Origin of the sequence: uncultured Chitinophaga sp. (genome assembly GCF_937898475.1) — a bacterium.
GTDB lineage: Bacteria > Bacteroidota > Bacteroidia > Chitinophagales > Chitinophagaceae > Chitinophaga.
Genome location: NZ_CALEJS010000016.1, coordinates 516,803 through 747,488 on the forward strand (window position 1 = coordinate 516,803; position 230,686 = coordinate 747,488).

Genomic DNA, 230,686 nt, shown 5'->3' on the forward strand with positions numbered 1-230,686 from the left:
TCGGGATGATCCAGGTCCAGGCACACCATTTTGGCGGCCCGGCGGGTGGTACCACCTGATTTGATAGCGCCGGCGGCCCGGTCGCCTATCTTCAGGAAGCTCATTAACCCGCTGGAAGTACCGCCCCCGCTCAGTTTTTCCCCTTCTCCGCGAATGCTGGAGAAGTTGGTACCCACGCCGGAGCCGTATTTGAAGATGCGGGCTTCCCGCATCCAGAGGTCCATGATACCGCCATCATTCACCAGGTCGTCTTCCACGCTCAGGATAAAGCAGGCATGTGGCTGCGGGCGCTCATAGGCGGAAGTTGACTTCTCTACCTGGCCGGTGGCCGGGTTCACAAAGTAATGACCCTGGGGCTTACCCGTAATGCCATAACTTTCATGCAGCCCGGTGTTGAACCATTGGGGGGAGTTGGGCACACAGGCCTGGTTTAACATACAGTACACCAGCTCATCATAGAATACCTGGGCATCCTTTTCAGAAGCAAAATAGTGGCTGCGCTCACCCCATACACGCCAGCAGTTGGCCATACGGTGCACTACCTGTTTAACGGATGTTTCACGGCCGAGGCTGCCGTCAGGCTGCGGTACGCCGGCCTTACGGAAGTACTTCTGGGCCAGTATGTCAGTGGCTATCTGCGACCATGCGCCGGGCACTTCCACATTGTTCATTTCAAACACCACATCCCCACCCGGGTTGCGGATCACCGATGACCGCAGCTCGTACTCAAATTGATCATAAGGGCTTGTTCCTTCCTGGGTAAAGTGGCGGGAAAATACAAGGCCGCCTTTGTTAATAGCCTGTTTCATCCGATAGATATTTTAATTTCCATGGCAGGACGGGGGAACCCAGCATTCACATAACGACACCAGCAGTAGTGGCTGCATTGAATGGTGCTAAATACCTACAATAAGTAGTTGCTCAGGGTGTAAATGGTGTTACTTATGCCCGGTTTCATCTGTCCCATGAATTGGAGATTTAACAATAAGAATTTCTCTGAAAACCTGAGGTATTGCTAAAATAATTTTTTAAATTTAGGATATGTCATTTTACTTTTTCACAGCTTGTGGATAATTGGAAAACCAACTGTCTGACGCCAACAGACCCCAGGCTGTATACCGTTTCCCTACCCTTAAATACTTTAGGTATCAGTTTATTAGGATTGTTAATAACCAAAAAATGGCCTAAACCTTGCTATGGTACAATTGGTAGGCCAGGTTTTACTCCAAAAGCAGGATGTCAGCTCCCATAAAAAATGAATGTCATGCATATATACAACACGGGTAGTCACTTTTACCAATTTTTTTATACATTTGCGACAACCGGAACAACGCTTATTTGATGTACAAAAAACTATACACTTCTTTCACTGAAAGAAAAGCAAAAGGTTTAAAGTCATTTGCAGTCCTGATTGATCCGGATAAGGTAACGCCTGCTGGAATTACAGACCTTGCTGCCAAATGTGCAGAAGCCAGGGTAGACTATATATTCCTGGGCGGCAGCCTGGTAATTACCCAGCATCTTGATGAATGCGTACAGCGGCTTAAATCCGCCTGCGATATACCTGTTGTGCTCTTTCCCGGTAGCCCTACCCAGGTGTCCCGCTATGCAGACGCGCTGCTTTACCTTTCCGTAATATCCGGCCGGAATCCTGAGCTCCTGATAGGACAGCATGTCGTATCAGCCGCCGCCGTTAAACGCAGCGGGCTCGAAATTATTCCTACCGGCTATATGGTGATTGATGGTGGCGTGCCTACCACGGTTTCCTATATCAGTAATACCACCCCTATACCTGCAGACAAGGATGATATTGCCATGTGTACCGCAATGGCAGGGGAAATGCTCGGACTGAAAATGATCTATATGGATGCCGGCAGCGGCGCCCGCGACGCCATCAGTGAAAGCATGATCCGCCAGGTGTCCAGCCAGGTGAGTGTGCCGGTGATTGTTGGCGGCGGTATCCGCGACGCAGAAAAGGCATACCTCGACTGTAAAGCCGGTGCAGATGTGATTGTTGTAGGTAATGCTATCGAAAAAGACCTCTCCCTTGTTAAAGAAATTGCCGATGCTGTACATTCAGCACCGGTAGCTATAAAATAGCTTTTAGCTGTTAGCCATTAGTCATTAGCCACATGCTAACAGCTAAAAGCTAATGGCTAACAGCTTTATTCACAGGCTCATCATCTCTTTGAACTTTACCGCCTGCCTGCGGCTTACCTCTATCTTCTCCCCGCCACGCATTTCCAGCAATAATCCACCGTTAAAGTAGGTATCGATCTTCTCGATCATGCGCAGGTTTACAATATGTTTACGGTTGGCCCTGAAGAAAGTACGCTCGTCCAGGCGTTCTTCCAGCGCGTTCAATGATTTCAGTATGAGCGGTTTATTATTCTCGAAATACACCCGGGCATAGTTGCCCACGCTCTCAAAAAGGCGTATTTCCTGCAGCTTTACGAACCAGCAGCGGTCTCCGTCCTTTACAAATACCTGGTCGTTCTCAGAAAGGATGGTGCGTATGCCTCCCGCGGCCGCCTGCCGCTCCTTCTCCTCCTGCTGGTGCAGCTTATGGATAGCGTCTGCCAGCCGTTTAGGTTCGATGGGTTTCAACAGGTAGTCCAGTGCGTTGTACTCAAACGCTTTAAGGGCATGTTCGTCATAAGCCGTAGTGAATATCACCTGCGGCGTTCTTTCCAGTTCTGCCAGCAGATCAAACCCGGTTTTGTCGGGCATCTGGATGTCCAGGAAAAGCAGGTCGGGATGCAATGTCTCGATCTTTTCAAGTCCATCTTTGGCATTTACCGCTTCTCCCACCACTACGATCTCCGGGTGATCGGCCAGTAATTTCTTTAGTTCGCTTCTGGCCAGGCGTTCATCATCAATTATTAGCGCTTTTTTCATCTGAAACTATTTGTTTGGTTGATGACAGTGGTTTTAGCCAACAGTTAACAGCCGGCAGCTAAAAGCCCTATATCAGCGGCATCAGCACTTTTGCCTCTACCGTTTCTTCATTTTTGTTATAGATCTCAAAAGAGGCCCGGCTCCCAAACAGCAGGCTCAGTCGCTGCCGGGTGCTCTGCAGGCCGAAACCCTGGCCGTTACCGGGTTCCACGATCTGTATCTGGCCGGTGTTCTCGATCGTCAGCTCATGCTGCATCTGCCGCAGGTGAGAGCTGATACGCACTACCCCTCCGTTCACCATCCGGGAAATGCCGTGCTTGATCGCATTTTCCACCAGGGTTTGCAACATCAGCGGCGGTACCGGCAGCTCCAGCGTGTCCGGGTCAATATCATACTGCACCTTGAGCCGCTCTTCAAAGCGGATGTTTTCCAGCGCCAGATAGTCTTTTACAATATTTAACTCATTTTCCAGGCTAACTGTTTCAACTTTTTCCACCTGCATGGAGCTGCGCAGGATATTAGACAGTTCCGTAATGGCCGTACGCGCCCGCTGCGGATTCTCATCTACCAGGGCTCTGATGCTGTTCAGCGCATTAAATATAAAATGCGGGTTCAGCTGCGATTTGATGGTCTTCAGCTCCAGCTCCTTTACCGTACTTTCCAGCTTCAGCTTGTCTACCTGGGTGTTCCGGCTCCTGTCTACATAGTGCCAGATAAAGTAGATCAGCCACCAGATAGTGGTGATCAGGCAGTTAGACAACAGGCTTCTGAATACCTCCTGTCCGGAAAACGCTTTACGATGGTCCGGCTCCCGGAATAAATTGCTCACCGAAGTGGCGCCCAGTGACATCAGTACCCCGGATCCAACAATCAATGCAAAGAATAACAGTACCTGCTTCTCAAAACTATATTGAAACCAGTTTTGCCGGTTAATTACGTTCCGCAGCAAATGAGTGGACAAGAGCCCGAACGACATCAATATGATGATATTGACTAAGAAGGGGGATTCTACTTTCCCGTTATAAGAATAAGCAAAGAATATATTGATCACAAAATACGCCATCCACCCCAGTACCTGGCACCACCAATATTTTGATATGTGTTTAAACATCAATCTGAAATTAGTAAACTGTCGCTTTATTTCAAAAATACCATTCAGCACTACCCACCTGAAAGTAAATGTTATCAAAGGGCAGAAGTGGGGATGTGTGGACGTAAATTCCAAAGCGCGGAGAACTGTTTTTAACCTATTTTTGCCTTATATTTATAACAAACCCTGATCCGGTATTATAACTATGAACATTACTCCCGGTCCTTTGCTGGGCCAGATACAATACCCCGCCGACTTGCGGAAATTAAGCAAGGAACAGCTTCACCAGGTGTGCGATGAGCTACGCCAGTACATCATAGATGTGGTAAGCGTGCATGGTGGCCATTTCGGCGCCAGCCTGGGTGTGGTAGAGCTGACAACCGCCCTGCATTATGTGTTCAATACGCCATATGACCAGCTGGTATGGGATGTAGGCCACCAGGCTTACGGCCATAAGATACTGACCGGGCGCCGGGAGGTGTTCCATACCAACCGTAAATACAAAGGCATCAGCGGTTTCCCCAAACGCGATGAAAGCCCTTACGATACCTTCGGAGTAGGGCACTCTTCCACCTCCATTTCCGCCGCCCTGGGCATGGCCATTGCCTCCCAGCTGAAAGGCGAGCAGGACCGTCAGCACATCGCCGTAATCGGAGACGGGGCCATGACAGCCGGTATGGCTTTCGAAGCCCTTAACCACGCAGGCGTGTCCAATGCCAACGTGCTTATCATCCTGAACGATAACTGCATGTCCATAGATCCGAATGTGGGCGCGCTGAAAGAGTATTTAACAGACATTACCACCTCCCATACATATAACAAATTACGCGATGATGTATGGCACCTGCTGGGAAAGCTGCCGGTAGGCAAACGCTTTACCCGGGAGATGGCTTCCAAGCTGGAAGCCAGCCTCAAAGGCATGGTGTCCAGTTCCAGTAACCTGTTCGAATCTTTCAGCCTGCGTTATTTCGGCCCTATTGATGGTCATAATATCACCAAACTGGTAGATACCCTGCAGGACCTGAAAGACATTCCGGGGCCAAAACTGCTGCATATCGTTACCACCAAAGGAAAAGGATATGCGCTCGCAGAACAGGACCAGACCCTCTGGCACGCTCCCGGCCTGTTCGACAAGATCACCGGCGAGATCTTTAAAAAGCCGGTAACCACGCCGCAACCACCCAAATACCAGGACGTTTTCGGACATACCATCATTGAACTGGCAGAGCAGAATGACAAGATCATGGGTATCACCCCTGCCATGCCATCCGGCTCCTCCCTGAAATTCATGATGGAAAAGATGCCCGATCGGGCAATTGATGTAGGCATTTGCGAACAGCACGCGGTAACCCTCTCCGCCGGACTGGCCACACAGGGTATGCGGGTGTTCTGCAATATCTACTCTTCTTTCATGCAAAGGGCTTATGACCAGGTAGTACATGATGTAGCCATCCAACACCTGCCGGTGGTCTTCTGCCTGGATCGCGCCGGACTGGTGGGCGACGATGGCCCTACCCATCACGGAGCTTACGATATTGCCTATATGCGCAGCATTCCCAACATGATCGTCAGCGCTCCCATGAACGAGGAAGAGCTGCGTAACCTCATGTACACGGCACAGCTGCCATCCAATACATCACCATTTACCATCCGCTATCCCCGCGGCCAGGGTGTAATGCCCGACTGGCGCCAGCCTTTCCGCGAGATCAAAATAGGCACCGGCCGCAAGATCCGCGACGGAAAAGACGTGGCCATCCTCTCCATCGGTCATCCCGGCAACTTTGTAACAGAAGCCTGCAAAGAACTGCTGGCAGACGGTTTACAGCCTGCCCATTACGATATGCGTTTTGTTAAACCACTGGATATCGCGATGCTGCACGAAGTGTTCAGCAGGTTCAATAAGGTGATCACCGTAGAAGATGCTGCCCTGCCAGGAGGCTTTGGCAGCGCCATACTTGAATTCATGGCCATGAATGGCTACCATGCCGAAGTGAGGATGCTGGGTATACCGGACCGTATCGTAGAGCATGGCAAACCGGAAGAGCTGCACCGCGAATGCGGCTACGACGCAGCCGCCATTGCCGCTAAAGTAAGGGAAATGCTCAAGAGCAAGATTACTGTAATAACTGAATAGACGGAAAAATTCCAAATCCCAGTTCCCAAATTCCAACCGGCGGGATCTTCACGTTTTGGAATCCGGGATCTGGAATTTGGAATTTTGAACTTACAAATGCCGGATCTTTATCTTCATTTACGTATCACGGAAATCATCAAAGAAACGCCGGACGCCTTCACTTACCGCCTGGAAAACACCCATCCAGGTGCTATTGTCTACCAGGCAGGACAATTCCTCACTTTTCTTGTTACCCTGCACGGCACCACCTACCGCCGCTCTTATTCTTTAAGCTCTACGCCGGGCATCGATCCCTTTCTGTCTGTCACCATCCGCGAAAAGGAGAATGGGGAAATCTCCCGGTACATCCTGCGCCATTGGCAGAAGGGCGATGTAGTCACCAGCCTGCTGCCCAGCGGGCGCTTTACCCTTGGCACCCTGGGCCAGCGCCCCCGTGATATTTTCCTGATAGCCGCCGGCAGCGGTATCACGCCTGTTTTTTCCCTGCTGAAACATATGCTCTACCGCGAACCATCGGCCAGGGTTACCCTTGTATACAGCACCACTTCCCCGGAACGGACCATTTTCCTCAAACAGCTGCAGGCGCTGGAAGCTAAATTCAGCGCTCAGCTTCGTATCATCTATCTGTTCAGCAGGCAGCTGCCAGAGGATAGTCCAGGTTTTACCCGCCGGCTCAGCAACACCTCCCTGGAACCGCTGGTAAATGAGTACCTTACCTACAACAGATCAGAGGCGCAATTCTTTACCTGCGGGCCACCGGAGTACATGCGCATGGTTTTACTGACCCTTACCTTCATGGGTTTTGCAGAAGAGCAGCTGCACAAGGAGAACTTTGTGGTAAATACCGCCGTAAAGGTGGAAAAAGCCGGACGGCCGCAGGATACTGCTCCCAAAGACATAACGCTGCAGGTAGGTGGCCGGTCCTATCGTATTACCGTACCCGGGGATCAGCACATTCTTGACAGCGCGCTGCAGCAGGGCGTAATGCTGCCCTACAGCTGTAAAGGCGGCGTTTGCGGATCCTGCACGGCCCGTTGTACCGAAGGTAAAGTATGGATGCCCGTGAATGAAGTACTGACAGATAAAGAGCTGGCCCAGGGCTTTATTCTCACCTGTGTAAGCTACCCCGTCAGCGAACATGTCCGTATAGAGTTATAGATCCCGGAACCAGTAGGGCATGCTATGGACAGTTGACCATGGACTGTCTACTTTTTTTTGTTCTTCCCTTTTTTATCGGTAAATTTTGATAAAAATGCTGCCATGCGTTATACCCCTTTCCGGCTGGCAATCGCGTGTTTTGCTGGTATTATCCTATGGTTGTCTGTTCTGTTCCTGATCAACCGGATACTCCCGGGGCCTGTGTGGCTCTCCTACGGCCTGTTTGCCTTACTCAGCACAGCGCTCTTATTCTACTGCCTTTACCGCTACCGTTTCGTACTGCAATACTTCCGCGTGTTTGACAATCACCCCATTCCCATGTGGATATACGAATACGGCACACTTCGTTTCCTGGCCGTGAACCGCGCAGCGATAGAAAAATATGGTTATACCAAAAAGGAATTTCTCTCACTAACGCTGAAGGACATACGCGATCCGAAAGAAATCGCCAGAATGATGGAAAGCGTACGGCAGAACCGCCCGGATGCCCAATACCGCGGCTTATGGAAGCATCGGAAAAAAGACGGCACTGATTTTTATGTAGACCTCTACGGGCATGATGGTTATTACCTTGGAAAGCGTACCCGCATTGTCATGGCGGTGGATGTTGATGCACAGGTTAAGGAAAGTATTGAAGCACATGAACTGTCAAAGCGATACAACCTTATCACCAAAGCCACGAACGATGCTATTTTTGACTGGGACCTGGCCACTGATAAAGTTATCTGGAACCATGGGCTTTATTCCTTGTTCGGCTACACGCCGCAAACAGGCGCTACAATGGACTGGTGGCTGGCGCAGGTACATCCGGACGATAAAGATCACGTAACCTCCGCCTTTGAAGCAACACTGCGGGGGCCTGATGATTATTACGAGGCACAATACCGCCTGCTTTGCGCCGGCGGCACGTATAAATCTGTACTGACAAGGGCTTACATTATCCGAGAGAACGGCATTGCCCTCCGTATGGTAGGATTGCTGCAGGATATAGATCACATCGTTGAAAAGAAACAGATCATTCAACGTCTCCGCGAACAAAATGAAGGCCTGCGTGAGATCGCCCGCATCAACTCTCACGAAGTAAGACGGCCATTGGCATCCATACTGGGCATTACACAGCTTTTTGATAAAAGCCACCAGGATATGTCGCTCAATAACCAGCTCATCGACTGGCTGCACGACAGTACATCACAACTGGACGAAATTATCCACAAGGTGGAAGAAAAGGTGAGGGAAATAGAGAAAAGCAATTAGCCACTGGCTTTCAGCCCTTAGCCCTGCTGCGTTATAAGCATATAGCTATACACTGCTAACGGCGAAAAGCCAGTTGCCGGCAGCTATTTAATAAATTCCGCGAACTCATGTTTCAGTTCACCGTACAACTTCTGAAAAGTTTCCATACGGTCGTGTAAGGTGGTGACATCGTCTACAGGACGGTCATCGTGAACAATAGCAAGTACGCCATTATTCATTAATTTCTTTGCAGATTGTTTAAGGTCATGGAACAGCTCATCTGCTACTTCCATCTGGCAAATGAACTGGTTCTGAAAATGCTCCACATGAACAAGCATATCAGCATCTGTTTTCCGGTGTGCCATCTGTTCTAACCTGCCGCGCATTTCCCGTATTTCCCGCCGTGCATTGTCTACACTGGTTTTCCAGGAATTGATCTGCTGCTGCAGGTCTGATTGCTGTGTTGGAATTTCCATGGTGTATTGATTTTTTTGTAGCAGTTAAATGATGAATGAACATAGATTGGAGTGCTCATCATTTCCAGTCGCTATCAGTCAATATCCATTGTATATAGTGAAAGCCATTTCTAAGTTACGATCTTTTTTCCTTTCCCGACGTGAACCAGGAAATACCTTCCATAATACCCGCAGCACCAGGTTTTTCTGACTGCAGCACATGGCTGAATGGAAGGGTATACTGCAGCAAAGCTGCTTCCGCAAGCCCTACTACCACCCCTTTCAACCCGGTATCATATAATGACCGGTCGTTCATGGTATCGCCGGCTACCAGCACCTCATCTGCCGGGTAGCCCAGCAGTTCCAGCAGCTGTATCAGGGTGCTGCCTTTATTGACCCCGGCGGGAAGTATATCCAGGTATTTCCCGGCAGACTGCAGCACATCGCAACCCAGCCCGATGGCAATGGCCGAGGCCACATCAACAGGAGTAGTAGCATCATAATAAAAGGAACAGCGCCTTTGCTGGGGCACGTCCTGGTAACGTAATCCAGCCACCTGCTCCAGTTGTGCCCTTACCATAGCGGCGCCGGGCCATTTCTCCTCAATAGCCGCCTGCAGGGGTTGCACAGGCTCCAGGCTGCTGCCGCTTACCACTGTAGCCCCCACATCACAGATAATATAATCCGGTAAAGGCATCTGCGGGTCTTCCAGTAAAGGCTGCACATTGGCCAGCCCTCTTCCTGTAACAAATACCAGGCTTACATCCGTTTGCTGTTTCAGCCAGCTGTATAACTGCGCTTTATCTTCCGGGCTGCCGCCCAGGAATGTACCGTCAAGATCCGTTGCTAATAACATGCGTTTGTTTTTTTCTTCCTAGCTGCTGCAAATATATTATACCGCTCCAGGTAATACCCTGTTACCAGTCCATATATTTATTATATTCATCTGTTTCGGGTATTTCTTTCAGACTTTTAATTTATGGTTGCCGCTACAGTAATGTTTGTGTTCATCAACTTGGAGATCGGGCAATTGGCTTTGGCGTCTTCCACCAGCTCAATGAACTTATCTTTGTCCAGGCCCGGTACGGTGGCTGTTACTACCAGGTGACTGCTGCTAACCGCCCCGTTCTCCAGCGTAACAGTTGCCCTGGTATCTATATTACCCGGCGTAAACCCGGCACCGGAGATCAGGAAGCTTAGCTTCATTGTAAAACAGCCTGCATGCGCTGCCGCTACCAGTTCTTCCGGGTTAGTACCTGTGCCGCTTTCAAAGCGGCTGCTGTAAGAGTAAGGAGTATGGTTCAGTACGCCTGTTTCTGTTGTAAGTGTGCCTTTGCCTTCTTTACCTGTGCCTTGCCAGTTAGCAGATGCGGAACGTTTCATTGTTACATTTTTTTTGAGGTGAGTAATAAATCAGAATTAAGTTAATAAAAAAACCGCCCCGGTTATAACCGGGACGGTTTTTACTTTTCGCCTGACAATTGATCCCTCAGCTTCTTTTCCTCTTATAACGTTTCATTTATACCTTACTGTTTACGCCCTGCCATCTGCACATTTCAATTATCAGGGTCAACCCCACGTTGTTCCACTTATGCTTACTACTGTTACTGTTCTATGAATCCTTTGCTATTCCTATGTAAATCCTAAACCTATGTTTAACCTAACACTTAATCGCGTGCTTACTGCTATTGTTTCACCACTTCTACTGCTGCCAGCAGCTTCACTTCATCACCCAGCACCAGGCCGCCATTGTCGGTGGTAGCGTGGAAAGACAGTCCGAATTCTTTACGATTGATCTTACCGCTCAGTTCAAAACCCGCTTTCACCTGTCCCCAGGGGTCTTTAGTTATACCGCCATACTCAACAGACAGTTCAACTGGTTTGGTAGTATCGCGGATGGTCAGATCGCCGGTCACTTTATAATTTGATTCATCAATTTTCTTCACTTCTTTTGATACAAAGCGCACTTTAGGATACTGTGCAGCATCAAAGAAATCGGGCGCTTTCAGGTGCTGATCGCGGTCTGCATTCTTGGTGCTGATGCTGTCTACATCTGCTTCGAACGAAATGTTTGCGCCAGTAAAATCATCGTTGGCAGATTCCACTGTACCTTCAAAATTTGCAAAACCACCGGTTACCGTAGAGATCATCAGGTGTTTCACTTTAAATTGTACTTCGCTGTGTGCAGGATCAATTTTCCAGGTTGCCATTGTGTGTGTGTTTTTAGTCAGTTTATTTAAAAAGTTATTAGCTATTTCAGATGTCCCATTTTCCCGGCGTTGTAATCATCGATGGCCGTTATGATATCCTGTTCTGTGTTCATCAGGAAGGGCCCGTAGGCAAAGATGGGCTCATCGATCGGCTCACCATTCAATACCAGCAGTGTGGCATCTGTGATCGCCGTAATGCTGATCTCTTCTCCCGCGGTATCAAACAGGGCCATCTCTGCTGCCTTCGCCGCATGTGTTTCATTGTAGTTTACGGAACCTTTCAGTGTCACAATACCAGTGCTGTAATTTTCAGGTAAGCTCAGCGTTACGCTGTCCCCGGCTTTCAACTGAATATCATACAGGTTGATGGGTGTAAACGTACTGGCTGGGCCCGGGTGGCCGTTAAAGCTGCCTGCTATTACACGCAGTCCGCTGTGCTGGCCAACCGGCACTACCGGTATTGTATCTTTTGAAAGTTCCTGGTAGCGGGGAGCAGTCATCTTATGCACCCGTGGAAGGTTTACCCACAGCTGCACCGCTTCCAGGGTACCACCCTGCCGGGCAAATTCCGTTTCATGTTTCTCTTCATGTACTACGCCCGATCCCGCTGTCATCCATTGTACATCTCCCGGGTACAACTTTCCGTAGTTCCCCGCGGAGTCGCGGTGCTCCAGTGCACCCTGGTAAAGGATGGTCACTGTTTCAAAGCCGCGGTGCGGATGCTCATCCACGCCCCTGGGTTTATCGCTGGGAGGAAAATAGGCCGGCGCCCCGTAATCCATTAAAAAGAAGGGGCTGATCCGTTTTCCCAACCTGTTCCCGTTAGGAAATATGTTCTGCACCCTAAAGCCATCACCCACCATATGTGGCGCCGGAGCCTTATATATATTGCTTACATTTTTTATCGTCTTCGTCGTTATCATATCAACCTCCTGAATACACCACAAAATTATACGTTGCAACAAATGTTGTAAATGGATAAAATGCTGCAAGTGGTGTACTTTTTTCGGGGGATTAAAAGTCTGGGCGTCTGAAGGTTTGAACGTTTGGGGGTTTGAACGTTTGAGGGTTTGAACGTTTGAAAGTTTGTGGGTTTGAGGGTTTGAAGAGTTCCTATCCCGGTGAGGATGAGATTGAAGTAACTGTTATTTACTAACCAGGCATTAATAACGCGCTCAACGCATCATTCCGAACGTTTTGCCGTACTGAAATTCTGCATTTCAAACGTTCAATTGTTCAGATTTCCAGTCTCAGGCCTTCCGTTTTCCCGGTTCTGGCGCTTTCCCTGAACTCAGAGGGAGACTGCTGGGTGTATTTCTTAAAAAAGCGGCTGAAATAGTGAGGATCTTCAAAGCCCAGTTTATAGGCTATTTCCTTAGCGGTAAGGTCTGTATTGTAGAGGTAGCGCTGTGCTTCCAGTATTACGCGGTTGCGGATATGTTCTCCCGCCGTAATGCCGGATAGCTGTTTGCTGATCTCGTTCAGCAGCACGGGTTTGATGTGCATACGGGCGGCATAGTCGGAAACGGTCTTCAGCTGGAGGAACTGTTCTTCTATCAGGTTCTTGAAATGCAGGAACAGGGAGCTGTTATGCGCGGCAAACTGTTCCGGTACGGCCGCCATGCTGGCGCCTTTGATACGAAAGGCCAGTACCAGGAAATAGCGCAGCAGGCTATGCAGCGCTGTTTCATAGCCGGCTTCCTTTTCATGCAGCTCACGCAGCATACGCTGTACGATCAGCTCAAATTCGGCTTCCTGCTCCTGGTCCAGGGTGATCACGCTGCTGAACTGGTTGTTGATAAAAAGGTCTGTCTGGATGCCCGCCATCCCTGCGGCCTCCTGCAAACACATAAAGGCATCGGGAAAAGCGATCATATACCCGTCTACCTTCTTGCTGAAATGCATTTTGTGCACCTGCCGCGGAGCCAGGAAAAAGAGCGTGTTCTTTTCCACCACATGGGTCACCGTATCGATGGTATGTGTCAGTTCTCCTTTTTTGATCCAGTAAATGGTATAGAATTCATGGCGATGGGGCGCTTCGGTATGGGCAAAGAAATCAGGCCCCAGTGAGCAGAGTGTTGAAACTACAAAAGAAGTATCCGCCTGTGCGTAAACAGGCAGCGAAAGTATTTCTATTTCTTGTTTGTCTGCCATCAGTCTTTCTCAAAAGTACCAGCAACTTCTTCTTCCCTGTCTGCAGGATCGATATACTCGATGATAAAGTTGTTCCTGCCTTCGCCCACCATAATGCCCATGTATTTCTGCTGCACCAGTTCCAGCATGCTGAGGAACAGGAAGATGGCATGGATACGGTCTTTACAATGGTCGAAGATCTTTTCAAAGGCCAGTGTTTTCTCTGTCCGGGCAAGATCCAGCATAAACTCGCGGGAGCCTTCCATGGTATAGTCATACTTATATACCACGTGCTGGGGTTTATTATCGCGCTCCTTGATACGCTGCATCACCTTTTCAAAGGTTTTGGTCAGCTTGAAGAGCGTTAGCGTCTGTACTTCGGTGCCTTCACTGGTTATTTCGCCGATCTCTGCCAGTTCCTTCGCTATGTTACCACGTTTGATCTGCAGCATGCGCTCGGCCTCTTTCTCGGCCAGTTCTGCGGCTGCCTGTTTATAGCGTTTATATTCCAGGATCTTGTCTACCAGTTCCAGGCGCGGGTCTATTTCGTTGCCCTGCTCATCCAGCTCTTTGCGCGGCAGGAGCGTTTTGGCCTTGATACGCATCAGGGTGGCTACAAACAAAATGAATTCGCTGGCCAGTTCAATGTTCAGCGATTTCATGTGGTGAATGTAGTCCAGGAAATCCTGTGTGATCTTGCTGATCGGGATATTGTAAATATCCAGTTCATCCCTTTCGATAAAGAACAGGAGCAGGTCAAAAGGCCCTTCGAACTGGGGAAGTTTTATTTTATAGCTGTTATCGCTCACCTTAATGCTTTTTTGATAAATTCCGGGCCTGTAGGGATACGGACACCGGAATTTATCAAAAATAACGAAATTTCTAGAACCGTGCCGAGAATCCTACGCCGATCACCTGCTTAACCTGCAGCCGTGGCCCTTTTACCCCTGTTTTCTCGTTCACGAACTCTTTTACGTCGTCATCATAGATCAGGTCTACGTTCAGGTTGGCGGTGATATACTTGTTCACCTTGAGCATCAGCGCATTGGTCATGAAGATATCTATATTCTGGGGATTGTGGCGATAGTCAGAGAACAGGTCCAGCCGCGACTTCAGGATCACGTTCGTCATGATCTCCTTGTTATAGTTCACGGATACATAGGCGCCCACCTGCAGCAATACATGCTTACCGGTATCTACGCCATAGGCGCCCTGTGAGGCAAGCATATCGTCCATCACAAACACCCAACGGGTAGAGATGGGGGTCATGAATACAGACAGTGCGTCATTCGGCTTGTAGTCAAAACCGGGAGCCAGCAGCAGGTAAGCCGGCGAAAAGAAACGGGAGGTAAGCCTTGGTGGAACGCTGTCGTACAGGTAACCGTTGGTGAACTGGGTACGCAGGTTGGTGAGTACACTGGCGTACCAGTGATCTCCAATGTTATAGCCGTATTTACTGGTAAAATCTATGCGGTCGTCGCTTTTGCGGGCGCCCAGGCTGGTGGTGCGTACATAGCCATAAGCGAGATCCAGCACATTATCCCAGGTATGGCGGCCTTCCCGGTAGGCCAGGTAGCCTGTAAAGGTAGATGCAATGGAAAAGGAGAATTTGTCGCCACCCGCAGCCCAGTTGGATAATGTTCCCTGGTTGATGTTCACATTGAAGATGCCGCCTTTTCTCCAGCGTATCCTGGTAGTATCCTCCTGTACCAGTTTAAATTTCTGGTCGATCAGGTCTTCCCGTTCTTTTCTCCACTCCTGGGCATTTGCCAGGGAAATACCCGTTACAAAAAAGCATAGCAGCAGCGCGGGTTTAAGTAATGTTTTCATATAAGGTGAATTCAATGATAATGCAATAGTTTCCTCTATTCCCCGTATAGAGAAATAGCGCCTGCCAACAATCTGGAAGTAGGTATTATTTTGTTTTGAGTAAGTCGCGTATTTCCATCAGCAGCTTCTCCTGTGCGGTAGGTTCCGGAGGGCCTGCAGGAGCTGCTTCTCTCTTGCGGATGAGCCGGTTCATGAATTTTACCAGCAGAAAAATACAGAAAGCGATAATGATGAAATCGATCACGCTTTGTAAGAATGCCCCATATGCCAGTACAGGTGCGCCCGCTTCTTTGGCCTGGGCGAGAGAGGTAAAGCCCGAGCCCTTGCTGCTGTTCAGCAGAATGTACTGGTCTGAAAAGTTCACGCCGCCGGTAAATAGCCCAATAACAGGCATCAATACATTTTCTACCAGCGCTGTAACGATCTTTCCGAATGCTCCTCCAATGATCACGCCCACAGCCAGATCCATTACATTGCCTTTCATGGCGAATTCTTTAAATTCCTTCAAGAACGACATATGGATGGGTTTTATGGTTACTGTTTCAGGTGCGAAAATAACAATTCTTGCCGAACTCCTTCAGTATTAATCGTTTTACCGCTTAAGCATGGGGTATTTCATCTTGAGTCCTTTCAGTGTATCCCTGACCGTTTTAGCGATAATGTGCTCTTTATACCAGTTACTGTCTGAAGGTACAATGATCCACGGAATATGGCTGCATTCCTCCAGCACGTCTTCATATGCTTTACGGTACTGCTTCCACAGCCTGGCTTCTTCTATATCTTTCTCATTATACTTCCACATCTTGCGGGGGTCTTCTGTGCGTTCTTCCAGCCGCTGCTGCTGCTCTTCCTGCGATATATGGAGATAGAACTTCAGTATCTGCGTATTGTTATGCGCTGCCAGCAGCCTTTCAAAGTCATTGATGGCCTTCATCCGCTTATAGGCTGTATCATCATCTATCCAGTTGTGCACCCGCTGTATCAGCACATCTTCATAATGCGAGCGGTTAAATACCTGTATCATTCCTTTGGCAGGTGCATGCTGATGTATACGCCAGAGAAAATCATGATCCAGTTCTTCTTCGGTTGGGGCTTTAAAGGCCTGTGCGCGCACCCCCAGGGGACTAAGCTTACCAAGCACATTCCTGATCGCACCATCTTTCCCGCTGGCGTCCATGCCCTGCAAAACCACCAGTACTGAATTCTTATGCTGGGCATACAGCAGGTTCTGAAGTTCGTCCAGCTCTTCCAGCAGTTGATCCGTGGCTTTCTTGACAGTATCTTTATCCAGCTTTTTGGGTGGTGTGGTTGGAATGTCCGACAGTTTGATCTTAGCCATGAGAAGCGGAGATTTGCATTATACTAAAGATAACAAATAAGTTCAACTATCCCTTACCTTTGTGCCTTCAACCAAAACACCGTCTTGAATAAACGTATCACTCACTGGAGTATCTTTCTCCTGCTTTCCCTTACCTGGGGCAGCTCTTTTATTTTGATGAAGATCGGGATGGAGGGACTGCAGTCTTACCAGGTGGCCAGCGTCAGGCTGGTGGCCGCCGGACTCACCCTGCTGCCTTTCTTTTTTAAGTACATCCGGGAAACGCCGCTGAACAAACTGCCTTACATACTATTGTCAGGTTTGTTAGGCAATGGTATCCCGGCCTTTCTGTTCTGCCTGGCCGAAACACGTATTGACAGCGCGCTGGCGGGAATCCTTAACTCCTTTACACCGCTGATGGCGCTGATAGCGGGCACGCTGATCTTCAAAAGTCCCTTTGAAAAACGGCAGCTTACAGGTATCTGTGTAGGACTGGCCGGGGTGGTTGGCCTCTTTGTGGCCAAAGGGGTAAATGCGGGTTACTGGTACTATGGCTTTTATGTGCTGCTGGCTACTGTATGCTATGGTGTAAATATTGCCCTGGTGCATCATTACCTGAAGGGATTCTCTTCCATACAACTCAGTTCTATTGCGCTCGCTTTCTGCGCCGTACTGGCCTTACCGGTATTGATAGGCAGTCAATTCTTTCCCCTGTTTGCAGGGCAGAACGCACCGTGGACATCGCTGGCGGCCAGCGCTACGCTGGGCATCTTTGGCAGCGGTATCGCCACGGTATTGTTCTATATCCTGATACAAAGGGCAGGATCTGTATTTGCTTCTATGGTCACTTATGCTCTGCCTGTAGTGGCAATAGGATGGGGACTGCTGGCTGGTGAAGATGTTACCTGGTTACAGGTGGTTTTCATGGGCGTAATATTAGCCGGCGTATACATGGTGCATAGAAAAAGCTGAACGCTAAATGCAGAACGCTGAACGCAATGCCATCTTACCGGCATCATGTTGTTCAGCGTTCTGCTTTCCGCATTCAGCGTTCAGCTTAAATAGCCATGATCTCTTTCTCCTTGGTAGCAAGATGTTTATCTACCAGGGTAATATATTTATCGGTCAGCTGTTGTACATCAGCTTCCGCATCTTTCGCAGTGTCTTCACTTAAGCCGTCTTTCTGCAGCCGTTTGATAGCTTCAATGGCATCCCGGCGGATGTTGCGTACGCCTACCTTCGCATGTTCGCCTTCTGCTGCAGCGCGTTTCACCAGTTCCTTACGGCGTTCTTCAGTTAAAGGAGGCAGGAATAAACGGATCATCTGTCCGTCGTTCTGGGGATTGATACCGATGTTGGCAGCGATGATCGCCCTTTCAATAGGCTGGATCATATTCTTTTCCCAGGGTTGAATGGTAAGGGTGCGGGCGTCTGCTACGCTTACATTGGCTACCTGGTTAAGGGGGGTGGGAGCTCCATAGTAGTCTACGGTAATACCGTCCAGTATCTGGGGGTTGGCTTTACCTGCCCTGATCTTGGTAAGTTCCACTTCCAGGTGCTTGATTGCCTTTTCCATCGACTCTGTAGCATCATCCATTATTAGCGTAAGGTCATCTTGCATAACAAAAAATAGTTAAGTGCCTGCAAACCTACAGGTTTTCTTTTAATCATCAAAGATGCCTGTAAACAGTTTGAGGTTTGAAGTGTAAAGTTTGAGGTTCGTTGAATGTTAGAAGTGTAGGACGTGTACCCTGACCGCTAACTTTTAACGAACCTCAAACTTTACACTTCAAACCTCAAACCTGCGATTTATTTGTCCTGTAACATCCCTTCGGGATTTACGCGCAGTATCTTTGGTTTTGTTACCACTGCATCACCGGCTGCCGGGGTAGCATTGGCGGCCGTATTAACACTGGCAGCAACAGCTGCAGCGGGCATAGTGGCCTGACGCATCGGCACCAGGCGGGGAGTTTTCCTGGCCTTCCTGGCAAAGTAAAGTGTAACGGTGCCTCCCAATGCAGCGCCAACGATCAGCAGCATCAGGTAATTAGGCCCGATATCCTGCAGGGAAAAGGCAGCCACTATGAAAATGATATTGGAAACAACCGCTACAAAAGTGGTTTGTTTATGATTAAGCTTCAGATCCAGCAGGTAGTGATGAATGTGGTTACGGTCTGCGGAGAATGGAGATCTGCCTCTTAACATACGGATGGCAAATACCCGCAGTGTATCGAATAAAGGTATGATCAGTATTGCAAACGCAACAGCCGGTACTGCATTCACCGGCATCCGGGAAGCCGGGTTACCGGCTACTTCGATGAACTTTACCACCAGGATGGCATTTACCAGGCCTACCAGCAAAGACCCCGTATCACCCATAAAAATACGGGCGGGAGAAATGTTATAGATCAGGAACGCCGCCAGGCCGCCTGCCAGGCCAAAGCCCAGTACGGCATACAGCACTTCGCCTGCATACAGGAAGTAAGTGCCCAGCACACAGGTCACCAGCATACCAATGCTGCCGGCCAGTCCGTCTACCCCGTCTATCAGGTTAAAAGCGTTGATAATCACCAGGAAGGTAAAGTAAGTAAGCAGCAGGCCAAAATGCTGGGGTAAAGCCTCAATGCCCAGGAAACCGTACATACTGACGATCTGCAGGTTGCCCAGGTATATCACTGCAAAAGAGGCCATCAGCTGGCCGATCAATTTCTTTAAGGGAGAAAGCCCTACAATGTCGTCCTTCAGCCCCACCATAAAAATCACGAAGAAGGCGGCCACCATGTACTGAAAGGGGGAATTGGCAAAGGATGGTACGCAGATAGCGGCTGCCATCACAAAACCCGAGAAGAACCCAATACCGCCCAGGGTGGGAATATTGGATTTATGCGATTTTCGTTCATCTGGTTCGTCGTACAAATGTTTTAATTCCGCTACCTTGATCAGGGCTGGAATTGCAAAATAGGTCACAACAAAACTCAGGACGCTAGCAATTAATACATTCTCCATCAGTAGGGGGGTTAGGATACAAGATTATACAAAGATATTAATTTCAATTGAATGAATATCAGCAAAATTCAAAAACTAAAAAACTTGTCACCCGAACACCTGCTTTAGTGAAAAGTTTGTGGAACTCTCTACTATTCTTTGCAAATATCTCTTAGTTTTGTGACTTACAAAAAAGCAACTATCATGCCACAGCTGAATGAAATAGCTACACAGATCAGAAGGGATATTGTTCGCATGGTGCATGCCGTTCAAAGCGGCCACCCTGGCGGTTCTCTGGGCTGCGCCGATTACTTTACGGCACTGTTCTTCAAGGTAATGCAGCACAACCCTCAGCCTTTTGATATGGATGCCCGTAATGAAGATGTGTTCGTGCTCTCAAACGGACATATCTCTCCGGTGTACTACAGCGCGTTGGCCAGATCAGGGTACTTCCCCACTTCGGAGCTGACCACCTTCCGTAAGATCAACTCCCGCCTCCAGGGCCATCCTACCACGCATGAGCACCTGCCTGGCATCAGGGTTGCCACCGGTTCCCTGGGACAGGGCATGAGCGTAGCCATCGGCGCCGCACTGACCAAAAAGCTGAATGGCGACAAACACCTGGTGTTCTCCCTGCACGGCGATGGTGAACTGGAAGAAGGACAGGTATGGGAAGCCATCATGTTTGCCCCCCACCATAAAGTGGATAACCTGATCATTACGGTTGACTGGAACGGCCAGCAGATCGATGGCCCCACTGAACAGGTAGGCGGCCTCGGAGACCTTGAGCCAAAGTTCGCAGCCTTCGGCTGGAAAGTACTCCACATGAACGGAAACGACCTGGACGATGTAGTGGCTACCCTCGAAAAGGCTAAAAGCCTCACCGGTAAAGGCCAACCCATTGCCATCCTGATGAAAACAGTAATGGGTAAAGGCGTTGACTTCATGGAAGGTCATCACGAATGGCACGGTATTGCCCCCAGCGATGAACAACTGGCGAAGGCGCTGGCACAATTGCCCGAAACCTCAATGGGAGACTATTAAGAACAGCTTTCGGCTATTGGCTTTTAAGCTGTTAGCCAAAAAATAAAAAGCGTTCAGTCAGAAGGTGCTGTGCAGACAGCGTTTCTTCTGACTGAACGCTTATTTTGTTTTATAAACTCCTTTTGCAGGATGAGCTGCTGTTGACAGCCGCCGCAACAGGATATGAATAAATTAACTTCCTACCGCCAGGGCTTCTTTTGTCGCCTGCTTAGCAGGGTACCAGCTGGCCGCTACCCCTATCACGATAATGGTGACGCTTACCAGCACAAAATCCATTGGGTTCATGATCACCGGGTAGGCGTCTACCAGGAATGATGATCCCTCCAGCCTGATCAGGCCAAACTGCTGCTGCAGCACACACACCAGGATACCGATCCCGAACCCCAGCCCGGCGCCAATGCCCGCTATGATCAGGCCCTCTGCCAGGAAAATCCGCAGGATTAACCCATTACGCGCCCCCATGGCCTTCAGGATGGAAATATCCTTCCTTTTCTCAATCACCAGCATTGACAGGGAACCGATCATATTGAATGCAGCTATTACCAGTATGAAGCTCATGATCACATATACGGCCCATTTTTCCGTTTGCATAATGGCATATAAAGCCTGGTTCTGCTCGTAACGGGTCTGCACCTTGAACCCTTTGCCCAGCAAAGCCTCCAGCCGGCCTTTCAGCGCTATTTCATTAGCGCCCGGCGCGGCGGCAATTTCCAGTGCAGACATTTCTCCCTCCGGCAGCTCCAGCAGCCGGCGCATAAAATCTATGTGGGTAATAACGTATTTGCTGTTGAACTCCTGCTGAATGGCAAATGCGCCGGCAGGAAAAAGATAACCGCTGTTCAGCGCCTCATTGGGTAACAGGCTGCCTGCCGCGCGGCGCGGCACGTATACGTCCAGCGGAACCAGGCTCCGCTCCACATCTATGCCCAGCGCGGCCTCCAGCTCTATACCCATTACCCCCCGGTAGGCATTTTCATCGCCTATATCAAAACGGCCCCGTACCACCTTGTTCTTTACACCGGCCACCTCATTGTAGTGGGTGTCTACCCCTTTCAGCACAGCAATGGTCTTCTCCTCACCGAAGCGGAGCACCGCTTTTTCTTCTACTACCTCGGAATAATGGGCCACCCCGGGCGTAGCGGCAATCTGCTGCAGCTGCGCTGCGCTGAGGACAATGGTCTTGCCACTTGCCGGACTTACCTTTACGGAAGGATAAAAAGAAGAGTACAGGGATTTTACCAATCCTTCAAAGCCATTGAATACGCTGAGGATAACGATCAATGCGCCGGATCCAACGGCAATAGCCGCTACGCTCACCCATGCAATGATGTTGATTGCGTTGGTAGATTTCTTGGCCCAGAAGTAACGGGAAGCAAATTGCCAAACCATATATTAAAATTCCAGATTCCAGATTCCAAATCCCAAAATCCAAGTTTTAAATTCCAAAATGCTCTTCGCTGTTTGGAATTTGGATTTTCGATTTTGGAATTTTATTTATTCTCTTTTCCGGCATCATCGTCCCGGATCTTCTTGAACAGTTCTTCCATCCGAAACACATAGTCCAGCGTATCGTCCAGGAAATAGGAAAGCTCCGGTACGCGGCGCAATTGCTTGCCCACCCGTAATCCCAGCTCCTTACGGATCTCCCAGTTACGATCTTTTATCTGGTTCAGCATGGCTGCTGTATCTTTTATCTGGAACATACTCAGGTATACCCTGGCCTCCAGCAGGTCTGGCGTGACACGAACAGTAGAAATGGAGATCATTCCCCCCTCTGTTACGTTGTATCCCATCCGTTGAAAGATGTCGCTCAGCTCCTTCTGTATCAGCTGCCCTACTTGTTTTTGCCGTTTACTTTCCTGCATTGGTGTAATGGTTTAATGCCTCCGTAACTAATTTATAGTACCCTGCGCACTTTATCTGACAAAGCAAAGATACGTTATGGATGTTTAATGCTAAGTGCTAAACGCAGTAAACATACTCAGCCTTATGCATGCTGTATTTAGCAGGCTGCGTCAAAAGGCAGCAGTTCGTCAATTATAGTTATTAATACCAATATAACTAAAACTAATCACTTCCTGCCTTTAAATGGATCTATGAGTATATAATTACCGGATACCTTCGCAGCAAGTGTGTTTGCCATGCTGACGGCACATGATAACGTTTCCGCCTGTTGCAAGATACTCCGCGTTTTTACTGCCATAAGAAAAAAGCGTATAACGTCTTTGCATATACGATGTACAACAGCTGGTACTCCGGATGCGTTTCTAACACCCTTTATAGCGCTACATACGCGCCCAGGAAATGATCTGCTCCCGGCGCCTTACCTTCCTTTTGACAGTACATGTGCCCAGCCATGTATTCATGGCAGACTACCATTTTGTCACAATTAACAGATCAAAAAATTTGTTGCAGACATGTACGTAAAACACAGTATACCCGCTGTATAATTCAGATCATTTATTATGAAAGTGATCTCCGGTGAGAGGCCATCTCCCGCGTATCAACTTACTGTGGTGTCAGGGGGTTCCAGTGCCCGTTATTCAGAAAGAAAAACATGTCGCCGCGCTGCGTCATCCCTTTTCCCGGCGGCTCTATTGTGGCCAATATATGCAGACCCGGTGCGTCCTTCACAGCGGGATAAAAACCTGAAAATAGAATAAAAATCATTTTTCTCCAATTGGCCTTATTTTTGGGGCGTTGTACCGGCGTGCTATGCCATCCCGGAAACCTTTTTCGGACGTATTTTATCACTATAAACCAACAAGCGTTTCCCATGATTTCAATCGTTATCCCGGTTTTAAATGAAGGAGCTACCATCAAACAGGTTATTAAAACGGTAAAGAAAACATCACGCAAGGCAGAGATCATTGTAGTAGACGATAACAGCCGTGATAACACGGTAGAGGAGGCGATGAAAGAAGGCGCTCGCGTCATCACCAGCAGCCAGCGCGGAAAAGGCATCTCAATGCGCGAAGGATTGATGGCTGCTAAATATGATATTGTAATGTATATCGATGGTGATATTCTCACCTATCCTGAAAATATTGTGGAACTGCTCACCGATCCGATCGCCAACGATGAGGCAGATTTTGTGAAGTCTTATTTCGAAAGGCAGGCTGGCCGTGTTACACAGCTGGTGGCCAAACCGCTCTTAAGCATCCTCTTTCCCGACCTGGCACATTTCCAGCAACCGCTCAGTGGTATGATCGCTGCACGTAAATCATTCCTGCAGCGTGTACAGTTTGAAAATGATTACGGCGTGGATATCGGATTGCTTATAGATATGCACGTACTCGGTGCACGTATAACGGAAGCGAACATCGGAAGAATAGAAAATGCCATGCAGTCATGGGAACAGCTCAGCAAAATGTCACGTGAAGTATCCCGCACTATCCTTCATAAAGCAGAGAATATGAAGATCCCACAGGAAAACCTCGAAACACTGGGTAATATCAATATTATCCGTGAACAGATGGAATACTCCATCCTGGAATCTATCGACAAAATGCAGAAGATGGTCATCTTTAACCTGGATGAAGCCATCTTTACTCGCAACTATATAGAACTGGCCGCCGAAGCATTTGACTGCGAAGTATCGCTGGCGCAGATCCACGAACATCATGCAGACCCGGTCACCATCCTCGAACATACCGCCGCACTGTTCCGCGACAGGAACCTGGTAGAACTGCTGGAAGTGGCAGACGCCATTCCCGTAGTGCCCGATATCAAAACAGTGGTATTGGAGCTGAAGAAAAGAGGATACGCCTGCGGACTCATTACAGACGGCTTTGAATGCGTAGGCCGCCATATCAAGAATAAACTCGGCATGGACTTCGTATTCGCCAACCGCCTGCACCTGTTTGACAGCGTGGCCACCGGCGAGATCACCATCCCGGAATATTTCCTGCAGCAGCCCGAAAGCGAAAGCTCAGACTCCATTCCCAAATACAGCAAGAACAATATCCTGGAGTATATTAAGCACAAGTACCATGTGATGCCGCAGAACGTGATCTACGTTGGCAGCGGCGCAGACGGTTCCAACCTGCTGCACGCCTCCGGTGTTGGGGTGGTGTTCGACTCCCAGAAACCTGAGATCCAGAAGATAGCCGACAAACTGATCACCGGGCCCTACCTCTCTCCCCTGCTGGAAATAGCCCAGGCAGGACCCGAAAAATTCCGGCTCAAACTTCCCGCCATCAGTAAAAAACAGGCAAAACGCATCGGCATCGGCAGCCTGGTTGTGCTTGCTTCAGCGGGCCTGGTGTATCTTGCTGCCAGGCAGCTTAACCGCAAAAACAAGGATGCAACAATTAATAATTAATAATAAAGATCATTTGGCGGGGTCATGTCAGGAACACTGATGGTCTTTTTCAGAAGTGGATGTGATGATCTCATAAGCTAACAGCGGATGACTTCACATCTAACGGCCTGATGATCCTCACTGAGTAATCAGCCCCGACCCTCCGTCATTCATCCTACCTCGTCCAAAAGCAAAGGGAGAAGTGTCATTTCAAACACTTCTCCCTTTATTATTAGTTTATTAATTGCCTTACTTGCTTTTAGCCAACTTTGCCTCAATACTAAGTGTGGCGTGCGGCACAGCTCTTAAGCGGGCCTTATCGATCAGTTTGCCGGTTACGCGGCAAATACCGTATGTCTTGTTTTCGATGCGCACCAGGGCTTTTTCCAGGTGATCAATGAACTGGATCTGACGGCTGGCCATCTGGTTCAGCTGTTCCCTTTCCTGGGAGCCGCTGCCATCTTCCATGCTCATATATTTGTTCTCTGTATCATCGGTACCGGCTTCATCCTTGCGGGTGATCAGGCCCTGGAGATATACGAGCTCTTTCTTGGCTGCTTCCAGCTTTTTATTGATCAGCTCCCTGAATTCCTGCAGATCGGCATCGCTGTAACGATACACCGGGCCAGTGGGGGCATCCGGCTGATCCAGTACTGATTTGGTGAATTCAGGCTGGTAAGATACCAGCGTGGTGGCTGCTTTCACGTTCCTGTTGGTACCGGGCTTTTCAGTTTTTTCAACTTTAGCGGCAGCTGCGGGCTTTTCGGCTTTTTCAATTTTTTCCGCTTTTTCCACTTTCTCCACTTTAGCGGCTTTCTCCGCTGCTGCTTTCTTGCCGGTTTCTTTTTCTTTATCTGATTTCTTTACTGGCATTATAACTTCTTTTTCTTCTGGCTTGGAAATCAATTTTTCTACTTTTTCGGTGGCCGCCATGCTCTTGCTGACCACTTTCTGCTTTTCAGCAGGTACTTTCTTTGCAGCGGGGGCCTTTACAGGCTCAACTGCTTTCTTTGCTGTTGTAGTTGTTTTGGCCGGGGGAACTGATGCTTTGGTGACAGCGGGTGTTTTGGCGACAACTGCTTTCTTTGAAGCCGCCGCTTTGGGAACGGCAGCTTTTTTGGCCACGGCTTTAGTGGCAGCCGGTTTCGCCAGTTTTGGCGGCGCTGCCTTTTTTACAGTCGCTTTCTTCGCAACCGGCGCTGCCTTTTTCGCAGGCGCAGGTTTAGCAGCCGCCTTCCTGGTAGTTGTTGCCTTTTTAGCTACAACTGCCTTCTTCTTAGCAGGCACTGCCTTTTGGGTCTTTTTGCTAGCAACCTTCTTCTTTGTTGCCATGGGACTAGCTTTTTTTGTTAACTAATACATTGAATTTAAGGTCGTTAACCTCTATTTCTGTACCATCCTGCAGTTGCGGCACTAATTCCAAGCTGTCTGCCAAAATTTCCGTGCAAATATAGTCATTATAGTTAATAATCGCCGACTTCAGCGTCTCGGCGGCTGCCACTTTTACCAGTATCCTGTCTGTCAGTTCAAAGCCGCTATCCTTCCGGATCTTTTGTATGCGGTTCACCAGCTCACGGGCATTGCCTTCGTCCTGCAACTGAGGTGTAATGGTAATGTCAAGGGCTACTGTAAGAGCGCCTTTGTTTGCTACTGTCCATCCCGGGATGTCTTCGGAAATGATCTCTACATCGGAAAGCTGCAGTTGCAGCTGCTCATTGTCTATCAGCAGGTTGTATTGACCATCGCGCTCCAAGGTTGTTATATCTGCGTCGGTGAAAGCGCCTATTGCGGCTGCTACTGCTTTCATTTTCGCTCCCATCTTGCTACCCAGCGCCTTGTAGTTTGGCTTGATCTTTTTCTTGATAAAGCCTTCCGTTTCGGTAAGATAGTCAATACCTTTCACATTTACCTCACTTTTTATCAGGTCTTCCACTTTTTCTATCTGCTCCCGCATGTGAGGATTCAGTACCGGTATCAATATCTTCTGCAGCGGCTGTCTTACCCTTATATTTACGTCCTTTTTCTTACGGAGCGACAGTACCAGGGAAGATATATCCTGGGCCAGCTGCATCCGCTCTTCCAGCTCACTGTCTATTGCCGACTCAACCACCGCAGGGAAATCAGTATGATGTACGCTGGCGGCCGTGTTACGGTTGCTTACCTTGTTCAGGTTACCGAACAGCCATTCTGCAAAGAACGGTGAAACCGGCGCCATCAGCTGGGAGATCTTCTCCAGGCACTCATAAAGTGTCTGGTAGGCAGAGATCTTATCATGCTCATATTCTCCCTTCCAGAAACGGCGGCGGCACAGGCGCACATACCAGTTACTGAGATGTTCGTCTACAAATTCCTGTACAGCACGTCCTGCCTGGGTAGGCTCATAGTCGTCAAAATATGCCGTCACTTCTTTCACCAGGGTGTTCAGCAGCGAGATGATCCAGCGGTCTATTTCCGGGCGCTGCTCCAGCGGAATGTACGCCTCTTTGAAAGAGAAACTGTCCAGGTTGGCATACATCGCAAAGAAGTTGTAGGTATTATATAAAGTTGAGAACAGTTTGCGCTGTACCTCACGGATACCTTCAATATCAAATTTCATGCTATCCCAGGGGGAAGCGTTGGTAATAAGGTACCAGCGGGTGGCATCTGCTCCGAATTCTTCAATTGTCTTGAACGGATCAACTACATTGCCCAGGCGCTTACTCATTTTGTTGCCGTTCTTGTCCAGGACCAGTCCGTTTGATACCACAGTCTTGTACGCTACACTGTCAAACAGCATGGCGGCCAGGGCATGGAGGGTGTAGAACCAGCCACGGGTCTGATCCACGCCTTCGCAGATGAAATCTGCAGGGAAGTTTTTATTGAAAATGTCCTGGTTTTCAAACGGATAATGCCATTGCGCATACGGCATGGCGCCACTGTCAAACCATACGTCTACCAGGTCGGGCTCGCGGCGCATCGGTTTGCCGCCGGGGCTCACCAGGATGATCTCGTCTACATAAGGTTTGTGAAGGTCCAGTATGCCTTCATGCAGGTAGTGCTTGTTCACATCGCCACCCAGCACTTCATTGGCTTTGCGGATCTCAGCGTTCAGCTCGGCAATGCTGCCAATGCAGATCTCCTCCTTACCGTCTTCCGTACGCCATACAGGCAGGGGGGTACCCCAGTAACGGCTACGGCTCAGGTTCCAGTCTACCATGTTCTCCAGCCAGTTACCAAAACGCCCGGTTCCTGTAGCGGCCGGTTTCCAGTTGATGGTCTGGTTCAGTTCCACCATCCGGTCTTTCAGGGCAGTGGTTTTGATGAACCAGGCATCCAGCGGGTAGTACAATACCGGCTTATCGGTACGCCAGCAGTGCGGGTAGCTGTGCTCGTATTTTTCTACTTTAAAGGCGCGGTTCTCTTTTTTCAGCTTCACGGCAATGTCCACATCCACGTCTTTGTAATCCTTTTCGTCTTTATAGTTCTTTACATAGCGGCCGGCGAACTCACCAACGCTATCCAGGAACCTGCCCTGCCTGTCTACCAGTGTCAGGATGCCGATGCCGTACTTTTTACCTACGCGGTTATCATCTGCACCAAAGGCCGGGGCGGTGTGTACGATACCTGTACCGTCTTCGGTGGTCACGAAATCGCCCAGCAGTACGCGGAAGGGATCGCCTTCTTCGGGCTGCACATAGGGCAGCAGCTGCTCATAGCGGATGTTCTCCAGCTGGCTGCCGCGGAACACCGCGAGTATCTGCCAGGGGATGATCTTGTCGCCTTCCTTATAAGCGGCAAAATCGCCATCCTCGCCTTCTTTCCTGAAGTAACGGTCTATCAGGTCTTTGGCCAGTATCACGGTTACCGGGAGGTGGGTGTACTGGTTAAAGGTGCGCACCAGCGCATATTCTATATTGGCGCCTACGGTCAGGCCCAGGTTGGAGGGCAGTGTCCAGGGGGTGGTGGTCCAGGCCAGGAAAAAGAGCTGATCGGTACCCGCTGCTTCAAACAGGAAGCGGGAACGGTCGTCTTCCACCGCCTTGAACATGGCTACTACCGTAGTGTCTTTTACGTCTTTATAAGTGCCCGGCTGGTTCAGTTCATGGGAGCTCAGCCCCGTACCCGCTGCGGGAGAGTAAGGCTGGATGCTCACGCTTTTGTACAGCAGACCTTTCTTGTAAAGCTGCTGCAGGCACCACCACAGGCTTTCTATATAATCGTTCTCAAAAGTGATATAGGGCTTTTGCAGGTCTACCCAATACCCCATCTGGCGGGTCAGATCGTCCCACTTATCTTTATATTTCAATACCTCGCGGCGGCAGGTATCATTGTACTCCGCTACGGAGATCTTTTTGCCGATGTCTTCCTTTGTAATACCCAGTGCTTTTTCCACGCCCAGCTCTACGGGCAGGCCGTGGGTATCCCAGCCGCCTTTGCGTTTTACCTGGTAACCGCGCATTGTTTTATAACGGCACACCAGGTCTTTCAGGGTACGGGAAATAACATGGTGAATACCGGGCAGACCGTTGGCGCTGGGAGGGCCTTCATAAAATACGAATGGCGTGGCGCCTTCGCGGAGGTCCACACTCTTCTCGAACGCTTGCTGCGCTTCCCATTGCTGTAAAACGTCCTTTCCTATCTGCGGTAAATTCAGCTGATTATATTCCTGATATTGACTGGCCATAAAACAATTTCCGCCTTTTGGCGTTATTTGAAAAGAAAAATGCACCCGTATAATACGGATGTTCGATTAAAATTGTGCAAAGTTACGAAAATACAGTGGCACCAAAAATCTCAAGATGAGGTAAAAAGGTCAAAAAAGAGCGGGTTTTTATGTTTTTTTTAAATTATTTACTATTTTTACGCTCGGAATCAACACCTTTGCTTTTTTGGCATTGTTTTCGCTTTTAGCTGGAAGATAAAACCTGAAGTTTAAAAAACGTAACCCAACGGACAAACCATATCGTTTATATGAAAAAGTTGATGTTATTTTTTTGCGCGACGTTGCTTTCTTCCGGCATAACTTTTGCACAACACAAATCGGTTAAAAAGACAAAGCGGGAAACCACTGCTAAAGCACTGGTAGCTCCGGCGCCTGTGAAGGATGCATTTGGCCAGAATTTTGCAGGGATAGAGAACGCAAAATGGACAAAGAGTGTAACGGGTAACTGGATTGCAAATTTTGAGCAGGACAGTGTAAAAACAACCGTAGAATATACAGCAGATGGAACCTGGGTAGCTACCCGCAGCGAATACGCCGGCGACAGGCTTCCGGAAACCATCGCCACCACGCTCAGAAGTAAATATCCTGCTGCTACCGTAAAAGACGGCTGGCGGATTGAAAGAGCAAATGTGGCAGCATATTACAAGGTAAATATTCAGGATAATGGTACAGACAAGTCGGTGCTGATCAATGAGGCCGGTACCATTACAGAATAGCTACTTTTTCAATCACGTATTTCATAGGTATAGGGATAAATAGGACAGACCCTGCTCTTTTGGGCGGGGTTTTCTTTTTTTACCAAATGCTCAGCGCCCGGCAATGCTGACAGACTTTGTAACAGGGCATGTCCCAACTGACAAGTGATCATCTCCCAACTGACAAACTTCCATATCAAACTGACAAGTACCAGTTCTTAACTGACAGATCTGCGTTCCCTTCGCCTCTCATCTTCATCATTTTCAATCATTTACCACGGTTTATCCGGGTACTATCCAAGACCTTTCCGCGTGGAAACGCTGTCCTATTCAGTGTTTGATAGGAGATATTTCCTTATTGAGCCCTTATTAAGCCCTACCTTATCCCTTGTTCTTACCTATCTATGAAGAAATGATATATGTAGAAATCATATTCGTCTAAGATTGGAATTTGTAAGAAATTGCCTTAAAAGCGGCCTCAGGTATTACCCCAATACCGGCCTGCCTTTATCCGATTATTAACCGAATAAAATCTACCCCAGATGGCAATTCTTGACGCTAATGAAATTCAGTTCACTGGCAGTTTTGGTAATATGACTGCCTACCGGTTGCGCGGATCCGGCAAAATTGTAGTGCGCAAAAAGGGAGGGCCTACGAAGAAACAGGTGAAGACCTCCAGGAAATTCAGTCACACCCGTTTGAATAACAGTGAATTCGACGGCGCGGTGCAGGCGGCTAAAAGTATCCGCTACACCATGAATCTACCCGTTCTTAAGCTGGCGGACTACAACATTTTTCCGCAGCTTACCAAAATCTGCACACGCATTCAAAAGGAGGAAAAGATCAACGGCAAGGGACAACGCGGTGTATTGATCTCTGAGCACCGCAAACTGCTGGAAGGCTTCCTCCTTACCAGGAAACACCAGTTTTTCAGCGTGGTTTCCAATCCGCTGGACATTTCCGTGGATCGCGAAACTAAAACAGCGCTGATACAGCTGCCAAGGCTTATTAAGGGCATCAACCTGGTGCTACCCTGGCGGCAACCGCTTTACAGCTTCACCTTTTGCATGGGGGTGGCAGAAGACGTGATCCACAATGGCAGTGGGTATTATAAGCCGGAACGTTTGCCGATTGCCTCCGCGCATTCAGAATGGCATATTAACGGCGCCAACTTTTTGCCGCAAACCATTACCTTACAACTGAACATGCCGGGGGCCCTTACGGCCGCACAATCCCTGGTGCTGACCGCGGGAATTGAGATGGGGCAACCGGATGCCAGAGGCGAGATCCAGAGCGTACCATACGCCGGGTCGGCATGCGTGCTTGCAGTAAGGTAAAGTTAATAAAGCATTGGCACTAAACACAATAAAAGAGCGGGACATCGTGTGATGTCCCGCTCTTTTATGAAGGGCGGAAAACTTACCGGCAACTGCACTTAAGAAAATGGTGTTTGATCGCGGTGCAATGATTTTATGGCTTTACTCACTTTTTTATTGCCTGGTAAGCTTTCCTCCTTTTGGTCAAATCTGATAAGGAAGCTTATAAAATCGGGATAGATATCTGCCGATCGTGATACAAAGAAACTACAAATACCCGGACAGGGTTTATGTAATCGGGAAAAGAAATGATCGAAGTGGGAAAAAGAGCAAATATGCAGGTTTGAGGTTTGAGGTTTGTTAAAGGTGAGAGGTGAGTGGTTCAGGAGCAGGCACTTAGGTGAGGGAAATAAACTTTCAGGTGGCATTGCACTTTTAAGTGGGTAGGATTGAAGCAGGCCGGCTGACAGGTGTTGAACGTTAAACATTCAACGAACCTCAAACTTCAAACCTAAACTATCTCAAAAGTAACTCACACGGTTTCAGGCCCGTATGCTTTTTAAAGGCAGTGGAGAAATGGGAAATGCAGGAGTATCCCATCAGGATGGCTACATCTGAAACAGACATACCTTTTTCGTACAGCAGGCTTTTGGCCTTTTCCATACGTTCTTTCTGGAAATAATCGTAGATGGTGGTGCCGTACATGGCTTTAAAGCCCTTTTTCAGGTAGCATTCATTCATGGCTACACGGCGGGCCAGGTCGCGGATGGTAATGGGGGCATCCAGTTGTTCCAGCAGGATGCTGCGGGCCTTTTCGATCTTCTCGCGGTCTTCCAGGTGGGTCAGGAAGCGGCAACCGTAACGTTCATCCGGGTCGTTCTGCATGAACTGGTCGGAGCTGAAAAGCAGCAGCTCTAAGGCCTTGCTTTGCAGGAAGATATGTTTCAGCACCCCTTCGTAATTGTGATGCACCATCTGTTCCAGCACCGTTTTGGATTTGGGGCTGGGCTGAATGGTCTTTACGAAAGGCTTGCGGGATTGCAATTCAAATAAAGTGGAGCTGGTGGCGCCTTTCTGAAGCGATTGGATGAAACCGGGCTGGAAACGCACGGTGATCATATCAACGGAAGATACTTTGTCAGAACATTTGCCGGTGCTATGGCCTTTGGCGCACAGCTGGTCCGTACAGGATGGGTTCTGGCAATACCGGCTGCCTGCCACGCAGTAACGCAACTCTATAGCGGCGCTCTGCCCCCTTTTTGCCGGCTGGTATACCACCATGGCGATATCTTCCACCGGTAAGGGACGCTCGTAAGTAAAGCGCTGCAGGGTAAAATCAAAAGCGTCCGGCACGGTAACGGTGTCCTGCTCTGCGAGTTGCAGCTGGTCACTCATAGCGGGTTGCGGAATGGCCAATGATAATATGTCCTGTAGCTCTTTCAAACTGTTTATTAAAGTGAGTCAAAATTAGGCATTCACTTTTACTTAACAAACATTCAGACGCTTAGTCGGCTAACTATGACAATGGGGTGATACTTGTGGAAAAAAATCCACGAACATCCCCAAGTTGTTCTCCTTCTTTTTAATTCAATTGGTATGGATTTCGGTATATTATAGCCATGCAATACCGAACTCATATTAGAAAATACGGAAAAAAAGCGTTAATTATCATAGGGGCGTTAGCGTTAGTGCTGGCTGCAACGGGGCTTTACCTCAGTCAGCGCTGGAGCAAACAGCTGCGGGTGCAGCTGAGAGACTATGTACGTGAAATGTCTGACAGTCTTTACATCCTGCAATACGACCGGGTAAACCTCAACATGCTGAAAGGGCAGCTATCCATCAGCAAGGTAAGCCTGGTAACCGATACCGCCGTGTATAAGCGCCTGCAGCAGGAACAGCGGGCGCCCGCTGTATTATACGCCTTCAGCGCCGAAAATTTAAGCCTGCGCTATTTCAAGGTATGGCGATATTTCCTCAAAAAAGAGCTGAGCGCCGGTTCACTGGTGCTGGATAACCCCAGTATTGTGCTTCAACAGGATACCCGGAATGTAGACACCAGCCGTAAACGCAGCGCCTATGAAAATATTTCTTCGCGCATACATTCCATATCGATCGGTACCCTGCGGCTGGACAGCTCCAATTTTATGTATACCTATATAAAGAAGGACAGCGCCAAGGCAATCACCCAGCTGCATCACCTGAGTATCCACGTGAACGACCTGCTGATAGACGCCAAAGCCCTGGAAGATCCCAGCCGCTTCCTTTACGCCCGTAATTATGAGCTGCACCTGCGGGATTACCGGCATCGCACCGCAGACAGCCTGTATTGGATGAGTGTACGGGACATCAGCTACAATGCGGCGGAAAGCAACCTGCGTATCGGGCAGTTTGCCGTAGAACCCCGCTATAGCCGGGCTGATTTTGATAAAAGGGTACCCTTTCAGCAGGACCGCTATGATGTGCAGTTCAACAAGATCGCCGTGAACGGGCTGGATCCCAAAGAACTGCTGGAAAATCAGCAGATACGCGCCCGCCGGATAGACATTGGCAGCGGCAGCGTTGACATTTATCATAACCGTATACTGCCTTCTTCCAACGAGATCAAAACAGGGCAGTATCCGCATCAGCTGCTGCAAAAACTGGCCATCCCCATCATGATAGACAGCCTGAAAGCTTCGAGGGTGGACCTGGCCTATATGGAGGTTAACGCGAAATCAATGCAGGCGGGTACCATCCGTTTTAACCAGGTGGGCGGACTTTTCCGCAACATAACCAATATAGACAGCATGATAGCGCGCAACCCGCATTGTATTGCAGACCTGGACGGCGTATTTATGCAGCGCGGCAAGCTGCAGGCCCGTTTTGATTTTGTACTGAACGACAAGAATGGCCGCTTTGCCATATCCGGACGCCTGGACGATATGGACGGCCGTGAATTGACCCCTATTACCCGGCCCCTGGCACTGGTAGAGATCAGATCAGGTTATATACAGGAGGTAAGCTTCAGTATGCAGGGCAATGAAAAGAATGCCTCCGGCACGGTAAAACTGATCTATGACAACCTGAAGGTGCGCATTCTGAAAAAGGATGAAAGCTCCAGTGAGCTTAAAAGAAAAGGCCTGTTAAGCCTTTTTGCCAATGCCCTCGCCATTAATGACAGTAACCCCCGGGACGGCAAACTGCACATCGCCCATCCGCGCTATGCCCGCGATCCGCGAAAATCCTTCTTCAACCTGGTATGGAAGACACTGTTTACCGGGGTGAAGGAGATTGCCATCAGCGGCGATGTACCGCTTTAGCTGTTAGCTGCCGGCTGTTGGCAGTTAGTTGTGTTATACCGGATAGGTGTCTTACCCCGGCAAAATGCAGGTACTAATCGCCAACAGCTGACCGCTCAAAGCTGGCTTCCCACCCCCCTGAAAAACAGGCTGTTTTTTATGGAAATAAGGCCCATTTTCCGTATATTTGCACAATTCACGAGACATTTACTCAATTAGCATTTTACATCAAGATATGAGCGAAGAATTAGCGCAAGTAACTGCCGCCGCCGGTACCAGCAATGGGTATGATGCGGACAGTATTCAGGTATTGGAAGGACTGGAAGCCGTTCGGAAGCGCCCGGCCATGTATATCGGCGATATTGGCGTAAAAGGTCTGCATCACCTGGTATATGAGGTAGTGGATAACTCCATCGACGAAGCCCTGGCAGGATACTGCAAAAACATAGAAGTAACCATCTGCGAAGATAATTCAATCCGTTGTAAAGACGATGGCCGTGGCATTCCCACGGGCATGAACACCAAAGAAGGCCGTTCGGCCCTGGAGGTGGTAATGACCGTACTGCACGCCGGTGGTAAATTCGACAAGAACACCTACAAGGTATCCGGTGGTCTGCACGGGGTGGGTGTAAGCTGCGTGAACGCACTGAGTAATGTGCTGCACGTAACCGTTCACCGCGACGGAAAGATATTTGAACAGGAGTATCACCGCGGTGTACCGCAATATTCCGTAAGGGAGATTGGCGACTCTGGTGAAACCGGTACCATTGTGCACTTTAAGCCAGATGATACCATCTTCACCAGCACGATCTATAACCGCGAAATTCTCGCAGGCCGTCTCCGTGAACTGGCCTACCTGAACCGTAAAATAAGGATTACGCTGTCAGACGAGCGCGAAAAAGACGACCAGGGTAATATCGTAAGCGAAACGTTCTACAGCGAAGGCGGTATCACAGAATTTGTACAGATGCTGGATCGCAACGGGCGCCGCAACAGCCTGCTGCCTGATCCGATCTTTATAGAAGCGCATGATGCGTCTTCTAATGTAGCGGTAGAAGTAGCGCTGCAGTATAATGACTCTTTCAGTGAGAATATCTTCTCTTACGTAAATAACATCAATACCATAGAAGGCGGTACGCACGTGGCTGGTTTCCGCCGCGCCATTACCCGCGTATTCAAAAGTTATGGCGATAAGAATAAACTGTTTGAGAAATCCAAGATCGAGGTAACCGGCGATGACTTCCGCGAAGGCCTCAGCGCTATTATCAGCGTAAAGGTGCCTGAACCGCAGTTTGAAGGCCAGACCAAGACCAAACTGGGTAACTCCGATGTAATGGGTGTGGTAGACAGCGCCGTTGCTGATGTGCTGAACGCTTACCTGGAAGAACATCCCCGCGAAGCCAAGACCGTTATCAATAAAGTGGTGCTGGCGGCACAGGCCCGCGAAGCGGCCCGTAAAGCCCGCCAGCTGGTACAGCGTAAAAGCGTGCTCACCGGCAGCGGATTGCCCGGTAAACTGGCAGACTGCTCTGAGAACGACCCTGAAAAATGCGAACTGTACCTGGTGGAAGGTGACTCGGCAGGTGGTACGGCAAAACAGGGCCGTAACCGTGCCTTCCAGGCTATCCTGCCGTTGAGGGGTAAGATCCTGAACGTAGAAAAGGCTATGGAGCATAAGATCTACGAGAACGAAGAGATCAAGAATATATTTACCGCCCTCGGCGTAACCATCGGTACAGAAGAAGATGACAAGGCCCTCAACCTGAGCAAGCTGCGTTATCACAAGCTGATCATCATGACCGATGCCGACGTGGACGGCAGCCACATCGCCACCCTGATCCTAACCTTTATATTCCGTTATATGAAGGCCATGGTTGAACAGGGTTATGTATATATTGCCCAGCCGCCTTTATACCTGGTGAAGAAAGGTAAGGAGCAGATCTACGCCTGGACAGAAGAACAACGTAAGGCTGCGGTTACCAAAATAGCCGGCGAAGGCAAAGAAGACAGCGTAGTGATACAGCGTTATAAAGGTCTGGGTGAGATGAACGCCGAACAGCTGTGGGAAACCACCCTGAACCCTGAGCATCGTACCCTGAAACAGGTAACGATCGAAAGCGCTGCAGAAGCAGACCGCATCTTCAGCATGCTGATGGGCGATGAAGTACCTCCGCGCAGGGAATTCATTGAATCTCACGCCAAATATGCGAAAATTGACGCTTAAGCTTCAATTTCAAATTCCAGGTTTAAAAAATACAAATTCCAAACGCTACATATCAGCGTCTATATAAAAGGAAGCGTTCTGCAAGTCGGGACGCTTCCTTTTTATTTGGAATTTGGTATTTGGAATTTGGTAATTGGATTTTGGAATTTGGTATTTGGCATCTGGCACCTGGAATTTTTCCCCCAACCAGTTTGCTGATTATCAAAAAGGTATGGTGAAAAAGTATATTTTATTGAAAAAACTTATAGGTTATTTATTTAATCTATGAGGAAATCTTCCTATCTTGCAGCCGTATTTATTCCTATACCTAGCGACAAACCTATACCTATGAAATTACTCCGGGTGGCGGCTATTTTAATGGCAGCCGCATTGGTCATCAACGCCTGTAAAAAAGATGATGCAGCACCTGCGTCTTCTTTCTCCTTCACTTTTGACGGCCAGCAGTACGTTGCCCATGATCCCAGCGCCTTCGTGGCTGATACTATCCTAACAGGCACCAACCAAAAGGTGCTGATCATTGACGGACTTACCAACAGTTTTAAGCAGCACATGCAGCTGATGGTAATCTCTCCGGACGATTCACTGAACGTAGGCACTTACAATGGCTCTGTCGTTACATTGATGCCCGTACAGGACACCGCCACCCAGGGCTACATAGGCGATCAAATCGAAGTTCAAATTACAAGCATTAATAGTAAACGTGCCGAAGGTACATTCAAAGGCACACTAATCAAGAGTGGTGAAGTCGAAAAACCATTGACGGACGGGACTTTTAAAGTCAACATTAATTAAAAGTCAACATCAATCAGATCATCGTTTTTTTTGAAATCTTTTTCCATCGGCATGCCCCGCCTTTCCAGGCGGGGCTTTCTTTTTGCCAATGTTTTCTCTTCTACTTTACCGGCACTGCCTGTGGCCATCTGCGGCCACGGTCCTGAAATATGTTGTTGTTGTTACGTGTCTGCATGGAATGTCTTCTCTTCCACATCCAGCCCATGATACCTGCAGTAATAGCAAGTCCCACGCTAACACCCTTCAGCAGGGTGCTGGACGGTACATTGTGCCCGGCAATTTTCATGTTACGCATAACAATTTGGTTTGGTTCAATAACCCTATAATACCAAAAGCTATGCCACCCCGGATAAGCCGGGATGGCATATATGTTAATGAAAGCCGGATTATTTAACGCCGAATACCGCCCTTATTTCTGCACGTACCTTGATGGTCCTGAAATCTATATTGGAATCTGCCGCAACGCTTTCTGCTGCTTTATAGGCCATGTTTGCATACACCGGACGTACATCGCTGTAGTTATCCGTGTTGATCTCCTGTACCTCAATCACCCCATCCACGTTCTCGCCAATAGCGCCTAAAAGATAAGTGGCTTTGGCTTTGGCCGCCTGCAGGGCTTTGATCTTTACTTCCCTGCGGTACTCTTCCATTTTGCTATGTGAGAAAGAAGCAATATTCACGCTTTCTATTCCTTCTTCATCTACACCCGCCATGATACCATTTACTTTATCCAGCCTGCTTAATTTTAAGCGGTATTTTTTGCTGGCCAGGAAATCGGGATCGTTCTTCTTTTTCTTCCACCAGTAATCAGGGTTATAACCATACACGTTCTCGATAGTGAGGCTTTCTTTAGGCAGGCCTGCATCTGCTATGGCCTTCTCCAGCTGCTTTTCCAGCGTACTGATATCGATCTTGACTGTTTTGCTTTTATAATATTCTTTCAGGGAAATACTCAGGTAGATCTCATCAGGTGTGATCTCCATTTCGGCAGAGCCGTTCACTTCAATCTTCTTTACCGGTACATTATAAACAGATTTCTGTTCAACCTGTTGTGCCCAAACGCTGATAGTAAGTATTAATCCGGTCAATAATAATGTTACTTTTTTCATCTTATGCTTATTTAAGTTTTTACTAAGTTGTCCGGCTGCTGCCGTTTTCACACTCATGATGCAGTAATTGCACAACATTCCATAAGGAAGGGGGGAAAATTCCAAATTCCAGAAACCGGATAGCAAATGCCAGGTAACAAACGCTGCTGTTACCTATTACTGCTGGAATGTTGGAAGCTGAAACGGATGGGAAGTGATATTAGTTACAAGGAAAGAAGCCATAACCTGTTGTTACGCATTACAACACGTTATGGCTTCAATTTGGAATTTGGTATTTACCCCCTGGCGTCTTCCATGTTCTTCAGGAACTGGTACAGATCATTCATGGAGCGGATACGTTCTACTACCAGCATGAAGTTTTTGCCTACCTGTTTGAGGCGTGCATTATTCACGCGGGTTTGTACGTAGTTGAGTATATGGTTGAAGGTGGGTGATTCGAAGTAGGGTGAATCAGGATTATTGATGAAGTAACAGCGCAGCGTTTCCTCTTTCAGCATCATCTTTTCGAAGCCCAGGGCAATGGCCATCCAACGGCAACGGATAGTGGTGAGCAGGTCCTGCACCGGTTCGGGAACAGGTCCGAAACGGTCCTGCAGGGCAGTGGCAAACTGCTGCAGCTTATCTTCTGTAGTGGTATTATCCAGCTCCTGGTAGAGGTTGAGGCGTTCCTGGATACTTTCTACATAGCTGTCTGGTATCAGTATTTCCAGGTCGGTATCGATGGTACAATCGCTCACAAAATCTTTTTTCTGCTCCAGCTGTTCCTTGAAGAGCTCGCGGAATTCATTCTGCTTCAGTTCGCGGATGGCTTCGTCGAGGATCTTCTGGTACATATCGAGGCCTATTTCCGCTACAAAGCCGCTCTGTTCTGCCCCCAGCAGGTTACCGGCGCCGCGTATATCCAGGTCGCGCATGGATATCTGGAAACCACTGCCCAGCTCACTATGCTGTTCAAGGGTTTGCAGGCGTTTACGGCTGTCGGCAGGCAGGGTGCTCATTGGCGGTGCCAGCAGGTAGCAGAACGCTTTCTTGTTGCTGCGGCCTACGCGACCGCGCAGCTGGTGCAGATCACTCAGCCCGAAGTGATGCGCGTTATTGATGATAATGGTATTGGCATTGGGAATGTCCACACCGCTCTCCACGATGTTGGTACACACCAGTACATCGTATTTGCGATCTATAAAGTCGAGGATCACTTTCTCCAGCTGGTGACCTTCCATTTGTCCGTGGGCGGTGGCAATGGAAAGATCCGGACAAAGGCCCTGTATCAGGCCTGCCATTTCACGGAGGCCCTGTACGCGGTTATGAATGAAATATACCTGTCCGCCGCGTTCAGTTTCAAAATAGATCGCATCACGGATCAGGTCATGATCAAACACATGCACTTCCGTTTCGATCGCCTGCCTGTTGGGGGGCGGTGTATTGATGATAGACAGATCGCGTGCGCCCATGAGGGAGAATTGCAGTGTGCGCGGTATAGGTGTAGCCGTTAGTGTGAGCGTATCTACATTCACCTTGATCTGTTTCAGCTTCTCCTTGGCAGATACACCGAACTTCTGTTCTTCGTCTACGATCAGCACGCCGATGTCTTTAAACTTCACATCCTTTCCCAGCAGGGCGTGTGTACCTACGATGATATCTATCTTACCATCTGCGAGTTTCTGCAGCGTTTCTTTCTTTTCCTTGGATGATTTAAAGCGGTTCAGGTAATCCACGGTGCAGGGAAAATCCTTGAGGCGCTCGGCAAAAGTTTTATAGTGCTGGAAAGCCAGGATGGTGGTAGGCACCAGTATGGCAGCCTGTTTACCATCTACCACGCTTTTGAAGGCAGCGCGTACGGCAACTTCTGTTTTACCAAAGCCTACGTCGCCACACACCAGGCGGTCCATCGGGGAAGGCGATTCCATATCGCGTTTCACATCTGCCGTTGCCTTGCTCTGATCTGGCGTATCGTCATAGATAAAGGAGGCTTCCAGCTCTGTCTGCAGGTAAGTATCCGGTGAGTGGGCAAAGCCTTGCTGGGCTTTACGGGCGGCGTAGAGCTTGATCAGGTCTTTGGCAATGTCTTTTACCTGGGTTTTAGCCTTTTCTTTCAGCTTATCCCAGGCATCGCTGCCCAGCTTATTAACGCGCGGCTCAATGCCTTCTTTACCGGTGTATTTGCTGATCTTGTGCAGGGAGTTGATGTTCACATACAAGAGGTCGTTATTCTTGTAGATGATACGGATGGCTTCCTGCATTTTACCGCCTACTTCTATTTTCTGCAGGCCGCTGTACACGCCCACACCGTGATCGATATGGGTAACAAAATCACCGGCCTGCAGCTCGCGCAGCGTTTTAAGGGTAATAGCCTTATTCTTGTTATAGGCCTGTTTTACCTTGTATTTGTGATAACGCTGGAAGATCTGGTGATCTGTATAGCATACGATCTTCAGTCCGTGATCAATAAAGCCCTGGCCTACTGCCACGGGGATGGGATAAAAAACGAAATCGGCTTTCAGGTCTTCGAAGATGCTGCGCAGCCTTTCCAGCTGGCGGGCATTATCTGCAAAGATGAAGAGGGTGTATTTATTGCCGTTATGCTGGTTGAGGTCTTTCAGCAGCATATCGAACTGGCGGTTGAAGACCGGTTGTTCCTGGGTATCAAAAGCAAGGTCCGTAAAAGGCTTCCCGGTTTCCTGCCACCAGCTGCGGTTGCCGAACACCAGGCAGTGCCTTTGCAGCAGCTGCTCCATCAGTACGGAGGCTTTTACGAAATCGTCTTCAGACAGCGTCATGTCTTCCTCATCATCCACCTTTACCTTGTTGCCTGTTTGCAGCCAGTCGTCCAGCCGCTGTTCCATCTGCTCTATCACTCCCTGTATATAGGCAGGATCTTTCATCCACACGATGGTATTCTGGGGCAGGAATTCCAGCAGCGAGGTTTTATGATGGTCCCGGGCGTGGGTATCCATGTTGGCGATGAGCGTAACCTGGTTCAGTTTGCGCTCGCTGAGCTGCGTTTCCGGATCAAAGAGACGGATGGAGTCAATGTCTTCGCCGAACAGCTCTATACGGTAGGGCTTATCGTTACCGAAGGAGTAGATATCGATGATACCGCCCCTTTGGGCAAACTGGCCGGGTTCGTAAACAAAGTCGGTATGATGAAAGCCCCAGGAAACCAGCTTTTCCAGCAGCTCATCCACTTTCAGCACATCTGCCACCCGCAGGTTCAGCATATTGGCGCCGAAGGCGGCGGTGCCTGCTACTTTTTCCCAGAGAGCTTCGGGGTAGGTAACGAGTATCTTTTTCTGGATAGTGTTGCCGCCGGAAAATTTCATGAGCGCTTCTGTGCGCAGCATGCTGTGGCTGCTGTTCAATTCCTGGAACTGCCCTGTTTTCTTGAACGAATCGGCAAAGTAGAAGATATCCAGCGCCTGGCTCAGTTGTTCCAGGTCGTTATGGAAATAGGCAGCCTCTTCCTTATCATTGAGAATAAAGAGATGGTTAGCCTGCTCTAAATGTTGCCAGGTACCAACGGCCAGGAAGCTGACAGCGCTGCCGGTAAGGCCGGTTAACTGGAAATATTGCGGAACGGGCAAATGTAACCCCTTCACCAGCTGCTGCAGGCGGGCATCACGTTGGTACAGTTGTAAAACACCCTGTAGATTCATGAAGGGTGCAAAGATACGAAAGTTTAGACGTTCAAACATTTTCGTTATATTCGGTAAAACTGATAAGGCATGCTGGAACAATGGCACAATGGTTATGTTACCAGGATTGTGAACGAAACCCACAATACCCGTCGCTTTTGGATACAGATACCCGATATGGAAGCTTTTGACTTCAAGCCCGGGCAGTTTGTTACCCTGGACCTTCCCATTCACGAAAAAAAGAACAAGCGCTGGCGCAGCTACTCCATCGCCTCCCATCCCAACGGTACCAACGAAATAGAGCTGGTAATTGTGCTGCTGGAAGGCGGGCTGGGCACTACTTACCTGTTCAACGAGGTGAGAGAAGGCAGCGAGCTGCTGCTGAGAGGGCCCCAGGGAGTATTTGTACTGCCCGAAAACCTGGACAGGGACCTTTTCCTGATCTGTACAGGTACGGGGATCGCCCCCTTCCGGTCTATGGCCCGGTATATCTGCGAGCAGGGCATTCCCCATAAGCACATCCACCTGATTTACGGCAGCCGCTACATGGGCGATCTGCTGTACCCGGATGAGATGCGGCAGTTGCAGGCTTCACTGCCTGATTTTCAATATATCCCCACCTTATCCCGCGAGGAAAACCCCAACTGGTGGGGGCGAAAGGGCTATGTACACAGTATTTACGAAGAAATGCTGCAGGGGCGGCCTGAAAAACTGCCTGCCTACTTTTTTCTCTGCGGCTGGAAGAATATGATCGATGAGGCCAAACAGCGTATCCTGGCTTTGGGGTATGACCGTAAAGATATTCATCTGGAGCTGTACGGTTAGGCTCAAAACCGTATACCAATTCCCCCTTCTGCATAAGGTACCGGTATTCCCTTCCAGGAAAGCGATACTACCGGTGTAAAAGCTACCTTCCACATCAGGCGGTTACCAAAATAATAGCGGCGATAGCCGATTGTTGCTACAAGCAGCCAGGTATCGGTACTGGTTACCGTATCAAACAGTTCTGCGTCTCCGTTCATATAGGTGGCGCCAATGCCCAGTTCCAGGCGGTGGGGTTTCTTTGCCTGGCCCATGAGGTAGCTTACACCAAACGGCACTGTTAATTTGGCGGGAACATACCGCTGTTCGTAACTGTAGCTTCCATCCGGATTGGCGTAGGAGAACACCCGGTAATCATCCAGTGTTGGAGCGTAGCCAATACCTGCGTGAATGCCCCAGCCCAGCTGGTTGGGTTGAAAGCGGAGATCGTAGTGGGCAGACAGCAGGATGCCGCTTCCCATTACGCCGAGGTAAATGGTCTGTTGTCCAAGGCTGTTATCAGTAGCAGCTTTAAGGGTTGTTGGGGCAACGGTTGTCTGGGCCTGCACTGCGGCAGTGAGCCCGAGCAGGGCGGCTAAAAAGTATAATTTAAGGTTCATAGGTCTTTGCAGGATTATTGCTATTTAAAAGGTTTGCAAAAGCCTAAGGTACAACAGATTTGAAAAGGAATAACAGAGATTGGTTTAACAGTCATTTACCAGGTGGTTTATGACTGTTAAACGTTGAAGAGACAGCAATAATTAATTAAAAGATGTCGCGCAGTACGCGTTCTCTCACCTGTGACAGGGGAATGCGTTCCTGCTCCATGCTATCGCGGTAGCGGATGGTAACGGTCTGGTCTTCCTTGGTCTGGTGGTCGATGGTCACGCAGAAGGGGGTACCGATGGCATCCTGGCGGCGGTAGCGTTTACCGATGCTGTCCTTTTCTTCATAATAGCAGTAGAAAGAGGATTTACACTGGTCAAACAGCTCTTTGGCCAATTCCGGCAGACCGTCTCTTTTGGTCAGCGGGAAGATAGCCAGTTTGATGGGCGCCAGTTTAGCGGGGAATTTCATTACCACGCGGCTGTCTTTCTTCTCGGCGGTGCTCAGGTCCTGTTCTTCGTAGGCATTACAAACGGTGAGCAGGAACATGCGATCCAGGCCGATGGAGGTTTCTATTACGTAGGGGATGTAGTTCTGGTTTGTTTCCGGATCAAAGTACTGCAGTTTCTTTTTGCTGTACTCCTGGTGGTTCTTCAGGTCAAAGTCAGTACGGCTGTGGATACCTTCCACTTCTTTGAAGCCGATGGGAAACTCGAACTCGATATCCACGGCAGCATCGGCGTAGTGGGCCAGCTTTTCATGGTCTTTGAAACGGTATTTAGACGGGTCTGTACCCAGGCTCAGGTGCCATTTCATACGCTCTTCCTTCCAGAACTTATACCATTCCTGCTGAGAGCCGGGGCGGATAAAGAACTGCATTTCCATCTGCTCAAACTCACGCATACGGAAGATGAACTGGCGGGCTACGATCTCGTTACGGAACGCCTTACCTATCTGGGCAATGCCGAAGGGGATCTTCATACGGCCGGTTTTCTGCACATTGAGGAAGTTCACGAAGATACCCTGGGCGGTTTCAGGGCGCAGGTATATTTCGCTGGCTTCGTCAGACACGCTGCCCAGCTGGGTGGAGAACATCAGGTTGAACTGGCGAACCTCTGTCCAGTTGCTGGTGCCGCTAACGGCGCATTTTATATTATTGGTTTCGATAAGCTGTTTGAGGCCTGCGAAGTCGTTTTCCCTGAGCAGGTCGTTCATTTTGGCGATCAGGGCTTCTCCTGCTTCGGCAGACAGGGTTTCAGCATGGCCTTCTATCAGGTGGTCTACCCGGTAGCGTTTCTTGCTGTCCTTATTGTCGATCATGGGATCGCTGAAATTGTCAACGTGCCCGGAAGCCTTCCAGGTGGTGGGATGCATGAAAATGGCAGCGTCGATGCCCACGATGTTCTCGTGCAGCTGGGTCATGCTCTTCCACCAATAGTCGCGTATATTCTTTTTCAGCTCGGCGCCGTACTGGCCATAATCGTACACGGCGCTTAAGCCATCATATATTTCACTGGATGGGAAAACGAATCCATATTCTTTACAATGCGATATGATCGCCTGGAATTTGTTCTGATCTGTTGCCATAGTGGCGCAAATATAGTAGAATTTGAGAGTTTGCCCACTACCCTTCCTCCGCCACTTCCACCTGTTTTATCCATACCGCATATTCATTCGGGTAGATACGGGCTCCGAAATGCTGTACATAGGCCCGGGTAAATTCAGCGCCAAAATAGAGAATGGCAGAGGAATAATATACCCACAGGAGTATGATCACAATGGAACCGGCGGCCCCATAGGTAGAGCTGATATGGCTGGCGCCCAGGTAATAGCCGATACCGAACTTGCCCAGCATAAAGAGGATGGCGGTGGTAATAGACCCTACGATCACATCCTTCCAGCGGATACGGGCATCCGGCAATACCCGGAAGATTATGGCAAACAGGGTGCTGATCACCAGGAAGGTGATCACCAGGTTGATCAGGTAGATCAGTATAACGGCCACTTCGGGGAAAAGTTTGGCCAGGTTCTTATTAAGGATCTCTATAATGCCGTTCACGACCAGGGACACCAGCAGGATAAAGCCGATACTTACCACCAGGGAAAAGGATTGCAGGCGGTTGATGGCCATGCGGACGAGGCCCTTTCCCTTTTTAGGCTTGGATTTTAGTCGCCAGATAGTATTGATGGAATCCTGTATTTCGGCGAACACCCCGGTGGCGCCTATCACCAGGGTAATGAAACCGATGATGGTGGCCCAGCTCATATCTTCTGAGAGGGTAGCGTTGCGGATCATCTGTTGTACCTGGACAGCGGCCTGGTCGCCTACCAGGTCTTTGATCTGGGAGTAAAGCGTGCCTTCAACGGCTTCGCGGCCCAGGAACAGGTCGCAGCAGAAGATGATCACAATGAGCATGGGCGCTACGGAGAATACGGTATAATACGCCAGGGAGGCGCTCAGCTTCAGTACTTTATCTTCAATGAACCCGTTGGCTGCTTCCTTGAGGATCAGCCAGTAGGTTTGCAGTTTCGAGGGTCTGTTGTTCATAGCGGTGAAGGTTCCTGATCAAATTCCAAAATCCAAAATGCTACCATCCCTTTGGAATCTGGCATTTGGATGTTGAAATTTATTTAAGCTTATCGTTTTGTTGGTGCCGGGTGGCATCGCGGATGTTCTTCTTTTCAAAGTTCTTTTCCAAAGCGACAGTCATATCAATACCGGTTTGGTTGGCGATGCAAAGCACTACCCACATTACATCTGCAAGCTCGTCTGCGAGGTCTTTCTTTTTATCTGATTCTTTTGATGACTGGTCTCCATACTGACGGGCCATAATGCGGGCTACTTCGCCCACTTCTTCTGTCAGGATGGCCATATTGGTGAGCTCACTGAAATAACGTACACCGGTGGTGTTGATCCAGCTGTCGATCTTTTCCTGCGCTTCACTTATTGTCATTATAGATTGCGTTTAGACTTTCTAAGATAATATATTTGCTATATTGTTTAACTTGTTTGCGATTGAAAACCAAGACATCATCAATGAAAACATTCATCCTGGTACTGGCCGCCGGCGCTATATGTGCAATGAGCTGCCAGCAGCAATCCGGTGAAGCCGGCACACAAACCGGCGATAGCCTTACTCTTACAGATACTGTACCATTAAGCAGCCTGGCGGCAGGTGGACCGCAATGTTTTATCCAGGTAGTAGGAAAAGATACGGCCAGGCTGAGTTTTGAAGTGAGCGGGGACAGTGTGAACGGAAAGCTGGCATATCAACGGTACGAGAAGGATAGTAATAAAGGGACGATCCGGGGAGTTGTGCAGGGGAACATCCTCCAGGTGCAGTATACGTTTATGAGCGAGGGGGTAGAGAGTGTTAACCAGGCGATGTTTAAGGTGGATGGGGATAAGGTATATGAAGGCAGGGCAAAGGATTTTGATAAAGAGGGCAGGCCGGTGTTTGGGAATGACCTGGGGAAGGTGGAATGGGATAGTGCGGGGTTTGTGAGGGGGGAGTGTTGGTATTTAAATTAAAAGAATAGCGTATACCCGGCTTATTCCCTATTAATTTCCGCAAAAATAAGCCAACCAGGATGATTTGCTAATTTATTTAGTATTTACTCCTTATGCTGCGTATCTATCACAATCGTTACCGGCCCATCGTTCAGCAGGTCCACTTTCATGTCCGCACCAAAAATGCCGGTTTCCACTCGCTTGCCCAGATCTAATCCCAGCTGGGTGATCATCTTTTCATACATAGGGATCGCAATATCGGGTTTGCTGGCACGTATATACGAAGGCCTGTTCCCTTTCTTTGTACTGGCATGCAGGGTGAACTGGCTCACCAGCAGGATACCTCCGCCGGTTTCTTTTACCGACAAATTCATTACACCGGTGGCATCGCTGAATATGCGCAGGTTTACGATCTTGTTACTGAGCCAGGTAATATCTTCCATGGTGTCGGCATCTTCAATGCCCAGCAGCACCAGCAATCCCTGTTGAATACTGCCTGTTATTTTCCCATCTACCGTTACTGAAGCCCGGGTGACCCGTTGAATGACAGCCCGCATATTGAATAGTTTTTGTAGGGAAGTTAATAAATTGCAGACATGCAACTGGATATTTCCGCGGAGATCAGATTCCGCACGGCGCGCAGCGGCGGTAAAGGGGGGCAGAACGTAAACAAGGTAGAGACCATGGTGGAAGGCTATTTTGACATTGCCCATTCTTCGCTGTTAAGCACCGAACAAAAAGCAACCCTGCAACAGGTACTGGCCAACCGGATCAATGCAGAAGGCCTGCTGCAGGTACGCTCTCAGGAGGCCCGCACACAGCTGGGCAATAAAGAACTGGTAGTAAAGAAAATGCATGAACTGCTGCGCAAAGCGCTGACACCCCGCAAAAAGCGTATAGCCACCAAACCTTCTAAGGCGGCGAAGGAAAAAAGGATCCAGTTTAAAAAACGCCTGTCAGAGAAAAAACAGCAGCGAAGAGGTGGAATGATCTAGCAATTTGCGGATTTGGGCTTTTTAAAGAGCTGGAATATATAGGGTTTAGGTTATTTTTGATGAAAATTCAGCGCATTGAGCATTAAATCACTGGCAGGACAAACGGTTTATTACGGATTAAGCAATATCGCGAGCAAGTTGCTCAACTATTTTCTTACGCCTTTTTACCTGGGAATCCTATCCCCCGCTGATTATGGGGAAATGCAGAACGTTTATGCCTATATTCCCTTCCTGAACATTGTGCTGACCTACGGTATGGAAACCGCTTTCTTCCGCTTTGCCAAAAAGGAAAATGAGCGGCATGTGCTGGGCAGCACGACCATCTCATTACTGATATCCACCTGCTGTATTACGATATTGTTATTACTGCTGAAAGGCAGCATTATCAACTCGAACACCGGGCAACTGGCCGGATTGGCCGGGCATCCCAGCTTTTATACGTATATCGTGCTGATCATGGCTTTTGACGCCCTGACAGCCATCCCCTTTGCCCAGCTGCGGCTGGAAAACAGGCCGGTGCGCTATGCTTTTGTGCGCATAGCCGGTATTGCAACCACAGTTGGCTTCAATATCTTCTTCCTGTATCTCTGTCCTAAATTATACCAGGCGGGTCATCACTGGCTGCCCAACGTAAGCGCCGGAGATGATCAGCTGGGATATGTGTACCTGAGCAATATGCTGGGCAGCGCAGTTACCCTGCTGTTATTTTTACCGCAATTGCTGCGTATTGAATGGACATTTGACAAGGTCCTGTGGAAACAGATGATACAATACGCCCTCCCGCTGATCATTGTGGGTATGGCAGGCCTGGTAAATGAAACCTTTGACAGGGCCTGGTTTCTGCCCCGCTTTCTGCCCGGCAACGATATGGAAGCCAAAAAGACCATCATCGGTCTTTACAGCGCCAATTACAAACTGGCGATCCTGATCACCATGTTCATACAGGCCTTCCGGTTAGGAGCGGAGCCTTTCTTCTTTAAACAGGCGGAAGGCGAGCACCCGCAGCGGGTTTATGCGCGTATCATGAAGCTGTTCGTGATCCTGCTGTGTTTTATGTTCCTGTTTGTAAGCCTGTACCTGAATATCTGGAAGGTTTTCCTGCGCAAACCATTTTACTACCAGGGTATGCGCATTGTGCCCGTATTGCTGCTGGCCAATATGTTCCTCGGCATTTACTATAACCTTACCATCTGGTTCAAGCTGACAGATCGTACCAAAGCAGGCGCCGTTATTACACTGATCTCGGCTGCCCTGGCTTTTTTGCTGAACTGGTGGTGGATACCCGTTATGGGCTATTACGGCGCAGCGCTGGCCACCATGGTTTGTTATTTTGTACAGATGGCCGTCTGTTATGTATGGGGACAAAAGCACTACCCGGTGCCTTACCACCTGCCCAGGATCATTACTTACATCAGCCTGGCGGTACTTACCTGGTACCTGTTCCAGCTGCTGAATACCCGGCTGCTCTCTCCCGGCGATGTGTACGCCCTGAAGCCGCAGCCGCTGATAGTGGCCACGCTTTTCTTTGCCGCTTATGGCTGGTTCATCCTTAAAATGGAGAAAAAGGAGTTTCGCCGGCTGCCCGTGATAGGGCGGTTTATCCGGTAAACAATTAATTATTAAAAATTAATTATTCCGGCAGCGCCAGTGACCATCCGGATGCTGGTGATGCAGGGGGAGTATTCACAGTACATCAGGGTATCCGTAATGCCGGAATTATTAATTAAGCATTCTTAACTATTAATTAGAAAAGGATTATTCCTTTTCTCAAACCCAATGGTGGTGGGCTGCCCGTGTCCGGGGTATACTTTTACCTCGTCGGGCAGTACAAAGAGTTGCTGGCGGATGCTCTTTAACAGGGTTTCATGATGGCCCCCGGGAAGGTCTGTACGGCCAATGCTCTGGTAAAACAGCACATCGCCCCCGATCACAAACTGCTGGGCTGCGTGATAAAATGATATACTGCCGGGAGAATGGCCGGGGGTAAAGCGCACTTCCAGCACATCATCGCCCAGCTGAATCTTTTCCCCTTCTTCAATATAACGGGCGGGCATTGGCGAAGGCTCAAAGGGAATGTTGTACATTACCCCTACCTGGGGAGAGCGGTCGAGCACTGTTTGCTCCAGGCGGTGTATTTCCAGGCCCACATTAAAGGTGCGGGCCACCAGCTTATTTCCGAAAATATGATCAAAATGGCAGTGTGTGTTAAGGAGACGGGTAACATTCAGGCCCCGTTTTTCGATATACTGCAGCAGTTCTTTTCTTTCTTCCTCAAAATAACAGCCAGGGTCTATAATTATGCAATCCTTTTTTTCGTTTATAAGCAGATATGTGTTTTCCTGTAAGGGATTAAAGGCGAAATATTGGATTTCAATCATTGTTACCCGATTTTTGCTAATTTTAATTAAGATCACAATATTATCAATACTTTCTGTATGAACCGATTTACTACCAGGTTATTCTTTACCGGTACCCTATTACTAGCCACGTTCTTATCCCAGGCACAGACCAATACTGTTGAATTCGGACAGAATCGCGTTCAGTTCAAGAACTTCAAGTGGAGGTATTATCAAACCCGCCACTTCAACACGTATTTTGCTCAAAACGGGTTGGAACTGGGTAAGTATGTAGCGCAGGCAGCCGAAAAAGAACTACCCTCCCTGGAGCAGTTTATGGAGTTCACCTTCCGCCAGCGGCTGAATATCGTGGTCTATAACAGCTTTGGCGAAATGCGGCAGTCCAACATCGGCATTGGGGTAGAATGGCAGAATACGGGCGGGGTTACCAAACTGGTAGGCAACAAGATGATCGTTTACTTTGACGGGGACCATGCGCACCTGCGCAAACAGATCCGCCAGGGTATTGCCAGGGTAATGCTGGAAACCCTGCTTTTTGGTGAAGATATCGGAGAATTTGCCGGTAACGCAGTATTGATAGATTTCCCTAAATGGTTTACAGACGGTTTCATAGCCTATGCCGCAGAGCCCTGGAGCGCACAGGAAGATGAGGAACTGAAAGCGGCCCTACAATCCGGCAAATACACCAAATTTAACCAGCTCGCCTACGACAAACCGTTACTGGCGGGGCATGCATTCTGGCATTATGTAGAAATGAAGTATGGTAAAGACGCTGTTCCTTACCTGATGTATATAGCCCGCATTAACCGCGGCCTGAAAAGAGGGTTTGAACAGGTGCTGAACCAGACGCCCAAAAAGGCCATGGAAGATTTCATGATCTATACCCGCAGAAGGTTCCAGGCCGACAACAAGCGCCGCAGGCAGGTAACCCGCGGACGTACCGTGGTAGGCCGCGAAACCAAGAAATCAGATTTCTACCGCTTCCAGGCTAATCCCCGCAACAACTCCTACGCAGTGGTGGAATACACCAGGGGCCGCTACCGGGTGCAGATGCAGGTGGGCGACAACAAACCGCACGTACTGCTGCGCAGCGGCGTGAAACAATACGCCAACCAGCTGGACCCCAACTATCCGCTCCTGGCCTGGAACCAGAAAGGCAACCGCCTGGCCATCGTTTATGAGCATGAAGGCAAGACCAAGCTCATGATCTACGACCTGATCAGCAAAACAACCACTAAACAGGACCTGCCGCAGTTTGACCGGATCATCGACATGAAGTATTTCTTTGAGTTCGATAACCAGCTGCTGCTTTCCGCCGTGAAAAACGGGCATACCGACATCTTTACCTACAGCATCAGCAACTTTAGAGTGGAACAGATCACCAACGACGTGTATGATGACCTGGACCCTTCCTTTGTTGCTTTCCCGGGTAAAAGCGGTATCATCTACTCTTCCAACCGCCCCTCGCCCAAAGCCAGAAGCGCAGATACCGTACTACCCAGCGCGCGTTATAATATTTTCCTGATCGATAACTGGAACAAAACGGCTGAAAAGCAGATATCACAGCTTACCGACATGAAGTATGGCGACGCCCGGCTGCCCGTACAATACAATACCACCCACTTTACCTTTGTATCAGACGCAAACGGTATCCGTAACCGTTATGCCGGTTTCTTTAAAACAGAAAGGGCAGGTGTGGATTCCCTGTTCTTTGTAGGTGCTGAAATACTGCGCAACCCCGATCAGCAGGAACTGGATTCTGCCCTGGCAGAATACGGCTCTTCCGCCCCTGATTCAGTAGCTGCCATCGCCATCACCAATGATTCTACCTATGTATTCCCCGTAACCAACTACCATACGGGCATACAGGAATCACGTATAGCCGGCGACCAGGGGGTAGTATCTGAAGTGGTAGGCTTTAATGAATACAAACGCCTCTATAAGCTGAAAGTGGATACCGCCACCCTCCGCAAGCGTAATGTAAATGCCCGTCCCACTACTTTCCGCCAGTACCAGATGCACCAGGACAGCCTGCGACTGGGACTGCCTACCAATTACGGGCAACCGCAGAAGGATACTACCAATCGCCCGGACTTCTTCCAGAGCGAGTTTGGTAATGATCCCGCCGATACCGGCGCTGTGGTAAGGGAGGGTATTCCACCGATCGCATTACCACAGGCAGAAGCGATCCTTAAACGGGCCCGCCTGCTGCCCTATAAACTGAAATTCTCCTCAGACTACCTGATCCTGCAGCTGGATAACTCCATCCTGATCAACAGGTATCAGCCGTTTACAGGACAACCTGTATCGCCCATCCGCCTGACAGATCCGGTGAACGGCCTGTTCCGCTTAGGAGTAAGTGACCTGATGGAGGATTATAAATTCAGCGGCGGTTTCCGCTTCCCCTCTTCACTGGACGGAACGGAATACTTCTTCTCCTTCTCCTACCTGAAGAAACGCTTTGATTATAAACTGACCTATTACCGCAAAGTGGATAAAGCCTCGCTGAGCGATTTTTATCCTATCAAGCTGAAGACAAACCTGTACCAGCTGGAAGTGCGCTATCCGTTTGACCAGGTAAGGAGCTTACGCCTCACCACCGGTTTCCGTACAGACAGGATGGTGATCCTGGCCTCTGACGATCAAAGCCTGAAAGTGCAGGACTATAAAGAGAACTTTGCGCTGGGACGCCTGGAGTATGTGTATGACAATACACTGAACCCGGCCATCAACATCTGGCACGGCACCCGTTACAAGGCGTACATTGATCTGAACGCCAAACTCTCCGGCAACCTGACCGAGCTTTTTAATCCTACCCCCGCAGGCAGGGGAAGATTTACCTTTAACTGGGGTTTTGACGCCCGCCACTATGAAAAGATCTACCGCAACTTTATATGGGCCACCAGGTTATCTGGCGACTTCTCATGGGGTACCCGCAAACTGCTGTATTACCTGGGCGGTATAGACAACTGGTTAAACCCCAAGATCAATACCAATACACCGGTATTCCCGCAGGGTAAACCCGTGAACTATGCCTACCAGACACTGGCAGTGAACATGCGCGGTTATAAACAGAATGCCAAGAATGGTAATAACGTGATCCTGTTCAACTCAGAACTGCGTTTACCTGTGTTTGCCACTTTCATTGATAAGCCGATCAACTCTGCTTTCCTGCGGAACTTCCAGCTTACGCAGTTCATTGACATCGGTACGGCGTGGAATGAAAAGCTGAGCTTTAAAGATGCCAACTATACCTATTACAATGGCGACGATGGTGTTTCCCTGAAGATCAAGGAAGGCTTCCTCGGACCATTTATAGGCGGCTACGGCTTTGGCGCCCGTACAACCATTGCCGGCTACTTCCTGAGAGTGGATGCCGGTTGGCCGGCGATCGCCTTCTTCCGTGGCAAGCCGATCTGGTACTTTGGAATGGGAGTGGATTTTTAAAAGCTGTTGGCTATTGGCTGTTAGCATTTAGCAAGCAATACGAGATAAAATATATAAATGGCCGTCCTTTAAACGAGGACGGCCATCTTGTTTTAGCATGGATGTGCGATACTATGCTATGGCATCGCAAGCAGCGGGATCTGGATAGCGCACCGGATAATCGATATATCCTTTATCTCCTCCCCAGTAAAAAGTGGATGGATCAGGATCTGCCAGCGGTGCATTGCGCTTGAAGCGCTCTACCAGGTCGGGGTTGGCAATAAAGGGTTTGCCAAAAGCGATCATATCCGCCAGGCCGGCTTGCAAAGCTGCTGCTGCAGAATCGGCGGAATAGCCTCCAGCCAGTATCAGCAGATTAGGAAAGCGCTTACGCAGGTTTTGTATATACTCAGCAGGAATGGAAGAGCGGCCGTTGGCATACAGGCCGGAGAGATGGATGTAAAGAATATCCAGCTCTTTCAATGCATCGGTGAGGTACTGATGGGTGGCCAGTTCTTCGGGATACGGAGGAAGATCATTTACCCCTGCGAAAGGAGACAATCTTATACCGGTGCGCTCTTTACCAATAGCAGCAATCACCCCTTCCATGATCTGCAACAGGAAGCGGCTGCGATTAACAATGCTGCCGCCGTAGTGATCTGTTCTGCGGTTGGTATGCGGATGCAGGAACTGCTCGGGCAGGAAGCCATGCGCGGCGTGGATCTCTACGCCGTCAAAACCCACTGCCATCGCACTCAGGGCAGCCTGTATATGTGCCTCCACCATGGCACGGGTACCGGCAGTACTTAAGACCTCAGGCACGGGCATGGGAAGATGTATGTCGCCAGGAACACGCATTACTCCTTCTGCCTGTACCGCAGAAGGCGCCACTACAGGGGCCTGGCCTTCGTTAATGAGTGGGTGGCCGATACGGCCCGTATGCACCAGCTGGACAAAGATCTTCCCGTTACGGGCATGCACTTCATCCACCACAGCTTTCCAGGCAGCTTTCTGTGCATCGTTGTAGATTCCCGGGGTATGCAGGTATCCCCCTCCGTTAGGGCTTATCGCAGTATTTTCGGCAATGATCAAACCTGCGCCCGCCCGCTGTGCGTAGTAAAGGGGCGCGGAGGCAGCAGGAATGCCATTCACCGCCCTGCGTCTGCTCATAGGCGCCATCACCACACGGTTATTGAAAGTAATATCGGGTGTAATCAAAGGCGTCAGCAATTTACTGTTCGAATCCATATGATCTTTTTTGACATCAAAATTAGGGCTGGCAGACAGGCCGGAACAGTGATGAAGAAAGGTTTGTTTTGTAATTTTAGGGGTTATGGAAGGGAAAGCACTACACCGGCCTTTTGAACTGTTTGTATCTGATATGGAATGCTGGAATGAGCGCCCGCTCATCTATCATTTCTTTGAAATCGTACAGATGCTGGACGGTGAGGGTGTGCGTATTGTAAACGAGAACAAATTTGCTTATCATAAGGGAAGCATCTTTCTTTTCACCCCTGTGGACTGCCGCGGATTTTACGCTGAGAAGCCTACCCGTTTCTGTTCCATCCGTTTCTCTGAAGTTTTCCTGAAACAATATAAAAACGCACAGGAGCGTGAGCGGATCACCCAATGGCTTAAGCAGCTGGAGCATATCTTCTCACACCATAACCGCTTCCAGGAGCTGCTGATAACACAGCCGGGCGACTGCGAAACAGTGGCTGTACTGATACAGCAAATGGTTAAGGAGTATGAACAAAAGCAGGCCTATCACGAAGAGAACCTGCAGCATTTTGTAACCCTGATCCTCAATATACTGGCGCGCAATGTATCTGACAAGGCTGCAACAGCAGCTCCCGCTGCAGCTGCTGAGCCCCTGATCAACCGGATGCTTGTGCATATACGCCAGCATATCAGTGATCCTGAGAAGCTGCGGATAGATTACCTCGCGGCTACTTTTAATCTCTCCGCCAACTATGTAGGCGAATATTTCCGGAAACTGACAGGAGAAAGTTTGCAACACTACATTACCCAATACAAGATAAAGCTGGTGGAACAACGCCTGGCCAACAGCACACTTACCATCAGTCAGATTGCCGGAGAGCTGGGTTTTACAGATGAAAGCCACCTGAGCAGGCAGTTCAGGAAACACAATGGGGTAAGCCCTGTTGAATACAGGAAGAAAGCAAAGCCGGTGTAGCGCTTACCTGTTGAACTTTATGCTATAAAGCAGGTACAGGAACAGGCCCATGATCACTGAAAAGCTCCAGGGCTGCAGATGCTCTATTGGATGCAGCACCATCCGGCTGGTTTGCTGCAGCAGCGGACCAGGGCGTACCACCAGGTCCCAGCTGTTCCAGCGCAGGAAGCGACCGATGTAGATGCCCCATCCACACAGCATCATCACAGGGAAAACATACAGCTGTACCGGCCAGCGGGGAAAACGGGCCAGGACGATATCCTGCATCTGCCGAATGGACTGGAAGCCCATGATAAGCCCACTCCAGGCAAAAGACAGGATCAGGATCAGATCAAACCAGACAGGGGCGCCGCCTTCAGGCAGATGCACCAGATCTGTAAGTATATAGGGTGCGTTGGGCAGGTAGGTGATCCATAAAGCTACAGCCGGTATCCACAATGGCAGCCTCCAGCTTGCAGCAGTATAAGCCGTCATCAGGCTGCTGATCAAGAAAGGCACCCAGGCCAGGAAAAGATTCCACAGGAGAAAAGCATACTGCTGGCTACCGGTTTGTATGATACGAACCAGTAACAATGCAATACTGAAAGAGACGGATACCAGCAGGGCATTCCGTTTGTTTATCACTAACACATCTGATCTCATACGCATAAATTCTTCCGCTATTTAATAAAATACGGCAGAAATACCACCGCACCGGTTACTACCGCTACCAGAGCGGCTATCAGCACAGCGCCCGCTGCCACATCCTTGATCCATTTCACACGGGGATGATATTCGGGTGAAAGATGATCCATCATTTTTTCAATGATGGTGTTGAGCATTTCCGTTATCCAGACCATGCCTGTAACGATCACAATAGCGATCCATTGCGATGCACTGATACGGCACCAGCTGCTCAATGCAATCACCAGTACTGTAGCAAGCGCATGGATGCGGGCATGCGGCTCTGTATACAAAAAAGCAGCAATGCCGCTGAAGGCATACTTAAAACTTAATACACGGCGGCGCAGGTAACTTTGTTTGGGTGGCATCATGGCTCTTTTGTTTTTTCGGAAGTGCTTTCTGCTATCCATTTCCACCAGAAAGCGATACAGGTAAAATAAGCAAAAAAGCAGATCAACGCTTCAATATTAGAAGAGGCTTGCCTGCTGATCTCCCAGCTGATCCAGCCGGAAAACAACAGTGCAAAAATGGTAATTAAACTGCCCGTGATACTGGTGGGAATATAAGACCATCCATATTTTCTGAACCAATATCTTTTCATGCCGGCTGATTTTAAGGCGCCGGTTGTATGGCAGGTGGCTGTATCGTTCTGCGGGAGGGTACTTTTGACAATATGCTTTCCAGCAGCGGCAACATATGGTTCAGGCCCTTTGTTTTGATAATGAAATTCCATAGCGGTTCAAACTTTTTCCAGCCACCGGCGTATGCAAAATGTTTCAGCATATGTTTCAGGTGGTTGTGTTGCAGACTAGCCTTCGCAATATTACCCCAGCTGTAGAAATTGCGATAGGCCCAATTGTAGCCATCCTCCAGCTCTGCGGCAGATAAGCCGGCAGTACGGTATACTACATGCCGGGTATCGTAGAGATCCCAGTTGTTGTGCAGCAGGCGTCCCTGCTGCTGCATGCGTTTGTAAAGCGCCGTGCCCGGGTAAGGTGTCAGGATATGAAATGTGCAGGTGGTGAGACCCTGACGCACGGCCCAATCTACGGTACGCTTAAACACATCCTTATCATCGTCATCCAATCCGAATACAAAGCTTCCATTGATCATGATACCGAGATCGTGCAGGCGGCGGATAGCTTCCGTATAGTCTTTACCGATATTCTGCTTCTTGTTGCTTTGCAGCAGATTGCCAGCGCTGAAAGTTTCAAACCCAATGAATACGCTGCGTAAACCTGCTGCCGCAGCCTGTTCTATAAGATTGCCGCGCAGGATGGCCTCTACGGTGGAGGCGCCCTGGAATACACGGTTCATGCCCTTCATGCCCTCGAAAAGTGCCGAAGCAAATCTGCGGTCACCCAACAGGTGATCGTCCAGGAAATACAGATGACGGCCTGGTAAGCGCGCTATCTCTGCAAGTGCAGCATCTGTTCTCTGTACATAAAAGGAGCGGCCGCCTTCAAAGAAAGCGTCCTTATAACAGAAGTCGCAATGATGCGGGCAGCCTCTTGACACCACGATGGAGTTAGGCACCAGGTACAGGTGACGTTTTATAAGATCCCGCCGCAAGGGCGGGATCTCACTCAGCGTGCGGTTATAGGATACATATGTTTGTTGCGGCCTGCGCTGTGCAAAGTCTTGCAGGAACCGGGGAAAGGTATCTTCCCCCGGGCCGATAAAAAGGCTGTCTGCATGCGGACGAGCTTCTTCAGGCAGCGAGGAAACATGCAATCCTGCCAGGCAAACATAGCTGCCCATGCTGCGGTAATGATCGGCGATAGCGTAGGACCGGTACGCATTGGTAATGTACACTTGTATGATCACCAGGTCTGGGCGGTCGTTCAGGTACAGCGTTTCAACATGCTCATCTGCCAATATAATCTCATCACCGGGATCGCAATAGGCGGCCAGAGTGGCTAAACCTAACGGCGGGAACAATGAGTACTTGATTGGGCGCCAGTAAGGGCTTTTAGCCTCTGTTAAAGCCGGGAGAATCATCTTGATCTTCATGTGCCAGGTTTAAACTGTTTTACCCAATGACTCCCATTTGATCTTACGGCTGAAGTACATCACAATGGCCAGGATGATGAAGAGACCCAGGCTGCCCATGAGCAGCGCCTGATCTTCAGACTGGATGATCACATAAATGAAACCGTACAAGGTAAGCAGGGTGCCGCCTACCGCGAGGGCCGTGCCGTTTTTTCGGAACACGCTGCGTGCATATACGGTAACCAGTCCTAATGTGAGCAGCGCAGCAATAGCGTATGCCACATTAAAGCTGAGTTGTTCTGCCAAAGCGATCAGCAGGGTGTAGAAGATGCACAGTGCAATGCCTATCAGTATATATTGTAATGGATGAACAGGGTAATGCTGTAACAGCTCAATGAAATAGAATAACAGGAAGGTGAGGCCGATGATCAGTATGGCGTATTTAATGGCGCGGGTGGATTTCAGGTATCCATCTACAGGCAGGAAGAGGTTCACGCCAAAATCTGCATCATGGATCTTGTACTTGTCGCCGATAGTCCAGCTTTGCGGGAAATTTCGGTTCAGGTGCAATACCTGCCAGGAAGCGGAAAAGCCGCTGTCATTTACGGTACGTGATTCCGGCAGAAAGGCGCCGTCAAAGCTGGGGCTGGGCCAGCTGGCCTGCAATTCTACCTGCGTGGTTTTGCCTACAGGTGAAAAGTACATTTTACCGGAACCCCTCATGGTAAGCAGGAGGCTAAAATTACCCAGGGTAGTATTTACGCTGCTGGTATCTGTGCTGACAGCCAGCGGAACTTTGGCCTGGATACCGCTTTCCAGCAGGCCACCAGGAGGAGTGCCGGGATTAAATACAAAATCCTGTCCGTTCCATTGGGCGGTCTGGTAGCCGATACCGCGCATATCGGATACGCCGAGGGTCAGGAAAGCTTCTTTCCAGTGCAGGCTGGAGGCTGATATGCCCAATGAGCTCAGATCCGGGGCAGCGAAAGAGCCCTTTACCTGCAGGTGTGAATTGTAAACCGCTACCTCATAAATGCCTCTTTTCCGGGTCTCAGGTTGCAGGCTACCCTTGATAGAGAGCTTGTCTGGCAGAAAACAGGCATACCGTACGATCTCTTTATTATCCTGTGTATTAACCGTGGTATAAGGCACTACCAACACCGGTCCGGTAATAGTCTGGGCATCGGCCCATTTAGAGCTGACTTCTGCGGTAGCCCTATCCTGCACCTGTTCCCGTTCTTCGATCAGGCCCATAATGAGGGCGGTAGGAATCATAAGCACCAGGGTAAGTACACCGATTATAAAGGCTTTGATAGCGTAGCCATATCGCTGTAGGAAGGACACTTCAGGGAGGTTGTCGTTTGTTACCATAATTGCTGCTTTATATAATTAAAAGTACTTTGTATTTCAAAGTATAGGGATAAAAAAAATTTACTCGATGGATCTGATCATATTTTCCAGTGCGGCAAGATGGCTTTTAAAGGCTTTCTCACCCGCTTTAGTGATGGAATAGGTAGTATTGGTCTTGCGGCCCACAAATCCCTTGTGCACTTTGAGGTATCCGTTCTCCTCCAGGGTGGTGAGATGGGAGGCAAGATTGCCATCTGTCAGCTCCAGCATTTGCTTCAGGTCATTGAAGCTCACCTCCTCGTTCACTACCAGTATGCTCATTACCCCGAGGCGAATGCGGCTGTCAAATAATTTATTCAGATTACCTATTGGATTCATCAGATCACTATTTCCATAAAACAATTACAGAACATATGGCGGAAGCTAATATTCAATTTCAGGAGCCGGCTTTCGCGGTACGCTCATACTTCCACCACATTACAATACCATATATGATATGCAGCACGCCAAAGCCCAGGGTCCAAAAATAAAGACCTCTGCGCAAAAAGAAAACGTTTAATATACCGAGTACTATTTCGGCGATACCGAGATAGCGTATATCCGAGAGGGTATATTTACTGGCATTTACCAGGGCCAGGCCGTAGAACACCAGGCAGGAGGGCGCGATCAGCGCGGGTTGATTATCGGCTATCAGTCCCAGTATGAAGAAGGCGCCCGTGGCCAGGGGAATCGCTATGTTGACCAGCACCTTGCGTGAGGTGGGATCCCAGATGGGCAGCTGATTACGCCGCGCTCTGCGCCAGGTAAAGTAGGTACCTCCCGCCAATGCCACCAGCACAACAGCTGCGGCCAGCAGGATCAGTTTAATCCGCAGCCCGGCGAAATCTGCATCGCTATAACCACCATGGGCTTCCCATGCGTTGTAATAGTTATTTAGCCAGTTGTAGGCGATCCATGCGCCGGCCAGTCCGCTGAGCCCCGCCCATACGCCACTGAGACCGCTAAGGGAGATGAAGCGGCTGCTTCGTTCCATGATACGCTTGATATCGCTTAAGGTTTCCAGGTGCTGCTGTTCGTTCATAGTTAAAGTACTTTGCATTTCAAAGTTAAAAGAAGATTTTGATTAAACAAATAAAAAAATGTTAATCTGTTGGGAAATGAGGGGCGATTGGAAACGGGGCAGCTATTGCGGGGGTTACGTTGTGGGCGGTTTGTGGGAGGAAGATTGATTTGTTGTTAAAAGCAGCGTGCTTACTGAGGGCACCGTTTCGCGTCATTGCGAGGACCACAGGGCCCGGGCGGGAGCCCGGGCCGAAGCAATCTGTCAGACGGCAAGGCAAGCAATATTATTTGTCGTTTAAAAGGATTGCTTCGTCGCGCTCTGCGCTGGGCTGCGCGGCTTAGCAATGACAGAGGAGAAGACGTTTTGCTGAGGAAGTACCGTTACTGTTTACCTGTTACTGCATCAAGGGCTTCCAGAATAATATCACAACTCTCTCTGATCTGCTCAGGAGTAATGATCAATGGTGGCGCAATGCGGAGGCATTCGGGGGCAAAGAGGAACCAGTCTGTTAACAGGCCATTGGCGATGCAATGATCAATGACGGCTTTATTGATTGGGAAATTTTCCAGCTCTACCGCCATCATCAAACCAAGAGAACGAATGGTTTTGATAGCGGGGTGCTGCAGGTATTGAAGGAATAATTGTTCTTTCTCTTTAACCGAAGCTACCAGGTCTTCTTCCAGCAGGGCCTGCATACCGGCCATACCGGCGGCACAGTTTACGGGATGGCCGCCAAAGGTGGTGATATGGCCTAATACCGGGTTATTGGTAAGGCACCACATCACATCACGGTTTGCAATGAAGGCGCCTAACGGCATACCGCCACCCAGGGCTTTACCCAGCAGCAGTATATCAGGTACTACGCCAAACTGTTCGAACGCCCATAGTGTACCATTGCGGCCCAAACCGCACTGTATCTCGTCCAGCACCAGGAGCGTGCCTGTCTGGCTGCATTTCTCCCGCAATGCGAGCAGCCATTCCCGCTGAGGTACGCGTACACCTGCTTCGCCCTGTACGGTTTCAGCGATCACGCAGGCGGTACGCTCAGTAATATGCTCCAGGGATTCAAAGGCATTATAATCGAGATGCTGTATGTCTGGCAGGAGGGGACGGTAGGCACTGCGCATACTTTCCTGCCCGATGATGCTTAATGCCCCCTGTGTAGATCCATGATAGCTGTTCTTAAACGCTATGATCTCTGTTCTGCCGGTATAGCGTTTGGAGAGTTTCATTGCCCCTTCTACCGCTTCGGCGCCGGAGTTGGTAAAGTAAACACTGTTGAGTACCGCAGGCAGGTGACTGGTCAGCAGCCGGGCGTAAGTTACCTGGGGCGACTGCACCAGCTCTCCGTACACCAGGAGGTGCATATACTGCTGCGCCTGTTCCTGTATGGCTTTTACTACCTGCGGATGGCAGTGCCCCACATTACACACACTGATGCCTGCAATGAGATCAAGGATCTGTTTCCCATCTGCATCCCACATATACATTCCCTGGGCTTTAACGATCTCCAGGGCCAGCGGAGCGTCTGAAGTCTGCGCTACATGCCGTAAAAATAGCTGCCGGTTGTTCATACAAATGCGAAGGTAGTAATTGTTACATTTGTGGTAATAAAACTTACGATATGCCCGTTATATTACCTGTTAAAGGGATACAGCCCGAATTTGGAAAGGATTGCTTTATTGCGCCCAATGCTACTATTGTTGGCGATGTGACCATGGGCGACGGCTGCAGCATATGGTTCAATGCGGTGGTACGTGGTGATGTAAACAGCATTCGTATAGGCAATAAGGTAAACATACAGGATGGCGCCGTTATTCACTGTACTTACGAAAAAACGAAGACGATCATCGGCGATAATGTATCCATTGGCCATAATGCCATCGTTCACGGCTGTACGGTAGACGATAACGTGCTGATAGGTATGGGGGCCATCGTTATGGACAATGCACACATCGGCAGCAACACCATCATTGCCGCAGGAGCAGTTGTACTGGAGGGCACCCTGGTGGAACCGGGCACTATCTATGCCGGGATACCGGCCAAAAAAGTAAAGGAGATCAGCACAGAACTGGTGAACGGGGAAATTAACCGTATCGCCAATAATTACAGCATGTATGCCAGCTGGTTCAAATAGTATAAAAAACTTATATTTGTAGTAAAATTACCCTCCCTATGAAAAAACTTTTACTCCTTCTATGGCTTGGCGCCATGGTTGCCGGCTGCGCCACCCAGCAACAAGGCTGCCCTGCCAACAACTTTTACAGTAAAGGCAATAAGAGCGATAACCGCAAAGCCCGCAAACAAATGGACAGCCGTGTGTTCTGAGATCGGGCAACGATCATTCACCCTTATATCTGCCCCTATGCGAAACACTATTGTGCTGCTATTGATCGCAGCTGGCTTACTGGCCCTGAATGCCTGCCGCACGCAAAAAACCGGTTGTCCGAGTCCGCGCCCGAACTGGGGTGCTGAGAAAGTGCTGGATGAGCTGATGAAACCAGGTAAGGAAAAGAAAGCCTAATACTTCTCTTCTTCAATTGATTCGAGGATGGTGGCATAACTAATATACCTTTCCTCATCTATATCCCCCTCTTCTACGGCTGCTTTTACGGCGCAGCCAGGCTCATTGATATGCAGGCAGTTGTTGAACTGGCACTGCGTAATATAGGGCTGCATTTCCAGGAAATAATGTGAAAGTTCTGTTTTAGGTATATCTACAATGCCCAGTTCCCTGATACCGGGCGTATCTATCAGTTTGCCGCCTATTTCAACCGGCAGGTCAAACATTTCTGCAAAAGTGGTGGTATGCAACCCCTTTCCACTCCAGCCGCTCACTTCTTTGGTACGTAATGTAAGCCCGGGCATCAGCTGATTGATCAGGGATGATTTACCCACGCCTGAATGGCCCGATACCAGGGAGACCTTGTTGTGCAGCAGGTCTTCTATTGCGGTGATGCCCTCTCCTTTTTTGGCAGAGACCAGCAGTACCGGGTACCCGATACGGGTATACACGTCCTGCAGTTCAAGGAACTTATCCATGTCCTTTTCCCTGAGCAGGTCTTTTTTATTGAACACCAGGATAGCGGGAATATGATAGGCTGCTGCGGTTACCAGGAAACGGTCTATAAATCCGCGGGAGGTACGGGGTTCTTTCACGGTGCAGATCAGGATGGCCTGATCGAGGTTGGCGGCTACAATATGTTTATGTACTCTTTTATGCGGAGAGCTGCGTACGATGTAGTTCCTGCGCGGTGCGATGTCTGTGATCATAGCAGAGCTGTTGTCACCATCTTCAGGGATGATCTCCACTATATCGCCCACGGCTATGGGATTGGTAGAAGTGATATCCTCATCCATCTTAAAAACACCTTTAATACGCGCCTGGTAGGTGTCGCCTGCGGGTGTTTTCACGGTGTACCAGCTGCCGGTTGATCTGTAAACGGTTCCCTGCATGGAGGTTTTTAGTCTATAGTTGTTAGTCGTTAGTGATCAGCGCGAAGATACAATTTCGGTTACTAATGACTAACGACCAATAACTACTCTTAGGGAAGGCTACGAAAAGCGGTGTAACGAAGCACTACTTCCAGCAGCAGGCACGCCAAAGCGATCATGGCCAGCGGGAAGAAATGTTCTGCGTAGTGCCTGTAGGAAGTGATCTCTACTTTTGTTTTTTCCAGGTTATCGATCTCGGCATATACTTTGGCCAGGCCGGTAGTGTTGGTGGCCCTGAAATACTTGCCACCGGTTTCGGAAGAGATCTTTTTCATCAGCGGTTCATCTATCTGCACATCCTGCATCTGCATTTGTATACTACCATCAGGCATGGTCATTGGAAAAGGCGCTTTGCCGTAGGTACCCACGCCAATGGTATAAACCCTGATTTTAAAGGCTTTGGCTATTTCCAGGGCGGTAAGCGGATCTACCAGGCCCGTATTATTCACCCCATCTGTAAGGAGGATGATCACTTTGCTTTTAGCTTTGCTGCTGCGGAGACGGTCTACCGAAGTAGCCAGGCCCATACCGATGGCGGTACCATCCTGGAGCATGCCGCTTTTAATCTGCATGATCTGGTTGGTGAGCACGGCATGATCTGTTGTAATAGGGCATTGGGTAAAGCTTTCGCCGGAAAAGATCACAAGGCCGATGCGGTCGCTGATACGTTTCTCCACAAAATCGGCGGCTACTTTCTTGGCGGCTTCCAGGCGGTTGGGTTGCAGATCTTCCGCCAGCATACTACCGGAAATGTCTATCCCTAAAACAATATCTATGCCTTCGCTGTCAATATTCTCAGAGGTATTGCTGGTTTGAGGGCGTGCCAGCGCTGTTACCAGTGCAGCGTAAGCCAACACCCGCAACACCAGCAGTACGGGGCGCAGGCGGGCTTTCCAGGAAACGGGCAAGCTTTTAAGTCCCTGTGTAGAGGACACCTGTAATGCACCCTGCTGACGCTGGCCCTGTTTCAGATACCAATAGATCATGAGCGGTATCAGCAGCAACAACCAGAAGCACCAGGGATAGGCGAATGTTATATTTTTCCAGATCGACAGGTCCATTGAGTCAATTACAAGTTATTCAATTACGAATTACGATTTACTGTCTGCGGCCGGTTGTTCCGTTTCTGCAGGCTTTGCCGCGGGTTTGGTCCACTCCACTATTTCAAGGGCCTTTTGCAGGCTGTCTTCATGCTCCTCCGGGGTAGGCTGCAGCTTGGCGAATTTTGCCAGGTCTGCCAGTGACAAGAGGTTCCGCAGTTTCTCGCGCTGCTGGTTCAATATGGTCACCGGTTTTATGTTCTGCAGCAGCTCAGCGCTCGTCTGTTCCAGGGCGGCGATGCCAAACTGTTCTTCAAAGTAAGAGCGCAGCACATCTGTAAGCCGGGTATAGTATTCTTTTACATTCCCCTGCTGCCATACTTTTTCTGCAGCCAGCTCTTTCAGCTGGCGAACGGCTTTGTCAAAAGGCGCTTCCAGCGGTACGGGCGGCGGAGCGGGCGCTTTAGCCGGACGTTTACGCATGTATATGAACCAGCCTATGATCAGGCCAATGAGCACCAGTCCGGTTACAATAAAAGGCCAGTATTCCCTGAGGAAATCGAGGATGGACTCCCACAGGCTGATAGCCACTGTTCTTACGCCTTTAATAGGTTTGAAGGCTTTGGTAGTATCTACCGCCACATTGTCCACATCTATACCGATAGGAGCGGTAAATGCAGAATCCACGGCGCCTGCGGCAGCCTGCAGCTCAAACTTCAGGGAGGGTATTTCCCAGTGCCCGGAATCGAAGCTGGTAAGGGTGATCACTTGTCTGAACAGCTGTTCGCGCGCACTGCCGGAGGTATCTACCTTGGAGCGGTCCACTACTTCCCAGTGGGCGAAGGAGTCTGGCAGGCTGGGAAAGGCCAGCTGGAGGCCAGCTTCTTTCAGCCTGTTCACATCCACGGTGGCAGACAATTCCAGTTTCAGCTGTTCGCCAATACGTAACCTATCCGTATCGGCCTGCGCCCTTACATCGATATTATTCTGCGCAAACGAACGGAAAGGACAAAGCACGTAGCCCAACAACACAATTAAAAAAATGCTCTTTACTATTGTTCTTTTTCGCATGATGTTTTTTGCTCCGCTTTAAAAACTTATGCCCTGTTCAGGAAAAATGTCTGCAATGCTTTTACATAGTCCTCATCGGTACGCACGCTGATCAGTTCTGCCCCGCTTTTCAGGAAGGCGTTACGGCAGTACTGCAGATGCTGATGGAACTGCTGGGTATAGTACTGCTGCACCCGTTTGTCTGCGGCATCCACCCACTGGCGGGCGCCTGTTTCTGCATCCGCCATCTGGATGAGGCCAACAGGCGGCAGCTCCTTATCACGCTGGTCGTACACGTGAACGCCCACCACGTCATGCCGTTTGGAGGCAATATTCAGGGCATCCTGGTAGTTAGCGCCGGTCAGAAAATCGCTCAGCAGAAAAACGATACTCCGTTTTTTGGCGGCGTTGTTGAAGAAACGCAGGGTTTCCCTGATATCAGTACCTTTTTTCCTGGGCTTGAAGGACAGCAGTTCCCTGATGATGAACAGGATATGTGATTTCCCTTTCTTGGGAGGAATATATTTTTCCACGCCGTTACTGAAGAAGATCACCCCCACCTTATCGTTGTTATTGATGGCGGAAAAGGCCATCACTGCACAGATCTCGGTGATGAGGTTACGTTTGTTCTGATGAATGGTGCCAAAAACGGAGCTCTCACTCACATCAACCAGCAACATCACGGTAAGTTCGCGCTCTTCTTCAAACACCTTTACAAAGGGATGATTAAAGCGGGCAGTTACGTTCCAGTCTATATCGCGCACATCATCCCCGAACTGGTATTCTCTTACTTCACTGAAAGACATCCCTCTGCCTTTAAAGGCGCTATGGTACTCCCCGGAGAAAATATGATTGGAGAGCCCCCTGGTCTTTATTTCAAGACGTCTTACCTTTTTGAGTATTTCAGCAGTATCCACCGGCTTTAATTAGTAATGAACAATTAAAAATTAATAATGCAGGTCAGGGATCATGGTACTTCCACCGCATTGAGGATCTCGCTCAGGATGTTCTCTGAGGTAACGTTCTCTGCTTCGGCTTCGTAGGTAAGGCCAACGCGGTGGCGCATTACGTCGAAACAAATGCTGCGTACATCTTCGGGAATCACGTAGCCGCGGCGTTTCATGAACGCGTAGGATTTGGCAGCCCAGGCAAGGCTGATACTGGCCCTTGGGGAGCCGCCGTAGGAAATCAGCGGTTTCAGTTTCTGCAGCTTATATTCTTCCGGATGACGGGTAGCGAAAACGATATCGAGGATATAGCGTTCTATTTTTTCATCCATATACACCTCTCTCACCAGCTTACGGGCCTCTACGATATCGGAGGGCTGTATTACCGGGTTGATAGGCGCCATACCACCGGGATTCAGGTTCTGGCGGATGATATGTCTTTCTTCTTCCTTGGTGGGATAACCGATCACCACTTTCAGCATGAAGCGGTCTACCTGTGCCTCGGGCAGGGTGTAGGTACCTTCCTGCTCGATCGGGTTCTGGGTGGCCAGCACCAGGAATGGTTCCTCCAGCTTAAAGGTGCTGTCGCCGATGGTCACCTGTTTTTCCTGCATGGCTTCCAGCAGGGCGCTCTGTACTTTTGCTGGGGCGCGGTTGATCTCATCCGCCAGTATGAAATTGGCGAAGATGGGACCTCTGCGCACTACAAATTCGTTGCGCTGCTGGTTATATATCATGGTGCCTATTACGTCGGCCGGTAACAGGTCTGGTGTGAACTGAATACGGCTGAACCTTGCATTGATTGCAGATGATAAGGATTTGATGGACAAAGTTTTAGCAAGCCCGGGCACACCTTCCAGGAGTACGTGGCCCTGAGCAAGCAGGCCTATCAGCAAACGTTCTACCATGTAGCGCTGGCCAACAATCACTTTTCCCAGCTCCATATTTAACAGGTCTACGAATGCGCTGGCCTGATGGATCTTTTCATTCAATTGACGGATGTCTTGCGATGTATTCTCCATGCTATGCATTTATTTTTCAGGATTGCTAAAATAAACATTCTCTACCCAAAACACTGTACCACAGGGCTTCCAGGCAGTTAAAATGCCGTTAAATTACACCTGCGGGTTAGGGAGTTACAAATTACGAAATCGTTTATAGCGAAACTTCATTATCTGTAATAAAAATCCGTAATCTGTAACGGCTTAATTGGTAAGAGCCGCAGGCGGCCCCCAAGTTAATAAAGCCCCGGCATATTTATATCATCTTTTTTTATAACGTACCTTTGCGGCTAACAATCAATCATCTAACCTTCAAATATATAGTATGAACGACTTTGAGCTGCGCTGGAAACGTGTAGAGCAGATGCTGACCGAAAGGTTTGGCAAAACCCCCAACATGGAGGCGATCCTCTTTCTTATAGGTGTGCAGGAGCTGGGTAAACTGAAGAAGAAATTTACCAAAGAGCAGAAGCAGGACCTGATGCATGTAGCCACCTGCACTTTGCTGAGTCAAAGCGGCTATTTTGCGTTGGAGGGATATGATGCCGATGGGTGGCCACATTTTAAGGAAGTGCAGCCCGTTCCTAAAATGGGACTGGCGGAACAGGAAAGATTTCTGCAGGAGCATATCATTGCGTACTTTGAGGAAGAAGACGAGTAAAACAGACACATGACACCTGCAATCGTTATCCGCCCCGTGCAACCGGATATGCTGGATACCCTGGTAGTACTGGAGCAACAAACTTTTACAGAGACCTTTCGCCACGTTTACAGCCCGGAAGACCTGAAAGCCTTTCTCAGCGACAAAAAAAGCCCTGAGATTTTAAAGCAGGAACTGTTGAAGGGAAACGCCCGTTATTATATCTGCTATTACGACAATGCCCCGGCGGGGTTCCTGAAGCTGAATATGGATAAACAGCCCGATGATAAGGCTGGCGCCACTTTGCCCACACCTGTAATGGAGCTGGAGAAGATCTATGTGCTGCAGGCCTTCCAGGGCTTCAAGCTGGGCAAAGCGCTTATACACCACGCTTATGCAGTGGCCAGGGAACACCAGGTAAATTGTATCTGGCTGGGTGTATGGGAACACAATACAAAAGCCCGCGCTTTTTACGAGAGAGAAGGTTTTGAAAGATTTGGCGAGCATAGTTTCATGGTGGGCAGCCAGCTGGATACGGACTGGCTGTATAAAAAAGCTGTTAGCGGCTAGCTATTAGCTGTTAGCCATTGAAGCGGATTCAGGAAGCTTATTGTAACTTACCAGCAACTGACCATTAACGACTAACTACTGGATATTCTTTATGAAAAGATTGTTATTGTTACTACTCCTGCTAGGCGCTGCTACAGGCGCCATGAGCAAGCACCGGAAAGTAAAAGTGCAGACCCCTTATGGTACGATGATCATCCTTCTTTATGATCAGACGCCTCAGCACCGTGATAACTTCATTAAACTGGTGAAAGAACATTTTTACGACAGCCTGTTGTTTCACCGTGTGATCAATACTTTTATGATACAGGGTGGTGATCCCGAATCAAGGCATGCCAGGCCGGGCGCCATACTGGGCAATGGAGAGAACGGCTATACCGTACCTGCTGAGTTCCGGCTGGACCTTTTTCACCGCAAAGGGGTACTGGCGGCAGCCCGTGATGAAAACCCCGCCAAAGCGTCTTCGGGTTGCCAGTTCTACATTGTACAGGGCAAACGGTGGACAGACGCTGAACTTGACAAGCTTGAACAAACCAGGTTAGGTGGCCGTAAGATACCGGTAGACCAACGTGAAGTATATAAAACCCAGGGCGGCACACCACAGCTGGACCAGCGCTATACTGTTTTTGGGCAGGTAATAAAAGGGATGGATGTGATAGACAAGATAGCCGCCGTTAAAACAGATGGGAACGACCGGCCGCTTACCAATGTACCCATGAAGATTCGTTTGGTAAAGAAGTGGCTGCTGTTTTAACCATTTCATCTTGTTCTGCAGGGAGCGCACTGCTTGCAGTGTTTTGTAATTTCATTACTTTTACCCCTAAAATCAAAACAGCTATGAATTTTCCATCAAACCTGCGGTACACTAAGGACCACGAATGGATATTGTTAGAAGGTAATACAGCCACCATTGGCATCACTGAATTTGCGCAACGTGAACTGGGCGATATTGTATTTGTTGATATTCCTACCGTGGGTAAAACGCTGGAAGCCGAGGATGTATTTGGCACCGTAGAAGCAGTTAAAACTGTTTCCGACCTGTTCCTTCCTGTTGCCGGCACCATTAATGAGCTTAACGCTCAGCTGGAAAGCGAGCCAGAACTGGTGAACACAGATCCGTATGGAGAAGGCTGGATGGTTAAAATGACCGTTAAGAACCCTGCTGATGTGGAAGCTCTGCTGGATGCGGCCGCTTACCAGGCATTAGTAGGCGAATAATAACAAAAGGCTATAAGCCACAAGAAGTATGCAGTACGAAGATGTTCTTCACTTCTGACTGCATACTTCTTACTTTATGCAGCACTTACAAACAGAAAGACCAGGAATGAAGGCACTACGATATTACATACCCGCTATTTTATGGATCATACTCATTCTTGTGCTTTGCACATTACCAGGCAAAGACGTTCCACATACGGGCTGGTTCAGTATTAAAAACCTGGATAAGCTGGTGCATTTCGGGCTGTTTGGCGGTATCGTATTTTTCCTGGCCTTGGGATACTATCGCCAGAAAAAAAACGTACCAGCCCTGATGCTGCTCGTATTTGTATTAAGCGCTGCTTTATATGGACTGGCCATTGAGTTTATTCAGAAGTACTATACCGTTGACCGCAGCTTTGATATGCGCGATGCTGCAGCTGATACACTGGGTGCTATTGCCGGTGTATGGGCTTTTAAGCTCTTCCGCAGATGGTTTCTGAAACCCCGGACTGCTACCGTTCAGTAGGGGCAAAAAAATTCCCCCCGGATAGCCGGAGGGAATGTGACCTATCGTTTTATGAGAAATAAGTGATCTATTCCTATTGTTTGATAGCTTCGTTTTGTGCTTCCTGTTTCATCTTTTCATTTGCGAAGATCGAGAATTCCACACGGCGGTTCTTCGCCCTGTTCTCTTCCGTATCGTTCGGGAACTTAGGTTGTTTTTCACCGTACCAGTAAGCCTGTACACGGTTGGCAGCCACGCCCTGTGCACGCAGATAAGCAGCTACTGCATTGGCACGCCTTTCAGAGAGACCTTCGTTATACTCGTCTGTACCTTTATCATCTGTATGGCCTTCAACGCGAACATAAGTATCAGGATACTTGTTCAGGATCTGGGCCAGCTCCCGGATGTTGGACTGGGCGGTAGCTGTAAGATCTGATTTGTCAAAACCGAAAAGTACTCCTGAAGCGAATGTTACATTGATACCTTCGCCCACGCGTTCTACCTGTGCGTTGGGTACTTCATTCTTGATCTCCTGTGCCTGTTTATCCATCTTCTTACCGATCAGTACACCAGCGGTACCACCTACGGCAGCACCGATGATAGCGCCAAGCGCGGTATTACCTGCGGCTTTACCGATAGCGGCACCAGTTGCAGCACCACCACCAACGCCAATTACAGCGCCTTTCTTAGTATTATCCATCCCTTGCCAGGTGCTACAGCCAAAGAGTACGGTAGCGGATAATGCTACAGCTACTATTGCATTGAATTTTTGTTTCATCCGTATGTTTTTTGATTTTATCAATGGTTAATTATCAGGCCTAAAACTGATTCTGTTTTGGAAATTCAAATACTTTGCCAAATTCCATGTTGTGGTTATAGTTTATTGAATCTTAACAAAGTATGTGCATGTAAATTTATTCACACGATAGGCATGTGGATAAATAAGGCCATATAAACGGGCATCATCCCAGCAGGTTTTTCAACATATCACCCAGGCCGCCGGAAGAGGGCTGTTGTTGCTGTTGCTGTTGTTGCCGGGCGCCGGAAGAAAGCATACCCATCAGGTCCTGCAGGTCAACATCGCCATCTCCATCCTTATCCAATCCGCCGCCGGCTAGCCTTCCAAGGATACCAGACAGGTCCAATCCCTGGGCTTTGCCACCGGTCAGTGAGTTAAGGATGCTTTGCAGGTTGAAGCTGTTGTCATTAGGATCATTGGTCTTTTTTACCAGGGACCCCAATACAGAGGGGATGAGCGTGGCAGCGATCTTTGTGGCAGTGCCGGCGTCCAGGTTGAATTTCTGAAGAAGAGTGTCCACAAAATTGCCGGATATTCTGTTGACCACCGGGTTTTGCGGGTCGGGAGCCGATCCGGCGCCGCCCAGTAGACCTACTACCTGGCTGGCATTACCGTTGGCAATTTCTTCCTGCAGACCGGAAGCAATAGATGCAGTAGCAGCATTGATCACTGCATCATTCTGTTCATTGGGCACAATCGGGTTGTCTACCACCGGGCCCTGTGCCTGCTCTTTAACGAGACTGAGTAATTGTTCCAGCATGATGATATGGTTTGTGAGTCCTTTTGTTAAACAGGCTTTGCAACTAAATTGTTTAAGTGAGCCCCTGTTTACCCGGCACATCCATGGGTTATGAACGTTATCAGGCTCCCTGCTTCAGCTTTTCCGCGTTTTCGGCAAACTGGAGGGCTTCGATCATTTCATGGATATCTCCGTTCATGAAAGCATCGAGGTTGTAGATGGTCATCCCGATACGGTGATCTGTTACACGACCCTGAGGAAAGTTATAGGTACGGATCTTGGCGGAGCGGTCGCCGGTTGACACAAGGCTTTTACGCTGGGAAGCGATAGCCTCTTCATGCCTGCGCACAGCGGCTTCGTATATACGGGTACGTAACATCTTCATGGCGATATCCCTGTTGGAGTGCTGGCTGCGGCCTTCCTGGCACTCTACCACCGTTCCTGTTGGAATGTGCGTAAGACGTACGGCAGATTCTGTTTTGTTTACGTGCTGACCACCTGCACCGGAGGAGCGGAAGGTATCCATTTTAATATCTGCCTCCCTTATTTCCACGTCAACTTCATCGGCTTCGGGCAGTACTGCCACCGTGGCGGCAGAAGTGTGCACCCGCCCTGAAGCTTCGGTAGCGGGCACGCGCTGTACGCGATGCACGCCAGACTCGAACTTGAGGATGCCATATACATCATCCCCGTTCACTTCAACGGCAACCTCTTTATAACCGCCAACCGCCCCGGGGGTTTCGCTCATAATATTGGTGCTCCAGCCCCTGGTTTCACAGTAGCGCAGGTACATACGCAGCAGGTCGCCCGCAAAAAGAGCGGCTTCATCGCCCCCGGTGCCGCCCCGTATTTCGAGTATGGCATTTTTTTCGTCCTGGGGGTCTTTGGGGATCAGCAGGTTGCGGATCTCTGCCTCCTGCTCTTCTTTTTGCTGGTGCAACCCTTCTGTTTCTTCCTTAGCCAGCTCCCGCATTTCTTCATCCCCGCTTTCCAGGGCTTCCTTGTTAAAAGCAATAGCGTCAAGCAGCTTGCGATAGGCATCGTAGGCCTTCACTACCTTTTCCAGCTGCCTGTACTCCTTACTCAGCTTACTAAACTGCTTGTTATCGCTTACTATCTCCGGGTTGGTCAGCGCCAGGGCTACCTGATCAAACCGGCCTTTTATCGCTTCAAGTTTATCTATCATAATTATCTTTGAAAATCATCCCGGGGTAGCCGGGAGTGCAAAATTAACATCATTTACGCTGAATAAAATTTGATTTTTAATTATAAACCATCCGAAACGGACATGCCCGAACCTATAAAATTAAGCGGCAGGGAACTATTTGACGGAACACGCTTACTAGGCGATGATAAAGTACTGGTGCTTGATACCGGAGGCACCATACTGGATATTGTGGACAAAGCGGCAGCAGGTGAGGGCGTACAGGAGCTGGATGGCATGTTGTGCCCTGGTTTCATCAATACCCATTGCCACCTGGAGCTATCCCATATGCAGGGCCTGATTCCTGAAAAAACCGGGCTACCCGCATTTCTTACAGCGGTAATGACGCAGCGGGGCGATCACAATGGCCCGGTTTCGGCAGCAGCAATGATGGAAGCAGCTGCCACCCGGATGTGGGAGGAGGGCATTTCCGCCGTAGGCGATATCTGCAACGGCACCGCCACACTGGCCCATAAAAAGGGAAACCGCCTGTATTATCATTCCTTTATAGAATGCATGGGTTTTATAGATGCCGCGGCGGAAAAAAGATTTGAGCAAAGCATGGAGGTTTACCGCCAGTTCAGGGAGATCAACGGGGCGCTTCACAGCTGCTCTCTTGCGCCACATGCCCCCTATTCTGTAAGCGCTACCCTGTTTGGCCTGCTGGCCGCCTTGCCAGGCAATACGCCCCTTACCATACACAACCAGGAGACCCCGGCAGAAAATGAGCTTTACCTTAGCAAAACAGGGCCTTTCCTGGACTTTTACCAGCATTTTGGTATGGATATCAGTGGTTTCAAGCCTTCTCTTACCAGCAGCCTTAAAGCCTGTTTACCTTACCTTGATGGCAGCCCCTTGTTACTGGTGCATAACACCTTTACATCTGAAGAGGATATCCTGGCGGCCCGGCAGCGTACATTGCCTGTTTACTGGTGCCTTTGCCCACAGGCCAACCTTTATATTGAGAATCGCCTGCCGGATATTATGCTGCTGCGCCGCCAGCAGTGTACCCTCACACTTGGTACCGACAGCCTGGCTTCCAACCACCAGCTGTCTGTCTGGAAAGAGATACAGACCATACAACAGCATTTCCCCTCCATCCCGTTAACGGAAATACTGCAATGGGCCACACTGAACGGCGCAAAAGCGCTGGGTATAGCGGAACGTTATGGCAGTTTTGCCCCCGGGAAAAAACCAGGGGTGGTGCTGATAGAACAGCACCAGTGTAAACGCCTGGTGTAGTACCCAGGGAGGTATGTGGAGGTTATATGGAGTGTAGGTTTCCTAAAGAGAACGGTTATTTTTGCACTCTGAATAACAAAATAAATGAATACGTTTCTGGACCAGGTAATATTGGGCAACCCCGTACGCAATTACCTGATAATGGCGATCATTTTAATCGCCGTGTTCTCTGTAAAACGATACCTGTCAAAAGGTATTGCTTCGGGCGTTTATAGCTTTTTGAAACATTTATCTCCACAGATAGAGCGGGCAGAACTCACCAATTTGTTGTTACGCCCACTGGAGTATTTCCTGCTGCTGGTAACTTTTCTGCTGACGATAGAGCATTTCCATTTCCCGCCTGAACTGAACTTCAAGATCTATAACCAGTACAAGCTGAAAAACCTGGCAGACACCCTGCAGCAGATAGCCTTCTGCGTATGTATTTTGTGGATACTGCTGCGCCTTATTGACTTTGTGGCGCTGATACTCGAAAAGCAGGCAGACCTGACGCCGGATATGACGGATAACCAGTTTGTCGTCTTTTTCCGGGATTTCTTTAAAGCCATTATTTCCATATTAGGCATTATTGTTCTGATAAGGGTGTTATTTGGTTCTGAGCTGGTAAACAAGCTGATAGCAGGCCTTGGTATTGGTGCAGCAGCCCTTGCACTCGCCGCCAAGGAAAGTATAGAGAACCTGATCGGCTCTTTCATTATCTTCTTTGACAAGCCTTTCCGGGTAGGAGACAGCGTTAAGGTAGACTCCTACCAGGGCACGGTAGAAAAGATCGGTTTACGCAGCACGCGCATCCGCACACTGGAAAAGACCTTTGTTACGGTGCCTAACAAGAAGATGGTAGACAGCATTCTTGACAACCTTACACTGCGTACGCAACAGCGGGTAGCGCTGAAACTGGAGCTGCCTACTGAAACGCCTTCTGCTACCGTTATTCAATTACTGCGCGACATTCAGCAGCTCCTGGGCAGTAATAACAGCATACTGCCCGGGTATGTTGCGAACCTGCATGATTTTAACAAAGACACTTACCTGGTGCAGATCGTCTACAACACTTATATTATTGAAGGCGCACAATACGCCAGGCTGCGGGAATCCATTAACCTGGGCATTATACAACTGTTGGAGCAGCATGGTGTGAAACTTCCTACCACCAAGATCGAGATGACGGCAAATTAACGAGGGGCTGGTATAAAAAAAATGTGCTGATGAAAAATTCATCAGCACATTGATATATGAGGATCGGCAGATCAGTCGTCTCCTTTCTCTTTCTTGTCAGCTTTCAAAAGGATTTTTGCGATGTCTGCTTCGATAGATTCATCCACATTACCGGAGATGCGGCCCAGCTCCTTTCCTTCTTTCAATATGATGAAGGTGGGCACTCTTTTCAGCTTATATTCAACCGGTGCGCCGGTATCCAGTTTTTCATCTGCACCAAAGATCAGCATTTGTGTTTCCGGGCTGCCAGCCAGCACCATTACTTTATACAGCTGAGGGAACAGTACGCGGCTTTGTTGGTCCCAGGTACCTATCAAAGCCACAACATTGAACTTTTCGCGGTTAGACTTGATATAGTTCAACATATTGTCGTTAGGTTGATATTTATTAACACCGGTATAGAACCAGGCATAGGCAGTATCGCTTGTTAAGGTTTTCAGATCCAATTTGCCTTTCAGTACCTTACCGCCGCTTCCTCCATTCTGCGCCCAGGCAAGGCTAACAAAAAATAACAGCGTTCCTCCCAGTAATAAAGTTTTTAATCGCATAACCATTTTTTTATAATTGATCTTTGAGTTCTGTCAGAAACCCTCTTACTTTAAGCAAAGCCTGTACCATTTCAAAATTCCGGGCGGCTAACTTTTTGTCTTCCCTGAGTTTTTGTTTTGCGCCTTCTATTGTATACTTCCTTTCCCGCAGCAGGTGATAGATCAGCTTCAGGTGCTGAATATCTTCTTGGCGGAACAGGCGATCCCCCTTGCGGTTCTTTTTGGGTTGCAGTATATCAAATTCGTTTTCCCAATAGCGGATGAGGGAGGTATTTACGCGGAACATGCCAGCTACTTCACTAATGGAGTAGTATTGTTTATCCAGCGTCATCTTGTCAAGTTCTTTCATCACATCTGTATCCTCACTTACTTCTTTCAAAGATTTACGCCCCCGCTTCTTTTTTTGCGGTACTGCAGATACGGTTACTGTTGTTTCTTCCGGAACAGCGGCCGCTTTTTCTGCTGCGGCAACCCTGGGCTGAGGCGGCGCTATGACTGCTACTGCGCTTGGCACCGTTGGCGGTGCTGGTTCCAGGGAGCCGAAAAGGTCCAATTGGTGCATCATGGCAGAAATCAATTAGGAGATTCCAAATTCCAAGTTCCGGATTTCATAGCCCAAACGTCAAAAGCCAAGCCAAATTCCGGAAGCCCCGGGCATATTAGCGGCAAATTAATCAAAAGATTGATTACCAGACCTGGCAATCTTCAACATCCTGTCAAATTCTTCCGGAGAAAGATCATTAAAGAAAAAATATACAGGGTCTACCTTCTCCCCGTTCTTCATGACTTCGTAATGGCAATGGGGACCGGTGGATTTTCCGGTACTGCCTACCCAGCCCAGCACATCGCCTCTTTTTACAGCCTGGCCATTCTTCACTTTAGTACGCAGCATATGGCCGTAGAGCGTTTTATAACCATATCCATGTCTTACTACCACGTGGTTGCCATAGCCTACGTCGCTGAGACTAGCTTCTTCCACCACTCCATCGCCGGTGGCGTAGATAGGTGTGCCGCTGGGAGCTGTAAAATCAAGACCGGCGTGAAATTTCACCGTTTTATATATAGGATCGATACGGTAGCCGAATCCGGAAGCGATGCGTTTCAGATCTTTATTGGATACCGGCTGTATGGCAGGTATAGAGGCGAGCATCTTTTGTTTGTTCTTTACCAGGTCGTCTATCTCGCTGTAAGATTTTTCCTGCGACTTGATGCGGTTCATCAGTTCTTTCAGCAACATGGCCGTGCTGGCGATGATGTCGCTACTGGCGAAAGACTGGAGTTGCGCCAGCTCTTCGTCTTTTTCTACCTTACCCGCACGGGTGCTGTCGGGAATCGGGGAAGCTTCAAATATCACCCGGTAGATCTGGTTATCGCGACGCTGCAATTCAACCAGCTGGCTTTTGGCCTCGTTCATACGGTGCTCCAGCGCCTCATACCGTTCCTTCATATTGTCAATCTCACGGCGCAGCGACTTTTCCTTGGGAGAATCCAGGAAGCGGTAGGATGCTGACAGAAAAAGGACGCCGGTAACAATGGCGGCCGATATAAACCCGAGGATCCGTAATATCTTGACCCGTACCGAAACTACGAGCTTCTCGTACTTCAGCGTCTGGGTATTATAGAAATATTTGACCTTCTTCATTTGCAGCGCTTAGCTATTGACTTTTAGCTGCCAGCATCATGCATCCGCTCTTACACTCCCAACAGCTAAGAGCTAAACGCTAATGGCTAACAGCTTATTTGAATAATCTTATAGGTTTCGATATTTTTGCACTCCTTCCTGCAAACACAACCTAATTTGCTGGAATAGCGGGGCGTGCAAAATACAAATTAACGGCAATTTTACACCAGACGCAATTTATATAGGTAAAAATACATATTAATAGGCTATAATATTTTATGACAGCATCCGAGATCCGTCAGCAATTCCTGGACTTTTTTGCTTCCAAAGGGCACCAGATCGTGCCTTCTGCCCCCATCGTGGTAAAGAATGACCCTACGCTTTTATTTACCAATGCGGGGATGAACCAGTTCAAGGACTATTTCCTGGGCAACAAAACCCCGGCGCATACCCGGGTGGCGGATACCCAGAAATGCCTGCGGGTTAGCGGCAAACATAACGACCTGGAGGAAGTAGGGATAGACACCTACCACCATACCATGTTTGAAATGCTGGGCAACTGGAGCTTTGGCGACTATTTCAAACAGGAAGCCATTGCCTGGAGCTGGGAACTGCTGACAGAAATCTATCAATTACCCAAAGACAGGTTGTATGTAACTGTTTTTGAGGGAGATGCAAAAGAGCAGCTGCCGAAGGACGAGGAAGCCTATAATTGCTGGAAGCAGCATATTGCTGAAGACAGGATCCTGCTGGGCAACAAAAAAGACAATTTCTGGGAGATGGGAGACACTGGCCCATGTGGTCCCTGCTCTGAAATACATGTAGACTGCCGCCCTGATGCAGAAAGGCAGCAGCAAGACGGACGCGAACTGGTGAATGCAGATCATCCGCAGGTAATAGAGATCTGGAACAACGTATTCATGCAGTTTAACCGCCTGAAAGACGGCAGCCTGGAACCGCTGCCCGCCAAACATGTGGACACAGGTATGGGCCTGGAGCGCTTGGTGAGGGTGTTACAGGGAAAAACCTCCAACTATGACACCGACCTGTTCATGGGCACCATCCATGCTACCGAAAAACTGACCGGCCATACCTATAAAGGCACTGATACCAGGCAAGACGTAGCCTTCCGTGTAATTGCAGACCACCTGCGCGCTATTTCCTTTACCATAGCCGACGGACAACTGCCCTCCAACACAGGTGCGGGCTACGTGATACGCCGCATTCTGCGCAGGGCCGTACGTTATTACTACTCCTTCCTGGACGCTAAAAAACCTTTGCTGCATGAGCTGGTTCCCGTGCTGGCGGAGCAATTTGACAAGGTATTCCCTGAACTGCAGCAACAGGTAGACTTTGTAAAAAAGGTAGTTTATGAAGAGGAGAACAATTTCCTCCGCACGCTGGAAAGTGGTATCCGCCGCATAGAAGATGTGATCAGCACCGCCCGCACCAAAAGCATAGACGGTAAAACTGCTTTTGAACTGTACGATACCTACGGCTTTCCCCTGGATCTGACCAACCTGATTGCTGCGGAGAAAGGATTTACGGTTGATGAGAAAGGCTTCAATGTTGAAATGCAGCAACAGAAAAACCGTTCCCGTGCTGCTACAGAACTGGATACCGGCGACTGGATAGTGCTGGACGAAGTGCCTGCCACAACTTTTGTAGGGTATGAACTGCTGGAAAACACCACCCGCGTTACCAAATACCGTAAAATAAAAGCCAAAGGCAAAGAACAATACCAACTGGTACTGGAACAAACCCCCTTCTATGCAGAAAGCGGCGGCCAGGCAGGCGATACCGGTGTGCTGCTGTTTGATGGGGAAACCATTGCCGTTACCGATACCAAAAAGGAGAACGACCTGACCGTTCACTTTACGGATACCCTTCCCGCTGAGGTAAATGTGCCCGTGAAGGCGATCATTGCCCGCGAAAAAAGACAGGATACTGCCCGCCACCATTCCGCCACCCACCTGTTACATGCGGCCTTACGCCAGGTACTGGGCACTCATGTAGCCCAGAAAGGATCACTGGTGAATGCCGATTACCTGCGTTTCGACTTTTCGCACTTTGCCAAGGTGAGCGAGGAGGAACTGGCCAGGATAGAAGAAATTGTGAATGAAAAGATCCGGCAGAACATTCCTGTAGTGATCCAGGAAATGCCGCGGGAAGAAGCCCTGCAACTGGGCGCCATGGCCCTATTTGGAGAAAAATATGGTGACACGGTACGGGTGGTGATCATGGACCCTTCCTACTCCATTGAACTGTGCGGGGGTACCCATGTAGGCGCTACGGGAGAGCTGGGCCTGTTTAAATTCATCAGCGAAGGCGCGGTAGCCGCAGGCGTACGCCGTGTAGAAGCTGTTACCGGCGCCAAAGCCCTGGCTTATGTGAATGGGCAGCTGCAGCAGCTGAAAGAGATAAAGGCCGTACTGAAGAATCCTAAAGAACCGGTAAAGGCCTTTGAAAACCTGCTGCAGGAAAAAACAGGTCTGGAAAAACAACTGGCCCAGGTGGAACTGGAGAAAGTGAACGAGCTGGCCGCCAGCCTGAAAAAACAGGTAACAGCGATCAATGGCTTGAATTTCATTGGCCACGTAGTGAAAGTAGGGAATGCTGATTCATTAAAACAACTGGGCACCGCCCTGAGGCATATTGACAATCACGTAGTAATATTGGCTGCGGATGTAAACGGCAAAGCCAGTGTTGCGCTGCTGATTGCCGAAAACCTTGTAAGCACAAAAGGCTGGGATGCGCCTAAGATCATTAAAGAACAGGTGGCGCCACTCATCAAAGGCGGAGGAGGAGGACAATCATCTTTTGCTACCGCGGGCGGCCAGGATACCAGCAGATTACAGGAGGTGGTGGAAAAGGTGAAGGCTTTAATTAATAATTAAACGTTAATAATTTAGAATAGTGCAGCCCGTATAGCAGGAAAGTGCTGTACGGGCTTCGTGTTTCAGGGGACTTATTTTAACATTCTGTTAAGTCTCACCGGGGCCCTTTTAACTTTTCCTTATTTGCCCCAGCCTTTAAATTTGCTTCATAAGTTTATAAAAATATTGTTTTGTTTATGAAAAAGTTACTCCAAGTACTAACCCTTGCAGGACTAACCTGTGGGATTTTCGCCCTCACACCTGCTGTAAAGGCGCAAGATTCCGGCAAGCAAAAAAGCGATAAACTGGGCGAGTATGATGAGATTGTTATCAAACCTAAGAACAACCAAGATGGAAAAGTCACTATCGAGATCAGAGATGGGGAAGTATGGGTGGATGGTAAGAAGTTGGATGATTACCAGGATGGCGACATTTCTGTATATCGCCGTAAGATCAGGCCAATGGATGGCAATACTTTTTCTTTTGACAACCCGCACCGGGGCCTGCAATTTTTCAATAATGACGATGAGGAGGATGGCAGTATACGCGGCGGAAAGGCGCTGCTGGGCGTAATTACTGAGAAAAAAGAGGCGGCGGGGGTAACGATCAGGGACGTATCTCCGGGTAGCGCAGCGGAAAAGGCAGGCCTGAAGAAAGGAGATGTGATCACAGGGGTTGATGCAGACAAAATAGCCGAGCCCCAGGATCTGTTTGAGAAGATCGGCGAATACGACCCTGGTGATAAGGTGACCGTTACCTACCTGCGTAATAAAAAGGAGCAGAAGGTAACCGTTACATTGGATGAACGCAAAGATCTGGGCAGGTTCAATTTCACACCAGGCCCCGGCAACAATAACTTCTTCCGTTTCCGCAACCCGCGTAACGGGCCCGGTTTCGGCGACAATTACTTCAAATGGTTCGGCAATGATCGTAATGACACCCGCCTTGGTTTATCTGTACAGGATACCGAAGAAGGTAAAGGCGTGCGTGTATTAAGCGTAACAGCAGGTTCTGCCGCCGAGAAAGCAGGCTTTAAGGAAAATGATATTATAACGGAACTAGCAGGCGCTGAGGTGAATTCAGCCGGGGATGTGGCGAATACATACAGGGAGAATAAAGACAAGGGTACATTAACGGCAAAGGTTAAACGCAACAACAAAGAGCAGCAGTTAACCATTACCGTTCCGAAGCATTTAAACAAAGCTGATCTTTAATATCCGGATGTGCTGACAATTTTCATTCGTTGTTTGCACATCTGCGCCCGCAGATTGATTTGATATGGTTTTAAGTGTGTAATACCCCCGTTCGTCATCCGGCGATGCGGGGGTTTTCATTTTACCAGCATCTTCACATACTTCAGCTTCTTCTTAAAGGGAGCGTATTTCACCGGAACATCCAGCCAGGTGGCGGTGCGCATAATGCCTTTGGGATGGGTGAACGTTTCAAAACTGAAACGGCCGTGATAATGGCCCATCCCGCTATGCCCTACCCCGCCAAAGGGCAGCTCAGGGTTGGTAAGGTGTACCAGGGTGTTATTAACACAGCCGCCGCCAAAGCGCAGCTGTTCTTCCAATATTTTACAGGTGGAGGCCCTTTTGGAGAATATATAAAGTGATAAGGGATAGGGGTGGCTGCGGATCAGCTGTATAGCCTCAGACAGCTCATTAAAGGCGATGATGGGCAATATGGGCCCGAAAATCTCTTCCTGCATCAGGGGCGCCGACAAATCCACCTCTTCCATCAGGGTGGGCGCTATATAGCGTGATTTTCTATCTGCAATGCCACCGTGAATGATACTGCCCTGCTGCAGGTATGCTTCCAGCGCCTCAAAACGCCGGTCGTTTATAATACGGGCATAATCAGGGCTTTGCGATGGATCTTCTCCGTAAAACTGCACAATGGCCTGCTCCATGGCTGCGATGAGCGCGGCCCTTACACGGTTGTGCACCAGCACATAATCAGGTGCTACGCAGGTTTGGCCGGCATTCCAGAACTTGCCCCATACAATACGCCGTGCAGCTACCTTTATATTAGCCTTGTCATCTACCACGCAGGGAGATTTACCTCCCAGCTCCAGGGTAACGGGCGTCAGATGCGGCGCCGCCATTTCCAGCACCTTTTTACCAATGCCTGCACTGCCGGTGAAGAACACATGATCAAAGCGGTAGGTCATGAGGGCGGGAATCAAGTGGCTGCCCTCTCCCTGCAGCAAGGTAATATAAGCCGGATCAAATATTTCGCGCACCAGTTGCTCCATTACCGCCGCCGTTGCGGGCGCCAGCTCTGAGGGTTTGAGAATGGCACAGTTGCCCCCTGCAATTGCGCCTACCAGGGGGGCCATCAGCAGCTGAAAAGGGTAGTTCCAGGGGGCAATGATCAGGGTAAGTCCCAGGGGAGCACGTATGATCTTACTGTGGCTGGGGTAATGTTCCAGGGGGCTGGTCACCTCGTGCGGGCGCATCCACCTGGCCAGGTTGCCCAGCACATGGTCAATTTCGGTATATAAAAATCCAACCTCACTTCCATACGCCTCTACCGGGTGTTTGTGCATATCCTTATGCAGGGCGTCAAGTATAGCGTTTTCATGTTTTTTAATGCCCTGCTTCAGCCGCCTGAGCTGTGTTTTCCGGAAGGCATAGGACAGGGTGGCGCCAGACTCAAAGAATGCCTGCTGGGCCTTGTAAATGTCACCTATGGAGGAGGCATTGGTCATAGGACGTTTTTTTATTTAAGTTACTACATAATAGGCGGATATGGCCGCCCCCTGGCGGGATGCTCAAAAATATTATATCTTCGCCTCTACCCATGATAGACTATAATAAATATGAAGCAGTGATCGGGCTGGAGGTACATGCGCAGCTGCTCACGGAAAGCAAGTTATTCTGCAGCGACAGCGCTGCGTTTGGCGGTGCGCCTAATACCCATGTCAGCCCCATTACACTGGGCCACCCGGGAACACTGCCCCGTATGAACCAGAAAGCAGTAGAATATGCTGTTAAACTGGGTCTGGCCTGCCATTGTGAGATAGCGGCAGAAAACTACTTTGCACGCAAGAACTATTTTTATCCTGACCTGCCCAAGGGCTACCAGGTATCACAACATACTGCGCCTATCTGTGTAGGTGGCCATGTGGCTATTACTACGGCAGAAGGAGAGCGGAATATTCAGCTGAACCGTATACACCTGGAAGAGGATGCAGGTAAGTCCTTACACGACCAGGAGCCCGATAACACCATGGTTGACTATAACCGGGCGGGTGTGCCGCTGGTGGAGATCGTAACAGAACCTGACCTGCACACCGGCGACGAGGCCTACGCATACCTGACCGCCCTCCGCAGGCTGGTACGCTACCTGGGCGTATGTGACGGGAACATGGAGGAGGGCAGCATGCGCTGTGATGCCAATATATCTATCCGGCTTAAAGGCGCTACCACCCTGGGTACCAAGGTAGAGGTAAAAAACATGAACTCTATCCGCAATGTGAAAAGAGCCATTGAGAATGAGGTGAAAAGGCAAATAGAGCTGGTAGAGAACGACGGCACTATTGTACAGGAGACCCGCAGTTTTGATGCAGCCAACGGCAGTTCATTCCCGCTACGCTCCAAAGAGGAGGCCAATGACTACCGTTATTTTCCCGAGCCGGATCTGGCTCCTTTCAGGCTCACTGCAGCATTCCTCGCTGCGATAAAAGCATCCCTGCCCGCGCTGCCGGATGAGCTGGTACAGCTGTACACCACACAGTACGGACTGCCGGAATATGATGCCCGGGTATTGTGCGACGATAAAGCCACTGCAGACTACTTTGCACAGGTGATAGCCGTTTCCCCCCAGTACAAGGCAGCCGCCAACTGGTTGTTAGGGCCTGTAAAACAGTACCTGAACGAACATTCCATAGGTGCAGAACAGTTCCCGCTTCCGGCCGCCTCCCTGGCAGACCTGATGGGGCTGGTGGAAAGCGGCAAAGTGAACTTTTCCATCGCTTCTTCCCGTATATTCCCGGAAATGATACAGCAGCCCGGAAAAAAGGCGCTGGAAATTGCTACTGCCCTGAACCTGCTGCAGGATACCAATGCAGATAACATAACGCCCATCATAGATGAGGTATTGGCTAAGTATCCTGGCAAGGTTGCAGAGTATAAAGCCGGTAAGAAAGGACTTATAGGGTTGTTTGTAGGTGAAGTGATGAAGCGCTCGCAAGGCAAGGCAGATCCAAAGCTGACCAACCAATTGCTGGCTGAGCGCTTAAAGTAGCTCATTGTTTGTTACTTTTGGATGAAACTGTCATTACAATTTAAAAACTGGCCATTATTATGAGACCGAGCATAACATACAAGATGAGAAAAGTAGCACTATGCCTTACGCTTGGCGGGCTGCTCGCAAGTTGCGGACAGCAGGCTGAGAAAGGAAGCTTCAATATAAGCGTGCATTTGTCTAATGCCCCGCTGGGACCCGTGTTCCTGGAAGAACTGACGCTAAAGGAGGTAAAGATTGCAGATACAACCAGCCTGAAAGACGCCAGCGGCAAATTTACCCTGAAGGGTACCGTTCCTGAACAGGGCCTTTACCGGATCCGGTTTGGCAACAGCAAGTATATCCTCCTGGCACTGGACGCAGGTGACATGAATATTGAAGGCGATTATGACCAGCTGGACAAGATCAACATTAAAGGTTCAGAAGCGTCTGCTGCCCTGCAGCAACTGCTGATTGAAGCTAATGAAAAGGGACAGTCGCTGACCATGGAAATGCGTGCAGTAGACAGTCTCCATAACGCCAACATACCTGACAGTGTACTGCAGGAAAAAGTGAAATCACTGCAGCAAAAGGAAGCTGACCTGCAGCAGTCTTTCATCAGCTATGCAGAAAAAACACCTTATCCTGCTAATGCAGTATTTGCACTGAGCATGGTAAATGATCCCAGCGCATTGATCCAGCAAAAACAGGTGATCACCAATATAGAAAAACGCTTCCCTGAAAACAGCCTGGTTCACAGCCTCAGCGCTCGTCTCAGCGAAATAGAGCAGCAGGCTGGTGCAATGGGCGGCGGCGATGAAGAGAGTATGACCGCTGTAAAGGTGGGCGATGTGGCCCCTGATTTCTCCCTGCCTGATCCTTCCGGTAAAAAGATCAGCCTGAGCTCTTTCCGCGGCAAATATGTACTGGTAGATTTCTGGGCGAGCTGGTGTAAACCTTGCCGTATGGAGAACCCGAACGTGGTAAAAGCTTACCAGCAATACAAGAACAAGAATTTTACGGTGTTGGGTGTATCGCTGGACAAAAAGAAAGAAGCCTGGGTAGAAGCGATACAGGCAGATGGCCTGAGCTGGAACCATGTAAGCGATCTAAAATTCTGGGATTCTGCAGTAGTACCTTTATTTGGCATTAATGCTATTCCTACTAACTTCTTACTGGATCCGCAGGGAAAGATTATAGCGGCAAATTTAAGAGGAGAAGCGCTGGAACAGAAGCTGAAGGAAGTGGTAAAATAAATTAGTTTAATCTTATTATAAACAAAAAAGGCAGGAGATGATCCTGCCTCTTTTGTTTATAATCACTTAATAAATCTAAACTAGTAACCAGGATTCTGTACCAGGTTCTTGTTATAGTTTGTTTCTACGATCGGGATAGGAAGCTGGAAACGATAATCATCCGCATCCAGTGTCAGTGCAGTAGCCACATATGGAATACCTGAACCGTCTGCCCTGTCACCTTTTGTTCCATCTCTTTGAATAGACTGATGCCTGCGTTTCAGATCCCAGAACCGGTCTCCTTCAAAAGCCAGCTCTAATCTCCTTTCTTTGAGGATTTCGTCTAACAATGCCTGGCCGCTCAGGTTGATGTCGGTAAAACCGGTATACCTGTTTGCTTTTAACAAATTCAGATCGGCCAGCGCTGCAGGTTCATTACCGCTCCTATAGTATGCTTCGGCGCGGTTCAATAATACTTCTGCCGTTCTCAGCACTTTTGCATCACAAACGCCCTGCGCTTTGCCTGCTCCACCATTGTATTTGATCACATTGTTGTAATCATTTCCTGAGAAGGGACTTGTTCTGATGTAAGTTGATTTGCGTATGTCTGCATCAGTAAACAACTGCATAAAGTTATACTCCACTACATACTCAGACTTCAGCTCACCACTTACAGGCTGATAATAGTTAACCCCTTGTGTATTTATGTTATCTGTTAGATTATTGATCACCTTAAACAGTACGCCTTTCTCTGTCTGGTCAGTCCAGATCCTGGGAAAATCTGCAATACCAGGCAGATCGGGAGTAGCTCCCAATGCGGCATTTGCAGCTGTGATGACCGCGGCGTAATCTCCCTTATAAAGGTTTACCCTGGACAATAAGCCAGCAACGGCGGCTTTATTTAATTTACCTGTTCCGTTATTGGCATCGATCAATGTCAGTGCCTGGTTCAGGTCAGCAAGCACCTTGTCATAAAACCCTTTCACCGGTTCTTTAGCGGGCAAAATAGTCGGATCTGTGGTGGTTACATAGGGAATGGTCAGATCGTTGTCAGTAGCATTGGTGTAGGTTTTACCATACACTCTTGACATATCAAAATAGACCATCCCGCGGATAGCCAAAGCTTGTCCTTTGGTATTGTCATGGAAAGGACCAGCCGGAAATTTATCAATGTTTTCCAGGATGGCATTTGCTCTCCTCGCCATTGTATAACCACCTGCAAAAAGGCCATACTCCGTTGCGCCGGGTTTCAGATTCCACCTTTGATAATCATTCAGGGACCTTCTGCCCGCCTGGTTGATGATCAGATTGTCAGACATAGCATCTGCTACAATATTCCAGGTGCCGTTGTAGTAACTACCGGAAGCCCTGATACCATAGTACATACCGTTAACAGCGAGTTCCATATCCTCTTCCGTTTCATATGCCACCTCCTGCGCCGCGGTGTTATAGGGGTAAAGGTCCAGTTCGGACTTGCTGCACGCGCCCAGGATCGGAAGCAGCGCAGCTGTAAGAATAATATATCTTTTTCTCATTGGTTTCAATTTAGAATTTCACGTTAAGGCCAAAAGTAAATGATCTGAACTGCGGATAGCTGTACAGTGAGTAGGTACCCGGATTAACGGCTAATGATTCTCCGTTAGCCTCGCCAACTTCAGGCAAACCATGATACTTTGTGAACAGTAAAAGGTTGGTTCCCTGTGCGTAGATGCGCAGTCCCTTTACAAATCGAGTACGTGCAAGCAGCTTTTGGTCAAAGTTATACCCCAGGGTAACGTCACGCAGTGTAACATAGTTGCCCTTTTCCAGCCATTTATCTGTATCGTATGTTGATCTCTGTGTAAGATCATTCAGGTTAGGGTATCTCACTTTATCACCTGGTTTTTTCCAATAGTCAAGTGCTTCGGTAAACTGCTGATTCATAATGCTTTCTCCGGCGGACGCACCTGTCTGGTAAACATAGTTCATGATGTAGTTACCGCCTGAGTAGTATAACTGTCCGGAGAGGTCAAACCCTTTATAATTCAGATTGGTAGTAATGCTTCCGAAGTATTTGGGCAGCGGAGATTTTCCACTTAAGATCACAGCATTTGATGCAGAGAAAACATCCGTTGTATGACCGTCCAGCGTGTAATACTCTTCTTTACCTGTTTCAGGATTTACACCAGCCCAGCGTACCATTTTATAAACAAAAATGGGTTCGCCCACTTTCAGGAAGGAAAGGCTGGCGCTGTTAGCAGCAGGCGTATTGTCTGAATAAAGCTCAGTTACTTTATTCTTCACATAGGAATAGGTAGCTCCCACAGTCCAGGTAAGATCCTTCTTGCGTATGATATCGCCGCTTAATGCAAGCTCAATCCCTCTATTCTGGAGGCCACCCACATTTCCGGCAACGGTCTGGAAACCACTTGTGAGGGATACATTAACGCTATACAGCAGAGATGAGGTCTGCCTGTTATAAAGATCAATTGTACCGGTGATCCTGTCATACAGGAAACCGAAGTCAAGACCGAGATCTGTCTGCTTGCTCTTTTCCCAGGTGAGGTTCGGGGACGGTAACTGGTTGGGGCTGGAGGCAGGCTGTGAATTATAGCTAACGTTCAGCGCTGATGTACCTAATGAAGCATATGGACTAAATTGGTCATTACCGCTTGTTCCATAAGACCCCCTTATTTTCAATGCACTTATGATAGCATTATCTTTCAGGAATTCTTCATTCTTAACATCCCATGCAAGGCCGACAGCGCCAAATTGTGCAAATCTTACGTTCTTACCAAAACGGGAAGATCCGTCAATTCTTCCGGAAACGTTTAAATAGTACTTCTTCTCATAATCATACTGAGCTGATCCAAAATAGGATATTACAGCCCAATCCTGCCTTGAGGTAGTGGCCTGGGTAGGTGTTGCACCGTTCTCCAGGGTATTTACACTAGCTGTAGGGAAGTTCCTTGCAGTCAGTGAGAAAGAATAGAATTTATCTTTATTGAACTCCATACCTGCCAGGATATTAATGGAGTGTTTTTCATCAAATGTTTGCTGCCAGTTAGCCGTGTTGGTAAAGATGTACCTGAAATCCCTGGCGCCGTTATCGCGTTTCTGGTTATACCCCAGCACATCAGCCAGGTAAGAACCAGGCTGCAGATAATATTCCTGGAAAAGTGTATAATACGTTAAACCGAGCTGGGTTTTCAAGGTCAGGTGTTTTATTGGACTTACCTGCGCATAGAAAGTACCAAAGTAGGCTGTCGGGTTTTGCGTGTTGGGATTACGATCTGTAGTTTCCATTGCATTCTGGCCTAAACTGGTAAGATTGTATTTACCATCTGATCCCAACAATGGCTCGTACGGATTCAACAGCAGGGAAGAAGCAGAAGCTGCCTGTCCGTTGAACAGCTCCCTGATTGAATTGGTACGAGTATTAATTACACTCATATTTGTTCCCAGTTTCAGCCAATCATGCGGCCTGTACTCAACGTTCAGACGTCCGCCTAACTGGTTAAAGTAGTTGCCATACACCACACCATCGTTATCGCTCTTGATAGCAGAGAGATAGTAGTTGAATTTATCGGAAGATCCTGATACAGAAATCTCATGGCGTTTATAATGACCGGTAGGCAGCATATACTTCCTCCAGTCGCCGGCGCCTCTGCTTGCAGCCATGGTCCAGAGCTGGTTGCGCTGGGCGTCTGTCAAGTCGGGCAACTCAGTGCCTGCTGCATATTCACCGGCAGCAATCCGGTTAGCGATCATAGAATCCAGAATACCATTAGCAGAGTAGTATTCTCCAGCATATTCGTATTGCAGTTTCTGCATAGCATCCATCAAAGTGAGGTTCTTCAGTTTCAGGGCATCATTGATACCGTACTGAAATCCATAACTCACCACAGGCTGTCCGCCTTTACCTTTTTTTGTGGTAACGATCAGCACACCGTTTGAACCCCTGGAACCATATATCGATGTCGCAGCAGCATCTTTTAATACGGTTACATCAGCAATATCGTCAGGTGATATGGAGCTGTACACAGTGGAGGGTACAATATTTCCATCCAGCACAATGATAGGCTCCGAAGAAGCAGTGATAGACCCCTGGCCCCTGATCCTGATAAATGCGTTATTTCCCGGACGGCCGCTGGCGCCGGTAATCTGTAAACCAGGGCTTTTACCCTGTAACAGCTGGGTAAAGGAAGGAATGGGCTTATTCTCTACTTCCTTTCCACCTACGGTGCTGGCAGAGCTTGTCAGATCCGCTCTCTTCATCGTTTGGTAACCTACCACCACTACTTCTGCGATGTCTTCAGATGAAGCCTTTAGTACCACCTGCGCAGCATCAGATATGTTTACGGTTGTGCTTCCGTACCCAACAATGCTGACAGTAAGGTGGCTGGCCTTCACATTTTCAGGTACTGTTAATGTGTAATTTCCCTGTGCATCAGTCATGGTACCGATCCTGGTACCTTTTATAACGACCGTAGCACTTGGTAGTGGGGACCCCGTTTCGTCGGCAACCCGTCCGGAAACGGTTCGTGATTGTGCGATAGCGTGCACAACGCTCATGGCAATGAAGAGCCATAGCAGTAGAGCTTTTTTCATAAGCGATTCTGGATTAAGTGTTTTGTTATACTTTACGCGATTACTAAGCAAATACGGAACACATAGTTTATGCATTTGAGTAAAACCAACAAATTTGCGCCTGCAAGTCAGTAAAGGGTTAGACGGGGTCTTGCAGTACATCGTGTTTGTACATAAGGACTCTCACCAACAGGTATTACGTTATTACATAGGCGCTTCTCTCTAATGGTATCAGGGAACTAAAAACAAGTCATTTTGCTGCTACAATTTCCCTGGGTACTAGATATCGATCTTGGTCAAGTTCAATACTAAAAATTTTGTTAACTCCGTGATAGAAACCGCTGCAATATATAAAATTAGCACCAATTTAACATCTACAACTTAAATGTTAAAAATGGAAAAGCAGCCAGAATCCGGCTGCTTTTCCATTTTTATGATCATTTTAGACAATATCAATATCCGGCGTTCTGCTGGCCTGCCAGGGTAGGATTAGAGGCAACTTCTGTAGCAGGTATAGGCCAGAGAAAACGGAAATCCGTATACGGAATAGCCGCTTTTGTAGGCGTTACCACTGGTCTGTTTACCAGGTCATATTCAGATCCGTCACCTTTGATAGTCAGCACTTTTGCGGGAATACCGTCCATGGCGTAAGCAGGGTTGGGATCTTTCTGCAGGCGGTGAATATCCGGCCAGCGGCGGCCTTCACCCGCAAATTCGATGCGGCGCTCCTGCAGTATTGCCCCCACCAGGTCAGCCGGCGGAGTAGTAAACTCACTTCCTTCGGGAACAGACCTGTTTCGTACGGCATTCAGCAAAAGGAAGGCCTGTGCGGTATTACTCTCACGGGCATACGCTTCGGCAACGTTCAGCAATACTTCTGCATAACGAATGATGGGCGCCCAGTCAGTTTTATTGATGTAATCCCGGTACTTGTAGTTGAAATAGAACCTGGAGGTAGCAGGCACCAGTTGCTGCGTTTGCAGTAATTCACGACGCTTATCGCCGGTTACCCAGAAGGATGCATTGTAAAGGTTAGGGCTGGTAGCCACCAGGCCACGACCACCTTTATCAGCAGGGCCAAACATATTAGGCAGTGCACCATTCACGCCGCCATTGGCCGTAGAAGCCGCACCATTGGCAATTGAGAAAATGGATTCAGTGTTGTTTGCCTGGCTGGTAAACGGCTCATCCGGACTGGCAGTCAGCGCGTAGCCGCCTATAGGGCTGCTAAAATCAGGCCCGGCGCCATTTGTACCCAGTTTAGTGCCTTCCGTAATCACACCAGCCCAATCACCCTGGTGTAGTTTAATACGTGTTTTAAGGGCTATAGCCGCCCCTTTACTGGCGCGGGAGATCAACCTGGATGAAGCAGTTGAATTAGGCAGCTTTTCCTCTGCATAATCCAGATCAGCCAGGATTTTGGTATACACTTCAGCCACCGTACCGCGGCCTACTTTTTTGCCCTCCTCTATACGGTCGGGCGTATTAATAGCTATATCTCTATACGGCACACCAGGCTTATTGCCGTTACCATCCAGGTAAGGGAAGCTGAAATGGAGCAACAGTTCATGATGCGATAATGCACGAAGGAATCGGGCCTCCGCCTCAAACCTTTCTGCTCTGTCAACGGAGATCACTCCGTTCTGCCCTGCTTCCCGCACGCCTTCTATCAGCACATTGGCCTGGTTGATCAGTGAGTACAGGTTCAGCCACATCGCCACGTTGTTGGCAGAAGTAGTGTTATAGGTTGCTTCGTATGTAATCTGGTAAAAAGTAGCGAGGTTCACCATATCTTCCCCACGCATTTCATCCTGCTCGATCGCAGCTGCACCAAACGGATAACCGCGGCCTGCGTAGCTATCTGCATAGCTGCCTACGGCTGCGTTATTGTACATACCATTTACCGCCAGATCAATATTAGCCGAATCAACGAAAACAAGATCCTCCGGTATCTGCGCCTTCGGCTGCAGTTCTGTAAACTTTTCGCAGGAAGCCAGTGCAGCCGCCATTACAACCACGCCTAACACTGTTTTGCCTGCATTATATTTATGTTGCAATAACTTTCTCATATACTTTGCTTGATTTATTTAGAAACCTACGTTAATGCCAAAAGTAATGGTACGGGGAACGGGGTTGGTATTGTAATCGATACCTACCTGACGGTTAACCGCTGCATTAGATGCGTTAAGGGTCATGTTGTTCAGCTCAGGATCAAGACCCGAATAACCGGTTATCACAAATGCATTCTGCACCTGTGCATATACCCTCAGGCGGGATAAACGCATGCGTTGTGCAAATGCTTCGGGTACTGTATAACCAAGCCCGATATTCTGGGCACGCAGGAATTTGCCATCTTCCAGGAAGCGGCTGTTAAGGTTACCGTTCTGCAGTACAAAGTTGTCGCTGCCATAATACAGCATCGGTACATCTGTAACGTCGCCAGCTGATTTCCAGCTGTTCAGCAGTTCTTTACTGTTATTCTGGAACTTCTGGTTATTCAGGCTTTCCTGGCGTGTTACATTGTATACTTTATTACCACCTGCAAAAGAGAGGAAAATGTTCAGATCAAATCCTTTGTAGGTAAAGGTATTGTTCAAACCACCAAACCAGGTAGGGTTAGACTGACCCAGGATCTTTTTATCGCTCAGCGTTAATGCCGCTGCAGGTGTCGTAATATCGCCGGGTTTGGAAGGATCATAGGCATAGTATCTACCTGATCTGATATCTCCCTGAACAATGCTGCCGTCTCCTTTAACCCATAACGGATTACCATTGGCGGAGTTTACACCGGCAGACTCATAACCAAAGAAGGAACCGATTGAATAACCCACTTTGGTAATATTGTAGGCATCAATCAGGTCAGCGTTGTTATACAGTTGCGTCACATTATTCTTTACAAAAGTAACATTCAGGCTGCTGGACCAGGTGAAGTCTGCAGTGCTGATGTTTACGCTGGAAATGGCGAATTCAAATCCCTTATTCCTCATCTGACCAGCATTCACATAAAGTATGTTGGGCTGATCGATTGATGGAACACCCAGTGATGGAGGCACCGGCGCCGCCAGGATCAGCTTATCAACATCATTGCGGAAGTAGTCTGCTGTAAAAGTGATCCTGTTATCCAGGAAACCGAGATCAATACCGGCGTTATATTTCTTACTGGTTTCAAAGGTCAGACCCGGGTTGGCTATCTGTCCGAAAGCTAAACCGTTGTTAGCACCGTAGGGTACCGGTTTAAAAGTACCTGCATATGGATAAGACCCGATCTCTACGTTACCTACCTTAGCCCAGCCTCCACGTAATTTCAGGTTGCTCACAAAATGCAGGGCAGCGGCATTTTTGAAGAACGGTTCTTCTGATATACGCCAGCCAATGGATACTCCCGGCAGGCTAGCATTCTGGCTCCCCCAGGGCAGTGCAGAAATGGCATCCCGGCGGAAAGTAGCGGCTAACAGGTAACGATCTTTGAAAGAATAATTAGCCCTTCCGAAATAAGAACGGAAAGCCTGCTCTGTAAAGGTACCGCCAATCTGGTCGCTGGCGAGGGTGCTGCTGATAATATTATCGCCGGCAAAGTAAGTACCAGACAGGTTGGTACCCTGAGAGTTGAAAGACCTGTTCTGTGTTTTCTGAAATTCAATACCTGCAACAACATTTAATTTGCTGCTGCCTATGGTTTTGTTATAGCTAAGGGTATTGAACCAGTTATAACGGAAACGGGGCAGTGATTGCTGGTAAATATAACCGTTACTGCTTCTGCCATCGCCATGTACGGGATTCCAGTATTGGTAGTCCTCACCATTCAACAGGTTGATACCGATCTGTGAGCGGAAATTCAAACCCTTTAATATCTGGGCATCTACAAAAGCGTCGCCTACAATATTCAGATTCCTGTTACGATAAACGTTGTTATCCAGTACGAACTTAATGTTGGTATAGTTATCATCGATTACTTTGCCGTTACCGCCCTGGCCCAGGGTATTACCGTTCAGGTTGATGTTATAGCTGCCGTCTGCAAACTGGGCAGGAACGTTGGGTAATGCACGGATGGCATTGGTAAGGTTGCCAGACAATGCATTGGTACCTGTATTGAGACCATTATTGGTTACATAGGAGATACCGCTGTTGAAACCGAAGGTAAGGATGTCCAGTGCCTTCTGCTCCAGTTTTGCGCGGAACTGGTATTTGGTCTGATCATTACCGACAGTAGTACCTTGTAAGTTAGCATAGCCAACAGAAAAATAGTAGTTGGTTTGTTCTGTAGCACCACTGAAAGATAAAGAATGATTGTGCTGAAAAGCCCTTCTCAACACAATATCCTGCCAGTCTGTATCATAAGGTTTGCCGGAAGGATCCAGTGTGGGCGCGCCCAGAACGGGTCTACCTGCATTCTCATATTTTTCATTGACAACTTGGATGAACTCATCTGCATTGAGCAGGTCAAAACGCTTGGAGGGAGCGGCAGAAGCAAACCATGCATCGTAAGTAACTTTCGGCTTGCCTAATTTACCCTTCCTGGTAGTGATCAGGATCACGCCATTAGCGGCTCTTGATCCATATATAGCAGTGGCAGAACCGTCTTTCAGTACTTCCATGCTTTCAATATCATTAGGATTGATATCACCCAGGGGATTGTTGGCAGTTACACTACTCTGACTACCGGTAATGTAGGGCACACCATCCACCACGTACAAGGGATCAGAACTGCTGCTGATAGAGTTGGTACCACGTATGCGTATACGGGCGGGCTGACCCAGAATACCGCTGGAAACATTCACCTGCACACCCGTTACCTGTCCGGCCAGCTGACGGTCCACACTGGAAGTAGCAAGGTCTTTCAGCACGTTGCCTTTCAGACTGGAAACAGAGCCCGTAAGGTCGCGGCGTTCTACTGTTCCGTAACCAACAACCACAACCTCATTCAGTGATTTTTCGTTGGCATTCAGGTCTACACTGATGGAGGTTCTTCCTTCAATGGCCACCTGGCGGGTATCAAAGCCAATAAAAGAGAATTCAAGTGTTGGAGCATTGTCCGGAACGGTTAATGAATATTCTCCTTTGGCATTTGTTAATGTTCCCAGAGAGGTTTTGGCGATCTTCACGGTTACACCCGGAAGCGGCGATCCGTCCTTTGCATCTGTAACCCTGCCGGTGATAGTCCGGTTTTGGGCAAATGCATGAACCAGCCCCATAGCCATGAATAAACATAGCATTAAACTTGTTTTCATAAGCAAATGAATGTTGATAGTTTGATTTTGGTTAATAACATAGTTGCGCGTAAAATAATCACCTGATTACTTTAAAAATGATGACAGCTAATAATAACGGGCGATAGGATAACGAAATCGCTATCAATACATCAAAGTGTATGCGTGTATTTATTGTTGTCTTTAATGTTTAGTACTGGATTAAATACTGTTTTTCGGTTTAGATTTGGCAAATAATAGATTAGATTTTGGCTTGGCCCTTGTCATTTTACCCAATAGCAGATGCAATATATAAAAATAGTAGGAAAATATCACGTACAATTAAAATGTTATAAATACTGCGTAGACATGGCAGGGTTAATTTTTACTCATTGTCCCTCAAATACATCATATACAGGACTGCGATTATATGACATAAAAAAGGAAGCAGGTACTTCCTGCCTCCTTTTATTATTAACACAACGGTCGTAATTGTTTAATGTTCATCTTCCAGGAAACCTGATCGCATATGCCCGGAAAATATATACGTCAGATTGTCCGGGTCATCATCAAATTTTGCTTCGAAGTAGATACTGTCTACCACAGCGCCAGACACGGTTGTAGCGGCATTCTGTATCACCTTGCCATTACTGATCGTTACCCTGGAATCATAATACCCGTTCGGCGCATCGGTGGTGGCGAAAGTAAGGCCCCCGGCATCAAACCTGGCCTTTACTTTAAACTGCCAGAAGCTTTCCAGGTCGTCTACCCAAAGACTATCATTATTGGCTGCGGTATTATAGGTCATTATCTTAATGTAGTCCGTGGTATTGCCATCGAAAGACACTTTTACGAACCACTCGCCAGACAACCGTTCAGCACCGGTACCACCGGGATCGGGCAAGTCTTTGGAGCAGGAGCCGAATATGCCGTTCAATCCCAGTAGCAGCAGAAGATATATAGTTACTCTTTTCATGTTTTAATGTTTTTAGTAAAACTCTAATGATAACTATGGAACTTTGGTCCATACTTTCTCCAGTGTAAGGCCACCGGGGAAATCAAGACGTGAAATGGTCCAGGTGATGGTTCCGTTGGCATATACACCCGGATCATCTGCTACCACACGCTGGCCGCCAAGGTCTTGCAATGGCAGGTGTAATGTGGTGCCGTCTGTGCAGAAGAATAATGCGCCGATGACTACCACACTACCGCCGCCCCAGCAATTGGACGTGTAAAAAAGACCATCTGATATTTTAGTGATGGTAGCCTGCGGTGAACCCCCGGAAGCATACGTACCTGAAAGATCTACAGCCGGATCGGGCGCTTCGGGCAGTACCCCTACATAACGGTTTACACTTTTGGCAAAACCGTCTTTGTTAACCGCTGTATAGGTAAGCTTATAAATACCGGACACATTTGTGTTCACCGTTCCGCTCACTGTAACATCCACCGGCTGGCCATTCTCCGTAGCCTCGGCCCCGGGATCTGTAAAAGCCTGGCCTTTTACAACGCCCATATATTGCCCGCCGTTCAGGGCAAGATCTACGAAGAAAGTGATCTTTGATCCGCCTACCTGGTTATCTGTGATGGTAACATCGGGATCTTTTTTACACCCCCCCAGCAACAATACAAGCAGGAAGCTGCAACAGAACTTTATGATAAATAGTTTCATGATCATGCTGTTTTAAGTTATTTAATGGCCCACCAAACGGGAGTTGTAGGAGGTACCAGTGCAGGTACATTTGGATTGGCGCGTATTTCGCTGTCAGGAAATACGAAGCGTTTGATGAACAGGCCGTTAGTAACTGCATTCTTTGGATATACCCAGTATCCCGGCATATAATTGGCAGCCCAGGTCTTACCGTCTGTAGAGTTGCTGTATACAGCACTGGTTCTGGGAAAACCGGTGCGGTTCTTTTCAAAGAAAGCTTCCATTGAGTGGGAGTTCGAAAGAGACGCCCATTTCTGAACGATGATCGCTTCGATCTTTTGCTCCAATGTACCCGCAGCCGGATAAGCGTAGTCGCCTGTCAGCAAAGCACCCGGAGTAAGACCCACCTGGGCAAAAGCGGCGGTAACGCCTGCATTATACAACTCCTTACCTGTGGTGCCATTAGGAGCAGTGCCGTTAAAATATCTTTCCACCGCTTCTGCCTGGAGGAAATAAGACTCTGCCTTTGAAATGAAATGTACGGGAGAGGTCGGATCTATGAATAAATTGGAGGCACTTCCCCAGGGATTGGTAGCAGGATTATTAAAGTCTCCCTGGTTAATAGCAAGGGGCCCTCCGGCGCCAATAGTAAAATACTCATTCACACGCGGGTCATTATGTGTAGCCAGCCAGCTGTAGAACGTCATGCTCAAACGTATGTTCGTGGTAGTATTCAACCGGCGGAAATTCTCTTCGTACAAAGGATTGCTCTTGTCTGGTTGATTTATATAAAAGGCCAGCGCTGCATCTTCCTCCAGAAAAGGAGCGTTTTCTGTGTACAGTGCCCTCACACCGGTGGCCGCATCTGCTGGTTTTGCATTGATCATGCGCAGAAACATTTTCAGCTTCAGGGTGTTGGCAAAAGCTATCCATGCGTCCAGCCTGAAACTGGAACTCTGGAACACCACATCGCTTGTACCCGGCAGCGTATTGGTCCTCGCCGTAAAATCCTTGGAGAGCGCTTCATCAATTTCAGCCAGCAGGGCAGAATAAATAACATCGCCCGGATCGAATTTAGGCGTCAGGTTAGCTTCACCTTGTGAAGCTTCCGAAAAGGGCACCTGGTCATAAAGATCTACCAGTACCGTATAAGTGTAAGCCCTCATTACTGTACCCATAAGCACAAAATTCCAGTCTTCTCTTTCCTTTGCGATCCTGATCAGGGTGGCGTAGTCAGTCAAAGCACCTGAAAACAATTCGTTCCAGCTGCCATTGAAATCCGCACGTGTAACCTGGTAGGCGTCTATATTCTTGTACTGGTTGGAGGCAACGCTTTGCGTCCACAGCTGAGACCAGATGCCGCCAACTATGGCCAGTTCACCGCCAATGCGGCCCGCTGTATAAGCTACCGCTGATGGGAACAGCAGGTTAGGTTCAGCATTCGCAAGTGAGGGATTATTGGGATCTGTATTGATGTCCAGTTCCTTTTTGCAGCTACCGGACAGCATTACTGCCGATAACAACATTGTATATATAATCAGCTTCTTCATAATGCTCTTAACTTTTAAAGGTTAAAAAGTTAGTTTCAGTGCAACACCCAGACTTCTGACACCTGGCGCTGCGCCCACTTCCAGCCAGTCGGACGTTAATGCGTTACCCCTGTTGGCGATCTCAGGATCGATGAAGAGGTTGTCATCCGGCGTCCATATCCAGAGATTTCTGCCAAAGAAGGTGACCATTGCCTGATCGGCACGTATTACACGTGCGTATTTAGAAGGCAGTGCATAGCTGAGGGTAACCTCACGCAGTTTTAAGAAGTCTCTTTTAATAATGTTCTGGCCGTAGGCATAAGCCTTATTGGAAGATATATACCAATATGCGTTATAGTTAGCGTAGTCTATTGGTGTAGTGTTCTCCACATAGGTAGCCTTACCGGAGCCGTCAATTATCTCGTTTACAGAGTTAGGCACAATAAACGGGCGACGGTCGTTATAGGTAGTACGCCATGCATTCCCTACAAAGTTTGTCAGCTCTGAGGTATTGGAGTACATAATACCCCCTTTGCGATAATCAAAATTTAATCCCAGCGCTACGCCCTTATAGCTGAATGTATTTACCAGGCCCATTACAAAATCACGCTGGGTATCACCGTATCTGATGTCGCTGTCGGAATCTACATACAATCCATTTGTAGCGTTAATAATTGGTCTTCCATCAGGGTTTAGCTTAGGTCCTATACCTTCTACCACGCCCAGTGGCTGGCCTTTAATAGCTACAAATTTCATATCACGGAAAGAGGATAACTGGTACCTTTCCTGGCCTTCGGGAAGGTCAAGCACTTCGTTCCTGTTGCGGGAAAAAGTGTAGGTGAAGTCCCAGTTAAATCCATTTCCCCTGAATGGCGCAACGTTAAGGGATAGCTCTATCCCCTTGTTCTGTATCTTACCGAAGTTGATGGTACGTGTTTTGTAGCCGGATGATGGCGCTATATCAATGGCCAGGATCTGGTTATCAGATTTCCTGTCATACCAGGCTATATCAAGACCAATACGGTTATCCCAGAAGCGCAGCTCGGCCCCCAGTTCCAGTTCAGTAGTAAACTCCGGTTTGAGGTCATTATTACCAATACGGTTACCTACCGAGAATGCACTTACTCCGCCTACCGGGAAGATCAGGTTACCGAAACCGGTAATGATGTTTGCAGGCACCAGTACGCTGTTAAGCAGGTATACCCCGGCGTCATTACCTGTTTTACCGTAACCAGCCCTGATCTTGGCGTAAGAAAGTCCCTTGGGATCTGTTTTCAGCAGATCTGTTACTACAAAGGATGCGTTTACGCCGGGATAGAAGAAGTTGTTTGAATTAATGGGCAGGGTGGACGACCAGTCATTTCTTGCATTCAGCGTAAGGAATAAGTAGTTCCTGAAATTCAGCGTTGCCTGACCATATAAGCCGAACAGTCTGCGCAATGTTTCATCCGTGCTAGTCTTCGGCGGATTGGCAGAATTGCTCACATTATAGTACTCAGGTATGGTGAGCCCTTCAATGCTGGAATAGTGGGTACGCGTACCTCTCTCATTGAAGTTAAAACCGATGGTACCGTCTATAGAAAGATCATCATTGATCTTGGGAGACAAAAGCAGCAGCAGGTCCGTATTATACTCCCTGGTGTTGGCGCTGATCTCACCTACATAACCTATGTCCGCCTGGCGGATAGAGCCTGCAGGGTTTGCCCCGGCGTTCCAGCTGCCTTCCTTGGGGGCATTGATGGCTTTCCAGTCTTTCAAACGTGCATTGGTAATATCACCACCTACACGCCATAACAGATTTACCCAGGGGGTAAACTTGTAGCCCATCTCAAAATAACCGAAAACCCGGTCACTGTAATACCTGTTCCCGTTTTCATAAAGGGGGAAGTAGGGGTTTTCTGCATAAGGTGAGAAATAGTTGTCTACATCATAGAACTTGTTACGATAGTTACGGCCGTCAGTGATCACATGGTCACGTGGTATCTGCATGATCTCCTGAAAGGGAGTAGCGCCGCGTTCATCACCAAGGTCAGTTACATAACGGGAAGTTCTTTTAATATAGTTGAGTGATCCCGCCAGCGAGAAACCTCCATACTTGGTAGAGGCCCGCAGGCCGATATTGTTTCGGGTCAGGTAATCGGCAGTGGTGGGTATCACCCCATCGCTGGTAACATTCCCCAGTGAAAGCAGGAAGGTACTGGTTTCATTACCACCGCTGATGGATACTGTATTATTGAATTCCGTACCGATATCATAGAAGTCCCGCATGTTGTCTTTTGCAGGAGAGAAGGGTTTTAACAGCTGCGAATTATCTACTATCGCGCCCCATAAACGTTGTCTGCCGTCCATGCGGGGACCCCAGCTGCCGTTTTCCTCGAAAGCAAAGTGCCCGCTCCATCCCTGGCCAAATGTGTTCTGGAATTCCGGCAGTACACCTACTTTAGAAAAGGTAGCCGCACTGTTTACTTCTACCTTTATCTTGCCGGATTTCCCCTTCTTTGTGGTGATCATCACAACACCGTTGGCTGCACGGGAACCATAAAGTGAGGTAGCACCGGCGCCTTTCAATACTGTTACACTCTCAATATCGTTGGGGTTCAGGTCACTGATACCGTTGCCGAAGTCGAGACCGTTACTGGTGTTATCCGGGTTCCTGTTGGCCAGCTGCTGATTGGTAACCGGCACGCCATCCACTACAAATAAAGGCTGTACGTTGCCGCTCAATGAGGTATAACCGCGCAGTACCACCTTGGAGGAGGCACCTGGCTGCGAGTTCAACGTGGAAATATCAGCGCCAGCCACACGGCCTTTCAGACCGTCCAGCGGACCTGTTGGAGACACCCGGGTGATCTCTTCATTCTTAAGCGAGGTGGCTGCATAACCCACAGAGCGCTTCTGGCGTGCGATACCTAATGCGCCTGTGATCACTACCTCACTGAGGTTCTTGGTGTCCTGGTCCAATGTAATTTCCAGTGTGCCTTCCTGGCCCACCGAAACTTCCTTTGCGGTAAATCCTATGTTCCTGATGATAAGTACGGGGTTGCTTCCTGTAACATTCAATTTGAAATTTCCACTCTGATCGCTGGTGGTACCAGTTGTAGTGCCTTTTAGCTGGACCGTTGCAAACGGTATGGGGACTCCGTCACGTCCAGTTATCCTCCCCGAAACCTGACGTTCTTGGGCGTACGCCAGGCTAAACATTACCATGAGCATGGTAAAAACGAGTAGCGCTTGTTTCATAAGCGAGAAGAAGATTTTGGTTGATGAAAATTGTTAACAATAATAATTTACGTAAAAAAAAGCAATTGAGTATTATAAAAAGATAAAATAGTATCATATAAATTTAAGAAAGTCATATTATAACAAATAAAGAGTATGTATTATGGAAGTAAAATGCCATACTGATGCAGGTGTAAATCATTAACATAAGTTTAACTTTTATCGGATAATATATTTTTCGTAGCTTATTTTATTACGTGGCATAAAAAAAGACTGACTGCTTTATGGCAGTCAGTCTTATTCTTATCATGTGAGTCGGTTTCAATTTAGGTTACTGCACATCCCACCATACCCTCCTCAGCATGGTGGTGTTTTTAGGAGCGTTGGCGTTGTAACGTTGCTCACTGCTGGGATATAACAGCGACCGCGGCAACTGGCCACCCAGGGTATTACCCTGTGGAGCTTTTAATACCGGGATACCTGTTCGCCGCCAATCCGTCCACACCTCCGGGCTAAGGAAGAGGGCAATATACTTCTGTATCATGATGTCGTTTAAAGTAATGCTGGCAGCTGTTTTGGATACTTCCTGCAAATATGCATCACTTCCCACTGTTCTGGATAAATTAGCTTTTATCGCCTCGTTATAAGCCGCGGCGGCGGCGGTCTTGTTATTATTCCTGAACTGCAGCTCCGCCTCTACGAACTTCAATTCATCGTATGACATGAAATATACCGCGGCGTTAGATGCGCCATACAGATCGCCCAGCAAAGTACTGTCTGCAGGATCATAATAAACCGCGTAGCGAGGATCCTTCGATTTGTACAACAGGTCATTGAGGTAACCATTAAACGCGATATCGCCGCGTTGTGTATTGAACTGGTACCATGGCGCCTGCGTAGTAGTGGCGCTGGTGCCCACGAATTTTACAAATGCGCCCTGCCCCTCACTAAAGCCCTTTGGAATTTCGTTCAATGCAGGTTGTAAAGTACCAGGGTTCACTTTTACAAGATGCAGGTAGAATTTCGCTTTCAAAGCATGTGCAAAGCGTACCCACAGATCAAGGTTACCGCCAAACATCAGGTCGTCCTGTGAGCCGGGCTGGAAAGGGCTGCTATCATCCACCGTCAGCGATGCAATCGCCTCATCCAGCAATTGCTGCAAGGTATCATACACCCGCTGTTGCGGATCATATTTCGGCTGTGTGTTGGCCAGTCCCTGGAACGCCTGGGTATAAGGCACATCGCCCCAAAGATCTGTTACCTCTCCCAGGTTGCTGGCCAGCAGTATTTTTCCCACTGCCGCATAGTGCAGTTGTTGCGCGGCCGTAGCTGTGTCTATCATGGCTGTTATATCGTTCATAATAGCGCCGTAAAAACCGGCGTACCACATATTGTCTACATCATCTGGTGTTACGGTGTATAAGGAATGATTGTAGGCCTGGTTGGCAATACCTGTGCTCTGCTGCATGAACAGCGAGGAAAAACGAGAGGCATCCCCACCCCATATATAAGCGCTCTTTAAAATGGCGCCGGGCAGTATTGCAGCAGGAGAAGGCGTTTTCAACTGCGAAGGATCATCGTTGATCCCCGTATAGAAGTATGATTTTTTACACGCATTGAAACAAAGTAACATAAACAGCGCGGGTAGTATATATCTGGAATACCGTATCATAGTCTTGATTTTTAGGATTAAAACCTGGCTTTTACATTCAGTCCATAACTGGCAGTGCCGGGTAAATTAAAATAATCGATTCCCTGCGCATTGGTGGCGCCCGTAAGACTGGTTTCCGGGTCTATACCATTATAGGGCGTCCACAGGATGATGTTACGCGCAAAGGCAGACACTGTGATACCCTTGATAAAATGCGCGCCGGCAAATAAAGAGGCACCGAGATCGTATGACAGGCTGATCTCACGCAGCTTAACAAAGGATGCATCATCTATGAATGTTTCTGACTGTCCGCCAAAGCCACCGCCATTGCCCAAATACCAGGCTTCATCCAATGCTGCTTCAACATCGTTGGTTGACCCTGCACCTGCTTTTTCAGCTCCGCCTTCGTAGTGTACAATATTGCCTGTTGCATCCAGGTGCCCAAGCACACCCGGAAAAACCGTTTGTTGTCCCCTGTTCAGCGTAACAGCAGAGGTACCGATTGCCATGAGCGATCCACGGGTACCATTCCAAATGTCTCCGCCATGTTTCCAGTCAACCAGCGCGTACAATGAAAAACCCTTGTAGGTAAAAGTATTACCCACTCCCAGCAGGAACCTGGGATTAGGGTTTCCGATGCGGGCCTGCTCGGGTGATACGATGGGGTAACCGTAATTACTGTTGGGATCATCACTGATCACCATTCTACCCTGGCTGTCTCTCAGGAAGGGATAACCGTAAATGATACCGGCAGGCTGACCGGGTAAATGCGCGATTACCGAACCCGTAAATCCGTTCACAGTGATCTGGTTGATACCGGGCGCCAGCGACAATACCTTGCTGCGGTTCATGCTATAGTTCACATTCACATCCCAGGTGAAATGCTTTGTGTTTACCGGTTTACCCGTTAACGTTACCTCCAGGCCCTGGTTCCTGATAGCACCCGCATTCAGCGTTACATACTGGTAGCCAGTAGACCCTGCAATAGGGGACTGCACCAGCAGATTGGTTCCCTTAGAGTAATAATAAGTGGCATCCAGCCCGATCCTGTTCTTAAAGAACTGTAACTGTGCACCGGCTTCATATGAATTGGTTTTTTCGGGTTTCAGGTTGGGATTGCCCAGTACATTGTTCAGGCTGAAACTTCCGGTGCCATTGTAAGGAAAAGAAATACCCGATGTAAAACCATCGCCGCTATAGGTAGTGGCTGTGTAATATGACCTGATGTTAAATGGCCCGGGATCTTTACCCACCTGCGCGGCAGAAAGCCTGATCTTACCGAAGGTCAGCACATCATTCTTCAGTCCTTCCAGCTCTGTGAACACAAAGCCCAGACTGGCGGAAGGATAAAAGAATGAGTTGCGATCTTTGGGCAGGGTAGAAGACCAATCATTACGCCCGGTAAGCTCCAGGAACAACATAGACCTGTAATCCAGGTTAACATCGAAATAACCCGATGCCCTGTGATAAGGCGTCACAAAATTGGCCGATTTTACCGCAGTGGCATTGTAGATGTTATTGAAACCGGGCGATGTTAAACCGTCTCCCTGTGTATACAACTCATCCAGTTTACGTGTGTAGTAGTTATTGCCTACTTTCACATCCAGCCTGAAATCTTCTGATAACTGTTTAGCATAGGTAAGGATCGCGTCTGAGTTCACGCTTTTATAGGTATACCGGTCATCAAAGACACGGCCGCCAGGAAACGCGCCGGACTGAATCTCGTAATATTGATGGCGGTTGTCACTATAAACATCTGTTCCTATTCGATAGGTAAAAGTGAAATCTTTCAGGAAATTATAGTCCAGCTGAACATTCCCTATCAGTCGGTTCACATTCGTAGTGTAAGGATCTTCATTGATGGTCCAGTAAGGATTGTCGTACGCTGTGGTGCGGTAAGACCGTTGCAGGCCGTCTGGCAACAAATATGCCTTCGGATCGCTGGCTTTTGATGCGCCGTTGGAATTGTCAAAAGATATAGGCGTTCTGGTTAGTCCCAGCATGATGCCGGAGGGATTGCTGCCGTTCTGCGGCATATCGCCGCCGTCTGTGGTATAGTTAATACTGCTGGACACTTTCACATGTTCAGATACTCTCAGCTGACCGGAGAAAGCAACGGTGGTACGCTGGTAGCCTTGTAGCGGCACAATGGAGTTCTGGTACAAATGCGAGACAGACATCCTGTAGGTTGCTACATCATTACCTCCCATAAACGATACTGAGTTATTGAAGGTAGAGCCGGTGCGGAAGAAATCCTTCACGTTATTGTAAGGCTTAAAAGGGATCCTGGCATTCGGATCTGATTTACCTACAATATCGCCATGCACATCATACGCATTGGGAACGCCTGTCCAGAAAAGGGTATCTGCCCTAGCGCCCCAGGAGTAGCGGTTGGTAGAACTGAAGGGAGCTATTTGTCCGCCGCCTCCCTTTACATATTCATGCTGCAGTTTGGGCAGGCGGTTCACTGCATCAAATGAAACGCCGGTACTGAAGTCCACCTGCATCCTGCCTGCCTTTCCTTTTTTTGTGGTAATGATCACGGCTCCATTGGCTGCATCAATACCATATAAAGCAGCTGCTGCGGGGCCTTTCAGAATGGAGATGCTTTCAATATCCTCTGGGTTGATGTCTGCCCCGCGGTTGGTATTGGTAGCGCCGGTCAGCAGATTGTTGGAGCCATCTGAAGGATCGCCTGAGTAGTTCTGGGAATTATCTACGGGGATACCATCAATTACAAAGAGCGGCTGGTTGTTGCCCGTGAGAGAATTGGTGCCCCTCAGTTTAATGTAGGTAGCCGCTCCCGGCGTACCCGAAGAAGCAGTGATCTGTACACCGGCTACTTTGCCAGACAAACCCCTCAATGCGTCGCTTTGTCCGGCTTTTGTAAGCTCATCTCCTTTTACATCCTGTACGGCATAGCCCAGGGCCTTTTTAGACCTTTGTATGCCTAAACCAGTGACCACTACCTCCTGCAGGTTGGTTTCATCAGCGGTAAGCGTTACTTCCAGGTAGCTGTTACTACCCGCAGGTATCTCCTTAGTAGTGTAACCTACACTTCGGATAACCAGTACCTCATTGTTTCCGGGGATGTTTAATTTGAAATTACCTTTTTCGTCTGCAGCGGCACCATTGGAAGTGCCTTTAACCTGGATGGTGGCAAAGGACACAGGTTTGCCGTCGCCTCCCTTTACTTTACCCGTAATCTGGCGCTGTTGTGCAGACACGAGGGAAGTCATCGCCAATAGCATAGCGATGAGCAGTACGTGACGTCTCATAAGCATGTTTTGATTGAGTTCTATTTCCGTTTAACGGGCGAAAATTACGGTGAAAGCAGAAGACGGGTATTAAAATCAGCTTAAAAGGGGAATTAAAATCCGCTTAAAAAAAAGAGGGCGCCTCAGCTGAGACGCCCTCCTTGTTTTTTATATGAACAACATTTTTAGTCCTTCACATCCCACCACATCTTTGTTGTTACCGTTTCCAAACCAGGGAAATTTCCGTTCCTAGTGATCTCGGTGTTGGGGTACAGCATGCGCTGCGGGAATAATCCTGCACCCAGTACAGACGCCTGTGACCTGACAAAGAAGTCGGGATAACCGGTACGGCGCCATTCAGTCCATGCTTCAAAGCCCTGGTTACCACACATAGCAAAATACTTCTGTGTGATAATAGCGTTGATCTGTTGTTCTGTTGTTGCGGGCCATGTTGCCACCACATCTGTGATGTAAGTACCCGGTTCAATTCCGTACGAAGTGAAGCTGGCAGTGATACCTTCCTGATACAGTGTTTGCGCATTGCCAGTAAGGTAACCGCGTACAACAGCTTCTGCCTGCAGGAAATAGCTTTCAGCAGCAGAGATGAATTTTACCGGAGCCAGTGCAGACAGCGGGTCACTGGCTCTTGCACCTACTACATAAGAAGGCGTAGAGATAGTTTCATCCGGTGTTGTATTAAAGCTGCCCTGCGGAACAGGTGTTACAATACCGGTAGCAGGCACTCTTCTGTAGAACACGTTCACACGCGGATCATTCAGCGCTTTCATCTGGTTTACGGCGGTGGCGCTGGCCACCAAGTTCTGTGTACCGCCCAAACCAATCATTTCAGCATTCAGCGGGTTCTGGTTACCACCGGTCTGGGTGTAAGATATCTTAGCATCTTCTGTCAGGAAAGGCTCCCCTTGCAGTGCCTGGATACCAGCGCTTGCTTTTCCCGGATCTTTTAAGGCAATACGGAGATAGGCGCGCAGTTTAAGGGTATTGCCAAATGCGGTCCATTGGTCCATATCACCACCAAAGATCAGGTCTTCAGCACCAGGAAGGAACGGAGAAGCATTATCGATCAATGCCTGCCCCTGGTCTATGTAGCTGAAGATACTGTCATAGATCTGCTGCTGTGAATCGTAATGAGGACTCAGGTTCTGGTCCCCCAGTCCGGCTTCTGTTAAAGGCGCATCACCAAATGCGTCCGTGATCACCTGCAGATCGTATGCTTTGAGCATGAAAGCAATAGCGGCGTATTGCTTGTATTTTTCCTGTCCTTTATAGCCGAGGATGATCTCCAGATCTTCATATGCATCATTGTACAGTATACCCCAGGGCCTGTCAAAATTATTGGACGAAGGCTGGTACTGATCAATGGATTTATACTGGGATGAATAGGGAGATTGTGTCCAGTACTGACCCCATATGCTGCCATAGATCTGGAAGTGGTTGCCCAGTACATGCCCGATGGCTGCTTGTGCAGAAGGCAGGATCAACGGTACGTCCACCTGTTCCGGCAGGTTGGGATTATCGTTTACATCCAGGAATTTTTTACATCCTGACGCAGACAATACCAGCACGGCCAGCGTAGCGGCTACCGACTTTGCTATATATCTTTTACTTGTCAATTTCATGTTAAATGATCTTTTGCTTTTAATACTTAGAAAGAAACCCTCAGGTTCACACCATAGTTCCTCAGAGAGGGTTGCGCTGTAAAGTCAAAACCCTGTTCGTTGGTAGCACCGCCTGAGTTAACTTCAGGATCTGCATACACATTTTCTTTGGCGGTCCACAGGGCCAGGTTATTACCGAATATACCGATGGAAGCATCACCGAACGGTGTTCTGTTCAGCAGGTACTTGGGTATACGGTAGCTCAGGCTCAGTTCGCGCAACCTGATGTAAGAACCATCAATCACGTGCAAACCAGACGGTATCTTGCTGGTAAACCAGTCATTCGGATCATAGGTTAAGCTGGTGTTCTCTGTAAACTTACCGGGCTCAGTTTCTATAACAGAGTTGGCCCACACACGGGGATCACGGCCGCCTTCTGCAGTTTCAGGCGCTGTACCCACAAAGTCCATCAGGTCTTTGGTGCGGGAGTAAAATTTATTACCCTGCTTGGTATCGAAGAGGATACCGAAACTGAAGCCTTTGTAGCTCATGTTCGCACCCCAGGATGCCTGCCATTTGGGAAGATAAGAACCCAGGTACTGCGCCCGGTCTGTCAGCTCAGGCATACCATCCGCTGCACTCACCACTACACGTCCCTGCGGATCGCGCTTAATGGTTTGGCCAAAGAAAGTGCCGTAAGGCTGACCTTTTGCTGCTACGATAGTTAAAGCGCTGATACCGCCAACAGTTACCTGGTCTACACCGCCTGCTATATCTATCACTTCATTTTTATTCTTGGTGTAAGTTCCATAAAGTTCCAGCGTAAACCCGGAAGCCGTACGGATCGGTGTACCACGTACCCCTAACTCAATACCCCTGTTCTCTACTTCACCGGTGTTCAGCACCTTGGAAGAATAACCGGTGCCAGGTGCAATGGGCACGGGCAGTATCTGGTCTTTGGACTTATTCCTGTAGTAAGAGAAGTCTACAGATGCGCGGTTTTCAAAGAAATTCAGTTCCGCGCCTACCTCAAATGCGGTAGTGATCTCAGGCTTCAGGTCGGGATTACCGATACGGTTTCCTCTTGTAAAGCCTGGTATATCATTAAGCGGGAAAGTTGTATTGCCAAAGCCGCCTGCAATGTCTGTTTTCTCGTAATACGTCCTCAGATAATACGCGGGCGCATCATTACCCACCTGCGCCCAGCTGGCACGTAACTTACCATAGCTCAGGATATTGCTGATAGAACTACCCTGCAGTAACTCCGTAAATACAAAGGATCCATTCACACTGGGATAGAAGAAAGACCTGTTTTCAGGAGGCAGTGTGGAAGACCAGTCGTTACGTGCAGTAAAACCAAGATACAGCATATGCTTGTAGTCGAGGTTCAGTTCACCGTAAACGCCTACCAGCCTACGTGTTTCGCGTTCATTAAAGCTGTAAACCGGGCCGTTACTGTTATCCAGCGCATACCATCCGGGCACCACCAGACCGGCAGAACGGTTGGTTTGTGTTACCAGCGTATTGAATACACGCTGACGTACGTTATGGCCAACCATTAATGAAAAGCCAAAGTCAGGGTTGATCTGCTTTTTGGCAGTTACCATCACATCGTTGGTGATCTCACTCAGCGTGTAGTCTTCTTCACCATATTTACCAAGGCTCTGATGAACGTTGTCTTCAGAATAGTAGTCGCCCAGGTCATCAGCAGGTATTACGGAGAATTTAGGATACTTGTACCTGCGGCGGTCTGTATAAACGTCCGCACCTAATCTTTCAACCACATCCAGCCATTCCAGCGGCTTGTAGGCTACGGTGAAGTTCCCGGTAACGCGGTCTACATCATTCAGGTTGCGGTAGTTCTTCAGTACAAAATAAGGGCTCACGGTGTAAGCGCCGTAATAACCGTAACGCTCAACGCCGTCTGCATCAAATATGCCACCCATACTATAGTAGGGGTTATTGAGATCGCTCATTTTATCAAGCGGGATATCCCTGGGGGTCTGGATCACGTTGTCATATACGGAACCTTCACCCTGGCCACCCTGTACCAGGTCGCTGTTGATCTTATTATAATTGATCGATATGCTGGTAGTGATCTTATTGGTAAGCTGAGCGCTACCATTAAAACGCACGCCGTATTTGTTGTACTTGTCATAGTTGCCGGGCATCACTCCATCAGAGTTGAGGCTGGTCAAAGACAGGTAGTAAGTTGTTTTATCGCCTGCGCCTGACAGTGATACATTGTTATTGAAGGCAACGCCTGTACTGAAGAAATTCTTTACGTTGTCTTTCTGGGCAACATAAGGCTTTTTCAGACGTACGCCATTGATAGACTGGCCCCATTCTCTTTCCTGGCCGTCAAATTTCGGGCCCCAGCTCCAGTTCTCACGCGGATCTTCCTCCTGGTAACCGCCTTGTCCATACTCATTCTGGAAATCGGGCAGCTTCAGTACATTGGAGAAGGTAACCGAGCTGTTGAAAGTAACTTCATTCTTCTTGCCAGCGCCTTTCTTACCTGTTTTGGTAGTAATAATCAGGGCGCCGTTGGAAGCTCGGGAACCATACAGGGCCGCTGCTGCCGGGCCTTTAAGAACGGTGATAGACTCGATATCTTCCGGGTTAATATCGTTACCACGGTTACCAAAGTCAACACTGCTACGGCTGTCATCACCACCTATAATGCTGGAGTTGTCAATAGGCACACCATCAACTACCATCAGCGCCTGGTTGTTACCACTGATGGAAGAACCACCACGGATCACCACCCTGGAAGAGCTTCCCGGCGCGCCGGCAGTACTGGTAATGTTTACACCGGCTACTTTACCAGCCAACGCATTCAGCGGACTGGTGACCTGTGCTTTGGTTAATTCTTCCGTTTTGATTACCGGCGCAGAATAACCCAGGGAACTTTTGTCCCTGCGGATTGCGTTAGCTGTTACTACTGTTTCTGTAAGGCTCCTGACATCCTGCTGTAATACTACGTTTACCGTGTTGGATTCTTTCAGGGTTACTTCCTGTTCTTTCATTCCTATAGAGCGGAATACCAGGGTGGTAGTTCCGTCCGGAACCTGTAAGGTGTACTCACCATCGGGGTTAGTGACTGCTCCTGTAGAGGTACCTTTAACCACTACAGCGGCACCTATTACCGGTTGACCATCATCTGCTGATGTAACCCTGCCTTTGATGGTCCGGCTTTGTGCGAAAGCCTGACCGGCAAGGAATAATACACCAAGCAGAAGAAATAAAACTTTCCTCATAAGCTTGTTTAGTTTTTTTTGTGTTGATCTATGTGCGAATAAATAAGCCGATAAAAAACACCCCCAGGACGCCCACAGGCGCCACTTCCTACTCGATTAACGTCCAATAGTCTTCTTCTTTAGTCTGCTTTACGGGGAGAATGTACAGTGTCTTAATGCAAGTGTATCAGTTCGCATACTGTTGAGTGTATCATTTCCTTAAGCAAATTTCCGTCTTTCGTAATCTTAACGATATTTTAACCTTTCAAAATTAAGCCTATTACGAAGACAATTGTTTGTTATAACACTTAAACTACTGGGTTCAAGAAAAGAATTAACAATGCTTTAACAGATTAGGTGATTTTAGCATATTTAATTATGTACAGTTCAATATTGGTCGATATACAATTTACAAGATAACTTAACAACGTTTTTTTATCTAGTTATTTAAAAACCAGAAAAAGACAAGCAAGCGGTAAGAATACCGCCTGCGCTCATCAACCAAAATCTAAATCTAGATAATCCAGATTTATGATAGAATTTTTAATATGTTTCAGTACAGGTATGCATTTGCCTTTTCCGGGTTCTGCACCTGGTTGTTTCAGCAATTGTACATTATCTGTCAACAAAATGCTAAGCTTATCAGGAAAGATTCAGCGTGTGTGTCTTCAACAGGTTCAACAGCACTTCATACAGTTCCTCGTTACGGTGGTTGTAACGGAACTCGCATTCTTTCAAATGCAGGTAAACTGTATTCCTGTTGAGCCCTTTGAACTTGGCCAGGCGGTGTTTGGTAAGGCCCCAGAATGCATCAATATCGTCCGCCAGGGCAATACTGCCGTTGGTTTCACCAGAAATAGCGTGCTCCAGTCGATACAAACGGTAATGCCCCAGGTCCACGATATTGCTGAAATGACGTATCCGCTCTGCTGCGCCTAATGTCTCCAGCACAGAGCGTCCCCGTACAATAGCATGGATCATCGCCCTGCTTACATCGGGCAATATCTCTGTATGTAACCTGTCGGCATGCCGGTATATCCCGAACACGATCGGCTTGATAGCACGGTTTACCTCGGTCTTTACAGACACGGCGGCATCATGACCATTACGATGCTCATGATGTTCATACCGCTCATGGATGACCGGTTTTACAATGCTTTCTGCGGGCTGCTGCAGCTCGCAGTACCTGGCAATTTGCTGACGGATTTTTTTAAGGTAACTATTAACCGTTACCCGGCTCACCCCGCTTATACTGGCGATCTGGGTGGCCGTGAGATCTTCAGAGAAGAGCTTAAGGATCTCCTTAAATTTTCGCTCAGATAAGTGAGCGCCCTTTAAGTACCTGTTTTTCATTGAACAAGAAGGTTAGAATGGCATGCTAAACCTCCTACTTTTTAATAAGTATATAGAGCGCTTTTATACAAACGGCTAAATGGATGGGATGAATGTTGCTTACTAGATTATTTGAGGCAAATCCTGCTTCAGAATTCCTACAGATTTACTTCAGAATCCTGCCATTCGTGCTAAAAAAGAACGTTCCGAAGGTCTGAACCCCGGAACGTTCCAGTTTTAGCATGATATGCTATATTTTTTTATTCCTTCGTATCATCGAGCCCAAGTTTGGACATTTCCACATCCGGCTCATCATCAAGCGTAGGCCATAACTCCTTTTTCCTTGCCTTTTTCAGCAGGGCCTTTTCCATCCACAGCAACAATGCCGGTAATATGGTAAGGTTGGTGACCATCGCCATTACCAGGGTAAGGGAGGTCAGCCAGCCCAGCGATTTGGTACCGCCAAATTCGCTGAAACTGAAGATCATAAACCCGGCAAACAGAATCAGCGATGTATAGATAATGCTCAAACCGGTTTCATGGATGGTCTGCTTTACCGTTGCCGAAATATCCAGGTCATGATGCGGCAGTTCCTGCTTGAAATTCACCAGGAAACGGATGGTCACATCGATCGCTATTCCAAGGGCAATACTGAATACAAGTACGGTAGATGGCTTCAGTGCAATGTCCAGCCATCCCATCACCCCCGCTGTAACAGCCAGCGGTATAATATTAGGTATCAGCGAAATCAGGAGCATGCGCCAGCTGCGGAACAGGTACAGCATGCAGAAAATGATCAGCACAAAAGCCAGCACAATACTTTCAGTAAGCCCGTTAATGATGAAACGGCTACCCTCCAGGAAGATCACACTCGTACCGGTAAACGCTACCTTATAATCTGCAGTGTCGAATATCGCGTTCACTTTAGGCCTTAATGAATCCAGCAGTATCGGCAAACGGCGGGAACCTACATCGGCCATGTTCACGCTCAAACGGGCCACCTGCCTGGTGCTGTCCATAAAAGAGGCCACCAGCTTGGTAAATGTGGAGTTATTACCACCCGTCCCCCGCATACGCAGGTACGGAGCCAGGAACCCTATATCAAACTGGTTGGGTACACTGTAGTTGGTACTGTCTCCATTATAATAAGCCTGGCGGGCAAATTTGATCCCCTCTGCTACACTCAGCGGCCGCGCAAAATCAGGCTGAGCGGCTACCAGCTGTGTAAGCTGATCCAGCTTGCTGAGGGATTGCAGCCCGATCACACCATTCTTCTTTTTGGTATCCACCGTAATTTCCAGTGGCATTACCCCGCGGAAATTGCGCTCAAAGAATTTCAGGTCAGTATACAAACGGTCGCTTTTCGGAATGTCGTCCAGCATATAAGCTTCCGGGCGCAGGCGTAGTATGCCGAGTACGGCTGCCACTACCATGATCACCGTCACCAGGTACACCCAGGGGCGATATTTAAATACCAGGTTAGTGAGCAGGTCAAGCCCCTTCCTGAACAGGGGATTATCCAGGTAACTGGTATGTTTGGTCTTGGGCGGGGGCAGGTAACTGAGCACCGCCGGCAGGAAAATAAAGGAGATCAGGAAGATGAACATGATGTTGGAGCCGGCCACCACGCCAAACTCCTTCAGCAGGGGGCTCTTGGTAAAATAGAATACCGCGAAGCCAATAGCCGCGGTGATATTGGTAAAGAGCGTCACAATACCCATACGCTGGATCATGTGCACCAAAGCCCTGGTTTTGTTGGCATCCCTGGCATACTCCACATGATATTTGTTCAGGAAGTAAACACAGTTGGGAATGCCGATCACCACGATCAGTGGTGGTATCAAACCAGTGAGCAGTGTGATCTTATACCCGCAAAGCACAATGGTAGCAACAGACCATATTACCCCAATCGCCACAACGATCATCGACATCAGCACGGCGCTGAATGAACGGAAGAACAACAGGAGTATCAGCGCGGTAAGGATAAACGACAATTTCAGGAATAACCTCATCTCATCCGCCACCTTGTTGGCCATAATGGTTCGGATCAGCGGCAGGCCGCTCAGGCGCACTTCAGTCTGATGCTTTTTGCCAAAGGCATCCGCCAGATCCATAATACTCTTTACCACGCCTGTACGTTGTGCGGAGTTCATGACGTCTTTGTTGATGCGGATAGCCATCAGGTAAGCGCCACTGTCAGGGTTGTATAACAGTCCCTTATAGAAAGGCAGTGAATGGAATACACCGGAAAGACTGTCCAGCTCCGGCTGTTGCATTGGCTGATCCTGGAACAGCTGTAGCACCTGTAATCTCTTCGTACTATCGTTCTTTACCAGGTTAACGGCCAGGGGCACACTTAAAATGTTCTCTACCGCATATACCTCTTTAATATCTTTATTGAGCTTTACATAATCGTTAAAGAAATCAGCCCTGAAAAACTGGTCGCTCTGTACACCCAGCACCATCATATTGCCGTCTTCCCCAAACTGCTGCCTGAATTGCTGATAGGTCAGGAACTCGGGATTATCCCGGGGTATAGCACTGCCATATTCATAAGATAACTCTACTTTACTGGCATAATAGCCCATCACCACTGTACCGGCCAGTAACAATAACAATAAAGGTAATCGGAACTTTAACACCCATCCTGCTAAGCGTTGCCACATAAGGAATTTTTCAATTTTATAAATAGCGTAAAGGTAAATAAATAATTCACTAATTTGCTGATGTGCTAATATGTTAATGAATGGTCATCATCCGGCTATGCGCCCTATTTATCTTCTCCTGTGCTTACTGATAACAGTGCAGCTGTGCCACGCGCAACAAGTGCCCATCGGGCATTGGCGGGAACACCTTCCCTATACGCAGGCAACAGCAGTGGTAAGTGCCAACGGCAAAGTATTCTGCGCCACCGGCTACAATATGTTTGCAGTTACTGCCGGCGATCATGATATCACCCGCTATACCAAGCTGAATGGCCTGCATGATGCAGGCATCAGCGCTATTGGTGCAGACAACCAGGGCCGGGTGCTGATCGGCTACAGCAACGGCAACCTGGACCTGCTGAAAAACGAACAGGTATACAACCTACCTGATATTCTCCGCAAAAATATACAGGGCGATAAGACCATTCAAAGCGTCTATTTTTTCAGGGGCATGGCCTGGGTCTCCACCGGCTTCGGCATCGTAGTAGTAAATACTGACAGGCAGGAAACAGCCGACACCTATATCATAGGCGATGATGGCCGGTACACAGCGGTGTACGGACTAAGTGCAGACAATAACTTCATTTATGCGGCTACGGCTGAAGGGGTAAAAAGAGCGCCACTGAGCGGCGTAAACCTGGCCAACTACCACAACTGGACGCCTGTTATGCAAGGCCTGCCGGCAGCCCCGGTACAAAGCATAATCTACCTGCAGCAGCGGCTCATCTGTCTCCAGCAGGACAAACTCTTTTCACTGGAGCAGAATGGCTGGGAACCCTGGTATGCAGACGGGCGGCATATTAACACCATCAGCGCCGATCAGCAACACCTGCTGGTTTGCCAGCAGGCCCAGGCCACAGACGGCGCTCGTGTGCTTCAACTGCTTCCCGATGGCACCATCGCCAATTCCCTACAGCACCCACTCATACAAGCGCCCATGCAGGCGGCTACCCTGGAAGGATCCACCTGGATCGCTGATTCCCGGCAAGGCCTGGTGCTATATGAAAATAACAGCTTCAGCAGCCTTACCCCCAACGCTCCGGCAGGCGTGGTAGGCGGTAATATGTTGTTTGTGAACAACAGCCTTTGGGCCACTGCGGGGGCAGTAAGCGCTAACTGGGCGCCAACAGGTAACCGCAACGGCTATTTTGTTTTTGAACAGGACGAATGGCACAATTTCAACGCTGATACACAGCCTTATCTTGATACCATTACAGACCTTTTGCCGCTGGCTGCAGACCCAGGCGGCTCGCATTATATCGGCTCCTTCAGTAAGGGGCTGCTGGTGCTGGATGCATTGGGCAACCACCACCTGGTGGCTCAGCCTACCATCCCTGCGCCCACAGATGATCCGGCCGCCAGCAGGGTCAGCGGACTTGCGGTAGATGCGGCAGGCAACCTATGGCTTAGCGCCTATGGTGCAGACAGGAACCTGCTGGTGAAAAAGCCGGATAACAGCTGGCAACAGTTCCGCATTCCCTATGCGCATACCTACAATGCACTCAGCGATATACTTGTAGACGATAACGATCAGAAATGGATCATCTCTCCACGGGGTAACGGGCTGTTTGTATTCAATCACGGCAACAGCCTGGAAAACACCGCAGACGACCGCTGGATGTTGTTCCGCAGCGGCGCCGCCCAGGGCAACCTACCCTCAGACGATGTACGATGCCTTGCCAGGGATAAAGACGGCTGGATATGGGTAGGCACTACCCGCGGCATTGCCATCTTTTCCTGCGCACAGAACGTGTTCACTACCGGCTGCAGCGCCTACCTGCCCATTGTACAGCAGGATAATTTTGCCGGATACCTGTTCCGCGATGAACAGGTGAACACCATTGCCGTAGACGGTGCCAACCAGAAATGGGTAGGCACACAGAACGGCGTATGGCTGATCAGCAGCCGCGGAGAAAAGATCCTTGCACACTTTAACACCGCTAATAGCCCACTGCCCGATAATGCAGTGAGCCGGATAGCCATCCATCCGCTTACCGGCGAGGTATTCTTTGCCACCGGACTGGGACTGGTATCTTTCCGGGCCAATGCCACAGAAGGCGCCCAGGGTATGACGGCAGACAGCGTGCTGGTATTTCCCAACCCGGTGCCGCCAGGTTACGGGGGAACCATCGCCATCAGGGGACTGGTACAAAATGCCCGCGTAAAGATCACTGACATCAACGGCCGCCTGGTATTTGAAACCCGCGCCCAGGGCGGACAGGCAGTATGGAGCGGGAAAGACTACACCGGGCGCCGCCCTCAAAGCGGGATCTACCTCATCTTCGCCACAGATCTTAACGGTACTGAGCATCTCGCCACCAAGATTGCCTTTATCCAATAAAGAATTAATAATTAAATTGCCTGCAAGTTATGTTACACAAAACACGCGGCATAGTATTAAGAGTGGTGAAGTACGGTGAAACCAGCGTGATCGCAAGCGTTTTTACAGAACTGTTTGGCATACAATCCTACATCGTCAACGGGGCCCGCAGCGCTAAACCCAAAGCTGCAAAAGGTAACCTGATACAACCCGGCAACATACTCGAAATGGTGGTATACCACCAGGAACAGAAAAACCTGCAACGCATCTCCGAATTCAAACTGGGATATATTTATACCGCACTTCATTTCAGCGTGATAAAAAACACAGTGGCCTTATTTATGATAGAGCTGCTGCAGAAGTGCCTGAAACAACCGGAGCAACAGGAGGAGCTGTACTACCTGGCAGAACGTACCCTGCAGCTGCTGGATAACAGCGAGCCTACCGTTGCAGCTAACCTGCCTTTATACTTTACATTAAAAATGGCGGAAATGCTGGGCTTCCGGCTCAATGGCCGCTATTCTGAATACACGCCTTACCTTGACCTGCAGGAAGGCACCTTTGTAGATCTTCCCCCGCACCACGTTAATCATCTCGATGATGTTAACAGCGAGCTGACAGACATGCTGGTACATTGCCCGCAGCTGGCCGCCCTGGGACGCATTTCCATGAGCAAAGACAGGAGACGAAAGCTGCTATACGCCTACCTCGACTTCCTGAAACTGCACCTGCCCGATTTTACCGAACTGCAATCGCCCTCTATTTTACACGAAATACTCGATGCATGAGGTGAGCTGTTGGCCATTAGCAATTAGCTGTTAGCTAGTGCCGAATGAATATCGATAACTGCTAGCAGCTAACTGCTAATAGTTATTTCTCATACTTTACCAGTGCTGTGCGCTGGCCGTCAAATACAGCGTAAGTGAAAAAATTCAGCCAGTCGCCCAGGTTAATATAGCGACTGTCGGGCCCTACGGTAAGATCCAGGGGTAGATGCCGGTGCCCGAAAATGAAGTAATCAAAATGTTCTTTCTGCAGGATCTCTTTACTGTAGATTGCCAGCCATTCGTTCTCTTCGCCCAGAAACTTTTCCAGCTCCATACCTGTTGCGGCACGGCTTTTCCGGCTGAAATAATTGGCCAGGGCAATACCCCAGGAGGGGTGCAATAATGAAAACAGCCAGCGGCATACCGGGTTACGGAATACTTTCTTCAGAAATTTATATCCATGATCGCCGGGGCCTAAACCGTCGCCATGCCCCACATAGAATTTTTTACCGTTGATGGTATAGGTTTGCGGTTCAAAGAACACGGGGATATTCAGCTCTTCTTCAAAATAACCATCCATCCACATGTCATGGTTGCCAATAAAAACAGTGATGCCTATACCACGGTCCGCCAGTTCGGCCAATTTACCCAGCAGGCGGGTATAGCCCTTGGGAATCACTTCCTTGTATTCAAACCAGAAATCAAAAAGATCGCCCACCAGGAAAATATGGTGTGCATCCTGCGCAATACCGTCCAGCCAACGCACAATCAACCGTTCCCGTTCCCTGCTGGCTACCGCATTGGGTGCACCCAGATGAAAGTCTGAAGCAAAATAAACACGCTTATTAGCCGGCACCTCTATATGATGCATCCCTTGTAATAATTAAAAATTAAAAATGAATAATTAATAATTGATCGACCTGTACGACCTGTCCCTGTACACCTGGCCACTCGTCCCGCAATTCTTAATTATTAATTATTAACTCCCATTCGTGCAGCCTTAAACTCTTCCCTGATATTGGTGATGTCAATCTTCACAGGATCATCAAAGCCGTTGAACAGGAATATCTCCCAGGCGTATTTGGAGCGGTTCAGGTTTACCGGGTATACGTCGCCGTTAGACTTCTCAAACCGCAGCTCATACTGGCTGGTGTTAATGATCTTCACCTTTTTCTCCGTAAGGAACTGCCGGGCTTCGTTCATATACTGCTCATTGGTGGTGGCAATTCCGGGAAAATCTTTCTCACCGAATTCACGCTTCAGCTCGCGTATTTTATCCTCGCCCGGTATATAGAAAACGGCGCACCGGCCTTTTACCAGTAAAGGACCGCCAGCCTGGTGCCCTCCATTATTGCAGGACAATAATAAAAAAATACATGCAATAGCTAATACGAAAGATCGCTTCATAGACCGATTATATGCTTAACAGAACAGCGCCCCGATGTTAATCAGGACGCTGTTCATTATTTTTAATCACTTATTTTTTTATTCATCTACCAGGAACACATACACCTCTTTGGGCCCGTGCACACCTACCACCAGTGTTTTTTCTATATCTGCCGTGCGGCTTGGGCCGGTGGCAAAAGAAATAGCGGAAGGCAGTGCGCCGCCATACCGGTCCTTTAGGCGGTTGATGGCGTCTTTCAGGTCAAATACCAGCTGGTGTGTATAGGCTATTACCAGGTGTACCGGCGTATAAACCGGCAGCGCCCTGCCCGAAGGTTGTGCAGCACTCAGCACAATAGTACCGGTGCGGGCTACCAGGTATTCACAGTCTGTAATGGCCGCTGCAGCTTCGTGCATATTCCCTTTGTTGATGAAAGGCATCGCTCCCAGCTTAAAGGCATTTAGCAGCGCGGGGGTCTGGCAATATACATGGTTCCATTCCTTGTGTTCTGCCAAAGCCGCCACGTTCTCTGTCAGCTCCTGTTTGCCGGTACAGTAAATGAACTTACCCTGCAGGCGGGCAAATTCTTCTGCAAACTTCAGCTCCAGCCCTTCGTTCTCTGTTCTGAAAACAGCATTGTTGCCCTCCGAATTAGGGAAGGGCAACTGTACCGACTGACTTAATGCATTCCGTACTCTCTTCAGAATATTTTCCTTGGCAGGAGATATTTTCATGATACCCCTTTAAGCATTAACTGGTGTAGGAGAAGGATTGATGATATCCGTAGGGTGTACGCCGTCTGTGGTCATCCCTTCTTTATTCAGGTGATGCTCCTTGTGCGTATCGTAAGGACGTTTACCGATCAGCCTTTCCAGGTCTGCTTGGTATAACACCTCTTTCTTCAGTAATTCCTGGGCCAGTATTTTCACGTTCTCCAGCTTTTCTGTCAGCAGTGCCTTGGTTCTGGCGTAAGCCTTTTCTATCAGGTTTCGCACTTCTTCGTCAATCATCTTGGCTGTTTCTTCAGAATAAGGTTTAGTGAAAGCCTGGTCGCTGTTAGGATCGTAGAAAGAAACATTACCTACTTTATCGTTCATACCGTACACGGTTACCATCGCGTAAGCCATGCGGGTGATCACCTGCAGGTCATTCTGTGCGCCGGTAGACACTTTACCGAATACAATGTCTTCAACCGCACGGCCGCCAAGAGTCATACAGATATCATCCATCAGCTGTTCAGTATTGTAGAGGTATTGTTCTTTAGGCAGGTACTGCGCATATCCTAGAGCGGCTACGCCACGCGGTACAATGGTTACTTTCACCAGCGGGTTAGCGTGCTCCAGGTACCATCCGCAGATAGCGTGACCGGCTTCATGGTAGGCAATCACTTCTTTCTCCTCGGGCGAAATGATCTTGTTCTTCTTTTCCAGGCCTCCGATCACACGGTCTACCGCATCGTTGAAATCCTCCATCTCCACTTCATTCTTGCCTTTACGGGCAGCTATAAGTGCAGCCTCGTTACATACGTTGGCAATATCTGCGCCGGCAAACCCGGGGGTCATAGCGGCCAGTTTCTTGATATCGAGGTTGGGTGATTTCTTGATAGGTTTCAGGTGCACATCAAAGATGGCTTCACGGCCAGCCAGATCCGGTTTATCTATGGATATCTGGCGGTCAAAACGACCCGGGCGCAGCAGCGCACTGTCCAGCACATCCGGGCGGTTGGTGGCAGCCAGTATGATGATGCCGCTATCCGTACCAAAACCATCCATTTCTACCAGCAGCTGGTTCAGGGTATTTTCACGCTCATCGTTGCTCATCATCACGTTCTTACCCCGGGCACGGCCAATAGCGTCTATCTCGTCTATAAAGATGATACAGGGCGCTTTTTCACGGGCCTGTTTGAACAGATCGCGCACACGGCTGGCGCCAACACCCACAAACAGTTCCACAAAGTCGGAACCAGACATGGAGAAGAATGGCACCTGGGCTTCGCCTGCCATCGCTTTTGCCAGCAGGGTCTTACCGGTACCCGGAGGGCCTACCAACAGTGCGCCTTTAGGTATCTTACCACCAAGTGCAGTGTATTTCTTTGGATTCTTGAGGAAGTCAACGATTTCCATTACTTCTACCTTGGCTTCATCCAGGCCCGCCACATCATTGAAGGTGATATTTACACGGGTACCTTTATCGAAGAGAGTAGCTTTGGATTTACCGATATTGAAGATGCCGCCGGGACCGCCACTGCTACCTGCAGGGCCGCCCATTTTACGCATCAGCAGTATCCACAGGCCGATAATGAGTATGATGGGTAATAACAGCTGGAATACCGGTTCAAACCAGCTTTGCCTGTCAACGTAATATACGTTTACACGGTCTTCCGGTTTTACGCCCGTTTGCGCTTTATCAAGATCAGCTTTAAAACTTTCTTCGCTACCAATACTGAATTGAAAATGCGGTCCGGGGTTAGGTGCTCCAAAACGGCCTTTCGCTACTTTGTCGTACTTTGGCTCGTTCAGCTTGTCTTGCCTGATGTACACTTCAACGTACTTCTTATTCACCACTACCAGCTTATCAACATCTCCGGGTTGTAAATATTCCAGCTGGAACTGCTGGAAGCTGATTTCTTTCGGCTGTGAACGGAAATCAAGAAAGTTCATAGCCAGCAGGGCAATACCGATAAAGGCATACACCCAATATATATTGAACTTCGGTCCTTTCTTTGGCGATTTATCCGAACCTTTAATAAAATTGTTGCCTCTTTCCATAATAATCTAGTCGCTCCTTGACGGATGTTTATTGCAAATATTTCATATTTTTTTTGTCATTAACTATTATTTGTTCACAGCTAATAACATTACCGGGAATATGCCCCAATATATTGCTGATAGTTAGCTATTATATCTAACTACTATATTAGGTTTTTGTTCAATCGTTATGTTCGGTTCTTTCAGCATCGCTCCACATTTCTTCCAGGTTATAGAATTTACGGGTTTCCGGCTGAAATACATGCACCACCACATTCACATAGTCTACCAGTATCCATTGCTGAGCGGTAAAGCCTTCGTGCTTATAGGGTGTTTCACCCGTTTGCAACTGCACCTGCTCTTCTACAAAGTCTGCGATGGCCCTTACTTGTGTGTTGGAATTTGCTTCGCATATAATGAAGAAATCGGCCACTGCTTCGGGGATCTGGCGCAAGTCCAGGGATACGATATTTTCCCCCTTTTTATCCTGAATGGCCTTTATGATGGTGGTAAAAATCTCACTGTCTCTGCTTAAGCGTGTTTGCGCTTTCTTACGCGTGTTCAGAACGGTTAAGGGTGCCAATAAAAACTTGTTTTTGTTAAAAATAAACTTTAATTGTCAAAATTACTAAAGAAGCGGCAAATATCCCTTGTATTAATGTGCCGCTAAAGGCCTGCAAATGTTAAGAAAACAATAAAATGAACTACTTTTCGGCCCTGAATTTCATTTGAGCCAAAAAACATATCCAAATAAGCATTTTTCTGTGATTGGACAGCCTTTTCATGTTTTAGATACCGTAGACAGCACCAATAACTATGCCATGCAGCAGGTAAATGCAGGGCATATCAGCCATGGAACGGCCTGGTTTGCCAGAGAGCAAACCGCCGGAAAAGGGCAGCGTGGCAAACAATGGTTATCTCTTCCCGGAGAAAATATCATACTCACCATTGCCTTGCAGCCCAACAGCCTGCCGCTTTCCAGGCAGTTCATGCTTAGTGTGGCGGTTGCCCTTGGCGCCAGCGACTTCTTTGCCCGCTACGCTGGCGACGAAACCTGTATCAAGTGGAGCAACGATATTTACTGGCGTGACAGAAAGGCAGGGGGCATCCTGATAGAAAATGTATTGAGAGGCAATACATGGCAATATGCCATAACCGGGATTGGCATTAACATTAACCAGGCGCAATTTCCGGAGCACCTGCCCAACCCCGTTTCTCTCAGGCAGATCACCGGTAAAACGTGGGACAGTGTAGCCCTGGCAAAAGAGCTGTGCCAGTGCCTGGAGCCATGGATAAAACAGCTGCGTCCAGCCCATTATAACGAACTGCTGGAGGCCTATAAAAGCCGCCTGTTCCGCCTCAATGAACCAGGCCTTTACCGTATGCAGGGGGACTATTTCCAGGGCATCATCCGCGATGTGCTGCCCGATGGCAAACTATGCCTGGAAAAGAACGGCGCCATACTGCAACTGGATTTTGGAGAAGTGGAGTTTGTCATCACCAGGTAGGGCATCATCTATTACTATTTTTGCCGGTGTTCACTCAGGCTTCACATAAGCTTATCCTTGCACCTGTTATATTGGTTAAGATAGTACCATCTCTCTTAGTATTTTCTCAGGGACACAATCTTTTCCTGGCGCCACTCCGCCAGCCTGGCTGGCAGTGCTTTGGAGATACCCTTCAGCAGGTATACCCCGGTACCATATTCCCGGGCCAGGGGATTCTCTACCTGTCCCACCTTGATGAATACAGTCGCTATTTCATGCGCGCGCTCATCCGGCGCCTCATCATCCACCAGCACCAGGTAACGGATATCTTCCATTTCCGGGAACCAGAAAACATAATCCGCATTAAAAGATACAGCCGGAGGAAATATCCCAGCTCCCTGCTGCCGGTTATAATAGTTCAGGGCGCCTGCCTGGCCGTAATTACCGCAGATCACCAGTGTATAGGGCTTTTCATTGTCTGGTATCAGTGCAAATGCCTTGCGCGACAACTCCGCCATTTCACGCCATCCCAGCATATCCGCAAAATCCTGGGGCAGCCGGTGGTCCTTACCATCCTCCCAGCGCAGCAGTCCAAATTGCGCAAACTTCTTGGCCTTTTGCGCTATTGCTGCTGGCCCTAATACCGGGAATATCACGTTGAATGCATAGGCAAAGGGGATGATGGCCAGCAGTATCCAGGCCACCCGCGTATACTTCAGCCATCGCCCGCTGAACAGCCGCTCACAGTATACTGCTCCGAAGGCCAGCAGCATAGGATAAAGGCCCAGCGCATAATAGTCTTTTGCCCGCAGGTAGAGGAACAACAGTATCACAAACAAATAGGTCAGCCCCAGGAAACGGTAAAGGCTGAACGGCCGGTACAACAACAGTGCCAGCAAACCCGATATTACCAGAAAAGCGCCTCCCATGAAAAAGATCAGCTGCGTTTTCAAAAACCCCGTCCTGTCTACATTCACCAGCTGGTATTTCGTTAATTCCGCCATATGGTGCAGTACGGGCATTCCATTCCTGATCTGCCATACAATGTTGGGTAAAGCCAGCAGTAAGGCTATCGCTCCCCCCAGGTAAAGGTATTTGTTAAAGAACACCCTTCTCTGTGGCGAGAACAACACAGCAGGTATCAGCCCCGCCAACAGGAACAACATGTTGTATTTGTTCAGGAAGCCCAGTCCGATGGCTACTCCCAGCCATAACAAACAAAGCCGGCGACCAGAGTGTATAAAGCGCACAAGCAGGTAAAACACCCAGGTCCAGCTAAGTACGTCAAAAGAGTTAGGCTGATACAGCATATTCAATCGAAGCATGACAGAGCAGATAAACGCCAGGCCCGCCAGCAGCTGGGCATACCATCCGCCCCGCAGTTCTTCGATAATACGCCACATCAGTACCATGGTGATAGCGCCAAACAAGGCAGGAAAGAATTTCACCCAAAATACAGCGCCTCCCAGCCATTTTATCAGCAGTGAGATAAAAGCCGTGAATGGTGGAACAGACAGGTAGCCGGCAGAAATATGATCTGCCATGTCCAGGTGCAGGTACTCGTCACGGTGCAGGTCATACACCGGGTTAATAATGCAGTAATGCAATAACATTTTAAGGAGTACCAGTGCGATCAGTACGTAATGTGATTTGTTGCGGTTCAGAACAGTTGCCAGCATAGCGGAAGTATAAGGGCGTCTTTATATAAGAAACGTCCAGGGGGAGTATGACCCTGGACGCAACTGCGGTAAAGCATTAACCTTGTTTAAAACAAGATTTTGGTTGATAAAGGTTCATCAATTTGTGAATTCTTTGTTAAATAATCAAAAATAAAATTGCACTTATGTTGCAAATGGAGCGCTATCTAAAAGCATAGCAGGCATAACGATGGAAAGCCGCTGCGCCCTTTGTAATTTTATCATCTAAAATTAACACCATATGCAGTACAGAATTTTAGGACAAACCGGCGAGAAGGTGTCCGCCATCGGGCTGGGTTGCATGGGAATGTCACATGCCTACGGCAGTGCAGAAGATCGCGATGAGCAGGAGTCGCTGGCAACACTGGAATATGCCCTGGAGCTGGGCATTAATTTCTGGGATACGGCAGACATGTACGGAAAAGGCACCAATGAAGAGTTGTTATCCAAAGTGCTGGCTACTAAACGCAGCCAGGTATTCCTGGCCACCAAATTCGGATTTAAATATGCGGCAGATGGGAGTTATTACTTTGATGGCTCTCCTGCGTATGTAAAAGCCGCCTGTGAGGCCAGCCTTCACCGTTTGAAAGTAGATGTGATAGACCTGTATTACGCGCATCGTGTAGATGCAAATGTACCAGTGGAAGATATGGTAGGGGCGATGGCCGACCTGGTAAAAGAAGGGAAAGTGCGCTACCTGGGCCTCTCTGAAGCCGGAGCCGCCTCCATCCGCAAGGCGCAGGCCGTACATCCAATTGCTGCCCTGCAAAGCGAGTATTCCATTTTTACGCGGGATCTTGAAAAGGAAATTCTTCCGCTTACGCGCGAGAATGGTATTTCACTGGTAGCTTACAGCCCCCTGGGAAGAGGTATGAGCGCCGCCACGTCCGTAGATTTCAGCCAGCTGGCTGAAAATGACTTCCGCCGTAACCTGCCGCGTTTCCAGGAAGCCGCCTTACAACAGAATGTCCAATTGGTACAAAAACTGGAATCGCTGGCAAAAGATAGGCAATGTACCACGGCACAGCTGTCGCTGGCCTGGCTGCTGGCCCAGGGAGACAATATTGTTCCCATCCCCGGCACCAAGCGCAGGAAATACCTGCGGGAAAACGCCGCCGCTACAGACATTCACTTAACCGCAAATGAATTGAAGGAGATCCAGGACATCCTCTCTTCCACCACCATCGCCGGCGAGCGGTACGCGGAACAGATGTTGAAACTGGTAAATAATTAATAATTAAGAATGAATAATCCGGAGGCTTGTGTCCAGCATAGGGCGCGTGTAGCTGCCATTATTAATTATTCATTCTTAATCTATTTGGCTTTGTAGCCCCAATCCTGCAACCACTTCACCACCTTATCCTTATAGTCTCCCTGGATGAGGATCTGGCCGTCTTTAACGCTGCCGCCGGTACCGCATTTGGTTTTTAGCTCTTTGCCCAGTTGTTCCAGGTCGGCCGTTGTGCCTGTAAACCCGTCTACCAGCGTTACCACTTTACCGGCCCTTTGCTTGGTGTCCAAGTTTACCTTCAGCTGCTGCTGGGCAGGAGGCAGGGTGGCTGCTTCCGATGGCTCATCAGGCTCCGGTGAAAAATCAGGATCGGTGGAGTAGACGATCCCCCCTGTATTACGCTTTTTCTTAGACATACGGATGTTTTGTTAGCTCTTGTTAACGATCATCTGGATGGCGCCGCTCACTACCTTGAAATGCACTTCGCCGCTGGTGTTCAGCGGTACAGCATCTCCATCTACCTGCAGGTAATTTAGCTGAGGGCTGCGGATGGTAACATCTTTGCCCGTAAAATGCTGCATATAACTGGTTTTATGCACGGTACCCAGCAGTGAGTAAATGCTTAAAGGTAGCAGCCCCAGGAAGCTTACAGGTCGTACAATAACGATGTCCAGCAAGCCATCAAACAGGCTGGCCCCCGGCGCCAGTTTAAATTCATATCCCATCTGGTTGCCATTGGCCACACTAAGCAGAAATGCCGGGCGCTCCAGTTTCCGGCCATCAATATCAATGCTATAGTTGTTTCCCTTATACTCGCGAAAGCTTTTTATTACCAGTTTAGCATAGCCCCAGAGGCCCCGCTTTGTTGTATTCCTGAACTTGTCGGCTACCAGTGCATCAAACCCAACACCGGCATTACTCAGGAAAAGATATTCATCGGCATAGCCGGCGTCAATAGCCGCACGATTATTATCAACGATCAGTTGCAGGGCTTTGCGCACATCCAGCGGTATTTTCAGCGCCCTTGCCAGTCCGTTGCCGCTACCCAGCGGTATCACCGCCAGCGCAGTGTTGGTACCGGTTAGGCCTTGTGCAATTTCGTTAATGGATCCGTCTCCGCCAACAGCCACAACGGTATCCACTCCCTGTTGTACGGCCTCGCGGGCCAGGTCTTTGCCATGCCCCAGGTAAGCCAGGTGGGTGATTTGTACAAAAAAGGCTGAAGGCGGCAGTACTTCCGCGATCACATCTTCCAGTCGTTTTTCTCGGTCAGTACCTGCCTTACGGTTGATGATAATTAGAATCTTTCTCAAGTTAGTTATAAGTTGTCCGTTTGATAGTTGACTTTGTCAGATAGCTTTCAGGCTAAGGTCCAGGCTTACCGCATGATGAATAACCGCGCCGGCGGAAACAAAGTCTACCCCGGTCTTTGCATAAGCCTCTATGTTGTCAAGCGTAATGCCGCCGGAAGCTTCCGTTTCATAACGCCCATTGATCAGTTCCAGCGCCTGTGATAGCTGCTCTGGTTTGAAGTTATCCAGCATAATGCGATGAATACCGCCTACAGCCAGCACTTCCCGAACATCATCCAGGTTGCGCGTTTCCACTTCTATCTGCAGGTCCAGCTTACGCTGCTGCAGGTAATCCAGTGTTTTATTTACGGCTGCCGTGATCCCGCCTGCAAAATCAATGTGGTTATCCTTCAGCATGATCATATCATATAAGCCCATGCGGTGATTTACCCCGCCGCCGATGCGTACCGCCTCTTTCTCCAGCAAACGGAAATTGGGAGTGGTTTTACGGGTATCCAGTAAACGGGTATGATAGCTCTGTAATTTGTTTACATACTGGTGGGTGAGGGTGGCAATACCGCTCATGCGCTGCATACAATTCAGCACCAGGCGTTCAGCCATCAGCAGGGTATGTACGGCGGCCTCCACTTCAAAAGCAGTTTCACCGGGCTGCATAAGGTCTCCGTCTTTCTTAAAAGGCGAAAAAACGGTGAACATATCCAGGAGGCGGAAGATCTTTTCAGCCACCGCCATACCTGCCAGCAGGCCGGCTTCTTTTATCCTGAGCTGTGCTTTGCCTTTTGCAGTAGGTGGTATGCAGGCCATCGTGCTGTGATCGCCGTTGCCCACATCTTCCGCAAGGGCATTCCTTATCAGTTGTGTAAGTGCAGTTTCATCTAACATAAGTTCTCTTTGGCGGTCCAAAAATAAAGAGTGCCCCCGTAATTATAACGGGGGCACGTTGGTTTTTCAAGTAAATTCAACAATATTTACGAAAGTATGGGTCGCAAAGTTACTTGCTTTCAAAGCGCAGTTCGTTCAATACCAGCGAATTTCCCTTCTTCTGCAGGAAAAAGGACGTACGGAAATTGCCGCCACCGGTGACCATATTACCGATACCATAGCGGGAGCCGCCGCCAGCTTCGCCCTGATGTAGCAGCTCAAAAGATTTTACCTGGTTTTTGGAGAAAAAGTCCTTCAGAATGATCTCTGCTTGGGCCTTGCTGTAAGAGCTGGACCTGCCGGCAATATTGATCTCAACCGTATTATCCAGATAGCGGGAAAGATTGCCGGCATCCCCTTGTTTAATGGCGCCGACCACATCTTCAAAAGGACCGCCTGCCAGGCTTTTTAAAGGACGCGCCGAAAGGGAGAACACTGTAACAATGCCTCCTAATAATAAAACGCCCAATATATACATGCACTTTCTCATCCAATTTCTCCTTGCTGCATTAAGCCCCGCAGCTGGTGCTTGTTGCCCTCGCAGGATGGTACCTCGCTTTTCCTCCCCCTCTTTCATAAACTTATTCATGCTCGGTTTCATAAGAAAAAATGTCTTTTTAATTGACCGGTTTCATGGTTATTTTAAATAGTGTGACAAGTATCTGATCGTGTGACAGTCTTTATACCTTTATTGCCAACCCCAGCTGTTGCGAAAACTATGCCAGATTGCCAGCATGCTACTAAAATCCCATAAATGTTGTAGCACAGAATCAGTAATTGTTGCAAATATATTAATATATAATGTTTTACTAAGGTCTAACGGATTTTTGTTTTTCGCCACTTCGGGCGGCTAAAGATATTTTTTGTTCCTGTTAACTTTACAGAAATTTTGAAGTATTCAAGTCATTATGAGTATTTTCACGCCCTTGTAGGAATTAAATTAATCAAAGGATCATGGAAAAGAAAAGAGCCATTCTGATCATTATGGATGGATGGGGCATCGGCCAGGTGCCTGCGGCAGACGCCATCGCAAATGCCAACACACCTTTTGTTGACAGCCTGTATAAAAAATATCCGCATAGCCGCCTGATCACCTGCGGAGAAGCCGTAGGGCTGCCCGAAGGACAAATGGGCAATTCTGAAGTAGGTCACCTGAACATCGGCGCCGGACGCATCGTATACCAGGAGCTGCAGCGGATCAACGTGGCCGTTCGCAGCGGAGAACTGGCTCAGAACAAAGTACTGCAGGATACGCTGGAGTATGCCAAAGCCAATAACAAGGCCCTGCACCTCATTGGCCTGGTAAGTGATGGCGGAGTACACTCACATATCAACCATGTTAAAGCATTAACACAGATAGCAAAAGATAAAGGTCTCGAAAAAGTATTTATTCACGCCTTTACGGATGGCCGCGATACCGATCCTAAAAGCGGACTGGGCTTCCTGGAAGACCTTACGGTACATCTCAGCAAAACCACAGGACAGCTGGCTTCCATCACCGGCCGCTACTATGCAATGGACCGCGACAAGCGCTGGGAACGTGTTAAGCTGGCTTATGATGCACTGGTGCATGGTAAAGGCACCCCTACCCAGGACCCCCTCACTGCCGTAAAAGCTTCCTATGCAGAAGGTGTGACTGACGAGTTCATTAAACCCATCATTGTTACCAATGCGCAGCTGGCTCCACTGGCCACTATACAGGAGGGCGATGCTGTACTGTGCTTCAACTTCCGTACAGATCGCTGCCGCGAGATCACCCAGGTGCTCAGCCAGCAGGATTTTCTGGACTTTGACATGAAAGCGCTGCACCTGCACTATACTACCATGACCGAGTACGACAAAACCTACAAAGGCGTATACGTGGTGTTTGAGAACGATAACCTGAATATGACGCTGGGTGAGGTGCTGGAACAAAACAACAGAACTCAGATACGTATTGCTGAAACAGAGAAATACCCGCACGTGTCTTTCTTCTTTTCGGGTGGCCGTGAAAAGGAATTTAACGGCGAACGCCGCCTGATGGTCGCTTCTCCCAAAGTAGCCACTTACGACCTGCAGCCGGAAATGAGCGCCTTCCAGGTAACAGACACCATTGTACAGGAGATCAATAACCAGTCTGCAGACTTTATCGTCCTGAACTTTGCCAATGCCGACATGGTGGGCCATACCGGTGTGTGGGAAGCAGCCATCAAAGCAGCAGAAACTGTTGACACCTGCGTATCCAGGGTGGTAACCGCCTCGCTGAACAATGGCTATACCGTATTTCTGACCGCCGACCACGGGAATGCCGACTTCATGATCAACTCAGACGGCACACCTAATACCGCGCATACACTAAACTATGTGCCCTTCTTCATCATTAGTAACGAATTTAAAGGGCCGGTGAAAGATGGTAAACTGGGCGATCTGGCCCCTACCATTCTGAAGTTTATGGACCTACCCGTTCCAAAGGAAATGACCGGAGATCTGCTGGTGTAAGCCTACTTATATATACCTGAATGATAAGCCGGTAGTTTATGCGTACTATTTTCGCATAAATTTACCGGCTTATCCTTGTCCCCCTGCATTAGCGCATTACTTGTAACTTTCCCCGAAAGTGCCCCGTTTTATCTCTACAAAACTTACCCCTATGAGATCAGTTCTTTACAAATTGATTATTGCGGCTTCCCTGCTTGCATGCTTGTTCTGCATTACGGGCTGCCTTAAAGATGCTCGTAACAACACCCAGCCATTCAAGAAGTATATCCCGGTGTATATGCAGCTTTCAGAACTCCGGTCCGCGATCAGAAAAGAAGCTCCAAGGGCAATTGAACAACCGGGAAAAATCTACCTGTACGGTCACTACATTTTTCTGAATGAATTGAACAAAGGCATCCACGTTATTAAGTTTTCCCGCAACGGCAATATGAATTGGGCATCATGGCCATTGATTCTACCAGCGACCGTATAGTAGTTGATTTTGTGGTGAAGGACACTACCGTACAATACGAATGTCAGACGGGCAATAACTTTTCTATGACGTCAGTCCGCAGAACACCATGTTGTTTGCCTATGGTGCTGCGGGCGTGTCCCAACCCTGGCCCAACAATAAGCAAAGGGAACCATCAACAGCCCCTCCTCAGAAAAACGGGGACTTTATGTCCATACAGGGTTGGGTTACAAGATAAGATTGGAAGATAACCATTCTTTCCAGATCTCCGCCGGATACGCACATGCGGCAATGGAGCTGATATATATCGGAAGGGAAATAAATTCTATTTACAACTATTCTTATAATCGAGTAACTATTCTGCTGGGTTATTCGTTTTAAGTTTTTTAGTGCTCTCGACAGATTTGCTCATGCATCAGATGCGCCGTTTTTACGGCGCATTATTTTTTTGCCGGATCTTCACCCTTTCATACCCGTTCCAACCCGGCTAAGCTATTGATCATACTGCGTTTCTTAGTAATTTTGCCGGATGGAGATAAAGAGATACAGGCGCCTGGGCACCATACTGGCGGCTGTTACATTACTGGCCTGTAATCCCGGCGGCAGCCGGCAGGTCGATAGCGCAGCACACAGTGATCTTAAAGCATACTTTACAGCGGAAGCGATACAAATGGCGCAAAGCGGACTGCAGATGCAGAAAACAGTGGCCCTCAACGGTCAGCGCGACAGTATCAACCAGCCGCTGACAGATACCCTGGCACTGCAGCACCTGCTGAAACCATTCCTGGATGTGGATATTAACAAACCCTCCCTGAGAGACGCCTACCGGACAGATACGGTTAAGGATCTCTTCACCGGCAGCAGCGCTATTATGTACGCCGCCCGCCATACGTCTGTCAACCCGCAGCAGATCATCCTGAATTTTGACAGCACAGGGCAGATCTCATCCGTAAATATCAACAAACGTACCAGTAACCTGGTATACCAATATCAGCAAAACCTGTTCTACCAGCACCTCAAGACCATCCGTATCACCACCCGGCAGAAAATAGCTTTTCTGCAGGCGCGTGAACTGGATGTCAGGGTATCACTGGCCCCTAAAAATTAACACGGCATATGACAGCAGAGGAGTTTCAGCAAATATCACATACCATACCCGTTCAGGCAGGTATCTATAAATATTACGGCGATGATGGAGAATTGCTGTATGTAGGCAAAGCCAAAAGCCTGCGTAAAAGGGTCAGCTCTTACTTTGTGAAGCACCACGACAGCTTTAAAACACGCAAGCTGGTGCAAAGCATCCACCACATTGAGTTCACTATCGTAAATTCAGAACAGGATGCCTTTCTGCTGGAGAACTCCTTGATCAAGCAGTTCCAGCCCAGGTATAATATCAACCTCAAGGATGATAAGACCTATCCCTACATCGTGATCAAACACGAGCCGTACCCAAGGGTGTTCCTTACCCGCAACGTAATCCGCGATGGCTCTGAATACCTGGGGCCCTTCACCTCCGTAGGCAGGGTACGCGAACTGCTGGAAGTGATCAGGTATAATATCCCCCTCCGCACCTGTAATCTCAGCCTAACGGAACAAAACATACGAAAAGGTAAGTTCAAGGTATGCCTGGAATACCATCTTGGCAACTGTAAAGGGCCCTGTGAAGGACTGCAGACAGAAGAAGACTACCGGGCAGGACTGCAGCAGGTAAAAGACATCCTGAAGGGCAACCTGGCGCCCGTGCTAAATATGTTCCGCGCACAGATGCAAAGCTGTGCATCCAATATGGAATTTGAGCAGGCCGAGATACTGCGCAAGAAAATAGAAAGCCTGCAGGCATACCAGGCCCGTTCTACCATCGTCAACGCCCGCATGGGAGATGCGGATGTGTTCTCCATTCTCAGCGATGGTAACCACGCCTACGTAAATTACCTGCGCGTACTGAACGGCACCATTGCCGATACGAAGACCGTAACGCTGGAAAAGAAGCTGGAAGAAACGGAGGAAGAAGTGCTGGCTTATGCCATTGCCTACCTGCGGGAAGCATTCAAAAGCCTCACTAAAGAGATCATTGTTCCCTTTTTTGTAGAATACCCGGAAGAACAGGTGACCCTCACCGTACCCAAAGGTGGCGATAAAAAGAAGCTGCTGGACCTTTCTGAAAAAAATGTGAACTATTTTAAGGACGAGCTGCATAGGAAAAAGATCCTCCACCTGGAAGGTAAAACAGACGAAGAGAAGCGGAAAGTGCTGTACCAGCTGCAGGCAGATCTTGAGCTTCCGGTGCTGCCTACCCATATAGAGTGCTTTGATAACTCCAACTTCCAGGGCAGTTACCCGGTGAGCGCCTGCGTGGTGTTCAAAGAAGGGGTGGCTTCAAAAAAAGATTACCGGCATTTCAACATAAAAACAGTGGAAGGTATCAACGACTTTGCTTCCATGACAGAAGTGGTGTACCGCCGCTACAAACGCCTGCTCACAGAACAGGAGCCTTTGCCCCAGCTGGTGATCATAGATGGTGGTAAAGGACAGCTGGGTGCTGCCATGGAAAGCATCCGCGAGCTGGACCTTATAGGCAGCATGACCGTAGTAGGCCTTGCAAAGAATGAAGAAGAAATCTTCTTTCCCGGAGATAAAGAAAGTATTAAACTCCCCTTTAACAGTGAAAGCCTTAAACTGATACGCCGCATACGCGATGAGGTGCACCGCTTCGGCATTACCTTCCACCGCCAGAAACGCAGTAAAGGCACCTTCAAGAATGAACTGGAAACCATCAAAGGCATCGGCACCTCCACCGCCACCCAGCTATTGCAAACCTTCCGCTCTGTAAGCCGCATCAAACAACTCCCCCTGGAAGACCTGGAAAAGGAGGTTGGCGCCGCCAAGGCCAGATTAGTGTGGCAGCACTTTCACCCTGGAACTAGTAATTAATAATGAGTAATTACAAGTCAGATGCCCTATATGTTATCAACTGCACTACTGCTTAGGGCACTACGCCCCAACCGCATGTAGCGCCTGTAATACATGGCGTTCTTCATGGGCAATAAAGAAACGGAAAGTATCTCCCAAAGACAGCCTGAGCCATTTACCAAGGCTGGTAGGCACTTTCAGCCGTTGCAGGTTCACACCTTCGGCACGTTGTAATAAAGTTAGCAGTTGCTGCTGGCCGTCAAGGAATTCGGCCATTACTTTGGCCGCATCCAGGTCTGTCACAGGGCGGGCGTTTTTGGGCGATTGCATCTTCATAGGCAGAGTGCCATCTGGTTTAGGCTGCATGGTGTTGGTAAACCAGTTGCCCAGCCATCCGCTTTTGAAAGAGGTGGTAGCAGGCAGTTGTTTGGCGTAGCCACGTTCTATTGCGCTGGCTATCTGCGGCAGGTAAAAACGGCTGTAAGTGTTCAGGTGTTCCAGGCACTGTATGGCGCTCCATTTGTCTTGTGCGGGCGGCAACAGCAGTACCGGGGCGGGAAGATGGTGCAGTTGTTCTTCCACTGTTGATGCCAGTTCCTTTACCTTTTGTTGTAACTGATCCAGTAATGTTGTACTGTCAAATGTCACGGACATAATCACAAATTTGGGGTTTGTTGCTGCAAAGTTAATTTTAAAAGCAACAAGGTCACATGGTTTTTATCAAACCGTGTGACCTCGCAGATTATAATTGTGTCTAGTCTAGGCTGGTATTAATACTGCCAAAGATCCTGCTCCTTGTTGAAGATCTTGTCTTTGATGGCCTGACCTTCCAGCAAACGCATTACGCCGTCCTTGATGTAATCTTTGATCTCGCGGTTGTATGCGTTGTTTTCTTTGATAACAAAACTGGAGAAGAAGCGCATTTCGAACAGATCTTCCCAACTCATGGAAGCGGCGTCGTTGTTCTGGTTGTACACATCGAACTTAGCCAGTACAGGACGCAGATCAGGGTAGTATACCCAGAAGAGCGGTATGGAAGCGCGGAGGCTGCCGTCTTCGTTCATACGTGATACCATGGGAGCAATACCCAGGATACGTACTTTCAGTGCAGAGGCCTCTTTGTCGAACACCCAAACTTCTTTAATCTTGTACTGTACGATAGTACGCGGATCAAATTCGTCGCGGGTAGTTACCATTTTCTCTTCGCCGGTAACAGGGTCGATACTGCGAACCGTTCTTTCTTCACCGCTGGTTTTGCTCTGGATCTCTTCAAAAGTCATCGGTGTAGTGAAGCGGTCATCAATCGGGTTGAAAGCAGTGATCTCGCCGGATTTTATGGAAGCCAGTAATATATTAATAAACAGCTGGTTGATACCGTTCTCGTCTTCCACGTTGTACTGGAAGGGGAGGTTCATTTTCTCGCGGATGTCTATCACCTGCCAGATACGCTTTTCCCAGAACTTATCGTCCTCGCGGATATTATCGTAAGCAATAGGTACGCGGTCCCTTACAGAGTTTTTGGAAGTAACACCGTCTACGCGCAGTGATTTACGGGGGGTGTCAGACACGGGGGTGCCAACACCATCCTGACGTAAAGGAGCTGCAGCAGCCGGGTCATTGGCGGGGGCTGCCGGAGGGGCTTCTACAGCGTTACCGGTAGCGGGGTTCACCACATCGGAGGAATCCGTTGTTTCTGTCGTAGTAGTGGTTGTTGTTGTCGCTGTACGACGACGGGTGGATCCACCTCTGCGCTGCGCCTGTGCATCTGCGGCTATTATTAACAGCAACACTGCACACCAGCTTATTTTCTTAAATGTTACGGCTCGCATAATTCAGTAAATTGATTACTGTTTAGTTTAATTTAAACGAAGTATTACCCATGTTTCGTACAATACCGTCGGGGCCTTTTACTTTAACATTGTCAAAGTAAACCTGGTCGCCGGCGCGCAATGAACGGATAGCGGCCACTACGTTGCTGGGGAAATAAGCGGAGTTAGCTTCGCCTTCCACATAGTCCCGTCCGCGTGACTCGATACCTACGCGGTAGCTTACTACATCATATTTAACGCCTTCGAATTCGAAGTTTTCCAGGTCAGCCCTTAAACCGCCCTGTACTTTAAAGTCAGCAGCCTTCATTGTACCGCTTTTGTTCATACCTACCTTTAATACAGGGTCAGGTATCATTTTTACGCGGAACTCTTTGCTGCCCATGTTTTTGGTTTTTCCATCCACGTTGGCCACCACGTTGATAATGGCACGACCGGGGTTGGCAACCGTTACGATGTAGTTACCTGCGCTCTGTTTGCGGATGTTACCTACGCTGATAGAAGCGCTTACTGCTTCAGCGGGTACACCAGCTGCAGATATTGAGATAGGATTAGGTAATCCTATGTACAGTACGTTCATCTTGTCAGCAGAGATAGAGGTGGTTGATGCACCAACGCTATAGGTCTCGCTGAAGTTATAAGTTTCCATCTGGCCGTCAGGCTTAGGCAGGGTGATCGTACCGGAGATGGTCTTGTCACCTACACCGCCCACCGGCATTGAAAAGGTACCAAGACCTTCCTGTGCCTGGATGGTTTGACCATTCACCACGATGGTAGGATTCACTGTGCTGCTGTAAGCGCCCACGGCGATCTGCGCAGTCAGGGTCTGACCTTCCATCAGGTTCTTGGAATTCAGTGATATGAACGGCCTTACTTTATCGAACTTGAAGTTATCTGCATCGATCTTGCGATAAAGCTCATCAATGATCAGCGACTCAGAGTTCTTGATATCGTTCTGGAACTTACCCAGAATGGTTACCGCCGCAATGGTGGGCACCATGTTAAAGTGATAAGTGGTCCAGGTTTTAGGCTTTACACCACCGTGGTCATCGTTGGTTTTGCCGATCTGTATTTTCAGCGGCAGTGTCTTTTCGAACCTTGCTTTGTCTTTAGGATCTACGTACGACAGCAGTTTGTCTCGCAGATCTTTCAGCTTCTGTTCCAGATCCGGACCTTTTTTCTGGTTCTCCATTACCCTGGTGGGAGCGTCGAGGTTATCCTTTGATTTGATATCTCCATGCTCATCACGACCACCGGCTTCTGTAATAATGTTCTCTTTCAGCGTCTCGATGTACGCAAACATATCACCGGTCATCTTTTTTACCTCCTGGGCTTTGACCCTCAGGGGGCCTACCTTCTCTGCGTTCTGCTTCATCTGCTCATCGAACTGCAGGTAAGTAAGGTTATTCTTATCGGTAATGGAGGTATTGGAAGTATTGATAGAATTGTTTACAATATTGAATGCGTTTAATATTTCAGCAGAAACGTTCAATGCAAGCATGGCCGTCAAGACCAGGTACATGAAGTTGATCATCTTCTGCCGTGGATCTTTAGGTAGTGCCATAGTTTGTTTTCAGATTTAATGATTGCCTGTTAATAACTCAAAACTATAAGCGTACCTTATCTTCCGTGCATTGCGCTCAACATGTTACCATAGATGGTATTCAGGTTGGACAGGTTCTTAGCCAGCAGGGTGATCTGTTCTTGCGTTTTCTTAGCATCGTCGATGCTGCCACTCATGGCCTGAGAAGTGCTCAACAGGTTCTTGTAGAACGTGTTCATTGCTTTCAGGTGGTTGTTGGTATCCTGCAGCTCCAGTTCATAGATGGCATTCAGGGAAGCCAGGTTTTTGGTCATGCCCTGCATCTGCTCATGGAAATGCCTGGTGGATTCTGACGCGCTGTTGAAAGAAGATACAGCGTGAGCGGCAGTGGTGTAAGCCACAGCTACGCTACCGATAGCGCTGGCAGCTTCTCTTGTTTTCTGGGTATAGTCGCCTGTGGCAGCAACCACATCGCTGATATCCCTCATTTTATCTACTGTAGTTCCTAATTTCTGAAAATTTTCGCTCAGGCGTTGCAGGTTAGCCGGAGTAATGTCTGCTTCCTGCAGCATCTTGTCCAGTCCTGAAACTGCCGGATGACCTGCATAGGCTACTTCTGCAGGAGCGTGTTGAGCTGAGCTGTCCGGTACAAAAGCGTACACAAAGAAGATCAATGCTTCAACGCTCAGACCAAGGATCAGGGCGATATCCGCACCCCGCCAGTGCTGCAGCTTGAACAAGGCACCGATAATTACTACTGAAGCAGCGATACATACAAAGAAGTTCAACCATTTCGCTTTGTTAGGATTCATAGCCATAGGTTAAAATTTAATCTGGTTAAAGTTAATTAAGGTTAAAGTTGTTGTTACGGAATAGTTATTGCTCAAAGATTTGCATTTCAAGTACATTGCTAGGTTTCTCTCTATATACATGGCTATTGATTTTTTTACTTCCTACTGTTGAAATCATTCTTGGAGCGGCTCAGGAATGCAATAGTACACCTGAAACCAATATATGATTTGGCACTATCCTGGTATTCGAAAGAACGGGTACCTGATTGCAGGAAATAACCGATATCTTTCCAGGAACCGCCCCTCACAGACTTACGCTTCATTTTAGGCGGAGCGTTATCTGGTACATCCATCCTCAGATATGGGTTCATATCAGAGGTGAAAGAGTAAGAGTTTTCGTAAAAAATGTCCTGTGTCCATTCTGCTACGTTGCCAGACATGTTATACAGACCGTAATCATTAGGCCAGTAAGCGTCTGCCCTCACAGTATAGAAACCACCATCTTCAGGATAGTTACCGCGGCCGGGTTTGAAGTTAGCCAGCAAACAGCCCTTCTTGTTGCGGATATAGTAACCGCCCCAGGGGTAAGGAGTCTGCTCCCTGCCACCGCGTGCTGCGTACTCCCACTGTGCTTCAGAAGGCAGCTGGAATTTATCTTCAGTGAAGAGGTTCTTTGAGTTACGGTAGTCTTCCCAGAACTTACTGCGCCATTCGCAGAAAGCAGAAGCCTGGTGCCAGGTTACCCCTACTACCGGGTAGTTATCGAAGGCCGGATGCCAGAAGTACATACGGGTCATCGGCTCATTGTAAGCATAAGAGAAGTCCCTGATCCAGCACAGCGTGTCCGGGTAGATAGCAACGTCCTTCTTCACGATAAAAGAGGAACGGGGCTTACCCTTGTTCTCACGCAGTTTGGCCTGGTCCCAGTTGAAAGATTCCTGGTGGTACAACAGCTTGTACACATCGATCTCCTTCTTATTATACAGGCGATCTTCCGGAGAATAAATCATGGCATCGATCTTTTCCCACGTAGCCTTGTCTTTCCAGTTGATCTTCTGTTTCCAGTCTATAATATCCTGGTCTCCATCTTTCTTCACATGTCCCATCAGGATATGCGCAATAGAATCCCGCACCCAGTAAACAAACTGGCGGTATTCGTTATTGGTGATCTCTGTGGCATCCATGTAGAAACCAGAGATGGAAATGGACTTGTTACGGGCTGTAAACGCATAGTTCACATCTTCATCGCTGGGCCCCATGTGAAAGGTCCCGGATGGCACGTACACCATTCCATACGGTACAGGCGGGAAATACTTTGGTCTGGGGCTAACTCCTATAAGTTGCCCTTGCGCATTTTTGGAGGTTTTATTACCACCACAGCTGGCCAGCAGGCTTACCAGCAAAACAGCGAACAGACCACTAGAATAATTAAGCTTCATAAGGGTAGCTTTCAATCTTATAAATTAGTCTTTCAAAGGACATTCAGAAAAGACTTGCCATAAGTTTTCCACAAAAGTGTTGACATATAACTTATCCACATCTGAATTGGTGCAAGATAACAAATGTAACAATTATTTTTAATCCGTAGTTACTTTTCGTACAACTTTTTCAAACCGCTTCAGCAACCTACGGTAATTACATTAAACGCCGTTTTTAACATTTTATTATATAAATCGATTAACATTTGTTTCAGTTGTTCACCCTTATGCCTCCAATAGTACTGCAAGTTAGTAATTATTTTAATAAATTAATGATTTCTTGTATATAATTAGCTGGCTTAATACAATGATAATCCTGGCATAAATATATTAGCGTTTTTCCTGCTTGCATTCTCTGCTCCAGCAAAGGAAGGCCCGGAACGTCTTTCTCATTGCCTAACAATACTTTAAAAGGAACATAATGCTGATGCAACTCCTTCATTCTGGCCAGGTACGCTTCTCCAACCACCGCTATTTCATAGGAACCTTTTACCATCTGCAACAACTCACCGGCCCATACCCCGAAAGAAGTAGGGTAGCGCACCGCTGTTTGTGACAGCCGGGCCAGCATATCCTGCGCCCGGGATGCCCATTGTCGCTCGTCATATACCAGGGCCAGGTACCGCAGGTTGGCCGCCATTACGGCATTACCGCTGGGCACCGCCCCGTCGTAAATCTCCTTTTTACGCACAATTACATCCCTTTGGCCCAGCCGGGTGTAGTAAAAATAAGTGCCGGATTCATCTGAGAACTGCTCAATTACAAACTCCGTCAGTTCCCGTGCCCTGGTTAGCCAGTCCAGGCTACCCGATACTTCCTGCAGGGCTATCAGCGCCCGGATCAGGAAAGCATAATCGTCCAGAAAGGCAGGGTACTTTGCCTGGCCGTCCTTCCAGGTATGGAAAAAGGCCTGCCCGCTGTCTGGCTGGCGTAAATGCTGCCAGCAGAACTCCATTGCCCGGGTAGCCATGTCCAGGTACCGCGCATTACCCAATGCCGCATAGGCCTTACAGCAGGCGTGTATCATAAGGGCATTCCAGCCCAGCAGTATCTTATCGTCCAGCCCGGGACGGATACGGGGAGCCCGTGCCTCCATCAGCTGCTGGCGGCAGCTTTGCATCAGTTGCTCCAGCGCAGCAGCGTCTATTTTCTTCATCGCTGCAAACTCCTTTACCGGATGCCGCAGCCATAATATATTCGTCTCCTCCCAGTTGCCATTTTCGGTTATATCGTAACATTCGCAGAACAGGGTCGCCTTATCGCCCAGTACCTGCTCCACTTCCTCGTAACTCCAGGTATAGAACTTTCCTTCCACCCCTTCGGAGTCTGCATCCAGGGCCGAATAAAAGCCACCCCCTGTATGCATCATTTCCCGTTCTATAAAGGCCAGTGTATCTGTAATGGTTTGCGAATAATGCTCCTGGCGGGTAAGCTGGAAGGCTTCACTTAAAACATCTGTCAGCAATGCATTGTCATACAGCATCTTTTCAAAGTGCGGCGCAAGCCACTGCTCATCCGTACTGTAACGGGCAAAGCCGCCGCCCAGCTGATCATAAATACCGCCCTGTATCATTTTATCAAGAGATAGCAGGGCCTGCTTCAAGGCCTCAGGAGCATCGAAACTATAGTGATAACGTAAAAGATATTGTATGGAAAAAGTTCCGGGAAACTTGGGCGCACGGCCAAAGCCGCCCCATACCTTGTCTGCCTGAGACAAGATATTCTGGTAAATGGTATCACACTGTTCCCGCGTAAACAACTCCTCTTTGGGAATATGGATCAGCGACCCGCTCTGTGTACCGAACTGATTGGATTGCGATAGGTGACTGGTAAGTGTAGCCGCCTGTTCCTCTATATCATTGCGGCGCTCCTTGAATGCCTGCGAAAGTGCCAGCAGCACTTCTTTCCAGGAGGGACGATTGTAGGCCTTTACCGGCGGAAAGTAGGTGCCTCCGTAAAAAGGCCGCTTGTCAGGAGTAAGAAAAACATTCAGGGGCCAGCCTCCCGCACCCGTCATGGCCTGAAGGGCATCCATATAGATGTGATCCAGGTCAGGCCGTTCCTCCCTGTCTATTTTGATATTGACAAAATGCTCGTTCATGACACGTGCAGTGGCTTCATCCTCGAAGCTCTCCCGCTCCATCACATGACACCAGTGACAGGCTGCATAACCTATACTGACCAGAATTGGCTTATCTTCCTGCAAAGCTTTTTGTAAGGCCTCTTCTCCCCAGGGATACCAATCCACCGGGTTATGTGCGTGCTGCAGTAAGTACGGACTTGTCTCCCCTGATAATCTGTTCACGTGTACACAGGCTATGGTTAGTAAAAGAATTGGTGATGGGACAGTTGGACTTTGTGTTCGTTGCTACAATATAATTATAATCAGGCACATAAAAAAGGACGGCTTTCGCCGTCCCTCGCAAGTAAGTTATTTTTTCGTTCTTTTTCGTGATTATTTTTTGTTCAGCTCGGCCAGATACTGTTCCAGCGCAGCCACCATAGAGGGCGCCTGGGGAGCAGGTGCTTTTACATCCAGCCTTAAACCAGCCTCTTCCACAGCTGCAGAAGTAGTAGGACCAAAGGCGCCGATACGGGTACCATTTTGCTGAAATTCAGGGAAATTTTCAAACAGTGATTTAACGCCGGAAGGACTGAAGAACACGATCATGTCGTATGCTTTGGTCATTACTTCTTTTACATCGTTAGATACTGTTTTATATAGCGTAGCAGTAGCATACTCGCATTTATTTATTTTCAGCCACTCTTCAATGTCTTTTTTCTGACTGTCGGAACTGGGGAACAGGAATTTTTCATTGTCCCTGTGTTTGTTCATTACTTCCAGCAGACTTTTAGTAGAACCGTCTGCCCCGTAAAACACCTTCCGCTTCCTGTAAAGGATGAATTTCTGGAGATACAAAGCCACGGCTTCTGTTATGCAAAAGTATTTGCAATCCTGCGACACTTTGATCTTCATTTCCTCGCAGATCCTGAAAAAGTGATCCACTGAGTTACGACTGGTAAAGATAACCGCTGTAAAATTCAGGATATCAATCTTCTGTTTCCTGAACTCTTTTGCTGATAATCCTTCTACCCTTATAAAAGGATGAAAATCCAACTTTACATTGAATTTCTTAGCCAGATCATAATAAGGGGATTTCTCAGTTTCAGGCTTTGGCTGGGAAATGAGGATCGACTGAACATGATGTTTTACTTGCAAATCTGCTTTTGACCCGCCTTTTATCATACTTAAATTTGCTCTTGTGTTAACAATTGGCAGTAATCATGGATTACCGGTTAACCAGATCAGCAACACCTTTGTTAAAATCAACACGGGCGCTACTTCGAATGCGCAAAGGTAAAGAAAAAAATGCAATTTACTGAAAGATAGATATTGCTTTACTACAGAATAAGACCTAATGTATCTATATCCAATTAATAAGATTATAAAAAATAACGAAATATATAGGAAGGCGCTGGCTATTTCAGGTTGACAGAAAGCCAGTATCACCAGGAAAGGCACCAGCAGTATGCCTAACACCTTGTTGATCAGATAAAGAATAAATATGTACGCATCCGCCAGGTCGTTGTTACCAAATAACCATCCGCAGAAACGCAGCACCAGGTATTTGGTTACATAGATCACCGCCACCAGCATGATCAGTCCGGGTATCAACAGCCAGCCATCTGCATTGAAAATATACTGCTTACGGTACATCAGCAGGTACAGGTACACCCCAACGCTCACCACAAAAAAAGCATTCAGCAGGAAATTCGGGAAAGGGGATTGGGAAAGCTGGTCCTTTAACTGGCGCTGGCTCAGCGTGGGGTTCAGGAATGCCCGGAACAGGTCTGAAAAGTATTTGAGATACGCCATCCTGATAATACCCAGCAACAATACAATACCGGTTACCAGGTACACCAGCCAGTCCAGGTCCTTATATGGCCGTGGTATATTGAGATCGTAATAACTTGGTTTGTTGGCATGAAGGAACATATTCTTACCTGCCAGGTTACGTAAAAAAATATCGTAAGGAGTATCCTGATGCAAAATTACAGGCGCCTGCTGCTGTGTGCTGTCAGTTGCAGATTTTGAAGTATCCGCAGCTGGCAATGGGCCCCTGGCAGTTGCCGCATTGGACGCAGTTACGGTAGCGGGTGTTTTCGGTTTTACTGCCAGCCGTACGCTGTCAGCTGCCGGCTTTTTTTTCACGGGCGCCTTTGGCTTCGCGGTATCTTTCACGGTGCTATTCACCTGACTGGCGCTATTGCCTGCACTGTCCGTCTGCCCATATAATTGTAATCCGCTGAATATTAGTATGAAGAGTAATAATAGCCCGTTTCGCACCAGATTATTTTTATGTTTGCAAATATAATATAAATGTCTGTGGGTCATAGCTCATGGCCCACAGGCCCTACTCAATTATGGCTGGTATCTATTTACATATACCGTTCTGTAAACAGGCGTGTTACTATTGCAACTTTCATTTTTCCACCTCGCTGTCGCAGAAAAATGCGCTGGTTGACAGCCTGTTAGAAGAGATGAAGCTCCGTCAGTCTTACCTGCGGGGCCAACCTGTTAACACGGTATATTTCGGGGGAGGCACCCCCAGTCTTTTATCTGATACCGACCTGCAACGCCTGATGGAACAGCTGCATCAGCTCTTCACCATCCGGCCGGATGCAGAAATTACCCTGGAAGCTAACCCGGATGATCTGCATCCGGAAAAAGTCCGCTCCCTGAAAGCCGCCGGTATCAATCGCCTGAGCATCGGTGTGCAATCCTTTCATGAAGCAGACCTCCGCTGGATGAACCGGGCCCACAACAGCCAGCAGGCTTTGAACTGCATACTTTACGCCCGGGAGGCAGGCATCCATAACCTGAGTATAGACCTTATATACGGAGGTCCCACCCTCAGCGATGAGGGCTGGGAACAAAATGTACAACAGGCCATTGCACTGCAGATACCTCATCTTTCCTGCTATGCCCTCACGGTGGAACCAGGCACCGCGCTGGACAGCTTCATTAAAAAGCATAAAGTACCACCTGTAGATCCCGATAAAGCCGCCCGCCATTTTGAACAACTAATGCAATGGCTGGCTGCCGCTGGTTATGAACATTACGAGATCTCCAATTTTGCACTGCCAGGCTGGCACTCCCGCCATAACAGCAGCTACTGGAAAGGCGAACATTACCTCGGCCTTGGGCCGTCTGCTCATTCCTTTAACGGCAGCTCCCGGCAGTGGAACGTGGCTAACAACAGCGTTTATATAAACGGCATACGGGAAGGAAAAGTGCCTTTTGAAGGGGAAATACTCAGCAAGGAGATGCAGCTGAACGAGTATATCATGACCTCGCTCCGTACATCGGCCGGTTGCAACCTGCAGCTGGTGGCCGATCAGTACGGGGAAGAGCAGCGCCGCCGGCTGGAAAGCGGCAGCCGCGAATTTATACTTGCAGGGAAGATGATAAGGCAGGAAAATGCCCTGGTGCTTACCCCGGAAGGCAGGTTATTTGCCGATGGAATAGCGGCAGAATTGTTTGTTTAGATAAAGTAATGCTCCGCTGCCCGTAGGCGGTTATGGTTACTCATTCAGATCTTAAACTATCCACAGGATTACTGCGTGCGGCCCTTACACCCTGGAAGCTTACTGTCAGTACGGCCACCAGCAATGTGCTGAGCCCTGCCAGTGCAAAGATCCACCAGGAAATACCTACACGGTAATCAAACCTGGACAATATCATTCGCATCATCCATCCTGCTAACGGTGCCGCAAGTATGAAGGCAAGACAGACAGGCTTCAACAGGTCTTGTGAAAGCAGCAGCCACAATTTCAGTATACTGGCCCCGAATACTTTCCGGATCCCGATCTCCTTCAAACGCCTTTCTGCCGAAAATGCCGCCAATCCAAAAAGCCCCAGGCAGGAAATGAACATGGCCACCATACTTACCACACCCAGGAAACTGCTGGTGCTCTGGATGCCATTAAATTTTTTCTGATAACTGTCTTTAACAAAAGAAAACTCAAAAGGATATTCAGGATTATGTTTTTTTAGAACCTGCTCTACCTGCGCCAGCGCTCTTCGCCACTGCTCATTATTCTTTACACGCACAAAGAAATGGTTCATATTGCCAGCGCTGAGCGTGATCATCAGGGGACTGGGTTCGTTGAATACATCATTGAACACAAAATCCTTCACAACGCCGATCACGGTACTGTTGCCCAATTTAGTACCTGTCACCGGCCTTTTTAATCCCATTCTTTCTACGGCTGTTTCATTAAGAATGCAGTCTCCGCTGCTGCCTTCCAGCTTTGGACTGAAATCATGACCTTCTACCAGTGTCAGGCCGGCTGTCTTCACCCAGTCATACTGTACATAACTGATATTGACCATAAAGTCCTGGTCGGCTGTTTTCCCCGGCCACTGAATATCATTGGTAGCAGCGCCGTACATCACCAGGTTATCTGTAGCTGCAGATACACTGGTTATGCCTGGTATACGCATCAATTCATCTTTCACCACCTGATACCTAGCACCCATCTCTCCCCGGGCAGGAATATCAATAAGATTTTCCTGTTCGTAGCCAATCGGGCGGTTCTCCACATGCGCTTTCTGCCTGATAAAAACGATGGTCACGATAATGAGGAAAATGGATAACACAAACTGGAAGGTCACTAAACTCTTCCGCAGTACAGATCCCCCTTTACCTGCCACCACCCCTTTGAGTACTTTTACCGGCTGAAAAGCACTTAGGAAAAAAGCCGGATAACTGCCAGCCGCCAGGCCTGTCAGCAAAGCCAGCCCAAGCACAAGCAACCAGCTATTCCAGTCTGAAAAGCCAAGCGAAAGTTCTTTTTCTATTAATTTGTTCAGTTGGGGCAGCAACAGTTCAACCAGTACAGTACTTAGTACAAAGGCAAACCCGGTAAGTAACAACGCCTCTGCCAGGAACTGGGTAATTACCTGTTTACGGGAAGCGCCCAACGTTTTCCGTACCCCTACCTCGCGGGACCGCTGCAGGGAACGTGCGGTAGCCAGATTCATAAAATTAATGCAGGCTATCAGCAATACAAACAGGCTCATACAACCCAGCAGCACTAACATGTCTATATGTCCCCCAACGGGTCTACCATCCCTGAACCTGCCGTATAAACGCAGCTGTTTATATGGATACGCAAACACCGTAGTGGTCTTGTTCTCAAAAAATGGCTGGGTCAGTTTTCTTACTTTTTCGTTAAAGGCAGCCAGGTTTGTTTGGGGCTTCAGTGACACATACCCGGCAATGGCAAAAGCATTCCAGTTATTAAGCATTTCCCTGTTCTGCTGTTCAAAAATGCTAAAGGGCAGAACTACATTGAAGAAAAGGGAACTGTTGTGAGGTATATCGCTGATCACCGCTTCCACCTTAAGATCCCGTTGATTATTGTGGCGGATGATCTTCCCTATCGGATCTTCTTTACCAAACAGTTTCCGGGCTGTCTGCTCAGAGATCACAATCGATCCGGCTTCCCGTAGAGCTGCGACGGGGTTACCCCTTACAGCAGGAAACTGCATAATTTTAAACAGGTCCGGTTCTGCATAAAATCCCCGCTCGTAAATACGTTTATCCTTGTAAGACAAAAGGTGATCATTCACATCGGCCACATAAGACATGTATTGTACTTCAGGTACCTGGTTGCGTAATATCTCTCCCAACTTACCGGGCACAGACTTCCCTGTAACCACCTGTCCGTCGTTCCGGGCGTTGACCATCAGCACATGTATGTCTGCGAGGTTTTTGTGAAATTTATCGTAGCTGATTTCATCGCTGATCAATAATATGCCAAGCATGCCCGTAATCAGGCCAATAGTAAGCCCGAAAATGTTGATGAGGGCTGACATCTTATTTTTCATCAGGCTTCTGCGAGCCATTTTGAGATAGTTGCGGATCATGGAACTTGAATTGACAGGCAATATAGCTATCACAATGCCAGATTACTGCTGTATACTAATCACCTTTTTACATGTGATGTTATTATTTAACCTGTTCGGTATTGAAAGGATGATTGTCCGCATGCGGACAGCACATGTTTACATGCACACCTCCCTGTTCATCAATTGCTATAAATGAGAAAAGGCGGTAAAAACCGCCCAATTTCTTGTAACCATATCCTATGAAAAACCTGATACAAAGATATGGGGCGCATTGCTGCTAATCCTTCCGATTTCGTAAAACCATTATTTTTTCCCGTAAACGCTGTGATCTAACCCGCCTTAACCAACGCTTAACAATAACAAACTCTATATCAGGGCTATACGAACTTTTTATATTACTGGAAACAGTAAACCAACGGTCTTATATAAACGCGAAAAAGGCGGTAAGACTACCGCCTGATTCATTTAACCATATCCTATGAAAACCCGTTATGAAGATACACCACACACACGCTCCTTCCACGTAAGACTTGGTAAAACAGGCATTTGTCTTGGTAAGCGTCAGGATTTTTCCCTCCTTAACCATCATTTAACAAGGCATTTAACCAGCGCTTAACAAACATGCCTTGGAAGAATCGTTTAAAGGCATTTAAAATAACAGGCCTGCCGTTAATGACAGGCCTGTTAAACAAATAATATAGCTGTTATACTAAATTAATTCACTTCCAGCGCATCTTTCGAAGGCAACTTCGGGAAAGGGCTGTGCGGCTCTGCCTGGTACCAGAACACCACAGAACTGATGTCTGACTGCTGCTGCAGGTAACGCCCGCCACTGCGCCAGCCAAGATCCTGTATAGTTACCTTCAGATCTTTATCAAAACGAACCGGATCCATAATATGCCAGCGGTACAGGCCAAAACGCTGTTGCGAATCGTACACGCCATTAGGCCTGATAACCTGGTGCAGACCAGTATAAGGTGTACTGAATTCCTGGTACTGGCGGGTTACACGGTTCTCGAAATTATAAGAGCCGCAGAAATAATCTTCAGTTCCGGTACCGCAGATAGTAGGAAACTGGCTGTCGCCATCCATAAAGAATTTGATCTCTCCTTCGCCCCACCAGCCGTTGTTATTTACGCCCCAGGCCATATAGGTTCCAACGTACTGGCCTTTGCCTTTAATACCATCTACCAGGGTATAGCTGCCGCCTTTGGTTGGATTATCGCGGCGGAACTGGGCATGAAAATAGCCTGCATCATCCGGCACTTTGGTAAGCGTGTAGTCAATCTGGTAATACAGTGTCATTCGCTCCGTATTGATGTTCTCCATGGTGATCCTGCACTTTCTGCGGAAGGGCATTGCCCAATAGCAGTTAAACGCACTGCCCGGGTTCACACATACCGCCAGGGAATTAAGCTGTGCATACTGTCCCCAGCCCATACCAAAGAAATCGCCCACAGGCGCTTCTACAGAAGGGGAGGTTTCGTCGTCCCAGTAGATACGTAGAATGGAAAACCGCCAGTTGCCGGTGGGTGTCATCCAGATGTGCTGTATAGCGCCGGGGCCCTCTATCTCCGCCAGTGTGTACGTTTTTCCGGGCTCAATATGAATGTAGGGACTTACCTTCCATCCCTGCCCCAGGTCACGGGCAGCTTGTCTGGCAGGCCCCTGGTCCAGGGTGGCCATACCGCCTTTCCCCTTTTCGCCGCTGAAGTTTTCCGGGCTGATGCTGCGGGTTTTTGCATCAGAAAGCTGGAACAGGTTGCCCATGTTCATGTTTAGCCCGTTGAAAGGTTGCTGTTGTGCGTGGAGAATGCTTGCTAACAGTACAGCACAACATAGTGTAAGGCATTTACGTACCATGAGTGATAGGTTTGAAACGTGGAAAAATGAAAATCGTTTAAATATTAAGGGTTTGAAAGCTTTAAAGCGCCCTTGAAATTACAAGTCTGCGTTCAAACCTTCAAACCCTTAAACACTGAAACTTTTTTATTTGGTGCCGAATTTATACACACAGGTATGTTCGTAAGCAGCTCCCGGCTTCAGTACCACTGAGGGGAAGGAAGCCTGGTTGGGGGAGTTAGGGAAATGTTGTGTTTCCAGGCAAAGGGCGCCGCGGTAAACGTAGGTTTTGCCCTGTTTGCCGGTGTCCCCCTGCATAAAGTTACCGCCATAGAACTGAACACCGGGTTCTGTTGTCCACACTTCCATATAACGGCCGCTTTGCGGTTCCAGCACGGTTGCCGCGAGAGACAGTTCATTGCCTTTCTTGTTCAGCACCCAGTTGTGATCATATCCCTTCCCTAATTTTAGCTGCTCAAAATCTGCATTCACTCTTTCACCGATAGGTGTAGGTGTAGTAAAATCCATTGGCGTACCTTTTACCGGTTCCAGCTTACCGGTGGGGATCAGACCACCGTCTACGGGCGTAAATCTGTCTGCATTGATGCTCAGCACGTGATCATTGATATCACCATTACCCGCGCCCTTCAGGTTAAAGAAGGAGTGATGGGTGAGGTTCACCACCGTAGCCTTATCAGTAGTTGCTTTATAGGAGATCTTGAATTCGTTACTGTCTGTCAGCTCGTATGTCATGGTAACATCAAGATTGCCGGGATACCCCTCTTCACCGTCTTTTGAGAGGTAATGGAATTCTATAGCGTGATCATTAAGCTGTTTGGCATCCCAAACCACATCATTAAAACCAACCTTGCCGCCGTGCAGGTGATTCTCGCCATTATTGACAGCCAGGGTATACTCCTTGCCGTCCACCTTGAATTTACCCCTGGCAATACGGTTGCCATAACGGCCAACAACACCGCCATAGTAACGATCATTGGTAGAGATATACTTACTCAGCTGATCGTATCCCAGCTCCACATCTTCCAGCCTGCCGCTTTTGTCAGGCACCAGCAGGGACACCACTTTTGCGCCATAGTTGGTAACGGCCATCTGCAGGCTCGCATTTTTAAGGTAATACAGTTTTACCGCCTTGCCTGCAACTGTGCTGTCAAAATTGGCCGCCGGGATAAGTGCCTCAACGGAACCCGTCTGGATACTGTCATGATTTGTACTCATACTATCAACAGAATTATTATTTGTGTTGGAACCGGATGACTGACAAGCGCTCATTCCGAGAGCGGTGGCCACCGTTAGCAGTGAAAGAAGATTTTTCATATCGTAGTAATTTACAAGGGTACAATATACGTTTAAAGAATGAAAGTTTGAAGGTGGCTTATTCTGAAAGATGACCATTCAAACTTTCAAACGCCCAAACTTTCAAACATTGAAATAAAAAAGCCGGGAAATGAATTTCCCGGCATAATATTTTGGCCTTTATCCATTAAAAGTGCATTACGCCATTGGAATGGTAATGCATTGTGTAGTATAGCTCCACAAAATACAGGCTGCCGGCGGAAAATTCATCGCCCCAGACAAAATAACGTTTCCGGTAACGTTTGCATTAAACTTTTGTGTGATGTATTAGTCTAAAATTAAATTGATCATCCTGGATGACCGTTTATGAAATATAGTACGCGTCCTTACAGGATATTTATTTTATTTGTCAGGTAGTTAAGTAAAAGGGCCTTTTACATAAGAGTAACCGGATTAATCACAGCATCATCAATGGAGGAATGAAGAATAAGCAGGTAACCATCAAAGACTTGGCCAGAAAGCTGCGCCTGTCCGTATCCACAGTATCCCGAGCCTTAAGAAACCTGCCGGATATTAATGAAGATACCAGAAGGAAAGTACTGGAGCTGGCCGCAGGGCTGAACTATGAACCGAATTACATCGCCCAGAGCCTTATTAACAAACAGACACACATCATCGGCGTAATAGTGCCCCTGGTGGCCACGCATTTCTTTTCCAACGCCCTCGCGGGCATGAATGAAGTAGCCAATCAGCATGGCTACCACCTCATGTTCTGCCAGAGCAATGAAAATGCCGAACAGGAAGCAGAAGGCATCCGACAGCTCGCCTCCTGCCGTATAGACGGTTTGCTGATCTCCGTGTCTAAACAAACTAAAGACGCAACGCCTTTCCTGAAGTTGCAGGAAAAAGGCATCCCTTTCATGTTTTTTGACCGCGACCTGCGGGATCTGCCCGCATCACGGGTAATAGTAGACCAGTATGCCAGTGCCTTCAAGGCGGTAGAACATATGATCAGGCAGGGACGCCGCAATATTGTACACCTGGCAGGGCCCAAAGGGCTCTCCGTTTCAGATGAGCGGCTCCGCGGCTATGAAGACGCCATGCAGCAACATGGCATTCCCTACACACCCAAGCATATTGAGCATTGCGAAAAGTTCCAGTACGACTCACTGGAGCACCTTAAAAAATTACTGAAACTGAAGCCCGACGGTATTTTCTGTGTAAACGACCCCTCAGGAGTGATTGCCATCAATTACCTGAAAAACAATACCGCTCTCCGCGTACCGGAGGACATTGCCATTGTAGGCTTTAACGGCGACCCCGTGGCAGAAGTGGTGGAGCCCGCCCTCAGCACCATTGTGCAACCCGGCTTTGAAGTAGGTAAAGAGGCGCTGAAAATGCTGATCCGGCATATAGAAGAGAAGCCGGCAACAACAGAAAAGATGGTACTGGAAGGGAAACTGGTGATCAGGGGCTCTTCAAAAACAGAAGGCTGACCCGGAAGTGATCATACTATTTTAACAGGCTTATCCATGCTTTCTACATGCTTCTCTATGCTTCAGTATGCTTTGAGCATATTTGTTAAAATAGTATCATCACCAACTTCAGGTCAGCCCCCGCTACCGCGATTTGGTATTACCATCCCAGCAGGTAGGCAAATATCAGCGGTGCTACGATCGTAGCATCAGATTCTATAATGAATTTGGGCGTATTGATATCCAGTTTGCCCCAGGTGATCTTTTCATTGGGTACAGCGCCGGAGTAAGATCCGTAAGAGGTAGTAGAGTCTGATATCTGGCAGAAATAGCTCCAGAAGGGCACATCATGCCATTCCAGGTCCTGGTACATCATCGGCACCACACAAATCGGGAAATCACCTGCAATGCCGCCGCCTATCTGGAAAAAGCCCACTCCCTTGCCGGAAGAGTTATTGCGGTACCAGTCTGCCAGCCATACCATATATTCAATACCACTCTTCATGGTAGCGGCTTTCAATTCTCCCTTGATACAATAAGAGGCAAATATGTTACCCATGGTGCTGTCTTCCCATCCGGGCACTACAATAGGAATATTTCTTTCGGCAGCCGCGATCATCCAGCTGTTCTTTGGATCAATCTCGTAATGCTCTTTCATAGCCCCGCTCAGCAGCAGCTTATACATATATTCATGGGGGAAATAACGCTCTCCTTTATCTTCGGCTTCCTTCCAGATCTTGTAGATATGCTTTTGGATACGACGGAAAGCCTCTTCTTCCGGTATACAGGTGTCTGTTACCCGGTTAAAGCCCTTTTCCAGCAACTCCCACTCTTCCTGGGGGCTGAGGTCGCGGTAATTAGGTACCCTTTTATAATGGGTATGCGCTACCAGGTTCATGATATCTTCCTCCAGGTTGGCACCTGTACAGGAAATAATATCCACTTTACCCTGCCGGATCATTTCAGCGAAGGATATACCAAGTTCGGCGGTGCTCATGGCGCCTGCCAGCGTTACCATCATTTTCCCGCCTTCCAGCAGGTGCGTCTCATATCCCTTAGCAGCGTCTACCAGTGCAGCCGCGTTAAAATGCCGGTAATGATGCTGGATAAACTGTGAAATGGGCCCTTTGTTCATTGTCAGTGATTTAAGGCGGCAAAGTTAACAAAAAAAAGGCCCATAGCAACACCACTATGGACCGGGAACAAATCAACAGCTTATAGAATGGCTGAGACGGAAATTATGCTTTTTTCAGGCGCTGATGCACGCTAAGCTGCCCATTGCTGTCTGACCTCAACACTATCCAGCTGTTCTCACCTTCCAGTGTTACATAATAAGTAGTAACGTTGGAAGCATCAAATTCCACTGTAGACCGGATCTTGTGATCAGGATAGCGTTTCTGCACTTTGGTAGCTACAGCCAGGGGCAGCTGCTCTTCCGAAATATAACGGCGGGTTGAGAGCAGGTTACCGTCTGCATCGAAGTAAGCAGATACTACTGTTTCACCCATCATAAATTTTGCGGTGAAGAACTTGTTATCCTCTGTATACCACCTTACATGGGTAGCAGTGGAGAATGTCTGGCTCAGCGCAGTTTTCAGCTTGCTGGAAGCCTCTGTTTCTGTGGAGTGAGCCCACACGGTGGTCCCGCTTAACATAGCGGCGACAACACAAAGCATCAAGAACATTTTTTTCATGGCGGAAGTTTTTTTAGGGTTGAAATATTTGCTTGTTTTAATTTCTACACCAAAGGTAATGTGGTCTTTAACCGCCGCCAACCCATTATTTGCCAGTGGTATACCTTGATCAGTTCAAACAGATACTTGTTGCAACACCTACAACCAATATGTTATTTTCTTTACTAAAAACCGGGCCGCAGTACAGTGTTTGCTGCCATTTCAGGAATGTTGCACCGGCTGAAGTTAAGCTTTTGTTAAAGTGGAAGAACGACGGATGAACGGATAAACGGGTGCACCAATGTACGTATACGTTCATGCGTGAAAGCCCCAAACCCTTTACTATGGCGGTTATACATTAGTGCATACCAACTCCGTATATCCTTGCTTTACTCCGCTTATCAGGTGCTTTTAATATGCAATCGATTAAATCATTTAACAATAATTCACGATCTTCGTTCAAAGCACCAGTACATCACCATATCAGCACCCGGCACATTAATTATGAACTTCCTCGCCCATGCATATCTTTCCTTTAACGATCCGGCTTTAACCATCGGCAATATGGTGGCAGACTTCGTAAAGGGTAAACAAATCAGCCTTTATGAGGAAGATGTACAGCATGGCATCAGGATGCATCGCGAAATAGATCACTTCACAGACCACCATCCGCTTACACGGGAAGCCAGGCAGCTGTTCCGGCCCTCCTGCGGACTTTACGGCGCTGTGTTCATTGATGTGGTGTATGATCATTTTCTCGCCAGGGATCCGCAGCGCTTTACAAATGAGAGCCTGGCCCTGTTCTCCCAGTCTGTTTACCGCCTGCTGGAAGAACGGAGAAGCAGCCTGCCCGATGTGTTTCTCCAGGTGTTCCACTTTATGCGCACACACGACTGGCTGTATAATTACAGTTCAAGAGAAGGGATCTTCCAGTCATTCACAGGCATCACTCGCAGGGCCCAGCACCTCGAAGTTCCCTCCACCGTACCCTTCGCCGTATTCGAAAACCATTACGCCGAACTCGAACACTACTACAAAGGCTTCTTCCCCGATCTCGAAGCATTTGTGAGAGGTCTGAAAGTCTGAACATGTCCGCCTCACAAGCTTCCTTTAAACCCTTAAACCTTCAAACACTCAAATTTTCAAACGTTCAAACGTTCAAACTTTTTATCTAAGTTTGAACCTGCATTTAAAACTATCAGCCACCAATGAAGAAAGTATTTCTCTCTATCGCAATGATCATCTTATCAGGCGCCATGTTATCTGTAACCGCACAGGATAAAAAACTGCCGCCTGTAGACGCCAGCCCTATGGATATGGCTTACTATCCCCCGGTATATCCCTACCTGGTAAAGGTAAAAGGCGAACCGGGCACACTGGTAGCCAGGGTTATCTACAGCCGCCCGCAGAAAAAAGGCAGAACCATCTTCGGAGAACTGGAAGGATATGGCAAGGTGTGGAGGCTGGGAGCCAACGAGGCAACTGAGATCGAATTTTTTATCCCGGTGAGCATTGGCGGAAAACATGTTCCCAAAGGCCGCTATACCCTGTATGCCATTCCGCAGGAAACAAAATGGACCATCATATTGAACCGTGAAACAGACATCTGGGGGGCATATAAATATGATCAGGCCAAAGACGTGTTAAGAACCACCGTTCCGGTTCTTAGCCCGAGCGCTCCCGTAGAAGCATTTACCATGGTGTTTGAAAAAGCCGAAGGCGGTGCAAACCTGGTGATGGCCTGGGACACCGTGATGGTTAGCCTGCCTGTGAAGTTCGGCGAAAAGGGTACTGCTAAAAGGAAATAAAAAAAGGGTGGTAAGAATACCGCCCTTGTAAAAATTTTAACCATATCCTATGAAAAACCTGAACCAAAAATAGTCGGATTGCGCAAACGGGTTTTCCCGCTTTTGGTTAACGCAGCAAAAATGTTCGTAAGTGCATCATTTTTTCGGGTAACGGGATCAAAAATGCCCTTTTTCGCAGTCAACCGCCGTTGCCCTACCGTATTTCTACGTATAGCCACGTTGAGTAGAAACCCCTTATAATTCATTATCAGCGGGTTTTAGTACCTTTAGATTGTTTGAGGTTGGATGTTTGAGATTTGATGTTCGGGCTCGGTTAAAAGATAGATGTTGATAATCACCTATTTAACTTCCGGTACTGCTTTAAGTTTCAATCATCCTGCCAGCCTCAGACAACACAGTCAAACATCAAAACGAAAAGAATGAAGCTCGGAACTAAGCTGATACACGCCGGTGTAGTACCCGACCCCTCCACCGGGGCCATCATGACGCCTATCTATCAAACTTCCACTTATGTACAGGCTGCGCCGGGGCAGCACAAAGGCTATGAATACGCCCGTACCCAGAACCCTACGCGGGACGCCCTGCAGCAGGCACTGGCTGCTATTGAGAATGGTACATACGGAATATGCTTCGGCAGCGGACTGGCAGCAACCGATGCAGTGATCAAACTGCTGAATCCGGGAGATGAAGTGGTCGTTTCAAGCGACCTCTATGGCGGTACCTATCGCATCTTTACCAAAATATTTGAACGTTACGGTATAAAATTCCATTTCATTGACATGCAGGATGCACAGCAGATCCGCAGCTACCTGAATGGCCAAACGAAAATGATATGGATAGAAACCCCTACCAACCCGCTCATGAAGGTAATAGACATTGTCGCCTGCGCAGCCATTGCCAGGGAGCATAACCTGCTGCTGAGCGTAGACAATACCTTTGCCTCCCCCTATCTGCAAAATCCGCTGGATCTGGGCGCACACATCGTGGTACACTCCGCTACCAAATACCTGGGCGGCCATAGCGATGTAGTGCACGGGGCCATTATCGTAAAAGATGAGGCGCTGGCGCAGCAACTATATTTTATCCAGAACAGCTGCGGTGCAGTGCCCGGGCCCCAGGACTGCTTCCTGGTGCTGCGTGGCCTTAAAACACTGCATGTACGCATGCAGCGCCATTGTGAGAACGGCGAAACCATCGCCCGTTTTTTACGCCAGCATCCTAAAGTAGATAAAGTGTTCTGGTGCGGTTTTGAAGATCACCCCAATCACCCCATCGCCAAACAGCAAATGCGCGGTTTTGGCGGTATGATGTCCTTTACGCTGAAGAACGACAGTATGGAAGCCGCGATGAAAGTACTCAGCGGCACCCACCTGTTCTCCTTGGCAGAATCCCTGGGCGGCGTGGAATCCCTTATCGGGCACCCCGCCAGCATGACCCATGCTTCCATACCCCGGGAAGAACGCCTGAAGAACGGCCTGGTAGATTCCCTCATTCGTCTGAGCGTTGGCATTGAAGATGCGGAAGATCTGATGGCTGACCTGGACAATGCCATAAAGTGAATTTCTATAACCGATTCTATGAAACTCCGGGAATTAAAGCGCTACCTGGACCAAAAGGCAGCGCATTACGACCATCCTGATTTTATCGCCGGCGACCCGGTCAGCATTCCGCACCGGTTCACCCGATTACAGGATATTGAAATTGCAGGGCTTTTCGCCGCTACCCTGGCGTGGGGTAACCGTACCACCATTATCGCCAAATGCAGAGAGCTGATGGAAATGATGGATAACGCCCCCTACGATTACATCCGCCATCACCAGCCTAAAGAACGCCTGCAATTGCTGCAGTTCTGCCACCGGACCTTTAATGGAGTTGACCTGCTCTATTTCGTTGAATTCCTGCAGCATTACTATACCAACGTTACCTCCCTGGAGTTCGCTTTCAGCGGTCACCTCAGCCCCGAAGACAAAACAGTGGAAAAAGGCCTGATCGGTTTCCACCGCATCTTCTTCGCGCTGGAACATCCCGATCGCACGCGCAAACACATTTCCACCCCGGAAAAGAACTCGGCCTGCAAACGGCTCAACATGTATTTACGCTGGATGGTCAGAAAAGACAAAAATGGCGTGGATTTTGGTCTATGGCAACACATCGCTCCGTCCCAGCTGGTGTGCCCGGTAGATGTGCATGTTGCCAGAGTGGCTACCCGCCTTGGCCTGATCAACGAGGAAAAGTCCAACTGGAAAACTGCCCTGGCATTAACAGAGCGGCTGCGGGAAATGGACCCGGAAGATCCTGCCAAATATGATTTTGCACTGTTCGGACTGGGGGTGATAGAGAAATACGTTTAAAGGTTTGAAAGTTCAGGGGTTTGAAAGTTTGAAGGAGCTCCTTAATTTACAGGCCCTTACAAACGTTCAAACCGTCAAAACATTCAAACGTTTAAATTTTATGAAGTTTATTTCAAGTCTGATCATCGGTGTTTCGCTTTCTCTGACGGCTGCCGCACAGGAATATGTTGAACTGGGCTATAATTTCAAGGCCGGCGAACAATTTGAGCTCACACAGGAAAGCCGCAGCGAAACCTATACCACCGTAAACGAGGTAGTACAACGTGTAACCAGGGACTTCAACAATATCATCGCCATTGAGGTGACAGAAGCGAACCCCGGCCGCAGCCTGCTTACTTTCCGCTATAAGGAGCTGAAATTTAACTTCAACAGCAAGAACCAGAATATTTATGTAGACGCCAATACCCCCAACGATAAAGAGCCTTTCCAGGCTGCCCTCAAAAATATACTGGACCATCCCTTTACTGTAGACCTCCAGAGCAGTGGCTCCATCAACAAAATAAACGGGCTGGACAACCTGCTGGACAGTGCTGCCACGGCCTTCACCTCACTTAAGAAAGATGAACAGGAAGCCTATAAAAAGCTGATGAAAGACCAGTTTGGGACAGAAGCCTTTCGCGCCTGGCTGGAACAACTGCTGGTGATTTACCCCGCACATGGCGTAAAAACCGGCACCCAATGGGAAGAAAGCGTACCCCTGCGTACTGGCCTGGTAGGACGGATGGACCTTTACTGGAATTTGCAAACCTGGGACAGCCAGACCGCCAAAATAGGCGCCACCGGCAAAGTAAAAACCGATAAGCTGCAGCTGCTTACCCTGGAAGAAGGTATCCAGGCCACCGCCGAAATTGAAGGCACTATGCAAAGCAATTATCTCATCCTGCGCAGCAGCGGCCTTCCCGGCATCTGTATTCAGAACCTGGAAATGAATGGCAATTATACCTATAAGGCCAATAAGGAAAAACGCCTCAAACGCGACCTTAAAGTGCCCGTTAAGGTGATCACTAACGCCTCCTATAAGATCAAACAAATGAAATAAGGCAGCATGAGCGAGGTACCGGATAAATACCTGGAAACAACCGCCCGCGAACTGGGTGAAACCATGGAACTGCGTTTGCCGGATACCATCAGCTACCAACGCCTGGAAGAATTGCTGGCAGAACGGCTGGAGATACTGATCAGCCACCACTTCCAGCAATTCGTCTTTTTATTGTATCGTATTGATGTGCCGGAAAACCAGATAAGAGACATCCTGGAGCAGGATGCAGGTGCCGGTGCCTACCACAAAATAGCAGGCCTGCTCATAGAAAGGCAATTGCAGAAGATAAAGTCACGCGAAACGTATAAAACAAGTCCCCCGGAAAACGAAGCAGACAGATGGTGAGCCTATGAACGCTCAAACATCAGTTCTTTTACCTTGGTCTTATCCTCTTGTTCCTGTTTCAGATCAAAGCCGGTTCCAAATACGGTATCCCATAAAGAAGAACTAACCCCAAACCCTTTGTCATCACTTTTGTAATGATGCAGGTGGTGGTTGCGCCATACGGGTTTCATGAACTTAAAGGGAGGGTTCCAGGCATGTATGGCATAATGCATACTGCCATAAATGAGGTACCCCAGTATAAAACCGGGAAAGAAAGAAAAAGTATACTCCCTGAGAAAAAGATACTGGCAGGCAAAAATGATGGATGCCAGTATAAGACTCGGTATGGGCGGCATGAACAGCCGCTGTTTGTCCCGCGGGTATTCGTGATGGTTACCGTGCATTACATATACCACCCGCCTTACTTTAGGGTTGTCGCTGGCAAAGTGGAACATAAACCGGTGCATCACATACTCAAAAAAAGACCAGAAAAACATGGCGCCAAAGAAGATAAGCGCAATACTACCGATGCTAAAACCCAATACCTGGTAACTATGATACAGCATGTAGCTGATAATGGGTAAATATAGGCCCCAAATGATCAATGGATGCGTTTTGGTGAGCATCTCCAGGTATTTACTCTCAAACAATCTGGCCTGTCCTTTATTCTTAATCTTTTCAAACTTCATAGACCCCTGGTTTTAAGCAAAATTACATCATTAATTAGATAAACGGACCAGGAGCCATGTACCCCTATAGTATTTCAGGTACAGATTATCAGCGTGTTACCGCACTATTGCTGCAATAAAGCAGGCAGGCTTACCAACGTATATTTTTTTTCATGAAGGAAGTTCAGCAACTTGTCGAGGTCATTCCAGCACTTGTCGGTACGCCTGGGGTCTACACCTGCATGCATCAGCAATATAAAACCATTCAACCCTGCAGGATGCTGTTGTTCATAATTGTAAACAGATTGCATGATCTCCTCACAGCTACGGTACTGCCGCAGCTGAGGCCAGGTATAGTCTGCATTGCTCAGGGTGCCCGACGTAAAGTTTACCAGCTGTATGCCCAGTTTATTTGTCCAGGCTGCAATGGAATCATTATACCATTCATACGGCGGCAAAAAATAAGCCGCCTGCGCCTTGCCTATTCCATGCTTAGCCATAGCCTGGTAACATTGCTGCAGGTCTGTAGTGAACTGCTGCTGTGTGACAAGGAGGCTGTCCCTCTTCACCCAGTCGTTATACAACAGGTGCTGGTCTGAATGCGGCCCCAGGTAATGGCCCTGCCGCCGCAGCTGTTGTATCAGCTGCCTGTTGACAGGATCACGGTAAAACCTGCCTGTGAAGAAAAAAGACGCGGGCACCTTGTGCTGCTCCAGTTTCCTGGCGATAACAGTGCCGCCATCCCGGTACTCATCAGCTGTAAATACCAGCGCAAGCCTGCGCTGTGAGCTGTCTCCCCGGGTAATAGCGCCATGGCTGTACGTTGATGCAGCTGTGCGGGTGGGTTGTGCTTCATACTCCTGCGCCGCCAGCAGGTAAACCAGGCTGGCGGTGCCATCCATCGTAGGCTCATTGGTAGAGTAATCACCATAGTCATCATGGTACACCGCCAGGTCTGACTGGAATGGCGCATATTCATCGCCGTTATACAGTGTAATGCCAATCAGATTTTTGTAGATACTGGTGTACACCGGCCCATCTACCAGTCCGCCATTTACCGGGTATCGGTACAGGTGACTGAACGAACTGTGCGGGTCTTCCGGGAAATCACCGCCCGCCGGCAACCCGGCCACCATGGTAGTGCCCCAGGGATTACAACCAAACAGCCAGTCTATATTGGCCTGTTCCAGGACCTGGTAACGGTTGTCTTTTGTGATATGGCGGTAACGGTTGCACTGAATAGCAAAGGAAACGGTGAGGTTATTAGAGCACCAGATAAAAGGGATGCCCCTGTAAAAAGCATTATGCCGGGCTTTTTCCCAAACGGCGTTGATGCCTTCACGGTAGTACCGCATGGTGCTGTCCTTCATCGCAGTACCCGCTTTCGCCAGCTCATAATGGCCGAAATTATGAAAAGGATACCACTGGTAATGCCGGGCGGTATCTGCGCCCATCCAGGGAGTAAGCGGTTCCTGCCGGGCCCAGGAAAAAGCCTTCCCCAGCAGATCCTGTTTACCGGATAACTGTCCCAGCATAACGGCGCCCAGCTCCATATCGTCTACCCAGTTGTCTTCCTCATAAAAATAAGGCGCACCGCAGGGCGCGGTCTGGCATACCCCCGGATGTGCCTGCCCCAAAGCAAAGGCGGATGCAGCTTTACCAGCCAGCAGCCTGCTATATGAGCTGTCTGTGTGTTTGTAGAGAGATGCGCCCAGCGCAAAAGCGCTGGCAAATTTACCGGCTGTAGAGGCAACACCGGTACTGCGGTTCTTGTGCTGTTGAAGACCCTGCGGCTCTCCGGTACAGAAATATACCGGGCGCTCCAAACCCTTTCCGTAACTGGCGGTATCCGCTGTGGGCAGGCGCATACCCCGGTGGTCACGGTCGTCCGCTATCTGGTTAAACAACTGGTCAGGGGCGGGATGCATTTTTAACAGCCAATCCAGTCCCCAGCGCGCCTCATCCAGCACATCAGCCACCTGGTTGCTGCCGCTCAGACCATTGGCGGCATGGGCATCGGTAAATACCGGGCCAAAATCCCGCCAGGCAGCCAGCAGGTGATAGGTGGCATTGGCAGAAGTGGTAACATATTGCAGGTAATCACTGGCGTCGTGCCAGCCGCCTGCTACGTCTATATGCGTGCCGTCTGGCATAGGGCCGTATACGGTAAAGCCATCGTGTGTATGACAGGAATCTTTGAGGTAAGGATTGAACCCGCTACGCTGCTGCCGCATGTATTGCAGGCAGAAATCAGCAGTGCCTTTGTAAACGTCCGCACCTATACGAAATACCGGCGAACGGCTGTTCCCGCAGGCAAGATAATAAGTGCCCGGCTGCCGGAAGCCGCTAAAGTCCAGGCGCCTGGTATGCGTAAAAGGCCCGTAAGCGCCAAAATCACGGCTGCTCTTGCCCTGCCATACTATTTTGCCACTGGCAGCATGATGGAGTGTAAAAGCAGCCGCAGGCAGGTCTGCCTTAGCACACCACACCGCCGTTTTAACACCGGCAGGCGTATATCCCAACTGGTTAATTCTTATCCATGCAGTGGCGCTGTCATTACCCGCAGCGGTAAAAGGCAGCAAAAAAAGCAGTACAGACAGTAATCGCATGACAATAAATGATAGAGAGCGCTACCTCACAGCCGCAAACTTTTCAAGGTTTGGCGTATACGCCCGTTTACGCTCCAGTTCGTACTGGTAAATAATATTTCCGATCTCTTTGAAAAAAGGATAACCTTCCGTTTCATATTCGTAGCGGTCATCATTCAGAATTCCGTCCCGGTTTACATAAACAGTGCCTGTGAGCATGAACTCTACATTGTTCTTAAAGTCCACAATATAAGCCGCATCGGTCAAAAACCCGAAAGCCCAGCCTGTTTTATTGAATACACGTATGTGCGGCGGTATCTTGCCTTGTCCCGCCTTGAACATAAAGAACTTGGTAAAGCTGTCAAAGTACTGGATGGTATCGTATTTCGGGAAATCAGACTCCCGCGGTTTGGCAGACATGTAGTGATACAGAAAACGATAATCTTCTTTCGTCAGTTTGAAACGCTGCTTTTTAGGTACTGATTCCGGGAACAGTAACGATTGCAGCATATGCTGTATATCTTCGATCGGGAAATTGTTATGTTTGGTAAAATCCAGCGGGGCATTGATGAGTGAGTCACGGCGGTTCAGGTGTGCATTACCGATCAGTATCTGTTTGCTGAAATCAAATGGCAGGCTGCAATAATCGGCCTGCTGGGCAAATACTTCTTTCCCGTTCTTTACAAAGCGTACCGGGTTGGTATGACGGTTACCATCCTCATCCAGCGGCATAAAACGCCTTACAATCCGTACATCTTTATACCCCCTGTCCCATAGTTTTTCATGGATGGATTGCATGCCCACAAACTCGTACAGGCGGTTATAGGCATTATTATCACTCACCAGGAAGATCTTCTTGACATAATGCGCTACAGATGGCATTCCATTCTGCGCAGTAGTGTCGCTGTACACTTTTACCTGTCCGGGGTAGGCGCTGTCTGTCAGCATTGGGGTATTCATATCAAGCCCCCGTTTATGCAGCTCATGCAGCTTTTCAAGCGCCAGCGCAGCAATCGGCATCTTTACCATGGAGGCCGGGTTGAAATAGTTATTACGGTCTACATTGAAATAGTAATGCCTGAAATGCGGACGGTTGTGTTTGTCCCGGTCTATCTGCGTATACATCAGCTGGTAACGGAAAGAATCCGGGTATTGCAAAGTGTGCTGCAAAGCAGCTGAGGCATGCTGCCTGATCAGTTTTTCCAGCAGGGTATCTGTACGTGCCTGCCCTCCTGCCCACAGGTATAACAATGTGGCGATAATTGTGAGTGGAATTCGTGGCATATCTTCAAAAATAAAAATATATATTTGGCTATCATACACCTAAAGCAAAAAATTTATCTAGTAATGAAGCTTGTAACTTACTTAAGGGAGGAGGCCGATCAGCTGGCCATTTTAGTAAATGGCTTACTGTATAACACGCAGGAGCTGCATCCCGAACTGCCCGGTAACATGCAGATGTTCCTGATGATGTGGGAAGAAGTGATAGACATTGCCCGTCATGTGGATGAACAGCTGAAGAATGGGCAACATGTTGGCAGCGCCATGGGAATTCCTTATGATAGTGTACAGATACTGGCTCCTGTGCCTTTCCCTACTTCCTGCCGCGATGGCTATGCCTTCCGTCAGCACGTTGCGGCAGCACGCCGTAACCGCAGGGTAGATATGATCCCTGAATTTGACCAGTATCCCATCTTCTACTTTACCAACCACAATGCCATACAAGGCCCCGGCAAAGTATACTGCATGCCGGATCATTTCGATAAACTGGATTTTGAGCTGGAAGCAGCCATCGTGATCTGTAAACAGGGCCGCAACATTCCTGCAGAAGAGGCAGATGAATATATCGGCGGCTTCATGATCATGAATGACCTGAGCGCCCGCACCCTGCAGATGGAAGAAATGAAACTGAACCTGGGCCCTGCCAAGGGAAAAGACTTCAGCACCGTGATCGGCCCTATGCTGGTTACGCCGGACGAACTGGAGTCATTTCTGGCCCCCCCAAAACCTGGCCATACCGGCAATAATTACAACCTTAAAATGACCTGCAGGATCAATGGCGTACAGGTAAGTGAGGGTAATATGGGCGATATGGACTGGACCTTTGCCGAGATTATTGAACGCTGTGCCTATGGCGTAACCCTGATGCCAGGCGATGTGATTGGCAGCGGCACCGTTGGCACCGGCTGTTTCCTGGAGCTGAACGGCACCGGCAAACTGCAGGATCCCAACTACCAGGAGCAATGGCTGCAGCCGGGCGATGTAGTAGAGCTGGAGATCGAAGGACTGGGCGTGTTGCAGAATACCATCGAACAGGAAGAAACCGACTTCTCTATACTTCGCCGCAAAAAAATGAGCGTACAATAAAACCAACCATATCCAATGTTGCAGATCGTTCCGGGGCAAGTTAAGACGGCTGCGCTGCATGCTTACCTGCTGGGAGCAGTGGCGCCAAGACCTATCTGTTTTGCCAGCACTGTTGATGCCGATGGCCACCCCAATCTTTCCCCCTTCAGCTTTTTTAATGTATTTGGCAGTAACCCTGCCACGCTGATCTTTTCCCCCTCACGCCGGGTACGGGATAATACCACCAAACATACGCTGGACAATATACACGCCACCGGCGAAGTAGTGATCAATGTGGTAAGCTACCCCATGGTACAGCAGGCTTCCCTCAGTAGCTGTGAATACCCGCAAGGCGTCAATGAATTTGAAAAGGCCGGCTTTACGCCACTGCCTTCTGAGAAAATAAAACCATGGCGCGTAAAGGAAAGCCCGGTACAAATGGAATGTGTAGTAAAACAGGTGATCGCTACCGGGCAGGAGGGTGGCGCCGGTAACCTCGTTATCTGTGAACCGGTCCTGATCCATATCAGCGAAGCCGTGCTGGACGAACACCAGCATATAGACCCGCATAAGATAGACCTGGTGGCGCGTATGGGGGCCGACTACTATTGCCGCGCCTCGGGCGCCGCTGTATTTGAAGTGCCTAAGCCCAATACCCGGCTTGGTATCGGCGTGGATGCATTACCGCTATCTATCCGTAACAGCCGGATACTCACTGGCAACAACCTGGGCATGCTCGCCAACATACATGAGCTGCCGGTCATTGATCCTTCCTTTGAAGATGAACAGCTGAAAAATATAATCCAGTATTATAGCATTACGCCGGATGAGATGGAGAAAGAGCTGCACCGATATGCGCAGCAGCTGCTGGAATCAGGAAAGGTGCGTGAGGCCTGGCAGGTGTTATTAACAGCTATCAGCTGTTAGCTTTTAGCCATTACTGACTGCTAAAAACTAACAGCTGATTGCTTATGTTTATTTACTTCCGAATACTTTCTTCAACAAATCCGTTGTACGGGCCGCCGGGTTATCGCGGATATTGGCCTCTTCTTTACTGATCTGGTCAAACAGGGCGGCCACTGCTTTGGTGGTCACATAATCCTGCAGATCGGGATTCACCTTGTTCATGGTAGTAGGCAGTTTATTGTAGGTGTTTACAATATCGCCGTAATACTTCGTCGCGCTGGTACTGTCCAATGCACCTTTGATGGAAGGCGAGAAGGCAGCTTTCAGCTGGTCGGATGTCTTTCCTTTAAAGTATTCTGTAACAGAGTTGTTACCACCGCTCACCAGTTTCAGCGCATCGGTAATGGACATCTGCTTGATAGCGTCCACAAAAATGGGTGCTGCATGGCTTACTGCGCCTTCTGCCGCGCGGTTTATCTGGAGAATCGCTTTATCCACCTGGCTGCCCAAGCCTATGCTGCGTAATGTTTTTTCAATTTTCACAGCGTCTTCCGGCAGGAACATCTTGTAAGCTTCGTTGCCAAAGAAGCCATCTTTTTTGCTGAGCGCTGCAATGCCCGCGTTCACCCCTTTTGACAGCGCCTCTTTTATACCGGCGCCTGCTTCAGATTCGGTTACATTGCTGTTGGTGGTATTGCCGGTAGTAGTACCACTCATTGCTTTCTCTTTCAGTTTTTTCAGTAGTTGCGCCTGGCTCACCTGTAAAGTAAGCATGGCCGGCAGCAGGAATAACATCCCTTTCTTCATAATGTTGCAGTTCATATATTAAAAATAGTCAAAATTTATCTGCTTTATATTTATTCGTGTATGGCCAGCAAAGGAACATGTGTATGAAAAGCCAGCTGGGTGGTACGGCTCCGCTTGAAAATATGATCAAACAGGCCGTGCTTTTTAGGGATGATCAGTATCAGGTCTGCTTCCTGTCTGGCGGCAAAATCCATAATTCCCTGCACCACATTGGTATGATCGATGAAATGGAACTGCGGGTCGTAACCTTCCAGCAAGGTATCCAGCATCAGCGTTTCGTAAGGCGTGTCTGAAGTGAAATGTTTACTTTCATGATCAATATTCAGCACATGCAGCTCCGGCTTAAATACATTCAATAGCTTTTTCAGCGGTTGTACGGGCGTGGTTTCCACCACTTTCCTGAAATCGCAGGCAAAGACAATTTTACGTATAGGCCTGAAACGGGCGCTGCCCGGTACAATGATGACGGGGCAGGTAGTATGTTTCACCACGTCTACCGTATTGGAACCTACAAGAATCTCTTCCAGCTGGCTGCCGCCGGTAATGCCCATGACGATCAGATCAGCCTCCTCCTGTTTTGCCACCTGGTCTATATTAGCCGGCAGCAGATGGTTCTCCGCCCGGGACGCCAGTATGGTGTTTTCAGGCAGCAACGGTTCCAGCTCACGCATCATTTTATCGAGCCCTTCCAGGCTGGCGCTCCTTAGCTCATCCGGGTTCACCATGGGTACAGACGAAGGCACATCGGGGATGGGCACAATCAGCTCATAGGCATGGTATAGCACAATACGTGCAGTGTTCATCTGGCGGGCCAGGCCCAGCGCATAACGAGCGGCGTTATACGACGTCTCAGAGAAATCCGTAGGAACGATGATCGTCTTCATAACAGCGGTTATTTATCAAAGTATGTAAGAATTGCTGTCGTTTTCATATGGCCATTTTTGAAATATCTATAGCACTCTCACTGTAAAGTTAGGGCTCTCCCACGGTATAACGCCCCTCTTTCTGCCAGTAATGAAAATTTAATGCCAGAAAGTCAAGTCTTGCCCTCTTCGGGAAAGGGCGGCTATGGACTCTCGCTTATTACCCTTATTTTTGCACTCCATTTGAATAATACATGACACAATTATCTGAGCAGGAGATTATACGCCGGGATAAGCTGCAGGAGCTGCAGAAGCTGGGCATAGACGCCTATCCGGCAGCAGAATACCCCGTTAACAACACTTCCGTTAATATCAAAGCGAATTATTCGGAAGATACGAAAGACCAGTTCCGGGAGGTTTGCGTGGCAGGCCGTATCATGAGCATCCGCGACATGGGCAAGGCCTGTTTTGCCGTGATACAGGATAGTGCAGGCCGCATACAGGCCTACATCCGCCGTGACGATATCTGCCCCGGAGAAGACAAAACTTTATACGATAACGTTTGGAAAAAGCTGGTAGATATAGGTGATATCATCGGCGTGAAAGGTTATGCCTTTATCACCAAAACGGGCGAAACCTCCATTCATGTACAACAGCTGGACATCCTTTCCAAGGCCCTCCGTCCGCTACCCGTGGTGAAGGAAATGGAAGGCGCCACCTTCGACGCTGTTACCGATCCTGAATTCAGGTACCGCCAGCGCTATGTAGACCTGGTGATCAACCCCCAGGTAAAAGAAGTGTTCGTAAAGCGTACCAGGATACTACAGACCATCCGCGATTTCTATAACAATATGGGGTTCCTGGAAGTAGAAACTCCGATTCTGCAACCGATTCCCGGCGGCGCTACCGCCCGCCCCTTTGTTACACACCACAATACGCTGGATATGCCCTTATACCTGCGTATTGCCAATGAGTTGTACCTCAAACGCCTGATAGTGGGTGGCTTTGAAGGGGTATACGAATTTGCCAAAGACTTCCGTAACGAAGGTATGGACCGCACCCATAACCCGGAATTCACGGTGATGGAAATGTACGTAGCCTACAAAGACTACGAATGGATGATGCGCACCACAGAAACCCTGCTGGAAAAGATCGCCATTGCCCTGCATGGCACCACCCAGGTAACCGTTGGCGATCAGACCATTGACTTTAAAGCGCCCTTCCGCCGCGTAACCATGTACGATGCCATTAAAGAGCATACCGGCATAGATATCAGCGGAATGGACGAAGACCAGCTGCGCGATGTGTGCAAACAGCTGGGTATTCACGTAGATCCCAAACTGGGCAAAGGTAAACTGGTAGATGAGATCTTTGGCGAGAAATGCGAAGCGCATTATATCCAACCCACCTTCATCATAGATTACCCGGTAGAAATGAGCCCGCTTACCAAAAAGCACCGCAGCAAGCCCGGCCTGGTAGAACGCTTTGAGCTGATGGTGAACGGTAAGGAAATTGCCAACGCCTATAGTGAACTGAATGATCCGATAGACCAGCGCCAGCGTTTTGAAGAGCAGGTTAAGCTGATGGAACGCGGTGACGATGAAGCCATGTATATAGACTACGACTTCCTCCGCGCACTGGAATACGGCATGCCGCCTACTTCCGGCATCGGTATCGGTATAGACCGCCTTACCATGCTGATGACCAACCAGCCCTCCATACAGGATGTGCTGTTCTTCCCGCAAATGAAACCGGAGAAATTATAATTGCAGACGATTCATCGTTCAAAATAAAAAAGGGGGTGTAAGACTACACTCCCTTTTACTTTTTTTGACCATATCCTATGAAAACCACTTCAAATTTAATACTTCATCACTAGTTCGTTCATCACACTTATTATTCGATGCTATTCTTTTAACAGGTGGTAGCATTTTGACTATAGCTGGCAAATGCCCCTGATATAAATCCGGTTTTCCCGTCTCTCAGCACGCAAAAAAAAGTCCCGTACATCAGCGACGTACGGGACCCGTAGTATATAAGAATAAATGTTGAATGTCCTAAAAAAGAAACAGGGCTGCAAGACTACAGCCCCGAAAAATTTTAACCATATCTTTATTGAAAAACCTGTAACAAAGATCATATTTATTTAATTGTCACCACCCCCATTCTAGTGAATGCTATATTTTTCTTGGGGAACGTATCAAATATGCAGATAAACGCAGCCGCATTGGATGAGTCCACTCAATAGGTATTTAGCCATTAAAAATAATATGTACTGATATTCAATATTTTATAAAAAACCCGCATGGGCCATCTTCCGGATACTATGAAGGCAATGTTCCGGTAAACACCGGTAATAGAGGGTTAAACGTAAAAACCACTTTTCAGGGCCTTATAAAAATAAAAAAGGGTGGTAAGAATACCGCCCTTGTAATAATTTTAACCATATCCTATGAAAAACCTGGATCAAAGATAGATCAGCATATATAGGTTTTTCCTTCATTTCCGTGAACGATGGAAAATTGTTCGTAAAAATGTAAGTTTTGGAATTCTGTTCATGCATTATAAAATTCATTATATTAATAGGAATATTAATTTCACAGTTTATTAATATTAAATGCCTTGTAAATTAAGCAGAATGGTACAGTCTCTTCCGTAAGGGATATAATAAGGATGACCCTGCCAAAAATGGGCAGCTGCTTCATTGCCATACCCGCTTCCTGCGGCCACCATATCCCGTGAATTTTTAATTTTATTTTTCCTACGGAAGGGGGCCTCACGTCTACATAAAATACTGAGGAACAACTACGTTTAGTGCTGGGCGTTATATACTGTTGAAAAGGAAAGCGCACCTGACTGAAAATTTCTGCTATATCACAACATATATAGCCCAGCTTGGCACAGTTCTTGTCGCCTTAGAACAAATTTTAGGTTAAAAAATAGGTTAAAGCGAAAGAGGCCTATTCGTCTGGGACGGATGGGCTTTTTTCGTTTAAGTAGCTCAGTAAAGCCGGCCTTTATTATTGCAGGGTGCTGTCCTGCACCATTACCTGGCCCTGGGGATTGATAATATTGTAGTTGGAGAAATCCTGGTTGGATTCAAGTCCTGTACCATAGATGGTATCTGTAGGTGTGCTGATACGCACATTTTTGTTGGAGTAAAACTTCCCGCGTTTGGAATCCCAGTTCAGCTCATTACAGTCAAGTCGTTTGCCTTCCCGGTTAATCACCACCACGCTGTCGCGCAGGAACACATTATCGTCGTTTTCAAAGTACTTGCCATAACGGGCCGTTACCGTACTCTCCACGGTAAGGCTGTCATTATAGGATAATACTTTTAAACCATTATTGAACTCAACGTAAGCGGGACGTTCCAGGTATCGTTTCATAGTAGGGGCGGTAAGCTTGGCCCTTACCTTGCCCATCTGGCTGTAATAGCTTTCTATCTTGGTGCCTTCTTCGGTAACAGCTGCTTTCTGGTCCAGCCGCATGATCGCCTGCATGTCATTTTCGCAGGCAAACAAAGACATCAGGCATAAGGAAATGCAGGCCATCTTCCAGGAAACGGTCATATTTGAAACGCTTTTCAACGCCGCAAATTAATCATATTTCCGCTTAATAAACCAGCGGTCATTCAGTGTGAAGCCTAATACCGCGCGGTACCAGTTTTCCTTTAAGATGGTCTCATTATTGCCACGGTGCCCTATTTCGAAAGCGATATTGAGCACGGTGTACTGGTTGGAGTAATTCTGTCTGCGGATGGGTAAGCCGGCTCCTACAGAGAAACCGTATATGGTCATATCCTGGCCATTCAGTTTAAGATAGTCGGTACCGTAGTATACCCCGGCACGGTAGGTCACCTTGTTCCAGTAACCGTTCATAGCCCTGGCATTGGGTACAAACTGGCCGCCCAGGTTCACCCTCCAGGAATTACGTACAGAATCTTTTTCGCCGTAATTACGGAACTGGTCCCACTGCTCGGTACTGAAGTCCAGCCCAACGGAAAACTTGTCCACTTTACGCAGCATAATACCGCCGCCATATTGCTGGGGATAGGTGATCTTGCCCCTGTCGCCTTTTGCATATAATACCGTATCCTGGGTCACATAGTCATTAGAGGAGGCGTCAAATGCCAGGGTTTCCCGCATCAGCTCCCGGCGGGCCGAAAGGGTTTGCTTCAGGGCCCCCGTAGCACCCAGGGTAAGATCTGTTTCTTCTGTCAGCCTGATCCGGTATTGCAGACCCACGTTGTAAAAAATGTTGCCATAGCTTACACGGGTAGAGTGCCGGGAAGGGAATATGAACTGGCTGGTAGGATAAATGGCCTTGGTACTATTCTCAATATTGCCGAAAAGGTAGCCAAAGTTGAACCCAATGCTGAAATTGCCGAACCCGATACCGGCGCCGGTGTACACCTGGTACAATCCGCCATTGCCCTCATACTGGTAGGCCACCGGGATTTTCAATGTATCAAAAAAGGTGGCCTGATCATTCTGCAGGATATTGTAAGACACCTTGGTTACGGGGCGGAGGCCCAGCACCATACCCAGCTTTTTACGGATGGGAATACCCAGCTGCAGGTAGGAAAGAGACCCGATACCGGAACGGAACCGTTCATCATTATTACCAATCACCCGGGCGCCTGCCTCCACTGCAATGTCAAAGGTGGTCAGCACCAGGTTGGAATAACTGGCCGGGTTCACAAAGTTAATAGACTGTGGATCATTATATGCCTGTGAAACACCACCCATGCCGCGATTGATCACATTCTGGTTGGTAGCCTGGTCGCCAAGACCGTATCGGGAGTAAGGAGAATTGTCCTGTGCAGCAACGCTGTTTGCCAAAAGAAGCAGAAAAGCCAGTAAGCAAAAAATGCCAGCTGTAGTCCTATGCATTGAGTTGATCTGATTAGTAGTTTACTGGTTTAACAGGCGAATTAGCATGAAAATAATCGACTAAGCCGCCAAATAAGTCTGCAAATATCTAATTTTTAGGGTTGGAAGCAAAAAAAACCAAATATCCGCCTGTTAAAAGGGCGTTAAAAAGTGGCTGTTCAGCTGTTTTTACAGGCCTTCTGCCGATAAATTCCGAAAATGTCCGTTAAGTTTTACCCGCTCCTTCAGCTTCTCCATTTCCGCCATCAGGGGAATTACTTTCAGGAGATGGCGTTTCAGGTACTCCAGGCGCTGCATTTCCTGGAACAGGTGCAGCAGCTCATATTCCTCCTCCAGCGAAAGCCCGGCATGGTGGGCCAGATCATAGGCGCTGAGCTCTTCGTCCTTTTTACCGAAGCTTTTGTTCACCTGCAGAATGTGATGCAGCTCGCGTATGGCATGTAATACCTGCTGCCGCAGGCGGGCGTTGGTTTTTGTACTGTTCTCCGGGTAATTTACAATAGCGCCGTCATACAGCTTGTCCGGAATAGAGCGGATCACTTCCAGTACACGGAACACGCTCAGCCCCCGGGTCACAATATCCATCTCACCGTTCTCATATTCCTTTTCCACCCTTACCACTTCCACCAGCGTGCCATACTCAACTATCTTTTTATTAATAACAGCGGGAATACCAAATGGCTTCTTGTCTGCCACACATTCACTGATGAGCTGCTTATAACGAGGTTCGAAAATATGAAGGTTCAGCTGTTCCTGCGGATAAACAACTATGCCTAAAGGAAATATCGGAATGAAATTGGTCATAAGTATCTTGTTCTTTCTGGCGTCAAACCTAAAATTAAGCCTTTCTGCCTTAAGTGGCAGATACATAAAAACTAACAGCAGAAAAGTCATCATTTGAAAGAAAACCGTTAAATTGAGCCAATGGTGAATAGCACTTTAGCTAAATATGCCAACCTGGTACGCCATATTTCCAACTGGCACTTGTATTTCAGCAGAAAGTTCAAAGTACCATATGGGAAACTGTTGTTTCGAACAAGAGATCAGGGCATATATTTTACCACACCAACAAAGTCGCTATACCTGGTATTCAAGGAGATCTTTATTAATGATGTTTACACCATGGATCAGCTGGCCCGTTCATTACCCGGGCAACCTGTAGTGATAGACATTGGGGGCAATGCAGGCTATTTTACGCTGTTCCTGCTGGCTAAAAAAGGAATGGCCCGGGTGTATGCCTACGAAGCTGTTGCTGCCAATTGCAGGCTGTTTCAGCAACACCTTGATATGAACCGGCAGCTGAAAGAAAAGGTAGCAATATATCACAAGGCAGTTACGGGTACACCAGCCCTTACTATTACACTGCACCTGGAAACCGCGGAAGGCAACGCCGTTACCGCCTCTGTTTATGATGATTTCACGAAGGACAATACATACATCGCAGAAGTGCCCTGTATCTCACTGGCAGAAATACTGGTCGCCAACCAACTCTCAAAGGTAGACCTGGTAAAAGTGGATTGTGAGGGCAGCGAGTATCCGATCATTTATGAAACACCGCCACATGTGTGGGAAAAGATTGACCGTATGGCCATTGAGGTACATAACCTGGACAAAGAAAAACGCAATATGTCCTTCCTGGAAGGATACCTGGTAACACTGGGCTATACATTGAAGCATTACGCACTTGACAACGGATGCTTTATGCTGTTTGCCCTACGCGCATAACTGTCACACTTGTTATGTATATCCCATAAAGCGCAAGTGGATGAAGCAACTATTGATAGATTGCGAGAAGATGAAAAACGCCAACACCGGCCTTTTCACCTATTGCAATGAACTTGGCAGGTCATTGTTACAACAGGCAGCGCCTGATGAGCAGCTGAGCTTTTACCTGCCGCCCAAACTGGGAAAGTATTTCGGAAATGACGCAGGCTACTTGTGGCAGCACGCGCTGCATAAACTGTACCTTCCTCACCGGAAGGCTTTCGACGTTTGGCATACCACTTACCAGCTATCTGACTATCGCAGTCCTAAAACAGGCACCAGGAGAGTACTCACCATCCATGACCTCAACTTCATGCACGAGGCCAAAAGCGGGGCAAAAAGAAAACTATACCTGGCGCACGCACAACGCAATGTGAACCGCGCCGACTATATCACCTTCATCTCCAGATTTGTGGGAGACGATGTCATGCGCCACCTGGATCTTGGCAACAAGCCATATAAAGTGGTATATAACGGCGCCGCCGTACAGGAATTCCCGGGTTTTGACCATCCCTGCTACAGGCCGCAGCTCCCTTTCCTGTTCACCCTCGGTGTGGTAAACACCAAAAAGAATTTCCATACCATTCCCTGCCTGCTCAAACATTGTGATGCAGAACTGATCATTGCAGGCACCGTGTTCAATGACGCCTACAGGCAACGTATACTCAACGAAGCGAAACGCTACGGCGCCGCCGGCAGGGTAAAACTCCTGGGGCCCATCAGCGAAGAAGACAAATACTGGTACATGAAAAACTGTATGGCATTTGTATTCCCCTCCATCGCCGAAGGCTTCGGCATTCCCGCTATAGAGGCCATGCACTTTGGCAAACCGGTGTTCCTATCAGACAAGACCAGCCTGCCTGAAGTAGGTGGCTGCTTTGCCTACTACTTCCGTGACTTTGATCCGGCGCACATGCAGAAAGTGTTTGAAAATGGTTTGTGGCACTATGAAAACCAGCGCCCCGCCAATGCTATCCGTAAACATGCCCTGCAGTTCAGCTGGGAACGCATGGCGGCAGAATACCTGGAAATATACCGCAGCCTGTATTAAATGCATACCGAAGTCTTTAATTTGCAGCAAACAATCCTAATGCACAAGCTGGCTGATATTGACAACCTGAAAACACTGGCCCGCCGCATCTCACTGGTAGAAAACGGCGCCCCCGGCTATGAACAGCTGCTGGAGCAGCTGCCGGCTGGCAGCAATACCCGCGTGGTAGGTATTACCGGCCCGCCCGGCGCAGGTAAAAGCACCCTGGTGAACCTGCTGATACAAACCCTGCTGGAACAGCAAAAACGTATTGCCATCATTGCAGTAGACCCCTCTTCTCCTTTTAACTTCGGCGCCTTGCTGGGCGACCGCATCCGTATGAGCCAGCATTTCAATGATCACCGGGTATTCATCCGCTCTATGGCCAACCGCGGCGCATTGGGAGGATTAAGCCCCAAGATCATAGAGGTCAGTGATGTGATCAAAGCAGCCGGCTTTGATTACCTGTTCATCGAAACGGTGGGGGTTGGCCAGAGTGAAGTGGAAATAGCCGGTATTGCAGATACTACCGTTGTGGTAGTGGTGCCCGAAGCCGGCGATGAGATACAAACCATGAAAGCCGGACTGATGGAGATAGCCGACATCTTTGTAGTGAATAAAGCAGATCGGGACAATGCAGACGCCTTTGTAAAAAACCTCCGCCTGCTCTCCGCAGAAAAACATCATGCGCAAACAGGATGGCAGATCCCTGTATTAAAAACCATTGCTACCCGCAACGAAGGTATTGCGCCATTAATACAGGCCATTGATCAGCACCAGCAACAGATCAGCCACAATGAACGGCATGCCGTATTACTGGCAGAAAAAGCATGGCAGCTGATCCAGCACCGCCGTATGCAGCAGCTCGACAAAAAAGCGCTGATACAGAAAGTACGGGAACAGCTGCAGCATGGTCATTTTAATTTATACAAACTGGTAAACGACTATTCAGCATAATACTTACTTCAGCACACCGTTACGGATCAGCAATTTGATCACCTGCCGCTTAATGGAAATGTTACGGCTGCTGGTCTCATCCGCCTGCTTTGCCTGCTGGTATGCCGCAAACACAGAACGGTAATTCACCAGTCCCAGTAACTGCTTGTCCTGCGAGGAAGCGATGATCGGCAGTATATCCTGCTTATGACGCGCCATCAGGTCTACCGCCACACGCAAAGAAGTTTCTTCCTGTGCGGTCACCATATTGGTATGAGAAACGTAGGTCACGGAGGCGTCTTCAGGCACATCCGGCTGCAGCACATCATCCGTCTGCACAATACCGGTCAGCTGCTGGTGCGCATCCACTACGGGATAGGCCAGATCATGACTGCCTAATTTGTTTTCGTATAACCAGCTGCGTAATTCGCCAATCGTGTTTTCCTGGCTGATCATCACCAGCTCCTGCAGCATCGCCGCCTTTACGGAAATGCTTTCCAGCAGATCAGGCTTGTAAACATGGGGCGTAACGATACCCCTGCGGGCAATCTTCTCTGTCATGATCGTATTACGCATCATCAGGAAAGAGATGAAGTAAGCCGCTACACAGGCACCTACCAGCGGCAGCAAAGCATCTGCATCACGGGTGGTTTCCAGCGCAAAAATAATAGCGGTGAGCAGGGCCCTGGTAGCGCCTGCAAACATAGCCGCCATACCTATCAGCGCCGCAATGGAAAAGCTGATCTCTACCTGCGGAAAAGCTGCCTGTAACAAAAAGGCTACAAACAACCCGGCGGCGCCGCCAATGGTCAGCAAAGGCGCCAGCGTACCACCCGAAGTACCGCTGCCCAGTGAAAAAGACCAGGAGATGAATTTAAGCACCCCCAGCACAAATAAGGTCTGCAGCGTTACTTTCCCCATCAGCAGGTTATCAATATTAACATAACCCACACCCAGTGTCTCAGGCGCAAAATAACCTACCACACCTACCACCAGGCCGCCGATAGCCGGCCACCACATCCAGTGAACAGGCAGCTTCTCAAACGCATCCTCTATCAGGTATACCGCCTTGGTGATCAGGGCAGACAATACGCCGATCACAATTCCTATCACAGAGTAGGCCAGCAGCGCGGTATTGGTAGGCGCCTGCACATCAGGCATGGTAAACACCGGCGCTCCTCCAAAGTAAAGGTGATGAAATGCGGCGCCGGTAATACAGCTCAGGATGGCGGGGATAATGCTCCGTGGCGAGAATTCAAATAATAACAGTTCAACGGCCAGTATCACTGCCGCCAGGGGAGTACCGAATATGCACGACATACCGGCGGCTGCGCCGGCGGCCAGCAGTATCTTTCTCTCAGCCGCGGTAATACGCAGCACCTGCCCGATCACAGAACCCCACGCGCCACCCGTGGCAATAATCGGCCCCTCAGCACCGAACGGACCACCGGTACCGATGGAAATTGCCGCAGATACCGGCTTCAGAAAAGTGATCAGCGGTTTGATACGGCTTTTGTTCACCAGTACCTGCTCCATAGCCTCAGGAATACCATGCCCCCTGATGGCAGAAGAGCCGTACCTGGCCATAAAACCTACAATGATAGCCCCGATCACCGGCACCGCTATCACCCATATACCCAGGTGGTGATGCAGGGGCGTGGCCTCATGCACGGAGAATGTGCCGTAAAATGAAATATTGGTGATAAGATTAATTAACATCAACAGCACCTTTGCGATCAGGCTGATCACCACCGCGTTCAGTACTGTCAAAAGAGAAAGATAGAGCACCCGGCGGGTATTAAAGCTGCCGGGTTGTTCTATCTGTGCCTCAGATAAAGCCGGGTCCATTGATGGAGATACAGGTATGCCGCCCCGGGTGAGGCCAAAGAAAAGTTGCTTCATTCGCTTTATATTGATTCGCTATGCGTGAGTAATAGAGCGTGGTAAAATCTAACGGGCTTCAAAACTATAAACAACGGCTTACAAACTCAAATAAAAATGATGACAGGTATCATTTATATATAATATTTTTATTGAATACTGACAACCGGTTATTTTAGTGCGTCATTCGTCGTTTTGATTACGACATAAAGAGTTAACTACTCGTTAACAATATTTCTTTGCTAATTTGGACAAATTTTATATTGTTGACTATTACTCACTGTTATTAAGTAAGTTTCGCATGCTAAATCTCTGATATATAGCGTAAAAGAGCCAGTGAACGAATTGTTAAAAATTTTTTTAGTTAGGAACCCTTATTATATTTGTAAGGTATGGATTTGTGTGGCTACTCCTCTAAAAAATATATGTATGATTAATGGCAAGCGTTATGAAAGTACGTCGGCCGGCATGACCTCATCAACTTTGAGCCTTCGTGATCTGGTTTTACTGAAGAGAATGTTGTTATTTACCCGTGAAGATGAACGTTATCTTCAAATGGCTGGCGAGGTACTTTCCGATCAGACTGAAACAATCCTGGATATCTGGTATGACCATATGGTAGCCAATGACTACCTGGCGCATTACTTCACCAGGGATGGAAAGCCGGATGCAGACTACCTCAACTCCCTGCGCCCCCGCTTTGGCGACTGGATCCGTCAGCTTTGCCAGCCCCGCAACAACCAATGGTCCCGCTATGAAGAAGCCATCGCACAGCGTATTAAGGAACAACCTTTGTCAGACAGCGGTCTGGATGATATTCCCGTTGTATTCCTCCGTTACATGGTTACCTTCATATACCCTGTTACCGCCGCTATCCGGCCCTTTTTAAGTAAACACGGCCACCGGCCCGAAGAAGTTGAAAAAATGAACCAGGCATGGTTCAAAGCCGTTAGCCTGAGCGTCATCCTTTGGACATACCCCGATCCTGCCACACAGGAGATCTGTTAAAATCTTGATCATATACGGTATTGAAATCCTCCGAGAACCTTAGCTAAAACACCTACTATGGAAGTTGCTGTATTTGATACCTATGTAAAGAAGAAAAGTGGCGGCTATATGCATTTTGATATCATTGTCGCCGCAGATACCCACTACGAAAACGTACTTACCTTCGGCAAAGACTACCTTCGCTCAAAAGTACACGCCGGCTCCAACATCACCGCAAGAGAATGCCGCTTCTGCCACCTTGAAGAAGTAGTGCCCATCTGGGAACAAACCATTGTACAAAAAGGCTACTATATCCACGAGATCGAAGGCTGTCACTAACATTATATTTCCTGCGGCTTCAAATTTTTGTATATTAGCCGGTTACTAAATATAGTAGCAAAGCAGGATCATGGGGAAAACATCTATTTTCAACCCCGCACAACAGGCCGGAAACGTTTCAAGTAAAGTGGTAGCCGCACTGGAGCGCCTATCAGAAGCTTTTCGTGTGCTGCTATGGAACGAAGCCAAACAATATGGCCTGAGCCCCATCCAGATCCAGGTTCTTGTTTTCCTGCAACACTATCCCGAAGAAAAGCGGACCATCACCTACCTGGCCGCCTATTTCAATATGACCAAAGCCACCATCAGCGATGCCGTCAAATCCCTGCAGAGTAAAAACCTGCTGATCAGAAAGGCCACCGCCAATGACTCCCGCAGCCATACCCTGCACCTGGTGAAAGACGGTAAAACCCTGGCCGCCAAAGTAGAGCGCTTTGCACAGCCCATGTATAACAGCATCTCCCTGCTCCCGGCAGATAAGCTGGAAAACCTGCTGGAAAGCCTGCTTAAAACCATCTACCAGCTTAACCAGCAGTTCATCATCACCCCGCAGACCATGTGCCTCAACTGCCGCTTTTACGAACTTAAAGCCAGCGGACATTACTGCAACCTCGTAAAGTCACCTTTACAATCTGCAGACCTCCGGCTCGACTGTCCCGAGTTTCAATCATAACCTGCAACAGTTAACAATGGCACAACATGTGCCCTGCATAATGATTGCTAACTACTAACTCTAATTCTTAATTATTAATTTAATTGTTGTCGGACACACGATTACTACGCCACCAGCGGTAGCCCAGTATGCCGATGATCGCCAGGGGAGTGATGGCCAGGTAGAGGATACCGTTATTCAGGCCTTTAGCGGGGCCTTCGCCCAGCTGCTGCGCAGTTTTTGTACAGAGAGAACATTGCGCCATCGCAGCAACACTGCACAATAACATCAGCACTATTTGCCCAATCGTTTTCATACTATAAAGTTACGCAGTATTAGTAATACGGAGAAATCATTACATAAACAATCACCCCGGTAATAGCCACATAAAACCAGATAGGCCAGGTGATGCGGGCTATCTTGCGGTGCCGCACATAATCTGCCTGCAGGCCGCGCAGCAGGGTAAACAATACCAGCGGTACAATCACCACTGCCAGTAATATATGGCTGAGCAAAATGAAGTAGTACACGTACCTGGCGCCGCCTGCCAGCGTCTTTTCTGCCGCATCCAGCACCCCGTCATGGTTGATGTCGCCAAAACGGGTAGACTCCGAAAAGAAATGATAGGTGACGTAGGAGATCAAAAAGAGTGCGCTCAGCGACACTGCTACCAGGTTGGTTATCTTATGCGCCTTTGTCTGCCCGTTCTTGATGAAATAAAGGCTGGCCAGCAGCAGTATAGCCGTGGCAGAGTTCAGTATAGCATGAAAAAGCGGGAGAATACGTATATCAAAACCGGCTTCCATTTCAGGGCGCGGCAGGTAGAATAACACCGCTACCACTACCGGTATCAGCACCGATACAATGGCGATAGGCAGGTTAAGGTTTTTGTTCTTAATACTCATGATATCCTCTTGAGAGGTAAATTATTCGTTACCGGAGAACAAGCGCTTCCAGAAGGGAGGCCTGTTCCTGTCTTTTTCCAGGTGCAGAACGGCAATATCATTAGCGCACCTGCGGATAGCGTCATTATCAAGGCCGTTATAATAACCGCGGATATGGCCGTTCTTATCAATCAGTACCAGCTTTTCGGTGTGGATGAAATCATCCGGACCACCATCGCCCTGGGTTACTGATACAAAGAAATCATTGCGCGCAATATCATAGATCTCCTTCTTTTCACCGGTAAGCAGCCACCACGTATCCGTATTGATATTGTGTTTTATGGCATATTGCCGCAGCCTTTCAGCAGAGTCGCGTACCGGGTCAACGGTGAAAGAAAGTATCTGCAGTAATGTGTCGTTCTTTACGTAAGCTTCCTGGATCTTTTTCAGGTTGCTGGTAAGCGTTGGACAAATACTGGTACACGAAGTGAAGAAGAAATCTACCAGCAGTACCTTACCCTTAAGGTCTTCCAGGCTCACCTGCTGGCCAGACTGGTTGGTGAGTTTAAAATTGCGGATGGTGTGGTATACCGTATCAAAGCTGGTTTTCCCATCCTTTACCACGGTATCCACCCTTTCCGGAACGTAAAGACGTGGTATAGGTACCACGTCTTTACTATAATGATCTACGATCAGGTACCCAAGCAACGGAACCAATACCGCCAACATTAATCCTATGACTGCCCTGCGAGAAATAGCCTGTCTTTTTTAATATCTGTAATAAATTCCAATCATTAGTGATGCGCATGCGGAGCTTCCACAGCAGCAGGCGCTTTAGGATTGCCCGGAGCCAGATCCTTACGCATATTCTTCCAGGAATCGCCATCTGCCAGGAACGCGATGATAAACCACACGAACAGCATCAGGGGGATCAGTATCGTCAGTATCAGGTTCTTGATCTCGTGACGCAGGTGCATAAACTCCGCTACGATGAAGAAAGCCTTAACAACCGTCAGACCCAGGAAGATAGCATTCAGCACCAGCCTGCTCGGGAAACCGGTTTCCAGGTGCAGGAAAGCCAGTGCGATCTCAACAACTGTTATACCTAATAAGATCCAGAATGTTTTCCAGATGGTCTTCACAGCAGCATCGCTATGCCCGTGTTGCTCATGTTCTGCTGCAGCGGTATGTGTATGTTCCATTACGAATGATTTTTTTAAAATTCCAAAATTACAATTAGATCCTCTCCGCCAGGTTTACAGCAGGTAGAAGCAGGTAAACACAAATACCCAAACCAGGTCTACAAAGTGCCAGTAAAGGCCTACTTTCTCCACCATTTCATAGTGACCGCGCTGCTCATAGGTACCTTTCAGTACATTGGCCAGGATCACGATATTCAGCACCACGCCTGATGTTACGTGCAGGCCGTGGAAACCGGTGATGGTAAAGAAGAAGTTGGTAAAGTTGGTAGAAGCAACAGTGCCATCAACATTCAGGAAGGGATTGCGGCCCCACCATGCGCCTGCATGATAAAGGTGCGTCCATTCCCATGCCTGACAGGCCAGGAAGGCAGCGCCGCCAACAATCGTCCAGGACAGCCATTTCACTACGCCGTTACGATCTCTCGTATGACCGGCGTGTACGGCCAGCACCATGGTTACAGAGCTCATGATAAGGATGAAGGTCATCAGGCTCACAAACACCAGCGGCAGGTTCATGTGACCCATGAACGGAAATGCATGGAACACGTCATTGGCATCAGGCCAGGAGGTGCTCATGAAACGAATAGTACCGTATGATATCAGCAATGCGCCAAAGGTGAATGCATCTGACATCAGGAAGTACCACATCATCAACTTTCCGTAGCTCACATTAAAGGGAGAATACCCTCCACCCCACCATTTTTTCTTCGCTGTAACTGCTGTATCCATTTTTTACTTGTAATTGAAAATTTATAAAGTTTATCTAGCGATACTCAGAAATATCAGGAGGTAGATCCAGAGCGCGTCTACAAAATGCCAGTAGAGCGAGGCCACCTCGATGGGTACTGCGCTGTAAACGCGCACCCTTGTTCTGAATGCCCTGCCAAACATGATCAGCAAGGCTACTACACCACCCAGCACGTGCAACATGTGCATACCTACGATCACATAAATGAAAGAAGCTGATACCGGCCCGCTCAGCGGTAAACCCCGGTCGCTCATCTGGGCAAAACCAGCACACTGGAATGCCGCAAATATTACACCCAATACCGCAGTAAGGGTGATCAGCTGCTTATATCGTTTCATGTTACGCTCCTTGAACTGCTTTACCGCCATCTGGATGGTAACACTGCTGATCAGGATCACGGCAGTGGATATCCAGAAAATGTGGGGCAGCTCAAACGCCAGCCAGTTGGCTTGCGCGCGCTTTACAACGTAGGCACTGGTAAACCCTATGAACATCATACTGATGCTGCCCATAGCAATCCATAGGGAATATTTGTGCGGATGTATTTTTTTACGTTGTACGCTCATTGCCTGCATCACTCCTCTGATTTTATACTTTATCAGCCAGCAAAGCCAGCTGCACTACTGTCAAATAAATATAAGAGCCGAACATCAGCTTCCTGGCAGCAGGCACGTCTAATTTCCGGTACAGCACAATAGCACGGTACAGGAAAAATACCCCGGCCAGGATACAGATCACGGCAGATATGCTGCCGGTCAGCTTCAACAGGTAAGGCGCAATGCCCGCCGGTATCAGCAGCAACGCATAGGTTACAGCCTGAAGCGCGGTCATCTTGTTTGGTCCGCCAGCTGCCGGCAATAATTTAAAGCCTGCTCTTGTGTAGTCCTGGTGCGCTATCCAGGCAATGGCCCAGAAATGCGGGAACTGCCACAGGAACTGGATGGCAAACAATGCCCAGCCGCCTTCACTCAGACTGTCTGCTCCTGCCGCCCAGCCAATGAGCGGCGGCAATGCACCCGGAATAGCGCCCACCAGCACCGCCAGCGAGTTCCATTTTTTCCAGGGCGTATACACAAACCCATACAGCAACAGCGAAAACAGGCTCAATGCAGCGCTCAGCCAGTTAAAGGCCAGGGCCATGATGGCTATACCACCCGCTCCCGTGATCACTGCCACCACCGCCGCTTCTGTTTCAGAAATGCGGCCGGCCGGTAGCGGACGGTTAGCGGTACGGGCCATCAGCTTGTCTGTATTTTTTTCCAGTATCTGGTTAATGGTATTAGCCGAACCAGATACCAGCAGCCCACCTGCAAATAGAAAAAGAACTTTCAGTAAACTGAACTCCACCTCTGGCACCAGCAGATAGCCCCACACACTTGAGAACACCACCATGAAAGTGAGGTTAAACTTCATCAGCTGAAAGTAATCCCTCGCTTTACTGGCTACTGCATACGAAAATGACAACTTTATGGAGTTTTCTTGCAACACTTATCTGACTATTCGCTGTCAGCTACTAGCTGCTAAAAGCTAATAGCCAACAGCTGATTTGATTTATCAATGTTTCGATTCGTCCGGAGATACAGGTACCGTCTGCGGTATAAAGTCATGACCATCTTTACTGTAGTCATATGCCCAGCGGTGTACTTCCGGAATTTCACCAGGCCAGTTACCATGTCCCGGATGAATCGGGGTGGTCCATTCCAGTGTAGTGGCATTCCAGGGGTTGGTAGTAGTAAGCTTCCGGCCCTTGAAAATGCTATAGAAGAAGTTGAACACGAACAGCAGCTGTGTGGCAAATACGATAAGCACCACAATACTGATAAACTTGTTCAGCTCTACAAACTGTTTGAAAGACTCCCAGTTGGAGTAGTCAAAATACCTTCTGGGCATACCCGCCATACCTTCATAGTGCATAGGCCAGAAGATACAGTAAGCGCCTACCAGGGTGATCCAGAAGTGGATATAACCCAGGGTATTATTCATATAGCGGCTGTACATTTTGGGGTACCAGTGATAGATACCGGCAAACATACCGAAGAAGGCAGATACACCCATTACTATATGGAAGTGCGCGATCACGAAGTAAGTATCGTGCAGGTGAATGTCGATAGAAGAGTTACCCAGCCAGATACCGGTCAGACCACCGGAGATAAAGGTGCTCACAAAGCCGATACCAAACAGGGCAGCCGGCGTAAAGCGGATATTACCTTTCCAGATAGTGGTGAGCCAGTTAAACACCTTGATGGCAGACGGTACGGCGATCAGCAGTGTTAACAGTACGAAGAATGCACCCAGGAACGGGTTCAGACCCGTAACGAACATGTGGTGCGCCCATACCAGGAACGCCAGGATAGCGATAGCGAACAGGGAGCCCACCATTGCCAGGTAACCGAAGATCGGTTTGCGGGAGTTTACCGCCAGTACCTCAGATACCATACCCATCGCAGGGAGGATGATGATATATACTTCCGGGTGACCCAGGAACCAGAACAAGTGCTGGTAGAGGATGGCGCTACCGCCTTCGTTAGACAATGCCTTACCGGCTACAAACAGCTCGCTCAGGTAGAAGCTGGTGCCTGCGTGACGGTCAAACAGCAGCAGGATGAAGCCAGACAGCAGTACGGGGAAGGATAACACACCCAGTACAGCGGTGAAGAAGAAAGACCAGATGGTCAGCGGTATCTTGGTCATGCTCATACCTTTGGTACGCATGTTCAGGATAGTAGAAATATAGTTCAGGCCACCCAGCAGCTGCGAAACAACGAACAGCGCCATACTGGTGAGCCAGAGGTCCATACCGATCTTGGAACCGATAGAAGCATCGCCCAGGGCGCTCAGCGGAGGATAAGCCGTCCAGCCGCCGGAAGCAGGACCTGTCTGCACAAACAGGGAAGCCACCATTACCAGGCTGGCCAGGAAGAAGAACCAGTAGCTCAGCATGTTCATGAAAGGAGAGGCCATGTCACGTGCACCCACCTGTAAAGGTATCAGCAGGTTGGAGAAGGTACCGCTCAAACCGGCAGTCAATACAAAGAACACCAGGATGGTGCCGTGCATGGTTACCAGTGCATAGTAAGCTTCCGGCGTAATATGGCCGCCTTTAGCCCAATGGCCCAGGATGGTTTCCAGGAAGGGGAAAGATGTATCCGGGAAAGCCAGCTGCAATCGGAATATTACAGAAAAAGCAGCGCCTATGATAGCCCAGATAATACCTGTGATCAGGAACTGCTTGGCGATCATTTTATGATCCATACTGAAAACATACTTCGAAATGAAGCTGTCTTCATGATGTTCGTGATGCCCGTTGCCATGGTCGTCATGTGCCACTGTGCCATGCGTTACCTCATGTTGATGACTGTGCAAGGTTGCTTCGTTACTCATAATCGGTTCTGTTTATTATAAAGCCTTCGCCTGGCTAAAGGGTTCGGGCTTATTGCTTTTAAGTGTTTTTGCCTACAAATTTACGTCTTAGTCAATAATAGCAGCCACGGCTTTCTGGGTGCTGTCTTTAGCGGCCTCCTGTTGCGGAGCGGCTGGTGTGGCAGCGCCATGCGCCAGTTCATATTGTGATTTCTGCTTGGCCACCCAGGCATCGAATTCTTCCTGGGTTTCTACCACAATGTTGGCTCTCATGGAATAGTGACCGGCGCCGCACATCTGGTCACAGGCGATCTCGTAGATAAAGTCCGGGTTACCGGTCTTCTCTTTCATCTGTGCTGTGGTAAATTTAGGCGTGATCCACATGGTGGTAGGGATACCGGGTACCGCGTCCATCTTCATACGGAAGTGAGGCAGACCAACATCATGCACCACATCGCGGGAACCGATGATCAGTTTCACAGGTTTGCCCACTACCAGGTGCATTTCGGTAGCCATGAAGTCGTCTTTATTCAGCTGATCGTCCCAATCCTGGCCAACAGGGTTGGTAGCGTCATTGATGTTTTTGTAGAATTTGCTGCCCAGCTGGCCGTCTTTACCGGGGTAGCGGATCAGCCAGTTGAACTGTTTACCGGTGATCTCTACCACCATAGCGTCTTTGGGAGCTTCTGAGGTGATACGGAACCAGTGACGGAGGCCGATAGCCACCAGCACGGTCAGCGCAATGGCAGGTATAACTGTCCAGATCACTTCCAGCTTGTTGTTATGAGGGAAGTAGTAGGCTTTCTGGCCTTCTCTCTCCTGGTATTTGAAGGCAAACCAGAACAGGAGGATCTGGGTGATCACGAACACGATACCGGTAATGTAAAGTGTCCACATGATCATGTTGTCAATAGAATCTCCCTGTTCAGAGGCGGCTTCTCCCAATATCTTACCTTTCAACAGCTCATTACAGTAATATACGCCTATGAGTCCCAGCACCAGGAAAGCGATCAGCAAAAAGCCGTTAATGCGGTTGTTCTGCTGGCGGGCCTTCTTTTCACCCTTCAATATGGACACATATTCGCTCGCCTTCGCGATCTGGAAGATAACTACGAATATGAGCACAACAACTAAGACTGCTAAAAAACCTGACATTGCTATTTGAAATAATTAAGTTATCTAATGCTTTACGTTGTTTCTAGTTCCACTTTAGCCCCTCATCAGGTGTGGTGTACAATACTTTCTTTCAGATAAGGATGATTCTTCGGAACCAGTGGAGCTTTTGCCAGCTGGTTGATCACCACGAAAATGATCACCCCAACAAAACCCAGCCCCAGGCCCAGCTCATACCAGGGGAAGTGCAGCTCCTGCACGGTGCCCGGCATTACCATCTGGAAGAAGTCCAGCCAGTGACCAAAGATGATCAGTATGGCTATATAAGTTACCGCTGTATAGTTACGTTTGGTATCGCGTTTCATCAGCAGCAGCAAAGGCAGGATAAAGTTGATGATCAGGTTCAGGAAGAACACCGGGCGCCATTCGCCCCATACGCGGGGTTTGAAGTACTCGGTTTCTTCAGGCATGTTGGCATACCAGATCAGCATGTACTGGGAGAACCACAGGTAAGTCCAGAAGATGCTGAATGCAAACATGAATTTACCCAGGTCGTGCAGGTGCTCTTCATTCACAAATGAAAGATAGCCCTTGCCTTTCAGGTAGATCACGAACAACGCAATCAATGACAGGCCGGATACCCAGGTGCTTGCAAATGTATACCAGCTGTACATGGTAGAGAACCAGTGCGCATCAATGCTCATCAGCCACAGCCAGGGAGTGGTAGAACCAACGCTCAGGGCAAAGATCACTGCAAAACCGCCACACCATACCGTGTTCCTCCACAGGATACGGCGGCCGGATTCGGGAGACAGGTCCCAGGTATCTTCCTGCAGCGACATGTTACGCAGCTTTACAGTGAAGAAAGCCCAGAGGCCGATCGTAATGATAGTGGCGGTAGTATAGAAACCTTTGCTCAGGAAAGCAGATTTCCAGCTCAGCACACGGTCATGTTTCACATGCTCTGCATTTACCCAGTGGTAGATGTGCTCTTTACCACCAAACACAATGATCATCAGTACAATGAAAACAATGGCGCCCAGTACAGGTACTGCCATTGATATAGCTTCCGGTACGCGGCGGAAAGCGATCTGCCATCCCCCGTGCGCCAGCGTAGTAGCTGCAATAAAGAAAGTACTGGCCAATGTTACCAGCAGAAAGAAAGTACTGTTCTGCAAAATGCCAGCCCAAAAACGGGTAGACCCGTGCTCGCCGTGAAGCGCCACTAATCCGATCAATAATGTGAGTACGCCAATGCCCATCAGCACGAAACTGGCTGTTCTCAATTTTGCTGGTATTACAAATTGGTCCTTCATTTGTTACTAATTTGTCGAAATTTTCTTGCTAGTTACTTACCGTATTTATATGGATCTAAATACTATTCCTGTTTATTTGTTTGATGTGCTGTCTCCGGTTGCGGCAGCTGGTCCTGCAGCCGGTGTTGCAGGCGCAGCATCAGGCAGCGCAACAGCTTCTCCACCCTGTACGCTCTTGATGTAAGCGGCTATCTTCCAGCGCTGTGTTCTGTCCAGCTGGCTGGCGTAGCTGCCCATCGCGTTCCATCCATAGGTCATTACGTAGAACAGCCTGCCCTGGGTGTAGTGGGATTTAGGACCACCTGCAGCCAGGTTAGCCGGTGCCGCGGGATAAGGACCATCACCGCCTTTATACAGTGGACCGTTACCATCCAGAGAGGTACCGTGGCAGATACCGCAGTAGATGTTGTACAAACGTTTTCCTTCTGCCAGATCAGCCTCTGTAATAGTCAGCGGGTTCTTAATAGTATTAGCCAGCGCAGTATCACCTTCCTTCACATGGTAAGGCAGTAATTCTCCTCTCTTAACTGTTCCTTCCACAGGCTTCAGGCCGGCCAGGCGCGGGTTGTAGAACTCGTATGCACGGGATTCATACATATCCGGCATATAGATCCTGCCGGGCTTTCTGTGGTTTTCTCCTGTATTACAGGCCGCCAGTAAAGCTCCGCCTGCCAAAGCAGCTACTACTAATATGTTGGAAGTCCTTTTCATTTGAAGTAGTTCGTCTTTTATATTGTCAAATGGAACCTTTCGATCTCATCTGAGCGCTTTCGTCTTTTTACTCGTTTTCAATTATGCATTTAACGGAGCCGGTTGCTCGCTGAACAGGCGGTCTTCGCGGTCAAAGCGGCCCAGCCACCATCCGGTTTCAGCACGCTGCTCATTGATCTCCTGCGCACCAACACTGGCCAGGAAATTCTTCACATCCTCTGCAGAAGATTTGGCAGTCACCTCAATGGCCATTACAAACTTATCGTCTGTCTGACGCGGGTGGAAAATGTGCTTCTTCACAAAAGGCGCTATCTGGCAGAGATAGCAGAAAGTAAGCACCATACCTACTGCAGAGAACAGTACCGTCAACTCAAAGGTAATGGGGATGAACGCCGGCAGCGGGAAATGCGGCTTACCGCCAATGTTCATCGGCCAGTCACTGGTAAATACCCAGCTCATGAAAGATAATGCCGTAGTAGTACCGGTGATACCGTATATGAAACCGGCTGTATGCAGGCTGGTCTCTCTCAGGCCCATGGCATGATCCAGGCCATGCACCGGGAAAGGAGTGTATACGTCATGGATCTTGTATCCTGCGGCACGTACCTTCTTTACTGCCGGGAATAACACCGCCTCATCATCAAAAACACCTACAACAAAATTTTTTGCAGCCATATGTTGAAAAATTCAAAGTCTGATTAATAGTTGTTAGTTGCCGGTTGCCAATTAGTGCGCATGTGCTACATCGTGCGCAAACTTATCAGCATCCTCCGTTTCGTATTTCTGCATTTTATCCTTAAAGCTTTCGCCGGATGTCTTCAGTACGTGCTTGATCTCAGCTACTGCGATCACCGGGAAGTATTTGGCGAACAGGAAGTAGCAGGTAAAGAACAAACCGAATGTACCCATGTAGAAACCAACCTCAGGCCAGGACGGACGGTAGTAAGACCAGCTGGAGGGCAGGTAGTCACGGTACAGTGAAGTACAGATGATCACAAAACGCTCAAACCACATACCGATGTTCACGATGATAGACATAATGAATGTTACCATTACGTTTCTTCTCATCTTACGGAACCAGAACACCTGCGGCGTGATCACGTTACAGGTCATCATGATCCAGTAAGACCAGCCCAGCGGACCGGCAGCGCGGTATTTGTAGAAAGTGTCAAATTCATATTGTACACCGCCATACCATGCCATGAACAGCTCGGTGAGGTAAGCGCAACCTACGATAGAACCTGTCAGTACGATCACCTTGTTCATCGCCTCCATGTGGCCGATGGTGATGTAATCTTCCAGGTGTAATATTTTACGTGTGATGATCAGCAGTGTCTGCACCATCGCGAAGCCGGAGAAGATCGCACCCGCTACGAAGTAAGGGGGGAAGATGGTGGTGTGCCAGCCCGGGATCACAGAAGTGGCAAAGTCAAAAGATACGATGGTGTGTACGGAAAGTACCAGCGGAGTGGACAAACCAGCCAGCACCAGTGATAATGCCTCATGACGCTGCCAGTGTTTGGTAGAGCCGGTCCAGCCGAAAGATGCGATACCATACAGCAGTTTACGCAGTTTGGTTTTAGCCCTGTCACGCACGGTGGCAAAGTCAGGGATCAGACCTGAATACCAGAACAGCAGTGATACCGTGAAGTAGGTAGAGATCGCAAACACGTCCCACAGCAGCGGAGAGTTAAAGTTTACCCACAGCGGGCCACGGGTGTTGGGATAAGGCAGTACGAAGAAGGCCATCCATACACGACCCATGTGGAAGATCGGGAACTGACCGGCGCACATTACCGCGAAGATGGTCATCGCTTCTGCCGCACGGTTCACCCCTGTACGCCATCCCTGGCGGAACAGCAGCAAGATAGCGGAGATCAGCGTACCGGCGTGACCGATACCTACCCACCATACGAAGTTGGTAATGTCCCAACCCCAACCGATTGTTTTGTTCAGATTCCACACCCCGGTACCGTAATACACCTCCCAGGTCACAGAAAACACGCCAAACGCTAAGAGTGACAGCGATATGAAGAAGCCCACATACCACAATTTTCCGGGCTTGGCTTCAATGGGGCCGATAATATCTTCGGTTACCTTGTGATAATCCTTTACCCCATCAACTAAAGGTTCTCTCAGTGTGGATTCGTACTTTAAATGCATAGTTCTTAAAGCTTTTAGCTGTTAGTTGCTGACTAGCAGCCCTTATCTTTTTTTTGATCTGATCTCTGGTTTATCCTGATTATCCGTGATGCGCTGCTTCGTGATGACCGGCTTCTGCCTTGGGAGCAGCATCCTTGTTACGGATCTTAGCCAGGTAGTTGATGGAAGGCAGTGTATGTGTTTCTTCCAGCACATAGTACAGCCTGTCCTGCTGTTCCTGGGTACGCACCTGGTAGATGCGGCTGTCCTTGTCATTCACGTTACCGAATACGATGGCGTCTGCTGCGCAGGCCTGCTGACAAGCAGTTTTGGCTTCGCCATCCTTCACGGGGCGGCCTTCTTTCTTGGCAGTCAGTTTAGCGTCCTGCAGGCGTTGTACGCAGAAAGAACATTTTTCCATCACACCGCGGCTGCGTACTACTACGTCAGGGTTCAGCACCATGCGGGTCAGGTTATCGTTCATATCAGCTACATCGTACAGGTTGTTTTCGAAGCTGTCTGCACCGTTCCAGTCTCTCCAGTTAAAGCGGCGAACTTTATACGGACAGTTGTTGGCGCAGTAGCGGGTACCGATACAACGGTTATATGCCATCTGGTTAATACCTTCAGAGCTGTGGTTGGTAGCAGCTACCGGACAAACATTCTCACAGGGAGCATTATCACAGTGCTGGCACAGCATCGGCTGGAACACCACTTCAGGGTTGTTCTCATCGCCGCTGAAGTAGCGGTCAATACGCAGCCAGTGCATTTCGTGCGCCTTGATCACCTGCTCTTTACCTACCACGGGAACGTTGTTCTCTGCAGTACAGGCCACCACGCAGGCGCCGCAACCAAAGCAGGTATTCAGGTCTATAGACATACCCCATTTGATGCCGGGGTAAGGATAGTTCGGATACAGGGTAGCATCTGAACGGAAGTCTGCACCATATTTGCTCAGCTCAGCACGATCTTCATTCACCTCTTTCGGGTTCTTGATGAACTCTTCCAGGGTGGTTTCTTTAATGATCGGGCGGCCTTCGTAGCTGTTATGCGTCTGGGTAAGACCAATTTGATAAGTAGCGCCGGTTGCTTCTACAGCAGCATCAGCAGCAAAGTAGTCAAAGGTCTGACCGTTGTAGCTAACAAAAGGATAAGCGTTCTTACCGATGTTACCGGCAGCCCTTCCGGCGTTCAGGCTACGGCCGTAACCTACGGCGATAGCGATCACTTCGGGATGGATACCAGGCACGATCAGCAGCGGCAGCTCGATCTCTTTGCCGTTAGCTTTTATTTTCAATACTTTCTTGTCGGCATTGATCTCGTAGTCATCGCCCAGCTCTTCGTTGAAGGTCTTAGCCAGGGTGTTGGACACACAGGCGTAGTTGTCCCAGGTAGAGCGGGTGATCGGGTCGGGCATTTCCTGCAACCAGGGGTTGTTAGCCAGTTTACCGTTACCGATGGCTACTTTTTCATACAGTACCAGTTCAAACTTACCGCCTTTTTTGGCGCTGCTGATCTTTGCGGTAGCAGCGGCCACATCGCCGGTAAAGGCAGCGCCAGCCAGGGCAGGAGCAGTGGTGGGCTCAATTACGCCGTCCTGCAGCGCTTTGTCCCATGCTTCCTGTCCGCCAAGTTTAGCGATCCATTCGTTCTTCAGGTAATCTACCCAGTTGGTAGTGTTGCCGCTCCAGGAGAGCAGGCTATCTTCAAATGCGCGTGTTTTGAACAGGGGCGCAATAGTAGGCTGTGTAAAGCTGAAGTAACCGGTTTTACCTTCTGCATCGCCCCAGCTTTCCAGGAAGTGGTGGTCAGGTGCAGCGTATTTAACCAGCTCAGTGGTTTCGTCTTTACGGTCGTTGAAAGAAACGGTGAGTTTAGCTTTCTTCAGACCATCGGCAAAACGTTTGGCATCGAAATAATCGTACACAGGGTTTACACCGTGAATGAACAGTGCGCCGATGCTGCCTGCATTCAGGTCGTTCACCAGCTGTGCCATATCACCGTCAATACCCTGGCGGTAGTTGGAAGTAACCGCCCAGTCAATGGTAGTACCGTTAGCGCCTACCAGGTTGTTGATGGCGTTTACGATCAGCTGTACGTTCACATCGTTGGAGCCGGATACCACCAGTGCTTTACCCTGGCTGGCTTTCAGCGCGCGGGCGGCTTTGGTGATACCATCTGCCAGGCGTTTGTCTGCTATGCCGCTTACTGCACCGCCGTTAACGGCATTGTACAGGGCCAGTGCCACAGCACCGGTTTCGGAAGGTTTGTGTGTAAATCTTTCGTCGGCATTGGCGCCGGTAAGGCTCATCATGCTTTCGAAATGGAAATGTTTGCTCATTTCCGGTTTCGCTGCATTGATCTTACGGGTAGCGCCGTATTGTTTGGCAAATTCAGCCGGGCTTAACCAGGTTCCGAGGAAGTCTGCACCCAGGCTTACTATTGTTTTTGCATTTTCGAAGTGGTAAGAAGGCAGTACTCTTTTACCATAGGCGGCCTCGTTAGCCAGCAGCATACCGGAGTAGGATACTGCATCGTATGTAACATGGCGGGAGCCGGGATATTTAGCCAGGAACTCGCCGATCACTTTCTTGGTAGAGGGGCTGAGAATGGTAGAGGTAAGCAGCACAACCGGCTGACCGCCCAGGGCGCCTAAAGCGGCTTTCACCTGTTTGTCCAGCTCTGCCCAGGTGGTTTCCGTACCGTTGATGGTAGGATAACGCAGGCGGGCAACATCGTACAGGCTCAGTACCGCAGCCTGTACCTTGGCAGTGGTAGCGCCACCGGTTACAGAGCTGAGGGTATTACCTTCTATTTTGATAGGACGGCCTTCGCGGGTCTTTACAACTACGGGCACGAACTCGCCATCTACGGCGTACGTAGATGCATAATAGTTAGGTACGCCGGGCGTGATTTCTTCCGGCTTATTTACGTAAGGAATGGCTTTTTTAACCGGTATTTCACAGCTGGCTGCTATAGTAGCGGCAGCGGTGGTGAACCCCAGGTACTTCAGAAAGTCCCTGCGGGGTGTTGTAGCATTCAACAGGCTTTCGTTTTCATCAAAGGGCAGTTCTTCCCGGAATTCATTCTTTACGATTTCCTGGTGTCCTTTGGTATCGTGCAACTCCTCCAAGCCTTTCCAATACTTTTTCTGCTCCATGTTATTTATTACGAGTTACGTGATTTATTAATTTGATTTCATGAGGCAGGAAGTGGGATATGTAATTCACTTCCTTCTATCATACTATTAATAGTGACATTTCTGACATTCAGTACCGCCTACCATTTCAACAGTCACGCTATCGATCCTTCCGGCTTTAACATCCTGATGGAATTTCTCGAATATGCTGTAGTATTTGTTGTCGGCAAATTGCACCTTGGTAGTACGGTGACAGTTGATACACCAGCCCATAGACAGGTCAGCAAACTGGTGCACCTCGTCCATGTCCTGTATGGCGCCATGGCAGGTCTGACACTGTTGCTTACCAGCCACCACGTGTTGAGAGTGGTTGAAGTATACGTGGTCGGGCAGGTTATGGATCTTGGTCCATTCTATAGGTTTACCGGGTTTGGTATATTTCTGCTGATCAGCATCCCAGCCAACATAGTCATACAGTTTCTGGATCTCTGCAGTGCCGTTGATCTTTTTACCTTCTGCAGTGAACAGGTCAGGACCACTGTAAGTGCTGATGGACTTGTGACAGTTCATACAGATATTTTCAGAAGGGATCATGGCGTGCTTGCTCTTCTCGGCGCCGGCGTGACAGTACAAACAGTTGATCTGGTTAATACCGGCATGCACTTTGTGTGAGTAGTGGATAGGCTGCTCAGGCATGTAGTTCTGCTGGCGGCCAAGACCAATAGCGCCGTTGATAGTGAAGTAACCGCCCACAATGAACAGTACAACAATAGCCAGGGCGATATAAGCTTTATTTCTGTAGAAAGGTACAGGTTCGGGAGTGGCAACACCGTCTTTATCTGCAGCCAGCTTATTCAGGTTGCTGTTGATCTGCATCAGGATCAGCGCTACAATAGCAAGGATCAGGGTGATGATACCAAACAGCAGGCTGTTGTCACTGCCTTCTGCAGATGCTGCACCTTGTGGACCTGCATCGGTTTTAGGACCGCCTGGGCCTTTAGTGCTTTCAACTGCGATAAAGGCAAGGATATCTTCAATATCTGCATCGGAGAAAGAAGGGAAAGCAGGCATGGCCTGGTTATTATACTCCTTATACAGATTGTTTGCATACTGATCACCAGTGGCGAGTACGGCAGCGGAGTTGTGGATCCACTGATGTAACAATTTCTTGTCAGCCCATCTTGACTCAACGTCCTTCAGAGCAGGACCCGTCACTTTCTTATGCACATTATGGCAGGATGCGCAATTCTGTTGGAATAATGTCTTACCCTTGTTCGGATCTGCCGCTTGAGCTGTCGAAACCGAGAGAACAAGACCGGCGCACAGGATAAGAACACTCACAAATTGCTTGCGCAAACGAATGGAAACACGACGATACACAGCCTATTAGTTTAGATTTGACCTTAGTTTCTTTAAAAGTGCCAGCAAAAATAAGACACAATGTTGACAATTTATCAACAATTAAAAAATTATTTAGTTGCATTGTTGAGTCTTTTATCTATACATAAAGACTTCGGAGGGATTATTTTATGATAAATATCATGTAATAAAAAAACTCATATATGAGCACCGAAGGCATAATATATATATGGTGTCCGAATGTGCTTTTTTTGCCCTGATTTGATGTAATTTTAACTGGCTCGCTTACCAAAAACCATTTCCCCATGAAGTACCGGACCTTTCTTTTTGCAGCCATCCTCGGAATAATGAACGCCTGTGGCGGAGGTGGCGAACAGTCCGCACGGTCAGACAGCACCACGGTTTCCCCTTCCGGCCAGCCTGGCAAAGACATTTCCAGCCCCGCCAGTAAGGCCGCGGGCGCCTACCAGGGTACCCTGCCCTGCGCCGACTGCCCGGGTATTGATTACCAGCTAAGCCTGTATGAAGACCAGCGCTACCAGGAGCTGATGGTATACCGCGGCCGCAATGATGGCCGCGCCGTTATAGACACCGGCATGTGGAACATGAAGAACGACTCAATTATTGAGCTGGCAGGCCAGCAACCGCATCAGTTCCTGTTTGAAGACGGTAAGCTGTACCACCTTAACCGGGAAGGCCAGCGCATTACCGGCGCCCTGGCAGATAATTATATATTAAGGCCCGTAGGCGGCGAAGGCAATTACCGCCAGCTAAGGGAAAAGGCGGCCGCCGGCGTCGATTTCCACGCCACCGGCAATGAACCCGGCTGGGTGCTGGAACTGGACCGTAAGACCATCCTTTTCCAGGACATGAACGGCGACTCCCTGCGGGTACCCACCCCCCGGCCCCACCCCAATACGGATACCCTGCGGGTATATACCCCCAAACATGAAAAGGCCGAATTCATTATTACCATCCGCCAGCGCGCCTGCACCGACGACATGAGCGGATACATGCGGCCCTATACCGTAGAGGTGCAGTTAAAAGACAAAAACTACCGGGGCTGCGGACAATACCTGCGTTAAGCCCGTTCCCCCTTCATTAACATCGCATACAATCCTCGTAAGAGCCGCATCAGCCAGGTGCGGCTCTTAATATTTATTGCCTCGATGGTTTAGGGCCATTCCATGCATCAACCATCCCTGTATCTTATTAAGTTCTTGATATTCCGTATCTTATAAGAAAGGAATGAACAAGGGATGAATAAGGGATTAATAAGGGAATATAAAGGAGACATCTCCCATCAAACATAAGACTGGCATAGGTTTCCACCCTGTTCGGTGGAAGACCTCATTAGGAGCCGCTATGGAAGGGATGAGGAGGGCGCCCGAGGAAAAGCCGGGTTTAACCGCTAACTTTGCGCTGGAAAAAATAATATTGAGCCTTGAAAAATATCGCCATCTTTGCCTCAGGCGCCGGAAGTAACGCACAGAAGATCATCGACCACTTTAAACAATCCGCAATAGCCAGGGTAACGCTCATCGTTTGTAACAAACCCGGTGCCGGCGTTTTACAGATAGCAGAAAAAGAGGGCATTGAGGCCATCCTGATAGATAAGGAACAATTTTTTCATTCGGACAGGTATGTACAGGAGCTGCAACAGCGGCAGATAGACCTGGTTGTACTGGCCGGGTTCTTATGGAAGGTACCTGCCAACCTGGTACAGGCATTTTCCAACCGTATCATCAATATTCATCCCGCTCTCTTACCCAGATACGGGGGCAAAGGTATGTACGGGCATTTTGTGCACGAGGCAGTGATCAATGCGAAAGATGCGGAAAGCGGTATCACCATCCACTATGTCAACGAAAAATACGATGATGGCGCCACCATATTGCAGGAACGATGCGTAGTATTACCGGACGATACGCCAGCCTCTCTGGCAGCAAAGATACAGGTGCTGGAGCATACCTGGTACCCGGTAATTGTGGAACGATTATTGTCTTAAAAATGGGCCGCAGCCGGCTGCTCTCATCCGTCAATTTTGTCCTCATGTTTGCTATGAAGAGAACTATACTTGCATTATTGACCGCATGTGGTTTCTGCCTGCATGCCCAGGCGCAAAGCAAGCCAGCCAATACTTTCAGCAACAGCACCTATATAAAGGTAAACCCCACCACCCTGATCAACGAACTGGATATCTACGTTGAACAGGAGCTTACAGAAAAGCTAAGCCTGGAAATAGGCATTATAGGCATTTACACCGATTACCCGGATTATTACCTGGCTAAAAAAATAGATTTCGGACAAAAGAAACCCAACATCAGCACAGAACAGTTTGTGGAAGGCCGCGGACTTGGTTTCAGGGCGGGATTGCGCTGGTATCTCTTTTCCATCTATGAAGGCGCGCTGCGGGCGGGCGGTACTTATTTTGAACCGATCCTGTTCTACAAAAAAGTGTTCTACCCCAATGAAGATATGGAGATCAATGGCGATAAATACACCAGGTCTGCCAGTAAGAATGTGTATGGCTTACAAATGCTGCTGGGGCGCCAGTTCACCAAAGGCAAGATCATATTTGACCCCTATATAGGGCTGGGTATCCGCAGCAAAATATACCACTACAATAACTTCTTTGACACTAACGGCCAGGTGCAAACTGATAACAGCCGCCTGGTGAGCGTACTGCCCAGTATACACATGGGAGTTAAGCTGGGACTGAAAATGTAAGTTTGTCTATTAATCCGTTACTGTCCAGCGTATGCCCAGGAAACCACGAATGCCCTGGTTAGACGCGTATACGTAGTTGGTGTCAAAGGTCAGCGCGTAGGGATTATCGGCCGTAGGCAGCACTCTTCCCTCCGCATCATACACCACCTGTTTGTCAAAGGGGTCAAAGGGGCGGGCGATAGCGTCTCTGCGGGGCCTGAAGTTCAGCAGGTTCTTTACTCCTCCATACACTTCCCAGCCACGGGGAAACTTTTTGGTAAGCTGTATATTCTGCAGGCTCCATACCGGAGAATTGGCCGGACGCGGGTCCAGCTTGTTCTGCAGGGGCAGCTTCATTGGCCCGTATATATTGCCCGTATAGTCTATTGCCAATCCTACACGGGGAAAACTGTAGGATACCGTCCAGGTGCCGGTGAACTTTTCTGTAAGCATAGGCCTTTCGCGCAAAGACTTTCCTCCTTCATCCGTTATCGTATACACATCCATAAATGTTGCGCCGGCAATCACCTTCAGAGGGAAAGAGAAGGCCAGGTCTGTGTTCAGGCTGAAGCCCCTGGATACCGCATAGCCGTTGAGGTTATTGTACAGGATGCTGTCCTGTCTGGAATAATCCGGGATGATCTTGTTGCTGAAGCGGGTGTAGAAAGCAGACATGTCCAGTCCCAGGAAAACATTGTTAAGATTGATCTTCTTCACATAGTTCAGGTTCACATTCCAGCTTTTTTCCGGTTTCAGCTGATCTTCTATCACCACCGTCCGCGCACCTGTCAGCGCTGCGTGGTCTTCTGTAAAGATGGACACCACCCGGTAGCCGGTGCCTACGTTCAGGCGTACCACATTCTGCTCATCCGGCGCCCATTTATAGGCAAAGCGGGGCGTCAGGATATTGCCGTGAATGGAATTGTAGTCGTAACGCATACCCAGCAGCAGGGTATGGCGGCTATTCAGTTTGATCTCATCCTGCACGAAAACCCCGGGCAGGTAGGTATGGTTAGCGGTGGGCGTAGCCACGGTGTTATCGTCATAGTACGTGTAGCGGAAGGGAAGGCCGGCCAGCAGGTTATGTTTAGCCAGCTGCTTATCCCAGGTGAACTGGCCAAAGGCTATTTTCTGATCTGCCAGGAACCAGTTGTTTCCGTAGGCGGCATTCTGGTCATGCCAGTTAAAGGAGTACTGGAACATGATCTTTTCCCTAACCGGCAGCTGGTAGGAACCGATCAGCTCCAGGCGTTTGGTGCGGATGCTCTCCCCGTAGATACTATCTGTTCCGCGCCAGTGCGGGGTCCATTGTGTTTGTCCGCCCCAGCGGTCTTCGTAATAATAGCGGGCCGCTACAGAAGCGATACGCTGTTCGCGGCGCGGGAAGATCCATTTGTTGAAGACGGAGATCCGATGCTGCAGGGTTACATCTGTAAAGCCGTCGCCGTTGTTATCTACCGGGTGCTGGTAGTTAAAGTAGTTAACGCCCAGCAGTCCGCGTGCCTTGCCTGTATTGAAACGCAGCCCCAGGTCGGCATTATATTCCTGCCAGGAGGTACTGAACACATCGGCGGTGAGCAGGGGGGCTGTAGCGGGGTCCCTGGTGATCACGTTGATAAGGCCAGCTACTGCCTCAGAGCCGTATAAGGTAGAGGCGGGGCCTTTCACAACTTCCACGCGTTCTACCAGGCTGTTGGGAATACCAGACAGGCCGTATACGGTAGAAAGGGCGCTGACAATGGGCATGCCGTCTATCATCACCATGGTATAGGGCCCTTCCAGTCCGTTAATATGAATATCTCCCGTATTACACACATTACAGTTCAGCTGGGGCCTTACGCCGTTGATGTTCTGCAAAGCGTCGAAGAGGCTGGGAGTAGGGTTCTTGCGGAAGAACAGGGGCGTGAATACATCCACAGGCACGGGGCTTTCCATTTTAGACACGGGCCGAAGGGTACCCGTTACCACCACTTCATTGAGGCTGGAGGCGGTGGGCTGCAGGTGAATGTCCAGCCGCAGCGTGTTACCCGTTTTTACCTGTACGGGTTGGGTGTGCTTTACATAACCTACGGCGCTTACCTGCAGTACATGCCTGCCGCCCGGTACGGCCGGCAGCTCATAATTACCTGCTTCGTCTGTTACGGTGCCTGTTTTAATATCCGTAAACCCGATGCTGGCAAAAGGTACAGGCTTACCATCCGCCAGTACGGTTCCTTGCAGTTTCCCGCCCGCAGCAGTTTGCGCCTGTACACTGCCAGCTGTTAACAAATAAAGGCCCAGTATGTATAGTAGTATATGTTTCGCCATCTAAAAAATTTATCATGGCAAAAATAAGTTTTGAAACACAGTTATTCTAAATTATTATTTAGGCTAGTCTAAATTAAAGATTAGAACAATAGCTTTCCGGGCCCCTTATTCAAGTGAAGGATATTATATTTTACAGCGGAAAAATGAATGCCATGGTCACGGGGCGATACCGTCTTTATTACAGATGCGGCAATGCCTGCACTCCCGCAGGTTCCACACATGGGCAATAATGACCAGGATCGCTCCGGCGCTTATCAATAGCGCCTCCAGGTTTTCCGGCGCCAGGAAGTGGCCTGTGAGCAGCAACACAAAACCCAGGGCAAACAGCAGGAGGGGTTTGGCTGTGTGATGATGATAGCGGTAACCCCTGAAAAGAGAGATACAACCCACCAGGAAGGTGCAGCTCAGCAGCGCGTACTCCAGCTTTTCATTGCTGAACATTTCCAGTCCGAGTAATGGCAATACGGTCATCATTAAGGGTAATACAGCGCAGTGCAGGGCACAGATCAGGGAAGCGCCGATACCCAATACATCCAGGTTCAGTTTACGCAGGCGGTCTGACATACAATCCGGTTTCGGGTGGTAGTAATATTGAGGAGGCAAAGCTAGGGAATTACCTGCAACTAAGTTGCATATTTCTTTTACTTGCTAACTAATCAGTACCTTTGCTACAGATAAAAAGACTGGCTTTATGTCAAAAAAGACGATTTTTTACGTGTTGTTCTTCGGTTTGCTGAGCGTGGCCTTTCTGGGGTACGCCGGCTGGGTGATAAAAGGAGAAACGGGTACTTTCTTCGGTAAGGAAAAGCTGCCTGTACTGGGAAGTCCCGGGCACATAGTGGGCGGATTCTCTTTTGTGAACCAGGAGGGGAAGACCATCACCAGCAACGACGTGAAAGGCAAGATCTATGTGGCAGAGTACTTTTTTACTACCTGCACTGGTATATGCCCCAAAATGAACAAGAATATGGAAAAGGTATATGCCAGGTATAAGGACCAACCTGATTTCCGCATTCTTTCCCATACGGTAGACCCGGATCATGACAGTGTACCTGTGCTGAAAGCCTATGCTGAAAAGCATGGCGCCGATGCGCGGAACTGGTGGTTCATGACAGGCACCAAAAAAGAGCTGTACAAACTTGCCAGGCAGGGATACATGCTGGACGACGGCACTTACACCGGCGAGGAGGACTTTGTGCATACGCAGTGGTTTGCACTGGTAGACGGGGAAGGCCGTGTAAGGGGGCTGTATGAAGGCACCAAGGTATCAGACGTAGATAAAATGATCAATGACATAGACCGGTTGTTGAATGAATAGCTTTAATGTGCTGTCAATTTTCTGATCATGGTTAAGAACAACAGAGAACAGATCCATCATTTATTGCGGAACAGTCACCTGAGCGTTACTGAAACCCGTGTGAAAATACTGGAGCTCTTCATGAAGAGCAACGGAGCCCTGGAACACAGCGATTTTGAAAAGAAACTGGGACAATCTTTTGACAGGGTGACCATCTATCGTACCCTGCAGGCGTTCCTGGATAAGGGCATCATCCACAAAATTCCTACTACAGATACTTCCGTAAGATATGCCTTGTGCAAGTCGGAATGTTCAGAACATGATCATCACGATCATCACGTGCATTTTAAATGCGAGGAGTGCGGCACTACCCTTTGCCTGGAAGAGACAGATGTACCCAGCATACAATTACCCAAAGGCTATGCTGTACATAATGTGGAGGTGGTGGTAAGTGGTGTTTGCAAACAATGTAAATAACGTTTGAAAGCTTGAGGGTTTGAAAGTTTGAAGGGTGCTTACGAAGCTTGCCCCATTATACTTTCAAACCCTCAAACTTTTAACTATCCTATTGCGTCCATTTCTTTTTTAACGAAGTCTGCCAGATCCTTCACATAGGCAGGTGAAAAATCAAAACGGATACCTGCTGCTTTGTATAATTCGGGTAGCGTTTTGGTGGCGCCGAGGCTGAGCGCTTTCACGTAATTATCCAGGGCTGCCTGTTTGTTCTCCTTATACTGTTTCCACATAGCGATAGCCCCTAACTGCGCAATACCATACTCAATATAATAGAAGGGCACTTCAAATAGGTGCAGCTGCCGTTGCCAACCCATGGCGCGGTAGGTTTCCAGGCCACTCCAGTTCACTACTTCAGGAGAGAACTCGTCCAGTATGCTTACCCAGGCGGCGGTACGCTCTTCCACGGTATGCTGTGGGTGTTCATATACCCAGTGCTGGAACTTATCGATGGTAGCGATCCATGGGAATATGGTGATGGCGCGCTCCAGCTGCTGGCGTTTTGCGCGTTGCAGCTCTTCCGGGTTGCTGAAGAAGATGTCCCAGTGATCCATGGTGAAAAGCTCCATACTCATGCTGGCCACTTCTGCAATTTCCATGGGGTACTCTTTAAAGGCGCTCAGTGGAAGCGCGTGGCTCAGGAAGGAGTGTACTGCGTGACCGCCTTCATGCACCATGGTGGTAAGATCTTTCATCTGGCCGGCGGCATTCATGAAGATGAAAGGCACACCGGTTTCTGCCAGCGGGCAGTTGTAGCCGCCGGGGGCTTTGCCTTTGCGGCTTTCCAGGTCAAGACGGCCCATCTGCTGCATTACACGGAGGCAGTTACCGAAGAAGGGTCCCAGCTGGTCAAAGCAACCAATCGCTTTATTGATCAGTTCTTCGCCGGTGTGGAAGGGCTCCAGCGGTTTAACACCCGCCGGTTCGGCTTCTGTATCCCAGGGCCGCAGGGTGTCCAGCTGTAATTTAGCCTGCTGTTTTTCAAGAATGTTCTTTACCAGGGGCAGTATATTTTCTTTTACTGCCGCATGGAACTGGAAGCAATCTTCTTTTGTATAATCAAACCTGCCCAGGTCTTCAAACTTATAATCGCGGTAGTTGCTGAAGCCTGCGTTGAGGGCTACCTGGTGGCGTTTGGCAACCAGAGAGCTGTACAGCTCATCCAGCGTTTCACGGTCCTGCAGGCGGCGCTCATAGGTTTTGCGGAACACTTCTTCGCGCAGGGCGCGGTCGCTGTTTTCCAGGAATTTGGCGGCCTGCTGCAGGGTATATTCCTGACCGTTTACTTCGATGGTCATCTTACCGTTCACCACGCCGAACTGCTGGGCCATTACGCTCAGTTCTGCCTGCAGGGGAACGTTCTCCTCGCGGAACAGCTTTACCTGTTTATCTACATTGCGGAGGTAGGTGGCAAACTCAGGGCCCAGTTCTTTGGTAAAGGGGCTGTCCAGCAGTTTACGGTTCAGCGCATCTGCATAAGGTTGCAGTTTGGGCTGTATTTCCATGAAGAAATAAGTAAATGATTCTTCCAGCTCTTTGCTGGTGGTGTCGCAGGTCATCCGGATCTGTCGCCAGCAGGCGTCTTCACTCACTACCGCTTCCAGCTCGCTTACATCTTTCAGCCATTGCTCCAGTTCGCCGGTGTTATTGATGGGGCGTTCTTTGAGGGCTTCGTAATAAGGCTGCAACGCTTCCCAGGTGCTAACGGTAAAGTTTTCCGGGAGGAATTTGCGCGGCAGCTTTTCAATATTTGCGTTTAATGTGTTCATCTTACTAAAATAGCAAATTCCGGGCTTTGCCCGGAATCTGGTATGTTAAAGTTGTAAGTTTCAGTTGTTTTTCAACAGGCAGCCAGCACTTATTCTTCTGTCTTCTTTTTACGCGTAGTTTTTTTGGGTGCAGCTTCTTCCCCTTCAGCGGCAGGTGTTTCTTCCTTCTTGGCCTTTGTTGCTTTCTTAGCCGGCTTTTCTTTTTCTGCCGGTGCGTCTGCGGATGCTTCTTTATCCTTGGCAGCAGCTTTAGGCGCTTTGGCTTTCTTAGCCGGTTTTTCTGCGGCTGCTGCTGCAGGCTGTTCAGGCGCAGCTGCTGCTACGGGTGCTGCTGCTTCAGCGGCTTCACCACCACCGTTCTCTTCGCCGGCCAGGATCTCGTCAAACTTCAGGAGATCATTGGCTTTGAGGATGGCGTACCATTTCACCATCTTCTTCATATCGCTCACATATACCTTTTCTTCGTCGAAGTCGGGGTATACGTTTTTGAAATACGCCTTGATAGCATTATTGTCGGCTTTGGCGGGTGCCAGTGGATATTCAGCTTCTTTTTCCTGCATGGCTTTAAAAACCTCTACCAGGTTTACATTATCTCCGGTGGTAAATACTTCAATACTTTCCAGCGGGGTAAAGTTATGGACGCGGGAGGAAACAAAACGGGTGCTTTTGTCTTCGAGGGAACGGACAATAGCGCCATCCTGTTTGCTGGCTAATAATTGAAACAAACCGCCTAAACCGGTTACTGCAACAATTTCTCTGTACTGCATGTTCAAATTTTTAGTAGGGAGCGCAAATATAAATAATTAATTTAAGTTGAAAGCTGAAGGTTTTTCAGCGGCTTAATTCAAGTTCCGTGCCACTACCAGTGGCAGCTTCCATCGCTTTACCCTTCCCTGCAGGTCAAATACCTCGGTAAATATAATATATATCCCCGCAGGCAGCCGTTGTTTGCTATCATTGAGGCCATCCCAGATGATGGTGGCCTGATTAGCCAGCTGCCCGCTTTGCAGCAGGCGGCGTACCGGCCGCCCCAGTGCGTCATAAATGGTGACATTGCCCACAGAGCCGGGGCGGGGAAGGCGGAAAGACAATACAGCCACATCATCCACCCCGTCATTATCCGGTGAAAATACGGGCGGCTGAACGCTTAGTTCACCGGGCAGTTCTCCCAGGGTCAGTTGCTGGGAGTTGGCGCTGCCAGGTGTAGCATACCCCGCCGTGAAAGCGGCCGGGTGCCAGTTGGCCGGATCGGCGCCCGGCTGGTCAAAGTGCAGGCGTTCCAGGGAAACACCTTTGGCATCCGCTGCCAGTGGCGACTGCATATCCGGGGAGTAATGCAACACATCCAGCAGGGCGCCATCGGCACTGTAGAGGGCCAGCTGGCCGCCTTCATTGGGCAGGGCCGGAAGGCCGGATAGCTGCAGCAGGTTTTCCTGTGCTTTGCAGGTGTAGTAACGGCACAGGGCATCGGGATCGCGGGTAAGGGCCAGGTACTGACCGGGCATCAGCAGGCGTTGCGTTCTGCTCAGCGCCACACGGGCGGTATCCCGTTCAGGGGCATTGAGGTACAGCTGCTGCAGGTTTACCGCTGTGTTGCCATGGTTATAGATCTCGACGAACTCCGGTGCGGGGGACCGTGCATCGAACAGCACTTCGCTGAACAGGATATTGCCCGCGCCATTGGCGGCAGGCAGGGCTACTACAACGCTGTTATCTGCACCGGGGGCTCCGCTGCAATCGGCCAGGCCTTTTACCTGCAAGGTGTAGCTACCTGTTGCGGATAAGGGGGCAGATAACCGGAGCAGCACGGTATTAAAGAGCGGCGGCAACACCGTTACAGCGGCGATGGTTACATTACCGGGACTGAACTGGTACACCGCAGGATCAGGGGCGTTAACACTGTCCACCGCCCGGCTAAAATACAGCAGGGCACTGAGGCTGTCCGGCAGCTCTGCGCGCAATAGGGTGAAAGGCTGGCTATCTTCCGGTGATACAGAAACGGCATTCCGTTTACCGGGCGTTGCCCCGGAGGGATCTGTGGACGGCTGCCAGGCCTCCCTGCCGCTGCATAAAAGGCCGTTTTCTGCCATTTCCAGGCTCCAGCCGCCTTTGTCCTTTTCTGAACCCGCAAACCAGCTTTTATCATAAGCTACTGCATGAATAATGCGGCCGGTGGTATTATAGAGTATGAGTGTGTCAGCCTCATTTCCCAGTACGGGGAAATCGTCCAGGCCTGCTACCCGGACGCCGGCGGGGAACATGCCCGCTTTATCTTTTCTGCAAAGCAGCAACAGGCTGTCTGGTTCCAGTACCAGGGAGGGCAGGGTTGCCTGTCCGCTGCGGGTGCTCAGCTTCCATTGACGAAACTGCACCGGGTAAGCGCTGTTGTTGCGCAGCTCCACAAATTCCGGGAGCGGAAGGCTTACCGGCGGATCAGGATCCGGCAGTATTTCATGGATGAGCACTTCATAAGGGGCAGGACGGTAATAAAGGAACCAGGCGGAGGCCGGGCGCATTTTGTTACCTGCTGCATCGCTTAGCCCGTCTACCTGCAGCAGGAGACTATCACCCGGCGGGAAAGGTTGCCCGAAAAGCAGTCGGACGGAGTTGCCTGACAGCGCAATATCCACCGGCAGGGAAGCGGTGGTTCCCAGTTTGTAATGTGCAGGCAAAAGTGCGGTTGCGGCATCCGGCGGTTCTGAAAAAAGGAGCTGCAGTTCCTGTTCACCGAGCGCTGTTACGGATTGCAATGCGGGTGGGGCAGTGTCTCTGACAAAAGGCAGGACGCTGACATCGTCAAAGAAATGTTTACTGAAAAAGGAAGCGGTTGACTGCCGCACCAAGATGCCAAAACAAACGGAGTCTTTAAAGGAGCTGTCCCTTACAAGGCCTTCCGGTACATAATGGGCGCCTGTACCCGAGGTATCCACCCATAGCTGCCAGTTAAAGGCATCGTCGCAGCTTACCTTTATTCTGAGCGTGGAAGAGCGGCGATCAGTAAGCCCGTTGCGCCCGTCCGTTAATTTCACTACAGCGTTGGCAGCATTCTTTTTGTAGAGGCATACATCATCGTCCTTATCTCCTATCCGCACAAAATAGCCGCTGCTGTTCTGCAACAGATCACTGTTGCCGCAGACCAGGAAAACATCGGTGTAGTTGTTGGACGAGGTGTTAAAATCCAGCTGCATCCACCACTCCCATTCGGCAGGTAATGCTATTGCAGCGGGTGCAGCAATCCAGAAATTGCTGTTCGGTTGCATGCAACTACTTTGCAACCGCCCGTTGCTGATCTGCCAGGCGGAATCGGTTCCCTGCCAGGGAACAGCTGGATCATCAAAGCGTTGTGAGATCTGGGCAAGAGAGAAAGCGGGCAGCAACAGCAATGCCGCACAAACAATGGAGGTTTGCATAAAATAAATGGTTGGTAAGGCTGCGAATATAGAGAATAAGGTAGTATTTTTGCGCTTCGAAAAAAAATAAAATCCACATGAAAGTTGCCGTCGTAGGAGCCACTGGCCTGGTAGGCTCAAAAATGTTACAAGTACTAGCTGAAAGAAATTTCCCGGTTACAGAACTGATACCTGTAGCTTCTGAGAAGTCTGTTGGTAAGGAAGTAACATTTAAGGGCAAGCACTACAAGGTGGTGAATGCAGATACGGCTATTTCCATGAAACCTGCGGTGGCTTTGTTCTCTGCGGGTGGCGGCACTTCACTGGAGTGGGCGCCTAAATTTGCAGCGGCAGGTATTACAGTAATTGATAATTCAAGTGCCTGGAGAATGGATCCCAGCAAGAAACTGGTTGTACCTGAAGTAAATGGCAAAACATTAACCCCGGAAGATAAGATCATAGCAAACCCTAACTGTTCTACCATACAAATGGTGATTGTATTACATCCGCTGCACGAGTTATACAAAATTAACCGTGTTGTGGTATCAACTTACCAGTCTGTAACCGGAACAGGTGTAAAAGCAGTGGATCAGCTGATGAATGAACGTAAAGGTGTTACTGATGGTCCGGCTGCGTATCCTCATGCAATTGATTTAAATGTTATCCCGCATATTGATGTGTTCCTTGATAATGGCTATACGAAAGAGGAAATGAAAATGGTGAATGAAACAAAGAAGATCATGGGAGATGATCATATAGCCGTTACCGCTACCACTGTGCGTATACCTGTAATGGGCGGACACAGTGAAGCGGTGAACATTGAATTTGAGAAAGAATATGAACTGAGTGAAATACGTAAGACCCTGGAAAAAACGCCTGGCGTAATTGTAGTAGATGACCCTTCGCGTAACCAGTACCCCATGCCCAAAGATGCGCATGATAAGGATGAAGTATTTGTAGGACGTATACGCCGTGATGAAACACAGCCAAAGACGGTGAATATGTGGATTGTAGCCGATAACCTGCGTAAAGGAGCAGCTACCAATGCAGTGCAGATTGCCGAATACCTGCACCAGCAACAGTGGATATAAAAATATCTGCTAATCCATCAATAAATCATCATATATGTATCTTTCATGAATGCATATACGATTCTGGTTGTAAGTTATTGAAAGCCCCACAATTATACCGGGGTTTTTTAATTTAACATGAACGAAAAATTCGTGTTCAAAAATTAAAAATTACACGGAAGTAGTATTGATTTCTGCTGTATAAAATTGGATTTTGGTATCATAATCCTATGCCGACTTGCTTCTATGATAAAAAACCAAATTATGCCAATACAAGAGAGAGTGCTATTCAGAATCCGTATAATTTCTCTAATCTGTAAACACCCTTAAATCCTATGAAGACCAACACCAATCGCGAGCTTTTGTTAATGCACAAATTCACTGAGGAGTGGAGCAGCAACTTCTCATCCCAGGTATCCCGTATTATGAACATAGTTGATCAGCAGGATACGCTGGATGGCATTATACCTATCATCGAGGTAGCCAATGTGTATAATCAACGTTTTGCTCACACCAGAACGGACAAGGAAAATTTATTAAAGAACCGTAAAGCCAGGCCGTTTGAGTTTTTGATACACAAAAATTAATTTAAGGGAACAAACAGAGAAGAAATTCAAAAGGAGAAAAGGAACCCTTCCTTCTCTCCTTTTTTTCGTTTGAAAGTTTAAGCTTTTAAGCGTTTGAAAGTTTGATCGTTTGAAGGCGTTATAAATAATGAGCCACTGTCAAACATTCAAACCCTCAAACATTCAAACTTTCATTATTCATGTAAAGCCCTGTCAAGAAACTTGACGAAGGGTTGCATTACGGCAAACACTTTCAGTATCTCTCTTACCAATGCAGGTTGTGTGCATGCTTCATCTGAAAAGCTATGCCATACGGTGAAGCTCTTCAGCTTTAAATAGGCGATGGCCGGGTTGTCCGGCTGATAGCCCTGGGGGGCTGATTTCAATGCTTCGCCTTCGATCTTCCCAAAATATTTAATGAATTCCTTATTGCTGATAATCTGCTGAAATTCGGCAAAGTTATAATCGATTTCCTGCCGCACTTTTTTCAGCGTGGGTGCATCGGGCATCCAGAGGCCTCCGCCTGCAAAGCTGCCGCCGGGTTCCAGGTGAAAGTAATAGCCTGGCCTGCCAGACTTACGGCCGCCTGGCGAAAAGGCGGCACCCATATTGGTTTTATAGGGCGTTTTGTCTTTTGAGAACCTAACGTCTTTATATATACGGAAAACACAGTCTTTCACCTGTAGTCCTGCTGTTCCTGGATCCTGCCGGGAAAGCCCGTCAATCAGCTGCTGAACTATGCTCTCATAGTCTGCTTTTGCATCCTGGTAAGCCGGCTTGTGTTCATCAAACCATTCTTTGGTGTTATTCCTGCTGAGATTCTTGAGGAATTTTAGCGTGGTGGCCTGCAACATTCATCGTAGGTTTTGACGTACAATATAGCAAATTGTTAAGAAAAGGGGCTCGTCAAACAACGAGCCCCATAAAGGTTCTGACTTCAAACCTTTCTTATATGAGCCAAGCGCTTAATATCAGAAGTGATATACGGCAGCCAGCAATACATTAGCCGTTGTGGCGGTAGCGGCGCCGGAAGATTTATTGAAAATGTCTTTGGAAGCCCTGTCTATCCTGAACTCCGGCATAATGGTAAGGTTGCCTGATTTATAGTTAAAGGTAAGTGTGCCTGCCGTTACGTTGCCGCCTTCCAGTGAGCTGGCAAAGGTTTTAAGCTGGTCTTTATCGTTGAAATATTCGCCGCGGAGCGTAAGGCCGAAGTCCTCCGTAAAATCAAGGTTTACGTATAATGCGGATCCCCACCATTTAACGCTGCCGGCAGTTCCGCCATTGCCGTTACCATTTTTTTTGATGGTTTCATGATAGCGGCTGTAGCTGCCGTTATAGCCCAGGCCCAATAGGCTGTTCACCTGGTAGGTGGCTACAAAATCCACCTGGTGGTTCTGCACACCTGCGGTATCTTTTCCGCCCAGGTAGTTAAGATAGAGCTTGAGGGGAATGCTTTCCGGAGCATAGCCCAGCTGTGCGCCTATATATTTGTGATCGCTGAAGTCTACGGATTTAAGATCGGTTGGATTAAACACACCCAGCATGGCGCTTAAATAGGGCGTTATGGCGACATCCAGTTTAGCGCCGGTACTAAAGAAAGGCCCGTTGCTGAACAGGTAGCTCATGCTGTAGTTACGATTCAGGTAAGCATCTACCAGCTCATAACCTATATGTGTGGCAAAGCTTCCAAAGCTCACTTTGATCTTGTCTGTAAGCTGATACCCTACATACAGCTGCTTAATTGCTACAGCAAGGCCATTCTTGCCGTTTACGGTATCATTATAGGAGAATTCGGCAGCGCGTCTTCCAAAGCCAATATCAGCTACAAAACTGCCTTTCTTAAAGCCATGTTCCAGTTTGAGGGATACCATGCCCAGCTCAAAAGAGTTGTGGGAGTTGGTAAAGCTGGTCTTATTGTCTGTAATGTTCTTGTTGAAGTTATATTTATAATAAACATCCGCAGACCCGGATAGTTTGAAAGCTTCCTGTGGCTTGGTAGTGTCTGCCGTTTGAGCAAAGGCGGTAAGCAGGCTGCAGACAGCGAATGTGGTCAGAATTGTCTTCTTCATTTGTAAGGTTTTAGCTTTTCATTGGCATACGAAGCCCCTATAGCACCCGCGCATTTTTTAATTTTTGCGAACGCTATGAACCTTTTCTGATGTTGCTCACATCCGTTTCTAATGTGTCATCTGAATTCCGGTATCATGAATGAGCTGTTGCGGTCTGTTTCTGCCTTTAATGCATAGCTATCTCACTCATGCCGCTTCGTGCAATGAAAAATGATTGATAAAATGGTGTTTGTTTTTTTGTGGAACCAGCGTTGCCGATTCTCTCGTGCTGCTACCTGTCGTCGCTTGTTTTGGGTATGAGAAGGCGATGGGAATATCATAGTAGTTAATAATGAATAACTAATAATTAATGTAGCATGTGTGTTAAACTTCCTGCTTACCTAAGTATTAATTATTAATTATCCATTATTAACTAAAGAACTTTTGACGTAGACCGGTACTAAACCGGATGAATGTACTATTGTATAATTTCTTCTTCTTTCAGTGAGCCGGTGCCGTTCACGCTCATCATTGCAGGATGATAGTGTTCGTTGTGCTGGGTAGCATCCAGGCCCAGGGTCTCGTCTTCGTCGCTTACACGCAGCGGGTGGAACATGTTGATGAACTTGAAGATTCCGTAAGATACGATGAAGCTGTAAGCTACCACGATCACCATGCCCAGCAGCTGTTTCAGGAACAATTCAGGATTGCCGTAGAAAAGGCCATCGTTACCGCCGCTGTTGATTGCCTTTGAAGCAAAAACACCGGTGAGCAGCATACCTACCATACCGCCTACACCGTGGCAGGGGAATACATCGAGGGTATCATCAATGCTGGTCTTGGATTTCCAGTGCACCATCAGGTTGGATACGATAGCGGCGGCGAAACCGATCATGATACTTTGCGGAACCGCCACAAAACCGGCAGCAGGCGTAATGGCCACCAGGCCTACTACAGCGCCGATACAAAAGCCCAGTGCAGAAGGTTTCCTGCCACGGATCACATCAAAGAATATCCAGCTAAGACCTGCAGTAGCAGCCGCCGTATTGGTAGTTGCGAAAGCGGATACTGCCAGCTGGCCAGCGCTTACGGCAGAACCTGCGTTGAAACCGAACCAGCCGAACCACAGCAAACCAGTGCCCAGCAGTACGAAGGGAATGTTTGCAGGCTGCAGTTCTTTCTTTTCTATATGATCTTTTCTGCGTTTCAGCACCAGTGCTCCCGCCAATGCCGCACAACCGGCAGAAATATGTACCACGGTACCACCGGCAAAATCCAGTACGCCCAGTTTAGCGAGCAGGCCATCAGGATGCCAGGTCCAGTGTGCGATGGGCGCATACACCAGGAGGCTGAAAAGCACCATGAAAAGTACGTACGAAGTAAAACGGATACGCTCTGCCGTAGCACCTACAACCAGGGCAGGCGTGATAATGGCAAATTTCATCTGGAACAGCGCAAACAGGATCAGCGGGATCGTGTTGGCCAGGCTCCAGGGCTCGCCGGATGCAACGCCTTTAAAAAAGAAGAAAGTGGAAGGATCTCCGATCACTCCATTGTAGGATTTACCAAATGCGAGGCTGAAACCTACAACCACCCATAATACGCTGATAAGGCCAGTGGCGATAAAGCTTTGCATCATGGTATTAATAACATTCTTACGGTTTACCATACCTCCATAGAAGAAGGATAAGCCGGGAGTCATTAAAAACACCAATGAGGTAGCCACCAGTATCCAGGCGATATCACCGAAACTGTATTTACTTGCATCATCAAAATTGGCAGCAGTGGGTATAAACATGCCAATTAATGCTATAAGAGCAAGAAAAATGAATGGCAGGTAATCCTGAAATGGAGATTTCTTCATAGCGTTCAATTTTTGTTTTCTGCAATAAAAGTATTTATTAAAATTAAGTGATCAAACAAAACCGCGCAAAAATAGAAATGATTGAATAAAAACAGGCAATATTAACTCAAAATTAAGTAGATTATTACAATTTATAATATGAAGGCAATATTTACGTACGTAGTTGGGGTAAAACAAGCAGATATATCTTCATACCGAACTATTTATCAATAATTTAGCACGATACAGGCCAGGCCTTTAACAATTTTCTAACTTAGGAGAGCTGGATGTTACTACAACTGCGTGAGATAGGTTATAATACCTATATTAACCAAGTACTAATATATGCAAATAAATCTGGTATATGTTGTCAGGCGGGAGTACAAATTTAATATATTATTATTTAATACATATGACAACTACGTACGAACAGTCCTAAATCTATTCTTTACGAAATGTTATATTACATATTTTGCTATATGAATATTCCCTGAGAAGTTATCTAGCGCACCTGTTTCATTTCTTCGAGCTCACGCTGCAGGGCAAACATCTGGTCGCGTAAACGTGCGGCTTCCATAAAGTCGAGATCCTTTGCGGCTTTTTCCATATCCTTCTTTACGCGGGTAATGGCTTTTTCCAGCTGAGGGATCGTTTTGGCTGCAGCCGCCTCCCCTTTTGCATAGGTCATGGCATCTTCCGCCACCAGGGACACTTCCTCGTGGATGGCATAAGGTGAAGACTCATCAAAGCTCTTGATCTCCAGCACGGATGTCTGGCCCATGATCTGCTCAACTGATTTTCTGACGGTTTTTGGAACAATGTTATGTTTAATATTATAGGCGATCTGTTTTTCACGGCGACGGTTAGTCTCATCAATGGTACGCTGCATACTGTCGGTGATCTTGTCTGCATAGAAGATCACCAGGCCGTCTACGTTACGGGCAGCGCGGCCGGCGGTCTGCGTCAGGGAGCGCTCATCACGCAGGAAACCTTCCTTATCGGCATCCAGGATGGCCACCAGTGATACTTCGGGAAGGTCCAGGCCCTCGCGGAGCAGGTTCACCCCTACCAGTACATCTATTTTACCCAGGCGCAGGTCCCGCAGAATCTCCACGCGTTCCAGGGTGTCTACCTCCGAATGGATATAACGCGACTTAATATTAATACGGTGCAGGTACTTATCCATTTCCTCCGCCATACGTTTGGTGAGGGTGGTTACCAGTACGCGGTCGCCTTTCTGCACGCGGCGGTCTATCTCATCCAGCAGATCGTCTACCTGATTAACACTGGGCCTGATCTCAATGGGAGGATCGAGCAGCCCGGTAGGACGTACCACCTGTTCTACCACCACCCCTTCGGTTTGTTTCAGCTCATACTCGCCCGGGGTAGCGCTCACAAACACCACCTGGTTGAGCAGGTTCTCAAATTCGTAAAAGTTCAGCGGGCGGTTATCCATAGCGGAGGGCAGGCGGAAGCCGAAATCCACCAGGGTAAGTTTACGGGAACGGTCACCTCCATACATACCGCTGATCTGCGGAATGGTCTGGTGGCTCTCATCTATTACCAGCAGAAAATCCTTGGGGAAATAGTCCAGCAGGCAGAAAGGCCTTGTACCAGGCAGGCGGCGGTCCAGGAATCGGGAGTAGTTCTCAATGCCGCTGCAATAACCCAATTCACGGATCATTTCCAGGTCATAGTTCACCCTTTCAGACAAGCGCTGGGCTTCGAGGTGTTTGCCCTGGGCGCGGAAGTAATCTACCTGGGCCTGCAGCTCGTCCTGTATCTCATAGATGATCTGCTGCATCATATCCCTGGGGGCCAGGTAAAGATTGGCAGGGAAAATAGCTGCATTGTCCATAGTACCGATACGTTTACCGCTGGCGGTGTCAAAGCTCTCAATTTCCTCTATTTCGTCTCCGAAGAAGGTTATACGGTAACCATAGTCTACATAAGGAAGGTTAATATCCACCGTATCTCCCTGCACCCGGAAAGAACCGCGGGTAAAGTCGCCCGTGGTACGCGTATATAAGGAGTTCACCAATCCGTGCAGCAGGGTGTTACGGCCGATGGTCTGCCCGCGGTGAATACGCAGGATACCGTTTTCCAGCTCAGTAGGGTTACCCATACCATATATACATGACACGCTGGCTACCACGATAATATCGCGGCGGCCTGACAGCAGGTTGGATGTGGCCCTGAGCCGCAGCTTGTCGAGCTCGGCGTTAATAGACAGGTCTTTTTCTATATAAGTATCGCTCACCGGCATATAAGCCTCCGGCTGGTAATAATCATAGTAGGATACAAAGTACTCCACGGCATTGTCCGGGAAGAACTGGCGGAACTCGCCGTACAGCTGCGCTACCAGGGTTTTGTTGTGGGTCAGCACCAGGGTGGGCTTCTGCACGTTCTGGATCACATTCGCCATGGTGAAGGTCTTACCAGAGCCGGTAACACCCAGCAGTGTCTGGAAAGGCTCACCGTTCTTTATTCCTTCTGTAAGCTGGCGGATGGCAGCCGGCTGATCTCCGGCGGGAGGATATGGTGACTGTATCTTGAATGGCATAATATTCAAAATTACGAAACTTGGGAATTGGAACTTATTTTACCATATTTGACGTCTCAATTTTGTTTATGCACCGTACATTCTGTTTTCGCCTGCTATTGGGCGTCTTACTTCCTTTGCTACCCCTCCGGGGGTTCAGCTGGGGCCTTACCGGCCATCGTGTAGTGGGCGAAATTGCCTCACAACACCTGAGCCCGCAGGCCCGCAAAGCTATCCGGGCACTGCTGGGCAGGGAAAGCCTGGCGATGATAGCCAACTGGCCGGATTTTATCAAATCAGATACCACACGCCGTTATGATCATACTTCGCGCTGGCACTACCTGGATTTTCCGGCCGGGGCAACTGCGGAAGAATTTGACAATATCCTCAAAAAAGCCAAAGGCGAAAACCTGTATACACAAACACAGGCTATGATACGGCAGCTCAAATCGGCTACCGCCACTAAAGAACAACAAATATTTGCGCTTAAATTCCTGGTGCACATGATAGGCGATATGCACCAGCCGCTGCACGTGGGCCGCGACGAAGACCAGGGTGGTAACAAGGTAAGCGTTTACTGGTTTGACAGGCCCACCAACCTGCACCGGGTGTGGGATGAACAACTGGTGGAGTTTCAGCAGCTGAGCTATACCGAATACGCTAAAGCGCTGGATATAGTACCTGCTTCCACGGTTAGCAAGCTGCAGGGCGGCAGCATCCGCGACTGGATGTTTGAATCGCATGTACTGGCTGATAAGATATATGCCAGGACCAAAGAAGGAGATAAACTGAGCTATCGCTATAATTACCTGTTCCAGGAAGATCTGAACAGGCAGTTGCTGAAGGGAGGATTACGGCTGGCGAAAATTCTCAACGATATTTATAAGTAAATTCCAAATCCCAGGTTTTAAATTTCCAAAATGCGAAGATCATTTGGAATATGGAACCTGGAATTTGGAATTTGGTATTTGGCATTTGGAATTTACCCCCTACACCAGGTCTATATCAAAATTCACGAGTTCAACGAACTGTTCCAGGCGGGCGCTGATATCTTCCTGGGTGATCTCACGGAGACGGCCCGTACCAAATTTCTCCACACAGAAAGAGGCCATAGCAGAACCTACAATAATGGCCGTTTTCATGTTCTCGAATGAAATATCCTTGGTTTTAGCGAGGTGACCTATAAAGCCTCCGGCAAAGGTATCACCAGCGCCGGTGGGGTCAAACACATCTTCCAGCGGTAAAGCAGGTGCAAAGAACACGTGGTTCTCATGGAACAGCAGTGCACCGTGCTCTCCTTTCTTGATGATCAGGTAGCGGGGGCCCATGGTCAGGATCTTGCGGGCTGCCTTTACCAGGGAGTATTCGCCGCTCAGCTGACGGGCTTCGCCATCGTTTACCAGCAATACATCTACCATGGTCAGTACCTTTTTCAGGTCATCCATCGCCGTTTCCATCCAGAAGTTCATGGTATCCAGCACAATCAGCTTGGGACGTTCCCGAAGCTGGTTGATAACGCTGATCTGCACCTGGGGAGACAGGTTACCCAGTACCAGGAACTCACTACCCTGATAACTTTCCGGCACTTCCGGCTGAAAATCACCCAGCACGTTCAGCTCAGTTACCAGCGTGTCGCGGGTATTCATATCCATATGATATTTACCGGCCCAATAGAAAGAAGGGCGGTCTTTCTTGATCTGCACGCCTTCCAGCGCTACTCCTTTTGCCGCCAGCGCATTCATATCCGCCTGCGGAAAATCGCCTCCAACAACGGAGATCTGGTTAATCGGCTGCACAAAGTTGGCCGCAGTCCAGGCTATAAATGTAGCGGAACCTCCGATGATCTTTCCTGATTTTCCAAAGGGCGTTTCTATTTCATCGAACGCCATAGTACCAACGACAATGACAGACATATTTGCTAGGTAGTTTATTGATTTAGATAAAACAGGGGCAAAGGTAATATAAAAAGTAACCTTTTCGGCAAGCGTCCGTTCTATGGACGTGTACATTTTGCCGTTATCCAATATACTGACGGGAACCATATAGTGCGCCAGGAGTGACAGCAATGCAGTAGCCCCCCAAGTGTTCGGGGGGCTACTGTTGCCTGAGGCTAATTGGTTTTATTAGGATATAGTTGAAACTACCGGGTTGGTTACTGCAATTGCAGTTGTACGCGCAACACTTTAAACTCCGTTCTTCTGTTCAGCTGCCGGCCGTCAGGATTATCCTTGCCATTTGGCAGCGTATTCGGCGCTATGGGTCTTGACTCGCCATAGCCTTTGGCTACCATACGGGATACGGGCACCCCTTTACCTGCCAGGTAATCCACACAGGCTTGCGCCCTGGCCTGGGAAAGCTTAATGTTATACGCATCTGTGCCTTTACTGTCTGTATGCGATCCCATTTCGATAATGATATTCGGGTTATCCGCCATAATCGCCACAACGGTGTCCAGTACAACCAGGGACTGCGGCCTGAGCGTAGCCTTGTTATAATCATAGTAGATATCCTTGAGGATAATGGGTTTGCCTATCTCATAGCGTTTGAGGCAGAGTGTGGGGTTCATCAGCGAATCCACCCGGACCAGCTCGTCGGTATTAAAATAGATGGCCTTTGAGAAGTAGTTTTCCTTTTCTGCCATGATCTTGTAGTTCTTCTCCATATCCACTTCAAAATTGTAATGGCCGGTTTCATCCACGGTGACCTGTTGCAGCACTTTCTGCTGTACGGTATCCAGCAGGGTAACGGTGGCGCCGGTAAGCGGCAACTCTCCATCGCAGTCCAGAATTTGTCCGCCGGCCAGTTTGGCATTACGCTTTACATAGAACAGTTCCAGGCAGCATACTGACTGCCTGTCTGAACTGATAAACGCACCATTAAGCGGCTTGGCCTTGTCTACCGGATTATAATAGATATCGTCTTTGGGGGAGTTGACAGGAGCGCCCAGATTACGGGGAGCGGACCAGTTGGTCAGATTACCTTCGCTTACAAAGAAATCGAGCCCACCGAGGCCTACGCGGCCATCAGAACTGAATATGAAAAGTCCGTTCTGCACATCGTAATAAGGCGCCTGTTCCTCATCGCGGGAATTGATCCCTGTACCCATATTACGGGGAGCGCCCGGTACACCGTTCTGCAGCTGGCTGTACCAGATGTCGTTCTTGCCCATGCCACCCGGCCTGTTGGAGACAAAGAAAAGGTACTTATTGTCTGCGGTTACAAACGGCTGCATAGCGCTGAAGCCGGCTGCGTTTACATTAGGGCCCAGCGCCACGGGATCTGACCATTTATCGCCCTGGCGGGTACTGGTATAAATGGCGGCCTGTTTCTGCCCGTTCTTCACTGTCCAGCGCGTAAGGTACAGGGTGTTACCATCCGGGCTTAATGCAGAGGTGCCCTGTTCCATTCCCTTAACGGAGGGGATGTCAAGCTTCCGGCTGGTTTCAAAGTTATAGCCCTGGCCCTGGGCAATATAGAGGTCATTTACGTAGGGGTTCTCTTTTTTGTCCTTACCGGTGTTAACGGTATCGGGGCGGGAAGATGTAAACAGCAGGGTGCTGTTGTTCAGCAACAAGGGGGCGTAATTGGCGCCACCGCCGTTTACATTGCCACCTAATTTCCTGATGCTGTACCTGGGCACGTTCCTGGTTTCTGACAGGGCAAGTTCACAACTGGCTATTTCCAGGGCAGCCCTGGCTGCATACTCGTCTGCATTGGTATAATCGTTCCTGAATTGTTTGAGTTGCTCCAATGCTTCCTGGTATTTTCCGTTGGCGCGCAGCGAAATGCCATACCAGAAACGGGCCAGTGGAAATGCAGGATTATTAAAAGTAGATGCCTGCCCGTAATAGGTTTCAGCATTGCCAAAATCATTGTACTGCCGGTAAGATTCTGCCAGGCGGTACACCACGGTTTCATAATCCTTGATCTTGCTGTTCTTTTCCTTACCGGCTGCTGCTACTGCGTAAGGCAGCACCTCGGAAGGTTTTATCCGGAATGTGCCCAGGGCTTTGCTGTAGTATTGTGCTGCAGAATAGTAATCCTTTGCGTTATAGTAGATATCCGCCGTACGCCTGTAGTCATAGACATACTGCGAATAAGCGGCGCTTGCGCTCAATAACAGCATTATCAAACATTGTACAATTCTTCTCATCTGTACATATTTTACTTCGATCATGCTAAATTTCATTTGAAGGGTTTTCGTTCCGTTTAATCTTTACAGCCTTGGACAGATAAAGTATTCCTCTGTCAGCACCCTTCTTTTACGGCTGATAAAAGAAAGAGATATTTCGAAGCTGTTGCTTCCGTTCACCAAACGGTGAAGGTTGGATACGTTCGCATCGTAGCTGGCTCCCAGCACGAAATTCTTGTAGTGGAAACCTACAAAGGGGATCATCGAATCATCAAAACGGTAGGTGGCGCCGGCCAGGAGATCGAACTCGGGGTTTACCGCATACTGGCCATATACCCCTAACACCTTTTCTTCTGCATTTCCCTGGCGCATATAGAGGCCGTGCGGTGTAAGGCTCAGTTCTTCCGTCATCCTGATTTTGGTACCGGCATGCGTGAGGTAACGGATGGGGTACCTGCGGTTATCATCTGCAATAAACGGATCTTCGGGTCGTGTCAGATGGCCGGCAGATATTCCCACAAAAGGATTCAGGCGGTGGTTGGGATTACCGTCAAAGAAAAGGGCGCCGGCCGCCGCATCAAATGCGGTGGAATTAGTTTTGTTCAGGCTTTCCCCGTTATACATGCTGGGATCAAAACCTATGACCGGATTCCACTGGCTGCCTGTCTGGAACTTTCCGGGGTCTACTTTCCTGTTAATGATACCGGCTTGTACGCCAAATACCAGGCGCGTTGTACCGGTGGCGCCAAATTTAACGCCGCTATAGGAAACGCTGGCCATTGCGTTGAGGTAGTTATAACCTGCATCTCCGGCAGACATATTCAGGATGTTAACGCCCACGCCGATGTTCTTATCCGTGGCGGCGTCAAAAGAAACGCCGGATGTAGAGAAAGCTTTTCCGTAATTGGTCCACTGATTGCGATAGTTGCCGCTTACCCTGTAGTCGCCGTCCAATACCCCGGTAAGAGCGGGGTTCAGCCACAGCGGATATGCATAGTACTGAGAGAAATGCGGGTCTACCTGTGCCCATAGTGATCCGGGCAGCAAAGCGCTTAACAGTAGTCCCAGAACAATTATATGTTTTCTCATAGGAGCATTTTTTTTGCATGTTAAGAATGCTCCCATTCCGGAATATTGCCGGAACGGGAGCTGAATATGATTAGCGGATAACAGTGACGTTGCCTTTTCTGTTGACGGTTGTGCCATTCTGCAGTTTCGCGATAACGATGTATACATATACGCCGGATGGCTGTATTTTTCCATTCATGGTGCCGTTCCAACCCTGGCGCTGGTCTTTGGTCACGAATACTTCCTGTCCCCAGGCATTGTAGATATGCATTTCCAGTGAGGCAATGGTATTGCCGTACACCAGGAATACATCATTCACACCATCGCCGTTGGGACTGAACATATTGGGTATGAACACCTGGTTGCCTGCCGGGTTGGTAGCACTGCCGGTAACGGCAGCAGACAACTGGCTGGTCTGGCAGCTGTTGGTATTCAGTGCCCGCACCACAAGGCTTACCGTCTGGTTGGGCAACAGTTCGGAGATCTTGTGTGTAGTACCATTGGGGCCTGAACTGGGCGGTACAAAGGTGGCGCCGTTATCAGTACTTACTTCATACCTGGTGGCGCCTGCCACACTGTTCCAGCGGAAGGTAATGGATGTAGCCGTGGAATCACTTACTGTTATCACTGGCGTGGCAAGCGGTTGCAATACATCTACCGTAACCGCCTTACGCGTTGTGCTGGCACAACCGCCTGCAGTTGCTATTTCTACATAATAAGTAGTGTTCTGACTCAGCGACGGCGTTGTGAATGTTGCGCCGGTAGCCAGCTGTGTGCCGCCGGTGGGAGTACTATACCAGCGGAAAACCGGGTTAGTAACGGTGGGGGCGCTGGCTGTCAGTGTAACAACGCCGGGGCATTCCGGATCAGGCACATCTGTCACAATATCATTTGCGTTGGGTGCGCCTACCGTTATGCTCACAGGCGTACGCTCGTTGCTGGCGCAACCGCTGCCATTCACTGCTTCAACATAGTATTGCTGGTTAGTGTTAATTGCACTGGTTGTAACAGAAGTACCCGTTGTAACAGGTGTGCCGCCGGTGGGTGAAGTATACCAGCGATAGGTAAGGCCTGCATTGGGGCTCTGTACCTCCAGTGTAGCCGTCTGACCCGGGCATACCTGCACATCTGCGCTGCTCACCTGTGGTGCAGCCGGTACATTATTTACAGTAACGTTTACGGCCGTACGGCTCACGCTTACGCAACCGCCACCACTTGCTGCTTCCAGGTAGTACACCGTATTTGCAGTACGGGGAGGTGTAATATATGCATTACCCGTGAACAGCGGCGCGCCGCCGGTAGCAGTGCTATACCACCGGTAGATCAGACCTGCTCCGGGGTTCTTTACAGTGACTACAGCGCTTTGGCCATTGCAGACAGTTACTGCATCTGCCAACGGTGCATCCAGGGTGTTAACCACGGTAGCCGTAACCCCTGTTCTTGCGGTGCTTACACATCCTGCGTTAAATGCGCCCTCTACGTAGAAGGTAGTGGTACCAGACAGGCTTGCGGTGGTATAAGCCGTGCCTATTGCCAGCAAGGTGCCATTAGCTGGCTGGTCATACCAGCGATAGCTTACTGCAGGATCAGGGTTCTGAATATTAAACGTTGCCGTACCACCTATACAGGTCACTACATTGGCTGAAGTTACCACTGGTGCAGGTGGGGTGCTGTTAGCCTGTATGCTCACCCTGGTCCTTGTTGCACTGGCGCACTTATCGTTCAGTACAGACTGTACATAGTAATCCCTGGTGCCGGTTACCGCTGCCACAGTATATACCGGTCCGGTGAATACCAGGCTGCCACCGGTAGCTGCATCGTACCACTGGTAGGTAAAGCCCGGCTGCGGGTTCTGTACGATCAGGGTTGCATCCTGGCCGCTGCAGACCTTCACAAGACTTGACACTACCACCGGTGGTGTGGTATTGTTGGCCACTGTGATCCGGTATACATGATTAGTGTCTTTGGCACCACCTTGCAATGTTCCTTCTACCAGGTAGGTAATGCTGGCATTGAGCACCGGCGTAGTGAATGACGTACCGGTAGCTACCAGGCTGTTATTAGCGGTATTGTACCAGCGATAAGTAGTGCCGCCCTGCGGGTTCACCACATTCAGCGTGATGCTGCTGCCTGTACAAAGGGTAATGTCTGTAGTATCGCCGTTGTTGCCACCGTTGTTATTCTTCTTCACGGTCAGTGCTGCACGGCTAGCGCTTACGCAGCTACCTGCGCTGGCTTCTACATAATACTGCGCACTGTCGGCAGCCAGCGGCGGTGCGGTAAAGCTGGGGCCTACTGCCAGCGGGTTACCGCCGGTGGCTGTGCTGTACCACCTGTACGTTATTCCCGTCTGCGGATTGGCGATGGTAAACGTAGCCGTTTCGCCCAGGTTAACGCTTTGCTGGCTGACCGTTAATGCCGGGGGCTGCAGGTTACTGATAGTGGTCACGGTAGCAACTGCACGGCTGGTGCTGGTACAGCTGCCTACAGCGGCTCCTGCATAATATTTCACACTATCCTGCCCGGCGGGCGGTGTTACCGATAATGTAGTACCAGTACCTACCAGGCTACCGCCTGTGGGCGCGTCATACCAGTTGTATGTGAGCCCTGTCTGCGGATGCTGTACCTGCAGCTGTACGGGGCCACCGTTACAGCTTACTACAGCACTGTTAACCAGCACCGGTACTACCGGCGGATCAGTAACTGTAATCGGGTATACCTGTACCGTATCCCTGAAGCCGCCTGCAAATACCGCCTCGAGTCGATATGTAGTATTTGCATTCAGTACAGGCGTAGTGAAGTTAACACCTGTAAATGCAAGGCTGTTGTTTGAAGTGTTGTACCATTCATAGGTAGCACCCGCCTGTACACTATCTACTGTAAGGGTGGCAGCAGTACCACGACAGATAGTGATAGCAGCAGTGTCGCCACCCGGGGTACCACAATTGCGCGCATTCACTGTAACGGGTACACGTACGGGGTTGGGACAGCCATTGCGGCTGGTTTCAATATAGTAGGTGGTAGTGGGCTGTGTTAATGCCGGGGTGTTGAAAATACCGCCGGTGAATAATGCAGCACCTCCGGTGGCGCTCGCATACCATTTGACGGTAACACCGGCAGTATCTGTTGCTACCAGGCGTGCAGACGCTCCCAGGCAAAGGCTCAGGGAGTCTGTAGCTGCAGACGGTCTGGCGGGCTTCAGGATCTGTTCTGCATGAAACACTTCCATAGTAGTGAGTGCGGTGAGCACACCGCCAATGCTTACATATACCGCATCATAATCTGCCGGTGCAGCAAAGGAGGCTGTAAATTTATTCCCGCTCAGCAGTTGCAGCTTCAATACGCCCAGGCCGCCGTTGAGGAACAGCGGACTACCTGCAGGAGCGCCGCCGTTGTAGGTTTGTACCCTTACCCCACCCAACAGCTGCACATCTGCGAGGCCGCCCGGCAGTGCCAGTGTGAGACGGATACTATCACCCGCAAGACCTGGCTGCTGGAAGTTCAGCACCTGTCCTATATAACCTAAGCCGATGTTTGCACGTACCTGGGATGCTGTTGCGGCATCGCCATCAACTGCGTTGGTCGGATCTGTTACACCACACAGCAGGCAAATACTGATGGGCGCTGTATAAACGGGGCTTTGTGTAGTATTGGCAGTATAACAGGGTACACCACCGCCGTCGCTTGCTATCACTATAGCTTCCGCACGGGCAGGGCTGGTACAAGCACCCGCACTGGCTTCCACATAGTACCTGGCAGTATCGCCGGTGAGGGCCGGTGTGGTGAAAGTAGAACCGGTATCCAGCGGAGTACCGCCGCTTGCTGCGCTGTACCATTTATAAAGCACACCAGCCTGGGGGGTTGCAATGGTGAAGGTGGCAGCAGACCCGGTGGTAGTCACTATTTCCGGCGCCACCAGTACAGGCGTTGCCAGGCTGCTGGTAACGGTTAACTGGTAGAGGCGGATCGTATCTCTTACACTGTTCTGAGTGGATACCAGTAGGTAATTCACACTGGCACTCAGCACCGGTGTCGTAAAGCTGGTGCCTGTGAATACCAGGCTGTCGTTAGCAGTATTATACCACTGATAAGTAGCACCGGTGATGATGCTGTCTACTGTTAATGTTGTGCTGCTGCCAGCGCAAAGGGTAATGGCAGTGGTATCTGTTCCGCCGGAACCGCCGCAGTTCGTTCCTACAAACACGTCGCCTTTGGCGCGGCTGCTGCTGGCGCAATCACTGATACCTGCTTCCACATAGTAGCTCAGTGTATCTGGCGCGGCGGACTGGGGTACAATATTCAGCACTGCGCCGGTGTCTACCAGGTTGCCACCCACCGGAGCATCATACCAGCGGTAGGATAGGCCAGCCTGCGGCGTTGCTACTGCCAGTGTGGCCGTATCACCTGCGCAGCTGCTGGTGGTAGCATTTACCAGCTGCGGTACAGCAGGCGGCGTTACCGTTCTAACGGTAACCGGCACACGTACCGGGTTGGAGCAGCCGTTACGGCTGGATCCTATGTAGTAAGTAGTAACTGGCTGGTTCAATGCCGGTGTGTTGAAGATACCACCGGTGAACAATGGAGCGCCGCCAGTGGGCACGTCAAACCATTGAACGGTAATACCCGTGGTATCTCTCGCTACTATTCTTGCGGAGCTGCCTGCACAAACCACGAGCGAGTCTGCATCAGCAGCGGGTTTGGCCGGCAGTATGATCTGTTCTGCATTATATATATCCAGCGCGGTAACTGCCGTCAGCAGGCCGCCCAGCGTTATCAGCACGGCATCGTAATTACCCTGTACAGGTAATACGGCGACGAATTTAGTGGGGGTAGCCAGGCTGAGCCGCACCAGCTGGGAGTCAAGGAATACAGCAGGACCAGAAGGGCTGCCATTGTTATAAGGCTGTACCCTGATAGCGCCCAGCAGCTGTACATCTGCAAGGCCGCTAGGCAACCCGAGTTGCAGGCGTATACTATCGCCGGCTACGCCCGTCTCGCCAAAGTGCAGCATCTGCCCGATAGAGCCGGTGCCAATGGTGGCGGTAATCCTGGAGAAAGTAGTTGTATCGCCATCTATGGCGTTAACAGGGTCTGTTACACCACAAAGCAGGCACAGATTCAAAAGTCCAATATATACCGGGCTTTCCTGGGCACTGGCGTATGTACATGGACCACTGCCCGGGGCATCCGTAAGCCTTATCACGGCACGGGTGCGGGGACTTACCTCATTGGAAGCATTTACTGCTTCTGCATATACATACCCATTGGCAGTTACAGCCGGGGTGGTATACAAGGTGTCTGTACCCAGCACGGTACCGCCGGAGTCTGTATTATACCAGCGGTAAGTAAGCGCCGGATCAGGATTGGCGATACGGAAAGTAGCCATCTGACCTGTGCTTACAAAAGCAGTATCCGGAATGATCACCGGCGCTGCGGGTGCGGTAGAGATTGTAACGTAAACGGCAGTACGTTTGCTGGTGCAACCGGAAGAATCAGCTTCTGCATAGAATACCGATGCTGAATCTATTGCCGGTGTAATAAACTGTGTACCGGTTGCCAGGGCAACGCCACCCGTATCAGCGGCATACCACCTGTAGGTATATGCCTGTTTGGGGCTTACTATGCTGAAGGTAGCCGATTGTCCCTTGCTTACTTTAATTGTTGAAGGGGTAACCGCAATATCCGGCAGGCCCAGTTTAACAGCTACCGGCGTGCGGTGATTGCTGCCACAGGCGGCAGATCCCGTGGATACTGCTTCCACAAAGAAAGTAGTATCACTGGTAATATTGGTTGCGGTGAAGGTAGTTCCTGTAAATAATGGGGTGCCGCCGGTATATTCCGCATACCAGCGGAAGGTAGCGCCGGCGGGTGATACTGCATTGAATGTAACACTGCCACCCGAGCAGGCGCGCAGTATGCTATCCTGTACCCTGGCATCAGGCGCCGTTACCTTGGCATAATGAATCCGGAGATTGGATATAGCTGCCAGCAGGGCGTTAAACTCTATCTTAACACTGTCAAACGCAACGCCAGGCGCAATGACCAGTTCTGAATAGGAACTGTCATTTGGTAAACGCAGCAGGAGTAATGAG

The 230,686-nt window shown here is 48.8% G+C and carries 189 protein-coding genes and 1 pseudogene (2 of these 190 cut by a window edge); 66 read left to right on the forward strand and 124 right to left on the reverse strand.

The genetic code is table 11. From position 1 onward, the window contains the following. On the reverse strand, positions 1-809 hold the start of the coding sequence (locus Q0577_RS11920; RefSeq protein WP_298736481.1) for a vitamin B12-dependent ribonucleotide reductase. It extends 2,527 nt beyond the left edge of the window; the window shows 809 of its 3,336 coding nt (coding positions 1-809); the start codon lies at positions 807-809; its stop codon lies off the left edge, out of view. Between the two features lie 532 nt (positions 810-1,341). On the opposite strand from Q0577_RS11920, the gene Q0577_RS11925 reads away from it, so the two are divergent. After that, on the forward strand, positions 1,342-2,100 hold the full coding sequence (locus Q0577_RS11925; protein ID WP_298736483.1) for a geranylgeranylglyceryl/heptaprenylglyceryl phosphate synthase: 759 nt from the start codon (positions 1,342-1,344) through the stop codon (positions 2,098-2,100). Between the two features lie 69 nt (positions 2,101-2,169). Here the strand turns inward: Q0577_RS11925 and Q0577_RS11930 are convergent, their stop codons facing one another. Both Q0577_RS11930 and Q0577_RS11935 read right to left on the reverse strand, forming a co-directional pair. Next, entirely contained in the window at positions 2,170-2,898 is a 729-nt protein-coding gene (locus Q0577_RS11930) for a LytTR family transcriptional regulator DNA-binding domain-containing protein (RefSeq protein ID WP_298736485.1), read from the reverse strand. Positions 2,899-2,965: 67 nt separating this feature from the next. Then, complete coding sequence (locus Q0577_RS11935; protein WP_298736488.1) at positions 2,966-4,009, reverse strand: histidine kinase; 1,044 nt, start codon at positions 4,007-4,009, stop codon at positions 2,966-2,968. Positions 4,010-4,193: 184 nt separating this feature from the next. On the opposite strand from Q0577_RS11935, the gene dxs reads away from it, so the two are divergent. From dxs to Q0577_RS11950, 3 genes are all read left to right on the forward strand, one after another. Further along, a complete protein-coding gene (gene dxs / locus Q0577_RS11940; protein WP_298736491.1) occupies positions 4,194-6,122 on the forward strand; it encodes a 1-deoxy-D-xylulose-5-phosphate synthase in 1,929 nt (642 codons plus the stop codon). A 96-nt stretch (positions 6,123-6,218) separates the two neighbouring features. Beyond that, positions 6,219-7,280: a ferredoxin--NADP reductase gene (locus tag Q0577_RS11945; protein ID WP_298736494.1), complete on the forward strand. Its 1,062-nt coding sequence runs from the start codon at positions 6,219-6,221 to the stop codon at positions 7,278-7,280. Positions 7,281-7,382: 102 nt separating this feature from the next. Further along, complete coding sequence (locus tag Q0577_RS11950) at positions 7,383-8,534, forward strand: PAS domain-containing protein (RefSeq protein WP_298736498.1); 1,152 nt, start codon at positions 7,383-7,385, stop codon at positions 8,532-8,534. Between the two features lie 83 nt (positions 8,535-8,617). Here the strand turns inward: Q0577_RS11950 and Q0577_RS11955 are convergent, their stop codons facing one another. From Q0577_RS11955 to Q0577_RS12000, 10 genes are all read right to left on the reverse strand, one after another. Next, complete coding sequence (locus Q0577_RS11955) at positions 8,618-8,989, reverse strand: hypothetical protein (RefSeq protein WP_298736500.1); 372 nt, start codon at positions 8,987-8,989, stop codon at positions 8,618-8,620. A gap of 115 nt (positions 8,990-9,104) precedes the next feature. Then, the gene (locus tag Q0577_RS11960; protein WP_298736502.1) at positions 9,105-9,824 is read right to left on the reverse strand and encodes an HAD family hydrolase; all 720 of its coding nucleotides are present in this window, start codon (positions 9,822-9,824) and stop codon (positions 9,105-9,107) included. 116 nt (positions 9,825-9,940) lie between these two features. Further along, entirely contained in the window at positions 9,941-10,351 is a 411-nt protein-coding gene (locus Q0577_RS11965) for an OsmC family protein (RefSeq protein ID WP_298736504.1), read from the reverse strand. A 302-nt stretch (positions 10,352-10,653) separates the two neighbouring features. Beyond that, complete coding sequence (locus tag Q0577_RS11970) at positions 10,654-11,178, reverse strand: YceI family protein (RefSeq protein WP_298736506.1); 525 nt, start codon at positions 11,176-11,178, stop codon at positions 10,654-10,656. 41 nt (positions 11,179-11,219) lie between these two features. Next, positions 11,220-12,101, reverse strand: a complete 882-nt coding sequence (locus tag Q0577_RS11975; RefSeq protein WP_298736509.1) for a pirin family protein — start codon at positions 12,099-12,101, stop codon at positions 11,220-11,222. A 313-nt stretch (positions 12,102-12,414) separates the two neighbouring features. Continuing rightward, on the reverse strand, positions 12,415-13,332 hold the full coding sequence (locus tag Q0577_RS11980) for a helix-turn-helix domain-containing protein (RefSeq protein ID WP_298736511.1): 918 nt from the start codon (positions 13,330-13,332) through the stop codon (positions 12,415-12,417). Beyond that, positions 13,332-14,120, reverse strand: a complete 789-nt coding sequence (locus Q0577_RS11985; RefSeq protein WP_298736514.1) for a segregation/condensation protein A — start codon at positions 14,118-14,120, stop codon at positions 13,332-13,334. The genes Q0577_RS11980 and Q0577_RS11985 overlap by 1 nt, the downstream gene beginning before the upstream one ends. A 73-nt stretch (positions 14,121-14,193) precedes the next feature. After that, positions 14,194-15,141 (reverse strand): DUF3078 domain-containing protein, encoded by a 948-nt coding sequence (locus Q0577_RS11990; RefSeq protein WP_298736516.1) that lies wholly within the window; start codon positions 15,139-15,141, stop codon positions 14,194-14,196. A gap of 85 nt (positions 15,142-15,226) precedes the next feature. Further along, complete coding sequence (gene mscL, locus Q0577_RS11995; RefSeq protein ID WP_298736518.1) at positions 15,227-15,658, reverse strand: large conductance mechanosensitive channel protein MscL; 432 nt, start codon at positions 15,656-15,658, stop codon at positions 15,227-15,229. A 75-nt stretch (positions 15,659-15,733) separates the two neighbouring features. Then, on the reverse strand, positions 15,734-16,480 hold the full coding sequence (locus Q0577_RS12000; RefSeq protein WP_298736521.1) for a PPK2 family polyphosphate kinase: 747 nt from the start codon (positions 16,478-16,480) through the stop codon (positions 15,734-15,736). Positions 16,481-16,564: 84 nt separating this feature from the next. Between Q0577_RS12000 and Q0577_RS12005 the strand changes: the two genes are divergently transcribed. Then, positions 16,565-17,431, forward strand: coding sequence for a DMT family transporter (locus tag Q0577_RS12005; protein ID WP_298736524.1), 867 nt, complete (start codon positions 16,565-16,567; stop codon positions 17,429-17,431). 85 nt (positions 17,432-17,516) lie between these two features. Here the strand turns inward: Q0577_RS12005 and frr are convergent, their stop codons facing one another. After that, a complete protein-coding gene (frr, locus tag Q0577_RS12010; protein ID WP_298736526.1) occupies positions 17,517-18,080 on the reverse strand; it encodes a ribosome recycling factor in 564 nt (187 codons plus the stop codon). Between the two features lie 188 nt (positions 18,081-18,268). Beyond that, positions 18,269-19,465, reverse strand: coding sequence for a glycosyltransferase family 4 protein (locus Q0577_RS12015; RefSeq protein WP_298736529.1), 1,197 nt, complete (start codon positions 19,463-19,465; stop codon positions 18,269-18,271). A gap of 183 nt (positions 19,466-19,648) precedes the next feature. Here Q0577_RS12015 and Q0577_RS12020 point away from each other — a divergent pair, with 183 nt between their 5' ends. Beyond that, entirely contained in the window at positions 19,649-20,488 is an 840-nt protein-coding gene (locus Q0577_RS12020; RefSeq protein ID WP_298736532.1) for a transketolase, read from the forward strand. 171 nt (positions 20,489-20,659) lie between these two features. Here Q0577_RS12020 and Q0577_RS12025 read toward each other — a convergent pair whose 3' ends face one another. Then, the gene (locus Q0577_RS12025; RefSeq protein WP_298736535.1) at positions 20,660-21,877 is read right to left on the reverse strand and encodes an FtsX-like permease family protein; all 1,218 of its coding nucleotides are present in this window, start codon (positions 21,875-21,877) and stop codon (positions 20,660-20,662) included. Positions 21,878-21,978: 101 nt separating this feature from the next. Further along, positions 21,979-22,353 carry a 30S ribosome-binding factor RbfA gene (gene rbfA, locus Q0577_RS12030; RefSeq protein WP_298736538.1) on the reverse strand — a complete coding sequence of 125 codons (375 nt, stop codon included), beginning with the start codon at positions 22,351-22,353 and terminating at the stop codon, positions 21,979-21,981. Positions 22,354-23,264: 911 nt separating this feature from the next. Here rbfA and Q0577_RS12035 point away from each other — a divergent pair. Then, a complete protein-coding gene (locus Q0577_RS12035) occupies positions 23,265-24,812 on the forward strand; it encodes a glycosyltransferase (RefSeq protein ID WP_298736541.1) in 1,548 nt (515 codons plus the stop codon). A gap of 228 nt (positions 24,813-25,040) precedes the next feature. On the opposite strand, the gene Q0577_RS12040 is transcribed toward Q0577_RS12035, so the two are convergent. Further along, entirely contained in the window at positions 25,041-25,664 is a 624-nt protein-coding gene (locus Q0577_RS12040; protein WP_298736543.1) for a TraR/DksA C4-type zinc finger protein, read from the reverse strand. Between the two features lie 22 nt (positions 25,665-25,686). On the opposite strand from Q0577_RS12040, the gene Q0577_RS12045 reads away from it, so the two are divergent. Continuing rightward, on the forward strand, positions 25,687-26,148 hold the full coding sequence (locus Q0577_RS12045; RefSeq protein WP_298736546.1) for a hypothetical protein: 462 nt from the start codon (positions 25,687-25,689) through the stop codon (positions 26,146-26,148). On the opposite strand, the gene ileS is transcribed toward Q0577_RS12045, so the two are convergent. After that, positions 26,128-29,454 carry an isoleucine--tRNA ligase gene (ileS, locus tag Q0577_RS12050; RefSeq protein WP_298736549.1) on the reverse strand — a complete coding sequence of 1,109 codons (3,327 nt, stop codon included), beginning with the start codon at positions 29,452-29,454 and terminating at the stop codon, positions 26,128-26,130. The two genes, Q0577_RS12045 and ileS, sit on opposite strands and share 21 nt — an antisense overlap. A 287-nt stretch (positions 29,455-29,741) precedes the next feature. Between ileS and Q0577_RS12055 the strand changes: the two genes are divergently transcribed. Then, entirely contained in the window at positions 29,742-30,209 is a 468-nt protein-coding gene (locus Q0577_RS12055) for a PepSY-like domain-containing protein (RefSeq protein ID WP_298736552.1), read from the forward strand. A gap of 521 nt (positions 30,210-30,730) precedes the next feature. Beyond that, positions 30,731-31,525: a hypothetical protein gene (locus Q0577_RS12060; protein ID WP_298736554.1), complete on the forward strand. Its 795-nt coding sequence runs from the start codon at positions 30,731-30,733 to the stop codon at positions 31,523-31,525. Positions 31,526-32,020: 495 nt separating this feature from the next. On the opposite strand, the gene Q0577_RS12065 is transcribed toward Q0577_RS12060, so the two are convergent. Beyond that, positions 32,021-32,947, reverse strand: a complete 927-nt coding sequence (locus Q0577_RS12065; RefSeq protein WP_298736556.1) for an AraC family transcriptional regulator — start codon at positions 32,945-32,947, stop codon at positions 32,021-32,023. Positions 32,948-33,123: 176 nt separating this feature from the next. Between Q0577_RS12065 and Q0577_RS12070 the strand changes: the two genes are divergently transcribed. The 3 genes from Q0577_RS12070 to Q0577_RS12080 all read left to right on the forward strand — a co-directional run bounded on the left by Q0577_RS12070 (position 33,124) and on the right by Q0577_RS12080 (position 37,798). After that, positions 33,124-34,803, forward strand: a complete 1,680-nt coding sequence (locus Q0577_RS12070) for a hypothetical protein (protein WP_298736558.1) — start codon at positions 33,124-33,126, stop codon at positions 34,801-34,803. Between the two features lie 214 nt (positions 34,804-35,017). Next, positions 35,018-37,006: a DNA topoisomerase (ATP-hydrolyzing) subunit B gene (gyrB, locus tag Q0577_RS12075; protein WP_298736560.1), complete on the forward strand. Its 1,989-nt coding sequence runs from the start codon at positions 35,018-35,020 to the stop codon at positions 37,004-37,006. Positions 37,007-37,333: 327 nt separating this feature from the next. After that, a complete protein-coding gene (locus tag Q0577_RS12080) occupies positions 37,334-37,798 on the forward strand; it encodes a hypothetical protein (protein ID WP_298736562.1) in 465 nt (154 codons plus the stop codon). A 100-nt stretch (positions 37,799-37,898) separates the two neighbouring features. Here the strand turns inward: Q0577_RS12080 and Q0577_RS12085 are convergent, their stop codons facing one another. From Q0577_RS12085 to mfd, 3 genes are all read right to left on the reverse strand, one after another. Then, positions 37,899-38,093: a hypothetical protein gene (locus Q0577_RS12085; RefSeq protein ID WP_298736564.1), complete on the reverse strand. Its 195-nt coding sequence runs from the start codon at positions 38,091-38,093 to the stop codon at positions 37,899-37,901. A gap of 91 nt (positions 38,094-38,184) precedes the next feature. Then, entirely contained in the window at positions 38,185-38,907 is a 723-nt protein-coding gene (locus Q0577_RS12090; RefSeq protein WP_298736567.1) for an SIMPL domain-containing protein, read from the reverse strand. Between the two features lie 275 nt (positions 38,908-39,182). Further along, positions 39,183-42,599 (reverse strand): transcription-repair coupling factor, encoded by a 3,417-nt coding sequence (gene mfd / locus Q0577_RS12095; RefSeq protein ID WP_298736570.1) that lies wholly within the window; start codon positions 42,597-42,599, stop codon positions 39,183-39,185. Between the two features lie 30 nt (positions 42,600-42,629). Here mfd and Q0577_RS12100 point away from each other — a divergent pair, with 30 nt between their 5' ends. Continuing rightward, positions 42,630-43,364, forward strand: a complete 735-nt coding sequence (locus Q0577_RS12100) for an FAD-binding oxidoreductase (RefSeq protein ID WP_298736572.1) — start codon at positions 42,630-42,632, stop codon at positions 43,362-43,364. A gap of 2 nt (positions 43,365-43,366) precedes the next feature. Here Q0577_RS12100 and Q0577_RS12105 read toward each other — a convergent pair whose 3' ends face one another. From Q0577_RS12105 to Q0577_RS12120, 4 genes are all read right to left on the reverse strand, one after another. Continuing rightward, entirely contained in the window at positions 43,367-43,960 is a 594-nt protein-coding gene (locus Q0577_RS12105; protein ID WP_298736574.1) for a hypothetical protein, read from the reverse strand. A 145-nt stretch (positions 43,961-44,105) separates the two neighbouring features. Beyond that, positions 44,106-45,533, reverse strand: coding sequence for a glycine--tRNA ligase (locus Q0577_RS12110; protein ID WP_298736575.1), 1,428 nt, complete (start codon positions 45,531-45,533; stop codon positions 44,106-44,108). A 37-nt stretch (positions 45,534-45,570) separates the two neighbouring features. Then, positions 45,571-46,494: a YihY/virulence factor BrkB family protein gene (locus Q0577_RS12115; RefSeq protein WP_298736578.1), complete on the reverse strand. Its 924-nt coding sequence runs from the start codon at positions 46,492-46,494 to the stop codon at positions 45,571-45,573. A 79-nt stretch (positions 46,495-46,573) separates the two neighbouring features. Next, complete coding sequence (locus tag Q0577_RS12120; RefSeq protein WP_298736581.1) at positions 46,574-46,900, reverse strand: nucleotide pyrophosphohydrolase; 327 nt, start codon at positions 46,898-46,900, stop codon at positions 46,574-46,576. A gap of 83 nt (positions 46,901-46,983) precedes the next feature. Here Q0577_RS12120 and Q0577_RS12125 point away from each other — a divergent pair, with 83 nt between their 5' ends. Then, positions 46,984-47,478 (forward strand): hypothetical protein, encoded by a 495-nt coding sequence (locus tag Q0577_RS12125; protein WP_298736583.1) that lies wholly within the window; start codon positions 46,984-46,986, stop codon positions 47,476-47,478. An 83-nt stretch (positions 47,479-47,561) separates the two neighbouring features. Here the strand turns inward: Q0577_RS12125 and dtd are convergent, their stop codons facing one another. Continuing rightward, positions 47,562-48,014 carry a D-aminoacyl-tRNA deacylase gene (gene dtd / locus Q0577_RS12130; RefSeq protein WP_298736585.1) on the reverse strand — a complete coding sequence of 151 codons (453 nt, stop codon included), beginning with the start codon at positions 48,012-48,014 and terminating at the stop codon, positions 47,562-47,564. A gap of 36 nt (positions 48,015-48,050) precedes the next feature. Here dtd and arfB point away from each other — a divergent pair. Beyond that, positions 48,051-48,452 (forward strand): annotated as a pseudogene (arfB, locus tag Q0577_RS12135) (alternative ribosome rescue aminoacyl-tRNA hydrolase ArfB); the annotation flags it as partial. Between the two features lie 75 nt (positions 48,453-48,527). Beyond that, positions 48,528-50,060, forward strand: coding sequence for a polysaccharide biosynthesis C-terminal domain-containing protein (locus tag Q0577_RS12140; RefSeq protein ID WP_298736590.1), 1,533 nt, complete (start codon positions 48,528-48,530; stop codon positions 50,058-50,060). A 125-nt stretch (positions 50,061-50,185) separates the two neighbouring features. Here the strand turns inward: Q0577_RS12140 and Q0577_RS12145 are convergent, their stop codons facing one another. Beyond that, complete coding sequence (locus tag Q0577_RS12145) at positions 50,186-50,830, reverse strand: MBL fold metallo-hydrolase (protein ID WP_298736591.1); 645 nt, start codon at positions 50,828-50,830, stop codon at positions 50,186-50,188. Positions 50,831-50,887: 57 nt separating this feature from the next. Here Q0577_RS12145 and Q0577_RS12150 point away from each other — a divergent pair, with 57 nt between their 5' ends. Beyond that, complete coding sequence (locus tag Q0577_RS12150) at positions 50,888-54,256, forward strand: hypothetical protein (protein ID WP_298736593.1); 3,369 nt, start codon at positions 50,888-50,890, stop codon at positions 54,254-54,256. A gap of 111 nt (positions 54,257-54,367) precedes the next feature. On the opposite strand, the gene Q0577_RS12155 is transcribed toward Q0577_RS12150, so the two are convergent. Beyond that, positions 54,368-55,483: an alkene reductase gene (locus tag Q0577_RS12155; protein ID WP_298736595.1), complete on the reverse strand. Its 1,116-nt coding sequence runs from the start codon at positions 55,481-55,483 to the stop codon at positions 54,368-54,370. A gap of 85 nt (positions 55,484-55,568) precedes the next feature. Here Q0577_RS12155 and Q0577_RS12160 point away from each other — a divergent pair, with 85 nt between their 5' ends. Further along, positions 55,569-56,432, forward strand: coding sequence for an AraC family transcriptional regulator (locus tag Q0577_RS12160; protein WP_298736597.1), 864 nt, complete (start codon positions 55,569-55,571; stop codon positions 56,430-56,432). A 3-nt stretch (positions 56,433-56,435) separates the two neighbouring features. Here the strand turns inward: Q0577_RS12160 and Q0577_RS12165 are convergent, their stop codons facing one another. The 8 genes from Q0577_RS12165 to Q0577_RS12200 form a co-directional block, all read right to left on the reverse strand. Next, positions 56,436-57,080: a DUF1361 domain-containing protein gene (locus Q0577_RS12165; RefSeq protein WP_298736600.1), complete on the reverse strand. Its 645-nt coding sequence runs from the start codon at positions 57,078-57,080 to the stop codon at positions 56,436-56,438. Between the two features lie 11 nt (positions 57,081-57,091). Beyond that, positions 57,092-57,466 carry a diacylglycerol kinase family protein gene (locus Q0577_RS12170; RefSeq protein ID WP_298736602.1) on the reverse strand — a complete coding sequence of 125 codons (375 nt, stop codon included), beginning with the start codon at positions 57,464-57,466 and terminating at the stop codon, positions 57,092-57,094. Continuing rightward, positions 57,463-57,696, reverse strand: a complete 234-nt coding sequence (locus Q0577_RS12175) for a hypothetical protein (protein WP_298736604.1) — start codon at positions 57,694-57,696, stop codon at positions 57,463-57,465. Before Q0577_RS12175 ends, Q0577_RS12170 begins: the two co-directional genes overlap by 4 nt. Positions 57,697-57,707: 11 nt before the next feature. After that, a complete protein-coding gene (locus tag Q0577_RS12180) occupies positions 57,708-59,108 on the reverse strand; it encodes a radical SAM protein (RefSeq protein WP_298736606.1) in 1,401 nt (466 codons plus the stop codon). Between the two features lie 9 nt (positions 59,109-59,117). Further along, entirely contained in the window at positions 59,118-60,458 is a 1,341-nt protein-coding gene (gene creD / locus Q0577_RS12185) for a cell envelope integrity protein CreD (protein ID WP_298736608.1), read from the reverse strand. Positions 60,459-60,518: 60 nt separating this feature from the next. Continuing rightward, on the reverse strand, positions 60,519-60,815 hold the full coding sequence (locus Q0577_RS12190; RefSeq protein WP_298736610.1) for a transcriptional regulator: 297 nt from the start codon (positions 60,813-60,815) through the stop codon (positions 60,519-60,521). Between the two features lie 58 nt (positions 60,816-60,873). Further along, complete coding sequence (locus Q0577_RS12195) at positions 60,874-61,536, reverse strand: hypothetical protein (protein WP_298736612.1); 663 nt, start codon at positions 61,534-61,536, stop codon at positions 60,874-60,876. Positions 61,537-61,880: 344 nt separating this feature from the next. Continuing rightward, positions 61,881-63,074 (reverse strand): aspartate aminotransferase family protein, encoded by a 1,194-nt coding sequence (locus tag Q0577_RS12200; RefSeq protein ID WP_298736615.1) that lies wholly within the window; start codon positions 63,072-63,074, stop codon positions 61,881-61,883. A 50-nt stretch (positions 63,075-63,124) separates the two neighbouring features. On the opposite strand from Q0577_RS12200, the gene Q0577_RS12205 reads away from it, so the two are divergent. The 3 genes from Q0577_RS12205 to Q0577_RS12215 are packed head-to-tail and all read left to right on the forward strand — an operon-like array spanning position 63,125 to position 64,024. Then, positions 63,125-63,637, forward strand: a complete 513-nt coding sequence (locus Q0577_RS12205) for a gamma carbonic anhydrase family protein (RefSeq protein ID WP_298736617.1) — start codon at positions 63,125-63,127, stop codon at positions 63,635-63,637. A 38-nt stretch (positions 63,638-63,675) separates the two neighbouring features. After that, positions 63,676-63,828, forward strand: a complete 153-nt coding sequence (locus tag Q0577_RS12210; protein WP_298736620.1) for a hypothetical protein — start codon at positions 63,676-63,678, stop codon at positions 63,826-63,828. A 37-nt stretch (positions 63,829-63,865) separates the two neighbouring features. Further along, on the forward strand, positions 63,866-64,024 hold the full coding sequence (locus Q0577_RS12215) for a hypothetical protein (RefSeq protein WP_298736622.1): 159 nt from the start codon (positions 63,866-63,868) through the stop codon (positions 64,022-64,024). Here the strand turns inward: Q0577_RS12215 and rsgA are convergent. From rsgA to Q0577_RS12240, 5 genes are all read right to left on the reverse strand, one after another. After that, positions 64,021-64,956 (reverse strand): ribosome small subunit-dependent GTPase A, encoded by a 936-nt coding sequence (gene rsgA / locus Q0577_RS12220; RefSeq protein ID WP_298736624.1) that lies wholly within the window; start codon positions 64,954-64,956, stop codon positions 64,021-64,023. The genes Q0577_RS12215 and rsgA overlap by 4 nt on opposite strands. A gap of 89 nt (positions 64,957-65,045) precedes the next feature. Beyond that, entirely contained in the window at positions 65,046-66,056 is a 1,011-nt protein-coding gene (locus Q0577_RS12225) for a VWA domain-containing protein (protein ID WP_298736627.1), read from the reverse strand. A 30-nt stretch (positions 66,057-66,086) separates the two neighbouring features. After that, complete coding sequence (locus tag Q0577_RS12230; RefSeq protein WP_298736629.1) at positions 66,087-67,106, reverse strand: hypothetical protein; 1,020 nt, start codon at positions 67,104-67,106, stop codon at positions 66,087-66,089. A gap of 26 nt (positions 67,107-67,132) precedes the next feature. Then, on the reverse strand, positions 67,133-68,002 hold the full coding sequence (locus Q0577_RS12235) for a DUF58 domain-containing protein (RefSeq protein ID WP_298736631.1): 870 nt from the start codon (positions 68,000-68,002) through the stop codon (positions 67,133-67,135). Between the two features lie 50 nt (positions 68,003-68,052). After that, positions 68,053-69,054: an AAA family ATPase gene (locus tag Q0577_RS12240; protein WP_298736633.1), complete on the reverse strand. Its 1,002-nt coding sequence runs from the start codon at positions 69,052-69,054 to the stop codon at positions 68,053-68,055. A gap of 304 nt (positions 69,055-69,358) precedes the next feature. Between Q0577_RS12240 and Q0577_RS12245 the strand changes: the two genes are divergently transcribed. The 5 genes from Q0577_RS12245 to Q0577_RS12265 all read left to right on the forward strand — a co-directional run bounded on the left by Q0577_RS12245 (position 69,359) and on the right by Q0577_RS12265 (position 71,966). Next, positions 69,359-69,694 carry a hypothetical protein gene (locus tag Q0577_RS12245; protein ID WP_298736638.1) on the forward strand — a complete coding sequence of 112 codons (336 nt, stop codon included), beginning with the start codon at positions 69,359-69,361 and terminating at the stop codon, positions 69,692-69,694. Between the two features lie 9 nt (positions 69,695-69,703). Continuing rightward, positions 69,704-70,243 carry a GNAT family N-acetyltransferase gene (locus Q0577_RS12250; RefSeq protein ID WP_298736641.1) on the forward strand — a complete coding sequence of 180 codons (540 nt, stop codon included), beginning with the start codon at positions 69,704-69,706 and terminating at the stop codon, positions 70,241-70,243. Between the two features lie 91 nt (positions 70,244-70,334). Continuing rightward, positions 70,335-70,994 (forward strand): peptidylprolyl isomerase, encoded by a 660-nt coding sequence (locus Q0577_RS12255; RefSeq protein ID WP_298736643.1) that lies wholly within the window; start codon positions 70,335-70,337, stop codon positions 70,992-70,994. Between the two features lie 83 nt (positions 70,995-71,077). Beyond that, positions 71,078-71,458 (forward strand): glycine cleavage system protein GcvH, encoded by a 381-nt coding sequence (gene gcvH, locus Q0577_RS12260; RefSeq protein WP_298736644.1) that lies wholly within the window; start codon positions 71,078-71,080, stop codon positions 71,456-71,458. A gap of 76 nt (positions 71,459-71,534) precedes the next feature. Then, the gene (locus Q0577_RS12265) at positions 71,535-71,966 is read left to right on the forward strand and encodes a VanZ family protein (protein WP_298736646.1); all 432 of its coding nucleotides are present in this window, start codon (positions 71,535-71,537) and stop codon (positions 71,964-71,966) included. Positions 71,967-72,039: 73 nt separating this feature from the next. On the opposite strand, the gene Q0577_RS12270 is transcribed toward Q0577_RS12265, so the two are convergent. From Q0577_RS12270 to prfA, 3 genes are all read right to left on the reverse strand, one after another. Further along, positions 72,040-72,723, reverse strand: a complete 684-nt coding sequence (locus tag Q0577_RS12270; protein ID WP_298736647.1) for an OmpA family protein — start codon at positions 72,721-72,723, stop codon at positions 72,040-72,042. 184 nt (positions 72,724-72,907) lie between these two features. After that, complete coding sequence (locus Q0577_RS12275) at positions 72,908-73,504, reverse strand: hypothetical protein (RefSeq protein WP_298736648.1); 597 nt, start codon at positions 73,502-73,504, stop codon at positions 72,908-72,910. A 100-nt stretch (positions 73,505-73,604) separates the two neighbouring features. Beyond that, the gene (gene prfA / locus Q0577_RS12280) at positions 73,605-74,669 is read right to left on the reverse strand and encodes a peptide chain release factor 1 (protein ID WP_298736650.1); all 1,065 of its coding nucleotides are present in this window, start codon (positions 74,667-74,669) and stop codon (positions 73,605-73,607) included. 102 nt (positions 74,670-74,771) lie between these two features. Here prfA and Q0577_RS12285 point away from each other — a divergent pair, with 102 nt between their 5' ends. Then, positions 74,772-75,929: an amidohydrolase family protein gene (locus tag Q0577_RS12285; protein ID WP_298736651.1), complete on the forward strand. Its 1,158-nt coding sequence runs from the start codon at positions 74,772-74,774 to the stop codon at positions 75,927-75,929. Between the two features lie 84 nt (positions 75,930-76,013). Further along, on the forward strand, positions 76,014-77,105 hold the full coding sequence (locus Q0577_RS12290; RefSeq protein ID WP_298736653.1) for a mechanosensitive ion channel domain-containing protein: 1,092 nt from the start codon (positions 76,014-76,016) through the stop codon (positions 77,103-77,105). A gap of 71 nt (positions 77,106-77,176) precedes the next feature. Here Q0577_RS12290 and Q0577_RS12295 read toward each other — a convergent pair whose 3' ends face one another. The 3 genes from Q0577_RS12295 to Q0577_RS12305 form a co-directional block, all read right to left on the reverse strand. After that, positions 77,177-77,692 (reverse strand): hypothetical protein, encoded by a 516-nt coding sequence (locus Q0577_RS12295; RefSeq protein WP_298736654.1) that lies wholly within the window; start codon positions 77,690-77,692, stop codon positions 77,177-77,179. 10 nt (positions 77,693-77,702) lie between these two features. After that, complete coding sequence (locus tag Q0577_RS12300; protein ID WP_298736655.1) at positions 77,703-78,257, reverse strand: MerR family transcriptional regulator; 555 nt, start codon at positions 78,255-78,257, stop codon at positions 77,703-77,705. A gap of 105 nt (positions 78,258-78,362) precedes the next feature. After that, positions 78,363-79,334, reverse strand: a complete 972-nt coding sequence (locus Q0577_RS12305) for a peptidoglycan DD-metalloendopeptidase family protein (RefSeq protein WP_298736656.1) — start codon at positions 79,332-79,334, stop codon at positions 78,363-78,365. A gap of 257 nt (positions 79,335-79,591) precedes the next feature. Between Q0577_RS12305 and alaS the strand changes: the two genes are divergently transcribed. Together alaS and Q0577_RS12315 are read left to right on the forward strand one after the other, a co-directional pair. Continuing rightward, positions 79,592-82,210, forward strand: a complete 2,619-nt coding sequence (gene alaS, locus Q0577_RS12310) for an alanine--tRNA ligase (RefSeq protein WP_298736658.1) — start codon at positions 79,592-79,594, stop codon at positions 82,208-82,210. Positions 82,211-82,386: 176 nt separating this feature from the next. Continuing rightward, positions 82,387-83,403, forward strand: coding sequence for a PDZ domain-containing protein (locus Q0577_RS12315; protein ID WP_298736659.1), 1,017 nt, complete (start codon positions 82,387-82,389; stop codon positions 83,401-83,403). A gap of 116 nt (positions 83,404-83,519) precedes the next feature. Here the strand turns inward: Q0577_RS12315 and Q0577_RS12320 are convergent, their stop codons facing one another. After that, positions 83,520-84,902, reverse strand: coding sequence for an aldehyde dehydrogenase (locus Q0577_RS12320; RefSeq protein WP_298736660.1), 1,383 nt, complete (start codon positions 84,900-84,902; stop codon positions 83,520-83,522). A gap of 92 nt (positions 84,903-84,994) precedes the next feature. Between Q0577_RS12320 and gatB the strand changes: the two genes are divergently transcribed. After that, complete coding sequence (gene gatB / locus Q0577_RS12325; RefSeq protein WP_298736661.1) at positions 84,995-86,440, forward strand: Asp-tRNA(Asn)/Glu-tRNA(Gln) amidotransferase subunit GatB; 1,446 nt, start codon at positions 84,995-84,997, stop codon at positions 86,438-86,440. Positions 86,441-86,523: 83 nt separating this feature from the next. Then, positions 86,524-87,675, forward strand: a complete 1,152-nt coding sequence (locus Q0577_RS12330; RefSeq protein WP_298736662.1) for a TlpA disulfide reductase family protein — start codon at positions 86,524-86,526, stop codon at positions 87,673-87,675. Positions 87,676-87,755: 80 nt separating this feature from the next. Here the strand turns inward: Q0577_RS12330 and Q0577_RS12335 are convergent, their stop codons facing one another. The 14 genes from Q0577_RS12335 to Q0577_RS12400 all read right to left on the reverse strand — a co-directional run bounded on the left by Q0577_RS12335 (position 87,756) and on the right by Q0577_RS12400 (position 117,572). Beyond that, positions 87,756-89,189, reverse strand: a complete 1,434-nt coding sequence (locus Q0577_RS12335) for a RagB/SusD family nutrient uptake outer membrane protein (RefSeq protein ID WP_298736663.1) — start codon at positions 89,187-89,189, stop codon at positions 87,756-87,758. 10 nt (positions 89,190-89,199) lie between these two features. Beyond that, the gene (locus Q0577_RS12340; RefSeq protein WP_298736664.1) at positions 89,200-92,244 is read right to left on the reverse strand and encodes a TonB-dependent receptor; all 3,045 of its coding nucleotides are present in this window, start codon (positions 92,242-92,244) and stop codon (positions 89,200-89,202) included. 431 nt (positions 92,245-92,675) lie between these two features. After that, positions 92,676-94,292, reverse strand: coding sequence for a RagB/SusD family nutrient uptake outer membrane protein (locus Q0577_RS12345; RefSeq protein WP_298736665.1), 1,617 nt, complete (start codon positions 94,290-94,292; stop codon positions 92,676-92,678). 18 nt (positions 94,293-94,310) lie between these two features. Next, a complete protein-coding gene (locus tag Q0577_RS12350; protein ID WP_298736666.1) occupies positions 94,311-97,451 on the reverse strand; it encodes a TonB-dependent receptor in 3,141 nt (1,046 codons plus the stop codon). A gap of 454 nt (positions 97,452-97,905) precedes the next feature. Beyond that, complete coding sequence (locus Q0577_RS12355; RefSeq protein ID WP_298736668.1) at positions 97,906-98,385, reverse strand: lipid-binding protein; 480 nt, start codon at positions 98,383-98,385, stop codon at positions 97,906-97,908. Between the two features lie 33 nt (positions 98,386-98,418). Continuing rightward, positions 98,419-99,081 (reverse strand): DUF5011 domain-containing protein, encoded by a 663-nt coding sequence (locus Q0577_RS12360; RefSeq protein WP_298736670.1) that lies wholly within the window; start codon positions 99,079-99,081, stop codon positions 98,419-98,421. Positions 99,082-99,098: 17 nt separating this feature from the next. After that, positions 99,099-100,610, reverse strand: a complete 1,512-nt coding sequence (locus Q0577_RS12365; RefSeq protein WP_298736672.1) for a SusD/RagB family nutrient-binding outer membrane lipoprotein — start codon at positions 100,608-100,610, stop codon at positions 99,099-99,101. A 21-nt stretch (positions 100,611-100,631) separates the two neighbouring features. Beyond that, positions 100,632-103,829, reverse strand: a complete 3,198-nt coding sequence (locus Q0577_RS12370; RefSeq protein WP_366884304.1) for a SusC/RagA family TonB-linked outer membrane protein — start codon at positions 103,827-103,829, stop codon at positions 100,632-100,634. Positions 103,830-104,139: 310 nt separating this feature from the next. Continuing rightward, positions 104,140-105,480, reverse strand: coding sequence for a SusD/RagB family nutrient-binding outer membrane lipoprotein (locus Q0577_RS12375; protein ID WP_298736674.1), 1,341 nt, complete (start codon positions 105,478-105,480; stop codon positions 104,140-104,142). Between the two features lie 17 nt (positions 105,481-105,497). After that, positions 105,498-108,737, reverse strand: coding sequence for a SusC/RagA family TonB-linked outer membrane protein (locus tag Q0577_RS12380; protein WP_298736676.1), 3,240 nt, complete (start codon positions 108,735-108,737; stop codon positions 105,498-105,500). Positions 108,738-108,901: 164 nt separating this feature from the next. After that, the gene (locus tag Q0577_RS12385) at positions 108,902-110,356 is read right to left on the reverse strand and encodes a SusD/RagB family nutrient-binding outer membrane lipoprotein (protein ID WP_298736678.1); all 1,455 of its coding nucleotides are present in this window, start codon (positions 110,354-110,356) and stop codon (positions 108,902-108,904) included. A gap of 26 nt (positions 110,357-110,382) precedes the next feature. Continuing rightward, entirely contained in the window at positions 110,383-113,595 is a 3,213-nt protein-coding gene (locus tag Q0577_RS12390; RefSeq protein WP_298736680.1) for a SusC/RagA family TonB-linked outer membrane protein, read from the reverse strand. Positions 113,596-114,216: 621 nt separating this feature from the next. Further along, complete coding sequence (locus Q0577_RS12395) at positions 114,217-114,927, reverse strand: IS1595 family transposase (RefSeq protein WP_298736682.1); 711 nt, start codon at positions 114,925-114,927, stop codon at positions 114,217-114,219. A gap of 239 nt (positions 114,928-115,166) precedes the next feature. Next, complete coding sequence (locus tag Q0577_RS12400; RefSeq protein ID WP_298736684.1) at positions 115,167-117,572, reverse strand: efflux RND transporter permease subunit; 2,406 nt, start codon at positions 117,570-117,572, stop codon at positions 115,167-115,169. A 76-nt stretch (positions 117,573-117,648) separates the two neighbouring features. On the opposite strand from Q0577_RS12400, the gene Q0577_RS12405 reads away from it, so the two are divergent. Continuing rightward, the gene (locus Q0577_RS12405) at positions 117,649-119,952 is read left to right on the forward strand and encodes a two-component regulator propeller domain-containing protein (protein ID WP_298736687.1); all 2,304 of its coding nucleotides are present in this window, start codon (positions 117,649-117,651) and stop codon (positions 119,950-119,952) included. Between the two features lie 29 nt (positions 119,953-119,981). Continuing rightward, positions 119,982-120,719, forward strand: coding sequence for a DNA repair protein RecO (recO, locus tag Q0577_RS12410; RefSeq protein WP_298736689.1), 738 nt, complete (start codon positions 119,982-119,984; stop codon positions 120,717-120,719). An 82-nt stretch (positions 120,720-120,801) separates the two neighbouring features. Here recO and Q0577_RS12415 read toward each other — a convergent pair whose 3' ends face one another. From Q0577_RS12415 to rsfS, 5 genes are all read right to left on the reverse strand, one after another. Continuing rightward, positions 120,802-121,569 (reverse strand): UDP-2,3-diacylglucosamine diphosphatase, encoded by a 768-nt coding sequence (locus Q0577_RS12415; protein ID WP_298736691.1) that lies wholly within the window; start codon positions 121,567-121,569, stop codon positions 120,802-120,804. Positions 121,570-121,670: 101 nt separating this feature from the next. Next, positions 121,671-122,105 (reverse strand): hypothetical protein, encoded by a 435-nt coding sequence (locus Q0577_RS12420; RefSeq protein ID WP_298736693.1) that lies wholly within the window; start codon positions 122,103-122,105, stop codon positions 121,671-121,673. Positions 122,106-122,183: 78 nt separating this feature from the next. Next, positions 122,184-122,819, reverse strand: a complete 636-nt coding sequence (locus tag Q0577_RS12425) for a lactate utilization protein (protein WP_298736695.1) — start codon at positions 122,817-122,819, stop codon at positions 122,184-122,186. 9 nt (positions 122,820-122,828) lie between these two features. Beyond that, entirely contained in the window at positions 122,829-124,853 is a 2,025-nt protein-coding gene (gene ftsH / locus Q0577_RS12430; protein ID WP_298736697.1) for an ATP-dependent zinc metalloprotease FtsH, read from the reverse strand. A gap of 160 nt (positions 124,854-125,013) precedes the next feature. Further along, positions 125,014-125,415: a ribosome silencing factor gene (gene rsfS, locus Q0577_RS12435; protein ID WP_298736699.1), complete on the reverse strand. Its 402-nt coding sequence runs from the start codon at positions 125,413-125,415 to the stop codon at positions 125,014-125,016. Between the two features lie 181 nt (positions 125,416-125,596). On the opposite strand from rsfS, the gene Q0577_RS12440 reads away from it, so the two are divergent. Beyond that, on the forward strand, positions 125,597-126,340 hold the full coding sequence (locus tag Q0577_RS12440; RefSeq protein WP_298736701.1) for a biotin--[acetyl-CoA-carboxylase] ligase: 744 nt from the start codon (positions 125,597-125,599) through the stop codon (positions 126,338-126,340). Between the two features lie 95 nt (positions 126,341-126,435). Here Q0577_RS12440 and Q0577_RS12445 read toward each other — a convergent pair whose 3' ends face one another. Further along, entirely contained in the window at positions 126,436-127,998 is a 1,563-nt protein-coding gene (locus Q0577_RS12445; RefSeq protein ID WP_298736703.1) for a glycosyltransferase family 39 protein, read from the reverse strand. A 259-nt stretch (positions 127,999-128,257) separates the two neighbouring features. Between Q0577_RS12445 and Q0577_RS12450 the strand changes: the two genes are divergently transcribed. Then, positions 128,258-129,250, forward strand: a complete 993-nt coding sequence (locus Q0577_RS12450) for an aldo/keto reductase (RefSeq protein ID WP_298736705.1) — start codon at positions 128,258-128,260, stop codon at positions 129,248-129,250. 80 nt (positions 129,251-129,330) lie between these two features. On the opposite strand, the gene Q0577_RS12455 is transcribed toward Q0577_RS12450, so the two are convergent. The 4 genes from Q0577_RS12455 to Q0577_RS12470 all read right to left on the reverse strand — a co-directional run bounded on the left by Q0577_RS12455 (position 129,331) and on the right by Q0577_RS12470 (position 131,971). Further along, on the reverse strand, positions 129,331-129,663 hold the full coding sequence (locus Q0577_RS12455) for a translation initiation factor (protein ID WP_298736707.1): 333 nt from the start codon (positions 129,661-129,663) through the stop codon (positions 129,331-129,333). Positions 129,664-129,675: 12 nt separating this feature from the next. Continuing rightward, positions 129,676-130,560, reverse strand: a complete 885-nt coding sequence (locus tag Q0577_RS12460; RefSeq protein WP_298736709.1) for a diacylglycerol kinase family protein — start codon at positions 130,558-130,560, stop codon at positions 129,676-129,678. A 36-nt stretch (positions 130,561-130,596) separates the two neighbouring features. Further along, positions 130,597-131,442 carry a carboxylating nicotinate-nucleotide diphosphorylase gene (gene nadC / locus Q0577_RS12465; protein WP_298736712.1) on the reverse strand — a complete coding sequence of 282 codons (846 nt, stop codon included), beginning with the start codon at positions 131,440-131,442 and terminating at the stop codon, positions 130,597-130,599. 109 nt (positions 131,443-131,551) lie between these two features. Continuing rightward, a complete protein-coding gene (locus Q0577_RS12470; RefSeq protein ID WP_298736715.1) occupies positions 131,552-131,971 on the reverse strand; it encodes a DUF4783 domain-containing protein in 420 nt (139 codons plus the stop codon). 464 nt (positions 131,972-132,435) lie between these two features. On the opposite strand from Q0577_RS12470, the gene gpmI reads away from it, so the two are divergent. The 4 genes from gpmI (at position 132,436) to uvrC (ending at position 137,341) form a co-directional block, all read left to right on the forward strand. Beyond that, complete coding sequence (gpmI, locus tag Q0577_RS12475) at positions 132,436-133,959, forward strand: 2,3-bisphosphoglycerate-independent phosphoglycerate mutase (RefSeq protein ID WP_298736717.1); 1,524 nt, start codon at positions 132,436-132,438, stop codon at positions 133,957-133,959. Positions 133,960-134,110: 151 nt separating this feature from the next. After that, the gene (locus tag Q0577_RS12480) at positions 134,111-134,431 is read left to right on the forward strand and encodes a hypothetical protein (RefSeq protein WP_298736719.1); all 321 of its coding nucleotides are present in this window, start codon (positions 134,111-134,113) and stop codon (positions 134,429-134,431) included. A gap of 508 nt (positions 134,432-134,939) precedes the next feature. Further along, a complete protein-coding gene (locus Q0577_RS12485; protein WP_298736721.1) occupies positions 134,940-135,518 on the forward strand; it encodes a hypothetical protein in 579 nt (192 codons plus the stop codon). Between the two features lie 8 nt (positions 135,519-135,526). Beyond that, entirely contained in the window at positions 135,527-137,341 is a 1,815-nt protein-coding gene (gene uvrC, locus Q0577_RS12490; protein ID WP_298736724.1) for an excinuclease ABC subunit UvrC, read from the forward strand. A 60-nt stretch (positions 137,342-137,401) separates the two neighbouring features. On the opposite strand, the gene Q0577_RS12495 is transcribed toward uvrC, so the two are convergent. The 8 genes from Q0577_RS12495 to Q0577_RS12530 form a co-directional block, all read right to left on the reverse strand. After that, positions 137,402-137,974, reverse strand: coding sequence for a DinB family protein (locus tag Q0577_RS12495; protein WP_298736726.1), 573 nt, complete (start codon positions 137,972-137,974; stop codon positions 137,402-137,404). Between the two features lie 116 nt (positions 137,975-138,090). Beyond that, on the reverse strand, positions 138,091-139,149 hold the full coding sequence (gene gldN, locus Q0577_RS12500) for a gliding motility protein GldN (protein ID WP_298736728.1): 1,059 nt from the start codon (positions 139,147-139,149) through the stop codon (positions 138,091-138,093). Positions 139,150-139,171: 22 nt separating this feature from the next. Continuing rightward, positions 139,172-140,710 carry a gliding motility protein GldM gene (gene gldM / locus Q0577_RS12505; RefSeq protein ID WP_298736730.1) on the reverse strand — a complete coding sequence of 513 codons (1,539 nt, stop codon included), beginning with the start codon at positions 140,708-140,710 and terminating at the stop codon, positions 139,172-139,174. 56 nt (positions 140,711-140,766) lie between these two features. Beyond that, the gene (gene gldL / locus Q0577_RS12510; protein ID WP_298736733.1) at positions 140,767-141,501 is read right to left on the reverse strand and encodes a gliding motility protein GldL; all 735 of its coding nucleotides are present in this window, start codon (positions 141,499-141,501) and stop codon (positions 140,767-140,769) included. Between the two features lie 134 nt (positions 141,502-141,635). After that, on the reverse strand, positions 141,636-142,919 hold the full coding sequence (locus tag Q0577_RS12515; protein ID WP_298736735.1) for an SUMF1/EgtB/PvdO family nonheme iron enzyme: 1,284 nt from the start codon (positions 142,917-142,919) through the stop codon (positions 141,636-141,638). Between the two features lie 295 nt (positions 142,920-143,214). Next, entirely contained in the window at positions 143,215-145,263 is a 2,049-nt protein-coding gene (locus Q0577_RS12520) for a thioredoxin domain-containing protein (RefSeq protein WP_298736738.1), read from the reverse strand. A gap of 150 nt (positions 145,264-145,413) precedes the next feature. Continuing rightward, positions 145,414-146,076 carry a uroporphyrinogen-III synthase gene (locus Q0577_RS12525; protein WP_298736741.1) on the reverse strand — a complete coding sequence of 221 codons (663 nt, stop codon included), beginning with the start codon at positions 146,074-146,076 and terminating at the stop codon, positions 145,414-145,416. 165 nt (positions 146,077-146,241) lie between these two features. After that, the gene (locus tag Q0577_RS12530) at positions 146,242-147,306 is read right to left on the reverse strand and encodes a DUF4271 domain-containing protein (protein WP_298736743.1); all 1,065 of its coding nucleotides are present in this window, start codon (positions 147,304-147,306) and stop codon (positions 146,242-146,244) included. A 77-nt stretch (positions 147,307-147,383) separates the two neighbouring features. Here Q0577_RS12530 and hemW point away from each other — a divergent pair, with 77 nt between their 5' ends. Then, on the forward strand, positions 147,384-148,508 hold the full coding sequence (hemW, locus tag Q0577_RS12535; RefSeq protein WP_298736745.1) for a radical SAM family heme chaperone HemW: 1,125 nt from the start codon (positions 147,384-147,386) through the stop codon (positions 148,506-148,508). Positions 148,509-148,548: 40 nt separating this feature from the next. On the opposite strand, the gene Q0577_RS12540 is transcribed toward hemW, so the two are convergent. The 3 genes from Q0577_RS12540 to Q0577_RS12550 all read right to left on the reverse strand — a co-directional run bounded on the left by Q0577_RS12540 (position 148,549) and on the right by Q0577_RS12550 (position 154,053). Next, entirely contained in the window at positions 148,549-150,873 is a 2,325-nt protein-coding gene (locus tag Q0577_RS12540; protein ID WP_298736747.1) for an ABC transporter permease, read from the reverse strand. A gap of 717 nt (positions 150,874-151,590) precedes the next feature. After that, a complete protein-coding gene (locus tag Q0577_RS12545; protein ID WP_298736750.1) occupies positions 151,591-152,739 on the reverse strand; it encodes a glycoside hydrolase family 172 protein in 1,149 nt (382 codons plus the stop codon). 126 nt (positions 152,740-152,865) lie between these two features. Further along, positions 152,866-154,053 (reverse strand): aldose epimerase family protein, encoded by a 1,188-nt coding sequence (locus tag Q0577_RS12550; protein WP_298736752.1) that lies wholly within the window; start codon positions 154,051-154,053, stop codon positions 152,866-152,868. 458 nt (positions 154,054-154,511) lie between these two features. On the opposite strand from Q0577_RS12550, the gene Q0577_RS12555 reads away from it, so the two are divergent. After that, positions 154,512-155,528, forward strand: coding sequence for a LacI family DNA-binding transcriptional regulator (locus Q0577_RS12555; RefSeq protein WP_298736754.1), 1,017 nt, complete (start codon positions 154,512-154,514; stop codon positions 155,526-155,528). Positions 155,529-155,667: 139 nt separating this feature from the next. Here the strand turns inward: Q0577_RS12555 and Q0577_RS12560 are convergent, their stop codons facing one another. Together Q0577_RS12560 and Q0577_RS12565 are read right to left on the reverse strand one after the other, a co-directional pair. Next, positions 155,668-156,642, reverse strand: coding sequence for a deoxyhypusine synthase family protein (locus Q0577_RS12560; RefSeq protein ID WP_298736757.1), 975 nt, complete (start codon positions 156,640-156,642; stop codon positions 155,668-155,670). Positions 156,643-156,745: 103 nt separating this feature from the next. Beyond that, complete coding sequence (locus Q0577_RS12565; RefSeq protein ID WP_298736759.1) at positions 156,746-157,201, reverse strand: hypothetical protein; 456 nt, start codon at positions 157,199-157,201, stop codon at positions 156,746-156,748. A gap of 483 nt (positions 157,202-157,684) precedes the next feature. Here Q0577_RS12565 and Q0577_RS12570 point away from each other — a divergent pair, with 483 nt between their 5' ends. From Q0577_RS12570 to Q0577_RS12595, 6 genes are all read left to right on the forward strand, one after another. Continuing rightward, complete coding sequence (locus Q0577_RS12570) at positions 157,685-158,266, forward strand: ACP phosphodiesterase (protein ID WP_298736762.1); 582 nt, start codon at positions 157,685-157,687, stop codon at positions 158,264-158,266. A gap of 122 nt (positions 158,267-158,388) precedes the next feature. Then, positions 158,389-158,988, forward strand: coding sequence for a DUF2911 domain-containing protein (locus Q0577_RS12575; RefSeq protein ID WP_298736765.1), 600 nt, complete (start codon positions 158,389-158,391; stop codon positions 158,986-158,988). A 404-nt stretch (positions 158,989-159,392) separates the two neighbouring features. Continuing rightward, a complete protein-coding gene (locus Q0577_RS12580; protein WP_298737339.1) occupies positions 159,393-160,547 on the forward strand; it encodes a cystathionine gamma-synthase in 1,155 nt (384 codons plus the stop codon). Between the two features lie 18 nt (positions 160,548-160,565). Beyond that, positions 160,566-161,339 carry a TIGR02757 family protein gene (locus Q0577_RS12585; protein ID WP_298736768.1) on the forward strand — a complete coding sequence of 258 codons (774 nt, stop codon included), beginning with the start codon at positions 160,566-160,568 and terminating at the stop codon, positions 161,337-161,339. Between the two features lie 100 nt (positions 161,340-161,439). Then, the gene (locus tag Q0577_RS12590; protein ID WP_298736771.1) at positions 161,440-162,378 is read left to right on the forward strand and encodes a DUF6263 family protein; all 939 of its coding nucleotides are present in this window, start codon (positions 161,440-161,442) and stop codon (positions 162,376-162,378) included. Positions 162,379-162,384: 6 nt separating this feature from the next. Then, entirely contained in the window at positions 162,385-162,723 is a 339-nt protein-coding gene (locus Q0577_RS12595) for a hypothetical protein (RefSeq protein WP_298736773.1), read from the forward strand. A gap of 2 nt (positions 162,724-162,725) precedes the next feature. Here Q0577_RS12595 and Q0577_RS12600 read toward each other — a convergent pair whose 3' ends face one another. The 3 genes from Q0577_RS12600 to Q0577_RS12610 form a co-directional block, all read right to left on the reverse strand. Then, positions 162,726-163,391 (reverse strand): sterol desaturase family protein, encoded by a 666-nt coding sequence (locus Q0577_RS12600; protein WP_298736775.1) that lies wholly within the window; start codon positions 163,389-163,391, stop codon positions 162,726-162,728. Positions 163,392-163,495: 104 nt separating this feature from the next. After that, complete coding sequence (locus tag Q0577_RS12605; protein WP_298736777.1) at positions 163,496-165,979, reverse strand: glycoside hydrolase family 9 protein; 2,484 nt, start codon at positions 165,977-165,979, stop codon at positions 163,496-163,498. Positions 165,980-166,000: 21 nt separating this feature from the next. After that, a complete protein-coding gene (locus Q0577_RS12610; RefSeq protein WP_298736779.1) occupies positions 166,001-167,242 on the reverse strand; it encodes a serine hydrolase in 1,242 nt (413 codons plus the stop codon). 63 nt (positions 167,243-167,305) lie between these two features. Between Q0577_RS12610 and Q0577_RS12615 the strand changes: the two genes are divergently transcribed. Both Q0577_RS12615 and Q0577_RS12620 read left to right on the forward strand, forming a co-directional pair. Then, positions 167,306-168,325: a fumarylacetoacetate hydrolase family protein gene (locus Q0577_RS12615; protein WP_298736782.1), complete on the forward strand. Its 1,020-nt coding sequence runs from the start codon at positions 167,306-167,308 to the stop codon at positions 168,323-168,325. 15 nt (positions 168,326-168,340) lie between these two features. Beyond that, positions 168,341-169,231 (forward strand): flavin reductase family protein, encoded by an 891-nt coding sequence (locus Q0577_RS12620; RefSeq protein WP_298736784.1) that lies wholly within the window; start codon positions 168,341-168,343, stop codon positions 169,229-169,231. A gap of 48 nt (positions 169,232-169,279) precedes the next feature. Here Q0577_RS12620 and Q0577_RS12625 read toward each other — a convergent pair whose 3' ends face one another. Both Q0577_RS12625 and Q0577_RS12630 read right to left on the reverse strand, forming a co-directional pair. Further along, a complete protein-coding gene (locus Q0577_RS12625) occupies positions 169,280-170,017 on the reverse strand; it encodes a DUF4197 domain-containing protein (protein WP_298736787.1) in 738 nt (245 codons plus the stop codon). Between the two features lie 50 nt (positions 170,018-170,067). Next, positions 170,068-170,901, reverse strand: coding sequence for a universal stress protein (locus Q0577_RS12630; protein ID WP_298736790.1), 834 nt, complete (start codon positions 170,899-170,901; stop codon positions 170,068-170,070). A 233-nt stretch (positions 170,902-171,134) separates the two neighbouring features. On the opposite strand from Q0577_RS12630, the gene lysS reads away from it, so the two are divergent. Beyond that, positions 171,135-172,646 carry a lysine--tRNA ligase gene (gene lysS / locus Q0577_RS12635; protein WP_298736793.1) on the forward strand — a complete coding sequence of 504 codons (1,512 nt, stop codon included), beginning with the start codon at positions 171,135-171,137 and terminating at the stop codon, positions 172,644-172,646. 1,254 nt (positions 172,647-173,900) lie between these two features. On the opposite strand, the gene lptC is transcribed toward lysS, so the two are convergent. The 3 genes from lptC to Q0577_RS12650 form a co-directional block, all read right to left on the reverse strand. Beyond that, on the reverse strand, positions 173,901-174,452 hold the full coding sequence (gene lptC, locus Q0577_RS12640) for an LPS export ABC transporter periplasmic protein LptC (protein ID WP_298736795.1): 552 nt from the start codon (positions 174,450-174,452) through the stop codon (positions 173,901-173,903). 27 nt (positions 174,453-174,479) lie between these two features. After that, complete coding sequence (locus tag Q0577_RS12645; RefSeq protein WP_298736797.1) at positions 174,480-175,724, reverse strand: hypothetical protein; 1,245 nt, start codon at positions 175,722-175,724, stop codon at positions 174,480-174,482. Positions 175,725-175,943: 219 nt separating this feature from the next. Further along, positions 175,944-176,579, reverse strand: coding sequence for an LON peptidase substrate-binding domain-containing protein (locus Q0577_RS12650; protein WP_298736800.1), 636 nt, complete (start codon positions 176,577-176,579; stop codon positions 175,944-175,946). A 120-nt stretch (positions 176,580-176,699) separates the two neighbouring features. Between Q0577_RS12650 and Q0577_RS12655 the strand changes: the two genes are divergently transcribed. The 3 genes from Q0577_RS12655 to meaB are packed head-to-tail and all read left to right on the forward strand — an operon-like array spanning position 176,700 to position 179,526. Beyond that, positions 176,700-177,500, forward strand: a complete 801-nt coding sequence (locus Q0577_RS12655) for an FkbM family methyltransferase (protein ID WP_298736802.1) — start codon at positions 176,700-176,702, stop codon at positions 177,498-177,500. Between the two features lie 40 nt (positions 177,501-177,540). Next, complete coding sequence (locus tag Q0577_RS12660) at positions 177,541-178,590, forward strand: glycosyltransferase family 1 protein (RefSeq protein ID WP_298736804.1); 1,050 nt, start codon at positions 177,541-177,543, stop codon at positions 178,588-178,590. A gap of 39 nt (positions 178,591-178,629) precedes the next feature. Next, positions 178,630-179,526: a methylmalonyl Co-A mutase-associated GTPase MeaB gene (gene meaB, locus Q0577_RS12665; protein WP_298736807.1), complete on the forward strand. Its 897-nt coding sequence runs from the start codon at positions 178,630-178,632 to the stop codon at positions 179,524-179,526. Between the two features lie 3 nt (positions 179,527-179,529). Here the strand turns inward: meaB and Q0577_RS12670 are convergent, their stop codons facing one another. Next, the gene (locus Q0577_RS12670) at positions 179,530-181,407 is read right to left on the reverse strand and encodes a chloride channel protein (protein WP_298736810.1); all 1,878 of its coding nucleotides are present in this window, start codon (positions 181,405-181,407) and stop codon (positions 179,530-179,532) included. A gap of 447 nt (positions 181,408-181,854) precedes the next feature. Between Q0577_RS12670 and Q0577_RS12675 the strand changes: the two genes are divergently transcribed. The 3 genes from Q0577_RS12675 to Q0577_RS12685 all read left to right on the forward strand — a co-directional run bounded on the left by Q0577_RS12675 (position 181,855) and on the right by Q0577_RS12685 (position 183,385). Then, positions 181,855-182,394 carry a protoglobin domain-containing protein gene (locus tag Q0577_RS12675; RefSeq protein ID WP_298736813.1) on the forward strand — a complete coding sequence of 180 codons (540 nt, stop codon included), beginning with the start codon at positions 181,855-181,857 and terminating at the stop codon, positions 182,392-182,394. Between the two features lie 57 nt (positions 182,395-182,451). Further along, positions 182,452-182,712 (forward strand): DUF2024 family protein, encoded by a 261-nt coding sequence (locus tag Q0577_RS12680; RefSeq protein ID WP_298736815.1) that lies wholly within the window; start codon positions 182,452-182,454, stop codon positions 182,710-182,712. Between the two features lie 70 nt (positions 182,713-182,782). Further along, on the forward strand, positions 182,783-183,385 hold the full coding sequence (locus tag Q0577_RS12685; protein WP_298736817.1) for a MarR family winged helix-turn-helix transcriptional regulator: 603 nt from the start codon (positions 182,783-182,785) through the stop codon (positions 183,383-183,385). Between the two features lie 79 nt (positions 183,386-183,464). Here Q0577_RS12685 and Q0577_RS12690 read toward each other — a convergent pair whose 3' ends face one another. The 15 genes from Q0577_RS12690 to Q0577_RS12760 form a co-directional block, all read right to left on the reverse strand. Beyond that, positions 183,465-183,680 carry a hypothetical protein gene (locus Q0577_RS12690; RefSeq protein ID WP_298736819.1) on the reverse strand — a complete coding sequence of 72 codons (216 nt, stop codon included), beginning with the start codon at positions 183,678-183,680 and terminating at the stop codon, positions 183,465-183,467. A gap of 19 nt (positions 183,681-183,699) precedes the next feature. Then, positions 183,700-184,269 (reverse strand): DUF420 domain-containing protein, encoded by a 570-nt coding sequence (locus tag Q0577_RS12695; protein ID WP_298736821.1) that lies wholly within the window; start codon positions 184,267-184,269, stop codon positions 183,700-183,702. Positions 184,270-184,290: 21 nt separating this feature from the next. Next, on the reverse strand, positions 184,291-184,917 hold the full coding sequence (locus tag Q0577_RS12700; protein ID WP_298736825.1) for an SCO family protein: 627 nt from the start codon (positions 184,915-184,917) through the stop codon (positions 184,291-184,293). A 125-nt stretch (positions 184,918-185,042) separates the two neighbouring features. Further along, positions 185,043-185,450, reverse strand: coding sequence for a cytochrome C oxidase subunit IV family protein (locus tag Q0577_RS12705; RefSeq protein ID WP_298736828.1), 408 nt, complete (start codon positions 185,448-185,450; stop codon positions 185,043-185,045). Positions 185,451-185,504: 54 nt separating this feature from the next. Further along, positions 185,505-186,179 carry a cytochrome c oxidase subunit 3 gene (locus Q0577_RS12710; protein ID WP_298736830.1) on the reverse strand — a complete coding sequence of 225 codons (675 nt, stop codon included), beginning with the start codon at positions 186,177-186,179 and terminating at the stop codon, positions 185,505-185,507. Positions 186,180-186,209: 30 nt separating this feature from the next. After that, a complete protein-coding gene (locus Q0577_RS12715; protein ID WP_298737341.1) occupies positions 186,210-186,773 on the reverse strand; it encodes a heme-copper oxidase subunit III in 564 nt (187 codons plus the stop codon). Between the two features lie 13 nt (positions 186,774-186,786). After that, positions 186,787-187,662 carry a heme o synthase gene (gene cyoE / locus Q0577_RS12720; protein WP_298736832.1) on the reverse strand — a complete coding sequence of 292 codons (876 nt, stop codon included), beginning with the start codon at positions 187,660-187,662 and terminating at the stop codon, positions 186,787-186,789. 90 nt (positions 187,663-187,752) lie between these two features. Further along, positions 187,753-189,579, reverse strand: a complete 1,827-nt coding sequence (locus Q0577_RS12725) for a cbb3-type cytochrome c oxidase subunit I (RefSeq protein WP_298736834.1) — start codon at positions 189,577-189,579, stop codon at positions 187,753-187,755. Positions 189,580-189,666: 87 nt separating this feature from the next. Beyond that, a complete protein-coding gene (locus Q0577_RS12730) occupies positions 189,667-190,683 on the reverse strand; it encodes a cytochrome c oxidase subunit II (RefSeq protein ID WP_298736836.1) in 1,017 nt (338 codons plus the stop codon). Positions 190,684-190,778: 95 nt separating this feature from the next. After that, positions 190,779-191,987, reverse strand: coding sequence for a quinol:cytochrome C oxidoreductase (locus tag Q0577_RS12735; RefSeq protein WP_298736838.1), 1,209 nt, complete (start codon positions 191,985-191,987; stop codon positions 190,779-190,781). 72 nt (positions 191,988-192,059) lie between these two features. After that, positions 192,060-192,698, reverse strand: a complete 639-nt coding sequence (locus Q0577_RS12740; protein WP_298736840.1) for a c-type cytochrome — start codon at positions 192,696-192,698, stop codon at positions 192,060-192,062. Positions 192,699-192,779: 81 nt separating this feature from the next. Continuing rightward, on the reverse strand, positions 192,780-193,373 hold the full coding sequence (locus Q0577_RS12745) for a DUF3341 domain-containing protein (RefSeq protein WP_298736842.1): 594 nt from the start codon (positions 193,371-193,373) through the stop codon (positions 192,780-192,782). A gap of 51 nt (positions 193,374-193,424) precedes the next feature. After that, positions 193,425-194,861 carry an NrfD/PsrC family molybdoenzyme membrane anchor subunit gene (nrfD, locus tag Q0577_RS12750; RefSeq protein WP_298736843.1) on the reverse strand — a complete coding sequence of 479 codons (1,437 nt, stop codon included), beginning with the start codon at positions 194,859-194,861 and terminating at the stop codon, positions 193,425-193,427. A gap of 79 nt (positions 194,862-194,940) precedes the next feature. After that, positions 194,941-198,000 carry a TAT-variant-translocated molybdopterin oxidoreductase gene (locus Q0577_RS12755; RefSeq protein ID WP_298736844.1) on the reverse strand — a complete coding sequence of 1,020 codons (3,060 nt, stop codon included), beginning with the start codon at positions 197,998-198,000 and terminating at the stop codon, positions 194,941-194,943. Between the two features lie 87 nt (positions 198,001-198,087). Beyond that, a complete protein-coding gene (locus Q0577_RS12760) occupies positions 198,088-199,359 on the reverse strand; it encodes a c-type cytochrome (protein WP_298736845.1) in 1,272 nt (423 codons plus the stop codon). Positions 199,360-199,643: 284 nt separating this feature from the next. Between Q0577_RS12760 and Q0577_RS12765 the strand changes: the two genes are divergently transcribed. The 3 genes from Q0577_RS12765 (at position 199,644) to Q0577_RS12775 (ending at position 202,068) form a co-directional block, all read left to right on the forward strand. Then, positions 199,644-200,423 (forward strand): copper resistance protein NlpE N-terminal domain-containing protein, encoded by a 780-nt coding sequence (locus Q0577_RS12765; RefSeq protein ID WP_298736847.1) that lies wholly within the window; start codon positions 199,644-199,646, stop codon positions 200,421-200,423. A 359-nt stretch (positions 200,424-200,782) separates the two neighbouring features. Further along, positions 200,783-201,346, forward strand: a complete 564-nt coding sequence (gene purN / locus Q0577_RS12770) for a phosphoribosylglycinamide formyltransferase (RefSeq protein WP_298736850.1) — start codon at positions 200,783-200,785, stop codon at positions 201,344-201,346. Between the two features lie 53 nt (positions 201,347-201,399). Continuing rightward, positions 201,400-202,068 carry a hypothetical protein gene (locus Q0577_RS12775; protein ID WP_298736851.1) on the forward strand — a complete coding sequence of 223 codons (669 nt, stop codon included), beginning with the start codon at positions 201,400-201,402 and terminating at the stop codon, positions 202,066-202,068. A 9-nt stretch (positions 202,069-202,077) separates the two neighbouring features. Here Q0577_RS12775 and Q0577_RS12780 read toward each other — a convergent pair whose 3' ends face one another. Both Q0577_RS12780 and Q0577_RS12785 read right to left on the reverse strand, forming a co-directional pair. After that, entirely contained in the window at positions 202,078-204,354 is a 2,277-nt protein-coding gene (locus Q0577_RS12780; protein WP_298736853.1) for a TonB-dependent receptor, read from the reverse strand. A 156-nt stretch (positions 204,355-204,510) separates the two neighbouring features. Beyond that, positions 204,511-204,918, reverse strand: coding sequence for a MerC domain-containing protein (locus Q0577_RS12785; RefSeq protein WP_298736854.1), 408 nt, complete (start codon positions 204,916-204,918; stop codon positions 204,511-204,513). A 127-nt stretch (positions 204,919-205,045) separates the two neighbouring features. Here Q0577_RS12785 and Q0577_RS12790 point away from each other — a divergent pair, with 127 nt between their 5' ends. Together Q0577_RS12790 and Q0577_RS12795 are read left to right on the forward strand one after the other, a co-directional pair. Next, positions 205,046-205,672 carry an SCO family protein gene (locus Q0577_RS12790; RefSeq protein WP_298736855.1) on the forward strand — a complete coding sequence of 209 codons (627 nt, stop codon included), beginning with the start codon at positions 205,046-205,048 and terminating at the stop codon, positions 205,670-205,672. 27 nt (positions 205,673-205,699) lie between these two features. Beyond that, a complete protein-coding gene (locus tag Q0577_RS12795) occupies positions 205,700-206,128 on the forward strand; it encodes a transcriptional repressor (protein WP_298736857.1) in 429 nt (142 codons plus the stop codon). A gap of 83 nt (positions 206,129-206,211) precedes the next feature. On the opposite strand, the gene Q0577_RS12800 is transcribed toward Q0577_RS12795, so the two are convergent. The 3 genes from Q0577_RS12800 to Q0577_RS12810 form a co-directional block, all read right to left on the reverse strand. After that, positions 206,212-207,933 carry a M3 family oligoendopeptidase gene (locus tag Q0577_RS12800; protein ID WP_298736858.1) on the reverse strand — a complete coding sequence of 574 codons (1,722 nt, stop codon included), beginning with the start codon at positions 207,931-207,933 and terminating at the stop codon, positions 206,212-206,214. A gap of 89 nt (positions 207,934-208,022) precedes the next feature. Next, positions 208,023-208,700 (reverse strand): DUF5606 domain-containing protein, encoded by a 678-nt coding sequence (locus tag Q0577_RS12805; protein ID WP_298736861.1) that lies wholly within the window; start codon positions 208,698-208,700, stop codon positions 208,023-208,025. Positions 208,701-208,772: 72 nt separating this feature from the next. After that, on the reverse strand, positions 208,773-211,343 hold the full coding sequence (locus tag Q0577_RS12810; protein ID WP_298736863.1) for a lamin tail domain-containing protein: 2,571 nt from the start codon (positions 211,341-211,343) through the stop codon (positions 208,773-208,775). A gap of 77 nt (positions 211,344-211,420) precedes the next feature. Between Q0577_RS12810 and Q0577_RS12815 the strand changes: the two genes are divergently transcribed. Beyond that, the gene (locus tag Q0577_RS12815) at positions 211,421-212,413 is read left to right on the forward strand and encodes an aspartate-semialdehyde dehydrogenase (protein ID WP_298736865.1); all 993 of its coding nucleotides are present in this window, start codon (positions 211,421-211,423) and stop codon (positions 212,411-212,413) included. A gap of 314 nt (positions 212,414-212,727) precedes the next feature. Next, positions 212,728-212,979 (forward strand): hypothetical protein, encoded by a 252-nt coding sequence (locus tag Q0577_RS12820; RefSeq protein WP_145710668.1) that lies wholly within the window; start codon positions 212,728-212,730, stop codon positions 212,977-212,979. Positions 212,980-213,152: 173 nt separating this feature from the next. On the opposite strand, the gene Q0577_RS12825 is transcribed toward Q0577_RS12820, so the two are convergent. From Q0577_RS12825 to uvrB, 4 genes are all read right to left on the reverse strand, one after another. Beyond that, positions 213,153-213,812, reverse strand: coding sequence for a DUF2461 domain-containing protein (locus tag Q0577_RS12825; RefSeq protein WP_298736871.1), 660 nt, complete (start codon positions 213,810-213,812; stop codon positions 213,153-213,155). 117 nt (positions 213,813-213,929) lie between these two features. Beyond that, positions 213,930-215,030, reverse strand: coding sequence for a porin (locus tag Q0577_RS12830; RefSeq protein WP_298736873.1), 1,101 nt, complete (start codon positions 215,028-215,030; stop codon positions 213,930-213,932). A 457-nt stretch (positions 215,031-215,487) separates the two neighbouring features. Beyond that, the gene (locus Q0577_RS12835; protein WP_298736874.1) at positions 215,488-216,873 is read right to left on the reverse strand and encodes an ammonium transporter; all 1,386 of its coding nucleotides are present in this window, start codon (positions 216,871-216,873) and stop codon (positions 215,488-215,490) included. A 481-nt stretch (positions 216,874-217,354) separates the two neighbouring features. Beyond that, entirely contained in the window at positions 217,355-219,415 is a 2,061-nt protein-coding gene (uvrB, locus tag Q0577_RS12840) for an excinuclease ABC subunit UvrB (RefSeq protein ID WP_298736875.1), read from the reverse strand. A gap of 68 nt (positions 219,416-219,483) precedes the next feature. Between uvrB and Q0577_RS12845 the strand changes: the two genes are divergently transcribed. Continuing rightward, positions 219,484-220,284, forward strand: a complete 801-nt coding sequence (locus tag Q0577_RS12845; protein WP_298736876.1) for a S1/P1 nuclease — start codon at positions 219,484-219,486, stop codon at positions 220,282-220,284. 99 nt (positions 220,285-220,383) lie between these two features. Here the strand turns inward: Q0577_RS12845 and Q0577_RS12850 are convergent, their stop codons facing one another. From Q0577_RS12850 to Q0577_RS12865, 4 genes are all read right to left on the reverse strand, one after another. Beyond that, positions 220,384-221,307, reverse strand: a complete 924-nt coding sequence (locus tag Q0577_RS12850; RefSeq protein ID WP_298736879.1) for a PfkB family carbohydrate kinase — start codon at positions 221,305-221,307, stop codon at positions 220,384-220,386. A gap of 239 nt (positions 221,308-221,546) precedes the next feature. Next, positions 221,547-223,547, reverse strand: coding sequence for an OmpA family protein (locus Q0577_RS12855; RefSeq protein ID WP_298736881.1), 2,001 nt, complete (start codon positions 223,545-223,547; stop codon positions 221,547-221,549). 63 nt (positions 223,548-223,610) lie between these two features. After that, on the reverse strand, positions 223,611-224,615 hold the full coding sequence (locus tag Q0577_RS12860) for a PorP/SprF family type IX secretion system membrane protein (RefSeq protein ID WP_298736882.1): 1,005 nt from the start codon (positions 224,613-224,615) through the stop codon (positions 223,611-223,613). A 70-nt stretch (positions 224,616-224,685) separates the two neighbouring features. Next, positions 224,686-230,686, reverse strand: partial view of a gliding motility-associated C-terminal domain-containing protein gene (locus Q0577_RS12865; protein WP_298736884.1) — the 3' portion only. It continues 3,389 nt past the right edge of the window; the window shows 6,001 of its 9,390 coding nt (coding positions 3,390-9,390); the start codon falls outside the window, past its right edge; its stop codon occupies positions 224,686-224,688.

What these genes read in the sequence shown, in the direction of transcription:
- Q0577_RS11925 (WP_298736483.1), top strand. Translation starts at nt 1,342, where the DNA reads ATGTACAAAAAACTATACACTTCTTTCACTGAAAGAAAAGCAAAAGGT.
- Q0577_RS11930 (WP_298736485.1), bottom strand. Translation starts at nt 2,898, where the DNA reads ATGAAAAAAGCGCTAATAATTGATGATGAACGCCTGGCCAGAAGCGAA.
- Q0577_RS11935 (WP_298736488.1), bottom strand. Translation starts at nt 4,009, where the DNA reads ATGTTTAAACACATATCAAAATATTGGTGGTGCCAGGTACTGGGGTGG.
- dxs (WP_298736491.1), top strand. Translation starts at nt 4,194, where the DNA reads ATGAACATTACTCCCGGTCCTTTGCTGGGCCAGATACAATACCCCGCC.
- Q0577_RS11945 (WP_298736494.1), top strand. Translation starts at nt 6,219, where the DNA reads ATGCCGGATCTTTATCTTCATTTACGTATCACGGAAATCATCAAAGAA.
- Q0577_RS11950 (WP_298736498.1), top strand. Translation starts at nt 7,383, where the DNA reads ATGCGTTATACCCCTTTCCGGCTGGCAATCGCGTGTTTTGCTGGTATT.
- Q0577_RS11955 (WP_298736500.1), bottom strand. Translation starts at nt 8,989, where the DNA reads ATGGAAATTCCAACACAGCAATCAGACCTGCAGCAGCAGATCAATTCC.
- Q0577_RS11960 (WP_298736502.1), bottom strand. Translation starts at nt 9,824, where the DNA reads ATGTTATTAGCAACGGATCTTGACGGTACATTCCTGGGCGGCAGCCCG.
- Q0577_RS11965 (WP_298736504.1), bottom strand. Translation starts at nt 10,351, where the DNA reads ATGAAACGTTCCGCATCTGCTAACTGGCAAGGCACAGGTAAAGAAGGC.
- Q0577_RS11970 (WP_298736506.1), bottom strand. Translation starts at nt 11,178, where the DNA reads ATGGCAACCTGGAAAATTGATCCTGCACACAGCGAAGTACAATTTAAA.
- Q0577_RS11975 (WP_298736509.1), bottom strand. Translation starts at nt 12,101, where the DNA reads ATGATAACGACGAAGACGATAAAAAATGTAAGCAATATATATAAGGCT.
- Q0577_RS11980 (WP_298736511.1), bottom strand. Translation starts at nt 13,332, where the DNA reads ATGGCAGACAAACAAGAAATAGAAATACTTTCGCTGCCTGTTTACGCA.
- Q0577_RS11990 (WP_298736516.1), bottom strand. Translation starts at nt 15,141, where the DNA reads ATGAAAACATTACTTAAACCCGCGCTGCTGCTATGCTTTTTTGTAACG.
- mscL (WP_298736518.1), bottom strand. Translation starts at nt 15,658, where the DNA reads ATGTCGTTCTTGAAGGAATTTAAAGAATTCGCCATGAAAGGCAATGTA.
- Q0577_RS12000 (WP_298736521.1), bottom strand. Translation starts at nt 16,480, where the DNA reads ATGGCTAAGATCAAACTGTCGGACATTCCAACCACACCACCCAAAAAG.
- frr (WP_298736526.1), bottom strand. Translation starts at nt 18,080, where the DNA reads ATGCAAGATGACCTTACGCTAATAATGGATGATGCTACAGAGTCGATG.
- Q0577_RS12015 (WP_298736529.1), bottom strand. Translation starts at nt 19,465, where the DNA reads ATGGAGAATGTATTAATTGCTAGCGTCCTGAGTTTTGTTGTGACCTAT.
- Q0577_RS12020 (WP_298736532.1), top strand. Translation starts at nt 19,649, where the DNA reads ATGCCACAGCTGAATGAAATAGCTACACAGATCAGAAGGGATATTGTT.
- Q0577_RS12025 (WP_298736535.1), bottom strand. Translation starts at nt 21,877, where the DNA reads ATGGTTTGGCAATTTGCTTCCCGTTACTTCTGGGCCAAGAAATCTACC.
- rbfA (WP_298736538.1), bottom strand. Translation starts at nt 22,353, where the DNA reads ATGCAGGAAAGTAAACGGCAAAAACAAGTAGGGCAGCTGATACAGAAG.
- Q0577_RS12035 (WP_298736541.1), top strand. Translation starts at nt 23,265, where the DNA reads ATGATTTCAATCGTTATCCCGGTTTTAAATGAAGGAGCTACCATCAAA.
- Q0577_RS12040 (WP_298736543.1), bottom strand. Translation starts at nt 25,664, where the DNA reads ATGCCAGTAAAGAAATCAGATAAAGAAAAAGAAACCGGCAAGAAAGCA.
- ileS (WP_298736549.1), bottom strand. Translation starts at nt 29,454, where the DNA reads ATGGCCAGTCAATATCAGGAATATAATCAGCTGAATTTACCGCAGATA.
- Q0577_RS12055 (WP_298736552.1), top strand. Translation starts at nt 29,742, where the DNA reads ATGAAAAAGTTGATGTTATTTTTTTGCGCGACGTTGCTTTCTTCCGGC.
- Q0577_RS12060 (WP_298736554.1), top strand. Translation starts at nt 30,731, where the DNA reads ATGGCAATTCTTGACGCTAATGAAATTCAGTTCACTGGCAGTTTTGGT.
- Q0577_RS12070 (WP_298736558.1), top strand. Translation starts at nt 33,124, where the DNA reads ATGCAATACCGAACTCATATTAGAAAATACGGAAAAAAAGCGTTAATT.
- gyrB (WP_298736560.1), top strand. Translation starts at nt 35,018, where the DNA reads ATGAGCGAAGAATTAGCGCAAGTAACTGCCGCCGCCGGTACCAGCAAT.
- Q0577_RS12080 (WP_298736562.1), top strand. Translation starts at nt 37,334, where the DNA reads ATGAAATTACTCCGGGTGGCGGCTATTTTAATGGCAGCCGCATTGGTC.
- Q0577_RS12085 (WP_298736564.1), bottom strand. Translation starts at nt 38,093, where the DNA reads ATGCGTAACATGAAAATTGCCGGGCACAATGTACCGTCCAGCACCCTG.
- Q0577_RS12090 (WP_298736567.1), bottom strand. Translation starts at nt 38,907, where the DNA reads ATGAAAAAAGTAACATTATTATTGACCGGATTAATACTTACTATCAGC.
- mfd (WP_298736570.1), bottom strand. Translation starts at nt 42,599, where the DNA reads ATGTTTGAACGTCTAAACTTTCGTATCTTTGCACCCTTCATGAATCTA.
- Q0577_RS12100 (WP_298736572.1), top strand. Translation starts at nt 42,630, where the DNA reads ATGCTGGAACAATGGCACAATGGTTATGTTACCAGGATTGTGAACGAA.
- Q0577_RS12105 (WP_298736574.1), bottom strand. Translation starts at nt 43,960, where the DNA reads ATGAACCTTAAATTATACTTTTTAGCCGCCCTGCTCGGGCTCACTGCC.
- Q0577_RS12110 (WP_298736575.1), bottom strand. Translation starts at nt 45,533, where the DNA reads ATGGCAACAGATCAGAACAAATTCCAGGCGATCATATCGCATTGTAAA.
- Q0577_RS12115 (WP_298736578.1), bottom strand. Translation starts at nt 46,494, where the DNA reads ATGAACAACAGACCCTCGAAACTGCAAACCTACTGGCTGATCCTCAAG.
- Q0577_RS12120 (WP_298736581.1), bottom strand. Translation starts at nt 46,900, where the DNA reads ATGACAATAAGTGAAGCGCAGGAAAAGATCGACAGCTGGATCAACACC.
- Q0577_RS12125 (WP_298736583.1), top strand. Translation starts at nt 46,984, where the DNA reads ATGAAAACATTCATCCTGGTACTGGCCGCCGGCGCTATATGTGCAATG.
- dtd (WP_298736585.1), bottom strand. Translation starts at nt 48,014, where the DNA reads ATGCGGGCTGTCATTCAACGGGTCACCCGGGCTTCAGTAACGGTAGAT.
- Q0577_RS12145 (WP_298736591.1), bottom strand. Translation starts at nt 50,830, where the DNA reads ATGATTGAAATCCAATATTTCGCCTTTAATCCCTTACAGGAAAACACA.
- Q0577_RS12150 (WP_298736593.1), top strand. Translation starts at nt 50,888, where the DNA reads ATGAACCGATTTACTACCAGGTTATTCTTTACCGGTACCCTATTACTA.
- Q0577_RS12155 (WP_298736595.1), bottom strand. Translation starts at nt 55,483, where the DNA reads ATGGATTCGAACAGTAAATTGCTGACGCCTTTGATTACACCCGATATT.
- Q0577_RS12160 (WP_298736597.1), top strand. Translation starts at nt 55,569, where the DNA reads ATGGAAGGGAAAGCACTACACCGGCCTTTTGAACTGTTTGTATCTGAT.
- Q0577_RS12165 (WP_298736600.1), bottom strand. Translation starts at nt 57,080, where the DNA reads ATGCGTATGAGATCAGATGTGTTAGTGATAAACAAACGGAATGCCCTG.
- Q0577_RS12170 (WP_298736602.1), bottom strand. Translation starts at nt 57,466, where the DNA reads ATGATGCCACCCAAACAAAGTTACCTGCGCCGCCGTGTATTAAGTTTT.
- Q0577_RS12175 (WP_298736604.1), bottom strand. Translation starts at nt 57,696, where the DNA reads ATGAAAAGATATTGGTTCAGAAAATATGGATGGTCTTATATTCCCACC.
- Q0577_RS12180 (WP_298736606.1), bottom strand. Translation starts at nt 59,108, where the DNA reads ATGAAGATCAAGATGATTCTCCCGGCTTTAACAGAGGCTAAAAGCCCT.
- creD (WP_298736608.1), bottom strand. Translation starts at nt 60,458, where the DNA reads ATGGTAACAAACGACAACCTCCCTGAAGTGTCCTTCCTACAGCGATAT.
- Q0577_RS12190 (WP_298736610.1), bottom strand. Translation starts at nt 60,815, where the DNA reads ATGAATCCAATAGGTAATCTGAATAAATTATTTGACAGCCGCATTCGC.
- Q0577_RS12195 (WP_298736612.1), bottom strand. Translation starts at nt 61,536, where the DNA reads ATGCAAAGTACTTTAACTATGAACGAACAGCAGCACCTGGAAACCTTA.
- Q0577_RS12200 (WP_298736615.1), bottom strand. Translation starts at nt 63,074, where the DNA reads ATGAACAACCGGCAGCTATTTTTACGGCATGTAGCGCAGACTTCAGAC.
- Q0577_RS12205 (WP_298736617.1), top strand. Translation starts at nt 63,125, where the DNA reads ATGCCCGTTATATTACCTGTTAAAGGGATACAGCCCGAATTTGGAAAG.
- Q0577_RS12210 (WP_298736620.1), top strand. Translation starts at nt 63,676, where the DNA reads ATGAAAAAACTTTTACTCCTTCTATGGCTTGGCGCCATGGTTGCCGGC.
- Q0577_RS12215 (WP_298736622.1), top strand. Translation starts at nt 63,866, where the DNA reads ATGCGAAACACTATTGTGCTGCTATTGATCGCAGCTGGCTTACTGGCC.
- rsgA (WP_298736624.1), bottom strand. Translation starts at nt 64,956, where the DNA reads ATGCAGGGAACCGTTTACAGATCAACCGGCAGCTGGTACACCGTGAAA.
- Q0577_RS12225 (WP_298736627.1), bottom strand. Translation starts at nt 66,056, where the DNA reads ATGGACCTGTCGATCTGGAAAAATATAACATTCGCCTATCCCTGGTGC.
- Q0577_RS12230 (WP_298736629.1), bottom strand. Translation starts at nt 67,106, where the DNA reads ATGCGAAAAAGAACAATAGTAAAGAGCATTTTTTTAATTGTGTTGTTG.
- Q0577_RS12240 (WP_298736633.1), bottom strand. Translation starts at nt 69,054, where the DNA reads ATGGAGAATACATCGCAAGACATCCGTCAATTGAATGAAAAGATCCAT.
- Q0577_RS12245 (WP_298736638.1), top strand. Translation starts at nt 69,359, where the DNA reads ATGAACGACTTTGAGCTGCGCTGGAAACGTGTAGAGCAGATGCTGACC.
- Q0577_RS12250 (WP_298736641.1), top strand. Translation starts at nt 69,704, where the DNA reads ATGACACCTGCAATCGTTATCCGCCCCGTGCAACCGGATATGCTGGAT.
- Q0577_RS12255 (WP_298736643.1), top strand. Translation starts at nt 70,335, where the DNA reads ATGAAAAGATTGTTATTGTTACTACTCCTGCTAGGCGCTGCTACAGGC.
- gcvH (WP_298736644.1), top strand. Translation starts at nt 71,078, where the DNA reads ATGAATTTTCCATCAAACCTGCGGTACACTAAGGACCACGAATGGATA.
- Q0577_RS12265 (WP_298736646.1), top strand. Translation starts at nt 71,535, where the DNA reads ATGCAGCACTTACAAACAGAAAGACCAGGAATGAAGGCACTACGATAT.
- Q0577_RS12270 (WP_298736647.1), bottom strand. Translation starts at nt 72,723, where the DNA reads ATGAAACAAAAATTCAATGCAATAGTAGCTGTAGCATTATCCGCTACC.
- Q0577_RS12275 (WP_298736648.1), bottom strand. Translation starts at nt 73,504, where the DNA reads ATGCTGGAACAATTACTCAGTCTCGTTAAAGAGCAGGCACAGGGCCCG.
- prfA (WP_298736650.1), bottom strand. Translation starts at nt 74,669, where the DNA reads ATGATAGATAAACTTGAAGCGATAAAAGGCCGGTTTGATCAGGTAGCC.
- Q0577_RS12285 (WP_298736651.1), top strand. Translation starts at nt 74,772, where the DNA reads ATGCCCGAACCTATAAAATTAAGCGGCAGGGAACTATTTGACGGAACA.
- Q0577_RS12290 (WP_298736653.1), top strand. Translation starts at nt 76,014, where the DNA reads ATGAATACGTTTCTGGACCAGGTAATATTGGGCAACCCCGTACGCAAT.
- Q0577_RS12295 (WP_298736654.1), bottom strand. Translation starts at nt 77,692, where the DNA reads ATGCGATTAAAAACTTTATTACTGGGAGGAACGCTGTTATTTTTTGTT.
- Q0577_RS12300 (WP_298736655.1), bottom strand. Translation starts at nt 78,257, where the DNA reads ATGATGCACCAATTGGACCTTTTCGGCTCCCTGGAACCAGCACCGCCA.
- Q0577_RS12305 (WP_298736656.1), bottom strand. Translation starts at nt 79,334, where the DNA reads ATGAAGAAGGTCAAATATTTCTATAATACCCAGACGCTGAAGTACGAG.
- alaS (WP_298736658.1), top strand. Translation starts at nt 79,592, where the DNA reads ATGACAGCATCCGAGATCCGTCAGCAATTCCTGGACTTTTTTGCTTCC.
- Q0577_RS12315 (WP_298736659.1), top strand. Translation starts at nt 82,387, where the DNA reads ATGAAAAAGTTACTCCAAGTACTAACCCTTGCAGGACTAACCTGTGGG.
- Q0577_RS12320 (WP_298736660.1), bottom strand. Translation starts at nt 84,902, where the DNA reads ATGACCAATGCCTCCTCCATAGGTGACATTTACAAGGCCCAGCAGGCA.
- gatB (WP_298736661.1), top strand. Translation starts at nt 84,995, where the DNA reads ATGATAGACTATAATAAATATGAAGCAGTGATCGGGCTGGAGGTACAT.
- Q0577_RS12330 (WP_298736662.1), top strand. Translation starts at nt 86,524, where the DNA reads ATGAGAAAAGTAGCACTATGCCTTACGCTTGGCGGGCTGCTCGCAAGT.
- Q0577_RS12335 (WP_298736663.1), bottom strand. Translation starts at nt 89,189, where the DNA reads ATGAGAAAAAGATATATTATTCTTACAGCTGCGCTGCTTCCGATCCTG.
- Q0577_RS12340 (WP_298736664.1), bottom strand. Translation starts at nt 92,244, where the DNA reads ATGAAAAAAGCTCTACTGCTATGGCTCTTCATTGCCATGAGCGTTGTG.
- Q0577_RS12345 (WP_298736665.1), bottom strand. Translation starts at nt 94,292, where the DNA reads ATGAGAAAGTTATTGCAACATAAATATAATGCAGGCAAAACAGTGTTA.
- Q0577_RS12350 (WP_298736666.1), bottom strand. Translation starts at nt 97,451, where the DNA reads ATGAAAACAAGTTTAATGCTATGTTTATTCATGGCTATGGGGCTGGTT.
- Q0577_RS12355 (WP_298736668.1), bottom strand. Translation starts at nt 98,385, where the DNA reads ATGAAAAGAGTAACTATATATCTTCTGCTGCTACTGGGATTGAACGGC.
- Q0577_RS12360 (WP_298736670.1), bottom strand. Translation starts at nt 99,081, where the DNA reads ATGAAACTATTTATCATAAAGTTCTGTTGCAGCTTCCTGCTTGTATTG.
- Q0577_RS12365 (WP_298736672.1), bottom strand. Translation starts at nt 100,610, where the DNA reads ATGAAGAAGCTGATTATATATACAATGTTGTTATCGGCAGTAATGCTG.
- Q0577_RS12370 (WP_366884304.1), bottom strand. Translation starts at nt 103,829, where the DNA reads ATGAAACAAGCGCTACTCGTTTTTACCATGCTCATGGTAATGTTTAGC.
- Q0577_RS12375 (WP_298736674.1), bottom strand. Translation starts at nt 105,480, where the DNA reads ATGATACGGTATTCCAGATATATACTACCCGCGCTGTTTATGTTACTT.
- Q0577_RS12380 (WP_298736676.1), bottom strand. Translation starts at nt 108,737, where the DNA reads ATGAGACGTCACGTACTGCTCATCGCTATGCTATTGGCGATGACTTCC.
- Q0577_RS12385 (WP_298736678.1), bottom strand. Translation starts at nt 110,356, where the DNA reads ATGAAATTGACAAGTAAAAGATATATAGCAAAGTCGGTAGCCGCTACG.
- Q0577_RS12390 (WP_298736680.1), bottom strand. Translation starts at nt 113,595, where the DNA reads ATGAGGAAAGTTTTATTTCTTCTGCTTGGTGTATTATTCCTTGCCGGT.
- Q0577_RS12395 (WP_298736682.1), bottom strand. Translation starts at nt 114,927, where the DNA reads ATGAAAAACAGGTACTTAAAGGGCGCTCACTTATCTGAGCGAAAATTT.
- Q0577_RS12400 (WP_298736684.1), bottom strand. Translation starts at nt 117,572, where the DNA reads ATGTGGCAACGCTTAGCAGGATGGGTGTTAAAGTTCCGATTACCTTTA.
- Q0577_RS12405 (WP_298736687.1), top strand. Translation starts at nt 117,649, where the DNA reads ATGAATGGTCATCATCCGGCTATGCGCCCTATTTATCTTCTCCTGTGC.
- recO (WP_298736689.1), top strand. Translation starts at nt 119,982, where the DNA reads ATGTTACACAAAACACGCGGCATAGTATTAAGAGTGGTGAAGTACGGT.
- Q0577_RS12415 (WP_298736691.1), bottom strand. Translation starts at nt 121,569, where the DNA reads ATGCATCATATAGAGGTGCCGGCTAATAAGCGTGTTTATTTTGCTTCA.
- Q0577_RS12420 (WP_298736693.1), bottom strand. Translation starts at nt 122,105, where the DNA reads ATGAAGCGATCTTTCGTATTAGCTATTGCATGTATTTTTTTATTATTG.
- Q0577_RS12425 (WP_298736695.1), bottom strand. Translation starts at nt 122,819, where the DNA reads ATGAAAATATCTCCTGCCAAGGAAAATATTCTGAAGAGAGTACGGAAT.
- ftsH (WP_298736697.1), bottom strand. Translation starts at nt 124,853, where the DNA reads ATGGAAAGAGGCAACAATTTTATTAAAGGTTCGGATAAATCGCCAAAG.
- Q0577_RS12445 (WP_298736703.1), bottom strand. Translation starts at nt 127,998, where the DNA reads ATGCTGGCAACTGTTCTGAACCGCAACAAATCACATTACGTACTGATC.
- Q0577_RS12450 (WP_298736705.1), top strand. Translation starts at nt 128,258, where the DNA reads ATGCAGTACAGAATTTTAGGACAAACCGGCGAGAAGGTGTCCGCCATC.
- Q0577_RS12455 (WP_298736707.1), bottom strand. Translation starts at nt 129,663, where the DNA reads ATGTCTAAGAAAAAGCGTAATACAGGGGGGATCGTCTACTCCACCGAT.
- nadC (WP_298736712.1), bottom strand. Translation starts at nt 131,442, where the DNA reads ATGTTAGATGAAACTGCACTTACACAACTGATAAGGAATGCCCTTGCG.
- Q0577_RS12470 (WP_298736715.1), bottom strand. Translation starts at nt 131,971, where the DNA reads ATGAGAAAGTGCATGTATATATTGGGCGTTTTATTATTAGGAGGCATT.
- gpmI (WP_298736717.1), top strand. Translation starts at nt 132,436, where the DNA reads ATGGAAAAGAAAAGAGCCATTCTGATCATTATGGATGGATGGGGCATC.
- Q0577_RS12480 (WP_298736719.1), top strand. Translation starts at nt 134,111, where the DNA reads ATGAGATCAGTTCTTTACAAATTGATTATTGCGGCTTCCCTGCTTGCA.
- Q0577_RS12485 (WP_298736721.1), top strand. Translation starts at nt 134,940, where the DNA reads ATGGAGATAAAGAGATACAGGCGCCTGGGCACCATACTGGCGGCTGTT.
- uvrC (WP_298736724.1), top strand. Translation starts at nt 135,527, where the DNA reads ATGACAGCAGAGGAGTTTCAGCAAATATCACATACCATACCCGTTCAG.
- Q0577_RS12495 (WP_298736726.1), bottom strand. Translation starts at nt 137,974, where the DNA reads ATGTCCGTGACATTTGACAGTACAACATTACTGGATCAGTTACAACAA.
- gldN (WP_298736728.1), bottom strand. Translation starts at nt 139,149, where the DNA reads ATGCGAGCCGTAACATTTAAGAAAATAAGCTGGTGTGCAGTGTTGCTG.
- gldM (WP_298736730.1), bottom strand. Translation starts at nt 140,710, where the DNA reads ATGGCACTACCTAAAGATCCACGGCAGAAGATGATCAACTTCATGTAC.
- gldL (WP_298736733.1), bottom strand. Translation starts at nt 141,501, where the DNA reads ATGAATCCTAACAAAGCGAAATGGTTGAACTTCTTTGTATGTATCGCT.
- Q0577_RS12515 (WP_298736735.1), bottom strand. Translation starts at nt 142,919, where the DNA reads ATGAAGCTTAATTATTCTAGTGGTCTGTTCGCTGTTTTGCTGGTAAGC.
- hemW (WP_298736745.1), top strand. Translation starts at nt 147,384, where the DNA reads ATGGCTGGTATCTATTTACATATACCGTTCTGTAAACAGGCGTGTTAC.
- Q0577_RS12540 (WP_298736747.1), bottom strand. Translation starts at nt 150,873, where the DNA reads ATGGCTCGCAGAAGCCTGATGAAAAATAAGATGTCAGCCCTCATCAAC.
- Q0577_RS12545 (WP_298736750.1), bottom strand. Translation starts at nt 152,739, where the DNA reads ATGGTACGTAAATGCCTTACACTATGTTGTGCTGTACTGTTAGCAAGC.
- Q0577_RS12550 (WP_298736752.1), bottom strand. Translation starts at nt 154,053, where the DNA reads ATGAAAAATCTTCTTTCACTGCTAACGGTGGCCACCGCTCTCGGAATG.
- Q0577_RS12555 (WP_298736754.1), top strand. Translation starts at nt 154,512, where the DNA reads ATGAAGAATAAGCAGGTAACCATCAAAGACTTGGCCAGAAAGCTGCGC.
- Q0577_RS12560 (WP_298736757.1), bottom strand. Translation starts at nt 156,642, where the DNA reads ATGAACAAAGGGCCCATTTCACAGTTTATCCAGCATCATTACCGGCAT.
- Q0577_RS12565 (WP_298736759.1), bottom strand. Translation starts at nt 157,201, where the DNA reads ATGAAAAAAATGTTCTTGATGCTTTGTGTTGTCGCCGCTATGTTAAGC.
- Q0577_RS12570 (WP_298736762.1), top strand. Translation starts at nt 157,685, where the DNA reads ATGAACTTCCTCGCCCATGCATATCTTTCCTTTAACGATCCGGCTTTA.
- Q0577_RS12575 (WP_298736765.1), top strand. Translation starts at nt 158,389, where the DNA reads ATGAAGAAAGTATTTCTCTCTATCGCAATGATCATCTTATCAGGCGCC.
- Q0577_RS12585 (WP_298736768.1), top strand. Translation starts at nt 160,566, where the DNA reads ATGAAACTCCGGGAATTAAAGCGCTACCTGGACCAAAAGGCAGCGCAT.
- Q0577_RS12590 (WP_298736771.1), top strand. Translation starts at nt 161,440, where the DNA reads ATGAAGTTTATTTCAAGTCTGATCATCGGTGTTTCGCTTTCTCTGACG.
- Q0577_RS12595 (WP_298736773.1), top strand. Translation starts at nt 162,385, where the DNA reads ATGAGCGAGGTACCGGATAAATACCTGGAAACAACCGCCCGCGAACTG.
- Q0577_RS12600 (WP_298736775.1), bottom strand. Translation starts at nt 163,391, where the DNA reads ATGAAGTTTGAAAAGATTAAGAATAAAGGACAGGCCAGATTGTTTGAG.
- Q0577_RS12605 (WP_298736777.1), bottom strand. Translation starts at nt 165,979, where the DNA reads ATGCGATTACTGTCTGTACTGCTTTTTTTGCTGCCTTTTACCGCTGCG.
- Q0577_RS12610 (WP_298736779.1), bottom strand. Translation starts at nt 167,242, where the DNA reads ATGCCACGAATTCCACTCACAATTATCGCCACATTGTTATACCTGTGG.
- Q0577_RS12615 (WP_298736782.1), top strand. Translation starts at nt 167,306, where the DNA reads ATGAAGCTTGTAACTTACTTAAGGGAGGAGGCCGATCAGCTGGCCATT.
- Q0577_RS12620 (WP_298736784.1), top strand. Translation starts at nt 168,341, where the DNA reads ATGTTGCAGATCGTTCCGGGGCAAGTTAAGACGGCTGCGCTGCATGCT.
- Q0577_RS12625 (WP_298736787.1), bottom strand. Translation starts at nt 170,017, where the DNA reads ATGAAGAAAGGGATGTTATTCCTGCTGCCGGCCATGCTTACTTTACAG.
- Q0577_RS12630 (WP_298736790.1), bottom strand. Translation starts at nt 170,901, where the DNA reads ATGAAGACGATCATCGTTCCTACGGATTTCTCTGAGACGTCGTATAAC.
- lysS (WP_298736793.1), top strand. Translation starts at nt 171,135, where the DNA reads ATGACACAATTATCTGAGCAGGAGATTATACGCCGGGATAAGCTGCAG.
- lptC (WP_298736795.1), bottom strand. Translation starts at nt 174,452, where the DNA reads ATGACCGTTTCCTGGAAGATGGCCTGCATTTCCTTATGCCTGATGTCT.
- Q0577_RS12650 (WP_298736800.1), bottom strand. Translation starts at nt 176,579, where the DNA reads ATGACCAATTTCATTCCGATATTTCCTTTAGGCATAGTTGTTTATCCG.
- Q0577_RS12655 (WP_298736802.1), top strand. Translation starts at nt 176,700, where the DNA reads ATGGTGAATAGCACTTTAGCTAAATATGCCAACCTGGTACGCCATATT.
- Q0577_RS12660 (WP_298736804.1), top strand. Translation starts at nt 177,541, where the DNA reads ATGAAGCAACTATTGATAGATTGCGAGAAGATGAAAAACGCCAACACC.
- meaB (WP_298736807.1), top strand. Translation starts at nt 178,630, where the DNA reads ATGCACAAGCTGGCTGATATTGACAACCTGAAAACACTGGCCCGCCGC.
- Q0577_RS12670 (WP_298736810.1), bottom strand. Translation starts at nt 181,407, where the DNA reads ATGAAGCAACTTTTCTTTGGCCTCACCCGGGGCGGCATACCTGTATCT.
- Q0577_RS12675 (WP_298736813.1), top strand. Translation starts at nt 181,855, where the DNA reads ATGACCTCATCAACTTTGAGCCTTCGTGATCTGGTTTTACTGAAGAGA.
- Q0577_RS12680 (WP_298736815.1), top strand. Translation starts at nt 182,452, where the DNA reads ATGGAAGTTGCTGTATTTGATACCTATGTAAAGAAGAAAAGTGGCGGC.
- Q0577_RS12685 (WP_298736817.1), top strand. Translation starts at nt 182,783, where the DNA reads ATGGGGAAAACATCTATTTTCAACCCCGCACAACAGGCCGGAAACGTT.
- Q0577_RS12690 (WP_298736819.1), bottom strand. Translation starts at nt 183,680, where the DNA reads ATGAAAACGATTGGGCAAATAGTGCTGATGTTATTGTGCAGTGTTGCT.
- Q0577_RS12695 (WP_298736821.1), bottom strand. Translation starts at nt 184,269, where the DNA reads ATGAGTATTAAGAACAAAAACCTTAACCTGCCTATCGCCATTGTATCG.
- Q0577_RS12705 (WP_298736828.1), bottom strand. Translation starts at nt 185,450, where the DNA reads ATGGAACATACACATACCGCTGCAGCAGAACATGAGCAACACGGGCAT.
- Q0577_RS12710 (WP_298736830.1), bottom strand. Translation starts at nt 186,179, where the DNA reads ATGGATACAGCAGTTACAGCGAAGAAAAAATGGTGGGGTGGAGGGTAT.
- Q0577_RS12715 (WP_298737341.1), bottom strand. Translation starts at nt 186,773, where the DNA reads ATGCAGGCAATGAGCGTACAACGTAAAAAAATACATCCGCACAAATAT.
- Q0577_RS12725 (WP_298736834.1), bottom strand. Translation starts at nt 189,579, where the DNA reads ATGAGTAACGAAGCAACCTTGCACAGTCATCAACATGAGGTAACGCAT.
- Q0577_RS12735 (WP_298736838.1), bottom strand. Translation starts at nt 191,987, where the DNA reads ATGAAGGACCAATTTGTAATACCAGCAAAATTGAGAACAGCCAGTTTC.
- Q0577_RS12740 (WP_298736840.1), bottom strand. Translation starts at nt 192,698, where the DNA reads ATGAAAAGGACTTCCAACATATTAGTAGTAGCTGCTTTGGCAGGCGGA.
- Q0577_RS12745 (WP_298736842.1), bottom strand. Translation starts at nt 193,373, where the DNA reads ATGGCTGCAAAAAATTTTGTTGTAGGTGTTTTTGATGATGAGGCGGTG.
- nrfD (WP_298736843.1), bottom strand. Translation starts at nt 194,861, where the DNA reads ATGCATTTAAAGTACGAATCCACACTGAGAGAACCTTTAGTTGATGGG.
- Q0577_RS12755 (WP_298736844.1), bottom strand. Translation starts at nt 198,000, where the DNA reads ATGGAGCAGAAAAAGTATTGGAAAGGCTTGGAGGAGTTGCACGATACC.
- Q0577_RS12765 (WP_298736847.1), top strand. Translation starts at nt 199,644, where the DNA reads ATGAAGTACCGGACCTTTCTTTTTGCAGCCATCCTCGGAATAATGAAC.
- Q0577_RS12775 (WP_298736851.1), top strand. Translation starts at nt 201,400, where the DNA reads ATGAAGAGAACTATACTTGCATTATTGACCGCATGTGGTTTCTGCCTG.
- Q0577_RS12780 (WP_298736853.1), bottom strand. Translation starts at nt 204,354, where the DNA reads ATGGCGAAACATATACTACTATACATACTGGGCCTTTATTTGTTAACA.
- Q0577_RS12785 (WP_298736854.1), bottom strand. Translation starts at nt 204,918, where the DNA reads ATGTCAGACCGCCTGCGTAAACTGAACCTGGATGTATTGGGTATCGGC.
- Q0577_RS12790 (WP_298736855.1), top strand. Translation starts at nt 205,046, where the DNA reads ATGTCAAAAAAGACGATTTTTTACGTGTTGTTCTTCGGTTTGCTGAGC.
- Q0577_RS12795 (WP_298736857.1), top strand. Translation starts at nt 205,700, where the DNA reads ATGGTTAAGAACAACAGAGAACAGATCCATCATTTATTGCGGAACAGT.
- Q0577_RS12800 (WP_298736858.1), bottom strand. Translation starts at nt 207,933, where the DNA reads ATGAACACATTAAACGCAAATATTGAAAAGCTGCCGCGCAAATTCCTC.
- Q0577_RS12805 (WP_298736861.1), bottom strand. Translation starts at nt 208,700, where the DNA reads ATGCAGTACAGAGAAATTGTTGCAGTAACCGGTTTAGGCGGTTTGTTT.
- Q0577_RS12810 (WP_298736863.1), bottom strand. Translation starts at nt 211,343, where the DNA reads ATGCAAACCTCCATTGTTTGTGCGGCATTGCTGTTGCTGCCCGCTTTC.
- Q0577_RS12815 (WP_298736865.1), top strand. Translation starts at nt 211,421, where the DNA reads ATGAAAGTTGCCGTCGTAGGAGCCACTGGCCTGGTAGGCTCAAAAATG.
- Q0577_RS12820 (WP_145710668.1), top strand. Translation starts at nt 212,728, where the DNA reads ATGAAGACCAACACCAATCGCGAGCTTTTGTTAATGCACAAATTCACT.
- Q0577_RS12825 (WP_298736871.1), bottom strand. Translation starts at nt 213,812, where the DNA reads ATGTTGCAGGCCACCACGCTAAAATTCCTCAAGAATCTCAGCAGGAAT.
- Q0577_RS12830 (WP_298736873.1), bottom strand. Translation starts at nt 215,030, where the DNA reads ATGAAGAAGACAATTCTGACCACATTCGCTGTCTGCAGCCTGCTTACC.
- Q0577_RS12835 (WP_298736874.1), bottom strand. Translation starts at nt 216,873, where the DNA reads ATGAAGAAATCTCCATTTCAGGATTACCTGCCATTCATTTTTCTTGCT.
- uvrB (WP_298736875.1), bottom strand. Translation starts at nt 219,415, where the DNA reads ATGCCATTCAAGATACAGTCACCATATCCTCCCGCCGGAGATCAGCCG.
- Q0577_RS12845 (WP_298736876.1), top strand. Translation starts at nt 219,484, where the DNA reads ATGCACCGTACATTCTGTTTTCGCCTGCTATTGGGCGTCTTACTTCCT.
- Q0577_RS12850 (WP_298736879.1), bottom strand. Translation starts at nt 221,307, where the DNA reads ATGTCTGTCATTGTCGTTGGTACTATGGCGTTCGATGAAATAGAAACG.
- Q0577_RS12855 (WP_298736881.1), bottom strand. Translation starts at nt 223,547, where the DNA reads ATGAGAAGAATTGTACAATGTTTGATAATGCTGTTATTGAGCGCAAGC.
- Q0577_RS12860 (WP_298736882.1), bottom strand. Translation starts at nt 224,615, where the DNA reads ATGAGAAAACATATAATTGTTCTGGGACTACTGTTAAGCGCTTTGCTG.